Origin of the sequence: Streptomyces sp. NPDC088785, from assembly GCF_044750685.1 — a bacterium.
Lineage (GTDB): Bacteria > Actinomycetota > Actinomycetes > Streptomycetales > Streptomycetaceae > Streptomyces.
In genome coordinates this window covers 857,104-1,084,556 of record NZ_JBIVKH010000001.1, presented here as the reverse complement: position 1 = coordinate 1,084,556, position 227,453 = coordinate 857,104, and the positions used below count along the sequence as shown (strand labels likewise).

199 protein-coding genes (2 of these 199 only partly in view) are annotated in these 227,453 nt (G+C 73.4%); 112 read left to right on the top strand and 87 right to left on the bottom strand.

Annotated elements, in window-relative coordinates; translation table 11 throughout:
- The 4 genes from ACIP5K_RS04920 to ACIP5K_RS04905 form a co-directional block, all read right to left on the bottom strand.
- A protein-coding gene (locus ACIP5K_RS04920) for a CGNR zinc finger domain-containing protein (RefSeq protein ID WP_401404953.1) crosses the window boundary here: on the bottom strand, positions 1-581 show its 5' portion. 1 nt of this gene lie to the left of the window's left edge; the window shows 581 of its 582 coding nt (coding positions 1-581); it begins with the start codon at positions 579-581; only part of the stop codon is in view: it crosses the left edge, with 2 bases visible at positions 1-2.
- 84 nt (positions 582-665) lie between these two features.
- A complete protein-coding gene (locus tag ACIP5K_RS04915; RefSeq protein ID WP_401404951.1) occupies positions 666-2,210 on the bottom strand; it encodes a PTS transporter subunit EIIC in 1,545 nt (514 codons plus the stop codon).
- Positions 2,211-2,261: 51 nt separating this feature from the next.
- The gene (gene murQ / locus ACIP5K_RS04910) at positions 2,262-3,209 is read right to left on the bottom strand and encodes an N-acetylmuramic acid 6-phosphate etherase (RefSeq protein WP_401404949.1); all 948 of its coding nucleotides are present in this window, start codon (positions 3,207-3,209) and stop codon (positions 2,262-2,264) included.
- A 78-nt stretch (positions 3,210-3,287) separates the two neighbouring features.
- Positions 3,288-4,217, bottom strand: coding sequence for a MurR/RpiR family transcriptional regulator (locus ACIP5K_RS04905; RefSeq protein ID WP_401404947.1), 930 nt, complete (start codon positions 4,215-4,217; stop codon positions 3,288-3,290).
- An 89-nt stretch (positions 4,218-4,306) separates the two neighbouring features.
- On the opposite strand from ACIP5K_RS04905, the gene ACIP5K_RS04900 reads away from it, so the two are divergent.
- Both ACIP5K_RS04900 and ACIP5K_RS04895 read left to right on the top strand, forming a co-directional pair.
- The gene (locus ACIP5K_RS04900) at positions 4,307-4,687 is read left to right on the top strand and encodes a hypothetical protein (protein WP_401404945.1); all 381 of its coding nucleotides are present in this window, start codon (positions 4,307-4,309) and stop codon (positions 4,685-4,687) included.
- A complete protein-coding gene (locus tag ACIP5K_RS04895) occupies positions 4,684-4,953 on the top strand; it encodes a DUF4031 domain-containing protein (RefSeq protein WP_401404944.1) in 270 nt (89 codons plus the stop codon). Before ACIP5K_RS04900 ends, ACIP5K_RS04895 begins: the two co-directional genes overlap by 4 nt.
- On the opposite strand, the gene ACIP5K_RS04890 is transcribed toward ACIP5K_RS04895, so the two are convergent.
- Together ACIP5K_RS04890 and ACIP5K_RS04885 are read right to left on the bottom strand one after the other, a co-directional pair.
- Complete coding sequence (locus tag ACIP5K_RS04890) at positions 4,907-6,130, bottom strand: Cmx/CmrA family chloramphenicol efflux MFS transporter (protein ID WP_401405286.1); 1,224 nt, start codon at positions 6,128-6,130, stop codon at positions 4,907-4,909. The genes ACIP5K_RS04895 and ACIP5K_RS04890 overlap by 47 nt on opposite strands.
- A gap of 98 nt (positions 6,131-6,228) precedes the next feature.
- Positions 6,229-6,930, bottom strand: a complete 702-nt coding sequence (locus ACIP5K_RS04885) for a hypothetical protein (protein WP_401404942.1) — start codon at positions 6,928-6,930, stop codon at positions 6,229-6,231.
- 262 nt (positions 6,931-7,192) lie between these two features.
- On the opposite strand from ACIP5K_RS04885, the gene ACIP5K_RS04880 reads away from it, so the two are divergent.
- A complete protein-coding gene (locus tag ACIP5K_RS04880) occupies positions 7,193-9,169 on the top strand; it encodes a HelD family protein (protein ID WP_401405285.1) in 1,977 nt (658 codons plus the stop codon).
- Positions 9,170-9,846: 677 nt separating this feature from the next.
- On the opposite strand, the gene ACIP5K_RS04875 is transcribed toward ACIP5K_RS04880, so the two are convergent.
- Together ACIP5K_RS04875 and ACIP5K_RS04870 are read right to left on the bottom strand one after the other, a co-directional pair.
- Positions 9,847-10,542, bottom strand: coding sequence for a copper homeostasis protein CutC (locus tag ACIP5K_RS04875; protein WP_401404940.1), 696 nt, complete (start codon positions 10,540-10,542; stop codon positions 9,847-9,849).
- 40 nt (positions 10,543-10,582) lie between these two features.
- Positions 10,583-11,461: a hypothetical protein gene (locus tag ACIP5K_RS04870; protein WP_401404938.1), complete on the bottom strand. Its 879-nt coding sequence runs from the start codon at positions 11,459-11,461 to the stop codon at positions 10,583-10,585.
- A gap of 193 nt (positions 11,462-11,654) precedes the next feature.
- Between ACIP5K_RS04870 and ACIP5K_RS04865 the strand changes: the two genes are divergently transcribed.
- A complete protein-coding gene (locus ACIP5K_RS04865; RefSeq protein ID WP_401404936.1) occupies positions 11,655-13,919 on the top strand; it encodes a heavy metal translocating P-type ATPase in 2,265 nt (754 codons plus the stop codon).
- Between the two features lie 219 nt (positions 13,920-14,138).
- Complete coding sequence (locus tag ACIP5K_RS04860) at positions 14,139-15,110, top strand: ABC transporter substrate-binding protein (protein ID WP_401404934.1); 972 nt, start codon at positions 14,139-14,141, stop codon at positions 15,108-15,110.
- A gap of 39 nt (positions 15,111-15,149) precedes the next feature.
- On the opposite strand, the gene ACIP5K_RS04855 is transcribed toward ACIP5K_RS04860, so the two are convergent.
- Positions 15,150-16,259, bottom strand: a complete 1,110-nt coding sequence (locus ACIP5K_RS04855) for a hypothetical protein (RefSeq protein ID WP_401404932.1) — start codon at positions 16,257-16,259, stop codon at positions 15,150-15,152.
- Positions 16,260-16,403: 144 nt separating this feature from the next.
- Between ACIP5K_RS04855 and ACIP5K_RS04850 the strand changes: the two genes are divergently transcribed.
- Together ACIP5K_RS04850 and ACIP5K_RS04845 are read left to right on the top strand one after the other, a co-directional pair.
- Positions 16,404-18,848: a helicase-associated domain-containing protein gene (locus ACIP5K_RS04850; protein ID WP_401404931.1), complete on the top strand. Its 2,445-nt coding sequence runs from the start codon at positions 16,404-16,406 to the stop codon at positions 18,846-18,848.
- A 167-nt stretch (positions 18,849-19,015) separates the two neighbouring features.
- Entirely contained in the window at positions 19,016-20,659 is a 1,644-nt protein-coding gene (locus tag ACIP5K_RS04845) for a DNA repair helicase XPB (RefSeq protein WP_401404929.1), read from the top strand.
- Here the strand turns inward: ACIP5K_RS04845 and ACIP5K_RS04840 are convergent.
- The 4 genes from ACIP5K_RS04840 to ACIP5K_RS04825 all read right to left on the bottom strand — a co-directional run bounded on the left by ACIP5K_RS04840 (position 20,611) and on the right by ACIP5K_RS04825 (position 25,312).
- Positions 20,611-21,753: a glycosyltransferase 87 family protein gene (locus ACIP5K_RS04840; RefSeq protein ID WP_401404928.1), complete on the bottom strand. Its 1,143-nt coding sequence runs from the start codon at positions 21,751-21,753 to the stop codon at positions 20,611-20,613. The genes ACIP5K_RS04845 and ACIP5K_RS04840 overlap by 49 nt on opposite strands.
- Before the next feature lie 660 nt (positions 21,754-22,413).
- Entirely contained in the window at positions 22,414-23,217 is an 804-nt protein-coding gene (locus ACIP5K_RS04835; RefSeq protein WP_401404926.1) for an ABC transporter ATP-binding protein, read from the bottom strand.
- Complete coding sequence (locus tag ACIP5K_RS04830; RefSeq protein ID WP_401404924.1) at positions 23,214-24,302, bottom strand: FecCD family ABC transporter permease; 1,089 nt, start codon at positions 24,300-24,302, stop codon at positions 23,214-23,216. Before ACIP5K_RS04830 ends, ACIP5K_RS04835 begins: the two co-directional genes overlap by 4 nt.
- Positions 24,299-25,312: a FecCD family ABC transporter permease gene (locus tag ACIP5K_RS04825; protein WP_401404922.1), complete on the bottom strand. Its 1,014-nt coding sequence runs from the start codon at positions 25,310-25,312 to the stop codon at positions 24,299-24,301. Before ACIP5K_RS04825 ends, ACIP5K_RS04830 begins: the two co-directional genes overlap by 4 nt.
- An 80-nt stretch (positions 25,313-25,392) precedes the next feature.
- On the opposite strand from ACIP5K_RS04825, the gene ACIP5K_RS04820 reads away from it, so the two are divergent.
- Positions 25,393-26,043: an HAD family hydrolase gene (locus ACIP5K_RS04820; RefSeq protein WP_401404920.1), complete on the top strand. Its 651-nt coding sequence runs from the start codon at positions 25,393-25,395 to the stop codon at positions 26,041-26,043.
- On the opposite strand, the gene ACIP5K_RS04815 is transcribed toward ACIP5K_RS04820, so the two are convergent.
- Positions 26,022-26,282: a hypothetical protein gene (locus ACIP5K_RS04815; protein ID WP_401404918.1), complete on the bottom strand. Its 261-nt coding sequence runs from the start codon at positions 26,280-26,282 to the stop codon at positions 26,022-26,024. The two genes, ACIP5K_RS04820 and ACIP5K_RS04815, sit on opposite strands and share 22 nt — an antisense overlap.
- 128 nt (positions 26,283-26,410) lie before the next feature.
- On the opposite strand from ACIP5K_RS04815, the gene ACIP5K_RS04810 reads away from it, so the two are divergent.
- Positions 26,411-26,794 carry a cold-shock protein gene (locus tag ACIP5K_RS04810; RefSeq protein WP_362181983.1) on the top strand — a complete coding sequence of 128 codons (384 nt, stop codon included), beginning with the start codon at positions 26,411-26,413 and terminating at the stop codon, positions 26,792-26,794.
- A 48-nt stretch (positions 26,795-26,842) separates the two neighbouring features.
- Here the strand turns inward: ACIP5K_RS04810 and ACIP5K_RS04805 are convergent, their stop codons facing one another.
- From ACIP5K_RS04805 to ACIP5K_RS04785, 5 genes are all read right to left on the bottom strand, one after another.
- The gene (locus ACIP5K_RS04805) at positions 26,843-27,595 is read right to left on the bottom strand and encodes an SDR family oxidoreductase (protein WP_401404916.1); all 753 of its coding nucleotides are present in this window, start codon (positions 27,593-27,595) and stop codon (positions 26,843-26,845) included.
- Positions 27,596-27,730: 135 nt separating this feature from the next.
- Positions 27,731-28,594: a 1,4-dihydroxy-6-naphthoate synthase gene (locus tag ACIP5K_RS04800; protein ID WP_401404914.1), complete on the bottom strand. Its 864-nt coding sequence runs from the start codon at positions 28,592-28,594 to the stop codon at positions 27,731-27,733.
- Entirely contained in the window at positions 28,591-29,298 is a 708-nt protein-coding gene (locus ACIP5K_RS04795) for a futalosine hydrolase (RefSeq protein ID WP_401404912.1), read from the bottom strand. Before ACIP5K_RS04795 ends, ACIP5K_RS04800 begins: the two co-directional genes overlap by 4 nt.
- Complete coding sequence (locus tag ACIP5K_RS04790) at positions 29,268-29,744, bottom strand: DUF2771 domain-containing protein (protein WP_401404911.1); 477 nt, start codon at positions 29,742-29,744, stop codon at positions 29,268-29,270. The genes ACIP5K_RS04795 and ACIP5K_RS04790 overlap by 31 nt, the downstream gene beginning before the upstream one ends.
- Before the next feature lie 759 nt (positions 29,745-30,503).
- Positions 30,504-31,856: an MFS transporter gene (locus ACIP5K_RS04785; protein WP_401405283.1), complete on the bottom strand. Its 1,353-nt coding sequence runs from the start codon at positions 31,854-31,856 to the stop codon at positions 30,504-30,506.
- A gap of 362 nt (positions 31,857-32,218) precedes the next feature.
- Between ACIP5K_RS04785 and ACIP5K_RS04780 the strand changes: the two genes are divergently transcribed.
- From ACIP5K_RS04780 to ACIP5K_RS04770, 3 genes are all read left to right on the top strand, one after another.
- Positions 32,219-33,139, top strand: a complete 921-nt coding sequence (locus ACIP5K_RS04780) for a DUF3027 domain-containing protein (protein ID WP_401404909.1) — start codon at positions 32,219-32,221, stop codon at positions 33,137-33,139.
- 119 nt (positions 33,140-33,258) lie between these two features.
- Entirely contained in the window at positions 33,259-36,405 is a 3,147-nt protein-coding gene (locus tag ACIP5K_RS04775) for a sacsin N-terminal ATP-binding-like domain-containing protein (protein ID WP_401404908.1), read from the top strand.
- A gap of 207 nt (positions 36,406-36,612) precedes the next feature.
- Positions 36,613-37,509, top strand: a complete 897-nt coding sequence (locus ACIP5K_RS04770) for a DUF5707 domain-containing protein (protein ID WP_401404906.1) — start codon at positions 36,613-36,615, stop codon at positions 37,507-37,509.
- Positions 37,510-37,516: 7 nt separating this feature from the next.
- Here ACIP5K_RS04770 and ACIP5K_RS04765 read toward each other — a convergent pair whose 3' ends face one another.
- Together ACIP5K_RS04765 and ACIP5K_RS04760 are read right to left on the bottom strand one after the other, a co-directional pair.
- Positions 37,517-39,931 (bottom strand): HAD-IC family P-type ATPase, encoded by a 2,415-nt coding sequence (locus ACIP5K_RS04765; protein ID WP_401404904.1) that lies wholly within the window; start codon positions 39,929-39,931, stop codon positions 37,517-37,519.
- Between the two features lie 611 nt (positions 39,932-40,542).
- Positions 40,543-40,803, bottom strand: a complete 261-nt coding sequence (locus ACIP5K_RS04760; RefSeq protein ID WP_401404902.1) for a DUF2530 domain-containing protein — start codon at positions 40,801-40,803, stop codon at positions 40,543-40,545.
- A 237-nt stretch (positions 40,804-41,040) separates the two neighbouring features.
- On the opposite strand from ACIP5K_RS04760, the gene ACIP5K_RS04755 reads away from it, so the two are divergent.
- Positions 41,041-42,489 carry an NCS2 family permease gene (locus ACIP5K_RS04755; RefSeq protein WP_401404900.1) on the top strand — a complete coding sequence of 483 codons (1,449 nt, stop codon included), beginning with the start codon at positions 41,041-41,043 and terminating at the stop codon, positions 42,487-42,489.
- Positions 42,490-42,514: 25 nt separating this feature from the next.
- On the opposite strand, the gene ACIP5K_RS04750 is transcribed toward ACIP5K_RS04755, so the two are convergent.
- The gene (locus tag ACIP5K_RS04750; protein WP_401404899.1) at positions 42,515-42,697 is read right to left on the bottom strand and encodes a ribbon-helix-helix protein, CopG family; all 183 of its coding nucleotides are present in this window, start codon (positions 42,695-42,697) and stop codon (positions 42,515-42,517) included.
- A gap of 199 nt (positions 42,698-42,896) precedes the next feature.
- Here ACIP5K_RS04750 and ACIP5K_RS04745 point away from each other — a divergent pair, with 199 nt between their 5' ends.
- Both ACIP5K_RS04745 and ACIP5K_RS04740 read left to right on the top strand, forming a co-directional pair.
- Positions 42,897-43,334 carry a MarR family winged helix-turn-helix transcriptional regulator gene (locus ACIP5K_RS04745; RefSeq protein ID WP_111665353.1) on the top strand — a complete coding sequence of 146 codons (438 nt, stop codon included), beginning with the start codon at positions 42,897-42,899 and terminating at the stop codon, positions 43,332-43,334.
- Positions 43,335-43,417: 83 nt separating this feature from the next.
- On the top strand, positions 43,418-44,764 hold the full coding sequence (locus ACIP5K_RS04740; protein ID WP_401404898.1) for an MFS transporter: 1,347 nt from the start codon (positions 43,418-43,420) through the stop codon (positions 44,762-44,764).
- A 145-nt stretch (positions 44,765-44,909) separates the two neighbouring features.
- On the opposite strand, the gene ACIP5K_RS04735 is transcribed toward ACIP5K_RS04740, so the two are convergent.
- The gene (locus ACIP5K_RS04735; protein ID WP_401404896.1) at positions 44,910-45,899 is read right to left on the bottom strand and encodes an aldo/keto reductase; all 990 of its coding nucleotides are present in this window, start codon (positions 45,897-45,899) and stop codon (positions 44,910-44,912) included.
- On the bottom strand, positions 45,896-46,855 hold the full coding sequence (locus tag ACIP5K_RS04730) for an AraC family transcriptional regulator (protein WP_401404894.1): 960 nt from the start codon (positions 46,853-46,855) through the stop codon (positions 45,896-45,898). Before ACIP5K_RS04730 ends, ACIP5K_RS04735 begins: the two co-directional genes overlap by 4 nt.
- A gap of 115 nt (positions 46,856-46,970) precedes the next feature.
- Here ACIP5K_RS04730 and ACIP5K_RS04725 point away from each other — a divergent pair, with 115 nt between their 5' ends.
- On the top strand, positions 46,971-47,867 hold the full coding sequence (locus ACIP5K_RS04725) for an MBL fold metallo-hydrolase (protein WP_401404892.1): 897 nt from the start codon (positions 46,971-46,973) through the stop codon (positions 47,865-47,867).
- 68 nt (positions 47,868-47,935) lie between these two features.
- On the opposite strand, the gene ACIP5K_RS04720 is transcribed toward ACIP5K_RS04725, so the two are convergent.
- Positions 47,936-48,619 (bottom strand): SGNH/GDSL hydrolase family protein, encoded by a 684-nt coding sequence (locus ACIP5K_RS04720; protein WP_401404891.1) that lies wholly within the window; start codon positions 48,617-48,619, stop codon positions 47,936-47,938.
- 68 nt (positions 48,620-48,687) lie between these two features.
- Here ACIP5K_RS04720 and ACIP5K_RS04715 point away from each other — a divergent pair, with 68 nt between their 5' ends.
- On the top strand, positions 48,688-49,689 hold the full coding sequence (locus ACIP5K_RS04715) for a WD40 repeat domain-containing protein (RefSeq protein WP_401404889.1): 1,002 nt from the start codon (positions 48,688-48,690) through the stop codon (positions 49,687-49,689).
- Positions 49,690-49,982: 293 nt separating this feature from the next.
- Here ACIP5K_RS04715 and serC read toward each other — a convergent pair whose 3' ends face one another.
- The 7 genes from serC to ACIP5K_RS04680 form a co-directional block, all read right to left on the bottom strand.
- Positions 49,983-51,101, bottom strand: a complete 1,119-nt coding sequence (gene serC / locus ACIP5K_RS04710; RefSeq protein WP_401404888.1) for a phosphoserine transaminase — start codon at positions 51,099-51,101, stop codon at positions 49,983-49,985.
- A 122-nt stretch (positions 51,102-51,223) separates the two neighbouring features.
- Entirely contained in the window at positions 51,224-52,465 is a 1,242-nt protein-coding gene (locus ACIP5K_RS04705; RefSeq protein ID WP_401404886.1) for a cytochrome P450, read from the bottom strand.
- A gap of 49 nt (positions 52,466-52,514) precedes the next feature.
- The gene (locus ACIP5K_RS04700; protein ID WP_401404884.1) at positions 52,515-53,768 is read right to left on the bottom strand and encodes a cytochrome P450; all 1,254 of its coding nucleotides are present in this window, start codon (positions 53,766-53,768) and stop codon (positions 52,515-52,517) included.
- Positions 53,765-54,415 carry a GTP-binding protein gene (locus ACIP5K_RS04695; RefSeq protein WP_401404882.1) on the bottom strand — a complete coding sequence of 217 codons (651 nt, stop codon included), beginning with the start codon at positions 54,413-54,415 and terminating at the stop codon, positions 53,765-53,767. Before ACIP5K_RS04695 ends, ACIP5K_RS04700 begins: the two co-directional genes overlap by 4 nt.
- Positions 54,396-54,755: a DUF742 domain-containing protein gene (locus ACIP5K_RS04690; protein ID WP_401404881.1), complete on the bottom strand. Its 360-nt coding sequence runs from the start codon at positions 54,753-54,755 to the stop codon at positions 54,396-54,398. The genes ACIP5K_RS04695 and ACIP5K_RS04690 overlap by 20 nt, the downstream gene beginning before the upstream one ends.
- The gene (locus ACIP5K_RS04685; RefSeq protein WP_361558702.1) at positions 54,752-55,189 is read right to left on the bottom strand and encodes a roadblock/LC7 domain-containing protein; all 438 of its coding nucleotides are present in this window, start codon (positions 55,187-55,189) and stop codon (positions 54,752-54,754) included. The genes ACIP5K_RS04690 and ACIP5K_RS04685 overlap by 4 nt, the downstream gene beginning before the upstream one ends.
- The gene (locus tag ACIP5K_RS04680) at positions 55,186-56,709 is read right to left on the bottom strand and encodes an ATP-binding protein (protein WP_401404879.1); all 1,524 of its coding nucleotides are present in this window, start codon (positions 56,707-56,709) and stop codon (positions 55,186-55,188) included. The genes ACIP5K_RS04685 and ACIP5K_RS04680 overlap by 4 nt, the downstream gene beginning before the upstream one ends.
- Before the next feature lie 195 nt (positions 56,710-56,904).
- On the opposite strand from ACIP5K_RS04680, the gene ACIP5K_RS04675 reads away from it, so the two are divergent.
- From ACIP5K_RS04675 to ACIP5K_RS04630, 10 genes are all read left to right on the top strand, one after another.
- Entirely contained in the window at positions 56,905-59,751 is a 2,847-nt protein-coding gene (locus tag ACIP5K_RS04675; RefSeq protein ID WP_401404877.1) for an FAD-binding and (Fe-S)-binding domain-containing protein, read from the top strand.
- Between the two features lie 155 nt (positions 59,752-59,906).
- Positions 59,907-60,800 (top strand): EamA family transporter, encoded by an 894-nt coding sequence (locus ACIP5K_RS04670; RefSeq protein WP_401405281.1) that lies wholly within the window; start codon positions 59,907-59,909, stop codon positions 60,798-60,800.
- 116 nt (positions 60,801-60,916) lie between these two features.
- A complete protein-coding gene (locus ACIP5K_RS04665; protein ID WP_401404876.1) occupies positions 60,917-61,723 on the top strand; it encodes a TIGR03084 family metal-binding protein in 807 nt (268 codons plus the stop codon).
- Positions 61,720-63,438: an acyclic terpene utilization AtuA family protein gene (locus tag ACIP5K_RS04660; protein ID WP_401404874.1), complete on the top strand. Its 1,719-nt coding sequence runs from the start codon at positions 61,720-61,722 to the stop codon at positions 63,436-63,438. The genes ACIP5K_RS04665 and ACIP5K_RS04660 overlap by 4 nt, the downstream gene beginning before the upstream one ends.
- Complete coding sequence (locus tag ACIP5K_RS04655; RefSeq protein WP_401404872.1) at positions 63,393-65,033, top strand: acyl-CoA carboxylase subunit beta; 1,641 nt, start codon at positions 63,393-63,395, stop codon at positions 65,031-65,033. Before ACIP5K_RS04660 ends, ACIP5K_RS04655 begins: the two co-directional genes overlap by 46 nt.
- Positions 65,034-65,041: 8 nt before the next feature.
- Positions 65,042-66,970: an acetyl/propionyl/methylcrotonyl-CoA carboxylase subunit alpha gene (locus ACIP5K_RS04650; RefSeq protein ID WP_401404870.1), complete on the top strand. Its 1,929-nt coding sequence runs from the start codon at positions 65,042-65,044 to the stop codon at positions 66,968-66,970.
- Positions 66,967-68,133 carry an acyl-CoA dehydrogenase family protein gene (locus ACIP5K_RS04645; protein WP_401404868.1) on the top strand — a complete coding sequence of 389 codons (1,167 nt, stop codon included), beginning with the start codon at positions 66,967-66,969 and terminating at the stop codon, positions 68,131-68,133. The genes ACIP5K_RS04650 and ACIP5K_RS04645 overlap by 4 nt, the downstream gene beginning before the upstream one ends.
- Positions 68,134-68,178: 45 nt before the next feature.
- Entirely contained in the window at positions 68,179-69,810 is a 1,632-nt protein-coding gene (locus ACIP5K_RS04640) for an AMP-binding protein (RefSeq protein WP_401405279.1), read from the top strand.
- A gap of 15 nt (positions 69,811-69,825) precedes the next feature.
- Positions 69,826-70,578 (top strand): enoyl-CoA hydratase family protein, encoded by a 753-nt coding sequence (locus tag ACIP5K_RS04635; protein WP_401404866.1) that lies wholly within the window; start codon positions 69,826-69,828, stop codon positions 70,576-70,578.
- Complete coding sequence (locus ACIP5K_RS04630; RefSeq protein WP_401404864.1) at positions 70,566-71,159, top strand: TetR/AcrR family transcriptional regulator; 594 nt, start codon at positions 70,566-70,568, stop codon at positions 71,157-71,159. The genes ACIP5K_RS04635 and ACIP5K_RS04630 overlap by 13 nt, the downstream gene beginning before the upstream one ends.
- A gap of 49 nt (positions 71,160-71,208) precedes the next feature.
- Here ACIP5K_RS04630 and ACIP5K_RS04625 read toward each other — a convergent pair whose 3' ends face one another.
- A complete protein-coding gene (locus ACIP5K_RS04625; protein WP_401404862.1) occupies positions 71,209-72,321 on the bottom strand; it encodes a citrate synthase 2 in 1,113 nt (370 codons plus the stop codon).
- 272 nt (positions 72,322-72,593) lie between these two features.
- On the opposite strand from ACIP5K_RS04625, the gene pdxH reads away from it, so the two are divergent.
- Positions 72,594-73,232, top strand: coding sequence for a pyridoxamine 5'-phosphate oxidase (pdxH, locus tag ACIP5K_RS04620; RefSeq protein WP_401405277.1), 639 nt, complete (start codon positions 72,594-72,596; stop codon positions 73,230-73,232).
- A gap of 454 nt (positions 73,233-73,686) precedes the next feature.
- On the opposite strand, the gene ACIP5K_RS04615 is transcribed toward pdxH, so the two are convergent.
- Positions 73,687-74,550: an alpha/beta fold hydrolase gene (locus ACIP5K_RS04615; protein WP_401404860.1), complete on the bottom strand. Its 864-nt coding sequence runs from the start codon at positions 74,548-74,550 to the stop codon at positions 73,687-73,689.
- 599 nt (positions 74,551-75,149) lie between these two features.
- Positions 75,150-75,842 carry a metal-dependent transcriptional regulator gene (locus ACIP5K_RS04610; RefSeq protein ID WP_401404858.1) on the bottom strand — a complete coding sequence of 231 codons (693 nt, stop codon included), beginning with the start codon at positions 75,840-75,842 and terminating at the stop codon, positions 75,150-75,152.
- Between the two features lie 287 nt (positions 75,843-76,129).
- Here ACIP5K_RS04610 and ACIP5K_RS04605 point away from each other — a divergent pair, with 287 nt between their 5' ends.
- Positions 76,130-76,897, top strand: a complete 768-nt coding sequence (locus tag ACIP5K_RS04605; RefSeq protein ID WP_401404857.1) for an SIS domain-containing protein — start codon at positions 76,130-76,132, stop codon at positions 76,895-76,897.
- 639 nt (positions 76,898-77,536) lie between these two features.
- Here ACIP5K_RS04605 and ACIP5K_RS04600 read toward each other — a convergent pair.
- Positions 77,537-78,901, bottom strand: coding sequence for a PAS domain-containing protein (locus ACIP5K_RS04600; RefSeq protein ID WP_401404855.1), 1,365 nt, complete (start codon positions 78,899-78,901; stop codon positions 77,537-77,539).
- A gap of 143 nt (positions 78,902-79,044) precedes the next feature.
- On the opposite strand from ACIP5K_RS04600, the gene ACIP5K_RS04595 reads away from it, so the two are divergent.
- Complete coding sequence (locus ACIP5K_RS04595; protein ID WP_401404854.1) at positions 79,045-79,575, top strand: DinB family protein; 531 nt, start codon at positions 79,045-79,047, stop codon at positions 79,573-79,575.
- 304 nt (positions 79,576-79,879) lie between these two features.
- Here ACIP5K_RS04595 and ACIP5K_RS04590 read toward each other — a convergent pair whose 3' ends face one another.
- Genes ACIP5K_RS04590 through ACIP5K_RS04580 form a run of 3 tightly spaced genes read right to left on the bottom strand, consistent with a single transcriptional unit; the run spans position 79,880 to position 83,013 of the window.
- Positions 79,880-81,469: a transporter gene (locus tag ACIP5K_RS04590; RefSeq protein ID WP_401404852.1), complete on the bottom strand. Its 1,590-nt coding sequence runs from the start codon at positions 81,467-81,469 to the stop codon at positions 79,880-79,882.
- Positions 81,466-82,254 carry an ABC transporter ATP-binding protein gene (locus tag ACIP5K_RS04585; RefSeq protein WP_401404850.1) on the bottom strand — a complete coding sequence of 263 codons (789 nt, stop codon included), beginning with the start codon at positions 82,252-82,254 and terminating at the stop codon, positions 81,466-81,468. The genes ACIP5K_RS04590 and ACIP5K_RS04585 overlap by 4 nt, the downstream gene beginning before the upstream one ends.
- A gap of 48 nt (positions 82,255-82,302) precedes the next feature.
- Positions 82,303-83,013: a bifunctional DNA primase/polymerase gene (locus ACIP5K_RS04580; protein ID WP_401404849.1), complete on the bottom strand. Its 711-nt coding sequence runs from the start codon at positions 83,011-83,013 to the stop codon at positions 82,303-82,305.
- A gap of 303 nt (positions 83,014-83,316) precedes the next feature.
- On the opposite strand from ACIP5K_RS04580, the gene ACIP5K_RS04575 reads away from it, so the two are divergent.
- Both ACIP5K_RS04575 and ACIP5K_RS04570 read left to right on the top strand, forming a co-directional pair.
- On the top strand, positions 83,317-84,702 hold the full coding sequence (locus tag ACIP5K_RS04575) for a transcriptional regulator (protein ID WP_401404847.1): 1,386 nt from the start codon (positions 83,317-83,319) through the stop codon (positions 84,700-84,702).
- Positions 84,703-84,863: 161 nt separating this feature from the next.
- Entirely contained in the window at positions 84,864-86,261 is a 1,398-nt protein-coding gene (locus ACIP5K_RS04570; protein ID WP_401404845.1) for a hypothetical protein, read from the top strand.
- 61 nt (positions 86,262-86,322) lie between these two features.
- Here the strand turns inward: ACIP5K_RS04570 and ACIP5K_RS04565 are convergent, their stop codons facing one another.
- Positions 86,323-87,618 (bottom strand): ABC transporter substrate-binding protein, encoded by a 1,296-nt coding sequence (locus ACIP5K_RS04565; protein WP_401404843.1) that lies wholly within the window; start codon positions 87,616-87,618, stop codon positions 86,323-86,325.
- 117 nt (positions 87,619-87,735) lie between these two features.
- Between ACIP5K_RS04565 and ACIP5K_RS04560 the strand changes: the two genes are divergently transcribed.
- Both ACIP5K_RS04560 and purU read left to right on the top strand, forming a co-directional pair.
- The gene (locus ACIP5K_RS04560; protein ID WP_401404841.1) at positions 87,736-88,236 is read left to right on the top strand and encodes a hypothetical protein; all 501 of its coding nucleotides are present in this window, start codon (positions 87,736-87,738) and stop codon (positions 88,234-88,236) included.
- Positions 88,237-88,325: 89 nt separating this feature from the next.
- Positions 88,326-89,204, top strand: coding sequence for a formyltetrahydrofolate deformylase (gene purU / locus ACIP5K_RS04555; protein ID WP_401404840.1), 879 nt, complete (start codon positions 88,326-88,328; stop codon positions 89,202-89,204).
- A gap of 405 nt (positions 89,205-89,609) precedes the next feature.
- On the opposite strand, the gene ACIP5K_RS04550 is transcribed toward purU, so the two are convergent.
- Positions 89,610-90,902, bottom strand: coding sequence for a zf-HC2 domain-containing protein (locus tag ACIP5K_RS04550; protein ID WP_401404838.1), 1,293 nt, complete (start codon positions 90,900-90,902; stop codon positions 89,610-89,612).
- Complete coding sequence (locus ACIP5K_RS04545; RefSeq protein ID WP_401404836.1) at positions 90,899-91,474, bottom strand: sigma-70 family RNA polymerase sigma factor; 576 nt, start codon at positions 91,472-91,474, stop codon at positions 90,899-90,901. The genes ACIP5K_RS04550 and ACIP5K_RS04545 overlap by 4 nt, the downstream gene beginning before the upstream one ends.
- A gap of 338 nt (positions 91,475-91,812) precedes the next feature.
- Between ACIP5K_RS04545 and ACIP5K_RS04540 the strand changes: the two genes are divergently transcribed.
- Entirely contained in the window at positions 91,813-92,193 is a 381-nt protein-coding gene (locus tag ACIP5K_RS04540) for an STAS domain-containing protein (protein ID WP_401404835.1), read from the top strand.
- Between the two features lie 133 nt (positions 92,194-92,326).
- Positions 92,327-92,830 carry an EF-hand domain-containing protein gene (locus ACIP5K_RS04535; protein ID WP_401404833.1) on the top strand — a complete coding sequence of 168 codons (504 nt, stop codon included), beginning with the start codon at positions 92,327-92,329 and terminating at the stop codon, positions 92,828-92,830.
- A gap of 234 nt (positions 92,831-93,064) precedes the next feature.
- On the opposite strand, the gene ACIP5K_RS04530 is transcribed toward ACIP5K_RS04535, so the two are convergent.
- Entirely contained in the window at positions 93,065-94,600 is a 1,536-nt protein-coding gene (locus ACIP5K_RS04530) for a class I adenylate-forming enzyme family protein (RefSeq protein WP_401404832.1), read from the bottom strand.
- A gap of 160 nt (positions 94,601-94,760) precedes the next feature.
- Here ACIP5K_RS04530 and ACIP5K_RS04525 point away from each other — a divergent pair, with 160 nt between their 5' ends.
- The 4 genes from ACIP5K_RS04525 (at position 94,761) to ACIP5K_RS04510 (ending at position 98,909) form a co-directional block, all read left to right on the top strand.
- Positions 94,761-95,963 (top strand): amidohydrolase family protein, encoded by a 1,203-nt coding sequence (locus ACIP5K_RS04525; protein WP_401404830.1) that lies wholly within the window; start codon positions 94,761-94,763, stop codon positions 95,961-95,963.
- A 10-nt stretch (positions 95,964-95,973) separates the two neighbouring features.
- A complete protein-coding gene (locus ACIP5K_RS04520; protein ID WP_401404828.1) occupies positions 95,974-97,113 on the top strand; it encodes an acyl-CoA dehydrogenase family protein in 1,140 nt (379 codons plus the stop codon).
- A 7-nt stretch (positions 97,114-97,120) separates the two neighbouring features.
- Positions 97,121-97,993 (top strand): acyl-CoA dehydrogenase family protein, encoded by an 873-nt coding sequence (locus tag ACIP5K_RS04515; RefSeq protein ID WP_401404826.1) that lies wholly within the window; start codon positions 97,121-97,123, stop codon positions 97,991-97,993.
- A gap of 433 nt (positions 97,994-98,426) precedes the next feature.
- Complete coding sequence (locus ACIP5K_RS04510; protein ID WP_401404824.1) at positions 98,427-98,909, top strand: ATP-binding protein; 483 nt, start codon at positions 98,427-98,429, stop codon at positions 98,907-98,909.
- A 146-nt stretch (positions 98,910-99,055) separates the two neighbouring features.
- Here ACIP5K_RS04510 and ACIP5K_RS04505 read toward each other — a convergent pair whose 3' ends face one another.
- The gene (locus tag ACIP5K_RS04505) at positions 99,056-99,982 is read right to left on the bottom strand and encodes a cyclase family protein (protein WP_401404822.1); all 927 of its coding nucleotides are present in this window, start codon (positions 99,980-99,982) and stop codon (positions 99,056-99,058) included.
- Between the two features lie 114 nt (positions 99,983-100,096).
- Here ACIP5K_RS04505 and ACIP5K_RS04500 point away from each other — a divergent pair, with 114 nt between their 5' ends.
- The 3 genes from ACIP5K_RS04500 to ACIP5K_RS04490 are packed head-to-tail and all read left to right on the top strand — an operon-like array spanning position 100,097 to position 103,261.
- Positions 100,097-101,011: an SDR family oxidoreductase gene (locus ACIP5K_RS04500; RefSeq protein ID WP_401404820.1), complete on the top strand. Its 915-nt coding sequence runs from the start codon at positions 100,097-100,099 to the stop codon at positions 101,009-101,011.
- A 19-nt stretch (positions 101,012-101,030) separates the two neighbouring features.
- On the top strand, positions 101,031-102,215 hold the full coding sequence (locus ACIP5K_RS04495) for an acyl-CoA dehydrogenase family protein (RefSeq protein ID WP_401404818.1): 1,185 nt from the start codon (positions 101,031-101,033) through the stop codon (positions 102,213-102,215).
- Positions 102,212-103,261 carry a Zn-dependent alcohol dehydrogenase gene (locus ACIP5K_RS04490; protein ID WP_401404816.1) on the top strand — a complete coding sequence of 350 codons (1,050 nt, stop codon included), beginning with the start codon at positions 102,212-102,214 and terminating at the stop codon, positions 103,259-103,261. The genes ACIP5K_RS04495 and ACIP5K_RS04490 overlap by 4 nt, the downstream gene beginning before the upstream one ends.
- Positions 103,262-103,461: 200 nt before the next feature.
- Here ACIP5K_RS04490 and ACIP5K_RS04485 read toward each other — a convergent pair whose 3' ends face one another.
- Positions 103,462-104,457, bottom strand: a complete 996-nt coding sequence (locus tag ACIP5K_RS04485; RefSeq protein ID WP_401404814.1) for a GlxA family transcriptional regulator — start codon at positions 104,455-104,457, stop codon at positions 103,462-103,464.
- A 71-nt stretch (positions 104,458-104,528) separates the two neighbouring features.
- Between ACIP5K_RS04485 and ACIP5K_RS04480 the strand changes: the two genes are divergently transcribed.
- A complete protein-coding gene (locus ACIP5K_RS04480; RefSeq protein ID WP_401404812.1) occupies positions 104,529-105,842 on the top strand; it encodes an MFS transporter in 1,314 nt (437 codons plus the stop codon).
- Positions 105,843-105,884: 42 nt separating this feature from the next.
- Here ACIP5K_RS04480 and ACIP5K_RS04475 read toward each other — a convergent pair whose 3' ends face one another.
- Positions 105,885-106,094 carry a hypothetical protein gene (locus ACIP5K_RS04475; protein WP_401404811.1) on the bottom strand — a complete coding sequence of 70 codons (210 nt, stop codon included), beginning with the start codon at positions 106,092-106,094 and terminating at the stop codon, positions 105,885-105,887.
- 6 nt (positions 106,095-106,100) lie between these two features.
- Between ACIP5K_RS04475 and ACIP5K_RS04470 the strand changes: the two genes are divergently transcribed.
- Positions 106,101-106,649: a hypothetical protein gene (locus tag ACIP5K_RS04470; protein ID WP_401404809.1), complete on the top strand. Its 549-nt coding sequence runs from the start codon at positions 106,101-106,103 to the stop codon at positions 106,647-106,649.
- A 156-nt stretch (positions 106,650-106,805) separates the two neighbouring features.
- Here ACIP5K_RS04470 and ACIP5K_RS04465 read toward each other — a convergent pair whose 3' ends face one another.
- Entirely contained in the window at positions 106,806-107,879 is a 1,074-nt protein-coding gene (locus tag ACIP5K_RS04465) for an alkene reductase (protein ID WP_401404807.1), read from the bottom strand.
- Positions 107,880-108,046: 167 nt separating this feature from the next.
- On the opposite strand from ACIP5K_RS04465, the gene ACIP5K_RS04460 reads away from it, so the two are divergent.
- Complete coding sequence (locus tag ACIP5K_RS04460) at positions 108,047-108,685, top strand: TetR-like C-terminal domain-containing protein (protein WP_401404805.1); 639 nt, start codon at positions 108,047-108,049, stop codon at positions 108,683-108,685.
- A 720-nt stretch (positions 108,686-109,405) separates the two neighbouring features.
- On the opposite strand, the gene ACIP5K_RS04455 is transcribed toward ACIP5K_RS04460, so the two are convergent.
- Positions 109,406-110,014: a flavin reductase family protein gene (locus ACIP5K_RS04455; RefSeq protein ID WP_401405275.1), complete on the bottom strand. Its 609-nt coding sequence runs from the start codon at positions 110,012-110,014 to the stop codon at positions 109,406-109,408.
- 127 nt (positions 110,015-110,141) lie between these two features.
- Between ACIP5K_RS04455 and ACIP5K_RS04450 the strand changes: the two genes are divergently transcribed.
- Positions 110,142-110,621: an HPP family protein gene (locus ACIP5K_RS04450; protein ID WP_401404803.1), complete on the top strand. Its 480-nt coding sequence runs from the start codon at positions 110,142-110,144 to the stop codon at positions 110,619-110,621.
- Positions 110,622-110,624: 3 nt separating this feature from the next.
- Here the strand turns inward: ACIP5K_RS04450 and ACIP5K_RS04445 are convergent, their stop codons facing one another.
- The 5 genes from ACIP5K_RS04445 to ACIP5K_RS04425 all read right to left on the bottom strand — a co-directional run bounded on the left by ACIP5K_RS04445 (position 110,625) and on the right by ACIP5K_RS04425 (position 117,808).
- Complete coding sequence (locus tag ACIP5K_RS04445) at positions 110,625-111,431, bottom strand: enoyl-CoA hydratase/isomerase family protein (protein ID WP_401404801.1); 807 nt, start codon at positions 111,429-111,431, stop codon at positions 110,625-110,627.
- A 35-nt stretch (positions 111,432-111,466) separates the two neighbouring features.
- Positions 111,467-113,689 (bottom strand): acetate--CoA ligase family protein, encoded by a 2,223-nt coding sequence (locus tag ACIP5K_RS04440; RefSeq protein ID WP_401404799.1) that lies wholly within the window; start codon positions 113,687-113,689, stop codon positions 111,467-111,469.
- Positions 113,690-113,901: 212 nt separating this feature from the next.
- The gene (locus ACIP5K_RS04435; RefSeq protein WP_401404797.1) at positions 113,902-114,600 is read right to left on the bottom strand and encodes a glyoxalase; all 699 of its coding nucleotides are present in this window, start codon (positions 114,598-114,600) and stop codon (positions 113,902-113,904) included.
- 101 nt (positions 114,601-114,701) lie between these two features.
- The gene (locus ACIP5K_RS04430) at positions 114,702-116,270 is read right to left on the bottom strand and encodes a flavin monoamine oxidase family protein (RefSeq protein WP_401404795.1); all 1,569 of its coding nucleotides are present in this window, start codon (positions 116,268-116,270) and stop codon (positions 114,702-114,704) included.
- 380 nt (positions 116,271-116,650) lie between these two features.
- Complete coding sequence (locus tag ACIP5K_RS04425; protein ID WP_401404793.1) at positions 116,651-117,808, bottom strand: flavin-containing monooxygenase; 1,158 nt, start codon at positions 117,806-117,808, stop codon at positions 116,651-116,653.
- Between the two features lie 162 nt (positions 117,809-117,970).
- Between ACIP5K_RS04425 and ACIP5K_RS04420 the strand changes: the two genes are divergently transcribed.
- From ACIP5K_RS04420 to ACIP5K_RS04410, 3 genes are read left to right on the top strand one after another with little or no spacing between them, the layout of a single operon-like run.
- The gene (locus tag ACIP5K_RS04420) at positions 117,971-118,420 is read left to right on the top strand and encodes a DoxX family protein (RefSeq protein WP_401404791.1); all 450 of its coding nucleotides are present in this window, start codon (positions 117,971-117,973) and stop codon (positions 118,418-118,420) included.
- Complete coding sequence (locus ACIP5K_RS04415) at positions 118,420-118,869, top strand: Zn-ribbon domain-containing OB-fold protein (protein WP_401404789.1); 450 nt, start codon at positions 118,420-118,422, stop codon at positions 118,867-118,869. The genes ACIP5K_RS04420 and ACIP5K_RS04415 overlap by 1 nt, the downstream gene beginning before the upstream one ends.
- Positions 118,870-118,909: 40 nt before the next feature.
- Positions 118,910-119,761, top strand: coding sequence for a GNAT family N-acetyltransferase (locus ACIP5K_RS04410; protein ID WP_401404787.1), 852 nt, complete (start codon positions 118,910-118,912; stop codon positions 119,759-119,761).
- 58 nt (positions 119,762-119,819) lie between these two features.
- Here ACIP5K_RS04410 and ACIP5K_RS04405 read toward each other — a convergent pair whose 3' ends face one another.
- The 3 genes from ACIP5K_RS04405 to ACIP5K_RS04395 form a co-directional block, all read right to left on the bottom strand.
- Positions 119,820-120,476 carry a pyridoxal 5'-phosphate synthase gene (locus tag ACIP5K_RS04405; protein ID WP_401404786.1) on the bottom strand — a complete coding sequence of 219 codons (657 nt, stop codon included), beginning with the start codon at positions 120,474-120,476 and terminating at the stop codon, positions 119,820-119,822.
- A gap of 49 nt (positions 120,477-120,525) precedes the next feature.
- Positions 120,526-121,104: a dihydrofolate reductase family protein gene (locus ACIP5K_RS04400; protein WP_401404785.1), complete on the bottom strand. Its 579-nt coding sequence runs from the start codon at positions 121,102-121,104 to the stop codon at positions 120,526-120,528.
- A gap of 91 nt (positions 121,105-121,195) precedes the next feature.
- Complete coding sequence (locus ACIP5K_RS04395) at positions 121,196-122,362, bottom strand: thiolase C-terminal domain-containing protein (RefSeq protein ID WP_401404783.1); 1,167 nt, start codon at positions 122,360-122,362, stop codon at positions 121,196-121,198.
- Between the two features lie 126 nt (positions 122,363-122,488).
- Between ACIP5K_RS04395 and ACIP5K_RS04390 the strand changes: the two genes are divergently transcribed.
- Positions 122,489-123,691, top strand: coding sequence for an acyl-CoA dehydrogenase family protein (locus ACIP5K_RS04390; protein ID WP_401404781.1), 1,203 nt, complete (start codon positions 122,489-122,491; stop codon positions 123,689-123,691).
- Complete coding sequence (locus tag ACIP5K_RS04385; RefSeq protein ID WP_401404779.1) at positions 123,691-124,170, top strand: nitroreductase family deazaflavin-dependent oxidoreductase; 480 nt, start codon at positions 123,691-123,693, stop codon at positions 124,168-124,170. The genes ACIP5K_RS04390 and ACIP5K_RS04385 overlap by 1 nt, the downstream gene beginning before the upstream one ends.
- Before the next feature lie 92 nt (positions 124,171-124,262).
- On the opposite strand, the gene ACIP5K_RS04380 is transcribed toward ACIP5K_RS04385, so the two are convergent.
- Positions 124,263-124,910, bottom strand: coding sequence for a TetR family transcriptional regulator (locus ACIP5K_RS04380; protein ID WP_401404777.1), 648 nt, complete (start codon positions 124,908-124,910; stop codon positions 124,263-124,265).
- A gap of 174 nt (positions 124,911-125,084) precedes the next feature.
- Between ACIP5K_RS04380 and ACIP5K_RS04375 the strand changes: the two genes are divergently transcribed.
- The 3 genes from ACIP5K_RS04375 to ACIP5K_RS04365 all read left to right on the top strand — a co-directional run bounded on the left by ACIP5K_RS04375 (position 125,085) and on the right by ACIP5K_RS04365 (position 129,002).
- Positions 125,085-125,870 carry a VOC family protein gene (locus ACIP5K_RS04375; RefSeq protein WP_401404775.1) on the top strand — a complete coding sequence of 262 codons (786 nt, stop codon included), beginning with the start codon at positions 125,085-125,087 and terminating at the stop codon, positions 125,868-125,870.
- A gap of 140 nt (positions 125,871-126,010) precedes the next feature.
- The gene (locus tag ACIP5K_RS04370; protein ID WP_401404773.1) at positions 126,011-128,371 is read left to right on the top strand and encodes a PQQ-binding-like beta-propeller repeat protein; all 2,361 of its coding nucleotides are present in this window, start codon (positions 126,011-126,013) and stop codon (positions 128,369-128,371) included.
- A gap of 49 nt (positions 128,372-128,420) precedes the next feature.
- Entirely contained in the window at positions 128,421-129,002 is a 582-nt protein-coding gene (locus ACIP5K_RS04365; protein ID WP_401405273.1) for a hypothetical protein, read from the top strand.
- A 6-nt stretch (positions 129,003-129,008) separates the two neighbouring features.
- Here the strand turns inward: ACIP5K_RS04365 and ACIP5K_RS04360 are convergent, their stop codons facing one another.
- The 3 genes from ACIP5K_RS04360 to ACIP5K_RS04350 all read right to left on the bottom strand — a co-directional run bounded on the left by ACIP5K_RS04360 (position 129,009) and on the right by ACIP5K_RS04350 (position 131,465).
- Positions 129,009-129,782: an enoyl-CoA hydratase/isomerase family protein gene (locus ACIP5K_RS04360; RefSeq protein ID WP_401404771.1), complete on the bottom strand. Its 774-nt coding sequence runs from the start codon at positions 129,780-129,782 to the stop codon at positions 129,009-129,011.
- Positions 129,779-130,237 carry a Zn-ribbon domain-containing OB-fold protein gene (locus tag ACIP5K_RS04355; protein ID WP_401404769.1) on the bottom strand — a complete coding sequence of 153 codons (459 nt, stop codon included), beginning with the start codon at positions 130,235-130,237 and terminating at the stop codon, positions 129,779-129,781. The genes ACIP5K_RS04360 and ACIP5K_RS04355 overlap by 4 nt, the downstream gene beginning before the upstream one ends.
- Positions 130,238-130,313: 76 nt before the next feature.
- The gene (locus tag ACIP5K_RS04350) at positions 130,314-131,465 is read right to left on the bottom strand and encodes a lipid-transfer protein (RefSeq protein WP_401404767.1); all 1,152 of its coding nucleotides are present in this window, start codon (positions 131,463-131,465) and stop codon (positions 130,314-130,316) included.
- Positions 131,466-131,583: 118 nt separating this feature from the next.
- Here ACIP5K_RS04350 and ACIP5K_RS04345 point away from each other — a divergent pair, with 118 nt between their 5' ends.
- Positions 131,584-133,149, top strand: coding sequence for a FadD3 family acyl-CoA ligase (locus ACIP5K_RS04345; protein WP_401404765.1), 1,566 nt, complete (start codon positions 131,584-131,586; stop codon positions 133,147-133,149).
- Here ACIP5K_RS04345 and ACIP5K_RS04340 read toward each other — a convergent pair.
- Positions 133,124-133,780 (bottom strand): nucleoside/nucleotide kinase family protein, encoded by a 657-nt coding sequence (locus tag ACIP5K_RS04340; RefSeq protein WP_401404763.1) that lies wholly within the window; start codon positions 133,778-133,780, stop codon positions 133,124-133,126. The two genes, ACIP5K_RS04345 and ACIP5K_RS04340, sit on opposite strands and share 26 nt — an antisense overlap.
- 18 nt (positions 133,781-133,798) lie before the next feature.
- Complete coding sequence (locus ACIP5K_RS04335; protein ID WP_401404761.1) at positions 133,799-134,503, bottom strand: DUF4232 domain-containing protein; 705 nt, start codon at positions 134,501-134,503, stop codon at positions 133,799-133,801.
- A 173-nt stretch (positions 134,504-134,676) separates the two neighbouring features.
- Here ACIP5K_RS04335 and ACIP5K_RS04330 point away from each other — a divergent pair, with 173 nt between their 5' ends.
- Positions 134,677-135,984: a helix-turn-helix domain-containing protein gene (locus ACIP5K_RS04330; protein ID WP_401404759.1), complete on the top strand. Its 1,308-nt coding sequence runs from the start codon at positions 134,677-134,679 to the stop codon at positions 135,982-135,984.
- Between the two features lie 16 nt (positions 135,985-136,000).
- On the opposite strand, the gene argS is transcribed toward ACIP5K_RS04330, so the two are convergent.
- Together argS and ACIP5K_RS04320 are read right to left on the bottom strand one after the other, a co-directional pair.
- Positions 136,001-137,767, bottom strand: a complete 1,767-nt coding sequence (argS, locus tag ACIP5K_RS04325; RefSeq protein ID WP_401404757.1) for an arginine--tRNA ligase — start codon at positions 137,765-137,767, stop codon at positions 136,001-136,003.
- 116 nt (positions 137,768-137,883) lie between these two features.
- On the bottom strand, positions 137,884-140,193 hold the full coding sequence (locus ACIP5K_RS04320; RefSeq protein WP_401404755.1) for a PA14 domain-containing protein: 2,310 nt from the start codon (positions 140,191-140,193) through the stop codon (positions 137,884-137,886).
- An 80-nt stretch (positions 140,194-140,273) separates the two neighbouring features.
- Here ACIP5K_RS04320 and lysS point away from each other — a divergent pair, with 80 nt between their 5' ends.
- Positions 140,274-142,112, top strand: coding sequence for a lysine--tRNA ligase (gene lysS, locus ACIP5K_RS04315; protein WP_401404753.1), 1,839 nt, complete (start codon positions 140,274-140,276; stop codon positions 142,110-142,112).
- Positions 142,113-142,195: 83 nt separating this feature from the next.
- Here lysS and ACIP5K_RS04310 read toward each other — a convergent pair whose 3' ends face one another.
- The 4 genes from ACIP5K_RS04310 to ACIP5K_RS04295 all read right to left on the bottom strand — a co-directional run bounded on the left by ACIP5K_RS04310 (position 142,196) and on the right by ACIP5K_RS04295 (position 147,321).
- Complete coding sequence (locus ACIP5K_RS04310; RefSeq protein ID WP_401404751.1) at positions 142,196-143,647, bottom strand: FG-GAP repeat protein; 1,452 nt, start codon at positions 143,645-143,647, stop codon at positions 142,196-142,198.
- Between the two features lie 131 nt (positions 143,648-143,778).
- The gene (locus tag ACIP5K_RS04305; RefSeq protein WP_401404749.1) at positions 143,779-145,164 is read right to left on the bottom strand and encodes a DUF2637 domain-containing protein; all 1,386 of its coding nucleotides are present in this window, start codon (positions 145,162-145,164) and stop codon (positions 143,779-143,781) included.
- Positions 145,165-145,306: 142 nt separating this feature from the next.
- Positions 145,307-146,188, bottom strand: a complete 882-nt coding sequence (locus ACIP5K_RS04300; protein WP_401404747.1) for a DUF3558 family protein — start codon at positions 146,186-146,188, stop codon at positions 145,307-145,309.
- 161 nt (positions 146,189-146,349) lie between these two features.
- Positions 146,350-147,321 (bottom strand): DUF3558 domain-containing protein, encoded by a 972-nt coding sequence (locus tag ACIP5K_RS04295; RefSeq protein WP_401404745.1) that lies wholly within the window; start codon positions 147,319-147,321, stop codon positions 146,350-146,352.
- Positions 147,322-147,512: 191 nt separating this feature from the next.
- Between ACIP5K_RS04295 and ACIP5K_RS04290 the strand changes: the two genes are divergently transcribed.
- From ACIP5K_RS04290 to ACIP5K_RS04265, 6 genes are all read left to right on the top strand, one after another.
- The gene (locus ACIP5K_RS04290; RefSeq protein ID WP_401404743.1) at positions 147,513-148,706 is read left to right on the top strand and encodes an RtcB family protein; all 1,194 of its coding nucleotides are present in this window, start codon (positions 147,513-147,515) and stop codon (positions 148,704-148,706) included.
- Positions 148,707-148,780: 74 nt separating this feature from the next.
- A complete protein-coding gene (locus ACIP5K_RS04285; RefSeq protein WP_401404741.1) occupies positions 148,781-149,116 on the top strand; it encodes a YnfA family protein in 336 nt (111 codons plus the stop codon).
- A 51-nt stretch (positions 149,117-149,167) separates the two neighbouring features.
- On the top strand, positions 149,168-149,935 hold the full coding sequence (locus tag ACIP5K_RS04280; RefSeq protein WP_401404739.1) for an SDR family NAD(P)-dependent oxidoreductase: 768 nt from the start codon (positions 149,168-149,170) through the stop codon (positions 149,933-149,935).
- Positions 149,925-150,098 carry a hypothetical protein gene (locus tag ACIP5K_RS04275; protein ID WP_401404737.1) on the top strand — a complete coding sequence of 58 codons (174 nt, stop codon included), beginning with the start codon at positions 149,925-149,927 and terminating at the stop codon, positions 150,096-150,098. Before ACIP5K_RS04280 ends, ACIP5K_RS04275 begins: the two co-directional genes overlap by 11 nt.
- Before the next feature lie 459 nt (positions 150,099-150,557).
- Positions 150,558-151,697 (top strand): LLM class flavin-dependent oxidoreductase, encoded by a 1,140-nt coding sequence (locus ACIP5K_RS04270; protein ID WP_401404735.1) that lies wholly within the window; start codon positions 150,558-150,560, stop codon positions 151,695-151,697.
- Positions 151,694-152,356: a CE1759 family FMN reductase gene (locus ACIP5K_RS04265; RefSeq protein ID WP_401404733.1), complete on the top strand. Its 663-nt coding sequence runs from the start codon at positions 151,694-151,696 to the stop codon at positions 152,354-152,356. Before ACIP5K_RS04270 ends, ACIP5K_RS04265 begins: the two co-directional genes overlap by 4 nt.
- Here the strand turns inward: ACIP5K_RS04265 and ACIP5K_RS04260 are convergent.
- Together ACIP5K_RS04260 and ACIP5K_RS04255 are read right to left on the bottom strand one after the other, a co-directional pair.
- Positions 152,339-153,784 carry a hypothetical protein gene (locus tag ACIP5K_RS04260; protein WP_401404731.1) on the bottom strand — a complete coding sequence of 482 codons (1,446 nt, stop codon included), beginning with the start codon at positions 153,782-153,784 and terminating at the stop codon, positions 152,339-152,341. The genes ACIP5K_RS04265 and ACIP5K_RS04260 overlap by 18 nt on opposite strands.
- A 295-nt stretch (positions 153,785-154,079) precedes the next feature.
- Positions 154,080-155,390 (bottom strand): glycosyltransferase family 4 protein, encoded by a 1,311-nt coding sequence (locus ACIP5K_RS04255; protein WP_401404729.1) that lies wholly within the window; start codon positions 155,388-155,390, stop codon positions 154,080-154,082.
- A gap of 198 nt (positions 155,391-155,588) precedes the next feature.
- Between ACIP5K_RS04255 and ACIP5K_RS04250 the strand changes: the two genes are divergently transcribed.
- The 3 genes from ACIP5K_RS04250 to ACIP5K_RS04240 are packed head-to-tail and all read left to right on the top strand — an operon-like array spanning position 155,589 to position 158,626.
- Positions 155,589-156,272 (top strand): response regulator transcription factor, encoded by a 684-nt coding sequence (locus ACIP5K_RS04250; protein WP_401405271.1) that lies wholly within the window; start codon positions 155,589-155,591, stop codon positions 156,270-156,272.
- Positions 156,273-157,715 carry an ATP-binding protein gene (locus ACIP5K_RS04245; RefSeq protein ID WP_401404727.1) on the top strand — a complete coding sequence of 481 codons (1,443 nt, stop codon included), beginning with the start codon at positions 156,273-156,275 and terminating at the stop codon, positions 157,713-157,715.
- A 44-nt stretch (positions 157,716-157,759) separates the two neighbouring features.
- Complete coding sequence (locus ACIP5K_RS04240) at positions 157,760-158,626, top strand: LLM class flavin-dependent oxidoreductase (protein WP_401404725.1); 867 nt, start codon at positions 157,760-157,762, stop codon at positions 158,624-158,626.
- A gap of 33 nt (positions 158,627-158,659) precedes the next feature.
- On the opposite strand, the gene ACIP5K_RS04235 is transcribed toward ACIP5K_RS04240, so the two are convergent.
- Complete coding sequence (locus ACIP5K_RS04235; RefSeq protein WP_401404723.1) at positions 158,660-159,229, bottom strand: hypothetical protein; 570 nt, start codon at positions 159,227-159,229, stop codon at positions 158,660-158,662.
- A 258-nt stretch (positions 159,230-159,487) separates the two neighbouring features.
- On the opposite strand from ACIP5K_RS04235, the gene hemL reads away from it, so the two are divergent.
- From hemL to ccsB, 7 genes are all read left to right on the top strand, one after another.
- Positions 159,488-160,813: a glutamate-1-semialdehyde 2,1-aminomutase gene (hemL, locus tag ACIP5K_RS04230; protein ID WP_401404721.1), complete on the top strand. Its 1,326-nt coding sequence runs from the start codon at positions 159,488-159,490 to the stop codon at positions 160,811-160,813.
- Positions 160,810-161,502 (top strand): histidine phosphatase family protein, encoded by a 693-nt coding sequence (locus tag ACIP5K_RS04225; protein ID WP_401404719.1) that lies wholly within the window; start codon positions 160,810-160,812, stop codon positions 161,500-161,502. The genes hemL and ACIP5K_RS04225 overlap by 4 nt, the downstream gene beginning before the upstream one ends.
- Positions 161,503-161,725: 223 nt before the next feature.
- Entirely contained in the window at positions 161,726-163,003 is a 1,278-nt protein-coding gene (locus tag ACIP5K_RS04220; RefSeq protein WP_401404717.1) for a hypothetical protein, read from the top strand.
- 66 nt (positions 163,004-163,069) lie between these two features.
- Positions 163,070-163,690, top strand: a complete 621-nt coding sequence (locus ACIP5K_RS04215) for a TlpA family protein disulfide reductase (RefSeq protein WP_401404715.1) — start codon at positions 163,070-163,072, stop codon at positions 163,688-163,690.
- A gap of 6 nt (positions 163,691-163,696) precedes the next feature.
- The gene (locus ACIP5K_RS04210) at positions 163,697-164,476 is read left to right on the top strand and encodes a cytochrome c biogenesis CcdA family protein (RefSeq protein WP_401404713.1); all 780 of its coding nucleotides are present in this window, start codon (positions 163,697-163,699) and stop codon (positions 164,474-164,476) included.
- 3 nt (positions 164,477-164,479) lie between these two features.
- Entirely contained in the window at positions 164,480-166,180 is a 1,701-nt protein-coding gene (locus ACIP5K_RS04205) for a cytochrome c biogenesis protein ResB (protein ID WP_401404711.1), read from the top strand.
- Positions 166,177-167,262 (top strand): c-type cytochrome biogenesis protein CcsB, encoded by a 1,086-nt coding sequence (gene ccsB / locus ACIP5K_RS04200; RefSeq protein WP_401404709.1) that lies wholly within the window; start codon positions 166,177-166,179, stop codon positions 167,260-167,262. The genes ACIP5K_RS04205 and ccsB overlap by 4 nt, the downstream gene beginning before the upstream one ends.
- Before the next feature lie 63 nt (positions 167,263-167,325).
- Here the strand turns inward: ccsB and ACIP5K_RS04195 are convergent, their stop codons facing one another.
- From ACIP5K_RS04195 to ACIP5K_RS04180, 4 genes are all read right to left on the bottom strand, one after another.
- Positions 167,326-167,916 (bottom strand): TetR/AcrR family transcriptional regulator, encoded by a 591-nt coding sequence (locus ACIP5K_RS04195; protein ID WP_401404707.1) that lies wholly within the window; start codon positions 167,914-167,916, stop codon positions 167,326-167,328.
- Positions 167,917-168,131: 215 nt separating this feature from the next.
- Entirely contained in the window at positions 168,132-168,581 is a 450-nt protein-coding gene (locus ACIP5K_RS04190) for a nucleoside deaminase (protein ID WP_401404705.1), read from the bottom strand.
- A gap of 41 nt (positions 168,582-168,622) precedes the next feature.
- The gene (locus tag ACIP5K_RS04185; protein ID WP_401404703.1) at positions 168,623-170,014 is read right to left on the bottom strand and encodes a purine-cytosine permease family protein; all 1,392 of its coding nucleotides are present in this window, start codon (positions 170,012-170,014) and stop codon (positions 168,623-168,625) included.
- 88 nt (positions 170,015-170,102) lie between these two features.
- A complete protein-coding gene (locus ACIP5K_RS04180) occupies positions 170,103-170,492 on the bottom strand; it encodes a PLD nuclease N-terminal domain-containing protein (protein WP_401404701.1) in 390 nt (129 codons plus the stop codon).
- 88 nt (positions 170,493-170,580) lie between these two features.
- Between ACIP5K_RS04180 and ACIP5K_RS04175 the strand changes: the two genes are divergently transcribed.
- The 3 genes from ACIP5K_RS04175 to ACIP5K_RS04165 are packed head-to-tail and all read left to right on the top strand — an operon-like array spanning position 170,581 to position 173,892.
- Positions 170,581-172,035, top strand: a complete 1,455-nt coding sequence (locus ACIP5K_RS04175) for a menaquinone biosynthesis decarboxylase (protein ID WP_401404699.1) — start codon at positions 170,581-170,583, stop codon at positions 172,033-172,035.
- The gene (gene mqnP / locus ACIP5K_RS04170) at positions 172,032-172,937 is read left to right on the top strand and encodes a menaquinone biosynthesis prenyltransferase MqnP (protein WP_401404697.1); all 906 of its coding nucleotides are present in this window, start codon (positions 172,032-172,034) and stop codon (positions 172,935-172,937) included. The genes ACIP5K_RS04175 and mqnP overlap by 4 nt, the downstream gene beginning before the upstream one ends.
- A 49-nt stretch (positions 172,938-172,986) precedes the next feature.
- Positions 172,987-173,892: a hypothetical protein gene (locus ACIP5K_RS04165; RefSeq protein ID WP_401404695.1), complete on the top strand. Its 906-nt coding sequence runs from the start codon at positions 172,987-172,989 to the stop codon at positions 173,890-173,892.
- 163 nt (positions 173,893-174,055) lie between these two features.
- Here ACIP5K_RS04165 and ACIP5K_RS04160 read toward each other — a convergent pair whose 3' ends face one another.
- Positions 174,056-174,664 (bottom strand): rhomboid family intramembrane serine protease, encoded by a 609-nt coding sequence (locus tag ACIP5K_RS04160; protein WP_401404693.1) that lies wholly within the window; start codon positions 174,662-174,664, stop codon positions 174,056-174,058.
- 97 nt (positions 174,665-174,761) lie between these two features.
- Here ACIP5K_RS04160 and ACIP5K_RS04155 point away from each other — a divergent pair, with 97 nt between their 5' ends.
- From ACIP5K_RS04155 to ACIP5K_RS04130, 6 genes are all read left to right on the top strand, one after another.
- Entirely contained in the window at positions 174,762-175,442 is a 681-nt protein-coding gene (locus tag ACIP5K_RS04155; protein WP_401404691.1) for a UbiX family flavin prenyltransferase, read from the top strand.
- Between the two features lie 114 nt (positions 175,443-175,556).
- Positions 175,557-176,012, top strand: a complete 456-nt coding sequence (locus ACIP5K_RS04150) for an Lrp/AsnC family transcriptional regulator (protein WP_111665240.1) — start codon at positions 175,557-175,559, stop codon at positions 176,010-176,012.
- A gap of 71 nt (positions 176,013-176,083) precedes the next feature.
- The gene (gene mqnE, locus ACIP5K_RS04145) at positions 176,084-177,247 is read left to right on the top strand and encodes an aminofutalosine synthase MqnE (protein ID WP_401404689.1); all 1,164 of its coding nucleotides are present in this window, start codon (positions 176,084-176,086) and stop codon (positions 177,245-177,247) included.
- A gap of 100 nt (positions 177,248-177,347) precedes the next feature.
- Positions 177,348-177,641: a DUF4229 domain-containing protein gene (locus tag ACIP5K_RS04140; RefSeq protein ID WP_401404687.1), complete on the top strand. Its 294-nt coding sequence runs from the start codon at positions 177,348-177,350 to the stop codon at positions 177,639-177,641.
- A gap of 389 nt (positions 177,642-178,030) precedes the next feature.
- Positions 178,031-179,359 carry a dicarboxylate/amino acid:cation symporter gene (locus tag ACIP5K_RS04135; RefSeq protein WP_401404685.1) on the top strand — a complete coding sequence of 443 codons (1,329 nt, stop codon included), beginning with the start codon at positions 178,031-178,033 and terminating at the stop codon, positions 179,357-179,359.
- Between the two features lie 211 nt (positions 179,360-179,570).
- The gene (locus ACIP5K_RS04130) at positions 179,571-180,158 is read left to right on the top strand and encodes a TetR/AcrR family transcriptional regulator (protein ID WP_401405269.1); all 588 of its coding nucleotides are present in this window, start codon (positions 179,571-179,573) and stop codon (positions 180,156-180,158) included.
- On the opposite strand, the gene ACIP5K_RS04125 is transcribed toward ACIP5K_RS04130, so the two are convergent.
- Positions 180,127-180,990, bottom strand: a complete 864-nt coding sequence (locus ACIP5K_RS04125) for a MaoC family dehydratase (protein WP_401404683.1) — start codon at positions 180,988-180,990, stop codon at positions 180,127-180,129. The two genes, ACIP5K_RS04130 and ACIP5K_RS04125, sit on opposite strands and share 32 nt — an antisense overlap.
- A 440-nt stretch (positions 180,991-181,430) precedes the next feature.
- Complete coding sequence (locus ACIP5K_RS04120; RefSeq protein WP_401404681.1) at positions 181,431-182,747, bottom strand: 3-oxoacyl-ACP reductase; 1,317 nt, start codon at positions 182,745-182,747, stop codon at positions 181,431-181,433.
- A 69-nt stretch (positions 182,748-182,816) separates the two neighbouring features.
- Here ACIP5K_RS04120 and ACIP5K_RS04115 point away from each other — a divergent pair, with 69 nt between their 5' ends.
- Positions 182,817-184,139 (top strand): acetyl-CoA C-acetyltransferase, encoded by a 1,323-nt coding sequence (locus ACIP5K_RS04115; RefSeq protein ID WP_401404679.1) that lies wholly within the window; start codon positions 182,817-182,819, stop codon positions 184,137-184,139.
- Positions 184,140-184,153: 14 nt separating this feature from the next.
- Here the strand turns inward: ACIP5K_RS04115 and ACIP5K_RS04110 are convergent, their stop codons facing one another.
- Positions 184,154-185,005, bottom strand: a complete 852-nt coding sequence (locus tag ACIP5K_RS04110) for a helix-turn-helix domain-containing protein (protein ID WP_401404677.1) — start codon at positions 185,003-185,005, stop codon at positions 184,154-184,156.
- A gap of 237 nt (positions 185,006-185,242) precedes the next feature.
- On the opposite strand from ACIP5K_RS04110, the gene ACIP5K_RS04105 reads away from it, so the two are divergent.
- Positions 185,243-186,658 (top strand): MFS transporter, encoded by a 1,416-nt coding sequence (locus tag ACIP5K_RS04105; RefSeq protein WP_401404675.1) that lies wholly within the window; start codon positions 185,243-185,245, stop codon positions 186,656-186,658.
- Between the two features lie 546 nt (positions 186,659-187,204).
- On the opposite strand, the gene ACIP5K_RS04100 is transcribed toward ACIP5K_RS04105, so the two are convergent.
- Positions 187,205-188,023, bottom strand: a complete 819-nt coding sequence (locus tag ACIP5K_RS04100) for an AraC family transcriptional regulator (RefSeq protein ID WP_401404673.1) — start codon at positions 188,021-188,023, stop codon at positions 187,205-187,207.
- Between the two features lie 49 nt (positions 188,024-188,072).
- Here ACIP5K_RS04100 and ACIP5K_RS04095 point away from each other — a divergent pair, with 49 nt between their 5' ends.
- Positions 188,073-188,522, top strand: a complete 450-nt coding sequence (locus tag ACIP5K_RS04095) for a DUF2000 family protein (protein WP_401404671.1) — start codon at positions 188,073-188,075, stop codon at positions 188,520-188,522.
- Positions 188,523-188,654: 132 nt separating this feature from the next.
- On the opposite strand, the gene ACIP5K_RS04090 is transcribed toward ACIP5K_RS04095, so the two are convergent.
- Positions 188,655-188,858, bottom strand: a complete 204-nt coding sequence (locus tag ACIP5K_RS04090) for a cold-shock protein (RefSeq protein ID WP_006138897.1) — start codon at positions 188,856-188,858, stop codon at positions 188,655-188,657.
- A gap of 291 nt (positions 188,859-189,149) precedes the next feature.
- Between ACIP5K_RS04090 and ACIP5K_RS04085 the strand changes: the two genes are divergently transcribed.
- The 7 genes from ACIP5K_RS04085 (at position 189,150) to ACIP5K_RS04055 (ending at position 198,438) form a co-directional block, all read left to right on the top strand.
- The gene (locus tag ACIP5K_RS04085) at positions 189,150-190,022 is read left to right on the top strand and encodes a menaquinone biosynthetic enzyme MqnA/MqnD family protein (protein ID WP_401404668.1); all 873 of its coding nucleotides are present in this window, start codon (positions 189,150-189,152) and stop codon (positions 190,020-190,022) included.
- Positions 190,023-190,265: 243 nt separating this feature from the next.
- Entirely contained in the window at positions 190,266-192,011 is a 1,746-nt protein-coding gene (locus ACIP5K_RS04080; RefSeq protein WP_401404666.1) for a serine/threonine-protein kinase, read from the top strand.
- Positions 192,008-192,697, top strand: a complete 690-nt coding sequence (locus tag ACIP5K_RS04075) for a prepilin peptidase (RefSeq protein WP_401404664.1) — start codon at positions 192,008-192,010, stop codon at positions 192,695-192,697. The genes ACIP5K_RS04080 and ACIP5K_RS04075 overlap by 4 nt, the downstream gene beginning before the upstream one ends.
- Before the next feature lie 47 nt (positions 192,698-192,744).
- Positions 192,745-193,944 carry a cyclic dehypoxanthinyl futalosine synthase gene (gene mqnC, locus ACIP5K_RS04070; RefSeq protein WP_401404662.1) on the top strand — a complete coding sequence of 400 codons (1,200 nt, stop codon included), beginning with the start codon at positions 192,745-192,747 and terminating at the stop codon, positions 193,942-193,944.
- A gap of 15 nt (positions 193,945-193,959) precedes the next feature.
- Positions 193,960-194,553, top strand: coding sequence for an imidazolonepropionase-like domain-containing protein (locus tag ACIP5K_RS04065; RefSeq protein WP_401404660.1), 594 nt, complete (start codon positions 193,960-193,962; stop codon positions 194,551-194,553).
- A gap of 624 nt (positions 194,554-195,177) precedes the next feature.
- Entirely contained in the window at positions 195,178-195,867 is a 690-nt protein-coding gene (locus ACIP5K_RS04060; protein WP_401404658.1) for a demethylmenaquinone methyltransferase, read from the top strand.
- A gap of 141 nt (positions 195,868-196,008) precedes the next feature.
- Complete coding sequence (locus ACIP5K_RS04055) at positions 196,009-198,438, top strand: zinc ribbon domain-containing protein (protein WP_401404656.1); 2,430 nt, start codon at positions 196,009-196,011, stop codon at positions 198,436-198,438.
- Here ACIP5K_RS04055 and ACIP5K_RS04050 read toward each other — a convergent pair.
- Together ACIP5K_RS04050 and ACIP5K_RS04045 are read right to left on the bottom strand one after the other, a co-directional pair.
- Positions 198,422-198,748, bottom strand: a complete 327-nt coding sequence (locus ACIP5K_RS04050; protein WP_401404654.1) for a PASTA domain-containing protein — start codon at positions 198,746-198,748, stop codon at positions 198,422-198,424. The two genes, ACIP5K_RS04055 and ACIP5K_RS04050, sit on opposite strands and share 17 nt — an antisense overlap.
- Positions 198,749-198,864: 116 nt before the next feature.
- Positions 198,865-199,374 carry a GNAT family N-acetyltransferase gene (locus ACIP5K_RS04045; RefSeq protein WP_401404652.1) on the bottom strand — a complete coding sequence of 170 codons (510 nt, stop codon included), beginning with the start codon at positions 199,372-199,374 and terminating at the stop codon, positions 198,865-198,867.
- 96 nt (positions 199,375-199,470) lie between these two features.
- Here ACIP5K_RS04045 and ACIP5K_RS04040 point away from each other — a divergent pair, with 96 nt between their 5' ends.
- The 3 genes from ACIP5K_RS04040 to ACIP5K_RS04030 all read left to right on the top strand — a co-directional run bounded on the left by ACIP5K_RS04040 (position 199,471) and on the right by ACIP5K_RS04030 (position 202,969).
- Positions 199,471-200,766, top strand: a complete 1,296-nt coding sequence (locus ACIP5K_RS04040; RefSeq protein WP_401404650.1) for a geranylgeranyl reductase family protein — start codon at positions 199,471-199,473, stop codon at positions 200,764-200,766.
- Between the two features lie 46 nt (positions 200,767-200,812).
- Positions 200,813-201,139, top strand: coding sequence for a putative quinol monooxygenase (locus ACIP5K_RS04035; RefSeq protein ID WP_401404648.1), 327 nt, complete (start codon positions 200,813-200,815; stop codon positions 201,137-201,139).
- Between the two features lie 129 nt (positions 201,140-201,268).
- Entirely contained in the window at positions 201,269-202,969 is a 1,701-nt protein-coding gene (locus ACIP5K_RS04030) for a hypothetical protein (protein WP_401404646.1), read from the top strand.
- 93 nt (positions 202,970-203,062) lie between these two features.
- Here ACIP5K_RS04030 and ACIP5K_RS04025 read toward each other — a convergent pair whose 3' ends face one another.
- On the bottom strand, positions 203,063-203,887 hold the full coding sequence (locus ACIP5K_RS04025; protein ID WP_401404644.1) for a C40 family peptidase: 825 nt from the start codon (positions 203,885-203,887) through the stop codon (positions 203,063-203,065).
- Between the two features lie 694 nt (positions 203,888-204,581).
- Between ACIP5K_RS04025 and ACIP5K_RS04020 the strand changes: the two genes are divergently transcribed.
- From ACIP5K_RS04020 to recQ, 15 genes are all read left to right on the top strand, one after another.
- On the top strand, positions 204,582-204,941 hold the full coding sequence (locus tag ACIP5K_RS04020) for an NADH-quinone oxidoreductase subunit A (protein WP_007383963.1): 360 nt from the start codon (positions 204,582-204,584) through the stop codon (positions 204,939-204,941).
- 34 nt (positions 204,942-204,975) lie between these two features.
- Positions 204,976-205,530, top strand: a complete 555-nt coding sequence (locus ACIP5K_RS04015) for an NADH-quinone oxidoreductase subunit B family protein (protein WP_010041554.1) — start codon at positions 204,976-204,978, stop codon at positions 205,528-205,530.
- Complete coding sequence (locus ACIP5K_RS04010; RefSeq protein WP_401404641.1) at positions 205,527-206,267, top strand: NADH-quinone oxidoreductase subunit C; 741 nt, start codon at positions 205,527-205,529, stop codon at positions 206,265-206,267. The genes ACIP5K_RS04015 and ACIP5K_RS04010 overlap by 4 nt, the downstream gene beginning before the upstream one ends.
- Positions 206,264-207,586 (top strand): NADH-quinone oxidoreductase subunit D, encoded by a 1,323-nt coding sequence (locus ACIP5K_RS04005; protein ID WP_401404639.1) that lies wholly within the window; start codon positions 206,264-206,266, stop codon positions 207,584-207,586. Before ACIP5K_RS04010 ends, ACIP5K_RS04005 begins: the two co-directional genes overlap by 4 nt.
- Positions 207,583-208,467 carry an NADH-quinone oxidoreductase subunit NuoE gene (nuoE, locus tag ACIP5K_RS04000; RefSeq protein WP_401404637.1) on the top strand — a complete coding sequence of 295 codons (885 nt, stop codon included), beginning with the start codon at positions 207,583-207,585 and terminating at the stop codon, positions 208,465-208,467. The genes ACIP5K_RS04005 and nuoE overlap by 4 nt, the downstream gene beginning before the upstream one ends.
- Positions 208,464-209,834 (top strand): NADH-quinone oxidoreductase subunit NuoF, encoded by a 1,371-nt coding sequence (nuoF, locus tag ACIP5K_RS03995; protein WP_401404635.1) that lies wholly within the window; start codon positions 208,464-208,466, stop codon positions 209,832-209,834. The genes nuoE and nuoF overlap by 4 nt, the downstream gene beginning before the upstream one ends.
- Positions 209,831-212,353, top strand: a complete 2,523-nt coding sequence (locus tag ACIP5K_RS03990; RefSeq protein WP_401404633.1) for an NADH-quinone oxidoreductase subunit G — start codon at positions 209,831-209,833, stop codon at positions 212,351-212,353. Before nuoF ends, ACIP5K_RS03990 begins: the two co-directional genes overlap by 4 nt.
- A gap of 11 nt (positions 212,354-212,364) precedes the next feature.
- Complete coding sequence (nuoH, locus tag ACIP5K_RS03985; protein ID WP_401405267.1) at positions 212,365-213,744, top strand: NADH-quinone oxidoreductase subunit NuoH; 1,380 nt, start codon at positions 212,365-212,367, stop codon at positions 213,742-213,744.
- The gene (gene nuoI / locus ACIP5K_RS03980; RefSeq protein WP_401404631.1) at positions 213,737-214,357 is read left to right on the top strand and encodes an NADH-quinone oxidoreductase subunit NuoI; all 621 of its coding nucleotides are present in this window, start codon (positions 213,737-213,739) and stop codon (positions 214,355-214,357) included. Before nuoH ends, nuoI begins: the two co-directional genes overlap by 8 nt.
- A complete protein-coding gene (locus tag ACIP5K_RS03975) occupies positions 214,354-215,184 on the top strand; it encodes an NADH-quinone oxidoreductase subunit J (RefSeq protein ID WP_401404629.1) in 831 nt (276 codons plus the stop codon). Before nuoI ends, ACIP5K_RS03975 begins: the two co-directional genes overlap by 4 nt.
- Entirely contained in the window at positions 215,181-215,480 is a 300-nt protein-coding gene (gene nuoK / locus ACIP5K_RS03970) for an NADH-quinone oxidoreductase subunit NuoK (protein ID WP_111663767.1), read from the top strand. The genes ACIP5K_RS03975 and nuoK overlap by 4 nt, the downstream gene beginning before the upstream one ends.
- Positions 215,481-215,495: 15 nt before the next feature.
- Entirely contained in the window at positions 215,496-217,391 is a 1,896-nt protein-coding gene (nuoL, locus tag ACIP5K_RS03965; RefSeq protein ID WP_401404626.1) for an NADH-quinone oxidoreductase subunit L, read from the top strand.
- A gap of 5 nt (positions 217,392-217,396) precedes the next feature.
- The gene (locus ACIP5K_RS03960; protein ID WP_401404624.1) at positions 217,397-218,971 is read left to right on the top strand and encodes an NADH-quinone oxidoreductase subunit M; all 1,575 of its coding nucleotides are present in this window, start codon (positions 217,397-217,399) and stop codon (positions 218,969-218,971) included.
- 8 nt (positions 218,972-218,979) lie between these two features.
- Positions 218,980-220,629 carry an NADH-quinone oxidoreductase subunit NuoN gene (gene nuoN, locus ACIP5K_RS03955; protein ID WP_401404622.1) on the top strand — a complete coding sequence of 550 codons (1,650 nt, stop codon included), beginning with the start codon at positions 218,980-218,982 and terminating at the stop codon, positions 220,627-220,629.
- A gap of 161 nt (positions 220,630-220,790) precedes the next feature.
- Positions 220,791-222,719 (top strand): DNA helicase RecQ, encoded by a 1,929-nt coding sequence (gene recQ, locus ACIP5K_RS03950; protein WP_401404620.1) that lies wholly within the window; start codon positions 220,791-220,793, stop codon positions 222,717-222,719.
- A gap of 121 nt (positions 222,720-222,840) precedes the next feature.
- Here the strand turns inward: recQ and fahA are convergent, their stop codons facing one another.
- The gene (gene fahA, locus ACIP5K_RS03945) at positions 222,841-224,088 is read right to left on the bottom strand and encodes a fumarylacetoacetase (protein WP_401404618.1); all 1,248 of its coding nucleotides are present in this window, start codon (positions 224,086-224,088) and stop codon (positions 222,841-222,843) included.
- Between the two features lie 249 nt (positions 224,089-224,337).
- Here fahA and ACIP5K_RS03940 point away from each other — a divergent pair, with 249 nt between their 5' ends.
- Positions 224,338-225,144 (top strand): HAD family hydrolase, encoded by an 807-nt coding sequence (locus tag ACIP5K_RS03940; protein ID WP_401404616.1) that lies wholly within the window; start codon positions 224,338-224,340, stop codon positions 225,142-225,144.
- An 83-nt stretch (positions 225,145-225,227) separates the two neighbouring features.
- On the opposite strand, the gene ACIP5K_RS03935 is transcribed toward ACIP5K_RS03940, so the two are convergent.
- A complete protein-coding gene (locus ACIP5K_RS03935; protein ID WP_401404614.1) occupies positions 225,228-227,237 on the bottom strand; it encodes a CocE/NonD family hydrolase in 2,010 nt (669 codons plus the stop codon).
- Positions 227,238-227,246: 9 nt separating this feature from the next.
- A protein-coding gene (locus ACIP5K_RS03930) for a peptide MFS transporter (protein WP_401404612.1) crosses the window boundary here: on the bottom strand, positions 227,247-227,453 show its end. 1,299 nt of this gene lie beyond the right edge of the window; only the last 207 of its 1,506 coding nucleotides appear in the window; its start codon lies off the right edge, out of view; its stop codon occupies positions 227,247-227,249.

Genomic DNA, 227,453 nt, shown 5'->3' with positions numbered 1-227,453 from the left:
CAGGGACCCGGCGCCCTGCGCGCCCGGTAGCCGGCCATCTTGGAGCGGGCCCCGCACGCGTCCATCGAGCACCAGCGGCGGCGGCCCGGCCGGCTGACGTCCACGAAGAGGAAGGTGCAGTCGGGGGCGGCGCACTCGCGGATGCGGTGACGGTGACGACCGGTCAGGAGGTCGACGCCGTCGCGGGCGATCAGCGTCAGCAGGTCGCCGGTGAGATGGAGGCGGGGGCGGCGCGGGGCCGGGGCGCCGTCCTCCGCCGTGGTGAGGCCGGGGCCCGGCAGGGACCGCGCCGACCACGTGCTGATGGTGTCGAGGTCGTCCCGGTCGGGCTTCGCCGCGTGCAGGAACGTCCGGTGCAGGGCCTCGCGCAGCCCGCGGGCCTGCGCGAGGGCGCGCGGGGTGGCGTCGGGGAGCGGGGCGTCCGACAGATGGGCGGCGCGGCACCAGCGGGAGAGGTCGGCGGGGGTGCTCAGCCGCTCCACGGGGGACGCGCCCGTGCCGGTCAGGGTGGCCGTGAAGTCGACCGAGACCCTTCCGCCGTACCAGCGGAAGGGAGGGGGGTCGATGCGCTCGTCCGCCATGACCGGCACGCTAGCAGTCTTCGTCCGCGGGCCGGTGGGCGTTCTCCCCGCCCGGTTTCCCCGGCCCCGCGCGGCGGTCGCGGGTCAGTGCCGGCCGGGGGCGAGGGCCTGCGGGGTGTCCGGGACCGCCGGGGCCGAGGGGCCCTCCTCGGCGCGGGCCGCCGGGGACTCGCCCGCGTCGACGTCCGCGTTCAGGTCGACGAGCATCTGCGCGCTGAAGCCGAAGAAGTACGTGGCGAGGAAGCCGACGACGTAACCGACCAGCAGACCGCCGCCGTAGATCAGGGCGGTCGTGCCCCAGCCGTGGTTGCCGTCGATGAGCGGGAACAGCGCCCAGCCGGACGGGCCGATCGCCGTCGAGCCGACCTTGTCGCCGAGCATCGAGAACAGGCCGACGAACGCGCCGCCCGCCGCGCCGCCCACGCACGCCGTGACGAACGGACGGCCCAGCGGCAGCGAGACACCGTAGATCAGCGGTTCGCCGACGCCCAGGAAGCCCGCGGGGAGCGCCGACCTGATCGTGTTGCGGATCGACGTGTTGTGCTTGAGCCGCTTGAACACGGCGATGGCGCAGCCGACCTGGCCCGCGCCCGCCATCGCCAGGATGGGCAGCAGGACCGTGTACCCCTGCTGCTCGATCAGCGTGGTGTGGATCGGGATGAGGGCCTGGTGCAGGCCCAGCATGACCAGCGGCAGGAACAGCCCGCCGAGGACCAGGCCCGCGAACGCGCCCGTGTTGTCCAGCAGCCAGTTCGCCGCCGTGCCGATGCCGGTGGAGACCTCCCCGGCCACGTACATCAGGCCGAAGAGCGTGACCAGGCCGGAGACCAGGACCGTGAGGGTCGGCGTGACGAGGACGTCCACCGCCTCCGGGACCCACGTGCGGCACCACTTCTCCACGTACACCGCGAGGACCGCCGCGCCCAGCGCGCCGAGCACCCCGCCCTGGCCGGGGGAGAGCTTCTGGCCGAACGCCTCGATGTCGGCGACGCCCGCGTAGACGATGATCGCGGCGACCGCGCCGCCCAGGATCGGGGTGCCGCCGAACTCCTTCGCCGTGTTGTAGCCGACGAACACCGCGATCAGCGACATGAAGCCGGAGGCGATGGCGGCGAGCGCCGGGGTGACGCCGGGCAGCCACTCCAGGTTGACCAGCAGGCCGTTGATGCCCGCGACGATGCCGCAGCCGATCAGCGCCGGGATCAGCGGCACGAAGATGTTCGCGATGCGGCGCAGGAACAGCTTGAACGGGGTGGCGTTCTTCGCCTTGCGCGCCGCGCGCAGCTGCGCGCCCTGGGCGGCCAGGTCCTCGGCGGTCGCCGGGTGCGCGGCCGCCCGCGGCTCCGGCTCGGGGGCCGGCGCGGCGGCACGGCCCTGCGCCACGAGCGCCTCGAACTCGGGGGTCACCCGGGCGACCTTCCCGGGGCCCAGGACGATCTGGTACGTCTCGTCCTCGACCACGCCCATGACGTCGGGCAGCGCCTTCAGCGCCTCGTCCTGGACCAGCGAGCGGTCGGCCAGGCCCAGCCGGAGCCGGGTCATGCAGTGGACTACCGAGGTGACGTTCCCGGCGCCGCCGACGAGCGGCAGGATCGAGGCCGCCACGTCGCGGTTCTTGTTCTCAGCCATGGTGCGTGCTGCCTTGCTGTGCGGGTGGTGCTGGGGGATGGAGGGGCGGGGTCAGGGGGTGGTGCCGACGGCCGCGGCGAGCGCGGCGCGCAGGTGGCCGTCGGACGCGGCCAGCAGGCGGGCGGCCGTGGGGCCGTCGACCTCGCCGAGGACGACGAGGATCGCGTTCTTCACCTCGCCGTCGGTGGCGGCGAGCGCGGCCTCGATGACGGCGTCGTCGGCGCCCGTGGCCAGCGAGACGATGCGGCGGGAGCGGGCCCGCAGCTTCTCGTTCGACGCGCGCACGTCGACCATGAGGTTCCCGTACGTCTTGCCGAGCCGGATCATGGTGATCGTCGACAGCATGTTGAGGACGAGCTTCTGCGCCGTGCCCGCCTTCAGCCGGGTCGAACCGGTGAGCAGCTCGGGGCCGACGACGACCTCGATGCCGTGGTCGGCCGCCGCGCCCAGCGCGCTGTCCGCGTTGCAGGACAGGCCGACGGTGAGGGCGCCGTAGCGGGCCCGCGCGTGCTCGACCGCGCCGATCGCGTACGGGGTGCGGCCCGACGCCGAGATGCCGACGACGACGTCGTCCGCCGTCAGGTTCAGGGCGTCCAGGTCCTCGGCCGCCAGCTCCTTGGAGTCCTCGGCGCCCTCGACCGCGGTGATCATCGCGGAGGGGCCGCCCGCGATCAGGCCGACGACCTCGGCCGGGTCGGTGTTGAAGGTGGGCGGGCACTCGGACGCGTCCAGGACACCGAGGCGGCCGGCCGTGCCCGCGCCCGCGTAGATCAGGCGGCCGCCGCGGGCCATGCGGTCGGCGGTGCCGTCGATCGCCGCCGCGATCCGGGGCAGCTGGGCCGCCACGGCGGTGGGGACCGTGGCGTCCTCGCCGTTCATGATCCGGGCGATCTCCAGGGTGGGGAGCTGGTCGATCTCGGCCAGCTCCGGGCGGAACGCCTCGGTGGTGAGGGTGGCCAGCTGGGCGCGGAGTTCGGTGTACGTGGCGTCGGTGGACATCGTCGTCTCTCGGGGCTCTCTGTGCGGGTGGCTTCTTCTGGGGTGCCGGACGGGGTCAGGGGGTGGGCGCGGGGACCGTCATGACCTGCCGCTGCGCGGCGCGGCCCGGTGGCGGTGGGCCAGCGCCTCGTACGACGCGGAGAGGGCCGGGGCCGCCGACGCGTAGTTGCGCTGGGCGACGCCCACGAACAGGCAGTCCACCACCAGGAGCTGACTGGTCCGCGAGGACATGGCGGCGGGCCGCAGCTCGCTCTCGCGGGCGATGGAGGTGGTGAGGATGTGGTCCGCGTACTGGGAGACCGGCGCGTCCGGGCGGCCCGTGATGGCGATGGTCGTGGCGCCGTGCTCGAAGGCGACGCGCAGCGGCTCGATGACGTCGCCGGTGGCGCCGGAGTGCGTGATGGCGACGGCGACGTCCCCCGCGCGCAGGCTCACCGCGTTCGTCACGGCCAGGTGCGGATCGGAGTGCGCGTACGCGACCTGCCCGATCCGCAGCAGCTTCTGCGCCAGGTCCTGCGCGACCAGCCCGGACGCCGCCATGCCGTAGATCTCGACCCGGCCCGCCGCCGCGAGCGCGCCCACGGCGGCGCCGAGCTGCACGGTGTCGAGCCCGGCCGCCGTGTCGGCGAGGGTCTGCTGCTCGTCGTAGGCCAGCTTGGCGACCACGTCGGCGATCGGGTCGTCGACCGCGATGTCGGCGGTGACGGCGGGCGCCCGGCCCGACTGCTGCTGCGCGGCGAGGCCCGCGAGGGCGAGCCGCAGGTCGCGGTAGCCGGGATAGCCCAGGAGGCGGGCGGTGCGGACCACCGTCGCCTCGCTGGTGCCGGTGAGCTCGGCGAGGCCGGTGACGGTCAGCGCGGCGCAGCCGGCGGGGTCACCGGCGACGGCCTCCGCCACCCGCTGCATGGATCGCGTCATCGACGGCGCCAGCGTGCGCACCTTGGCCGCGAGGGCCGCCGGGGCGGGCGGCGCGTCGTTCGCGAAACTTTCCTTCACGTCATTGCTCACACGTGAAAGATATTTTCGCGACGGGTGGGGGTCAAGAGCCGAAGGACCGGGACCTGTGTCACATCCGCGACGCGCGGGACAATGGGGGGATGAACACCATCAGCCCCTTGGAACAGGCCCTGCACGCGGCCCGCGCGCTGATCCTCGCGGACCTGAAGGCCGTCGACGTCGCCGACGCCGACGTCGTCTCACTCGTCGAGGAGTCGATCACGCAGCGCCGCTGGTGGGCGGAGCAGTGGCCGGACGGCGTCGCGTTCGTCGCCGGTCTCGTGGCGCAGGACGTGCAGGACGGCATCCTGGAGCGGCACGGCCGCTGGCCGGTGTGCCCGGTCTGCGGTCCGGGCTCCGGCAGCGACGGCCCGCACGCGCTCGACGTCGAGCCAGAGCTGGGCGCCGACCCGCACTGGGTGTGCTCGGAGGCCGGGGTGGTCGTCGCGCCGGTCGGCTCGCTGGGGACCGTGGCCGGGTGACCCTCTACATCGACCCGCCGACCTGGCCCGGCCACGGGCGGCTCTGGTCCCACCTGGTGAGCGACGAGACCTTCGACGAACTGCATCTGTTCGCCCGGGGGTTGGGGGTGCCGGAGCGCGCCTTCGAGCGCGACCACTACGACCTCCCGGCGCACCGCTACGCGGACGCGGTGCGGGCCGGGGCCGTGCCGGTCGGCTCGAAGGAGCTGGTGCGGCGGCTCACGGACGCGGGGCTGCGGCGTCCGAAGGGACGGCCCGCGGCGTAGCCGCGCCGCCCGCCACGATCCGGGACGGCGCCGCGCGCCGGTGCAGCCGCAGCGACACCGCCGTCAGCGCCAGCGCCAGCACCGTCATCGCGCCGCCCGCCCAGGCGACCGCCGGATAGCCCAGGTGCGCGTCGATGACCGTGCCGCCGAGCCAGGGGCCGCCCGTGTTGCCGAGGTTGAACGCGGCCGTGGTGGTGGCGCCCGCCAGCGTGGGGGCCGCGCCCGCCACGTTGAACATCCGGGCGTTGAGCGCCGGGGCCGTGTAGAAGGCGGACAGGCCGAGCAGGAACGACAGGGCCACCGCCGCGATCTGGAGGTGCCCGAGCAGGGCCAGCGCGGCGAGGAAGACGGTCGACAGCGCGGTGCCGGTCAGCAGCACCCCGAACAGGTGCGCGTCCGCGACCCGGCCGCCGACCGTCGTGCCGACCAGCGCGCCGGCACCGAACAGCGCCAGCACCGCCGGGACCCAGCCCTCGTCCAGACCCGCCACGTCCGTCAGGAACGGGGACAGATAGCTGAACGCGCAGAAGACGCCGCCCGCCGCCAGCGCGGTGACCGCGACCGACAGCCACACCTGCCGGTCCCCGTAGATGGACAACTCACGCCTCAGACGCGGGAGTTCCGCCGGGCGGGGAATGTGCGGGACGAGGGTGACGATGCCGACCAGCGCGATCACCGACGCCGCGCCGACCGCCCAGAACGCGGCGCGCCAGCCGAGCCCGTCGCCGAGGAAGGCGCCGGCCGGGACGCCCAGCACGTTCGCGATCGACAGGCCGCCGATCATCACGGCCATGGCGCGGGCCCGCTGGTTCACCGGGACCATCGCGATCGCCACGGCCGCGCCGACCGCCCAGAAACCGGCGCAGGCCAGCGCGGAGACGACACGGGAGGCGAACAGGACCGCGTACGAGGGGGACAGGGCGCCGGCGATCTGGCCCAGGCCGAACGTCGTGATCAGGGCGATGAGCGTGGTGCGGCGGGGCAGGCGCAGGGTCGCCACCGCCAGCAGCGGGGCGCCCACCACCATGCCGATCGCGAACGCCGAGATCAGCAGGCCCGCCTGCGGGATCGTGACGTCCATGTCGTCGGCGACGGCCGGGAGCAGCCCGGAGAGCATGAACTCGCTGGTGCCGAGGGCGAAGACGCTCAGGCCGAGTATGTAGACGGCCAGGGGCATCGGGGTGCGGGTCGTGTTTGGCGGCATGTGAAGGATCAACCGGGGGCGCCGGGGGTGGCATTCCCGCTCTCGCCTCCGCTCTCGCCTCCGGTGTCGTCTCAGGTGCCGCTTTCGGTGTCGTCTCCGGGGTCGCTTTCGAGGAGGCGGAGTTCCGCCGTCAGGTTGGCGCGGGCGGCGGACTCCCAGGTGGCCCGCCCGTGCGGGGTTCTGAACAGGGCGGGCAGATCGAGGAGTTGGCGCAGGACGGCCGCGCGGCCCTGCCGGAACGCCTCGTCGGGGACGAACGCGTACTCCTCGCGGACCGCTCGCGTGTACGCCGCGTAGCCCTCGGGCGGCGCCGCCAGGACCGCCAGGTCGGCGTCGCACAGGGTCTCGCCGTTGGTGTCCCCGTCGGCCGGGTCGTGGGTGACCGTGAGCCGGACCAGACGGGCCGTCTCGGCCACCTTCGGCGCCGGAAGACCGGCCTCCGTGAGGGCGCGTTCGGCGAGCGCCGCCGAGCGCTCCTCGTTCTCCGAGCGGTCCGGGCGGTAGACGGCGTCGTGGAACCACGCCGCCAGCCGGACCGTGTCGGGGTCCTCGGCGTGGTCCGCCAGGACGTCGATGTGGTCCAGGACCGCCGTGAGGTGGGCCGGGGTGTGATAGCGGCGGTGCGGTTCCGCCCAGCGGGCGAGCAGGTTCTCGGCGTACGGGGCGGGGTCGGCCCCGGGATTCTCCGCCGACTCCGCCGTCTCCGCCGACTCCGCCGTCTCCGCCGCCGCTGCCCGCAACGCCTGTCCGAATCGCTCACGCAGCTCGCTCATGAGGGGACCCTATGGCGTGCGCCGCCGGGGGCGGGCCCGGGGCGGGTGCGGCGGCGGGATATCCGGTGGCCCGGTACCGGACGGAGGCGTACACTCCTCCGTCTTGTCCGCCTCCCGTCGCTGGAGCGCCGCCGACCGGTCGGAAACCGGCCGGCCCGTGTCGAAGTTCCCTGAGCCGGAGGCAGAACCCGTGAGTCAGTCAGCGTCGCCGCTCGACCGTGAGCGTGCGCACCTCTCCTCGTCCCGAGCCGCCCTGCGGGCCATGCGCGAGGACGCCGAGTCCCTGGACATCCGCGACGTCACCGCCAACTGGGTGAACGCCGAGGTGCTCCAGCGCCAGATCGAGGACCGGATCAAGGCGCTCGCCGACCTGAGCCACACCCCGCTCTTCTTCGGACGGCTCGACTACTTCCACGCCCCCGGCGCCGAACGGGCCGAGGGCGCGGACGGCGAACAGTTCTACATCGGGCGCCGCCACGTGCACGACGCCGAGGGCGACCCGATGGTCATCGACTGGCGCGCGCCGGTCTCGCAGCCGTTCTACCGGGCCTCGAAGAAGGACCCGATGGACGTGGCGCTGCGCCGCAGGTTCGGCTACACCGGCGGCGAGCTGACCGCGTACGAGGACGAGAACCTGACCGACCCGGCCGAGACCGAGCACACCAGCCGGCTCCTCCAGCAGGAGATCGAGCGCCCGCGCGTCGGCCCGATGCGCGACATCGTCGCCACCATCCAGCCCGAGCAGGACGAGATCGTCCGCAGCGGCCTCGCCGGTTCGGTGTGCGTCCAGGGCGGCCCCGGCACCGGGAAGACCGCCGTGGGCCTGCACCGCGTCGCCTTCCTCCTCTACGCCCACCGCGAGCGCCTCGCCCGCACCGGCACCCTCGTCATCGGGCCGAACCGGTCCTTCCTCCACTACATCGAGCAGGTGCTGCCCGCGCTGGGCGAGCTGGAGGTCAAGCAGGCCACCGTCGACGACCTCGTCGCCGGGCCGGTCGAGGTGCGCGGCGCCGACGAGGCGCCCGCCGCGCTGGTCAAGGGCGACGCCCGGATGGCCGAGGTGCTGCGGCGGGCGCTGCGCTCGCACATCACGCTGCCCGGCGAGGGTGTCGTGGTCGTGCGCGGGTCGCGGCGGTGGCGCGTCGCCGCGTACGAACTCGACGAGATGGTGCGCGAGTTGATGGCCCGCGACATGCGCTACGGCGCCGCCCGCGAGGCGCTGCCGCAGCGGATCGCGCACGCCGTGCTCGTCCAGATGGAGCGGGCCGGGGAGGCGCCGGACGACCGGGTGCAGAACGCCGTGGCGCGCAACAGCGCCGTGAAGGCCGCCGTCAAGGAGATCTGGCCGCCCGTCGACCCCGCCAGGCTGGTGCTGCGGCTGCTGTCCGACGCCGACTTCCTCGCCGAGCACGCCGACGGGCTGCTCGACGACCACGAACAGAAGACCCTGCTGTGGGCCAGGCCGCCGCGCAGCGTCAAGTCCGTCCGGTGGTCCGCCGCCGACGCCGTGCTCATCGACGAGGCCGCCGACCTCGTGGAGCGCACGCACTCGCTGGGGCACGTCGTGCTCGACGAGGCGCAGGACCTCTCCCCGATGCAGTACCGGGCCGTCGGGCGGCGCGCCACGACCGGATCCGTGACCGTGCTCGGCGACCTCGCGCAGGGGACCACTCCGTGGGCCACCCGGAGCTGGGGCGAGGCGCTGCGGCATCTCGGCAAGCAGGACGCCGTGGTGGAGGAACTGACCGCCGGTTTCCGGGTGCCGACCGACGTCATCACGTACGCCTCCCGGCTGCTGCCGCACATCGCGCCCGGGCTCGCTCCGGTGGCGTCCGTGCGGGAGAACCCCGGGGTGTTCGAGGTGCGGGGGGTCGCGGGGGACGACGATGTGGTCGGCGCGTGCCGGGAGGCGCTGCTGTTCGAGGGGTCGGTCGGGCTCATCGCCGCCGATGCGCGGTGCGGGGTGCTGGGGGAGTTGCTGGCCGGGGCCGGGGTGGTGTTTCTCGCGCCGGGTGAGGAGACCACGGCCGAGGCGCGTCTGACGCTGGTGCCGGCTTCTTTGGCGAAGGGGCTCGAATACGACTACGTGGTCCTCGACGAGCCGGCTGCCGTCGTCGACGGGGAGCCCGATGGGCGTACCGGGTTGCGGCGCCTGTACGTCTGCCTGACCCGGGCCGTCTCCGGCCTGCTGATCACCCACAACTCCCCCCTCCCCCCGGAACTGACCCCCCTCGGGTGACCGGTAGGGCGCGCCACGGTGGCGCCTGATCGGTAAGGCGCGCCACCGTCGCGGCTGGTCGCGCAGTTCCCCGCGCCCTTGGGTAGTACGTCGTCCGCGGCCCGGTGGCCGCTTCTCGCGCAGTTCCCCGCGCCCCTGGGTGGCCTTCCGGGTGCGCCACCGTCGCGGCTGGTCGCGCAGTTCCCCGCGCCCCTGAGGCATGCGCTGCGCGCAGCCTCCCCCAGAGGCTGCGCTCCGCGCGCCTCCAAGAGGGGCGGGAGGGTGGTGCGCCTTCACGGAGGGGCGGGTCGGTGGGGCGCCTTCACGAAGAGGCGGGTCGGTGGGGCGCCTTCACGGAGGGGCGGGGCGGTGGTGCGCCTCTCCTGGGAGGGCGGGACGGTGGGGCGCCTCCACGGAGGGGTGGGATGGTGGGGGCGCCTTTCCTGGGAGGCGGGACGGTGGGGCGTCTCTCTCGATGAGATGGCGCACGCAGTGCGCATCTCAGGGGCGCGGGGAACTGCGCGAGAAGCCCCACCGGGCCGCGGACGACGTACAACCCAGGGGCGCGGGGAACTGCGCGACCAGCCCCCACCGGGCCGCGGACGACGTACGACCCAGGGGCGCGGGGAACTGCGCGATCAGTCCCCGCCGGGCCGCACGTGGAGAAATCACCCGGAGATGTGTGGGCGGGGCAGGGGTCAGGTGGTCAGGGTTTCGTGCCAGGTGCGGACCGCCGTGGTCGAGACCGGGCCCGACCAACCCGCAGGACGCGCCGCCCCGCCGATGTGAAAGGCCGACACCCCGGCCCGGCGCAACCCGGCGACATGCTCCAGGCGGAGCCCCCCGCCGACCAGGATCTCCTGCTCGTACCCGGGCTCGCCGGCAGCCGACCGCGCGGCCTCGGCGACCAGGACGTCAAGACCCGCGTCCACCCCGTCCGCCGAACCCGCCGTCAGATACGTGTCCAGACCGGGCAGATCGGCGACCTGCTTGCGCAGCGCGTCCCGGTCGGCGGCCCGGTCGACAGCCCGGTGGAACGTCCACCGGCACCCGTCCAGCGCCTCCACCACCCGCTCGATCGCCACCAGATCGGGCCCCCCGTGCTCATCGAGGAACCCGAGCACGAACTCGTCGGCCCCGGCCGCCCGCAACCCCCGCGCCCGCGCCACCAGCTCGTCGACGTCCCCGGCGGCGAACCCGTCCGCGAGCCGCAGCATCACGCGCAGCGAGATGTCCACGGCCCCGCGGATCGCCGCGAAGGTCTCCACCGACGGCGTCAGCCCGTCCGCGGCCATGTCGGTGACCAGCTCAAGGCGGTCCGCGCCACCGGCCTGGGCGGCGACGGCGTCCTCGACGTCGAGGGCGATCACCTCCAGGACTGCACGCTTGCTCATGACGCTCCCGAAATAGGTCTAGTCCAATGTCCCGCTCAGACTACGCCGCGTGCACCGTGAACGCAGCCGTCCTGACCTCGCCGTCGTGCCGGAAATCGAGGAAGAGCCGGTACGTCCCGGTACTCGGCGCGGTCGCGGTGAAGGAAACCTCCGGCCCCGGCCCGCCGTCGTGCGGGTGAACGTGAAGGTAGGCCAGGTCGCCCGCGCGCAGCGCGACCAGATGCCCGTACGCGCCGAGATAGGGGTCCAGATCGGTGACGGGCCTGCCGTTCCGCGTGATGCTCAGGGTCAGCTCGCGGGCCGCGCCCGCCGCGAGCGCGCCGTCCAGCCGGACCTCGTAACCGCCCGCGACCCGCGCCGTCGTGGAGTGCTCCGGCAGCGGCGCGGGCGCGTACGTCCCCGCGACCCCGAGCCCGGCGCCGAGGGTGCGGCCCTCCCGCGCACCGCGCGGCGTGAAGTCGGCGAAGACCCGGTAGTCGCCCGCCTTGGGCAGCGCGACGGGCGTCGACCACGTGCCGTCGGCCGCCCTCACCGGGTGCAGGTGGCGGTACGCGGTGAGGTCCCGCGCGGCGACGATCAGGTGCAGCTGCTTGCCGTGCTCGGTCTCGTACGAGGTCAGCGGCCTGCCGGTGGCGTCCTCGCGGATGGTGAAACGCAGTTCGCCGGTCCGGCCGGGGAGCCGGTCCCGTTCCAGGTCGAGGGTGTAGCCGCCGTCGGAGACCTGGAGCCCCCCGGGGACGGCGCCGGCCGCGTCGGTCGCCCCGGTCTTCTCGGTCTTCTCGTGGGGGGCGTGCGCGCCGTGGGCCGGCGGGCGGTCCTGCGCGAGGACGGCGGGCACCCCGCTGCCCACCCCGTACGCGGCGCCGAACGTCGCGGCGGCGGCGGCCGCGACGGCGGCGGTCTTCAGTGCGGTGTGCATGGCGGGCTCCTCGGGTTCAGGGGCGGTCGGGACCGGGTCGAGACCGGTCCAGCACCGGTCCGGGTCACTCGACCATACCCATGGGGGGTATCCTGTCAAGGAAGGTCCCGCCTTGTTCTTGGTACCCCCAGGGGGTATAAATGGATCATAGTGCGGGGTAGTCGCCCCGAGGACCCCGACCGAAGGAGGCAGCATGCCGGCGCACACCGTCGCCCCGCCCGCGCGGGTGGAACTCGCCATCGGCGGCATGACCTGCGCGTCGTGCGCCGCCCGGATCGAGAAGAAGCTGAACCGGATGGACGGCGTCGAGGCGACCGTCAACTACGCGACCGAGAAGGCCCAGGTCAGCTACGTGGACGGGGTGTCCGTCGCCGATCTCATCGCGAAGGTCGAGGCCACCGGCTACACCGCCCACGAGCCCGAGCCGCCCGCCGCCGACCCCGCAGGCCCCACCGGCGACGCGGCCGACGACGAACTGCGCACGCTGCGCGAGCGGCTGATCACCGCCGTCGTGCTCGCCGTGCCCGTCATCGCGATGGCGATGGTCCCGGCCCTCCAGTTCACGTACTGGCAGTGGCTGTCCCTGACCCTGGCCGCGCCCGTCGTGACGTACGCGGCCTGGCCCTTCCACCGGGCGGCGGTCATCAACGCGCGGCACGGCGCCGCGACGATGGACACGCTGATCTCGCTGGGCACCTCGGCCGCGTTCCTGTGGTCGGTGTGGGCGCTGTTCTTCGGCACGGCCGGCACCCCCGGCATGACGCACCCCTTCGAACTGACCATCGGGCGCGGCGACGGCGCGGGGAACATCTACCTGGAGGCCGCCGCCGGAGTCACCGCGTTCCTCCTCGCCGGGCGCTACTTCGAGGCCCGCTCCAAGCGGAAGGCGGGCGCCGCGCTGCGGGCGCTGCTCGAACTGGGCGCGAAGGACGTGACCGTGCTGCGCCCCGGCGGCCGGGAGGCGACGGTCCCGATCGGCGAGCTGCGGGCCGGTGACCGGTTCCTGGTGCGGCCCGGCGAGAAGATCGCCACCGACGGCACCGTCGTCGAGGGCTCGTCCGCCGTCGACGCGTCCCTGCTCACCGGCGAGTCCGTACCGGTCGAGGTCGCCGTCGGCGACACCGTCACCGGCGCCACGCTCAACGCCGGGGGCCGCCTCGTCGTCGAGGCCACCCGGGTCGGCGCCGACACCCAGCTCGCGCGGATGGCCCGCATGGTCGAGGACGCGCAGAACGGCAAGGCCGCCGCCCAGCGGCTCGCCGACCGGATCTCCGGCGTCTTCGTCCCCGCCGTCATCGCGCTCGCCCTCGCCACGCTGGGCTTCTGGCTGGGCAACGGCGCCGGGTGGACGGCCGCGTTCACCGCCGCCGTCGCCGTCCTGATCATCGCCTGCCCGTGCGCCCTGGGCCTCGCCACCCCGACCGCCCTCATGGTCGGCACCGGACGCGGCGCCCAGCTCGGCATCCTGCTGAAGGGGCCCGAGGTCCTGGAGACGACCCGCCGCGTCGACACGATCGTCCTCGACAAGACCGGCACCGTGACCACCGGCCGGATGACGCTGCTCGCCACGCACGTCGCCGACGGCGTGACGCGGGACGAGGTGCTGCGGCTCGCGGGCGCGCTGGAGCACAGCTCCGAGCACCCGATCGCGCGGGCCGTCGCCGCGGGCGCCGCCGAGCGCGTCGGCCCGCTGCCCGCCCCGGAGGACTTCGCGAACGTCGCCGGGCTCGGCGTCCAGGGCGTCGTCGACGGGCACGCGGTGCTGGTCGGCCGGGAGCGGCTGCTGGCCCAGTGGGAGATCTCGCTGCCCGAGGAGCTGGCCCGCGCCAAGGCGGCCGCCGAGGGCGCCGGGCGGACCGTGGTCGCGGTGGCCTGGGACGGGGCCGCGCGCGCCGTCCTCGAAGTCGCCGACGCCGTGAAGGAGACCAGCGCCGACGCCGTCCGGCGGCTACGGGGGCTGGGGCTGCGGCCCGTACTGCTGACCGGTGACCATGGCGCCGTCGCGCGCGCCGTCGCCGCCGAGATCGGGATCACCGACCCCGCCGACGTCATCGCCGAGGTGCTGCCCGAGGACAAGGTCGACGTCGTCAGGCGGCTTCAGGGCGAAGGGCGTTCGGTGGCCATGGTGGGGGACGGGGTCAACGACGCGGCGGCGCTGGCGCAGGCCGATCTGGGGCTCGCCATGGGGACCGGGAGCGACGCCGCCATCGAGGCCGGGGACCTGACGCTCGTCCGGGGGGACCTGCGGTCGGCGGCCGACGCGATCCGGCTGTCCCGGCGGACGCTGGGGACGATCCGGGCCAATCTGTTCTGGGCGTTCGCCTACAACGTGGCCGCGCTGCCGCTGGCCGCGGCGGGGCTTCTGAATCCCATGATCGCCGGGGCCGCCATGGCCTTCTCGTCGGTCTTCGTGGTCGCCAACAGCCTGCGTCTGCGGCGGTTCGAGCCCGGGTTCTAGGGGCGGGCGGGGGCACGGCGGCTCTCCGCCGGGCGCGGGGTTCCGTCGCGGCCGGTCGCGCGGTTCCCCGCGCCCCGGGAGCGCGCCGCGCGCCGCCCGGGGGCAGGGAACCCGCCCGCGCTTCCGGAGCGGGCGGGGGCGGGTGTCTTCCTTTGGGGCGTGGGGGCTGGTGGGATGGGGCGGGACGGTGGCCGGGCGGTCGGGTGGGAGGGAGCCGGGATGGGGGAGCGGGAGCGATGGGGGGTCGTCGGCGGGGTGCTGGGAGCGGCGCTGCTGCTGGCGTCCTGTACGTCCGGCGGCTCCGGGGCCGACGGACCCGGCGGTGCCACCCCCGGCACCGGTACCCACACGGTCAGGACCGCCATGGGTGACGTGCGGGTCAAGGACCACCCGCGCCGCGTCGTCGTGCTGGACACCGCGGAGCTGGACTCCGCGATCACCCTCGGCGTCACCCCCGTAGGAGCCACCCGGGCCGGCGCCGCGAGCGCCGTCCTGCCGTACCTCCCCGCGCGGCGGACCGCCGGCATCGCCGCGGTCGGCGAGATCGCCAACCCCGACCTGGAGAAGATCGCCGCGCTGAAACCGGACCTGATCCTCAGCAACAAGGTCCGCGACGGCCGCCGCTACTCCCAGCTCAGCGCCATCGCCCCGACCGTGCTCACGGAGACCACCGGCTACCCCTGGAAGCGGAACTTCCTGGTGCACGCCGACGCCCTGGGAAGGAAGAAGCAGGCCCGCGCCGCCGTCGACCGGTACCGGCGGAGCGTCACCGCCGTCACCGAGGCCCTCGGCGGCAGGAAGAAGGCGGCGGGCATCGACGTCAACGTCGTCCGGTTCGTCGAGGGCGCCGACATCCGGATCTACGGCAGGAAGAACTACATCGGCACGATCCTCGCCGACGTCGGCGTCGGCCGCCCCGCCGTCACCGACAAGGCCGAGGACGGCTTCTCCTACGACGTGAGCCCCGAGCGGATCGACCAGGCGGACGCGGACGTCATCTTCACGTCCACGTACGGCGATCCGGACCGGGCGAAGGTCACCGGGACCACGACCAGCGGCCTCTGGCGCGGGCTGAGGGCCGTGCGGGACGGCAAGGTGTTCCAGGTGGACGACGAGCTGTGGATCCAGGGCATCGGCTACACAGCGGCCGGCCAGATCCTCGGCGAACTCCGCACCGACCTCGCTCCCTAGAGCGTGTCGGCCCAGAGCCTGTCGGCGCGGGCACCGGGATCAGAGCCGGGTGCGCTGCGACCGCCACAGCAGATACAGCGCGGAGGCGACCGCGGCCCCCCGCAGCACCCACGGCCAGGTCTCCTGGAACGCGTCGTTCATCCGCCCGTCGGCGATCGGCGCACCCCACTTGCCGGCCCCGCGCCCCCACAGCCACAGGACCCCGCCCGCGACGGCGAGCCCCGGCAGACCGAACACCGCCGTCTTCTTCTGGAAGTCCGTCAGCCGCCGGGAGAGGAAGACGACGGCCCAGCCGACCAGCAGCACCAGGATGTTGCCGAGGACGGCGCCGACGACCAGCGCGGCGGCGGCCAGCATCAGGAACGGATTGGCGAGCCCGCCGGCCGGAACCACCCGCCGCAGCCGCCGCACCCCCCTCGCCGGGACGCCTCCGTCGTCGTCCCCGGCCTCCTCCGGCTCGTCGTCCTCGACCGGCACCAACGGGCGTTTACGCAGGTCGGGGCCGTCCTTGCGGTTCTTCGGCGGCTTGAGCATGTCGGGGATCTCCACCCCGCCGACGAACCCGGGCACGCTGTCCACGTCGGTCAGCGAACCGGCGGTGCCGTCGCCCATCCGCCACCAGTCGGTCACGTCCCCGGGCACGCCCAGCTCGTCCGTGCCCGCCAGGTGCGGCGGCGCGGGCACGTCCCCGGCGGCGTCCGGCGCGGGCGCGCGGCGCGGACGCGGCACCTTCCGGCGCAGCCCGGTCCGGTCCGCCGGGTCCGCCGGCTCCGGCCGGTCCTTGCGGTCCTTCCTGCCGGGCCTGCCGGGCCTGCCGGTCCGGTCGGTCCTGCGGGACCTGCCGGTCCGCTCGGGCCTGTCGGTGGGCTGCTCGGGCAGCGGCCTGATGAGCGGCGCCGCCGGGTCGGCCCCGGCGGGACCGCCCTCCTGGGCGCCCGTCACGATCCGGTCCGGAGAGCCGAGCCGCTCCAGGATGCGGAGCACGGCGGCGGGACTGTCGACGGTCGTTCTGGCACGCCGCCGGTCGATCTCCCCCCGCAACTCGGTGACCAGGCGCATCCGTATCGCGGACGGCAGCTGGCGCTGCTGGGCCAGGTCCCCGACCCGGCTCAGATAGTCGAAGACGAGCTGATCACTCTCGATCCCCACGAAGTACCCTCCGGGGCTGCACAGTTGACTCCCCGACGGTACAGCTCCGCACCGCACCGCGGGGAAGCGGTCGGCCCGCACCGCCGAAACCCGCACTCCGCCGCCCACCGGGGCAGCGGCCCCACAGCCGCTACCGTGGGGCAGATGAGCCCCAACGAGCAGACCCCGGCGGCACCCCGCTCCCTGGCGGAGGCCCTGCGCGGCAGGGACGACACCTCCCTGGCACGCCTCCTGCGCGCCCGCCCCGACCTGCTCAGCCCGGTGCCGAACGACCTCGGCCAGCTCGCCACCCGGGCCGGCACCCGCGCCTCGGTGGTCCGCGCCCTCGACCGCCTCGACCGCTTCACCCAGCAGGTGGCGCAGGCCCTCGCGGTGGCCCCGGAACCGGCCACGTACGAGGCGCTGGCCGCCCTGCTCCCGGGACCGGACACCGCGCACGCACTGCCGCGGGCCGTCGCCACCCTGCGCGAACAGGCCCTCATCTGGGGCGGCGACGACCAGCTGCGGCTGGTGCGCACCGCCCGCGAACTGCTCGTCCCCACCCCGCAGCACCCCTCGCCCACCGGACTCGGCCCGACCGTCGCCGAGGCCACGGCCGGCATGTCGCCCGGCCGCATCCAGGAGATCGTCGCCGCCGCCGGGCTGCCGAGCACCCACGACCCGGTGTCCGCGCTCGCCGCGCTCACCGGCCTGTTCACGGACCCCGAGCGGATGTCGGCGCTGCTCGACGAGGCACCGGCCGAGTCCATCGACGTACTGAACCGGCTGCTGTGGGGGCCGCCGTACGGGCAGGTGACGGCCCGGCCCGCCGCCCACCTGCGCTGGCTGCTCGACCGGGCGCTGCTGGTGCCCACGACGCCCGGCACCGTCGTGCTGCCCCGCGAGGCCGCGCTGCACCTGCGCGGCGGGCGGGCGCACCGCACCCTCGAACCGCTGCCGCCCGCGGTCCTGGCGCGCGCCGAACACCGCCCCCAGGTGGTGGACGCGACGGCGGCGGCGCAGGCGTACACCGCGCTGGACACCGTCGGGGAGCTGCTGAAGGACTGGGACGAGGGCGGCCCGGCCGTGCTGCGCGCGGGCGGCCTGAGCGTGCGCGACCTCAAGCGCACCGCCGCCGCCCTCGACACCGGCGAGCAGACGGCCGCGTTCTGGGTCGAACTGGCCTACGCGGCGGGGCTGCTGGCCTCGGACGGCGAGGCCGACGAGCGGTACGCGGCGACGCCCGCCCTCGACGCGTGGCTGGAGCGGCCCCCGGTCGAGCGGTGGACGCGGCTCGCCACGGCCTGGCTGGCGGCCACCCGCACCTCCGGCCTGGTCGGCGGCCGGGACAGCAAGGACCGCACGCTGTCCGCGCTCGGCCCGCACCTGGACCGGTCGGCGGCGCCCGACGTGCGCCGGCACGTCCTCGGGCTGCTCGCCGCGCTGCCGGAGGGCGCCGAGCCCGACCCGGAGTCCGTGACGGCCCGGCTGACCTGGGAGCGCCCCTCGCCCGCCACCCTCGACCTGCGCACCCGGCTGGCCCGGTGGACGCTCGCGGAGGCCGAACTGCTCGGGTTCACCGGGCGCGGGGCGCTGTCCGCCCACGGCCGGGCGCTGCTGGCCGCGTACCGGACGGGACCCGACGACACCCCGGTGGACGGGCCCGCCGAGGCGTCCGTCGCCGTGGCCCGCGCGGAGAAGCTGCTGGGGCCGCTGCTGCCCGAACCGCTGGACCACGTCCTGCTCCAGGCCGACCTGACGGCCGTCGCGCCCGGCCCGCTGGAGCGGCCGCTCGGCGAGGCGCTGGCCGTGCTGGCCGACGTCGAGTCCAAGGGCGGCGCGACCGTCTACCGGTTCACGCCGGGCTCGGTGCGGCGCGCGCTCGACGCCGGGCGCACCGCGTCCGACCTGCACGCGTTCCTGACCGCCCACTCCCGTACGCCCGTACCGCAGCCCCTCACCTACCTGATCGACGACGTCGCCCGGCGGCACGGACACCTGCGCATCGGGGCGGCCTCCGCCTATGTGCGCTGCGACGACGACACCGTGCTCGGCGAGATCCTCGCCGACAAGCGGGCCGCCGCACTGCGCCTGCGGCGCCTCGCGCCCACGGTCCTCGCCGCCCAGGCCGACCCCGGGACGCTGCTCGAAGGGCTGCGCGCGATGGGCTTCGCGCCGTCCGCCGAGACCGCCGAGGGCGATGTCCTGATCACCCGGGCGCACGCCCACCGGACGCCGCCGCGCACCGCGCCGGAGCCGGTCCCCGACGGGCCCCCGCTGCCCGACGGCACGCTGCTCGGCGCCGCGATCCGCGCCATCCGCGCGGGCGACACCGCCGCGACGACCCCGCGCAAGCAGGCCCCGGCCGCGGGCGGCGAACTCCCGCGCACCAGCCCCGCCGACACCCTCGCCACGATGCAGGCGGCGGTGCTGACGGGGGACACGCTGTGGATCGGCTACGTCAACGCGGAGGGCGCCGCCAGCCAGCGGGTCATCGCGCCGATCCGCGTCGAGGGCGGGTTCGTGACCGCCTACGACCACACGGCCGACGAGGTGCGGACGTATCCGCTGCACCGGGTGACGGGGGTGGCGGAGCTGTCGGACAGCTGACGCGCCACCGTGGTCCGCGGAGCGCCGCGGGCCCGCCCCGGCCGGTCGGGCACCCCGCCCGCGTCGACTCCGGTCCGGATCACGTCGGGCGGACACGGCGATGAGGCACACTGGACGTTTGGCCGGATGCAGGTGGTGCAGCGGCCGGACGGAAAGGGGTGCCGCGCATGAACGGTCCACTCATTGTCCAGTCGGACAAGACGCTGCTCCTGGAGGTCGACCACGAGCAGGCCGACGACTGCCGCCGTGCGATCGCCCCGTTCGCCGAACTGGAGCGGGCCCCGGAGCACATCCACACCTACCGGCTGACGCCGCTCGGCCTGTGGAACGCGCGGGCCGCCGGCCACGACGCGGAGCAGGTCGTGGACGCGCTCGTGCAGTACAGCCGGTACCCGGTGCCGCACGCGCTGCTCGTCGACATCGCCGAGACCATGGACCGCTACGGCCGGCTGACGCTCAGCAAGCATCCCGCCCACGGCCTCGTCCTGACCAGCACCGACCGCCCGGTCCTGGAGGAGATCCTGCGCTCGAAGCGGGTCCAGCCGCTGGTCGGCGCCCGGATCGACGCCGACACCGTGGCCGTGCACCCCTCCGAGCGCGGCCAGATCAAGCAGACGCTGCTGAAGCTGGGCTGGCCGGCCGAGGACCTCGCCGGGTACGTCGACGGCGAGGCGCACGCGATCGAGCTGGCCGAGGACGGCTGGGCCCTGCGCCCGTACCAGAAGCAGGCCGTCGAGAACTTCTGGCACGGCGGCTCCGGGGTCGTCGTGCTGCCCTGCGGCGCCGGGAAGACGCTGGTCGGCGCCGGTGCGATGGCCGAGGCCAAGGCGACCACCCTGATCCTCGTCACGAACACCGTCTCGGCCCGCCAGTGGAAGCACGAACTGGTGAAGCGGACCTCGCTCACCGAGGACGAGATCGGCGAGTACAGCGGCACCAAGAAGGAGATCCGGCCGGTCACCATCGCCACCTACCAGGTGCTCACCACCAAGCGGAAGGGTGTGTACCCGCACCTGGAGCTGTTCGACTCCCGCGACTGGGGACTCGTCGTGTACGACGAGGTGCACCTGCTGCCCGCGCCCGTCTTCAAGTTCACCGCCGACCTCCAGGCGCGCCGCCGGCTCGGGCTCACCGCCACGCTCGTGCGGGAGGACGGCCGCGAGTCGGACGTGTTCTCGCTGATCGGGCCGAAGCGGTTCGACGCGCCGTGGAAGGAGATCGAGGCGCAGGGCTACATCGCGCCCGCCGACTGCGTCGAGGTCCGGGTCAACCTCACCGACTCCGAGCGGCTCGCGTACGCCACCGCCGAGGCCGAGGAGAAGTACCGGTTCTGCGCGACGACGGCCACCAAGCGCAAGGTGACCGAGGCGCTGGTGAAGAAGCACGCCGGCGAGCAGACCCTGGTCATCGGCCAGTACATCGACCAGCTCGACGAGCTCGGCGCCCACCTGGACGCCCCCGTCATCAAGGGCGAGACGACGAACGCCGTGCGGGAGAAACTCTTCGACGCGTTCCGCGAGGGCGAGATCAGCGTGCTGGTGGTGTCCAAGGTCGCGAACTTCTCCATCGACCTGCCGGAGGCCACGGTCGCGATCCAGGTGTCGGGCACCTTCGGCTCGCGGCAGGAGGAGGCGCAGCGCCTCGGCCGGGTGCTGCGGCCGAAGGCGGACGGGCACGAGGCCCGCTTCTACTCGGTCGTCGCCCGCGACACCATCGACCAGGACTTCGCCGCGCACCGCCAGCGCTTCCTCGCCGAGCAGGGTTACGCGTACCGGATCGTCGACGCCGACGAACTCCTCGCCGGGAGCTGACCCCACACGGCGATCAGGACCAGCCCGAGCAGCGGATAGGGCGCCGCGAGCGGCTGCTGCCACCACGGCAGCGCCAGGTCCAGGTCGCCCCGGTGCGGCAGCAGCCACATCGTGCGGGCGGTGAAGACGCAGGCCACCGCCACAGCCGTACGGTGCCGCCCGCGCGCCCACAGCAGGGCGAGCAGCGGCACGCACCACACCCAGTGGTGGGACCAGCTGACCGGGGAGACGAGCAGCGCCGTGACGGCCGTGACGACGATGCCGTGCGGGGCGGGCAGGCGGGTCGCCGCGTACAGTCCGGCGACCGCCACGAGAAGCGCCGGGAGCATCCAGAGCAGGCCCGGCTCCGGGGTGTGCAGGGTGCGCGCGACGAGGCCCTGGAGCGACTGGTTGTCCACGATCCACGCCTTGCCGACCCGCCCCGTCTCGTAGAGCCGGCGGGTCCAGAACTCTGTGCTCGCGGACGGCAGCACGAGCCAGCCGACGGCCGCGGTGCCGAGGAATCCGGCGGTCGCGTGCGCGGCCTCGCGGCGCCTCCCCGTCAGGTACAGGTACGCGATGAAGAGCGCCGGGGTCAGTTTCACGCCCGCCGCGACGCCGAGCGCGAGGCCCTTGGCGGGGGCGCCGGGCCCGCGGGTCAGGTCCCAGAGGATCAGGCAGGCCAGGGCGAGGTTGATCTGCCCGAACACGGCGGTCTGGAAGACGGGTTCGAGCCAGAGGGCCAGGGCGGTCGCCGTGCAGAGGGCGGGGGCGCGGGGCGGGAGGCCGGCCAGGCGGTGCCAGGAGAGGTGGACGAGGAGGGCGGTGAGGGTGATGTTGGCCAGGAGGAAGGTGGCCTTCAGGGCCGGGAGGGGGAGCCAGGTGGTGGGGATGAAGAGCAGCGCCGCGAACGGGGGGTAGGTGGCGGGGAGCCGCCACCTCGTCACGGTGAAGTCGTAGAGGTGCCGGCCGCCGGTCGCCGCGGCGGTGCCCTCCGCGCGGTAGACCAGGGTGTCGGACATCGGGGTGTGCTGGGTGGCGCAGAGGACGATCAGGGCTGCCGCCGAGGCGACGGGAAGCAGATAACAGGCCACGCTACGAGTACGAACGCTCACGCCGAGCGATCCTATGCACCCCGCGAGCCTGGGCCGTCTCCCGGCTGCGCCCCCGTCGTGGCTGGCCGCGCAGTTCCCCGCGCCCCTGGGTGGTACGTCGTGCGCGGGCCGGTGGCCGCGTCTCGCGCAGTTCCCCGCGCCCCTGGGCAGTTCCTCGTCCGCGGCCCGGTGGGGCTTCTCGCGCAGTTCCCCGCGCCCCTGAGGCACGCGCTGACGCGCAGCCTCCCCCAGAGGCTGCGCTCCGCGCGCCTCCACGGAGGGGCGGGTCGGTGGGGCGCCTTCACGGAGGGGCGGGGCGGTGGGGCGCCTCTCCTGGGAGGGCGGGTTGGTGGTGCGCCTCTCCCCGGTGGAGGCGGGGCGGTGGTGTGCCTCTCCTGGGGAGCGGGGCGGTGGGGTGCCTCTCTTGATGAGATGGCGCACGAAGTGCGCATCTCAGGGGCGCGGGGAACTGCGCGACCAGCCACGGCGGTGGCGCGCGTGAAGAACGACCTAGGGGCGCGGGGAACTGCGCGGCCAGCCACGACGGTGGCGCGCGTGAAGAACGACCTAGGGGCGCGGGGAACTGCGCGGCCAGCCACCACGGTGGCGCGCGTGACAGGCGGGCCAGGGGCGCGGGGAACTGCGCGGCCAGCCACGGTGGTGGCGCGCGTGACAGACGGCCTAGGGGTGCGGGGTTGGGGGGTGCCACGGGGGGCCGGGGATGATCAGGGGGGAACCCGTTATCGGGTCGGGGAGGATGACGCAGGTCAGGCCGAAGACCTCTTTCATCAGCGCGGGCGTGATGACCTGGTCCGGCGGCCCTTCGGCGACGATGCGGCCCGCCTTCATCGCCACCAGATGATCGGCATAGCGCGCGGCCTGGTTCAGATCATGGAGGACGACCGCGACCGTACGCCCCTTGTCGTGGTTCAACTGCCGCACCAGATCGAGGACCTCGACCTGGTGCGCGATGTCGAGATACGTCGTCGGCTCGTCCAGGAGCAGGATGTCGGTCTCCTGGGCGAGCGCCATGGCGATCCAGACGCGCTGACGCTGCCCGCCGGACAACTCGTCGACGCTGCGATCGGCGAGCGCGGCGACATCGGTGCGCTCCATGGCCTCGGTCACAGCGCGTTCGTCGGCGTCGGACCACTGCTGCCACCAGTGCTGATGCGGCTGCCGCCCCCGGGACACCAGATCCCCGACGGTGATCGCCTCGGGCGCGACCGGCGTCTGCGGGAGCAGCCCGATCTGCTGGGCGATCTTCTTCGTGGGCTGCTCGGCGAGGGCCCGCCCGTCGAGCAGCACCGACCCGCCGGCCGGCCGCAACAGCCGCCCGAGCGCCCGCAGCGTCGTCGACTTGCCGCACGCGTTGGGCCCCACGATGACCGTGACCTGCCCGTCGGGAACGGCGAGATCGAGCCCGTGCACGACCTCGCGGTCGTCGTAGGCGAGCGTCAGGTCGCTGGCGGTCAGCCGGCTCATGCGGTATCTCCGGAACGGGCGGAACTCGTGCGGACAGCACGGCCGCGGACGATCAGCCAGATCAGGTACGGCGCGCCGACGGCCGCCGTCAGCACGCCCACCGGCAGCTCGGTCGGGGAGAACAGGCGGCGCGCCAGCAGGTCCCCGACCACCACGATCACCGCGCCGAGCAGGGCGGACGTCACCAGCGGGATCTGTGCCGTGCGGGTCACGCGCCGGGCGATCTGCGGAGCGAGCAGCGCCACGAAGTCGACCGGCCCGGCCGCCCCGGTGGCCAGCGACGCCAGCACCACCCCCAGCGCGACGAGCCCGAGCCGGACCCGCCCCAGCCGCACCCCGAGCGCGGTCGCGGTGTCGTCGTCGAGGGAGACGGTGCGCTGCGCGCGGGCCGCCCAGGCGACGCAGGGCAGCAGGACGAGCAGCGCCCAGGCCAGCGGGCGCGCCTCCGCCCAGCCGCGCCCGTTGAGGGAGCCCGTCATCCAGATCTGGGCCTGCTGGGCGACGAGGTAGTCGCCCTTGGTCATGAACAGGGTCGTCACCGAGCGCAGGGCGATCGCGAAGCCGATGCCGATGAGCACGAACCGGGTGGCGTGCAGCCCGCCCCGCCAGGCGAAGACGTAGACGAGCGCGGCGGCGACGACCCCGCCGGCCACGGACACGTACGGCAGATACGCGTCACCGGTCAGGCCGAACGTCATCGCGGCGACCGTCACCGCGCTCGCGCCCTGGCTGATGCCGATGATGTCGGGGCTGGCCAGGGGGTTGCGGGCGACCGTCTGGATCAGCGCGCCCGCGATCCCGAACGCGGCGCCGACCAGCAGCCCGACGACCATGCGCGGCTCGCGCAGCGTGCCCACGACCAGCTCGTCCGGCGACGGGCGGCCGGTGACGACCCGGAAGACCTCGGCGGGACCGACGAACGTCTCGCCGACGCACAGATAGGCCACGCAGGCGGCGGCCAGCAGCACGGCGCAGACCGCCGCCACGACGCTCGCCCGGCGGTGCACCAGGAACCGGGTGCGGCCCGCCCGCAGCACGGCGTACCCGGCGGGCCGCACCCGCCGTGCCTCCTTCACCGCGCTCACGCGGGCACCGCCTTCCGGCGGACCAGCGTCACCAGGAACGGCACCCCGAGCAGCGCGGTCATCACCCCGGCCGGCACCTCGCTCGGCGGGAAGACGATCCGGCCGACCGTGTCCGCGACCAGCAGCATCACGGGTCCGACGAGCGCGGCCATCGGCAGCAGCCAGCGGTGGTCCGGGCCGACCACGGCGCGCGCGATGTGCGGCACGGCGAGCCCGATGAACGCGATCGGCCCGGCGGCCGCCACGCCCACCCCGGTCAGCACGGTCGCGCCGAGCCCGCCCACGATCCGCACGGTCGCCACCCGCTGCCCGAGCCCCTTCGCCACGTCCTCGCCGAGCGCGAGCGCGTCGAGCCCGCGCGCCACGGACAGCACCAGCACCACGCCCACCAGCAGGAACGGCCAGATCTGGCCGATGAGCGCGGCGTCCCGGCCGGACAGCGAACCGACCTGCCAGAACCGGAACTCGTCCAGCGCGGACGCCTTCGTCGTCAGGACGGCCGTCGTCACGGACACCAGCAGCGCGTTGATCGCGGCGCCGCCGAGCGCGAGCTTCACCGGGGTCGCGCCGCCCCGCCCGGACGCGGCGATCGCGTACACGGCGACGGCCGCGATCCCGGCCCCGGCGAACGCGAACCACACGTATCCGGTCAGTGTGTGGATGCCCAGATAGGCGAGGGCGAGCACGACGCCGACCGAGGCGCCCTGGCTGATGCCGAGGATGCCGGGGTCGGCGATGGGGTTGCGGGTGATGCCCTGGAACACGGTTCCGGCCAGCGCGAGGGCCGCGCCGACCAGCACGCCGACCACGGTGCGCGGCACCCGCAGGCCCCGGACCACCTCGGCGGCGTCGCTGTGCCCGCCGTGCAGCAGGGCGTCGAACACGGCGGACGGCGCGATCGCGCGGGCGCCCACCGCGAGGCTGAGCAGCACCGCGAGCGCGAGGGCGACGACGGCGGCCACGACCGCGCCCACCCTGGCGGCGCCGACGGCACCGGGTCTGACGGGCATGGGCGTGCTCTCCGGCTTGGTAAGGCTTAGCTAAGTACGGGTTGTGCGAGGTCATCGTATGCCCGGGCACAATGGCGCCCATGGCTGCCCTCACAGAACCCCTGCACCCCGCCACCGCCGGTCCCGTCGTCGGCTTCGACCTCGACATGACGCTCATCGACTCGCGCCCCGGGATCCGCGCGACCTGGGTGGCCCTGGCCGAGCGGACGGGCACGTACATCGACGCGGACCTCGTCGTCACCCGGCTCGGCCCGCCGCTCACGGACGAGATGGCGAACTGGTTCCCCGCGGAGCGGATTCCGGCCATGACCGACCTCTACCGCGAGATGTATCCCACGTACGGCATCGAGCCGACGCTGCCGATGGCGGGCGTCCACGAGACGATGGCCGCCGTGCACGCGGCGGGCGGCCGGGCGATCGTCGTCACGGCCAAGTACGAGCCCAACGCCAAGCTGCACCTGGCCCACCTCGGCATCGACGCGGACGCCGTCGTCGGCGACCTGTGGGCCGAGGGCAAGGGCGAGGCGCTGCGCACGCACGGCGCGAGCGTCTACGTCGGCGACCACGTCGGTGACGTACGCGGCGCACGCACCGCGCGGGCCCTGTCGGTGGCGGTGCCGACCGGCCCGTGCGACGCCGACGAGCTGCGCGCGGCGGGCGCGGACGTGATCCTCGCGGACCTCACCGCGTTCCCCGCGTGGCTGGCCGGTTACGTGGCGGAGCGCGCCTGACGCCGCTGGACGGCGATGCCGCGCAGCACGCCGGCCGCGGCCAGCAGGAAGCCGACGCCCATCAGCATGCACACCGCGTAGGCGACGGGCGGGAACGGATCGGTGCCGAGGAACAGCGGGGCCATCGTGGCCAGGGTGGCGATCGCCCCCACGACGAAGACGACGCCGCCCGCTTTCACGAGGCCGTCGCCGGGGCCGGTCTCGGCCGCCCGGGAATTGAGTTGGGTTTTGTCACGCACCCAGCCAGGGTAGTTCCCAGCCCAGGAGGGCCCATAGTCTAGGTGGCGGCGGGCCGGTCTCGGCCCGCTGTATTGCTGTCCAGAGCTGTCCAGAGCTGTTCTTTCTAGTACGAGGACGAGGACTTCACGTGCCTACCGGCAAGGTCAAGTGGTTCAACAGCGAGAAGGGCTTCGGCTTCCTCTCCCGCGACGACGGCGGCGACGTCTTCGTGCACTCCTCCGTACTTCCGGCCGGCGTCGACGCTCTCAAGCCCGGTCAGCGGGTCGAGTTCGGGGTGGTGGCCGGGCAGCGCGGTGACCAGGCGCTCTCGGTGACGATCCTCGATCCGACGCCGTCGGTGGCGGCCGCCCAGCGCCGCAAGCCGGACGAACTCGCCTCGATCGTGCAGGACCTGACGACGGTTCTGGAGAACATCACGCCGATGCTGGAGCGGGGACGGTACCCCGACAAGGCGGCGGGCAAGAAGATCGCCGGCCTGCTGCGGGCCGTCGCCGACCAGCTGGACGTCTGACCCCGCCCGCGCCCTCCCGGGGCGGACTCCTCGCCGCCGAACGCCCGGTCAGCCGGCTTCGCCCCGGAGCCACTGCGCGACCGACGGGCCGATGACGCGGGCCGTGGCGGGGGCCAGCTGGACGCCCTCGGCGAGTTCCGGGATCTCGGCGGGGACGGTCCGCACCGGGCGGTCGTCGCCGCGCGCCGCCAGCAGGCGGGCCGTCAGCTCGGGCAGCCGGACCGTCTCGGGCCCCGACAGCTCCACCACCTGCGGCGCGTCGTCGGCGACGACGAGGTCGGCCACCACCTCGGCCACGGCATCGGCGGCGACCGGCTGGACCAGCCAGTCCCCGACGGTCACCTCGTCGTCGCCGAAGGCCACGGCCGCCGGATTGGTCGCGAACTCGTGCCACTGGGTCGTCTTCACGACCGTCCCGCGCAGCCCGCTCGCGGCCACCGCCCGCTCCTGCTCCCGCTTGGCGACGTAGTACGGGTTCCGGTCGAAGACCGGGTTCTCGATGTTGCAGATGGAGACCAGGACGAACCGCGGCACCCCCTGCGCGCGGGCCGTGTCGAGCAGCAGCCGGGTGGCCCCGGCCACGGCGGCGACCACATCGGCGGCCGGGTCGGCCGGGAACGCGTTCGAGGCGTCGATCACCGCGTCCGCCCCGGCGAGCGCCTCCTTCAGCCCGGCACCGGTGTGCAGGTCGACCCCGGTGGAGCGGGAGACCGGGACCACGGTGTGGCCGGCCGCCGTGAGCCGGGCGGTGATCTTCGCTCCGACCGTTCCGGTGGCCCCCGCGACGGCGATCGTGCTCATGTTCCGCACCCTCTTCTGTGGCGTCCTGTGCTGACATCCACGAATCTACGGCGCGCAAAGACCCGCCGCATGGTGCATTGAGGGCCCGAAAACCCGGGTCAATTCCCGCGGCCCCCGGATCTCTCGGCCTCTCGGTCAGGGGAACGCGAGCGCGTCCGGGGCGAGCGCGGGGACCAGGCCCTCGGCGGCGGCCCGGGTGAGCAGCCCGCGGATCGCCGCGTAGCCGTCCTCGCCGAGATCGGCGGTGAACTCGTTGACGTACAGCCCGATGTGCTGGTCGGCGACGGCCGGGTCCATCTCCTGCGCGTGCTCCATGACGTACGGCCGCGACGCCTCGGGCGCCGCCCAGGCCAGCTGTACGGAGGTGCGCACGGCGTCCGCGTAGGCGCGCAGGGTCTCGGCGCCCAGCGAGCGGCGGGCGATGATCGCGCCGAGCGGGATCGGCAGGCCGGTCGTGGCCTCCCAGTGCTCGCCCATGTCGGCCAGCTTGTGCAGGCCGTAGTTCTGGTAGGTGAAGCGGGCCTCGTGGATGACGAGCCCGGCGTCGATCTTCCCGTCGCGCACGGCGGGCATGATCTCGTGGAACGGCATCACGACGATCTCGCCGACCCCGCCGGGCACCGTGTCGGCCGCCCACAGCCGGAAGAGCAGGTACGCGGTCGAGGTCTCGCTGGGCACGGCGACGCGCTTGCCGGAGAGGTCCACACCCGCCTCGCGGGTGAGGACCAGCGGCCCGCAGCCGCGCCCGAGGGCGCCGCCGCACGGCAGCAGCGCGTAGTCGTCGAGGACGTAGGGCAGGACCGCGTACGAGACCTTCAGGAGGTCGAACGCGGGGTCGCGGCGCTCGGCGACGCCGTTGGTGATGTCGATGTCCGCGAAGGTCACGTCCAGCGCGGGGGCGCCGGGGACGCGGCCGTGGGCCCAGGCGTCGAAGACGAACGTGTCGTTCGGGCAGGGCGAGAAGGCGATGCGCGTCGGGGCGGTGCTGTGTTCCGTCATGTGTTCTTCCAACTCTCCAGTACGGGCGCCGCCTTCCCGAACGCGTCGGTGAGCGCCGCGAGCGCGTCCCCGATGCGCCAGGCGGCGCGGTCGCGGGGCCCGACGGCGTTGGAGACGGTGCGTATCTCGGCCACGGCCACGCCGTGCGCGGCGGCGGCCTCGGCGACGCCGAACCCCTCCATCGCCTCGGCGACGGCGCCGGGGTGGCGCTGGGCCAGCAGGGCCGCGCGGTCGGCGGTGCCGGTCACCGTGGACACGGTCAGCACGGTGCCGACGGTCGCGCCGGTGCGGGCGGCGAGGTCTCGTACGAGGGAAGCCGGCGGACGGTGGGTGACGGTGCCGAAGCCGAGATCGGTGACCGGCACGAAGCCCTCGGGGGTCTCGGCGCCGAGGTCGGCCGCCGTGATCGCGTCGGCGACCAGGACCGCGCCGGGCGACGCCGAGAAGGCGCCGCCGATGCCGGCCGAGACGACCAGCGTGTACGGGTGGCCGGCGAGCGCCGCCCTCGTCAGGGCGGTGGCGGTGCCGGCCGCCGCGGCCGCCGGGCCCACGCCCACCGCCACGACGTCGACCGGCGCTCCGGCGGGCGCCGGGCCGTCGCCGTGCAGCCCTCGTGCCACCGCGTCCCGTTCCGCGGGGACGGCGGTGGCCACGAGGACGTGCGCGGTGTCCGTCAGGAGTCCTTCTTGAGCTTGAACGACCACAGGCCGTACGCCTTGGAGTTGCCGCCCTCCAGGATGGTGACCGTGGTGGCCGAGCCGGTGGCGCCGTACTGCTGGTTGAAGAACACGTTGCCCGGGACCGTGCGGTAGGTCTTCTTGCTGGAGTCGGTCAGGGCCTGACCGTTCATCAGGATCGTCCAGCCCTTGTCCGCGACCTCGGGGTCGACGCCGAAGCGGACCGTCGCGTCGGGGTCGACCTTGATCGTCTTGGCGTCCTTGTCCTTCAGGCAGGCCTGGAGGGAGGAAGGCTTGAGGGACTTGCCGTCGTTGTAGCAGCTGGCCTCGGAGTTCACCGTGCTGCGGTCCACCGTGACGGTGGCCAGCGGGGTCGGCTTGTCGCAGGCGGAGAGGACGAGCAGTCCGGCGCCGACGGCACCGACGGCGGCCAGGGCGCGGCGGTGGCGCGCGGCGAAACGCTGGGAGGTCATGGCGGAAGGCTATCTGGCGGGTTCGCTGCCGCTCGGGGTGGGGCGTGTGTCGGCGTGGTCGGCACACCTGCCGACACGCCCGCCTGCCACCCGGCCGGCCCCCGGTGGACCTGGGTTGCTCTTCCGGGCGCGCCACCGTCACGGCTGGTCGCGCAGTTCCCCGCGCCCCTGGGTGGTCTTTCGGGTGCGCCACGGTCGTGGCTGGTCGCGCAGTTCCCCGCGCCCCTGAGATGCGCACTGCGTGCGGCATCTCATCAGGAGAGGCGCGCCATCGTCCCGCTTCTCAGGGGAGACGCGCCATCGTCCCGCCTCCTGGGGAGAGGCGCGCGGAGCGCAGCCTCTGGGGGAGGCTGCGCGTAGCGCATGCCTCAGGGGCGCGGGGAACTGCGCGAGAAGCCCCACCGGGCCGCGGACGACGTGCGACCCAGGGGCGCGGGGAACTGCGCGAGAAGCTCCACCGGGCCGCGGACGACGTGCGACCCAGGGGCGCGGGGAACTGCGCGAGAAGCCCCACCGGGCCGCGGACGACATGCGACCCAGGGGCGCGGGGAACTGCGCGAGAAGCTCCACCGGGCCGCGGACGACGTGCGACCCAGGGGCGCGGGGAACTGCGCGAGAAGCTCCACCGGGCCGCGGACGACATGCGACCCCGGGGGCGCGGGGAACTGCGCGGCCAGTCGGCGTCCGCCCGCAGGCGAAGGACTGCGCGACCAGTCGGCGTCCGCCCGTAGGCGGAGAGCTGTGCGGGGCGGGGTGGGGTCAGGTGATGTGGGCCGGGGAGGTGGGGGTCGGGGAGTGGGATGCGGAGAGGAGGCCGCGGACCGTGGTCAGCCAGCCGACACCCACGATGGCGGCAGCCACCGACATGCCCAGCACCCCGACCAACGGCAACGCGATCCCGATGGCCCCGCCCACGACCCACGCGACCTGCAACAACGTCTCGGACCGGGCAAAAGCGGACGTCCGCACCGCCTCCGGCACATCCCGCTGGATCGTCGCGTCCAGCGACAGCTTCGACAGCGCCTGCGCGAACCCGGCCACCGCCGCCAGACACGCCGTCATCACGGCCCCGAAGAACACGGCCGACAGCACCGCCACCCCGAGCACGACGGCCACCACCGTCACGATGATGACCTCGGGCGCCCGCGCCTTGAGCCAGGCCCCGACGGCCGTCCCCAGCGCGTTCCCGGCCCCGGCCGACACCCCGACGATGCCGAGCGAGACGGCCGCGCTCTGCCCGGTCATCGGATGCTCGCGGAGCAGGAACGCGAGGAAGAAGATCAGGAAGCCGGACAGGCACTTCAGCGACGCGTTCGCCCCCAGGGCGTGCGTGACGGCGGGCCCGACCGTGCGCAGCCCGGGCCTGCGCTGCCGCTCCTGCCGGCGTACGGGCCCGTGCAGATGGTTCTCGTCGGCGGCCAGCAGCGCCCTGCTCTCGCCCTTCGCCGAGTCGACCGTGCGCGGCATCGAGAACGACAGGAACATCCCGGAGACGTAGAGCACGAACGCCCCGAACAGCGGCCAGCGCGGCCCGATCGCCTGCAACCCGGCCCCGACCGGCGCCGCCACGCCGGTGGCGAGCAGCCCCGCGAGGGTGACCCGGGAATTGGCCTTCACCAGCGAGAAGCGGGGTGGCAGCAGCCGGGGCACGACCGCCGAGCGCACCACGCCGTACGCCTTCGACGCGACCAGCACGCCCAGCGCCGCCGGATACAGCTGGAGGTTCCCGCCCACCACGGCGCTGGACAGCACCAGGGCGAGCAGGGCCCGCGCCAGCATCGATCCGGCCATCGCGGCGCGCCGCCCGTGCGGCAGCCGGTCGAGCAGCGGGCCGATCACGGGGGCCAGGAGGGTGAACGGCGCCATGGTGATCGCCAGATACAGGGCCACCCGGCCGCGCGCCTCGTCCGTCGGCACCGAGAAGAACACCGTCGAGGCCAGCGCGACCGTGATCATCACGTCGCCCGCGCCGTTCACGGCATGGAGTTCGATGAGTTTTCCGAGGCCCGACTCGCCCGCGCCGTGCGCGTGTGTCGCCTTCCGAATACCGCGCGCGGTGCCCGTGAACGGCAGTCTCAGGGCACGGCCGACCTTGCGGACGGCCCCGCGCACCGGGCCCGCATCGCTGTACTCGTACCGTGTCGCACCGGACGACGACCTTGCGGCAGCCACCCAGCCATAGTGCCCCCTGAACGGGCTTACAAGTGCCGATATGCGCATCCGGGTCTGGTTCCGCATCGGGCGCGGCCCGGACGTCGGTGTGGGCGCAGGGCGTGGAAGGAGGTAGCGTGCGTAGCGCGCCCGCGGCGGTTGTTCTCGGCCGCGCGCCTCTCGGTCATCCCGCAGAATGGATGGCGTAGGTGCGCCCGGAACGTCGGGCGCGGACGTCGACGCGGCCCTCAGGTCCGCTCCGTCCGCGCTCCCGCCCACCGGACGGCGCACCCGTGAGACGGCGTAGGAGAGAAGCGATACCTGTGAGCGCAGCGACAACGCGAAGCCGCACCCCCGACCGCCTGTGCGCCGAGGCGGTCGACATCGCCCGGTCCGCGGCCGAGGAGGCCGCCGCGCCGGGAGTGGTCGGCGAGCACGTGGACATGGTCGTCGAGGGCGACCGTGTCGTCACGCACCTCTTCGAGTGCAAGGACTTCGGCTACCGGGGCTGGCGCTGGGCCGTCACGGTGGCCCGCGCCTCCCGCGCCAAGTACGTCACCCTCGACGAGGTCGTGCTGCTGCCCGGCCCCGACTCCCTGCTGGCACCCGAGTGGGTGCCGTGGAGCGAGCGGCTGCGCCCCGGCGACCTCGGTCCCGGCGACCTGCTGCCCACCGAGTCCGACGACCTGCGGCTGGAGCCCGGCTTCTCCGGCGAGGACGGGCCGGCGCCGAACTCGCCGGTCTCCGCGGAGATGGCCGAGCTGGTCGAGGCCGAGGACGCCGAGATCACCGCCGGGCCGGTCGGCGACCTGCCGGTCGTGCCCTCCCGCGGGTCGATCGCCTCGGTCGCCGAGGAGCTGGGGATGCGGCGGGCCCGGGTGCTGTCCCGGTACGGGCTGCACGTCGCGGCCGACCGCTGGGAGGATTCCTTCGGCGCGAAGACCCCGATGGCGCAGGCCGCCCCGGCGACCTGTGTCTCGTGCGGGTTCCTCTGCTCGATCGGAGGGTCGCTCGGGCAGGCGTTCGGCGTGTGCGCCAACGAGTTCTCACCGGCCGACGGGCGCGTCGTCTCGCTGTCGTACGGATGCGGCGGGCACTCCGAGGCGGCCGTCATGCCGACGCCGCCGCGGCCCGCCGAGCCGGTGATCGACGAGACCGTGGTCGACGTCCTCGCCCTGCGGCCGGAGTCCGACGCCGGCTCCGTCGCCGCGGACGCCACCCTCGACGACCTGGGCCACTCCTAGCCTCCGGCGCGCGGTGCGCCGCCGTCCGCGGGAGGCCCCACCGGGCCGCGGACGGAGAGCGGCGGGTGAGCCGCGATACCGTTCGGCCGATCGTTGCAGCCGGCCAGAGGAGTGCACCCGTGAGCGTCAGCGAACCCGCGCCGGAGGGCATCGACCCGTTCGGCACCGCCAGACTGCGGCGGGGCGTGCTGGACGCCTGGGCGGCCAGCGCCGCCCGCTTCCGGGAGGACGCCAACGCCGAGGAGGACCTCGCCCTGGGCGGCTACCGCGACCGCCTGGTCGTCGAACTCGCCCAGAACGCGGCGGACGCCGCCGCCCGCGCGCACACCGAGGGCCGCCTCGCCCTCACCCTGAAGGACGGCGTCCTCGCCGCCGCGAACACCGGCACCCCCCTCGACGCCACCGGCGTCGAATCCCTGTCCACGCTGCGCGCCTCGGCCAAGCGGGACGACGGGCGGGGCGGCGCCGCGGGCGCCGTCGGCCGGTTCGGCGTCGGCTTCGCCGCGGTCCTCGCCGTCTCCGACGAACCCGCCGTCCTCGGCCGCACCGGCGGCGTCCGCTGGTCCCTTGCGGAGGCCAGGATCGCCGCCGCCGACACCGCCCTGAACAGCCCCGCGCTCGGCGACGAACTGCGCCGCCGCGACGGCCACGTCCCGCTGCTCCGGCTGCCCTTCGCGGCCGAGGGCCAGGCCCCGGCCCCGTACGACACCGTCGTGGTGCTGCCGCTGCGGGACCCGGCGGCCGAGGCGCTCGCCGCCGCCCTGCTCGACGAGATCGACGACACGCTGCTGCTGGCCCTGCCCGGCCTCGCCGAGGTCACCGTCACCACCGACGCCGGCACCCGCACCCTGCGCCGCACCGCGCCGGACGCCACCACCCCCCACACCGTCATCACCGACGACGCCCGGGAGCCCGCCGCGCTGCGCTGGCGCACCGTCGGCCACCAGGGCCCGCTGGACGCCGCGCTGCTCGCCGACCGGCCCGTCGAGGAGCGGCTGCGCCCGCACTGGTCCGTCACCTGGGCCGTGCCCGTGGACGACGACGGCGCCCCCCGACGGCCCGTCAGCGCCCCCGTGCTGCACGCGCCGACACCCAGCGACGAGCCGCTGGGCGTGCCCGCGCTGCTCATCGGCTCCTTCCCGCTGGACACCACCCGCCGGCACGTCGCGCCCGGCCCGCTCACCGACCACCTCGTGCAGCGCGCCGCCGACGCCTACGCCGAACTGCTCGAAGGCTGGCGCCCGGTGGGCCCCGGCATCCTGGACCTGGTGCCCGGCCCGCTCGGCAGGAGCGAGCTGGACGGCGCGCTGCGCGCCGCGATCCTGGAGCGGCTGCCCCGCACCCCCTTCCTGCCGCCCGTCCTGGAACCCGGCGAGGACCGTCCCGAGGCCCTCAGGCCCCGGGACGCCGAGGTCGTCGAAGGGGCGGGCGCCGACACCGTGCGGGTCCTCGCCGACGTGCTGCCGAGCCTGCTGCCGGCCGGTCTCGAACGCCGTACCGAACTGCGCACCCTCGGCGTCGCCCGGCTGCCGCTGACCGAGGCCGTCGACCGGCTCGCCGGCCTGGAGAAGGAGCCCGGCTGGTGGCGGCGGCTCTACGAGTCGCTGGCCGGCGTCGACCCGGACCGGCTCACCGGCCTGCCCGTGCCGCTCGCCGGGGGCCGCACCGCCCTCGGCCCGCGCCAGGTGCTGCTGCCCACCGCCGAGGCCGGCGACCCGGCCGGCGACCGCGGTGCCGCGCTGGCCCGGCTCGGCCTGAAGGTCGCCCACCCGGACGCCACCCACCCGCTCCTGGAGAAGCTGGGCGCGCTGCCCGCCACGCCCCGCGCGGTCCTCACCACCCCGCAGGTCCGCGCGGCCGTCGCCGCCTCCCTCGACGCCGAACCCGCCTGGGACGACGACGCCGCACCGGGCGCCGACGAGCTGGCCGACGTCGTGCTCGCCCTGGTCCGGGACGCGCACCTCGACGCCGGTGACGAACCCTGGCTCGGCGCGCTCGCGCTGCCCGACGAGGACGGCGAGCTCACCCCGGCCGCCGAGCTGATCCTGCCCGGCAGCCCCCTCGCCGGGGTCCTCCGTGCGGGTGAACTGCCCTACGTGGACGACGCCTTGGCGGAGCGCTGGGGAGCGCGGCCGCTGGGCGCCTGCGGCGTGCTCGGCACGTTCGCCCTCGTCCGCGCCGGTGACGTGGTCCTCGACCCCGACGAGCTGGACCCGCGCGACGCCGACTACCCCGAACCCGACGACCCGGGGCTGCTCGACGCCGTCGACGTGTGGTGCGAGGACGTCCTCGACCGGCTGCCCGACTCGCCGGTGCCGCCGGTCGCCACCGAACTCGTCGCCGTACGGGACCTGGACCTGGTCGACGAGGACCGCTGGCCGCAGGCGCTCGCGCTGCTCGCGCAGCCGCCCCTGCGCGACGCCCTCACCCAGCCCGTCCGGGTCCTGCTGCCCGACGGCACGCACGAACTCGTCCGCCCGTACACGGCCTGGTGGCTGCGCGGCCACCCGGTGCTCGACGGCCGCCGCCCCGCGGGACTGCGCGCCGCGGGCGGCGACCCGCTGCTCGACGGGCTGTACGAGCCGGTGGACGCCGCCGGATTCGAGGACGAGCAGGTGCTGCGCGCCCTCGGGGTGCGCACCTCCGCCGCCGCCCTCCTCGACGAGCCGGGCGGCGCCGCCGAACTCCTCGACCGGCTCGCCGACCCGGACCGGCCGGTCCGGCCCGCGCAGCTGCACGCCCTCTACGGCAGGCTGGCCGACCTCGACCCCGAACAGGTGACGCTGCCGGACGAGTTGCGGGCCGTGCGGGACGGCGCGGTCGTCGTGGTCGACGCCGCCGACGCGCTGGTCGCCGACGCGCCCGACCTGATCCCGCTCGCCGCCGGCCTGCCGCTGCTGCCGGTCGCCCCGGCGCGGGCGGCCGACCTCGCCGAGCTGCTCCAGGTGCGCCGGCTGAGCGAGGCCGTCGACGCCGAGCCGACCGGCACCGGCGCCGCCGAGCACCCCGTGCCCGACTCCGTGCGCACCCTGCTCGGGGCCGCGACCCCGGTCTCGTACCTGGAGTACGAGGAGCTGTACGTCGCCGGGGCCGAGGCCGACTGGCGGCGCACCGCCGACGGGACCGTGCACGCGGCGACCCTGGAGGGGGTCGCCGCCGGACTGGCGTGGGCGGCCGGGCAGTGGCCGCGCCGCTTCGAGGTGGCGGCCCTGCTGGAGGACCCGTCCCGCACCGCCGAACTGGCCCGGGACCGCTGGTTCGACTGACGCCGCCCGGCCCGCACCGGCCTGTGGAGATTCTGTGCGGGATCACCGGCCGAATGTAATCTGGATCACTTACAGAATCTTCATACAGCGTGCAACTTCTCGCGGGGTCCCGACGTCTCACTAGCGAGTCAACAGACTCCTAGACCTCTTGGGACCCCGCGTGACGGCATTCGCACCGCGGGCCCCCTTCTCCACTGTGGGGAACACATGCGCATTCGTGCCACCGCGGCCGCCGTGACGGTCTCCGGCGCCCTGGCTCTCACCGCGATCGTCGTCCCGGCCGCCCAGGCCGCCGACAACTCGCCGAGCGCCGCCGCCGCCAAGGTGACCGCCGGCTTCAAGGCCGCGCACGCCGCTCCGCGCGCCAGCACGTTCGCCGCGAGCTCCGTCGACGACGAGCAGTACGGCGACACCGCCATCTCGAAGATCGTGGTCAACGGCGGCAAGGACGTCGTCCTCGGCACCTCCGCCAAGGCGAAGTTCAAGATCACCTTCACCGCCACCGACGACTCCGGCATCAACAACACCTCCGGTGCCGCGATCGTCTACCACGGCAGCGACCTGGACTCCTCCAACATCGGCGCCGTGCCGAACGAGGACATCGACGGCACCGCCACCACCTGCAAGACGGTGAACGCCACCACGTCCACCTGCACCCTGAACTTCACGGTCGACCCGCTGTGGCTGTACAACACGGACGCCGGATCCTGGAAGGTGTGGGTCGGCGCGCAGGCCAAGGACGCCGACTACACCATCCGCGAGAACGCCAAGACGTACAGCACCAAGCGCTACGCGAAGCTCACCACCAACGCCGCGCCGGAGCCCATCAAGAAGGGCAAGACCCTCACCGCCACCGGCCTGCTGTCCCGCGCCAACTGGGACACCAGCAAGTACGCGGGCTACACCCAGCAGAAGGTCACCCTCCAGTTCCGCAAGAAGACCTCCAGCACCTACAGCACGGTGAAGACGGTCACCTCGGACTCCAAGGGCAACCTGAAGACCACCGTCAAGGCGTCCGCCGACGGCTACTTCCGCTACAAGTTCGCCGGTACGTCCACGACCCCGGCCGTGACGTCCACCAGCGACTTCGTCGACGTCCGCTGACCGGACGCTAGACGGGGAAGCGGCGGCCGACCCACCTCCACAGGAGTTCCAGGACGGCCGCCGCCACCACCGAGACACCCACCGCGGTCCACGGCATCACGTCGCCGACCAGCTTCAGGGCGAAGAAGTCCTGGAGCCACGGCACGACCAGGACCAGCAGGAACCCGAGACCCATCGCCGCCACCAGGCAGATCCGCCACCAGGTGTAGGGGCGGGCGATGATCGCCAGCACCCACATCGAGATCAGGAACAGGGTCAGCGTGGCGGCGCTGGTCTCGGCGTTCAGCGCGTCGGAGCCCGCGTAGTGGTGCCGGGCCACCATGTACATCACGAACGTCGCGATCCCGGCGACGGCGCCGCCCGGAATCGCGTACCGCATCACGCGTCGCACGAAGTGCGGCCTGGCCCGCTCCTTGTTCGGCGCGAGCGCGAGGAAGAACGCGGGGACGCCGATCGTCAGCGTCGACAACAGCGTCAGGTGCCGGGGCAGGAACGGGTACTCGACCTGGAAGCAGACCACGAGCAGCGCGAGCAGCACCGAGTAGACCGTCTTGACCAGGAACAGCGTCGCCACCCGGGTGATGTTGCCGATGACCCGGCGGCCCTCGGCGACCACCGACGGCAGCGTGGCGAAGCTGTTGTCGAGCAGCACGATCTGCGCGACGGCCCGGGTCGCCTCGGAGCCCGAGCCCATGGACACGCCGATGTCGGCGTCCTTGAGGGCCAGCACGTCGTTCACCCCGTCGCCCGTCATCGCCACCGTGTGCCCGTGCGACTGGAGCGCCGCGACCATGTCCCGCTTCTGCTGCGGGGTGACCCGGCCGAACACCGTGCTCTCGTCCAGCGCGTCCGCCATCGCGTCCCGCTCGGCCGGCAGGGTACGGGCGTCGACCGTGTCCTGCGCCCCGGGCAGGTCCAGCTTGGCGGCCACGGCGCCGACCGACACCGCGTTGTCCCCGGAGATGACCTTCGCCCTGACGTCCTGCTCGGCGAAGTAGCGCAGGGTGTCGGCGGCGTCCGGGCGCAGCCGCTGCTCCAGGACGACGAGGGCGGCCGGTTCGGCGCCGTCCCGCACCGCCGGGTCGGCGAGGCCGTCGTGGCCCTCGCCGACGCGGGCGAGCAGCAGGACCCGCAGCCCCTGCCGGTTCAGCCCGTCGATCTCCGCGAGCGCCGGGTCGCCCTGCGGCAGCAGCACGTCGGGCGCGCCGAGCAGCCACGCGCTGGACGTCCCGTCGCCCTCGCTGAAGGCGGCGCCGCTGTACTTGCGGGCCGACGAGAAGGGCAGCGCCTCCGTGCAGCGCCACTCCTCGGCCGGCGGGTAGGCGTCGACGACCGCCTGGAGGGAGGCGTTCGGGCGCGGGTCGGACGCGCCGAGCGCGCCGAGCACCTGGGCGACGTACTCCTCGCCGAAGGCCGAGCCGGCCAGCGGGCGCAGCTCCGAGACGTCCATGCCGCCCTCGGTGAGCGTGCCCGTCTTGTCCAGGCAGACCGTGTCGACGCGGGCCAGGCCCTCGATGGCCGGCAGCTCCTGGACCAGGCACTGTTTCCGGCCGAGCCGGATGACGCCGATCGCGAAGGCCACCGAGGTCAGCAGCACGAGCCCTTCGGGGACCATGGGGACGATGCCGCCCACGGTGCGCGCGACGGAGTCCTTGAAACCGTGCTCCTTGACCACCAACTGGCTGATGACCAGGCCGATCGCCGTCGGGATCATCATCCACTGCACGTACTTGAGGATGGTGGAGATGCCGCTGCGCAGCTCGGACTGGACGAGCGTGAAGCGGCTCGCCTCCTCGGCCAGCTGCGCCGCGTACGCCTCGCGGCCCACCTTCGTCGCCGTGAACGCGCCGCCGCCCGCGACCACGAACGAGCCCGACATCACCGGGTCGCCCGACCGCTTCACGACCGGGTCGGCCTCGCCGGTCAGCAGCGACTCGTCGATCTCCAGGCCGTCGGCCTCGGCGCACTCGCCGTCCACGACGATCTTGTCGCCGGGGCCGATCTCGATGAGGTCGCCGAGGACGATCTCGGAGGTGGAGACGGGGGTGGCGACGCCGTCGCGGCGGACCGTGGGCTTGGCCTCGCCGATCACCGCGAGGGAGTCGAGGGTCTTCTTCGCCCGCCACTCCTGGAAGATGCCGATGCCGGTGTTGGCCAGGATCACGTAGCCGAAGAGGCTGTCCTGGAACGGGGCGACGGCGAGCATGATCAGCCAGAGCACACCGATGATCGCGTTGAACCGGGTGAAGACGTTGGCCCGGACGATCTCGCTCAGCGAGCGGGAGCTGCGCAACGGGACGTCGTTGACCTCGCCGCGCCTTCTGCGCTCCTCGACCTCGGCGCCGGTCAGGCCCGTCGCGCGTGACGGCAGGGGGACCGGGTGCACAGGGTCTAGCTCGGGCCCCGCGTCGATGTGCGTCATGTCTCCGACGTTACGGGGGGATCGGGGGGTTCACCCCTCGACGGGGTGAAGATCCGGCTTCGGGGGTGGGGGGCGTCTGGGGGGGGTGGTCGTGTGCGGGTGGGTGGTGGCTGGTCGCGCAGTTCCCCGCGCCCCTGGGTGGGTTTTCGGGTGCGGCTCTCGTGGTGGCTGGTCGCGCAGTTCCCCGCGCCCCTGGGTGGGTTTTCGGGTGCGCCGCCGTCGTGGCTGGTCGCGCAGTTCCCCGCGCCCCTGAGATGCGCACTGCGTGCGGCATCTCATCAGGAGAGGCGCGCCATCGTCCTGCTTCTCACGGGAGGCGTGCCACCGTCCCGCCCTCCGTGGAGGCGCGCGGAGCGCAGCCTCTGGGGGAGGCTGCGCGTAGCGCATGCCTCAGGGGCGCGGGGAACTGCGCGAGAAGCCCCACCGGGCCGCGGACGAGAAACTGCCCAGGGGCGCGGGGAACTGCGCGAGACGTCCCACCGGGCCGCGGGCGGGGGACTGTGTGGGAAGAGGGCGCCGGGGTGTGGGGAAGCGGGCGGGAAGAGGTTCGCTGGGGGGGGGGGAGGTGTGTGGCCCGGCTTCGGGGGGCGCGCCCGAGTGGCGGCGAGGGGTCAGTCCGGGGTGGGGGCGGACGCGGCTCGTTTGAGGGCGGCGTCGCGACCGCGCACGTACCAGATGCCGATGAGCCCGAGCCCGGCCCCGGCCAGGCAGGTCCAGACCCACCACGTGTGACCGTGATCGTCGAACCAGCCGTAGAACGGCAGCTGCACCAGGAAGAGGACGAACCACAGGATCGTGCCGCCCGTGATGGTGGCGACGACCGGACCCTCCAGGGGTTCCGGCGCCTCGTGCTTGGGTGTCCACTTCGCCATGGGGACAGCTTAACGACCCGAGCGAAACCCCCCACCGCCCCCGCCCGGCAAGGGTCTACGCGCGGAGATAGCGAATTTCGCTTCATATGTTCATACTGAAACAGCCTGAGACTGGCTACTTCTGTTCGTACGAAACACCAATCGAAACCTCGGGGAAACCCGTTGGTGATCCCGCGACGGCCAGAATCGATCACATTCCTGCCCCCTGGGCACCGCTGAACACCGCTGAGGTCATCCATGTCCACTTCGGCCACCACCCCGGTCGATGTCAACGAGCAGCCGCCGCAGCCCCCGAAGAACGGGCTCGACCGCTACTTCAAGATCTCCGAGCGTGGCTCGACCGTTCCCCGTGAGATCCGTGGTGGCCTCGCCACGTTCTTCGCGATGGCCTACATCATCGTGCTGAACCCGATCATCCTGGGCAGCGCGAAGGACATGTACGGGCACCAGCTCGACAACGGCCAGCTGGTCACCGCGACCGCGCTGACCGCCGCGTTCACCACCCTGCTGATGGGCGTCATCGGCAACGTGCCGATCGCGCTCGCGGCCGGTCTCGGCGTGAACACCGTCGTCGCGTTGCAGCTCGCCCCGCGCATGTCGTGGCCGGACGCGATGGGCATGGTCGTCCTCGCCGGCTTCGTGGTGATGATCCTGGTCGCCACCGGTCTGCGCGAGCGCGTCATGAACGCCGTGCCGCTCAGCCTGCGGAAGGGCATCGCGATCGGCATCGGCCTCTTCATCATGCTGATCGGGCTCGTGGACTCCGGCTTCGTCAGCCGCATCCCGGACGCCGCGCACACCACCGTCCCGCTCCAGCTGGGCGCCGACGGTCACCTGAACGGGTGGCCGGTCCTCGTCTTCGTGATCGGCGTGCTGCTCACCCTGGCGCTGCTGGTGCGCAAGGTGCCGGGCGCGATCCTGATCTCGATCGTCGTCATGACCGTCGCCGCGGTGATCGTCAACGCCGTCGCGAAGGTCCCGTCCTGGGGCCTGACCACGCCCAAGTGGCCCGGCAACCCGGTCGCCACCCCCGACTTCGGGCTCGTCGGCAAGGTCAGTCTGTTCGGCGGCTTCGACAAGGTCGGCATCCTCACCGGTGTCCTCTTCGTCTTCACCGTGCTGCTGTCCTGCTTCTTCGACGCCATGGGCACGATCATGGGCATCAGCGACGAGGCGCACCTGACCGACGAGAAGGGTCAGATGCCGGGCATGAACAAGGTGCTCTTCATCGACGGCATCGCGGTCGCCGCCGGCGGCGCCTCGTCCTCCTCCGCCACCACCTGCTTCGTGGAGTCCACGGCCGGTGTCGGTGAGGGCGCCCGCACGGGTCTGGCCAACGTCGTCACCGGTGCGCTCTTCGCGGTCGCGCTGTTCCTCACGCCGATCGCCACGATGGTCCCGTCCCAGGCGGCCACCCCCGCGCTGCTCGCGGTGGGCTTCCTGATCCTGTCGGGCGGCATCCGCGCGATCGACTGGGACGACTGGACGGTCGCCATCCCGGCCTTCATCACGATGCTGATGATGCCGTTCACGTACTCGATCACCAACGGCATCGGGATGGGCTTCATCGCCTTCACCCTGCTGCGCGTGGTCGCGGGCCGGGCCAAGGAGGTGCCGGTCGCGATGTACGCCGTCTCGGCCGTCTTCGCCTTCTACTACCTGATGCCGGCGCTCGGCCTGACCTGAGCGTGAACCGGTGTCGCGGGGCGGCTCAGGCCGCCCCGTAGAACCTCTCCGTCTCCTCGACGGACGTCTTGAAGCGTTCGTCGAAGTCGTCCCGAATGAGCGTCCGGACCACATAGTCCTGGACGCTCATTCCTCTTTTGGCGGCGTGGCCCTTGAGCCGGTCGAGCAGCTCACCGTCCATCCGCAGGCTGAGCACTGTCGATCCCATGCCGACAGCGTCGCGGGGCGCCGCGCCCGGGCGTGTCGCTTTTCGGAGATGCCTCACTCGTTTGAGTGACGTGAGGTTTCCCGGCCCGTGCGTGCGTGGTCCTGTGCGTGCGCGGTTCTGTGCGTGCGTGGTGGGGATCACGGGCAGAAGAGGGGCCCCCGGTGGTAGTTAGACACAGTAATGAGTTACGCTAACGAACATGCCGGACCTCTCCCATGGCGACGATGCCGCCGCCGTGAACTCCCTGCGCTCCGCCGTGATGCGCCTGTCACGCCGACTCAAGCACCAGCGGGTCGACGAATCGCTGAGCCCCACCGAGATGTCGGTGCTCGGCACCCTCGCCGGATGCGGCTCCGCCACCCCGGGTGAGCTGGCCCGCAAGGAGCACGTGCAGCCGCCGTCGATGACCCGCATCGTCGCGCTCCTGGAGGCCAAGGGGCTGGTCCGGCTCGAACCTCATCCCGAGGACCGCCGGCAGAAGGTCGTCACCTCCACCGAGCAGGCCGAGACCATGCTCCTGGAGTCCCGCCGCAAGCGGAACGCGTGGCTGGCGAACCTGGTCGACGGCCTGGACGAGGACGAATGGGCCAAACTCCGCGAGGCCGCGCCCGTCCTGGAGAAGCTGGCCCACCTGTGACCGACCGCACCCCAACCCCGTCCGCACAGCCGTCGCCGTCACCGACCTGCCGCTGAGCCGACCGCCGAGGAGGCGAACCCACTTTGAGTACGGGATCCGGAGCAGACTCCGCCCCCGCACCTACCCCTACTCTCCCCGCGTCCGGGGGCAAGCCCTCGATGTTCGCCAGTCTGCGCGTGCGCAACTACCGGCTGTTCGCGACCGGGGCCGTCATCTCCAACACCGGCACCTGGATGGCCCGCATCACCCAGGACTGGCTGGTGCTCTCCCTGACCGGCTCGTCCGCCGCCGTCGGTGTCACCACGGCGATGCAGTTCCTGCCGATGCTGCTCTTCGGGCTGTACGGCGGAGTGATCGCCGACCGCTTCAAGCGGCGCAACCTGCTGTTCTGCACCCAGGGCGCGATGAGCCTGTCGGGTCTGTTCCTGGCCGTCCTGACCCTGTCCGGCCAGGTGCAGGTCTGGCACGTCTACGCCGCCGCCTTCTTCACCGGACTCGTGACGGTCGTCGACAACCCGTCGCGGCAGTCGTTCGTGTCCGAGCTGGTCGGCCCCGACCAGGTCCGCAACGCCGTCTCGCTGAACTCGGCGAACTTCCAGTCCGCCCGGCTCATCGGCCCCGCCGTCGCGTCCGCGCTGACCGCCGCCGTCGGGCCCGGCTGGGCCTTCCTCGCCAACGGCCTGTCGTTCCTCGCGCCGCTCACCGGCCTGCTGCTGATGCGCACCCGCGAGCTGCACGAGATCAAGCGGACCCCGCGCGGCAAGGGGCAGCTCAAGGAGGGCCTGAACTACGTGTCCAAGCATCCCGAGCTGATCTGGCCGATCGTGCTCGTCGGGTTCGTGGGCACCTTCGGGTTCAACTTCCCGATCTGGCTGAGCGCGTTCGCCGACGACGTGTTCCACGGCGGGGTCGGGCAGTACGGCATGTTCAACACCCTGATGGCGATCGGCTCGCTGGCCGGGGCGCTGCTCGCCGCGCGGCGGCGGTCGGCGCGGCTGCGGGTGCTGGTGGGCGCCGCGATCGGGTTCGGCGTGCTGGAGGTCCTGGCCGCGTTCGCGCCCGGGGTCTGGCTGTTCGCCCCGCTCATCGTGATCCTCGGCGTCCTCGGCATCACGACCAACGTGACCGCCAACTCCTCCGTGCAGATGGCGACCGACCCCGAGATGCGGGGACGGGTGATGTCCCTCTACTTCATGGTCTTCACCGGGGGGACACCGCTGGGCGGGCCGCTGTTCGGCTGGCTCGCCGACCAGTACGGGGTGCGGGTGAGCTTCATGCTGGGCGGCCTGATCTGCGCCGGTGCCGCCGTGCTGGTGGGGCTGATGCTGGCCCGGGCCGCCAACCTCCGGCTCAAGGTGGATCTGCGGCGCGGGGAGCGGCACGTGCAGTTCGTCCCCCGCGAGGGCGTACCGGTGGCCGCGGTGGCGTGAGCGGCGCGCGTTAGGGTCGGGGGGTGGACCCTAAGACGCGGAACCGGATCATGGCCGGTGTGCTTGTGCTGATGTTCGTCGTGGTGGCGGTGGCGGCGGCCGTCGGAAACTGACCTCCCCGCCGGCCGCCGCCCCCTCCGGCGGCCTACCAGGCGAAGGCCTCCGGCGACGGGCCGGGGCCCGGGAAGATCTCGTCCAGCGAGGCCAGCACGTCCTCGCCCAGCTCCAGCTCGACCGCGCGCAGCGCCGAGTCCAGCTGCTCCCGGGTGCGCGGGCCGACGATCGGGCCGGTCACGCCGGGCCGGGTCAGCAGCCACGCCAGGGCCGCCTCGCCGGGCTCGATGCCGTGCTTGCCGAGCAGGTCCTCGTACGCCTGGACCTGCTCGCGCACCTTGGTGCTCTCCAGCGCCGACGCCGAGCGGCCGTCCTTGCGGCGCCTGCCCTCGGACTCCTTCTTGAGCACGCCGCCGAGCAGGCCGCCGTGGAGCGGGGACCAGGGGATGACGCCCAGGCCGTACTCCTGCGCGGCCGGGATGACCTCCATCTCGGCGCGCCGCTCGGCCAGGTTGTACAGGCACTGCTCGCTGACCAGGCCGACGCGGCCGTGGCGGGCGGCCGTCTCGTTGGCCTGGGCGATCTTGTAGCCGGGGAAGTTGGACGAACCGGCGTACAGGATCTTGCCCTGCTGGACCAGGGTGTCGATCGCCTGCCAGATCTCCTCGAAGGGGGTCCGGCGGTCGACGTGGTGGAACTGGTAGATGTCGATGTGGTCGGTCTGGAGCCGCTTGAGCGAGGCGTCGACCGCGCGGCGGATGTTCACCGCGCTGAGCCGGTCGTGGTTGGGCCAGGCGTCGCCGTCGGCCGCCATGTTCCCGTACACCTTGGTGGCGAGGACGGTCTTGTCGCGGCGGCCGCCGCCGTTCGCGAACCAGGTGCCGATGATCTCCTCGGTACGGCCCTTGTTCTCACCCCAGCCGTACACGTTGGCGGTGTCGAAGTAGTTGATGCCACTGGCCAGGGCCGCGTCCATGATGGCGTGGCTGTCTGCCTCGTCCGTCTGCGGTCCGAAGTTCATGGTGCCGAGGACGAGCCGGCTGACCTTGAGTCCCGTGCGTCCGAGCTGCGTGTACTTCATGACTGCTTAGCCAAGGACGTGGAGTGCGCTCTAGGCAAGTGTCCCGTCCGGTACCGGCCCGGTGTCACCCCGAACTCGCGGCGGAAGGCGTGCGAGAGCGCGTAGGGGCTGCCGTAGCCGACCTGGCGGGCCACCGACTCCAGGGGCGCGTCCGCCGCGCGCAGCAGGGTCGCCGCGCGGGTCATGCGCCACCACGTCAGGTACGCCATCGGGGGGCGGCCCACCAGGGCGGTGAAGCGGCGGCCCAGGGTGGCGCGGGAGACGCCCGCGCGGGTGGCGAGCGAGCCGGCGGTCCAGGGGGCCGCCGGATCGCCGTGCAGCAGCCGCAGCGCCTCGGTGACCACCGGGTCGGCGAGCGCGGCGGGCCAGCGGGCGCCGCCGGAGCCGGTCGCCGGATCGGTGGTCCAGGCCCGGATCATGTACACGAGCAGCAGGTCGAGCAGGCTCGGCACCGCCGCGCAGGCGCCGGGCAGGCCCGGGACCCCCGCCTCGCGGGCCAGCAGGCCGACGGCGGAGCGCAGCTCGGGGTGCGGGCCGGGGCCCGCGCCCTCGCGCGGCAGGTGCACCACGTCGGGGAGCTCGGCGAGCAGCGGGTGGGTGTGGCTGCGGTCGAGCCGGTACTTGCCGCAGAGGAGCTCCACGGCGGACGCCCCGGGCCGCGGCGCCCGGTCGCCGACGGTGTCGAAGGGGACGGCCCGCGCCAGCGTCGCCGCGTCCGCGGGGGCGTCGGCCAGCACGTGGCCCGCGCCGTGCGGCAGCAGCACCGCGTCGCCGCGGCGCAGGGTGAGCGCCGGGCCGGTGTCCGGCAGCAGCCAGCAGTCGCCCGCCAGCGCGACGTGGAACCCGGCGCCCTCGTACGGCTCCAGGCGCACGCACCAACTCCCGCTCACCCGCAGCCGGTTGACCGACGGGCTGCCCGTCCGCACGGCCGCGATCGCGTCGCTCACCACATCCATGGGGCATCCATGGGTCCAGCGTAGGCCGCGCGCGGGGCGCGGGTGAGCCGATCGCGTATCGGGGCGAGCCCCACGCGCATGGAGGCGCTCGCTCGCGGCGCCTAGCGTCGACGGCATGGACACCGAATTCGAACATCTCACGCTCGGCGACGTCGAGATCATCAAGGTCGTCGAGGTGCGCGGGCCCTTCGGGGCGCCCGGCGACCTCTTCCCCGGCATCGAGGACGCCTGGCAGGAGGGCCGGGACTGGCTCGCGCCCCGCTTCCGGGACGCGGACAGCGGCGCGGTCCTGGCCGCCGTGCAGGCCTGGGTGGTGCGCAGCGAGGGCCGCACGATCGTCGTCGACCCGGGCGTCGGCAACGGCCGCGAGCGCCCCGGCACCCCGCACTTCTCCGGCCTCGACACCGACTTCCCCGAACGGCTCGCACGGGCGGGCGTGCGGCCCGAGGACGTCGACCTCGTCGTCAACACCCATGTGCACGGCGACCACGTCGGCTGGAACACCCGCGCCGAGGGCGACGGTTGGGTCCCCACCTTCCCGAACGCCACCTATCTCGTGCCGCGCGCCGACCACGACTTCTTCGGGCCCGGCGGCGCGGCCGAGACGCCGCACGACCATCACCGCCTCCTCTTCTCGGACAGCGTCGCGCCCGTCGTGGAGGCCGGGCAGGCGGTGCTGTGGGACGGCGGATCCCACCGGATCGACGGGCGGTTGACGCTGGAGCCCGCGCCCGGGCACACCCCGGGCTCCTCCGTGCTGCGGCTCGCCTCCGGCACGGACCGCGCGGTGTTCGTGGGGGATCTGCTGCACTCCCCGGCCCAGTTCCTCGCGCCGACGTGCAGCAGCGCGATGTGCGTGGACCCGGCCGAGTCGGCCGCCAGCCGGCAGCGGGTGCTCGAACGGGCCTGCGACGAGCGCGAGTTGGTGATCCCGGCGCACTTCCCCGGGCCCGGCGCGGCGGAGATCCGGCGGGCGGGCGCCGGGTTCGCGGTGCACCGCTGGCGGCTGTAGGCGGGGCGGATCGGGCGGGTTCGGGGGCCCGGGCTGGTCGGGTCGGGCGGGTCGGTCGGGCGGGTCGGTCAGGCGGGGAGGCGGTAGGGGCCGCCGAGGCCCCACGCCTGGTGCAGCGCGTCCGCGAAGGCGGCGGCCAGCTTGTGCTCGCCGGACGCGTTCGGATGCGTACCGTCGTACGTGTCGCGGTGGATGTCGTACGACTCCGGGACCGTCGCGAGGAGCAGCGGGGAGCGCGGCTCGGAGAGGTCCGCGACCGCCTTGGCGAGCAGGGTGTTGAAGCGGGCGACCTCGGCGGCGAACGGCAGGTCCGACTCGGCCCGGATGTTGGGGATCACGGGGAGCAGCACCAGGCGGACGGCCGGGTTCGCGGTGCGGGCCTCGGCGACGAAGCGGCGCATGTTCGCCGCGGTCTGCCCGGCGTCCGTGTAGAAGCCGAGGTCTATCAGGCCCAGGTTGACCAGCAGCACGTCCGGGGCGCAGGCGCGCACCGCGTCGGCGACGACCGGCGCCATGTGCAGCCAGCCCTCGCCCCAGCCGGCCAGGTGGCGGCGCGGGAAGCCCGGGTCCGCGTACGCCAGGGACGTGGCGGCGTCGGCGGACTTGTCGTAGAGGGTCTCGCGCGGCCCGACGACCGCGACCTGCCCGTCGCCGCAGACCGAACGCAGGTGGCACCAGAAGCGGTGCCGCCAGGTGTGCTCCCCGGCGCTGCCGATGGTCTGGCTGTCGCCGACGAACATGAACCTGAGCATCCGCTCATCATCGTCGATCGGCCGGGCCGCGTGCGTGTGACACCTGCCACGCCTGGCAAGCTGGGGTCATGCGTTCGTATCTGGGTGCGGCCGGGGCCGCGGTCGTGCTCGTTCTCGGCGGTGCCACGGCGCCCGCGACGGCCGACAGTTCACCGTCCGTCGGCTCGTCCGGGTTCACCATCGAGGACCCGCGGATCACCGAGTCCAGCGGGCTCGCCGCGTCCCGCGCCCACCCGGGGGTGTACTGGACGCACAACGACAGTTCCGACGGCGCCTTCATCTACGCGGTCGACGGGCGCACCGGCAGGACGCTCGCGACCGTCACCCTCACCGGGGTCGGCGCGCCGCGCGACGTCGAGGCGATCTCCATCGGCCCCGACGGGGACATCTACGTCGGCGACATCGGCGACAACCTCGGCGGCAAGTGGGACCACGTGTGGATCTACAAACTGCCCGAGCCGAAGAAGCTCGTCGACCAGACCGTGCGGGCCACCCAGTACGTCGTGAAGTACGCGGACGGGCCCCGCAACGCCGAGTCGATGATGGTCCACCCCAAGACGGGGCGGGTGTACATCATCGAGAAGGGCGAGGACGGCGGCGGTCTCTACGAGGGGCCCGCCGCGCTGGACTCCGGCGCCACCAACACGTTCCGCCGTATCGGCGTCATCGATCTGTGGGCGACCGATGCCGCGTTCTCGCCCGACGGCAAGCAGCTCGCCGTGCGCGGCTACTTCGGCGGGATCTCCTACTCCTGGAACGACGGGAAGCCCGAGCGGCAGGGGCAGTTGCACGTGCCGCTCCAGCCGCAGGGCGAGTCGGTGACGTACACGCCCGACGGGCGGACGCTGCTCTACGGCAGTGAGGGCAAGGGCAGTTCCGTGGAGCCGGTGGAGGTCGAGGGGGGCGGGTCCTCCGGTGGGGGCGGGGGTGGGGGTTCGGCCTCGGGGGGTGGGGGTTCGGCGTCCGGGGACGGTGGGGGGATCTCCGGGAAGGCCGGGGCTGTCGGGGCGGCGGTTGTGCTCATCGCTGTCGTCGGGATCGGGCGTCTGGTGCGTAGGTCGCGGCGGTAGTTGCCGGGGTGGTTGTGGCTTGGGGGGTTGGATGCGGGTGCGGGCCGGTGGCCGCTTCTTGCGCAGTTCCCCGCGCCCCTGAGGTGTTTCTCGGCTGACGGCCGGTGGGGGCTTCTCGCGCAGTTCCCCGCGCCCCTGAGGGGGCTTATGTTGGGCGCGCAGTTCCTCGCGCCCCTGAAGGGGCTTTTGTGTGTGGCGCCGTGGAGGTTGGGCGCGCAGTTCCCCGCGCCCCTGGAGGGGGATTTTTGGGGGGTGGGGGCCGCGCCCCTGGGGTGGCAGGGGCGCGGGGGGTGTTACAGGTGGCCGATGACGTGGTCGATGCAGGCCGTCAGGGCCTGGACGTCGGACGGGTCGATCGCCGGGAACATGGCGACGCGGAGCTGGTTGCGGCCCAGCTTGCGGTACGGCTCGGTGTCGACGATGCCGTTGGCGCGGAGCACCTTGGCGACCGCGGCGGCGTCGATCTCGTCGGCGAAGTCGATGGTGCCGATCACCTGCGAGCGCTGGGCGGGGTCGGTGACGAACGGCGTCGCGTACTTCGACTCCTCCGCCCAGCCGTACAGCCGCGACGAGCTGTCCTTCGTACGGGCCGTGGACCAGTCGAGCCCGCCCTGGCCGTTGATCCAGTCCAGCTGCTCGGCGAGCAGGAAGAGCGTGGAGAGCGCCGGGGTGTTGTACGTCTGGTTCTTGCGGGAGTTGTCGATCGCCGTCGGCAGCGAGAAGAACTCCGGGACGTGCCGGCCGGAGGCGTGGATCCGCTCGGCGCGCTCGATCGCGGCCGGGGAGAACACGCCGATCCACAGGCCGCCGTCGGAGGCGAAGGACTTCTGCGGGGCGAAGTAGTAGACGTCCGTCTCGGCGATGTCGACCGGCAGGCCGCCCGCGCCGGAGGTGGCGTCCACCAGGACGAGGGAGCCGGGGTCGGCGCCGGCGACGCGCTTGATCGGGGCTGCGACACCGGTCGAGGTCTCGTTGTGCGTGAGGCCGTAGACGTCGACGCCGGCCTCGGCCACGGGCTCCGGGTGGGTGCCCGGGTCCGAGCTGATCACGGTCGGCTCGGCGAGCCACGGCGCCAGCTTGGACGCCTTCGCGAACTTGGACGAGAACTCGCCGAAGTTCAGGTGCTGCGACTTGTTCTCGATCAGTCCGTGCGTCGCCACGTCCCAGAACGCGGTCGAGCCGCCGTTGCCGAGAACGACCTCGTAGCCCTCGGGGAGGGAGAACAGGCTCCGCACGCCCTCGCGGACGCGACCGACCACATTCTTGACCGGGGCCTGGCGATGGGACGTGCCCAGCAGAGAAGTACCGGTGGCGGCCAGCGCGTCCAGCGCTTCCGTCCGCACCTTGGAGGGGCCCGCGCCGAAACGACCGTCGGCGGGCTTGATGTCAGCGGGAATCTGGATCTCAGCCACGAGCCGGAGCGTATCCCCTCGGTGAAACCGGACGGAAACGTGTCCGTTCGATGAGACGACTCCTCCGGCCCGTGGACTTGTGGTGATCTACGGGAACCGGGCCGGGCCCGGCCCCCGCGCGGTCAGCCGCCGAGCACCACCGGCAGCTCGAACAGGTCGTTCTGCGTCACCACCGGCTTGTTGCGCAGCTCGCCGGGCTCGACCGCGAGCCGCAGGCCGGGGAAGCGGGCGTACAGCGCGGGGAGCGCCACCCCGGCCTCCAGGCGGGACAGCGCGGCGCCCGGGCAGACGTGCGGGCCGTGCCCGAACGAGATGTGCCGGGTCGCCGAGGCGCGGGTGATGTCGAAGGAGTCCGCCGTGGGGCCGTGCGCCTGCTCGTCGCGGCCGATCGCACCGTAGGAGACGATCAGCGCGTCGCCCTCCTTGATGGTCTTCTCGCCGACCCGGACGTCCTCGGCGGCGAACCGGATCAGCACGTGCGAGGTCGGCGTCGCATAGCGCAGCGTCTCCTCCACGACCTGCTCCCAGGTCGCCTCGCCGGCCAGCACCAGGGCCAGCTGGTCGGGGTGGGCGGACAGGTTCACGACCGCGTTCACGATCAGCGAGATCGTCGTCTCGTGGCCCGCCGCCACCATCAGCTGGAGCGTGGAGACGATCTCCGCGTCGGTCAGCCGGTCGCCGTTCTCCGACGCCTGGATCAGCGCGCTGGTCAGGTCGTCGCCGGGCTCGGCGCGGCGGGCCGCGACGACGGCGCCCATCATCGCGGCCAGCTCGCCGAGCGTCGCGACGACCTCCGCGGGCGGCGTCTGCGTGGAGAAGAACTTGTCGAACAGGACCTTCAGACGCGGGTGGTCCGCCTCGTCTATGCCCATCAGGTCGCTGATCACGTACATCGGCAGCGGGTAGGCGAACGCGGCCTTCAGGTCGACCGTGCCCTCGGCGGGCAGCCTGTCCAGGAGGCCCGCGGTCAGCTCCGTGATGCGCTCGCGCATCCGCTCCACCCGGCGCACGGTCAGCGCCTGCGCGACCAGGGCGCGCAGCCTGCGGTGGTCCTCGCCGTCCACGGTCAGCATCGAGCGGCCCGGGTTCGCCAGGCCGATCAGCGGCCAGTCGGCGGGGATCTCCCCGCGCCGCCAGGCACCCCACACCTCGATGTCCTTCACCAGGCGCTTGTCGGTGAGCAGCTGGCGGGCCTCCGCGTGGTGGGTGACCGCCCACACGGGCACCCCGCCGGGCAGTTCGACCTCCGCGAGCGGGCCCGCCGCGAGCAGCCGGGCGGTCTCGCCGTCCAGATCGGTGACGAAGGGGTCGAGCGGGATGGGGGCGCCGGACGCGTGCGGGCAGGCGGCTGCGGATGTCGTCATGACGAGAGCTCCAGGAGACCGTGGTGCGGGAAGGGGAAGCGGCGGATCGTCACAGGGCGGCCGACGGCACGGCGGCCGTCGGCGTGAAGCGGACCGGCAGGTCGGTCAGACCGCGCAGCCACGGCGAGGGGCGGCGGGTCAGCGCGTCGGCCGGGGTGGCCAGATCGATGTCGGGCAGCCGGTCGAGGACCACCTCGATGCCGGTGCGCGCGATGACCTCGGCGACCTCCTGCGCGGGGAACGGGCAGCGGTGCTCGCCGTGCCCGAACGAGAAGTGGGCGTTGTTGCCCCCGGTCAGCACCGAGGCGTCGGTGCGCACCTGCGGATCGGCGTTGGCCGCCGCGATGCCGAGCAGCACCAGGTCGCCCGCCCGGATGTGGCGGTCGCCGAGCCGGGTGTCGCGGGTGGCCCAGCGCCCGGCGACGTTCTGCGTCGGGGCGTCCTCCCACAGCACCTCGTTCATCGCCTCGGCGATGCTGTGCCGCCCGCCGAACAGCGACGCGGCGAACCGGTCGTCGGTCAGCATCAGGCGCAGCGAGTTGCCGATCCAGTCGGCGGTGGGCTGGTGCCCGGCCGCCATCATCACCATCAGGTCCTGGGCGATCTCCTCGTGCGTGAAGCCCGAGGTGTCCTGGAGCATGTACGAGGCGACGTCCTCGCCCGGCCGCGCGTGCTTCTCGGCGATCAGCCCCACCATCGAGGCGGCGAGGTGCTGCTGGCCGGCCAGCGCCCGCTCCCGGCCGTCGATCATGTCGTTCATCGCGGTGACCAGGGCCGGCCCCGCCGCGTCGGAGAAGCCGTAGATCCGGGCCAGGACGCGGACCGGCAGCATCATCGCGTAGTCGGCGATGATGTCGGTGGCGCCCGCGCCGCAGAAGCCGTCGATCAGCTCGTCCGCGAACTGCTCGGCGTGCGCCTTGAGTTCGAAGGGGTCGACCGCCTCCAGGGCGTGGCTGACCATCGCCGCGCGCTGCCGGTGCCGCTCGCCGACCGTGTAGAGGATCGACGGCTGCTTGTGGCCGATCATCGGCAGCAGCGGCCAGTCGGCGGGGATGTTCTCCCACTGGTTCCACAGGTCGGAGTCGCGGCTGAACAGCGCCGGGTCGCCGGTCACCTGGTGCAGTTCGCGGTAGCCGACGACCAGCCAGGCCGGGATGTCGCCGTCGAGGACGACGGGGGCGACCGAGCCGTGGTCGCGGCGCATCTCCCGGTACAGCGTGGCGGGTTCGGTCGCGAACCGGGGTCCCGACAGCGGCACGGGAGCGGCACCGTGCGCGGACGCGGGGCAGCCGGGGCTTGTCACGGAGCGGCCTCCTGGGGCACGGGCGCCGAAGCGGGGCTTGTCTGACGGGCGTACAGGGTCCTGAGGTGCTCCACGAGCGTGATCAGGACGTCCTTGCTGGACCTCCGCTCACGCGCGTCGCACCGCACCAGCGGCACCCCGGGATCGAGGTCGAGGGCCGCGCGCAGCTGCTCCAGGGTGTGCGCGGGGCCGCCGAAGTCGTTGTGGGCGACGATGAACGGCGTCCCGTGCTGCTCCAGGCGGTCGATCGCGTAGAACGAGTCCGCCAGCCGGCGGGTGTCGACGAGGACGACCGCGCCGAGCGTGCCGGAGAACAGCCGGTCCCACAGGAACCAGAAGCGTTCCTGGCCGGGGGCGCCGAACAGGTACAGGACGTTGTGCGCGTCGAGCGTGATGCGGCCGAAGTCGAAGGCGACCGTCGTCGACGTCTTGCCGCGCACGCCGTCCAGGTCGGCCAGTTCGTCGACGCCCCGGCCCGCCTGCGTCATCGTCTCCTCGGTGTTGAGGGGACGGATCTCGCTCACGGAGCGGACCAGCGTGGTCTTGCCTGCGCCGAAGCCGCCGACGACGACGATCTTCAGACCGTTGTCGGCGCCGGCCGCGAGCTCCCGGCGGCCGGCGGGCGGTTCAGAGGTTGCGGAGTCCAACGAGCACCTGCTCCAGGATGTCGGGGTCGGGAAGACGGTGGGGAGAGGCGGCGGTGCGCGGGTGGCGGGCGCCGATGCGGCCCTGCACCAGGAGGTCGGAGAGCAGGACGCGCACGATGCTCACGGGCAGGCCGAGTTCGGCGGCCACCTCCACCACCGCCGTGGGCCGGGCGCACATCCGCAGGATCGCGGTGTGCTCGGACGGCATGCCGGGCGCCGGGTCCGACTCGGCGACGACCAGCGACACCAGGTCGAACGCGACGTCCGCGGCCGGCCGGCTGCGCCCTCCGGTGAGGGTGTACAGCCGGTCGGGGGCGTCGTCCCGGCCGGGCCGGCTCATGACGCCGGGGGCGTGCTGGTGGCCAGGTCGGGGCTGCGGGGCAGCGCGCGCAGGTGTTCGCCGAGCTGCTCGACGAGTTCGACCATGGTGTGGCCGACCAGGCCCGCGTCGGCGTCCTCGGCGGCGAGCACCGCGAGATGGGCGCCCTCGCCGGCCTCGACGATGAACAGGGTGCCGCCGTGGAACTCGGTCATCGACGAGCGCACCCCGCCGCTCCCGTCGCCGAACTCGGCGGAGGCGCCGTGCGCGAGCGCCTGGATCCCGGCGGCGATGGCGGCGAGCTGGTCCGCCTGGTCGGGGATCAGCTCGGGGGTGTGGCACAGCTTGAGGCCGTCGCGCGACAGGACCAGGGCGTGCCGGGTGCCCGGGGTGCGCGTGAGGAGGCCTTCGAGCAGCCAGGTCAGGCCGGCGCCGGTGGTGGTCGTCCCGGTCATTGGGGGGTGTCGCCTTCCTGCGTGGGTGTGTCGGGGTGTGCGGTGGATCGGGGGCCGGCCGGCTCCGGGCCCGCCGGGGCGGTGCGGACCGCCTGGCTGAAGCTGCTGAACCGGGCGGCGGCCGAGGGCGCGGCGGCCGGTCCGGGCCGCCCGGCGGCCGGGGGCTCCGCCGCGCGGGCGGCCCGGCCGTGCTCGGCGGCGGCCAGCGTGCGGCCGCGCGTGCGCTGGGGCAGCGCGCCCGCGTCCGGCGGACCGGCGGGGGCGGGCTCCGGCGGAGCGGGCGCGGCGGCGGGCGCTGGCCCGGCCGGGTCCCGCTCGCGGGCCGCCGGGCCGGGGGCGGTGTCGGCGGCGGTCCCGTGCGCGGGCGACGCGTCGTCGGTGCCGGTGCCGGTGCCGGTGCCGGTGTCGGCACCCGGGGTGCCGGTCGCGGGGGCGGCGGCGGTGGCGGGGCCGGTCGCGCGCACGGGCGCCGGGTCGGACGTCCGGGACAGCAGTTCCTGCGGGACGAGCAGCAGCACGCCGGTGCCGCCGCGCGCCGACGGCCGGAACGACACCGTCAGGCCGTGCTTGCGGGCCAGCCGGCCGACGACGGCGAGGCCGAGCCGGGTGCCGGACAGGCCGCCCAGACCCGTGGAGCCCGCCGCGCCGGCCGGCTCGCCGGAGACCGCGTGCTCGGCGCGGCGCAGCTGCACCGGGCCCATCACCAGGCCCGAGTCCTCGACGGAGACGATGACGCCGGCCGGGACCTCCTCGACGTAGACGTGCACCTCGGCGGTGGGCGGCGAGAAGTTCGCCGCGTTGTCGAGGAGTTCGGCCAGCGCGTGCATGACGCCCTCGGCGGCGTGCCCCGCGACGGCGACGGCGGTGTTCGCGTGCACCCGCACCCGCTGGTAGCCGCCGATGCGGCCCATCGCGCCGCGCAGGATCGACTCCATGGCGATCGGCCGGGCCCAGCGGCGGCCGGAGCGGGCGCCGGTGAGCACGGCCACCGAGTCGGCGAGCCGGCCCGCCTGGGCGGTGCGGTGGTCGAGGTGGAGCAGGTCGGCGAGGACGTCCTCGTCGGTGTGCCGGTGCTCCATCTCGCGCAGGTCGGCGAGCATGCCGGTGGCCAGGGCCTGCATGCGGCCGGCCGCGTTGGCGCAGGCGGCGATGGCGGCGGCGCGCTCGGCGCGGGCGGTGCGCAGCCGTCCGGTCAGTTCGGCGGCCTGCGCGGCCCGGGCGTCGCGCTCCCGCGCCAGCTCGCCGGTGATGCGGGCCTGTTCGGCGGCGCCGCGCTCGGCGGTGTGCCGCATCTCCTCGGCGCGGCGGCGCAGCAGGGCGACGCTCTGCCGGGCGTGGGCGGCGTAGCAGGCCGCCGCGCTGAGCGCGAGGGCGGTGGCGGCGACGCCCCAGGCGAGCGGGGTGCGCACCGAGCCGGGCGCGAGGGCGACGGCTCCCGCGCCGAGCGCTCCGGTGACGAGGAGAGCGGCCAGCAGGGTGAGCGCGGCCGGGCGTACGGGGGGCCGGAGGGGCGCGGTCATCGGTCGGGTCCTCGGGGGAGAGGGGCTGCGTGGGTCGACATGAACGCCGAGAGCCCGTGCATGACAGGTCTCCGGCAATTCGCGGTCACTATAGGAGAGTTGATGATCGGTTTGGGAATGTTCCGGTCCGGATCGTGAAAAAATGGGCGGCTTCCTGTGGCGGAGGAGGCCCGGTGGGGCTGCATCCTGGACGACATGGATGATCTGGACGGCAGGGACGAGCTGGCCGGCAGGGACGATCTGGCGCGGGAGCTGCGGGCGGCGGTGCGCGGCGGCGTCGACTTCTCGGTCACCGCGCGCGCCCTGAACACGATGGACGCCTCCAACTACCGCCGGGTGCCGCTCGGGGTGCTGACCCCGGCGGACCGGGACGACGTGGCCGCCGCCCTGGAGGTGTGCCGCCGGTACGGGGTGCCGGTCGTGGCGCGCGGCGGCGGCACCTCCATCGCGGGCCAGGCGACCGGCACCGGGCTCGTCGTGGACTTCACCCGCCACATGAACGGCCTCGTCGCCCTCGACCCCGAGGCGCGCACCGCCGTCGTCCGGCCCGGACTCGTCCTCGACCGGCTCCAGGCGGCGGCCGCCCCGTACGGGCTGCGGTTCGGCCCCGACCCGTCCACGCACAGCCGCTGCACGCTCGGCGGCATGATCGGCAACAACTCGTGCGGCGCGCACTCCGTGGCGTGGGGGACCACCGCCGACAGCGTCACCGCCCTCGACGTGCTGACCTCCGACGGCACGGCCCGCCGGCTCGGGCGGGGCTGGGGGGACGCGCCGGACGGCCTGCGCGCGCTGCTGGAGGGGGAGTTGGCGACGGTGCGCACCGGCTTCGCCCCGTACGCCGGCCTGCCGCGGCGCATCTCCGGGTACGCCGTGGACGCCCTGCTGCCCGAGCGCGGCGCCGACCTCGCCCGCTTCCTGTGCGGCACCGAGGGCACCCTCGGCCTGGTCACGGAGGCGACGGTGCGGCTCGTCGAGGCGCCGCGGGCGACGGCGCTCGCCGTGCTCGGGTACGCGGACGAGAGCGCCGCCGCCGAGGCCGCGGCGGGCCTGCTGCCGCACGGGCCGCTGACCGTCGAGGGGATGGCCGCCGACCTGGTCCCGGACGGCTCCGGCCTGCCCCGGGGCGGCGCCTGGCTGTTCGTGGAGACCGGCGGGGCCACGCCGGCCGAGGCGCGGGCCGCCGCCGCCCGGATCGTGCGGGCCGCCGACGGCGCGTCCGTCGTGGACGCGCTGGTCGTCGCGGACCCGGCCGGCCAGCGGGCGCTGTGGCGGATCCGCGAGGACGCCTCCGGCACCGCGACCCGGATGCCCGACGGCAGCGAGGCCTGGCCCGGCTGGGAGGACTGCGCGGTGCCGCCCGCCCGGCTCGGCGCCTACCTGCGGGACTTCCGGGAGCTGCTCGGCGGGCACGGGCTGCGCGGCACCCCGTACGGGCACTTCGGCGACGGCTGCATCCACGTGCGCGTCGACTTCGACCTGCTGACGCCGGCCGGGGTGGCCCGCTTCCGGCGGTTCTCCGAGGAGCTGGCCGCCCTCGTCGTCGCGCACGGCGGCTCGCTGTCCGGGGAGCACGGCGACGGGCAGGCCCGCGCCGAACTGCTGCCGAAGATGTACGGGCCCGCGCTGGTCGGGCTGTTCGGCCGGATCAAGGACGTGTGGGACCCGGCGGGCCTGCTCAACCCGGGGACGCTGGTGCGGCCCGCCCGCCTCGACGAGAACCTGCGGTTCGCCCCGCTGCCGCGCGAACCGGTCGACGTCGTCTTCGGCTACCCGCAGGACGGCGGCGACTTCTCGGCGGCCGTGCGCCGCTGCGTCGGCGTCGCCAAGTGCCGCGTCCAGGAGCCCGGTCCGGGCAGCGGCGTGATGTGCCCGTCGTTCCGGGCCACCGGCGGCGACGAGACGCACTCCACGCGCGGCCGGGCCCGGCTGCTGCACGAGATGCTCGCCGGGGAGGTCGTCACCGACGGCTGGCGCTCCACCGAGGTGCGGGACGCGCTCGACCTGTGCCTGTCCTGCAAGGGGTGCCGGAGCGACTGCCCGGTGGGCGTCGACATGGCCACGTACAAGGCGGAGTTCCTGCACCACCACTACGCGGGCCGGCGCCGCCCCGCCGCGCACTACTCGATGGGCCGGCTGCCGCGCTGGCTGCGGCTGGTGGCGGCGACGCGCACGGCCGGGCTGGTCAACTCCCTCGCGTCCGTCGGGCCGTTGGCCGCGCTCGGCAAGCGGCTCGGCGGGGTCGCGCCGCAGCGGGAGATCCCGGCGGTGGCGCGGACGACGTTCAGCGCCGGCTGGCGGCCCGCCGGGCCGGGCGGCGCCGGGCCGCGCGCCGCGCTGTGGCCGGACACCTTCACCGAGCACCTGGCGCCCGAGGTGGGGCACGCGGCGGTACGGGTCCTGGAGGCGGCCGGGGTGGTGCCGCTGCCGGTGCCGCGCCCGCGCGGGCGGGTCTGCTGCGGGCTCACCTACGTCTCCACCGGCCAGCTCGACCAGGCCCGCGCCGTGCTCCGGCGCACCCTGGACGCGGTGCGGCCGGTCCTCGACGCGGGCGTGCCCGTCATCGTCCTGGAGCCGTCCTGCGCGGCCGCGCTCCGCTCCGACCTGCCCGAACTCCTCCCCGACGAGCCGCGGGCCCACCTCCTGGCGGAGCGGGTGCTGACCTTCGCCGAGGCGCTGGAGCGGCAGGCCCCGCACTGGGCGCCGCCCCGCGTCGACCGGCCCGTCGTGGGACAGACGCACTGCCATCAGCACGCGGTGCTCGGCGACGCGGCGGAGCGCAGGCTGCGCGAGCGGGCCGGGCTCCAGGGGGAGCTCAGCGGCGGGTGCTGCGGCCTGGCCGGCAACTTCGGGTTCGAGGACGGGCACTACGAGGTGTCGGTGGCCTGCGCCGAGGAGCGGCTGCTGCCCGCCGTGCGGGCGGCCGGGGCCGGGGACGTGGTCCTCGCCGACGGGTTCTCCTGCCGCACCCAGCTGGCCCACCTCGGCGACCGGCCGGGCCGCCACCTCGCGGAGGTGCTGGCCGCGGCGCTGCCCGACTGACGAGCCGCCGCCGGGCGCCGGGGGCGGGGGTGCACGGGCGACGGGCAGTGCAGTACCGTAAACAGGCCAGTCGAAAATATTGCACTTGAAGAGGAATGAGGCCCGTGAACGGCTCGCGCACCGAACAAGCCCAGGCGCCCGCCCCGGAGGCCGCGCTGATCCAGCCGGGGACGGCCGGCGCGAAGGCGACCCGCCGGGCCGCCCTGGGCCCGGTCGGCCTGGTCCTGGCCGGCTGTGTCTCGGTGCAGTTCGGCGGCGCCGTCGCGGTGAGCCTGATGCCGCGCGCGGGCGCCGTCGGCGTGGTCACGCTGCGGCTCGTGGTGGCCGCGGCGATCCTGCTGATCGTGTGCCGCCCCCGGCTGCGCGGCCACTCGCGGGCCGACTGGGGCACCGTGATCGCGTTCGGCGTCGCCATGGGCGGCATGAACCTGCTCTTCTACCAGGCCGCGGCCCGCATCCCGCTCGGCCTCGCGGTGACCTTCGAGGTGCTGGGCCCGCTGGCCCTGTCGGTCATCGCCTCGCGCCGCGCGATCAATCTGCTCTGGGCGGGCTGCGCGCTCGCCGGTGTCTTCCTGCTGGGCGGCGCGGGCGACGGCCTCGGCGGACTCGACCCGGTCGGAGTGGCCTTCGCCGTCGCCGCGGGCGGCATGTGGGCGGCGTACATCGTCTTCAGCGCCCGCACCGGCCGCCGCTTCCCGCAGGCCGACGGGCTCGCCCTCGCGATGGCGGTGGCGGCCGTCCTCTGCCTCCCGCTCGGCCTGGTCGCGGCCGGCCCCAGGCTGTTCGACCCGACGACGATCCTGCTCGGCTCGGCCGTCGCGGTCATGTCCTCGGTCCTGCCGTACACCCTGGAACTGATCGCCCTGCGCCGCCTGCCCGCGTCCACCTTCGCGGTGATGATGAGCCTGGAGCCGGCCATCGCGGCCCTCGCCGGCTTCCTCGTCCTGAGCCAGGCCCTGTCCTGGGTGGAGGCGGCGGCGATCGCCTTCGTCATCGCGGCGAGCATGGGCGCGGTGCGCACCCAGGTGGGCCGCCGCGAGAAGGGCTGACCCCGCCCCTGCGGAGCGGCCCGGGGCAATTTCCATGCAAGCACGCTTGATTGTTTCCCGGGGCGCTGGCATGCTCCAGGCACGCCGCACATCGCCCTGCCCCGAGGGGAGCGCACGTGTCCGATCAGCCGTCATCGCCGTCCGTCTTCGACGATCTGCGCGACGAGAGCGAGGAGCTCGACCGGCTGGTCGCCGGGCTCGGGCCGGACGGATGGCGGGCACCGACGCCCGCGCCGCGCTGGACCGTCGCCCACCAGATCGCCCACCTCGCCTGGACCGACCACGCGGCGCTGCTCGCGATGACCGACCCCGACGCGTTCGCCGCGGAGGTCGGCAAGGCCCTCGCCGCACCCGAGTCGTTCGTCGACGACGGCGCCGAGGAGGGCGCCGCCCGGCCACCGCAGGACCTGCTGGCCCGCTGGCGGGCCGGACGGGCGCGGGTCGCCGAGGTGCTGCGGGCCGTGGCCGCCGAGAAGCGGAAGTTCCCCTGGTACGGGCCGCCCATGTCGGCCGCGTCCATGGCGACCGGCCGGCTCATGGAGACCTGGGCCCACGGGCAGGACGTCGCCGACGCGCTCGGCGCCGTGCGCGAACCCACCGACCGGCTGCGGCACGTCGCCCGGATCGGCGTCCGCGCCCGCGACTTCGCCTTCGGGGTGCGCGGGATGGACGCACCGCGGGAGGAGTTCCGCGTCGAACTCCTGCTGCCCAGCGGGCAGTCGTGGGCGCTCGGGCCCGAGGACGCCGCCCAGCGCGTCACCGGCGAGGCGCTCGGCTTCTGCCTCCTCGTCACCCAGCGCGCCCACCGCGACGACGTCGACGTGCGCGCCGAGGGCCCCGACGCCGACCGCTGGCTCTCCGTCGCCCAGGCCTTCGCCGGACCGCCCGGAGCCGGCCGCGCCCCCGGGGGAGCCCCGGCGTGAGCGGCCCCGGCACGCGGCGGCCCCTGCGGATCGGCAACGCCTCCGGGTTCTACGGCGACCGGTTCGACGCCCTGCGGGAGATGCTGGACGGCGGCCCCCTCGACGTCCTCACCGGCGACTACCTCGCCGAACTGACCATGCTCATCCTCGGCCGCGACCGCCTGAAGGACCCCGCACGCGGCTACGCCCGCACCTTCCTGCGGCAGCTGGAGGACTGCCTCGGGCTCGCCGTCGAGCGCGGCGTCAAGATCGTCGCCAACGCCGGAGGGCTCAACCCGGCCGGACTCGCCGACGCCGTACGGGAGCTGGCCGGGCGGCTCGGGATATCCGCCGCCGTCGCCCACGTCGAGGGCGACGACCTGCTGGCCACCGGCCGCTTCCCCGGCGCCCTCACCGCCAACGCCTACCTCGGCGGCGCCGGGATCACCGCCTGCCTCGCGGCGGGCGCCGACATCGTCGTCACCGGCCGCGTCACCGACGCCGCCCTGGTCAGCGGGCCCGCCGCCTGGCACTTCGGCTGGGCCCCCGACGCCTACGACCGGCTCGCCGGCGCCGTCGTCGCCGGGCACGTCCTGGAGTGCGGCACCCAGGCCACCGGCGGCAACTACGCCCACTTCACCCGGCACGACCCCGGCACGTTCCTGCGGCCCGGCTTCCCCCTCGCGGAGATCCACGAGGACGGCTCCGCCGTCATCACCAAACACCCCGGCAGCGGCGGCCTCGTCGACCCGGGCACCGTCACCGCCCAGCTGCTGTACGAGACCGGGGGCGCCCGGTACGCCGGACCCGACGTCACCGTCCGCCTCGACACCGTCGTCCTCGACGCCGAGGGACCCGACCGCGTCCGCGTCCACGGCGTGCGCGGCGAGGCACCGCCCCCCGACCTCAAGGTCGGCCTCAACCGGCTCGGCGGATTCCGCAACGAAGTGGTGTTCGTGCTGACCGGGCTCGACATCGAGGCCAAGGCCGACCTCGTACGACGGCAGATGGACCACGCGCTCGCCGCCGCCAGCCCGGCACCGGCCGACGTGCGCTGGGAACTGGCCCGCACCGACCGGCCCGACGCCGCCACCGAGGAGACCGGCAGCGCGCTGCTGCGGCTCGTCGTCCGCGACCAGCGGCAGGAGGCCGTCGGACGGGCCCTGAGCGGCGCCGCCGTCGAACTGGCCCTCGGCTCCTACCCCGGGTTCCACGTCACCGCGCCGCCCGGCAGGGGCGCCCCGTACGGCGTGTTCGAGGCCGCGTACGTGCCGCGCGCCGACGTCCCGCACATCGCCGTCCTGCCCGACGGCGAACGGCGCCACCTCCCCGTACCGGACGGCCCCACCCTGCCGCCCGCCCCCGTCCCCGCACCCGCCCCGCCCGCACCGCCGCCCCCCGGCCCCACCCGCCGCGCGCCCCTCGGCAGCGTCGTCGGGGCCCGCAGCGGCGACAAGGGCGGCGACGCCAACATCGGCGTCTGGGCGGACAGCGAGCCCGCCTGGCGGTGGCTCGCCCACACCCTCACCGCCGACACGCTGCGCGCACTCCTGCCGGAGACCGCCGGCCTGACCGTCACCCGGCACGTCCTGCCCCACCTGCGCGCCCTGAACTTCACCGTCGAGGGGATCCTCGGCGAGGGCGTCGCCGCGCAGGCCCGCTTCGACCCGCAGGCCAAGGGCCTCGGCGAATGGCTGCGCTCCCGCCACCTCGACATCCCGGAGGCCCTCCTGTGACCGCCCTGGCCAGCGCCCTGGACCCCCGGTCCGACGACTACGCCGACCGGCGCGCCGCCCTCCTCGGCAAACTCGCCGCGCTCGACACCGAGCACACCAAGGCGCTGGGCGGCGGCGGGGAGAAGTACGTCCGGCGGCACCGCGACCGCGGCAAGCTGCTCGCCCGCGAACGCATCGAGCTGCTGCTCGACCCGGACACGCCCTTCCTCGAACTGTCACCGCTGGCCGCCTGGGGCAGCGACTGGACCGTCGGCGCCTCCCTGGTCACCGGCATCGGCGTCGTCGAGGGCGTGGAGTGCCTGATCACCGCCAACGACCCGACCGTGCGCGGCGGCGCCAGCAACCCCTGGTCGCTGAAGAAGGCGCTGCGCGCCAACGAGATCGCGCACGCCAACCGGCTGCCCTGCGTCTCCCTCGTCGAGTCCGGCGGCGCCGACCTGCCCTCGCAGAAGGAGATCTTCATCCCGGGCGGCGGGATCTTCCGCGACCTCACCCGGCTGTCCGCCGCCGGGATCCCCACCGTCGCCGTCGTCTTCGGCAACTCCACCGCGGGCGGCGCCTACATCCCCGGCATGTCCGACCACGTCATCATGGTCAAGGACCGCGCGAAGGTGTTCCTCGGCGGCCCGCCGCTGGTCAAGATGGCCACCGGCGAGGAGAGCGACGACGAGTCGCTCGGCGGCGCCGAGATGCACGCCCGCACCTCCGGGCTCGCCGACTACTTCGCGCACGACGAGCAGGACGCGATCCGGCAGGCCCGCCGCGTCGTCGCCCGCCTCAACCACCGCAAGGCGTACGCCGATCCGCCGCTCGCCGAGCCGCCCGCGTACGACCCGGAGGAACTGCTCGGCATCGTGCCCGACGACCTCAAGGTCCCCTTCGACCCGCGCGAGGTCATCGCCCGGATCGTCGACGGCTCCGACTTCGACGAGTTCAAGCCGCTGTACGGGGCGTCCCTCGTCACCGGCTGGGCGACCCTGCACGGCTACCCCGTCGGCATCCTCGCCAACGCGCAGGGCGTGCTGTTCAGCGCGGAGTCGCAGAAGGCCGCCCAGTTCATCCAGCTCGCCAACCAGCGCGACATCCCGCTGCTCTTCCTGCACAACACCACCGGCTACATGGTCGGCAAGGAGTACGAGCAGGGCGGCATCATCAAACACGGCGCCATGATGATCAACGCGGTCTCCAACTCCCGCGTCCCGCACCTGTCCGTCCTCATGGGCGCCTCCTACGGCGCCGGGCACTACGGCATGTGCGGGCGCGCCTACGACCCGCGCTTCCTCTTCGCCTGGCCCAGCGCCAAGTCCGCCGTCATGGGCCCGCAACAGCTCGCGGGCGTCCTGTCGATCGTGGCCCGGCAGTCCGCCGCCGCCAGGGGACTGCCCTACGACGAGGAGGCGGACGCCGGACTGCGCGCCATGGTCGAGCAGCAGATCGAGACCGAGTCGCTGCCGATGTTCCTGTCCGGACGGCTCTACGACGACGGGGTCATCGACCCGCGCGACACCCGCACCGTCCTCGGCATCTGCCTGTCCGCGATCCACACCGCACCGTACGAGGGCGCCCGCGGCGGCTTCGGCGTCTTCCGCATGTGAGGGAACCCATGATCTCCACCGTCCTCGTGGCCAACCGCGGCGAGATCGCCTGCCGCGTCTTCCGCACCTGCCGCGACCTGGGCATCCGCACCGTCGCCGTGCACTCCGACCCCGACGCGGACGCCCTGCACGTGCGCGAGGCCGACCTCGCCGTCCGGCTGCCGGGCGCCACCCCCGCCGAGACGTACCTGCGCGCCGACCTCGTCGTGCGGGCCGCCCTCGACACGGGCGCCGACGCCGTGCACCCCGGCTACGGCTTCCTGTCCGAGAACCCCGCCTTCGCGCGCGCCGTCACCGACGCCGGGCTCACCTGGATCGGCCCGCCGCCCGGGGCGATCGAGGCGATGGCGTCCAAGACCCGCGCCAAGGAACTGATGGGCATCGCCCCGCTCGGCGAGGTCACCGCCGCCGACCTGCCCGTCCTCGTGAAGGCGGCGGCCGGCGGCGGCGGCCGCGGCATGCGCGTCGTACGGGACCTCGCCGACCTGGACGACGAGGTGAAGGCCGCCCGCGCCGAGGCCCTGTCCGCCTTCGGCGACGACGAGGTCTTCGTCGAGCCCTACGTCGAGGGCGGGCGCCACGTCGAGGTGCAGGTCCTCGCCGACACCCACGGCACCGTATGGGTGCTCGGCACCCGCGACTGCTCCCTCCAGCGCCGCCACCAGAAGGTCGTCGAGGAGGCGCCCGCCCCGGGGATCGACGCGCGCCTGGGCGCCGAACTGGCCGAGCTGGCGGGCCGGGCGGTGCGCTCGGTCGCCTACGTCGGCGCCGGCACCGTCGAGTTCCTCGTCGCCGACGGCACCGCCCACTTCCTGGAGATGAACACCCGCCTCCAGGTCGAACACCCGGTGACGGAAGCCGTGTTCGGGCTCGACCTCGTCGCGCTGCAACTGCGCGTCGCCGAGGGCGAGGCCCTCGACCCGCACCCCCCGGCGCCGCGCGGCCACGCCGTCGAGGCCCGCCTGTACGCCGAGGACCCGGCCGCCGGATTCGCCCCGCAGACCGGCACCCTGCGCCGGCTCGCCGTCCCCGCCGGGGTCCGGCTCGACACCGGCTACACCGACGGCGACACCATCGGCGTGCACTACGACGCCATGCTGGCCAAGGTCGTCGCCCACGCGCCCACCCGCGGCGCCGCCGTCAGCGCCCTCGCCGGCGCCCTCGAACGGGCCGCCGTGCACGGCCCCGTCACCAACCGCGACCTGCTCGTCCGCTCGCTGCGCCACCCCGAGTTCACCGCCGCCCGCATGGACACCGGCTTCTACGAACGCCACCTCGCCGAGCTCACCGCCCCCGACGAGGACCCGTACGCCCCGCTCGCCGCCGCCCTCGCCCGGGCCGCCGCGCCCTCCCGCTTCGGCGGCTTCCGCAACGTGCCGTCGCAGCCGCACACCAGCGGCTACCGCAGCGTGCCGCACGGCACCGGCTACGAGGTCGGCTACCGGCACACCCGGCACGGACTCGAAGCGGTCGCCCTGTCCTCCGTGCGGCGGGGCGCCGACGCCGAACCGGACGAGAGGACCGCCACCGTCCACGACGTCGCCGACGTCCGCGTCCTGCACGCCGCCCCGCACCGCGTCGTCCTCGCCATCGGCGGCGTACGCCGGACGTTCGACGTCACCGCCTACGCCGACGGCCGCGTCCACGTCGACGGCGCCGCCCTCACGCTCCTGCCCCGCTTCACCGACCCCAGCGAGCAGCAGGCCCCCGGCTCCCTGCTCGCCCCCATGCCCGGCACCGTCGTCCGCGTCGCCGAAGGACTCGGCGAGGGCGCGGCCGTCACCGCCGGACAGCCCCTGATCTGGCTGGAGGCCATGAAGATGGAGCACCGCATCGTCGCTCCCGCCTCCGGAACGCTCACCGTCCTGCACGCCCGCGTCGGCCATCAGGTCGAGATGGGCGCCCTGCTCGCCGTCGTCCAGGAGGAACAGTCGTGAACGCTCCCGTCCTCGAAACCGAAGAGCACCGGGCCCTGCGCGCCGCCGTCGCCGCCCTCGGCAAGCGGTACGGCCGCGCCTACATGACCCGCGTCACCAGTGCCGGCGGCCACCCCGAGGAGCTGTGGGCCGAGGCCGCCAAGCTCGGCTACCTCGGCGTCAACCTGCCCGAGGAGTACGGCGGCGGAGGCGGCGGCATCGGCGAACTCTCCATCGTGCTGGAGGAGTTGGGCGCGGCCGGCTCGCCGCTGCTGATGATGGTCGTCTCGCCCGCGATCTGCGGCACCGTCATCTCCCGCTTCGGCACCGAGGAGCAGAAGCGGGCCTGGCTGCCCGGGCTCGCCGACGGCAGCCGCACCATGGCGTTCGGCATCACCGAGCCCGACGCCGGATCCAACTCGCACCGGATCACCACCACGGCCCGCCGCGACGACGACGGGTCCTGGGTCCTCAACGGCCGCAAGGTGTTCATCTCCGGCGTCGACATCGCCGACGCCACCCTCATCGTGGGCCGCACCTCCGACGCCCGTACCGGAAACCTCAAGCCGTGCCTGTTCATCGTGGAGCGGGACGCGGCGGGCTTCGGCCGCCGGCAGATCGACATGGAGCTCCAGGCGCCGGAGAAGCAGTGGGAGCTGACCCTCGACGACGTCCGGCTGCCCGCCGACGCGCTCGTCGGCGACGAGGACGCGGGCCTGCTCCAGCTGTTCGCGGGGCTCAACCCCGAGCGCATCATGACGGCCGCCTTCGCGATCGGCATGGGCCGCTACGCCCTCGGCCGCGCCGTCGAGTACGCCCGCGACCGCACCGTGTGGAAGGCGCCGATCGGCTCCCACCAGGCCATCGCCCACCCGCTCGCGCAGGTCCACATCGAGCTGGAGCTGGCCCGCCTGATGATGCAGAAGGCGGCCACCCTGTACGACGCGGGCGACGACGTGGGCGCCGGTGAGGCCGCGAACATGGCGAAGTACGCCGCCGCCGAGGCCTGCGTGCGCGCCGTCGACCAGTCCGTGCACACCCTCGGCGGCAACGGCCTGACCCGCGAGTTCGGCCTCGCCTCGCTCATCACCGGCTCCCGCGTGGCCCGTATCGCACCCGTCAGCCGCGAGATGATCCTCAACTACGTGTCCCACCAGACCCTCGGACTCCCCAAGTCCTACTGAGCGCGCCCGAGCACGACTGACCTTCCACGACGAGGAGTTGGCATGGTGTTCCGGAGTGAGTACGCAGCGGTCGACGTCGTCGACGAACCCATCCACGACGCCGTGCTCGGCGGCGCCGCGGCCCGCGGCGACGCCCCCGCCCTCGTCGACGGCGTGGCCGGCACGACCCTCAGCTACGCGCAGGTCGACGGGTTCCACCGCAAGGTGGCGGCCGGGCTCGCGGCGGCCGGGGTGCGCAAGGGCGACGTCGTCGCCCTGCACAGCCCGAACACCATCGCCTACCCGGTCGCCTTCTACGGCGCCACCCGCGCCGGCGCCTCCGTGACGACCGTGCACCCGCTGGCCACCCCGGAGGAGTTCGCCGGCCAGCTCAGGGACAGCGCCGCGCGCTGGATCGTCACCGTCACCCCGCTCGCCGGCGCCGCCCGGCGGGCCGCCGAACTCGCGGGCGGCGTACGGGAGATATTCGTCTGCGACCCGGCCGGGGACTCCGGCCACCGCTCGCTCCTCGACCTGCTCGCCACCGACGCCCCCGAACCCCGCGTCGCCGTCGACCCCGCCGCCGACGTCGCCGCGCTCCCGTACTCCTCGGGCACCACCGGCAGCCCCAAGGGCGTCATGCTCACCCACCGCAACATCGCCACCAACCTGGCCCAGCTCTCGCCGATGATGCCGATGGGCCCCGGCGACCGCATCCTCGCCGTGCTGCCGTTCTTCCACATCTACGGCCTCACCGCGCTGATGAACGCCCCGCTGCGGCAGGGCGCCACCGTGGTCGTGCTGCCCCGCTTCGACCTCGACACCTTCCTCGCCGCGATCGAGAAGCACCGCATCAACGGCCTCTACGTGGCCCCGCCCATCGTCCTCGCCCTCGCCAAGCACCCGGCCGTCGAGGGCCACGACCTGTCCTCGCTGCGCTATGTCGTCAGCGCCGCCGCCCCGCTCGACGCCGACCTGGCGCGGGCCTGCTCGCACCGGCTCGGCCTGCCCCCGGTCGGCCAGGCCTACGGCATGACCGAGCTGTCGCCCGGCACGCACGTCGTCCCGCTGGCGGCCATGGACACCGCCCCGCCCGGCACCGTCGGCAAGCTGGTCCCCGCCACCGAGATGCGGCTCGTCTCCCTCGACGACCCCGCGCAGGACGTCGGCCCCGGCGAACCCGGCGAGATCGTCGTGCGCGGACCCCAGGTCATGAAGGGCTACCTCGGCAGGCCGGAGGCGACCGCCGAGATGATCGACGGCGACGGCTGGCTGCGCACCGGCGACGTCGGGACGGTGGACGCCGACGGCTGGCTGTTCGTCGTCGACCGGGTCAAGGAACTCATCAAGTACAAGGGCTACCAGGTGGCCCCCGCCGACCTGGAGGCACTGCTCCTCACCCACGACGGCATCGCCGACGCCGCCGTCATCGGCGTCACCGACGCCGACGGCAACGAGATCCCGAAGGCGTTCGTCGTCCGCTCCGACCCGGCGCTCACCGAGGCCGACGTCCTCTCCTACGTCGCCGCACGCGTCGCCCCTCACAAGAAGGTCCGCCGGGTCGCGTTCGTCGACGACGTGCCCCGCGCCGCCTCCGGCAAGATCCTGCGCCGCACGCTCAGAGAAGTCGGCGAAGCCAGTGAAGCCAGTGAAGCCGGCGAAGTCAGTGAAGTCGGCGAAGTCAGAGAAGAAGGGTGAAGGGAACCCACGCCCATGTCAGCCACGCAGCTCGTCCGGCACGACCGCACCCGCGGCGTCACGACCCTCACCCTCGACTCGCCCGGCAACCGCAACGCCCTGTCGACGGCCCTCGTCGCCGAACTGTCCGCGAGCCTGCGCCGGGCCGGTGAGGACGAGGACGTACGCGCCGTCGTCCTCACCCACACCGGCAGCACCTTCTGCGCGGGCGCCGACCTCAAGGACCCGCCGGACCCCGCCGCGCTCGTGGCCCTGCTGCGGGACATCGTCGCGCTGCCCAGGCCGGTGCTGGCCCGCATCGACGGCCACGTCCGGGCGGGCGGCCTCGGACTGGTCGGCGCCTGCGACATCGCGGCCGCCTCCGCCCGCGCCTCCTTCGCCTTCACCGAGGTGCGCATCGGGGTGGCGCCCGCCGTCATCTCGATGCCGCTGCTGCCCCGCGTCGACCCGCGCGCGGCGGCCCGCTACTACCTGACGGGGGAGCGGTTCGACGCGGCGGAGGCCGCCCGCATCGGGCTCGTCACCCTCGCCGCGGACGCGGCCGACGGCGTCGACAGCGCCCTCGAACCCCTCCTCGACGGGCTGCGCCGGTCCGCTCCGCAGGCCCTGGCCGAGACGAAACGGCTGCTCACGGTTAAGGTCCTTCAAGCCCTCGACCGGGACGCGGAGGCGCTGACGGCCCTGTCCGCACGGCTGTTCGCCTCCGACCAGGCCCGGGAGGGGATGACCGCCTTCCTCGAACGACGGGACCCCGCATGGGTGCTGTGACCCCGCCCAAACAGGACCGCTCGCGCGCGACGCGGCGCAGGCTCCTGGAGTCCGCGGTGGCGTGCCTGGCCGAACGCGGCTGGTCCGGCTCGACCGTCTCCGTCGTCGCCGAGCACGCCGGGGTCTCCCGGGGCGCCGCCCAGCACCACTTCCCGACCCGCGAGGACCTGTTCACCGCGGCCGTCGAGTACGTCGCCGAGGAACGGTCCACCGCGCTGCGCGGGCTGCGCCCGCGGGGGCGGGCCGAAGCCGTGGCGGCCCTCGTCGACCTGTACACCGGCCCGCTGTTCCGCGCCGCGCTGCACCTGTGGGTCGCCGCGTCGCACGAGCCGCAGCTCGGCGGGCGCGTCGTCGACCTGGAGGCCCGGGTCGGCCGCGAGACCCACCGCATCGCGGTGGAGCTCCTCGGCGCCGACGAGGCCGTGCCCGGGGTGCGGGAGGTCGTGCAGGGGCTGCTCGACATGGCGCGCGGGCTGGGCCTCGCCAACCTCCTGACCGACGACACGGCCCGCCGGGCCCGGGTCGTCACGGAGTGGACGACCCTGGTGGACCGGGTCCTCGCCCCGCCGCCCCGGGCCTGACGGCCGGTACCGCTCTCGGCCCGCCGGCCCGCCGGCCCGGCAGCCCCGGCTACCGGGCGATGTCGGCGTATCCCGAGATGTCGCGCGGCGAGCGGGTGCCCGGCCCCACATAGCGGGCCGAGGGCCGCACCAGCCGCCCGGTCCGCTTCTGCTCCAGGATGTGCGCCGACCAGCCCGCCGTCCGCGCGCAGGTGAACATCGACGTGAACATGTGCGCCGGCACCTCGGCGAAGTCGAGCACGATCGCCGCCCAGAACTCCACATTGGTGGCCAGCACCCGGTCGGGCCGCCGCGCGTGCAGCTCGGCCAGCGCGGCCTTCTCCAGCGCCTCGGCGACCTCGAACCGCGGCGCCCCCAGCTCCCGGGCGGTCCGGCGCAGCACCCGCGCCCGCGGGTCCTCGGCCCGGTACACCCGGTGCCCGAACCCCATCAGCCGCTCACCCTTGTCCAGCGCCTGCCTGACGTACGCCTCGGCGTCCCCGGTCCGCTCGATCTCCTCGATCATGCCGAGCACCCGCGACGGCGCCCCGCCGTGCAGCGGCCCGGACATGGCGCCGACCGCCCCCGACAGCGCCGCCGCCACGTCGGCGCCGGTGGAGGCGATGACCCGCGCGGTGAACGTGGACGCGTTCATGCCGTGCTCGGCGGCCGACGTCCAGTAGGCGTCGACGGCGGCGACGTGCTTGGGGTCCGGCTCCCCGCGCCAGCGGATCATGAACCGCTCGACGACCGACTGGGCCTTGTCGATCTCGCTCTGCGGCACCATCGCCACACCCTGCCCGCGCGCCGACTGGGCGACGTACGACAGCGCCATGACGGCGGCCCGCGCCAGGTCGTCGCGGGCCCGCCGCTCGTCGATGTCGAGGAGCGGCTTCAGGCCCCATACGGGCGCCAGCATCGCCAGCGCGGACTGCACGTCGACCCGGATGTCACCGGAGTGGACGGGGATGGGGAACGGCTCCGCGGGCGGCAGCCCGGGGTCGAAGGCGCCGTCGACCAGCAACCCCCACACGTTCCCGAACGACACATGGCCGACCAGTTCCTCGATGTCGACGCCCCGGTACCGCAGGGAGCCGCCCTCCTTGTCCGGTTCGGCTATCTCCGTCTCGAACGCCACGACGCCTTCGAGGCCGGGTACGAAGGAGGGGTCGAAGTCGGACATCAGGCGGCTCCTCAGATGCGTGGACTGTGCTGACTGGAATGTGCGGGCAGGGGCGCGGATGCGCGGTCGCGGCTGACTCGCGCTCCGGGTCGGTCTTCCCCGTGATGCCCCGTGGGGGAGGCTGCTCAACCGTTTCGGCTCTTGGAATGTAGCCCTCGGTGCCACACTTGGCGAGAGGTCGCGGCACTCAGTGCCATGTCTCACTCCGCGTGCGGCCACGGCGGGCCGTCCGGCAGGATGACGCCGTGAACGACACCCCTGACCCCGCCGGCATGCGGGAGCAGTACCGCGCGCCCGACGGCGGCCTGCACGCGTCCGATCTCGCCCCGCACCCCATGCGGCAGTTCACGCGCTGGTTCCAGCAGGCGGCCGCCCCCGGCTCGCCGCTGGCCGAGCCGAACGCCATGGTGGTCTCCACCGCCGACGCCGAGGGCCGCCCCAGCTCGCGCACGGTCCTCCTGAAGTCCTACGACGACGAGGGCTTCGTCTTCTACACGAACTACGGTTCCCGCAAGGCCCGCGAGCTGGCCGTGAACGCGTGGGTCGCGCTGCTCTTCCCCTGGCATCCGATGGGCCGGCAGGTCCTGGTGACGGGCCTCGCGGAGCGGACGTCGCGGGAGGAGACCGAGGCGTACTTCCACTCCCGGCCGCACGGGTCGCAGCTCGGGGCGTGGGCCAGCGACCAGTCCGCCGTGCTCGACTCGCGGGACGAGCTGGACGCCGGGTACGCGGAGCTGGCCCGGCGCTATCCGGTCGGGGCCGCGGTGCCGGTGCCGGATCACTGGGGCGGGTTCCGGGTGCGGCCCGGCACCGTCGAGTTCTGGCAGGGCCGCGAGAACCGCCTCCACGACCGTCTCCGCTACACCCTGACCCCCCCGACCACCTGGCACCTCACCCGCCTCAGCCCCTGACCCCCGCCACGGCGGGGGCTGATCGCGCAGTTCCCCGCGCCCCTGGGTCGTTCTTCGGGTGCGCCACGGTGGGGGCTGGTCGCGCAGTTCCCCGCGCCCCTGGAAGCGAGCTCCGCTCGCCCAGGGAGGCGCGCGGAGCGCATGCTTCACGCGGAGGGAGGCGCGCGGAGCGCTGCCTCTGGGGGAGGCTGCGCGCAGCGCATGCCTCAGGGGCGCGGGGAACTGCGCGAGAAGCGGCCACCGGGCCGCGCTGGACGAACGGCCCAGGGGCGCGGGGAACTGCGCGAGAAGCGGCCACCGGGCCGCGCTGGACGGACGGCCCAGGGGCGCGGGGAACTGCGCGAGAAGCGGCCACCGGGCCGCGCTGGACGAACGGCTCAGGGGCGCGGGGAACTGCGCGAGAAGCGGCCACCGGGCCGCAGGCGACTAACCTCCGCGGTTGCGGGAGAGGGGGTCAGAGGTCGGTCAGCACCCCGTCCAGGAACGGCTCGATGGCGGCGCGCCACGCCTCGGGCTGGTCGTAGTGGACGAGATGACCGGCATCAGCCACTTCGGCGTACTCCCCCCTGGGAAGGACCCGCACCATCTCCTGCGCCTCCGCCCGCCCCAACTGCCCGTCGAGCCCCCGCAGCACCAGCGCCGGACACCGCACGGCCGCCAGCTCCTCCCAGTGCGCGTCGAACACCCACGTGGACCGCGCGGCGAGCATCTGACGCCGCGAGAAGACGGGCCGCCACCCGTCGCCGGACTCCGTCATCACCTCGGCGTAGAACTCCCCGCGCGCCGGATTCGGCCGCTCCACCCACGGATCGTCCTCCCCGAACCACTTGCGCACGTCCCCGAGCGTCGAGAACGGCAGCGGCCACGCCTTGAACCAGTCCTCCCACTCCCGCTGGGACGCCGCCCCCAGCGCGGAGGCCCGCATGTCGCAGATCACCAGCCCCCGGACGAGATCGGGGCGCCGCGCGGCCAGTTGCCAGGCCGTCAGCGCCCCCATCGAATGCCCGATCAGCACCGCGGGCTCCAGCCCGAGCTGCACCAGCGCCGCCTCCGCGTCGAGCACGTACGCCTCGCGGTCGAAGGGGCCCTGCGCCGGTTTGTCGCTCTGTCCGTGTCCGCGCTGGTCGAGGGCGACCGCCCGATGGCGCTCGGCCAGCCAGCGCGCCGTACCGGCCCAATGGGACGCCCGGCCCATCAGGCCGTGCAGTAACAGCACCCCCGGCCCGCGCCCCGCCTCGGCCGCCTTGGGAGGGTCCGCGTACTCCCAGGCCGCCAGGCGGATCCCGCCCGCTCCGGTCACGTCGATGCGCCGCGCCATAGGCTCCGGCACCCCCTTGTGGTCGCGCCTGCAGTCGCGTACCCCCGCACGCTATCGAACTCTTTTTCGAAAGCGCGGTGCTCTCCGGCAACACCCCTCGTTCGAGTGACAGCGCTCAAGGAATGACCGGCGCCACCGAGGGGATCTCTTCCTCGGGGGGCGGACCGCTCGGGGAAGACGGTCCGAAGGGAATGACCCTGGGAGCTCGGGGCTCCGGGTCAGGACCGGGGAGGGCAGGCCCCGGCGCCGCGAGGCGCCGGGGCCCTCTGCGTATCGGGCGGGGCCGTCCGCCGGGCCGGGCCGCGCCCCCGGTCCGCCAGCCCGTCGCGCCCCGAACGGCCGGTCCATCCCAGGCCCCCTCCGGTCATATGCCTCACGCGACAGCCTTGCACGCACAGCGTCGGAGCGCTGCGATTCCGCGCACTGAATCCGGCTTTCTGCGTGAACTCGCGGCATCCGCGAGGGGGACGTCAACTCTCCTCCGTACCACGGGAGTTGACGAAAGGCCACGGGGCGTCGACGCGGGCGCTCCCGGCGCCCCGGGCGTCACCCGGAGCGCGCCCCGGCGCCCGCCCCCCGCACCCGCCGGAGTACGCCGGTCAGCGCTTCGCCACGAAGACGTGCGAGGCGGTCTCCGACTCCAGCTCCGCCGCCTCACCGCTGCTGCCCACGAGCACCCCGCCCGGCGACTGCGTCACGCTGACCACCGAACCGGGCTGCACGCCCGCCCGGCGCAGCGTGTACATCAACTGCGCGTCCGTCTGGATCGGCTCGCCGATGCGGCGGACGACGACCGTCATGCCGTCGCCGCTCGCGTCCAGATCGGCGAGCGAGACCATGCCCTCGTCCAGGAACGGGTCGGCGCCGTCCTTCTCGCCCAGCTCCTCCAGGCCCGGGATCGGGTTCCCGTACGGCGACTCCGTCGGGTGGCGCAGCAGCTCCAGCACCCGCCGCTCCACCGCCTCGCTCATCACGTGCTCCCAGCGGCAGGCCTCCGCGTGCACCTGCTCCCACTCCAGGCCGATCACGTCGACCAGCAGACACTCGGCGAGCCGGTGCTTGCGCATGACGCGCGTCGCCAGCCGGCGGCCCTCGTCGGTCAGCTCCAGGTGCCGGTCGGCGGCGACGGCGACCAGGCCGTCCCGCTCCATCCGGGCCACGGTCTGGCTGACCGTCGGGCCGCTCTGGTCGAGCCGCTCCGCGATCCGGGCGCGCATGGGGACCACACCTTCCTCCTCCAGCTCGAGGATGGTGCGGAGGTACATCTCCGTGGTGTCGATCAGTCCGGACATACGTGCCCCTCGTATAGCTGTGTAGCTACGCGGCAGCCCCGCTGGCTGGCCGCACAGCGCGTGCGCTGGCCCTGACGTCAATTCTGACGCATACCGCTGACAACCGTGCCGTGCCAGGGGAACCCCGGGGAAACGCGGGGTCCGGCGCGCTCCGGGGGTGTAGTGCCGGGGCGTGTCCGGGGGTGTATTGACACAGCCCTGGTCCAGACCGCACGGTGATCCGCGACACAGAGCAGGGACGCGCGAGCAAGGACGCGCCCGACCGTCCGACCCAAGGGGCTACGCCGATGAGCGACAGCAGCACACTGGCCGCACAGTACCTCGACGCCTCCATCGCCCTCCTGGAGCGGGTCAGGGACGAGGAGGGGGCGAACATCGCCGCCGCCGGCACCCTGCTCGCCGACACCGTCGCGGCGGGCGGCCGGCTCTTCGCGTTCGGCGCGGGCCACTCCTCGCTCGCCGCGCAGGACGTCGTCTACCGCGCCGGGAGCCTCGCCCTGATGAACCTCCTCGCCGTGCCCGGCGCGGTCGGCGTCGACGTCATGCCCGCCACGCTGGGCTCCGCCCTGGAGCGGGTGGACGGGCTGGCCACGGCCGTCCTGGGCGCCAGCCCCGCGCGGGCCGGCGACGCCCTGGTGATCATCTCCCTGTCGGGGCGCAACGCGCTGCCCGTCGAGATGGCCATGACCGCCCGCGCCCGGGGCCTGAAGGTCATCGGCGTCACCTCGCTCACCTACGCCACCGGGCCCGACGCGCCGACCTCCCGGCACGGCTCGGGCACCTTCCTGCGCGACCACTGCGACGTGGTCCTGGACTCCAAGATCGCCGTGGGTGACGCCGAACTCACCTACGAGGGCGTCGACGCGCCCTTCGCCTCGGCGTCCACCATCACCACCAGCGCCCTGATGCAGTCCACCCTGGCCACCTGCGCCGCCGTCCTCGCCGACCGCGGGGTGCAGCCTCCGCTGCTGCGGTCGGGGAATGTGGACGGGGGCCTGGCCTGGAACGCGCAGGTCTTCGACGACTACCGGGACCGAATCTTCTACCAGCACTGACCAGCCCCCCCTTTTTTCTCCCCACCCCACACGCCCCCGCCGTGCCAGACCGCGCAGTAGGGTGCGGCTCTCGTCCTGGCTGATCGCGCAGTTCCCCGCGCCCCTGGGTCGTCTTCCATGCGCGCCACCGTCGTGGCTGGCCGCGCAGTTCCCCGCGCCCCTGAGATGCGCACTGCGTGCGCCATCTCATCGGAGAGGCGCACCACCGCCCCACCCCTCAGGAGAGGCGCACCACCGACCCACCCCTCAGGAGAGGCGCACCACCGTCCCGCGCCCGGGAGAGGCGCGCCACTGTCCCGCCTCCCAGGAGAGGCGCGCGAAGCGCAGCCTCAAGGGGAGGCTGCGCGTCAGCGCATGCCTCAGGGGCGCGGGGAACTGCGCGAGAAGCGGCCACCGGGCCGCAGGCGAAGAACTGCCCAGGGGCGCGGGGAACTGCGCGAGAAGCGGTCACCGGGCCGCGGGCGAAGTACCACCCAGGGGCGCGGGGAACTGCGCGAGAAGCGGTCACCGGGCCGCGGGCGAAGTACCACCCAGGGGCGCGGGGAACGGCGCGAGAAGCGGTCACCGGGTCGCAGATGACGGACTGCCCAGGGGCGCGGGGAACTGCGTGAGGAGTCCCATCGGGCCGCGGATGTGGGGTCAGCGGGTGGAGAGGTCTACCGCGGCGGCGATCAACCCGGCCACACTCTCCGCATACATGGCATCCCCCCGCTCGAACCGCACCCGACTCCCACCCCGCAAAAACGTCACCACCCCCAGCGTCCGCCCCCGACTGCGCAACACCGCGCACAACGCGTGCCGCGTCCCCTCGGGCCACTGCCGCCCCGCGGCCCAGCCGATCTCGTCGTCGGTGCTCGCGGCAGCGGCCCGCACCGAACCCGCCCGCTCCACGCACTGCACCGCCGGATGCCCCGCCGCATACCGCACCGGCAGCGCCCCGCGCGTCACCAGCAGCCCCGGCCCGGGCGACCCCGACGGCGTCGCCGCCGCCCGCACCAGCCGCACCGGCTCCTCGCTCGCCAGCAGATCGATCACGGCGTGATCGGCGAACCCGGCGAGCGCGAAGTCCAGGTGCACCGTCGCCGCCTCGGCCGGATCCTCGCACTCGGCGGCGGCCCGCGCGGCCCGGTGCAGCTGATGCGCCCGGAACCGCAGCTGCGCCGCCTCCTGCTCGGTCTGCTTGGCCTCCGTCACGTCCTGGAACAGCCAGCCGACCCCCAGCGGCACCGGCTCCTCCGCGAGCGGCGAGGCGAGCCGCACGAAGCCGCTGCGCCAGCACCGCCGCTCCTGCCGCACCGCACCGGCGCCCGCCCCTTCGGCGGGGACCCGCACCGTCACCCACACCTCCATCGGCGACGGCGGCGCCCCCTCCGACAGCACGTGCGCGAGGGCGCCCTCCAGCTCCTCCACCCCCTGGGAGATCAGCTCGCCCAGCGGCCGGCCCAGCACGGCGGTGCGCCCGGAGCCGAGCGCCCGCGCCGCGTGCCCGTTGACCACGGCGGGCCGCAGGTCGGCGTCGACGAGCACCACGCCCCACGACGCGTCCTCGAACAGCGCCTCGCTGAGCGCGATGGACCGCTCCAGGTCGATCTGCGCGTGCACCTCGCTGAAGGCGCAGTACACCCCGGCGGGCTTGCCGTCGGGCCCGCGCACGGCGGCCGACTGGGTCCGTACGAGGACCCGGCCGCCCTCCTTGGTGACCAGCGCGAACTCGTGGACCTGCCGCCCCGGGCCGTGCATGGCGGCCAGCAGCCGCTCCTGGATCTCCTCGGCGTCGGCGGCCCGCACGGCCCAGCCCGCGAAGCCCTGCCGCCCGACGGCCTCCGCCGCGGACCAGCCGAGGATCCGCTCGGCCTCCCGGTTCCAGTGCGTCACCACACCGTCGGCGTCGAACGCGCAGAGCGCGGCGTCCATCCCGTCGAGCAGCGCGGCCAGCAGATCGGCCCCGTCGGGCTCCTGCGGCCCCAGCTCATCCGTGGTTCCCTCACGCCGTGAAGCACTCACCTGGCACCCCCCGCAGGCTGTGTCGGCGTCCTGCTCCGATCATTGAACTCGAACGTGACACATCCCACACGTAGTTCTGTCAACTTCGGAGAAATCGAGCGGCAGGTGGTTTCAGGTGAGCGCACGTGACCAGCATGCAACCCATGACCGAACTCCGCGCAACCCCCGACGGCCGTCCGATCCCGCCACCGCTCGCCGACGAACGCGCCACGCTGTTCGCCTGGTTGGAGTTCCAGCGGGCGACATTGGCCCTCAAATGCGACGGCCTGACGGACGCTCAGGCCCGGATCGCCGGCGCCCCGCCCTCCCCGCTCACCCTCCTCGGCCTGGTCCAGCACCTGGCCGAGGTCGAACGGAACTGGTTCCAGCGGGTCTTCGCGGGCCGCACCGTCGCCTCGGTCCACGAGACCCCCGACACCTTCGCCCTCACCGCCGACCGCACCCTGGACGACGCCCTGGACCGGTGGCGCACGGAGATCGACCAGGCCCGCGCGCTGACCGCCGACGCCGACCTCGCCACGACCTGCGCCCTCACCGACCGGGAGGCCGCCCACCTCGGTGCGGAGTCGGTCTCGCTGCGCTGGATCCTGACCCACATGATCGGCGAATACGCCCGGCACAACGGGCACGCCGATCTGCTGCGCGAGGCCGTGGACGGCGTGACCGGAACCTGAGGAACAGGAACCCGAAAAACCGGTTGAGGCCGGGCGCACGGCTCCCTAGGCTGTGGTGCACAGGCTGAAAGGAGGTGGTTCGGAGCATGTACGCACACCGGACGTCTGAGGTGACTGCGGGCTAGCGGCCCGACGTCGCATCACGTATTCGGCGCCGGACCATCCGCGAGCCACCAGCGCGCGGCCGGCCCAATCCCAAGCAGTCACCCGACCCGCGAGCCGCCGGTACGTCCGGCCGGCTTCCACCCGTTCCGACGGGGGGAACCACGGCTCGCGGGTCGTCTGCGTGCGCGGCCCGTGCCGCTCAGCCCTTGCTGACCGCGGCCAGGATCTCCGGCAGCCGGTCCGCCGTGCGCGGGGCCGCCAGGCGCAGCCCCAGCTGGGTCAGCGCGGCGCCGTACGCCGCGCCGGCCGGCAGCAGCGTCCACGTCCAGCCGTCCGCGCCCGTCGCGTGCAGGGCGACGGTGAGCGCGATGACGGGGGCGCACAGCAGGGCCGCCGCGACCATGCCGCCGAAGATGGCGATCCACGCGAGCCCCGCCTGGCCGGGCGCGACGTTCTTGTAGCCCTCCTGCGGGATCGAGTACGGGAAGCGCGCCGAGGTCCAGGCGCCCGTGGCGAGCATCGCCCCGAGCAGCGCGAAGGACAGGCCGAGCGTCTCCGGCAGGGCGTGCCAGGCGCCGAGCAGCGCCGTCGTGAGCACCGTGACCACGGCCGCGTACGGCAGGGTGATCAGCAGCAGCGCCAGCGTGCGGGCGCGCAGTTCCGCGTAGGCGTCCCGGGCGGACGCGATGGTCATGGCCACCATCCAGAACGCCGAGGTGTCCTGGCCGAACTGGTTGTACATCTGGATGCCGAGCATCCCGGCGGCGAAGCACGCGAAGTAGACGGAGCCGGTGCCCTGGAGGGCGTTGAAGACCGGCACGATCAGGCCGATCGCGAGCGAGGTGACCCAGGCGGCCTTGGTCTTCGGGTCGCGCCACACGTAGCGCAGGCTGCGCTCCATGACGGTGCCGGTGCGGCCGCCGGGCAGCAGGCGGGGGCCGGTGCGGCGGGGACGCCGGGACGGTTCGGCGGCCTGGAGGGTGGAGCCGTCGGGCGCGGTCATCAACCGGTCCAGGGACCGCCGCCACAGCACCAGCAGCACGGCGGGCGCGGCCGCGCAGAGGGCGAGCTGGGCGAGCGCCGTGCCGTAGGAGCCGCGGCCCGCCGAGTCGACCGCGCCGATCGCCGACGCGGGCGGCACCCAGCGCAGCACCCGCCCGGCCGGTTCGAGCGCGTCGACGCCGCCCTGCGAACCGAGCCTGCGGACGCCGAAGTTGACGAGCTGCGCGCCGACCGCGATGACGAGCCCGCTGAGCACGGCGAGGTCGCGGCCCTTGCGGCTGGTGAGCAGCCGGATGTTGGCGGCGGCCACGGTGCGGGCCAGCGCGACGCAGGTGAGCAGGGCGAGGGGCACGGCGACGACGGCGGTCACCGCGCCGGCCGGACCGCGCGCGGCGGCGTATCCGGCGCCGCCGAGGACGCCCAGCGTGCACAGCGGTCCGATGCCGACGAGCGAGGCGACGAGCAGCCCGCGCACCAGCGGGTCGGTGCGCAGCGGCAGCATCACGAGCCGGGTCGGGTCCAGGGTCTCGTCGCCGCTGGGGAAGAACAGCGGCAGCACCGCCCAGCCGACGGCGAGCAGCAGGGCGAGCAGCACGCCGACGGTGGCGGCGTGCGCGTTCCCGTGCAGGAGGACCAGGCCGAGCAGGACCAGGGCGGTGAGCAGCGCCACGACGGCGGCCGAGGCGAGATAGGCGGCGCGCCGCCCGCCGGACTGCCGCAGTCCGCCCCGCAGCAGGGCGAGCTTGAGCCGGACCAGGGTCCCGGTGAGGGACGCGGCGCCGCTCACGCGGGGGTCCCGGGCCGGTTGCCGAGCCAGTCGAGGGTGTCGCCGTCGGCGCGGCCCCGCGCCCCGACCAGCTCCAGGAACGCCTCCTGGAGGGATCCGGCGGAGCCGCGTACGTCGGCCAGCGGGCCCTGGGCGCGGATGTGTCCGGCCGCCAGCACCGCGACCCAGTCGCACAGCGACTCGACCAGCTCCATGACGTGCGAGGAGAAGACGACGGTGGCGCCGGAGCGGGTGAACCGTTCGAGGACGCCCCGGATGGTCTGCGCGGACACCGGGTCGACGCCTTCGAAGGGCTCGTCGAGGAAGAGGACTTCGGGGTTGTGGAGGAGCGCCGCCGCCAGGCCGATCTTCTTGCGCATCCCCGTGGAGTAGTCGACGACGAGCTTGTGCTGGGCGGAGGCCAGGTCGAGGACGTCGAGCAGCTGTCCGGCGCGCTTGTCGACCTCCGCGCCGGGCAGCCCGCGCAAGCGCCCGGTGTAGGCGAGGAGTTCGCGCCCGGAGAGCCGTTCGAAGAGGCGCAGGCCCTCCGGCAGGACGCCGATCCGGGCCTTCACCGCCGCCGGGTCGGCCCAGACGTCGTGGCCCGCGACGTGGACGGTGCCCCGGTCGGGGCGGAGCAGCCCGGTGGCCATGGAGAGCGTGGTGGTCTTGCCCGCGCCGTTCGGCCCGACCAGACCGATGAACCGGCCCGCGGGGAGCGTCAGTTCGATCCCGGCGACCGCGGTCTGCCGTCCGAACGACTTCCAGAGGTCATGTACGCGTACGGCCGCCGCTGCCTCGGTCATGAGCGCACCCTACGTGGGACGGGCCGCGGCCCCCAGGAGGCGCCGCGCCTACGGCCTGCTCTCGCGCCCGCAGGCGTACGCCAGGGGCGAGATCAGTTCCTCGGCGTCGGGCAGCCAGCGGTTGGCCGCGGTGGGCCGGCACGCCCACTGCACGGCGCCGCGGCTGCCGAAGCGGGTCGGGGGAGCGGCGACGAAGGCGCCTTCGCCGAGGGCCACCAGGTCGAGCGAGGCGGGCGGCCAGCCCAGTTTCCGTACGAGGTCGGGGACCTTCGGGGTGGCGCCGGGCAGCACGAAGAACTGCATGCGCCGGTCGGGGGTGCAGGTGACCGGGCCGAGGGTCAGTTCCATGCGCTCCATGCGGGCCAGGGCGAGGAACCCGGCGGTCTCCGGCACGTCGATCGCGTCGAACGTGCGGCCGGTGGGAAGGAGGATCGAGGCCGTCGGCTGCTTGGACCACAGGCGGCGGGCGACGGTGGCGCTGCCGGTCGCCTGGGTCGCCCAGTCGGGGCGCGAGGGGTGTGCGCCGGGGCGCGCGCACGAGAGGTCGCCGCACGAGCAGTGCTGGACGCCGTCGTCGAACTCCAGCCACGTGCCGGGGAACACGTCCCAGTGCCGTTCCTCCGCGTACCGCACGGCCGAGTCGAGCAGGGATTCGCCGCGCTGCTGGGGGATCTGGCCGGAAACGCCGGCGGGGGCGGCGGGGGCGGCGGGGTCGACGGGTGAGATGACGTCCGATGTGCCTGCGATGGTCTCTTCCACGTGGTTCTCAACTCCCGCCCCTCCCTCGGGTTACGGGCGCACGTAAGGAGGAGCCGGGAGCATCGTTCCCGCATGTGGGGCGCATGGGTGCACGGGTGGGGGCGCGCATGGGCAGCGGCAGCGGGGGCCGGGTAGCCAGGGACCAGAAGAGGAGCGGCGAGGGGGAGGACGCCCGCGAGGGCTATGCATTTCGTACCCGTTTGTGATGCATCTTCCGTTTGTCCTGCGGGCATCGATCCACCGATGCCAGTGACGATCTGACGATCTAGTGACCAGGTTCCTGGGGACAGCAGGGGGTACGCCATGGCCGCACGGCCACTCGTAGCGCGACAGCCCAACGAACGGCTGCAAGCACTCATCCAGGAGGCCGGCTGCTCGAACGCGGGCCTGGCCCGGCGGGTCAACATGTGCGGGGCGGAGCACGGCCTCGACCTGCGCTACGACAAGACGTCCGTGGCGCGCTGGCTGCGCGGGCAGCAGCCGCGCGGGCGGGCGCCGGGCATCATCGCGGAGGCGCTCGGCCGCAAGCTCGGCCGGACCGTCACGATCGACGAGATCGGCATGGCCAACGGCAAGAACCTCGCGTCCGGCGTCGGCCTCCAGTTCTCGCCGACGGTGCTCGGCGCCATCGAGCAGGTCTGCGAGCTGTGGCGCAGCGACGTGGGCCGGCGGGACTTCCTCTCGGGGTCGTCCGTCGCCTCCTCGGCGCTGGTCGAGCCGAGCCGCGACTGGCTGATCTCGGTGCCGGACTCGCAGGTGGCGCGGACGGCGGGGCCGCGCGTCGGCGCCTCCGACGTGGCTGCGGTCAAGGCGATGACCCAGGCGCTGACCGACCTCGACCACCAGTACGGCAGCGGACACGTCAGGCCCGTGGTGGTGCACTACCTGAACAGCGTGGTCAGCGGGCTGCTCGCGGGCTCCTACCGGGAGGCCGTGGGGCGCGAACTGTTCGCGGCCGTCGCGCGGTTGACGGAGCTGGCCGGATACATGGCGGTCGACACCGGCCAGCCGGGCCTCGCCCAGCGCTACTACATCCAGGCGCTCAGGCTGGCCCAGGCGGCGGGGGACCGCGGCTACGGCGGGTACGTACTGGCCGCGTCCATGAGCCACTTGGCGGCCCAGCTCGGCAACCCGCGCGAGATCGCCCAGCTCGCCCGCGCGGCTCAGGAGGGGGCGCGCGGGCGTGTGACGCCGCGCGCGGAGGCGATGTTCCACGCCGCCGAAGCGCGCGGCCACGCCCTGCTCGGGGACGCGCGGGCGGCCCAGAACGCGGGCGGCCGGGCCCTCGCCGCGATGGACCAGGCCGACGCGCGCTCCGGCGACGACCCGTCCTGGATCGCCCACTTCGATCCGGCCTATCTCGCCGACGAACTCGCGCACTGCCACCGGGACCTGGGACAGGCGCGGGAGGCGGCGCGGTGCGCGCAGGAGTCGCTGGACGGGCACCCGCTGTCACGGGCCAGGCGCCGCGCGATCGGGCTCGTGCTGCTCGCCACGGCGCAGGTGCAGCAGCGCGAGGTGGAACAGGCCTGCCACACGGGACTTCGGGCCGTCGAGCTGCTGGGCACGCTGCGCTCGAACCGCGGCGCCGAGTACCTGGACGACTTCAAGGAGCGGCTCGAACCGTTCCGGGAGGAGGCGGTGGTGCGGGAGTTCGGGGCGCGGGTGGAGCTCCAGGCGGCCGCGTAGACCCGGTGGGACCACGGCGCCGCGGCGGCCGGTTCTGTTACTCCCGTCACGGGGGAGGCGCCCGAGATCTGAGCTGCGTAGCACGGGCGTGCGAGGACCCGGTAGCGTGAGCCGACGATTCCGCAATCAGTTATGGTCCCCCATCCGTAGTAGGAGTCCCGGTGACGCAGCAGAGCGGACAGAGCGGGCAGGACGAGAGTCCGCACCTTCCGCAGGCCCGGCAGGCGCGCGAAGGTGTCGTGCTGCCTGCCGACGGCGGTGAGCCCCTGTTGCCGGGCACGTTCGGCGACCAGAGCGTGCCGGCGGGCCCCGCCGGCGCCGGCCCCTGGGGGCAGCCGTGGGGCCCGGAGTCCCAGCAGGCGCAGGCCGCCCAGCCGATGCCGACCTACGAATGGGGGCAGCCCGCCGCGCAGCAGCCGCTCCCGCCCCCGCAGCAGGCGCAGGCGCTGCCGCAGCAGTACCCGCCGGCCGGGCCGATGCCGCCCGCCACGCCGCAGGGCGGGTACGACAGCGACGCGACGCAGTACATACCCCCGCAGGCCGCGTCCCCGCTGCCGCCGGAGACCCCGGCCGAGTCCACGCAGTTCCTCGGCCGCGCCGTGCAGCACCCGATGCAGCAGCCCGTGCGGCACCCGATGCCAGGCGCCATGCCCGGCGCGGACGCCGACGCGACCCAGTACATCCCGCCGGTGCCCGGACCGCCGCAGGCCGCGGCCTACGGCGTCCGCCCCGGCGCCCCGGGCGACCGGCAGCCGCCCGCCGAGTTCGACGCGCTGTTCCGCACGGAGCCCGAGAGCGCGGCGGGCTCCACCCAGCAGATGCCGCGGTTCGACCCGCACGCCCGGCAGGCGCCGCCCGCCACCCACGTACCGAAGGTGGAGCCGCAGGGGTACGCGCCCCCGCCCGCCTCCCGCGGCAAGTCCCGCACCGGCTCGAAGGTCCCGCTGATCGCCGCGATCGGGGTCGGCATCCTGGTCCTCGGCATCGGCGCGGGCGCCCTGCTCAGCGGCGGTGGCGACGATGACAAGAAGGCGGACAGCACCGCCACCGTCTCCGACTCCTCGTCCGCGCCCGCCGAGTCCGCGGCGCCCGCCGCCGACCCGGTCAAGGAACAGGCCGTCGCCCTCGACAAGCTGCTGGCCGAGTCCAACAACAGCCGGTCCGCCGTCGTCCGCTCCGTCGGCAACATCGGCGCCTGCCGCGAGCTGCCGGCCGCCGCGAAGGACCTGCGGGCCGCCGCGCAGCAGCGCAGCGACCTGGTGACCAAGCTCGGCGCCCTGTCCGTGGACAAGCTGCCGAACCACGCGCAGCTCACCGGCGCGCTGACCAACGCCTGGAAGGCGTCCGCGTCGGCGGACAGCCACTACGCGGCGTGGGCCGACCAGGTCGCGGGCAACGGCAAGCTCTGCCACAAGGGCCACGCGAAGCCGACCCCGCAGCGCCGGGCCGGGGACGCCGCCAGCGGCACCGCCTCCACGCAGAAGGCAGCGGCGGCCAAGCTGTGGAACGGGATCGCGTCCAAGTACGGGCTGACCCAGCGGTCGGCCGTCCAGCTGTGACGCCGGAAGGGGCGCGGGGCCACCGGCCCCGCGCCCCTTCCGGTCGCCGCCGCGCCGTGGCTCAGGGCGCGGCCGCCAGCGTCTTCATCACGTCCACCGGCGCGGTCCCCGTCGCCACCAGCCGGCCGGCGCGCACCTGCTGGAACGTGACCCGCGCGTTGACCAGCCGGGGGTACCCGGCGACCGCCGACATGTGGTCGTAGTCCCAGCGCAGCGGCGGCGTGAGGCCGCCCGTGGTGACCTTCAAACCCTTGTCGAGGGTCCGGCGCACGCTGTCCGAGGTCACCTCGCCGTCGCCGATCGCCGCGACGACCTGCCGCAGCACGGTGTACGCGATCCAGGTGGTCTGCACCCCGGCGTCCGCCGGGTCGATCCGGTTGTCGCCGAAGGCCCGCTCCCTGACCGCCTTCTTCATCTCGCCCCAGCGCGGGTCGTTCGCCGCCGGGTACCAGCCCGTCACGTACGCCCCCTCGTAGACGCTCCGCGCACCGCCGGAGCGGTCGACGACGGACTGGTCGACGCTGCCGAGCACGCTGGCCGTGCGCACCGTCGGATAGGCGTCGCGCAGCCGCCGGAACGAGTCGAAGAACGTGTTGGTCCGCTCGCCGAGCGCGCCCACCACGCAGCCCTCGCCGTCCGGCGCGGCGCTCGCCGTGCTCAGCGCCCGGCCCGCCTGCTCGCCGTAGTCGGTGGCGTCCTCCGCGGCCCGCAGGTCGATGGCGGCGGGGCGGTGCCGCAGGGCGAGGCCGGTGTTCATCAGGAAGACCAGCTCGTCGCCCGCGACGGTGTCGGGGCGCACGAGCACGGTGCGGGCGCACTCCCCGGCGAGCTGCTGCCCGTTCCCGGCGAGCAGGGCGGCCTGGCCGCCGTTGACCGGATAGGAGAGCGGACTGGTGAACTCCGATTCGGAGACCCCGTAGCCGCCTATGTAGGGGATGCCCGCCGACTCCAGGGACGACATGAACGAGCGCCCGTACTGGCTGTAGGAGCCGACGACGGCGACCGCGTGCTGGTCGACGGCCGCGCGGGCGCACTTCGCGGCGCCCACGCTGTCGTTGTGGTCGTTGCAGGTCAGCACCTTCAGCGGGTGGCCGTCGAGCCCGCCGTGGGAGTTCACCCAGCGCGCGTACGCCTGCGCCATGGCCGGCATGCCCGGCCGGTTCGTCGCGCCGGTCCGCTCCGGGGCCCACGTCATCACGGTGACCGGCCGGTCACCGGCGTCCTCCGTGACTCCGGGGAGCAGCCCGCAGCCGGCGACCAGGGTCGTTCCCGCGACGAGGGTGGTGGCCTTCCGGAACACGGCGAAGGCGCGCTTGACGGTGGTGGGGAGAGGGCGCCCTGCGCCCGAGCCGGTCATGGGCCTGCACGATTCCCGCGCCGCCCCAACCGGGCGGTGACCGGCGGTCGACGGGTGGTGACGCGCGGGTGAATTACGGGGGCCGGTCGGCGTGCCCGGGTGCGGCACGTACGATCGATGACCGTGCAAAGCTCGGAGAAGTCTTCCCGCCGCGGCCGTCGCTCCACGAGGATGGACGGCATGCCACTCAACGACATGCCGTGGTGGCGCTGGCGCAGCAATGTGCGCTCCGCGCTGCACATGCTCTCCGACCCCTCGTTCCAGCGGGACGTCTGGCTGGTCGGTGTGGACGGCTACGGGGACGTGACCGACGCCGTGTACCGCCTCGTCGAGGACACCTGGCTGGACAACTGGTCGGCCGAGAAGTACGTGGGGACGATCTTCCGGGACGCGCAGGAGGCGGCGCTCGTCGACTCCGCCGTGCTCAAGGTGCTGCGCATCATGCACCAGGTCGGACCCGACGCCCCCGTCTCCGTCTACCTCCAGCACGAGGGCTGGCCGGACGCGGTGCGCGCGGCCCGCGAGGCGCACGTCCTGCTCGCCGCGGGCGACGGCGAGGAGCCGGACACGGCGCCGCGCACGCTGGAAGTGCTGCGCATCATGACGCGGGTCGCCTAGGGCCTGTCCGGCGGGGCCTGTCCGCCGGGGCCTGTCCGCGCAGCGGGACGGGCGGTCGCCGAGGGGCGCGGTGTGCGAACCTTGCCCCTATGAACGCGCAGTCCGCAGCCGACGCCGGCCCCGATCAGTACGTCCTCACCCTGTCCTGCCCCGACAAGCAGGGCATCGTGCACGCCGTGTCGAGCTATCTCTTCATGACCGGCTGCAACATCGAGGACAGCCAGCAGTTCGGCGATCACGACACCGGGCTGTTCTTCATGCGGGTCCACTTCAGCGCGGACGTGCCGGTGACGGTGGAGAAGCTGCGGGCCAGCTTCGCCGCGATCGGTGACTCCTTCCGCATGGACTGGCAGATCCACCGGGCCTCGGACCGGATGAAGGTCGTCCTGATGGTCAGCAGGTTCGGGCACTGCCTGAACGACCTGCTGTTCCGGGCCCGGATCGGCGCGCTGCCCGTCGACATCGCCGCCGTCGTCTCCAACCACACCGACTTCGCCGAGCTGGTCGCCTCGTACGACATCCCCTTCCACCACATCCCCGTGACGAAGGACACCAAGGCCGCCGCCGAGGCGCAGGTCCTCGAACTGGTCCGTGCCGAGGACGTCGAGCTGGTCGTGCTCGCCCGGTACATGCAGGTCCTCTCCGACGACCTGTGCAAGCAGCTCAGCGGGCGCATCATCAACATCCACCACTCGTTCCTGCCGAGCTTCAAGGGCGCCAAGCCGTACCACCAGGCGCACGCCCGGGGTGTGAAGCTGATCGGGGCGACGGCGCACTACGTCACCGCCGATCTCGACGAGGGGCCGATCATCGAGCAGGAGGTCGAGCGGGTCGGGCACGACGTCACGCCGGACCAGCTGGTCGCGATCGGCCGGGACGTGGAGTGCCAGGCGCTGGCGCGGGCCGTCAAGTGGCACGCCGAGCGACGCATCCTCCTGAACGGCCGCCGCACCGTGGTCTTCGCCTGACCCCACCCGCCGCGCGATCTCGGCAGGCACGGCACATGCAGCGCGCCCCCAGGGGCGCGGGGAACTGCGCGAGAAGCGGCCACCGGCCCGCAGGCGAAGAACCCCCTGGGGGCGCGGGGAACTGCGCGAGAAGCGGCCACCGACCCGCGGACAAAGAACCCCCCAGGGGCGCGAGGAACTGCGCGACCAGCCCCCACCGGCCCGCGGACAAAGAACCCCCCAGGGGCGCGAGGAACTGCGCGACCAGCCCCCACCGGCCCGCAGGCGAAGAACCCCCTGGGGGCGCGGGGAACTGCGCGAGAAGCGGCCACCGGCCCACGGACGAAGAACTCCCCAGGGGCGCGGGGAACTGCGCGGCCAGCCCCCACCGGCCCGCAGGCGAAGAACCCCCAGCGGCGCCGGAGGCTACATGCGGCTCAAGGAAGCGGTGGCGCGCAGAACGTCACGGATCGCCGCCCGATCGCCCAACTGCCCCGCGGCAGCCTCCTCCGGAGAGACATGCCCGGCGGCCAGCCGGCAGAACTCCACCCCGTCCAGCGCGACATGAGCCACTTCCCGCTCGGCCGACCCCACCCCGCCGGCCGAGTCGAGAGCGATCAGCCACTCACCGCCCCCGGCCCCCTCGACCTCCAGCCGTAGACTGCGCCCGGGCACCTCGTCGACGACCGGCGCCGCGAGCCCGGCCTCCCGCCGCACGGCCAGCGACCCGGGCAGCATGCGCGCCGCCAGATCGATCATCCGGTTCAGATGGCGGGGCGACGGCGCCGCGTACGGATAGTCGACGGCCTCCGCGATGTCCCCGGCATGCACCCAGCACTCGAAGGCCCGGTCGATCATGGCGTCGCGCAGCGGAAGCGTGAAGTCCCCGTACGAGATCGGGAGCCCGCCGGTGCCCCCGGCGCCGGCGGAGTCCTCCCCGGCGAACGACACGGTACGGATCACGGCGTGCGTCTGGTCCCGCCACGGCGCCCGCGCGGCCCGCGTCGGCGGGACGTGCGCGGCCTTCCAGTACGCCTCGGTGCGCTCCAGCGGCCCGAGCCCGCCCCGGGCGACGGGCCCGGCCGGGTCGTCGAGCCCGAGCGCCCGGGCGACGAGGCCGTCGACGCTGGTGAGATGGGCGATGACCCCGGCGACGGTGGTCTTGCGGCTGACCTGCTCGTCGCCCTCGTACCAGCGCAGCCGGACCGGCGCGTGCCACTCCGGGTCGCCGAAGTCCTGGAGCAGCGCGTCGAGCCGGGCGGTCTCGGCGTCGTACGGCGCCGTCCACGCGGGCACCGGCACGCGCGCGGGACGCCGGGCGAGGCAGCCCTCCAGGACCCGGGCGCGGAGCATCGGGTCGAGGTCGAGGGGATCCTCGGCGTGCAGCAGCCCGACGGCGTCCCGCAGGCGCAGGGCTTCTTCGGCGCAGGTGCCGCACGTGCCGAGATGATCCTCGACGGCGACGGCCTCCTCCGGTGAGCAGGCGGCCAGCGCCCAGGCGCCGAGCAGTGACTTGAGCACGCGGTGCTCCAGAACCAGCGGTACGGGTGCGGGAACGTCGGGCAGCGGGCCCCCGGTGTCCTCGACGGAGTGCCGCGGCGCCGGTATCCGGGCCGCCGCCTCCGCCGCGCCACCGGAACCGGACTCGCCCGGCCGGCCGGGCTCGTCGCCGAACGGGTCGTGGGGGCCGGGGCGGTCCGGGCCGCCCGCCCCGCTCACGTCTGCCGCCCGTAGCCGTCGCGGGGCGGGGCGCCGCTGTCGTGGGCCGTGGACAGCAGTTGCAGCCCCAGGCGGAGCCGGCGGCGCGCCTCGTCCTCGGTGACGCCGAGGTCGGCGGCGGTCTGGCGGTAGTCGCGGCGCTGGAAATAGGCGAGTTCGAGCGCGGCCCGCAGCGGGGCGGGCATGGACGTCACGATGTAGTCGGCGCGGGCCGCGGCGGAGGCGCGGCGCACCTTGCGCTCCAGGTCCTCGGTGGTGCCCCGGCCGCTGCGCACCAGCGCCGCGGACTCGGTCTGCCGCAGCCGCTGCACGGCCTGCCGGTGGACGAGCGTGGCGATGAAGGAGCGCAGCGGGCCCGACTTGGGGTCGTACGCCTCCGGGTTCTCCCAGATCTGGGTGAACACCTCGCGGGTGATCTGGTCCGCGGCGTCCTCGTCGTCCAGGACGCGGTGGGCCAGGCCGTGCACCAGGGAGGCGAAGCGGTCGTACAGCTCTCCGAGCGCCGCGGCCTCCCCGTGCGCCAGGCGCTGCTGCATCCTCCGGTCCCAGCGGGACGGCGTGTCCTTGGGCATGGAGCCCCCTCACCGGCTGCCCGTCACGTAGTGCTGCTCTGCTTGCGAACTGCGTGCCTCCTACCCGAATGTAGTCCGCGTCACCGGTGACGCACGCCCCTTTGTGGCATTGAGCGCCCCCGACGGCTCCAGGTGATAAAGGGCCGGATCCCAGGTGAGGTGCGCGAGCGGCCCTCTGACCGGTTTGGCGGAGAAACGCCCGGCTCGGTCTTAACAGAGTCATATGTGATAGGTGTGCGGGGGTGTTTCATCCCAGGGCGGTCGGGCAGCCGCGCAGGAGAAACGTAGGCGAAGATTCCGGATGCGTGCAGAAGTGAAGTGACGTCGAGCGAGAGGCGATGCGCGTGGCGCTCAAGGTGAATGAGTCGGCGCAGGGCGACTGGGCCGTCGTGCGGGTCTCGGGCGAGATGGACCTGGTGACGTCCCCGGCACTGCGCCAGCAGGTGCACGACGCCGTCGCCGACGGCCGGCACAGCGTGGTGCTCGACCTCTCCGACGTGTTCTTCTGCGACTCCAGCGGGGTCGGCGTGCTGATCGCGGCCCGCCGCCTGATGCGCTCGTGCCAGGGCCGGCTGCGGCTGATCCTGCCCGCGCGCGGGACCGAGGACGGGTCGCACGTGAACCGGGTGCTCGCGGCGCTCGGCGTGCGGCGGCTGTTCGAGGTGTACCCGGACGTGACGGCGGCGGTCGACGACGACGCGGAGCCGCTGTCCGCATAGCCCCCGCCGGTGGGCGATGGGCCGCGGAATGTCTCCGGTCCTGTCGCAACCGCGCACTTCCGGCCCCCTTCTTCGCTGTTCGACGTACGCTCGCAGGCGTAGGACCCACCGACGTGAGAGGCGGCTCATCAGCATGGACGAGCGGAGGATCGCGGCCCGGTTCGCCGGCTTCGACCAGGACGGCAACGGATACATCGACCGCGGCGACTTCTACGCCGCCGCGAAGGCGCTGCTCGCCGAGTTCGAGGTGACGGCGCGCTGCGACAAGGGGCAGGAACTGTTCGCCGGGGCCGAGGCGTTCTGGCAGGGCATGGCCGGGATCGCCGATGTGGACGGTGACCAGCGGGTGACCCGGGGCGAGTTCGTGACCGGGGCCGTGAAGCGGCTGCGGGACAGCCCGGAGCGGTTCGCCGAGATCGCGCGGCCGTTCCTGCGCGCGGCGATCGCTCTGGCCGAGCCGGAGCAGGGGGACGGCGGGGTCGCGGTGGCCGGGGCCGAGCGGGTGTTGCGGGCGTGGGGGGTCGAGAGCGGGGTTGCCGCCGAGGCCGTTCGGACGCTGGACGGGGACGGGGACGGGCGGGTTTCCGAGGACGAGGTCGTGCGCGGGTTCGCGCTGTACTTCACGGTGCCGGAGTGAGTGTTCGGCGGTGACGTGGGGTGCGGGGGGTGTGCGTGACGGTGGTGGTCCGGTGCGGGCCGGTCGCGCAGTTCCCCGCGCCCCTGGGTGGTCGGTCGGCTGACGGCCGGTGGCCGCTTCTCGCGCCGTTCCCCGCGCCCCAGTTGCGAGCTGCGCTCGCTCAGGGTGTCGTTGTCGGCTGACGGCCGGTGGCCGCTTCTCGCGCCGTTCCCCGCGCCCCTGGCGGGGACGGGTTCAGGATGGGCCGAAGTGGGATCTCAGTTTGTATTTGAGGACCTTGCGCAGGGTCTCGTTGCGGGGGAGGGCGTCGACGATCTCCAGTTGTTCGGGGAGCTTGAAGGTCGACAGGCCCGCCTCGCGGAGGTAGGCCGTCGTCTCGGGGAGGGTCAACCGCGGGGCGCCGGGGCGCAGTTCCAGGACCGCGCAGACGCGCTCGCCCCGCTCGGCGTCGGGCAGGCCGATCACGGCGGCGTCCTGCACCGAGGGGTGGGCGTGCAGCAGGTCCTCGATCTCCTTCGCCGAGATGTTCTCGCCCTTGCGGATGATGATGTCCTTCGCGCGGCCGGTGAGCACGAGATGGCCGGTGGGCCGCAGGTGGCCCAGGTCGCCGGTGACGAGGAACCCGTCCGCGTCGAAGGCGTCCGCCGACTGGCGCGGGTCCAGATAGCCCCGGCAGACGGCCTCCCCGCGCAGCCGCACCTCGCCGTCGACGCCGGCCGGCACCGGGTGGCCGTCGGCGTCGACGATCCTGATCTCCATGCCCCGCGGCGGACGCCCCTCCGTCGTCGCGAGGTTCTCGGCGGTGTCGTCCGGGGCGCCCATCGTGATCATCGGGACCTCGGTCATGCCGTAGCCGTGCGTGAGCTGGACGCCCATCTCGCGGACCACGCTGTGGTAGACCTCCGGCGGCTTCGGGGCGCCGCCGCCCGCGAGGAGCCGCAGCGTCGGGATCACCCTGCGCTCCGGCGCCTTGCGCTGCTCGGCGAGGAACATGGAGTAGAACGCCGTCGATCCGCCCGCCACCGTCACCCCGTGCCTGCGGTACTCGGCCAGCGCGTCCGGCAGCGCGAACTGCTCGAACAGGACGGCGGGGAAGCCGTAGAGCAGCAGCATCACCGTGTAGTCGGGGCCCGCTATGTGCGCGTAGGGGAAGGCCATCGAGCCGACGTCCGACTCCGACAGGCGCAGCGCGTGGGCGAGGCACGAGCCGCCCGCGATCAGTGAACGGTCCGTGTGCAGCACGCCCTTGGGGTCGGAGGTCGTGCCCGAGGTCCAGTAGATCCAGCGGACGTTCGTGCCCGAGTCCGGCGGCGGGGGCAGCACGGAGGGGTCGGCCTCCGGCAGGTCCTCGTACGCCTCGAAGACGCCCTTCGCGCCGAGCCGGTGCGCCATCTCGGTGTGGTCGAAGCCCCGCCACACACCGGGGGTCGCGAAGAACTCCGCCTTCGACTCGCGCAGCGCGAAACCGACCTCGCGCTCCCGGTAGAAGGGGATGACCGGGGTCTGCGTCGCCCCGATGCGGGCCAGCGCGAAGGTGAGCAGGGCCGTCTCGATCCGGGTCGGCAGCTGCCACGCCACGACGGTGCCGGGGCGCACCCCGCGCCCGTGCAGCGCGGCGGCGACCCGCTCGGCCCGCGCGCGCAGCTCCCCGAAGGTCAGGGTGCGCTCGCCCTGGAGGAACACCGGGCGGTCGGGGGTCAGGGCGGCGCGGCGTTCGACCAGTTCCCAGAGCGTGCGGGACGCGCCCAGGGCGTGTGCGGTGTCCGTCATCTGCGTACCCCTCCGGAGCCTGCACCGTAACTGACGGTCTGTCAGATGTGAGGGAGAGCGTAAGTCCGGGCTCCTTGTCGGTCCAGGGGTGCGGGGCTAGCCTGATATCTGACGGGTCATCAGAAACGTTCTGCACGTCCGGTGGAGGGGCTCAGCACTCATGACGGAACTGCCGCGCATCGTCAGCGTCGACGACCATGTGATCGAACCGGCCCACCTCTTCGAGACCTGGCTGCCGGCCAAGTACCGCGACCGGGGCCCCAGGCCGCTCACCGCCGGGATCGGCGAACTCGCGTACGTCGCGGGCAAGTACCAGATCACGATGGACCCCGAGGGCCCGCCCGCCGACTGGTGGATCTACGAGGACCTGAAGTTCCCGTACAAGCGCAACATCGCGGCCGTCGGCTTCGACCGGGACGACATGACGCTGGAGGGGATCACCCGCGAGGAGATGCGGCGCGGCTGCTGGGACCCCAGGGCGCGCCTCGACGACATGGACCTCAACCACGTCGAGGCGTCGCTGTGCTTCCCGACCTTCCCGCGCTTCTGCGGCCAGACCTTCGCCGAGGCGCACGACAAGGAGGTGGCCCTGGCCTGCGTGCGCGCCTACAACGACTGGATGGTCGACGAGTGGTGCGGGGACAGCGGCGGGCGGCTCATCCCGCTGTGCATCATCCCGCTGTGGGACGTGGACCTCGCCGTCGCCGAGATCCGCCGCAACGCCGCGCGCGGGGTGCGGGCCGTGACGTTCTCCGAGATCCCCACCCACCTCGGGCTGCCCTCGATCCACTCCGGGTACTGGGACCCCTTCTTCGCCGTGTGCCAGGAGACCGGCACGGTCGTCAACATGCACATCGGGTCCTCCTCCCAGATGCCCGCCGCGTCCCCCGACGCCCCGCCCGCCGTGCAGGCCGCGCTCAGCTTCAACAACGCCATGGCCTCGATGATGGACTTCCTCTTCAGCGGCGTCCTCGTGAAGTTCCCGACGCTCAGACTCGCCTACAGCGAGGGCCAGATGGGCTGGATCCCGTACGCCCTCGAACGCGCCGACGACGTCTGGGAGGAGCACCGCGCCTGGGGCGGGGTGCGCGACCTGATCCCCGAGCCGCCGTCCACGTACTACTACCGGCAGATGTTCTGCTGCTTCTTCCGCGACAAGCACGGCGTCGCCTCGCTCGACGTCGTCGGCCGCGACAACGCCACCTTCGAGACCGACTACCCGCACGTCGACTCGACCTTCCCGCACACCAAGGAGGTCGCCCTCGACCACGTCAAGGGCCTCGACGAGGAGACGGTCTACAAGCTGATGCGCGGCAACGCCATCCGCATGCTCGGCCTCGACCTCGACCGGCACCGCCGGTAGGCGCCCGCCGATGGACCTCACCTGCACCGCCGAGGAGGAGGAGTACCGGGCGCGGCTGCGCGCGTGGCTCGCCACCGCACTGCCCGCGCTGCCGCCCAGGCCGGCCCCCGGCGACTGGCCCGGCCGGCGCGCCTACGACACCGGCTGGCAGCGCCGCCTGTACGACGCCGGGTACGGGGACGTGCACTGGGACGCCCCGCCGACCACCCGGCTGATCTTCCTGGAGGAGACCGAGCGGGCGGGCGCCCCCTACGTCGGCGCGAACTTCGTCGGACTGCTGCACGCCGGACCCACCATCGCCGCCGAGGGCACGCCCGCCCAGCGGGAGCGCTGGCTGCCCCCCGTGCTGCGCGGGGACGAGGTGTGGTGCCAGGGCTTCAGCGAGCCCGGCGCCGGATCCGACCTGGCGGCGCTGCGCACGAGGGCGGTGCGCGACGGCGACTTCTACGTCGTCAGCGGCTCCAAGATCTGGACCTCGCACGCCGAGGTCGCCGACTGGTGCGAGCTGCTGGTGCGCACCGACCCGGACGCCGCGAAGCACCGGGGGATCAGCTGGCTGGCGATGCCGATGGACGCGCCCGGCATCACGGTGCGCCCGCTGCGCACGCTCGCCGGGTCCACCGAGTTCGCCGAGATGTTCCTCGACGAGGTGCGGGTGCCCGTCACCCACCGCGTCGGGCGGGAGGACGACGGCTGGCGCGTGACCATGGTGACCCTCTCCTTCGAACGCGGCACCGCCTTCGTCGGGGAGGTCGTCGCCTGCCGCCGGGTGCTGGGCGAACTGGCCGCGCACGCCCGCGCCACCGGCCGCTGGGACGACGCCGTGCTGCGCCGGGAACTGGCCCTGCTGGCCGCCGAGTTCGGCGCGCTGTGGCGGCTCACCCAGTGGAACGTCAGCGAGGCGCAGGCGAGCGGGGGCGTGCCGGGGACCGGCGGGTCCGTCTTCAAGCTGCGCTACTCGCACGCCCGCCAGCGGCTCTACGACGTCGCCGCCGGGGTGCTGGGCGGCGCGGACGCGCTGGACGCCGGGCAGGAGTGGACCCTGGACCGGCTGTCGTCGCTGTCGTACACGATCGCCGCCGGCACCTCGCAGATCCAGCGCAACATCGTCGCCGAGCGCATCCTCGGCCTTCCCAGGGGCGGACGGTGAGCGGGCCGTGCACTTCCAACTGAGCGAGGACCAGAGGGCCTTGCGGGACGGCACGCGCGCGCTGCTCGCCGGCCGGTTCGGGCGCGCGGCGCTGCGGGCCGCGGTCGACGCGCCGCGGCCCGCGCTCGACCGGGACCTGTGGCGCGAGCTGGGCGCGGCCGGGCTGTTCGCCCTGTGCCTGCCGGAGGCGGCGGGCGGCGTCGGGCTCGGCCTCGCCGAGGCGGTCCTGGTCTTCGAGGAGTGCGGGCGGGCCCTGCTGCCGGGCCCGCTGGTCGCCACCTTCCTCGCGGCGGGCGAGATCGACGGCGCCGCGACGGGCGCGACGGTCGTGACGGCGCCCTACAACGGGCTCGTGCCGTGGCTCGACGCGGCGGACGTGGTGCGCGGCGGCCCGGCCGGCGTCCTACCGCTGGCGTCCCCCGTCGACCCGCTCACCCCGCTGCACCGGGAGCCCGGCGCCGCACGGACCCGCCCACCGTGGCGGGCCACCCTGCTGTACGCGGCCGAACAGCTCGGCTCGGCGGGCCGCACCCTGGAGATGGCCGTTCAACACGCCCGGGAACGGGAGCAGTTCGGACAGCCCGTGGGGGCCTTCCAGGCAGTGAAACATCTGTGCGCAGAGATGCTCGTACGGGTCGAGATCGCCCGTGCGGCGGTGTACGCGGCGGCCGTGACCGGTGACCCCGTGGAGGTCGCCGCGGCCCGGCTGCTCGCCGACGAGGCCGCAGTCCAGGGGGCCCGCGACTGTCTCCAGGTGCACGGCGGCATGGGCTTCACCTGGGAGGGGGACGTCCATCTGCACCTGAAGCGGGCCTGGACACGGGCCGAGTTGGGCGGCCGGGCGCGGGACGCGGAGGAGACGCTCGCGGCCTCGCTGTGACCCCGCCCGGGCACGCCCTGACGAAAGGTGTACGCACAGTGACGGTGCGTCGATATCGGGTTGTGTCCTTCGCGGGGCTCGTCACGCCGTGGAGTCGGCCGTCGGCTCCGGTACCTTGTGGCAGATGCGAGTGGTGCTGAACCCGAGCGACCGTGCCGGTGTTGCCTCCGAGGCGGCGCCCGGGCAGTGGATGAGCGCCGCTCACAGCCCAGGGCGGTGCATCACGCCCGCCTGTTCGACCCCCCGCCGGGTGCGTCGCACAGTATGCCGTACGGGTACTCCTTCGCGCTGGAATATGCCCGAAGCGCTTGTTGGGGTGACTGTACGTCAACCATGCTGTGCGGCATGGGGGTCACGGTCCGTGATCTTCAGCAGTGGCCAGCAAACTCAGTGGCGCGAGGCGACGTGTCCGCCGGTTCGGATGGTGTGAGCGGTGCAGGTGCTTCAGGTTCAACTGGAGGTCGGGGCCGATCCCGCGGAGGTGGGGCGGGCCCGCAGATGGGCGCGGCAGCGGCTCGCCGGCTCGGGCGTGGATCCCGACGAGCCGGCCGCCGAGACGATGATCCTGCTCGTCTCCGAGCTGGTGACCAATGCCGTGGTGCACACCGGCCGTCCGGCCGTGCTCCGGATGGTGCTGCCCTGTGCCGGGGGAGCGTGTCCGGGCACCGTGCGGGTGGAAGTCGCCGACTCCAGCACCCGGCCGCCCGCGCCCCGGCACGCCCGGGGCGAGGAGACGGGCGGCCGCGGGCTCGAACTCGTCGACGGCCTCGCCGACCGCTGGGGCTGGCGGCCCGAGGGCGCGGGCAAGGCCATCTGGTGCGAGATCGACCGATGTCCCTCCGGCGCGGGGGCCGGCTGGTCGGCCGGGGCCTCCGGGCCGGGTGCGCTCCGGCCGAGTGCTTCCGTGAGCGCCTGAAGATTGTGCGCATAAACCGTAAATACCCGTACGGCTGTTGACGTGTTGTGTCCGTTTGGTCACGCTTGTGGATGGCGCATCGCCGCGAGGGGACGTCGAGGGCCCTTGTGACGGGGGCCCTCGGCGGATCCGCCTGCGGCCCGGGGTCAGAGGACCGCCACCGGGGCCACCGGGGTGCCCGTCGCGCCCGCGAAGGGCTCCGGCATCGCCGAGAGCAGGAAGCTGTGGCGGCCCAGCTCTCCACAGGCTGTGGACAGAGCTTCCAGATTCCAGTTCTGGCCCTGGAGCATGCCCATCTCGACCAGGTCGAGCGCGTGCACCGGCAGCCACAGGTCCTCGATCTCCGGCGGGAAGATCTCGAAGGTCAGGGTGTCGTTGGCGACCGCCGCCACGTCGTGCGCGTGGAACCACTCGGGGGTGCGCACCGACAGGCCGGGTGAGGGGTAGCCGTACCCGTGCCTGTCGCCCGCCAGATACACCTGGAGCTGGCCCGTGCGGACCAGCACGATGTCGCCCGCGCGCACCTCCACCCGGCCGAACTCGGCGGCCTCGTCCAGGTCCTGGGGGGTGACCGCGTGGTCGCCGGGGAGCCGGTCCACCCCCTTGGCGGCCGCCACGTCGAGCAGCACGCCGCGCGAGACGAGGTACGGGATCTTGTCGATCCCGGCGAACGCGGCGCCGCCGTGCGCGGTGACGGTCCCCGCCGGGCGGCCGTTGTAGAGGCGGCCCGAGTGCGAGACGTGGGTGAGGGCGTCCCAGTGCGTGGCCGCCTGGAGCCCCATGGTCACCGCGTCGTCGCTGCACGCCACCGTGCCGGGGCCGAAGATCTCCTGGTTGATCTGCACCATCGCGTGCAGCGGATTGATCCGGCCGGGGATCAGCCCCGTCTGGACCCCGTCCTCCTTCAGCGGCAGCGCCAGCGGCACCCGGCGGCCCGTGCGGACCTCGGCGGCGGCCGCGCGGACCACCTCGTCGGTGACGAGGTTGAGGGTGCCGATCTCGTCGGCCTCTCCCCAACGCCCCCAGTTGTTCACGCGTTTGGCGATGTCGTGGAACTCGGCGGGCAGGGGCATCGGGTCCTCCCGAGTGTTGTGTTCCAGGTCTTGTGCCGGCCTGTCCGACCGGTCGTAGAATCCGAGCGCAAGCAAAATCTAACGGGTCGTCAGAAACCGCGGGAAGGGGCCGGCATGGGGAACTTCTTGGCAGGCAAGGTCGTCGCCGTGACGGGGGCGGGGCGCGGCATCGGACGCGCCGTGGCCCTCGCGTGCGCCGCCGAGGGCGCCCGGGTCGTCGTGAACGACTACGGGGTCTCGGTCGAGGGCGGCGAACCCACCTCCGAGGTGGCGCTCGGCGTGGTCAAGGAGATCGAGGCGGCCGGCGGGGAGGCCGTCGCCGTCGCCGACGACGTGTCGACCATGGCCGGCGGGCAGCGCGTCGTGGACGCCGCCGTCGAGACGTTCGGGCGGCTCGACGGGGTGGTGTGCGTCGCCGGGATCCTGCGCGAGCGGATGCTGTTCAACATGTCCGAGGAGGAGTGGGACCCCGTCGTCGCCACCCACCTGAAGGGCACCTTCACCGTGTTCCGGGCCGCCTCCGCCGTCATGCGCGCGCAGGGCACGGGCACCCTCGTCGGCTTCACCAGCGGCAACCACCAGGGGTCCGTCGCCCAGGCCAACTACAGCTCCGCCAAGGGCGGCATCATCTCGCTGGTGCGCAGCGCCGCGCTCGGCCTGCACAAGTACGGGGTGACCGCCAACGCGGTGGCGCCCGTCGCCCGGACCCGCATGTCGGCCAACGTGCCCATGACGCTGAAGGAGATCGGGGAGCCCGAGGACGTCGCCGCGTTCGTCGTCTACCTGCTCAGCGACCGGGCCCGCGAGGAGGGGATCACCGGCCAGGTGTACACCGTGGCCGGGCCGAAGATCGCCGTGTGGGCGCAGCCGCGCGAACTGCGCGCCGGATACGCCGAGGGCGGCTCCTGGACGCCGGAGCGGATCGCCGACTTCCTGCCGGGCGCCGTCGGCACCGACCCGATGCCGCTGCTCGCCCAGCTCCAGGAGATGGCACGGGCGGCCGCCGCCAAGGAACGGCCCAACCAGTAGCGGACGGGGGTGACGGGGCGTGGAGTTCGGGTTCGGGCACGAGGACGAGACCTTCCGGGGCGAGGCGCGGGCCTGGCTGGGCGAGCACATCCGGGCCCGTCCCGGGCTCGCCGGGCGCGGCGGCCCCGGCAGCGAGCACGAGGCGGCCGCCGAACGGCGCGCCTGGGAGCGGGAACTGGGCGCCGCGGGCTGGATCGGGCTCGGCTGGCGGCGGGGCGGCTACGGCAACCGGGTCGCGACCCTCACCCAGCAGGTGGTGTGGGCCGAGGAGTACGCCCGGGTGCGGGCCCCGGGCCGCTACGGGCACATCGGCGAGAACCTGCTCGCCCCCACCCTGCTCGCGCACGGCACCGAGGAGCAGCGCCGCCGCTTCCTGCCGCCCGTCGCGCGCGGCGAGGAGCTGTGGTGCCAGGGGTACAGCGAACCCGGCGCGGGCTCCGACCTGGCCTCGCTGCGCACCCGCGCCGCGCGGGACGGCGACGGACGGTGGCGGGTGAGCGGGCAGAAGGTGTGGACGTCCCTCGCCCACCAGGCCGACTGGTGCTTCGTCCTCGCCAGGACCCGGCCGGACTCGCGCCGCCACCACGGCCTGTCCTTCCTGCTGGTCCCGATGGACCAGCCGGGCCGCGTCGACGTACGGCCCATCCAGCAGCTCACCGGCACCAGCGAGTTCAACGAGGTCTTCTTCGACGGGGCCGTCGCCGCCGACCTGGTGGGCGGCGAGGGCGACGGCTGGCGGGTCGCCATGGGGCTGCTCGGCTTCGAACGCGGCGTGTCCACCCTGGCCCAGCAGATCGGATTCCAGGAGGAGCTGGCCGCCGTCGTACGCGACGCGGTCGCCTCCGGCGCGGTGCGGGACCCGGTGCTCGCGGACCGGATCGTGCGGCTCTGGGCCGAGCTGCGCACCATGCGGTGGAACGCGCTGCGCACCCTCGGCGGCGCCGAGGACGCGGGCGCCCCCAGCGTCGCCAAGCTGCTGTGGGGCGGCTGGCACCAGCGGCTCGGCGAGCTGGCCCTGCGGGTGCGGGGGGCCGCCGCGACCGCCGGGCCGCGCGACTGGACGCCCGGCGCGCCGTACGCACTCGACGAACAGCAGCGGCTGTTCCTGTTCAGCCGGGCCGACACCGTCTACGGCGGCTCGGACGAGATCCAGCGCACGATCATCGCCGAGCGCGTGCTCGGCCTGCCCAGGGAGGCGTTGTGAGGGGTGTGGTGTTCGACGGCCGGGAGACCGTCGTGGTCGACGACCTGGAGGTACGGGACCCGGGGCCCGGCGAGGTGCTGGTGGCCGTCGCCGCGGCCGGGCTGTGCCACAGCGACCTGTCGGTGATCGACGGGACCATCCCGTTCCCGCGGCCGGTCGTGCTCGGGCACGAGGGCGCGGGCGTGGTGGAGGCGGTGGGGGCCGGGGTGACGCATGTGGCGCCGGGCGATCACGTCTCGCTGTCCACCCTCGCCAACTGCGGCACCTGCGCCGAGTGCGACCGGGGCCGGCCGACCATGTGCCGGCGGGCCATCGGCAGGCCGCAGCAGCCGTTCTCGCGGGGCGGCGAGCCGCTCTACCAGTTCGCGTCGAACTCGGCGTTCGCCGAACGGACCGTGGTCAAGGCCGTCCAGGCGGTCAAGATCCCGGCGGGGATCCCGCTGACGTCCGCCGCGCTGATCGGCTGCGGGGTGCTGACCGGGGTCGGCGCCGTCCTCAACCGGGCGCGGGTCGACCGCGGCGACTCCGTCGTCGTCATCGGCACCGGCGGGGTCGGGCTCAACGTCCTCCAGGGCGCCCGGATCGCGGGCGCGCTGCGGATCGTCGCCGTCGACTCCAACCCGGCGAAGGAGGAGGTGGCCCGGCGGTTCGGCGCCACCGACTTCCTGAGCGACGCGGCGGCGGTGCGCGCGGTGCTGCCCGACGGCGCCGACCACGTCTTCGAGTGCGTGGGGCGGGTGGAGCTGGTGCGCGCCGCCATCGACCTGCTCGACCGGCACGGGCAGGCCGTGCTGCTCGGGATGCCCGCCGCCGACGCCGAGGCGTCGTTCGTGCCGGCCGCGCTGTTCCTGGACAAGTCCGTCCTCGGCTGCCGGTACGGTTCGTCGCGGCCGCAGCGCGACATCCGCCTCTACGCCGATCTGTACGCCGAAGGCCGGCTGCTGCTCGACGAGTTGGTGACGCAGACCTACCCGGTGGAGGACTTCGGCAAGGCGGTCGCCGACGCCGAGGCGGGGCGGGTGGCCCGGGGGGTGCTGACGTTCTGACGGGGCGGCGCCGGGGTGCCGCACCGGGGTGCTGCCGCGGGTGGTGTTGGTGGGTGGTGCCGGTGGCGTGGCCCGGGTGCGTCACCGGGGCGGCGGGTGCGTGGCCGGGGTGGCGGGTGCGTGGCCGGGGTGGCGGCTGCGTCACCGGGGCGGCGGGTGCGTGGCCCAGGTGGTCGTGGGCGGAGCCGGTCGTCGCCGGGTCAGGCCGTCGCGCGGAAGGTGCGGCGGTAGGTGGTGGGGGTCACGCCCAGCGCCGACTGGAGGTGCTGGCGCATGGACTGGGCCGTGCCGAAGCCCGCCGCGGCGGCCACCTGGTCGATGGACAGCGACGAGGTCTCCAGCAGGTGGCGGGCCCGCTCCACGCGCTGCCGGGTGAGCCACTGGCCGGGGCTGACCCCGGCCTCCTCCCGGAAGCGCCGGGTGAAGGTGCGCACCGACATGGCCTCCTGCCCGGCCATGTCCCGCAGCTGGATCGGCTCGTGGAGATGGGCGAGCGCCCAGGCGCGGGCGGCCACGGTGGTCGCCGCGTGCGGCTCGGGCACCGGCCGTTCGATGTACTGGGCCTGCCCGCCGTCCCGGTGCGGAGGGACGACGGTGCGCCGGGCCACGTCGTTGGCGACGGCCGCGCCGTGGTCGCGGCGCACGATGTGCAGGCACAGGTCGATGCCGGCCGCGACGCCCGCCGAGGTGAGGACGTCGCCGTCGTCGATGAACAGCACCTCGGGATCGACCCGCACCGCGGGGAACATCCGCTGGAAGGCGTCGGCGTGCGCCCAGTGCGTGGTCGCGGGCCGCCCGTCGAGCAGCCCCGCGGCGGCCAGCACCCAGCTGCCGGTGCAGATGGACACCAGCCGGGTCCCGGGCCTGACGCGGGCCAGCGCGGCGGCCAGCTCGGGGGTCAGCCGTCCCTCCTCGTGCACCGGGCCCAGCGCGTGGGAGGCGGGGACCAGCACGGTGTCCGCCGTCGCCAGCGCCTCGGGTCCGTGCTCGACCAGGACGGAGAAGTCCGCGTCGGTCCTGACGGGCCCGGGCGCCCGGACGCCGCAGGTCAGCACCTCGTACAGCTCCTCGCCCGACGCGCCGCGCGCGCGGCCGAAGATCCGCTGCGGGATGCCGAGTTCGAAGGGGATCACCCCGTCGAGGGCGAGCACGACGACGCGGTGCCGGGGGGCGCTGGTGGGCGGCGGGACGGTCATGGCCCGATCCTAGCGAATGCTGTCGTCCGGGCCACTGGTCCGGCCGGAACCGGTGGCCGAGGCTGTTGGCCGTGACGACGACGCAGACCTCCGAACCCACCGGCGCCCCCCTCGGGGCCACCGCCGGACGGCCGGGGCCCCGCTGGGCCTGGGCCGCCGCCGCGGTCACCTTCGTGACGATCATCGGCGCCGCCGCCTTCGCCTCGCTGCCCGGCCTGCTCATCGAGCCGCTGCACGCCGGGTTCGACTGGTCGCGCGGCACGATCGGCTTCGCCGTGTCCGTGAACCTCGCGCTGTACGGGCTGACGGCGCCGTTCGCCGCCGCGCTCATGGACCGCTTCGGCATCCGCAAGGTCGTCGCCGTCGCGCTGAGCGTCATATCCCTGGGCTCGCTGCTGACCGTGTGGATGACGGCGGCCTGGCAACTGGTCCTGTTCTGGGGGGTGCTGGTGGGCCTGGGCAGCGGGTCGATGGCGCTCGCCTTCGCCGCCACCGTCACCAACCGGTGGTTCGTCGCCCGGCGCGGACTGGTCACCGGGATCCTCACCGCCGCCGGGGCCTCGGGCCAGCTGGTCTTCCTGCCGCTGCTGTCCTGGATCGTGGAGAAGCACGACTGGCGGCCCGCCGCCGTCACCGTCGCGCTCGCGGCGCTCGCCGTCGTGCCGTTCGTGTGGCTGCTGCTGCGCGACCACCCGGCCGACGTGGGGGTGATGCCGTACGGGTCCGAGGTGTTCGTGCCCAAGCCGGCGCCGGTGGCGGGGGCCGCCGGGCGGGCCGTCGGGGTGCTCCTCAAGGCGGTGCGGACCGGGCCGTTCTGGCTGCTCGCCGGGACCTTCGCGATCTGTGGGGCCTCCACGAACGGGCTGGTCAAGACGCACTTCGTGCCCGCCGCGCACGATCACGGGATGCCGGTGACCGCGGCCGCGTCGCTGCTCGCCGTGATCGGGGTGTTCGACGTCGTCGGCACGATCGCCTCCGGCTGGTTCACGGACCGGTTCGAGGCGCGGCGGCTGCTCGCCGTCTACTACGCCCTGCGCGGCGTCTCGCTCGTCTTCCTGCCGATGCTGCTCGCGCCGTCCGTCCATCCGCCGATGCTGTTCTTCATCGTCTTCTACGGGCTCGACTGGGTCGCCACGGTGCCGCCCACCATCGCGCTGTGCCGGGAGCACTACGGGGAGGACAGCGCGATCGTGTTCGGCTGGGTCCTCGCCTCGCACCAGGTGGGGGCGGCCGTGGTGGCGTTCCTGGGCGGGGTGGCGCGGGATGTCTTCGGGGCGTACGACGTGGTCTGGTACGCGTCCGGGGCGTTGTGCGCTGCCGCTGCTCTGATGTCTCTGGTGATCCGGCGAAAGGGCCTGCGGCCGGGTCGGGCTGCTGCGGTGTGAGGGGGCGCGAACGCGTGCGGGCCTCCCGCCCCGGCGGACCTGTCATGGGTTCATGGCCCGCCGGGTGGCTGCCGGCGTCATCGGGCGGATCCGTGACCAGCGGTCGGCAAGAACTTCCGCGGCCACGACACCGGCAGGAAGATCAACGGCCGCGAGCGGCAGCCAAGCAAGCGCTGTTCCGGCTGCGGCTGATGCCCCCCCGAGATCACCATCGTCGAACCCTCCCACGCTGATCACCTGGGCTGCGATCATCTGTGGATGAACCTGGTGAGGGAACTGGCTGCTCTGGCGAGGACGGGGCAGCTGGGGGCACTGCACCCTGGTGCGCGGCTGGCTGATGTGGCAGCCGCGTACGGGGATCTTGTGGACACGGGGCGGGTCCACAAGAAGCGGCGTTGGCCGCACTGGTTCTGCTGCGGCAGCGTCCAGATGGTCTTCTGCCGCTGCCGGATGCTGCACTCCATGAGCATTCCGGTCTGGCAGGGAGAGGCGGAGCTCGCGGTCCCCGGCTCCGGCGGACCGCGTTCCGTCCCCTCGCGGATCACCGAGTCCGAGTTGGTCGCCGCGTTCGGCGACGAGGGCTGCCACTGGGAGGCCATCGCATACGAGCGACTGGCTGACCAGCGGACCTTGCAGACCTCACCGGCGGAGGATGTGCGGGTGAGCTTCACATTCACGGACCGGGAGAGTTACGACGCGCCGCCCGGCGACGACTGGATCCTGAGCAAGGTCAACGTGTGGGGCCTGTCGCATCGAGAGTGCCCGGAACCGGACCGGAACCTGCCCGACGACGGTTACGGCATCTGATTGACGCCCTGCCCGGTCGAAGGGGAGTCGTACGTCTCCCCAAGCGCGTGGCCGCAGAGGGTACTCGGCGAAGCCCCGGCCCGGTGGTCGCAGCACATCTGCGCCGGGGGCCGTTGGCGGGGTGCTGCGGCGGGCGGGCTTCGCCGAGAGAGGTGGTCAGCTGTTCTCGAGGGTGGGGTAGTCGGTGTAGCCGGCGGCGTCGCCGCCGTACGCCTTGCTCATGTCGGCTTCCGCGAGGGGGGCGCCGGTGGCGAGGCGGTGGGGCAGGTCGGGGTTGGCCATGAAGAGCTGGCCGAAGGAGAGGATGTCGGCCGCTCCGTCTTCGATGAGGGCAAGCTGCTCGGCTCCGGTGCGCGAGTTGGGGGTGACCGGGTTGAGCATGAAGACGCCGCTCCACTGCTTTCGCAGGACGGGAGTGAGGTCGGGGGCCATGGTCTCCATGACGTGGAGGTAGGCCAGGCCCAGCGGGTTGATCGCGTCCAGCAGGAGCGGGTAGGTCTCGGTGAAGTCGTCTTCGACGATGTCGTTGAAGGGGTTGGCGGGGGAGATGCGCAGTGCGGTCCGGCCGGCTCCGATGGCGGCGGCGACCGCCTCGACGACCGCGGTGGTGAAGCGGATGCGGTTGTGGGCGGTGCCGCCCCACTCGTCGGTGCGGGTGTTGGCGTTGGTGGACATGAACTGCTGGAGGAGATAGCCGTTGGCGCCGTGGATCTCCACGCCGTCGAATCCGGCGTCGAGGGCGTTGCGCGCCGCGGTGACGAAGTCCTCGATGGTCTGCTCGATGTCGGGCACGGTCATCTCGACCGGCACGACGAAGTCCTTCATGCCCTCGGGGGTGAAGGTCTGTCCGGCGGCCCGGACGGCGGAGGGGCCGGTCGGGGTGAGGGGGGTGTCGTAGTTGGCCGGGTGGCCGATGCGGCCGGTGTGCATGAGCTGGGCGAAGATCACGCCGCCCTTGGCGTGGACGGCGTCGGTGACCTGGCGCCATGCCTGGACCTGGGTGTCGTTGTGCAGGCCGGGGGTGAAGGGGTAGCCCTGGCCGATGACGTTGGGCTGGGTGCCCTCGGTGACGATCAGGCCGGCGCCAGCGCGCTGGGCGTAGTACTCGGCCGCCATGGGAGAGGGGCTGCGGTCGGGGCCGTAGGCGCGGCTGCGGGTCATCGGAGCCATCGCGATGCGGTTCTTCAGCTCCACGGAGCCGATCTTGATGGGGTCGAAAGCTGTGGTCATGGTGGTGATGTCCTTCGAGGGAGACGGGTCGCTCCCGTACCGCTCCAGCACGGGGCGCAAAATTCTGTACGTCGTCGTACAGAACCTCGCTCGGTAGAACTGTACGACATCGTTCACTATTCCCGGGGGTGCCGCCGCCCTGCCCGCGGCGGCCGTAAGGTGATTCCGTGACTTCCGTTGATTCCGCCCCTCCTGGTGAGGCGTCCGTGTCGGCTGGTTCGCCGAAGCGGGGCCGGGCCCGCGAGAACGCGATCCTGGCCGTGGCGCTGGATCTGGTGGCGGAGGTCGGCTTCGAAGCGCTGACGGTGGACGCTGTGGCGGCCCGTGCCCGGGCGTCGAAGGCGACGATCTACGGGAAGTGGAAGACCAAGGACGAGATGGTCGCCGAGGCGCTGCGCCGGCAGTCGGAAGGGCGCGCGGTTCTCGTCCCCGACACCGGCAGCCTGCGCCAGGACCTGCTGGCCACCACCCTGGAGATGGCCGCCGCCCTGCGCGGCAAGAACGGGGTGTCGCTGGTCAGCCTGGTGGAGGCCGTCCGCGACCACCGGGACCTGCGCGACGCGGCCCGGGGGCAGATGGTGCGCGCGAGCATGGACGTCGGTACGGCCATCGCGGAGCAGGCCGCGCGGCGCGGGGAACTGCGGCAGGGGGCGGATGTCCCCGCGTGCCTGCGCCTGGCCATGGGGCAGCTGCTGTTCGACGCTCTCCTGAACGGCCTCGTACCCGACAGTGAGGCGGCGGAGCGCCTCGTCGACAGCGTCCTGCTCCCCCTGCTCGCAAACCGGCAGGGCGAGACCGCGGGCTGACCGCAGGGCCCTGCCGCTCCCGTGACGCGCGGGCGCACGGCATGGACGGATGATGTCGTCCCCCAGGGCATCGAGCGCGTCGTCGTCCCCATCGGCCCAGCCGGACCGGACGAGGTTCGTTTTCGACGGGCTGGACTTGCCCTTGGACCAGTCGCGCGTCGTGCGGTCGCAGTGGGGGCCGGCCGTGCGGTTCCCCGCGCCCCGGTGGGGCTTCTCGCGCAGTTCCTCGCGCCCCTGAGGCGTGCGCTGCGCGCGGCCTTTCCTTCCTCGGGCCGGGTGGTTCGTCGTCTGGGGGTTGGTGGGGCTTCTCGCGCAGTTCCTCGCGCCCCTGAGGCGTGCGCTGCGCGCGGCCTTTCCTTCCCTGGGCCGGGTGGTTCGTCGTCTGGGGGTTGGTGGGGCTTCTCGCGCAGTTCCTCGCGCCCCTGAGGCGTGCGCTGCGCGCGGCCTCTCCTTCCCCGGGCCGGTTGGTTCGTCGTCTGGGGGTTGGTGGGGCTTCTCGCGCAGTTCCTCGCGCCCCTGAGGCGTGCGCTGCGTGCGGCCTCCCCGTGGGGCTTCTCGGTTCGTGTGTCTTTCCCTGGGGGCGGGGCGGTGGCGCGCCTCTTTGGATCTTTGGATGAGATGGCGCACGCAGTGCGCATCTCAGGGGCGCGGGGAACTGCGCGACCAGCCCCCACCGGGCCGCGGACGAAGTGCTACCCAGGGGAACTGCGTGAGGCCGGGTCAGTCTTCCAGGGTCGCGAAGTGGCCTCTGTGGAAGAGGAGGGGGGAGACCGGGGTGGGTGGGGTGCCCAGGGCTGTGATGCGGCCCACCACGATCAGGTGGTCGCCACCGGTGTGCACGGCGTGGACGGCGCAGTCGATCCAGGCCGCACCCCCCTCGACCCGAGGCGCCCCGGACACCGGCGCCGGACTGTGGTCCACCCCCGCGAACTTGTCGGCCCCGCTCACCGCGAACCCCCGGCACAGCTCGCTCTGCCCGGCCCCGAGGACGTTCACGCAGAAGGCGCCCGCGCGGGCGATCCGGGGCCAGGTCGTCGACGTACGGGCCACCATGAACGCCACCAGCGGCGGATCCAGGGAGAGCGAGGCGAAGGACTGACAGGCGAAACCGGCCGGACCGTCGGGGCCCGCCGCCGTGATCACGGTCACCCCGCTCGCGAAGGTGCCGAGCACCCGGCGGAACTCGCCCGGATCCACCGGCGCCCGCTCGTCGTCGCCGACGGCGCGCAGGTCCGGACGGGGCAGCGCCTCCACGGGCCCGGCGGAGGTGGGGGAGCCGACGGACCTGAGGTACCGGACGACCGTGGCCGCCATTCCTGCGTGTCCCATCATGACCCCATTGAAGCTGACGACCCGTCAGATAGGAAGGGCCGTGCCGGAGAGGCAAGAGATTCCGGATTCAATCAACAGTCTGTTTATCCTCGGCGGAACCCCCCGACCTGCCCGGAGTACCCGAGTGACCACCCCGCCACCCCGCCCGCACCCGCTGCACGCCCTGCGCGCCACCACCTTCGCGATCGGCGCCCTGCTGCTCCTGGCCGGGGTCGGGGTCCTGCTCCACCAGCCCCTCCTGATCCCCCCGCTCGCGGCCAGCGCCGCCCTGGTGCACGGCGCCCCGGGGCTGCCGATCTCGCAGCCGCGCAACCTCGTCGGCGGTCAGCTCCTCGCCGCCTGCGTGGGCTTCGCCACCCACGCGGTGACCGGCGCCACCACCTGGGGAGCGGCCGTCGCGGCCGGGCTCTCGCTGGGCGCGATGATGCTGACCCGCCTCTCGCACTCCCCGGCCGCCGCGACCGCCGTGATCGTGGTGCTCCAGGGGCCGTCCCCGTGGCCGTTCCTGCCGCTGCTCGCGCTCGCCGCGGTGCTGCTCGTGGCCATCGGGATGCTGCCGGGGCGCATCGGCGGGCACGCGGTCCGCTATCCGCTGGCCTGGTGACGCCTACCTGCCCTCGTACGTGGGCGGGCGCCGCCGCACGAAGGCCGCCACGCCCTCCTGCGCGTCCCGCGTCGTCATGTTGATCTCCTGCGCGGCCGCCTCCGCCGCGAAGGCGGTCGCGCGGTCGCTGTCCAGGGAGGCGTTCACGAGCTGCTTGGTGAGGGCGAGGGCGCGGGTAGGCCCGGTGGCCAGCCGCTCGGCCCACTCGCGGGCCGTCCGCGCCAGGTCGCCGTCCGGGACGACCCGGTTGACGAGGCCGAGCGCCCGGGCGTCGGCGGCCGACACCGCGTCGCCGAAGAACATCAGCTCCTTGGCGCGCTGGGGGCCGATCAGGCGGGGCAGCAGATAGGCCCCGCCGCCGTCCGGGACCAGGCCGCGGCGGGCGAACACCTCGATGAAACGGGCCGACTCCGCCGCCAGCACCAGGTCGCAGGCCAGGGCGAGGTGGGCGCCGAGGCCGGCCGCGGTGCCGTTGACGGCGGCGATCACCGGTTTCTCGCAGTCGAGGACCGCGGCGATCAGGCGCTGGGCGCCCTGCCGGATGGTGCGGGCCACGTCGCCGGGGATCCGGTCGGGGGACGGCGGGGGGCCGCCCCGGAGGTCGGCGCCCGCGCAGAAGCCCTTGCCGGTGGCGGTGACGACGACGGCGCGCAGGGCGGGGGTGGCGGTGGCTTCCTGGAGGAGGGCGATGATGCGTTCGCGCTGGTCCCAGGTGACCGCGTTCATGGCCTCCGGCCGGTTGAGGGTGATCCACGCGACGCCGTTCTCGACGTGGTGGCGTACGTGCTCGTCGAGCGGGACGTCCGTCATGCGCGATCCCTTCCCGGGGTGCCCCTGACTCGGGGTCATCGGCAGACGGCCAGGGCGTCCAGGGCCACCGCCCCCTGGCCGCGGGGGAGGACCATCAGGGGGTTGATGTCCAGCTCGGAGAGGGTGGTGCCGAGTTCCAGGGCCATGCGCTGGACCCGGAGGACGACCTCCACCAGGGCGTCGGTGTCGGCCGCGGGCGCGCCCCGGACACCGTCCAGCAGCGCCCGCCCCCGTAACCCGTCGAGCGCCGCCCTGGCCTGCTCCTCGCCGAACGGCGGGACCAGCACCGCGGCATCCCGCAACACCTCCACCAGCACCCCGCCGAGCCCCACCGTCACGGTCGGCCCGAACAGGTCGTCGTGGGTGACGCCGACGACCATCTCCACGCCCCGCTCGACCATCTGGCAGACGAGCACCCCGTCCAGGTCGATGCCCTCGTAGCGGGCGATGTCGGTCAGCTCCCGGTAGACGTCCCGCACCTGGCTGGCCGACGTCAGGCCGACCTTGACCAGGCCCAGCTCCGACTTGTGGGCGAGCTGCGGCGCCGACGCCTTCATGACGACCGGGTAGCCGACGAGGGAGGCGGCGCGGACGGCCGCGGCGGCGCTGGTCACCAACTGCTCGCGCGGCACCCGGATCCCGTACGCGCGCAGCAGCTGCTTCGCCGCGTGCTCGCTGAGCTGGTGTCCGGGCCGCATCAGGTTCTGCGCCTTGCGGAAGGACGGCGACGGCCCGCGCGGCGCGTCCTCGAACGGGGAGCGGTAGGCGGCCGTGAAGCGGTGGTGGGCGAGATAGGCGCGGACGGCGCCGACGCAGTTGCCGAAGGTGCGGAAGGTCGCCACCCGCGACGACCCGAGCAGCGTCTCCCGGTACGCCGCCTCGGTGCCCACCGGCGACCCCCACACCACGCAGATCAGCTTGTCGGTGCGCTCGGCCGCGTCGACGAGGTCCCGCGCGAGCTTGTCGCTCATGGGCGGGAACGGGCCGGTGATCGGGCAGATCAGCACCCCCACCGACGGGTCGTCGAGGATCGCGTCGATGATCTTCGGCCCGCGCCAGTCGCCGACCGGGTGCCCGCCGTTGTCGACGGGGTTGGCGACGTTCAGGTAGTCCGGGATCCACTGGTGCAGCTCGGCCTGCTTGGCGGCGCCGAGGGTGGGCAGGGTGAGCCCGGCCGCTGTCGCCAGGTCGGAGAAGTGGGCGCCGGTGCCGCCGGAGATGGAGTACACGGCGACGCCGTCGGCCTTCGGCGGCCTGGCCCGCGCCAACAGGGCCGAGGTGTCCTGGAGTTCGTCGAGCCCGTCGACCCGGATCACCCCGAACTGGCGCATGGCCGCGTCCACGACGGCGTCCGACCCCGTCAGCTTCCCGGTGTGGGAGGCGGCGGTGCGGGCGCCCGTCTCGGTCCTGCCCACCTTCACGGCGACGACCGGCACGCCCTCGCGCGCGGCCCGGTCCGCGGCGAGCAGGAAGGAGCGGCCGTCCTTCAGCCCCTCCACGTAGCAGGCGATGGCGCCGACCTCGGGCCGCTGGGCGAAGTACGAGATGAAGTCGGCGGTCTCCAGGTCGGCCTCGTTGCCCGTGGGCGCCCAGTGCGAGAGCCGGACGCCCAGCTCCTGGAGGGTGAAGACGGGCCGGCCCTGGTGGCCGGACTGGGTGATCAGCGCGATCGCCGGTCCGTCGAGGTCGTCGCGGAACCGCTCGAAGGCGTTGAGGTTGGTGTTGGGGCCCAGCAGGCGCAGGCCGGAGCGGTCCACGGCCGCCGCGAGACGGGCCTGCGCGGCGGCGCCCCGCTCGCCGGTCTCGGCGAACCCGGAGGCGAAGGCGACCGCGAACCGCACCTTCGTGTCGGCCAGTTGCTCGATGACGGGGACCGGGTCGGCGATCAGCAGTACCGCGAGGTCGACCTGCTCCGGCAGGTCGGCGACCGACGCCGCGCAGGGCAGCCCGAAGACGGACGCGCGGGTCGGGTGCACCGGGTACAGCCGGGCGCCGACCCGCTCGGCCCAGGCCATCAGCTGCCGGGTGATTCCGGTGCGGGGGCGCCCCTCGGCGTCCGAGGCGCCGACGACGGCGACGGACTCGGGCCGGAAGAACCGGTCCAGGTCCACCACGTCGGCGTGCAACGGGCGCCCGCTGACGTCCACTTCGTCGGTACCGGCCCGGCCGTGCACGGCGGGGCCGGGCTGCTCTCCGCAGGCGATGACGCGGGCCCGGCGGGAGTCGGTGGTCAGAGTGCCGTACGTCGATCCAAGCATCGCTCCGCCCGCTCCTCCTGTGTGACAGCAACGACTGAGGCCTGAGGTTCCGGGCCTAACTGACGCACTGTCAGATTACTGAACTGACGCTCCGTCAGGAACAGGGCTGCACGCAAAGGCTGAGCGAGGGGCGGACGGGCCACGGGGTCCGGGGTTCTCTTCCCGGTGGGCGGGGCGTTCAGTGCGGTGCCGGGGAAGTCCCTACCGGAGCTTCACTTCTCGCCCTCCCACACGAACCCGTCCAGGTCGGTGAAGGAGCCGCCGGTGCCGCCGAGGACGACGTGGTGCGCGCCCGCGCCGTCGTCGGTGACCCCGAGGTCCTTGGCCAGGCCGCGGCGCTTGTAGAGCGCCAGCTTGACGACGCCGGTGCCGGTGCCGGTGCCGGTGGCGGTCTCGGTCCCGGTGCCGGTGCCGGTCCCGGCGGCCGTGCCGGGGGTGAACTCCGCGTACTTGCCGCCGAAGCTCTTGGCCACGCGCAGGCCCTGCCCGACGTAGAACTCCTTGGTGGCCTTCACGTCGTCGACGCCCAGCAGCAGCACGAACTCGTCGATCTCGCGGGTGGCCGGGCCGGTGTCCTTCTTCGCGGAGGTCGCGATCTTCCAGAAGGTGCCGTCGGGCGCCCGGACCACACCGCCGTAGCCCCACAGGGACTTCGTGGCGGGCTTGATCACGGTGGCTCCGGCGTCCACGGCGGCGCCGAAGAAGGCGTCGACGGTGGCGGGTCCGGACACCGTGAGCGCCAGGGTGAAGCCGCGGAAGCCGTCGGCGGGCGGCGCCGCGGCGGCCCGGACGCGGACGTGCGCGTCCACGCCGAAGGCGCGGTGGAAGGCGGCGGTCGCCTCGGGGTCCGCCACTTCGAGGGTGACGGACGCGAGGGACACGGGGGCGGTGGTGGAAGCGGTGGTTGCCATGTCCTGCACGCTAGGCCCGGCACGGCGGCCACCGCTTCTCGAATCCTGACCGGTTCGCGGCGCCGCCTGCGGCGCGCCCGCCACCTCCGGCCCGGCGGCGCCTACAGCGCGGCCGTCACCTCCCTGGCCACCCGCTCGCCGGAGCGCACCGCGCCGTCCATGTACCCGCACCAGTACGCCGACGTCTCCGTGCCCGCCCAGTGGATGCCGTCCACGGGCGTGCGCAGCGCCGCGCCGTACTGGGTGAGCACGCCGGGCGGCGCGTACGCGACCGGGCCGCCGCGCGAGAAGCCCTCGTTGTCCCAGCGCTGGAGGACGAAGGCGGTGGGGTGGGCGGCCTTCTCGCCGAAGTACGTCACGTAGTCCTTCAGGACCGCCGCCCGCACGTCGGCCTCGGACGCGGCGTCGTTCGCCCGCATCCGGTCCGCCTCGATGAAGCCCATCAGCGCGCCGTAGGAGCCGTCGGGCGGCGAGTTGTCGAAGGAGGAGCGCACGGTGCCGGCGTCGCTGACGACCTGCCCGTTCAGTCCGTCCGCCCGCCAGAACGGGGTGTCGTACACCGCGATCGCCTTGCCGATCGAGCCCATGGGCAGCCGCTGGGCGAGCTGGTCGCGGGCGGCGGGCAGCAGCGGGTCGAAGTCGATGCGGGCCGCGAGCGGCGGCGGCACGGCGACCACCACGCGGCTCGCGGTGACCGTGACGCCGTCGGCCGTCACCGTGTACCGGCCGTTCGCGGAGCGGGCGATCCGGCGGACGGGGGCGGAGAGCCGGACGCCGTCGCCCAGGCGCGCCGCCAGCTTCAGCGGCACCTGCTGCGAGCCGCCCACGAAACGGGTGGCCTGCGCGCCGCCCGCCGTCTCCGTGAGGCGTTCCAGGGTGCCGGGCGTCGACTCGTTGCCCGCGCTGGCGATGTAGAACAGGACGTAGAGCAGGGAGAGTTCGCGCGGCTGCGCCGAGAAGACCGAGGTGCAGGCCACTTCGAGGAGGAAGCGGGCCGACGGGATCACCGCGTTGGCGCGCAGCCAGGTCTCGAAGGTCTGGCGGTCCCACTCCTCGGCCTTCGGCGCGGTCCAGGGCGCCTCGACCGGGACCTTCTTCGCCATGTCGTCGAGCAGGGCCTGCACGGCGGCGGCGTTGGCGAGGCCCGCCGCGTCGATGGGCGGGACGGAGCCGAGGAGGCCGTCGGTGGCGTACGGGGTGCGCCTGCCGTCCTTGTACAGGACGTTCTTGCCCGTGTTGTACGTCGGGAACGTCTCGACGCCGAGGTCCGTGGCGAGCGCCCGGATCCGGTCCTGGGTGGGGCCGATGAACTCGCCGCCGCCCTCGGTGGTGCCGCCGTTCGGCAGCCGCAGATTGACGACCCGGCCGCCGACGCGGTCGCGCGCCTCCAGGACCAGGACCTGTCGGCCGGCCGCCGTCAGGTCGCGGGCGGCGGTGAGGCCCGCGAGGCCGGCGCCGACGATCACCACGTCCACGTCCGTGGTCGCGTCCTTGGTCGCGTCCTGGGTGTCGGCCGCGCGGGCCGTGGCGGTCGTCGCCGTGGCGGTGGCCAGGAGGGTGGTGGCCGTGGCGCCGCCGAGGAGGGCGCGGCGGGTCACGCTCCCCTGGGGTGCGGGGGGCTGGGGTGCGGTGTCCTGGGGTGCGGTGAGCTGGTGTCTTACGCGGGGCATTGCGTGGTACTCCGTCTCGCTCGTGGTGGACAGTCCTTCGGCTGCGGGCCGGTGGCCGCTTCTCGCGCAGTTCCCTGCGCCCCTGAGGCGTGCGCTGCGCGCCGCCTTCCCTTCCTGGGGGCGGTTGGTTCGTTGCCTGCGGGTTGGTGGGGCTTCTCGCGCAGTTCCCCGCGCCCCCGAGGCGTGCGCTGCGCGCCGCCTTCCTCGTGCGGTGGCCGGTGGGGGCTTCGGCTGCGGGCCGGTGGCCGCTTCTCGCGCAGTTCCCCGCGCCCCCGAGGCGTGCGCTGCGCGCGGCCTCCCCCCGTGCGGTGGCCGGTGGTCTCCTCTCGCGCAGCCCTGCGCGCGGCCTTTCCAGGGGGGCTCCTGTGGTGTGGGGGCGGTCAGGGGTGTTTGGCGACCGCCCGGCCGATGCGGTCGGCGTCGCGGGCCATTTCGCGGAACATGCCGGAGATCGGGTTCGTGTAGCCCTGGAAGTACAGGCCGGGCAGCGGGTGCGGGGTCCGGGGGCGGCCCGTGGCCGGCTCCAGCACGCCGTCGAGGTGGCCGACCAGGCCTTCGAGACCCTGGCGGTAGCCGGTCGCCGCGATCACCGCGTCGGGGGTGAGCCGGGTGCCGTCGGCGAGGACCACCGCGTCGCCGTCGAACGACGCGACCGCGGCGACCGGTTCGACCGCCCCGCGCCGGACGGCGTCGATGAGCCCGACGTCCTGCACCGGGATCGACCCCTCGCGCACCCGCGCGTACAGGCCGGTGTCCGGGCGCGGCAGGCCCTGCGCGGAGAGATCGGGCACGCTCAGCCTGCCGAGCGGCACGGCCAGCCGGTCCACCAGGGCCACCGGCAGGCGGCGGCAGAGGATGCCGGTGAGCTGGGCGGGCCAGCCCAGCGTGGAGCGGCGCACGATGTGCGGGGCGGTGCGCACGGCGAGCCGGACCCGGGCGGCGCCGCCCTCGGCCAGGTCGACGGCGATCTCCGCGCCGGTGTTGCCGACGCCGACGACGAGGACGTCCTGGCCGGCGTAGGGGGCCGGGGCCCGGTACCCGCTGGCGTGCAGGAGCCGGCCGGAGTACGTGGACCGGCCGGGCCAGTCGGGCAGCTTCGGGGTGTGGTTGTAGCCGGTGGCGACGACGACGGCGGGCGCCGTCAGCTCGCGGCCGCCGGTGGCCCGCAGCTGCCAGCCGGCGCCGTCGGCGGCGCGCTCCACGCGCGTCACCTCGACGCCGGTCACCACCTCCAGGTCGTGGAACTCGGCGTACTTCTCCAGGTACCGCACGACGTCGTCGCGGGCGACCCAGCGGCCGAAGCGGCGCGGGATGGGCAGGCCGGGCAGCGCGGACAGGCGCCGCGTGGTGTGCAGGTGGAGCCGGTCGTAGTGGGCGCGCCAGGAGGCCCCCACCCGGTCCGACTTCTCCAGCACGACGGCGCGCACGCCGTGTGCCTTCAGGCTCGCGGCCGCGGCCAGGCCGCCGGGGCCGCCGCCGATGACGTACACCGGCGGGCGCTCGTGGCTGCGGGCCGGCGTGGGGTGGGCGTCGGTCATGAGCGGGAGCGTAATCCGGGTTCCGTTTGATGGGGCCCGGTCAAAGAGGAAACCGGTTGCGGATTGATCACGAGCGGCCGGGGGCCGCCGCGCCCTTGCGGGTGGGGCGCCGGATGCGGTGAACTGACGTACCGTCAGATACGCGAGGAGGGGCCGGACTTCATGGATGCGATAGGCCTCGGTGGTGCCGAGTGGCTCGCCGTGCTGCGGATCGGGCTCGGCCTGTGGTGGCTGGAGAGCTGGCGGCACAAGGACAAGAAGGGCTGGTTCGAGCGCGGCACCGGGATCGCGTGGGCCGCCGACGTCGCGGGCAAGCACCGCTGGAGCGCCGTCCGCCGCGGCTTCGACGCCGTGGTGAAGCCGCGGCCGAGGACCATGGCGTACGTGGTCGTGTACGCCGAACTCGCCCTGGGACTGGGGCTGGTGCTCGGCCTGCTGACCCCCGTCGCCCTCGTCGGCGGACTGCTGCTCAACCTCCTGTACCTCACGCTCATGATCCACGACTGGGCCGAGCAGGGGCAGAACGCGATGATGGCGCTGATCTCGGTGGTCGCCCTGTTCGCGATGTCCTGGCAGACCTGGTCCCTCGACCACGCGATCGGACTGTTCTGATGGGGGCCGCGGCCGGGCCGGGCCCGCGCTTCGACCTGCCCGACGTCGACGCCTTCACCCGCCCCTACTGGACGGCCGCCGCCGCGGGCACGCTGCTGCTGCGGCACTGCGCCGGGTGCGGGCGCGGGCACCACTACCCGCGCGAGTTCTGCCCGTACTGCTGGAGCGAGGACGTCGGCTGGCGGCCCGCGTCGGGCCGGGCCACCCTCTACACCTGGTCCGTCGTGCACCGCAACGACCTGCCGCCCTTCGGGGAGCGGACCCCGTACGTCGCCGCCGTCGTCGACCTCGCCGAGGGGCCGCGGATGATGACCGAGGTGGTGGAGTGCGCGCACGACGCGCTGCGGGTGGGGATGGACCTGGAGGTCTGCTTCCGGGTCGACGGCGACGCCGACGGACCCGGGGACGGGGCGACGGTGCCGGTGTTCCGGCCGCGGGCGGGCGGTTAATGCGGGTGCGGGGCGCCGCCGGCCTCCCCATCATGGACGGATGACCTGGGAACTCCTCACGGATCCGGCGGAGTTCGACCGCGCCGCCGGGCCCTATCTGTGCGCCGACCGCGCCCTGCACACCGTCCAGCTGAGCGTCACCGCCGGGCTGCTGCTCGGCGAGCCGCGGTTCGCCGGGACGCGGGCGCGGTTCGGGGTGTGGCGGGACGCGGCCGGGCGGGTGGCGGGCACCTTCCTGTGGACGCCGCCGCACACCCTGTACGTGAGCCCGCTGGACGAGGCCGCCGCCGGGGCCCTGGTCGCCGCGCTGGACGGGTCCTTCCCCGCGGGGGTCGGCGGCACCGCCGAGGGGGCGGCGGCCGTGGCGCGGGCCTGGGCGCGGCGGCGGCCCGGGGCCGTGGTGGAGCGGCAGCTCGCGCAGCGCCTCCACCGGCTCGGCACCCTCACCCCGCCGCGGCCGGGTCCCGGCGGGCGGGCGCGGGTGGCGGGCGCCGCCGATCGGGAGCTGCTGGTCCGCTGGGTGCTGGGGTTCCACGCCGACATCGGGGAGGAGGCCGACGCCGGGCACGTCGAGCGCGTCGTCGAAGGGCGGCTCTCCTACGGCGGGCTCACCCTCTGGGAGACCCCCGACGGCACCCCGGTCTCGCTCGCGGGGGTGCAGCGGCGCACGGCGGGGCTGGTGCGGGTGGGGCCCGTGTACACACCCGGGGAGTGGCGGGGACGGGGATTCGCCGCGGCCGTGACGGCCGAGGTCAGCCGACGGGCCGTCGAGGAGGGGGCCGATGAGGTGGTCCTCTTCACGGACCTGTCCAACGCCACGAGCAACGCCCTGTACCGGCGCCTCGGTTACCGCCCCCGCCACGACTTCACCACCTGGACCTTCACCGGCTGACCCGCGCGGTTCCCGGCGCCCGCGGGCGGCGCGCCCGCGCTCGGCGACGGACCCGGCGTCAGGGCCAGAGGAGCCGGCGGTGCCAGGCGGGGCCGGTCCGGCGGTACTGGAGGCGGACGTGGCGGCGCTGGGCGTCGCCCTGGAAGAACTCCAACTCGTCCGCCCGCAGGACGTACGTCGTCCAGGAACCGACCACCGCATCCGGCTCCCGCCGGGCCCGCTCCCACGCCTCCCGGGACGCCCGCTCCAACTCCGTGAGGGACGGCAGGACCTCGCTCTGGTGCCCGGTCAGCGCCGCGGCGAGCGCCCCCGTCGAGCGGGCGTGCAGATCGGCGGCCGCGACCTCGGCCGGCGCCGTGCGCACCGGCCCGCGCACCCGCACCTGCCGCCCCTGCACCGGCCAGTAGAAGCCCAGCGCCGCGTACGGCCGCGCGGCGAGCTGCCGGCCCTTGGCGCTGCCGGAGTGCGAGGCGAAGGTCCACCCGGCCGCGTCGGCGCCGTGCAGCATCACGGTGCGGACGTCGGCCCGGCCCTCGGCGTCGGTGGTGGCCAGCGACGGGGTGTGCGGCTCGCGCTGCCCGGCCGCCACGGCCGCCGCGAACCACTCCACGAACAGCGGCAGCGGATCGTCCGGCGCGCTGCCGGGGTCGAAGGAGGGCAGCTCGGTGTCCCACACGCGCAGGGACCGCAGAAGGGCCTGGAGATCGGAGGTCATGGGCCGATTGTCCCCGCGGGCCGCCCCGGCGCCGGGCCCACCCGCCCGGCTAGGCGCCCCGGACCACGTCGAAGACCTGCTTCTGCACCCCGTTCGCGTACACCGCGTGGTCCACCAGCTCCAGCTTCCGGGCGTCCAGGTCGGCGGAGCTGAACAGGCGCTTGCCCGCGCCGAGGAGCAGCGGGAAGACCAGCAGGTGGTAGCGGTCGATCAGGCCCGCGTCGGACAGCGCGTGGTTCAGGGCGATGCTGCCGTGCACGATGACCGGGCCGCCCTCGGTCTCCTTGAGCGCGGCGACGTCGTCCAGCGACCGCAGGATCGTGGTCGGGCCCCAGTCGGAGACCAGCGCGTCCTCGGCGAGGGTCGTCGAGACGACGTACTTCGGCAGCTCCTTGTACTCGCCGAACTCCGCCATGCCCGGCCACACCGGGCTGAACGCCTCGTAGCTGGCCCGGCCGAGCAGCATCGCCGCCGCGTCCTTCTGCTCCTGCCCCTTCAGCTCGAAGGCCTCGGGGAGGAACTCGACGTCCTTGAACGTCCACCCGGCGTTGCGGTACCCGCTCTCGCCGCCGGGGGCCTCCATGACGCCGTCGAGCGAGACGAAGGCGGTGCTGATGAGCGTACGCATGGGAGGTCTCCTGGGTTCTTCGGGCCGCGGCCGCCGGGGGCGTCGCGGAGGTGGTCCGTACGCCCATGATGACCGTGGCCGACAAAGAAACTCATCGGCCGAGGACCACCGTCCCCGACGAGCAGAACCAGCCGCCCGTGCCGGACGCCACGGCGAGCGCGGGCGGGGAGCCGTCCGCCCGGCGCACCTGGTGGCCGCCCGCCTCGCCGCGCAGCTGCCGCACCGCCTCCACCAGCAGGAACAGTCCGCGCATGCCGGGATGCTGGGCGGACAGGCCGCCGCCGTCGGTGTTCGTCGGCAGTTCGCCGTCGCGCAGCAGCCGGCCCTTCTCGACGAACGCCCCGCCCTCGCCCTTGGCGCAGAAGCCGAGGTCCTCCAGCGTCACCAGCGTCATGTAGGTGAAGGCGTCGTAGATCTGGGCGACGTCGATGTCGGACGGCGACACCCCGGCCCGCTCGAAGGCGAGCCGGCCGCTCACCGCCGCCGGGGAGACCGTGAAGTCCTCCCACTGCGACATGGTGGTGTGCGAGACGTGCTCGCCCGAGCCGAGCACCCACACCGGGGCCTTGGCGCAGTCCGGCACCAGGTCCGGGGCGACCATCAGGACCGCCGCGCCGCCGTCGGAGCGGATGCAGCAGTGCAGCTTGGTGAACGGGTCGGCGATCATCGGCCCGTCGAGCACGTCGTCGACCGTGATCGGGTCGCGGAACAGGGCGTCGGGGTTGGCCGCCGCGTTCTGCCGGGCCTGCACCGCGACCTGGGCGAGCTGGTCGAGGGTGGTCCCGTACCGGTGCATGTGGCGGCGGGCCGCCATCGCGTACTTGGCGACGAGCGTGTGCCCGTACGGCACCTCGAACTGGAGCGGGCCGCGCGCGCCGAAGGACAGGTTCGCGGTGCGCCGCTTCGCCCTGATGTCGGCGCGGGCCGTCGAGCCGTAGACCAGCAGGACGGCCCGGGCGTGCCCGGCGGCGATGGCGTCCGCCGCGTGCGCCGCCATCACCTCCCAGGTGGAGCCGCCGACCGAGGTGGAGTCCACCCAGCGCGGGGTGAGGCCCAGGTACTCGGCGACCTCCACGGGGGCGAGGGTGCCGAGCCCGGCGCTGGCGACCCCGTCGATCACGTCCGGGGTGAGCCCCGCGTCGGCCAGGGCGCGGCGGGCGGCCTGGGCGTGCAGGGCGTAGGGAGTGGCTTCGTCGACGCGGCCGCAGTCGGACAGGGCGACGCCGGTGACGGCGGCCTTGCGGTGGGAGCCCATCATGAATCTGACGGTACATCAGATACGGGGGTGCGGGCAGGGGGAGGCCGCGGACTCCCGGGCGGGCGGGACTCTGGGCATGCGCGGCCCCCGGCCGTAATATGACGCCCCGTCAGAAAGGGGCCCCGCATGGACGCCACGTTCACCGAGGAACAGCGGGAGATCCGCCGTACCCTGCGCGAACTCACCACGAAACGCTGCACCCCGGACGACGTCAAGGCCGCCACCCGCACCCCGGCGGGCCACGACCTCGCCCTGTGGGGCGCGCTCGGCGCCGAGCTGGGACTGCCCGGCCTCGCGCTGCCCGAGCGGTACGGCGGCGCCGGTGCCACCGTCACCGAACTCGCCCTCGCCCAGGAGGAGCTGGGGCGCGCCCTGGCGCCCAGCCCGCTCTTCGCCACCTGCGGCCTCGCCGCCCCGCTGATCGCCGCACTCGGCACGGACGCCCAGCGGGACGCGCTGCTGCCGCCCCTCGCGGCCGGCCGGCTCACCGGAGCCCTCGCCGTCCCCGGCACCGGCCCGGCCACCGCCCTCGGCCTGATCGCGGAGAACACCGGCGACTGGGCGGGCGGCGGGCGCGCGGGCGGCGTCCAGGCCCGCCGGGCCCCGGACGGCGCCCCCGGCTGGCACCTGTACGGCCAGGCCGAGCAGGTCCTCGACGGGCACAGCGCGGGCCTGCTCCTGGTCGCCGCCCACACCGGCGGCTTCGCCCGCTCGCGCACCCGGATCTTCCTCGTACGGGCGGACGCCGCCGGTCTCGTGCGCACCCGGCGGACCTCCCTCGACGAGACCCGGCCCCAGGCCCGCGTCGAACTGCGCGACACCCCGGCCGAGTTGCTGGGGGACGAGGACGGCGACGTGCCCGGCGCGCTCGCCGCGACCGGCGACACCGCCGCCACCCTGCTCGCCGCCGACGCCGTCGGCGCCGCCGACCGGGCCCTGGAGCGGACCGTCGGGTACGTCAAGGAGCGCGAGCAGTTCGGGCGCCCCATCGGCTCGTTCCAGGCGGTCAAGCACCGCCTGGCCGACGTGTACGTGAGCGTGCAGGCGGCGCGCTCGGCCGCGTACTACGCCGCCTGGGCCGCGGGCGACCCCGGCGGCGAGCGGGCCGGCGGGCTCGCCCTCGCCCAGGCGCTGGAGGCGCTGCGCACCGCCGCCGCCGAGGCCGTCCAGCTGCACGGCGGCATCGGCTTCACCTGGGAGCACGACGCCCACCTCTACCTGAAGCGGGCCGCGGGCGACGAGCTGCTCTTCGGGCCGGTGCACCTGCTGCGGGCCCGCGCCGCGCAGACCGCCGCCCTGTTCGGCCCGGCCGCGGCGGTGGGCGCCTGATGGCGCCGCCCGGGGTCCGGCTCGTGCAGAAGGTGTCGTCGACCCGGGCCTTCGCCCGGCTCGCACCGCACGTCATCCCGGCGATGGACCGCGCCGTGCACCGGCTCACCCGGGGAAAGGTGCTGCTCAGCGCGCAGATGCTGCCCGGGGTCATCCTCACCGCGCGGGGCGCCAGGAGCGGCCTCGAACGGCGTACCCCGCTCGCCTGCATGCCGGAGGAGGCCACCGGCACCTGGCTGCTGGTCGGATCGAACTTCGGGCGCCCCGGGCACCCGGCGTGGACGGCGAACCTGCTGGCCCGCCCCGAGGCCGTGATCAACTGGCGCGGCACGGACATCCCGGTCACCGCCCGGCTGCTCAAGTCGGCCGAACGGGACGCGGCTTGGGCGGCGGCCCTGGCCTTCTGGCCGCCGTACGCGGCGTACCAGGCCCGGATCGACCGGGAGATCAGGCTGTTCCGGCTGGAGCGCCGCCCCTGACGGGGGACGGGACGCGGAAACGGCAACGGCGGCGGCTCACGCTGAACACGCGAACCGCCGCCGTCCGACAGGACCAGGGGAAGGAGGTGCCGTTACTTCGTCGGCTTCTTTCCGGTCACGCCCAGGTGGACCAACAGCGCCAGATTCGGCTTCAGTTCGGCCTGCTTGACGCCCCACGTCTGGAAACCGCGCTGGTGCGAGGCGACCGCCGCGAGCATCGCGACCAGTGACCCGGCGACCGCCGCCGGGCTCACGTCCTTGTCGACCTTGCCCTTGTCCTGGAGGTCCTTGACGGCGTCGGCAAGGGAGTTGTTCACCGAGTTCAGGATCTTCATACGGAGCTTGTAGAACCGCTTGTCGCCCTCGGCCGCACCGAGGTCGACGACGCGCAGGATCGCGTCATTCTTGCGCCAGAACTCCAGGAAGCCGTCCACGAGTTCCTGCGCGGTCGCCCAGCCGGCCTTGCCGACCCAGGAGCGGTCGGCGACCAGGCCGGTCAACTCCGCCCCCTCGGCCGCCATTTGCTCGGCGATCTCCAGGACGGCGCCCTCGACGTCCGGGAAGTACTGGTAGAAGGTCGCGGGCGAAGTGCCCGCCTTTCGCGCGACATCAATGACTTTGACGTCCCGGTAGGGCGAGGAGCTGAGCATCTCCCCGAGGCAGTCGAGCAGCTTCTGACGTGTCGCCTGACCACGCCGTCCGGCCACACGACCGTCGACGGTACGTACTTGTCCTGTCATGCCGTCAGCTTACCGAGGGGTGATCGGAGCGCGATCTGGCCGACTGCAAATGGGGTTGGGGCCCGTGAAACGGGACCGGACGCCGGGCGGGACCGGGGTCCGGGAGCGACCGGAATTGGCCATTCGTTCGAATGTGAACGGTTTGGGTCCGGCCCGGGTGGCTAGCGTGCCGCCATGGCACCCGTACGCAGCGCGTTCCCGGAAGGCGCCCCGTGCTGGGCCGACGTCCAGCTGCCGGACGTCGAGACGGGCAAGCGGTTCTACGGGGACCTCTTCGGCTGGACCTTCGACGAGGGCGCGGGCGCCGAGCGGGGCTACTACACGGCGGCCTACAGCGCGGACCGCGCCGTCGCCGCCCTCGCCCCCCTCTTCGGCGACGCCGGCCCGGCCTGGACCGTGCACGTCGCCGTCCGGGACGCCTACGTCACCGCCGCCCGGGTCACCCGCTCCGGCGGCCGGGTCGTCACCGGACCGCTCTCCGTGGGCACCGCCGCCACCATGGCGCTGGTCACCGACCGTGACGGTGTCGTCCTCGGCCTGTGGCAGGCGGGCAGCGACCTCGGCTTCGAGGCGACGGGGGAGCCGGGCACGTTCTGCTGGACGGAGCTGCTCACCCGGGACCCCGCCCGGGCCGACGCCTTCTACGAGACCGTCTTCGCGTACGCCTCCGGGGACGCCGGGACCGGCGCGGACGCGGCCGACGACGGGCTGCGCCTGTGGGCGCCGGTCGGCGCCGTCCCCTCCCGGGCCACCGCCGTCGCGGGCCGCCGCCCCTCCCTCGACGCGCCCCTGACCGGCCGTTTCCTGGTGCACTTCGGCACCGCCGAGCTGGAGGCGACCACCGCCGACGCCCTCCGGCTCGGCGGCGCGGTCAAGGTGGCGGCGCACCCGACCGGGTACGGCCGGGTGGCGGTGCTCGCCGACGACCAGGGCGCCCTGTTCGCCGTACGGGAGGTGTGAGACACCCCGATATGCCCCCGGGTTCGCAACCGGGGCTCCGGACAGGAAGAATCGGGGTGCGTGCCGCCGTAGCGCTTCGGCGGTGAGACGCTGTCGGGGGCCGCGAGTGCGGTGGCCCCGTACGGGGAGGTGGCAGGCGAGTGGTGGATCAGCTGACGCAGCACGATCCGAGGCGGATCGGTCCGTTCGAGGTCCTGGGACGGCTCGGCGCGGGCGGCATGGGGCTGGTCTATCTGGCCCGCTCGGCCTCGGGCCGGCGCGTGGCGATCAAGACGGTGCGCACGGAGCTCGCCGAGGACCAGCTGTTCCGGGTCCGTTTCACGCGCGAGGTCGAGGCGGCCCGGGCGGTGTCCGGCTTCTACACGGCCGCCGTCGTCGACGCCGACCCGCGCGCGGCCGTGCCGTGGCTGGCCACCGCGTACGTCCCCGCGCCCTCGCTCGAGGAAATAGTGAATGAGTGCGGGCCGCTGCCGGCCCAGGCGGTGCGCTGGCTCGCGGCCGGCATCGCCGAGGCGTTGCAGTCCATCCACGGCGCGGGCCTGGTCCACCGCGACCTCAAGCCGTCGAACGTCCTCGTCGTCGAGGACGGCCCCCGCGTGATCGACTTCGGCATCGCGTCCGGCGTCTCCAACACCCGCCTGACCATGACGAACGTGGCGGTGGGCACCCCCGCCTACATGTCGCCCGAGCAGGCGAAGGACTCCCGCAGCGTCACCGGCGCCAGCGACGTCTTCTCGCTCGGCTCCACCCTGGTCTTCGCGGCGACCGGCCACGCGCCGTTCCACGGGGCGAACCCGGTGGAGACCGTCTTCATGCTGCTGCGCGAGGGCCCCGACGTGGACGGGCTGCCCGACGAGCTGCGTCCGCTGATCGAGTCCTGCATGCAGATGGAGGCGGGCCTGCGCCCGTCCCCGGCCGACCTCCAGGCCCAGCTCGCCCCGCACCTCTTCGGCTCCGGCAGCGACGACAGCGGCACCGCGTCCGCCTGGCTGCCCGAGCGGTCCGTCGCGCTGATCGAGTCGCGCCGCGGCAGCCGCACCGTGGTCCGGCCCCAGGCGTCCCGCGCCCCGGCGCCGGTGCCCGCGATGCCGCCGCAGCCGCCCCCCGTCGCCACCGACGGCTGGCGCGGCCCGTCCGTCGCCTCGCCGGCCGCCGCGCCCGTCGGCGCGGGCCGCGCCGCCGACGGCCCGGTCCACCTGGCGGGGGCGCAGGTGCCGATCGGGCCCGGCCCCCGGGTCGCCGACGCGCGCGCCGCCGCCGTGCAGGCGCCGCCCGCCGAGTCCGGACTCGCCGCCTCCTGGTCCCGCGCGAAGCCGTCCGTGAACGGAGCGCCCGACCCGGTGGTCCCCGCGCCCGCGCCCGCCGAGGGCCCGGCGGGCTGGCGCCCGTGGCGGTTCCGGATGTCGAACGACGTGTGGGGCACCCCCAAGGTCGCCGGCGACCTCGTGTACGTCACCTCCTTCGAGGTGCACGCCCTCGACGTGGCCACCGGCAGACGCCGCTTCAAGACCCGCGACGTCGCCTGGTCGCTGACGGTCGCCGACGGCATCATCCACGCCTCCGACGGCCCGACGCTGTGGGCGCTCGACGCCCGCGAGGGCTCCGACCTGTGGCGGCTCCAGACGGACGCCTGGGTCTACTCCGTGCAGGCCGGGCACGGCACCGTCGTCACCGGCACCCGCGGCGGCGGCGCCCAGGCCCGCGAGGCCGTCAGCGGCGACCCGCTGTGGGAGCTGACCGGCTGCCAGACCGACTTCGAGACGCCCGAGGCGGGCCCCGTCGTGCACGAGGGCACGGTCTACGTGTGGCAGGACGCGCGGCTGCGCGCCCTGGAGGCCAGGAGCGGCGAGGAGCGCTGGTCGTACCCGGTCGGCGACGCCGCCTCGTGCGGCGGGGTGCCGGTCCGGCTGACCCCCGCCGACGACGGGTACGTGTACGTCGCCGCGGGCACCCGGGTCCTCGCCATCGAGGTCTCCTCCGGCCAGGTCCGCTGGCACTTCGAGGCACCGGCCGTCTTCCTGAGCCCGCCCGCGTTCGTCCCCGGCCCCGCGGTCACCGGCGGCGGCGTGTACCTCGTCGACCACCACGGCACGGTGTACGCGCTCGACGCCGCCGACGGCCGCGACCGCTGGCGCATCGCGACGGAGGCCCGGCCCTCGGCGGTCGACCCGGTCCTCGTCGCGCGCGGCCATGTGCACGTGGGCAGCGGGCAGGGCCTCTACACGCTGGACGCGGTGACCGGGACGCCGAAGTGGCGGTTCCAGTCCGGCGGCGAGATCGTCGGCTCCCCGGTCGTCGCCGACGGCCGCATCCACTTCGGCTCGACCGACCACCTCCTCTACACGCTGAAGGCGGACGACGGGCGGCTGCGCTGGAAGCTGGCGACCGGCGGCGAGATCACCGGCACGCCCGTCGTCACCGACGGGGTCGTCTACGCGTGCAGCAAGGACCGCTGCGTGTACGCGCTCGACGCGGAGAAGGGCACCGGCACCAGCCGTTAGCCCCTCGGGGGCGTCCCCGCGCACCGTGCCGGGTAGGGTGCCCGGCGTGATGACACGGGGACGCAGGGGATGGAAGCTGACGGCTGTCGCGGCACTGGTGGTGCTCGCGCTGACGGGCTTCTCCAGGGGACACGGCCGCCACCACAGCAGCGGCGGCGGCGGGGGCGGGTGCAGCAGCTCGTCGCAGGACCACGACAGCTCGTCGCACAGCACGTCGGGCGGCTCCACCTATGACAGCTCCACCTACGACGGGTCCACCTACGGCGGGTCGACCCCCGACGACGATGACGACCCGGTCGCCGTGCCCACGGTGCGGCACCGCAACCGCTCCACACCGTCGGCCACGGCCGGCGGCACGGCCCTCCAGGAGGGCACCGCGCGCCTCCTGGGCTGCGCGGACGCGACCCGCCCCTGGTCCACGGTCGAGGTCACCAACCCCAACGGCCGCGCGGTCACCTACACGGTGTCCACCACCTACTTCGACGACGCGGACCGGCGCATCCAGGAGAAGACGGCGAGGGTGCGGGTCCCGGCGCGCGGCAAGGCCGTCGCCAAGGTGCCGGTCGACACCCGGGCCGAGGTCCTCGACCGGGTCGACCACTGCGAGGCCGACCCCGAGGCTCTGCTCTGACGGGGTCTAGCGGACCCTGAAGTCCTTCGCCGGGCGGGAGGCGAACAGTTCCGCCTGGCGTTCGGGCGGCAGGTTGCCGAGTGCGATCAGGTGCGGGGCCTGCGCGAAGGCCCGGCTGCGGGCCGCCTCCGTGGCCGACCACACCGCCCGCACCGTGCCCTGCACCGCCTCCGTGGGGTGCGCGGCGATGGTCTCCGCGCAGCGCACCGCCGCCGCCAGCGCGCCGCCGGGCGCGGTGACTTCGCTGACCAGCCCGCTCTCCTGGGCCCGCCGCGCCGACACCCGCTCCGCCGCCCCCATCAGCGCCAGCCGCGCCACCTCGCCCGGCGGCATGCGCTGCGCCAGGTACACCGACTCGTAGGCGCTGACCATGCCGTACGTGGTGTGCGGGTCGAAGAACGTCGCGTGTTCGTCGGCGACGGCGAAGTCCGCCTCGCCCAGCAGGTAGAAGGCGCCGCCGCAGGCCATCCCGTTCACGGCGGCGATCACCGGCTTCCACAGGTCGTTGGCCTTCGGGCCGACGGCGAGCAGCGGATCGTCCATGGAGTACGGGGACGGGGGCTGCGGGACGTCCAGGCCGCGGTCGATGCCGGTGCAGAAGGCGCGGTCGCCCGCGCCGGTCAGCACCACGGCCCGCACGCCGTCGTCGTGCCGGAACTCCCGCCAGGCGGCGACCAGGGCGGTGATCGTCGGGCCGTCGAGGGCGTTGTGCCGGTGCGGGCGGTCCAGGGTGACGACCGCCACCCCGGTCGCCGCGTGGCGGCGGACGTCCACCGTCATGGCCGCTCCAGGACCCAGCGGGGGAGGTGCACGCCGTCGACCTCCGTGAACACGGCCTGGACCTTCGCGCCGATCCGCAGCCGCTCCCGGGGCACCGAGTTCAGCGGGGCGTCGGCCGCGGCCACCAGGTTGCCGACCAGGCGGATGCGGGGGGCCTCGGCGAGTTCGACGACGATCGCGTTGTAGGGGGCGAGCGCGGCGTAGGCGGGAAGCAGTGGCGGGTGCGGGATCACGTACGACCAGATGCGGCCCCTGCCGCTGGTCCTGCGCCACTCGGAGTCGAAGGACCGGCAGTGGGGGCAGCAGGGGCGGGGCGGGAAGCGGGGCCGCGCGCACGCGGGGTCGGCGCAGGTCTGCACGCGGAGTTCGCCGCGGGCCGCGTACTCCCAGAAGGGGGCGCCGTCGTCGTCGGGTACGGGGGCGAGGAGGTGGTGGTCGGTCGTCGGGTCTGCCATGTGCGGTCCCTTTCCGAGTGCCGATTCTTCGTGGCCGGTCGCGCGGTGCCCCCGCGTCCCTCGCGGGGGCGCCCGGTCAGGTGCGCAGCAGCACCGCCGACGTGGGGACGCCCTCGCCCGCGGTGACCAGGCAGGTGCTCGCGTCCGGGACCTGCGCCGTGCTGGTGCCCCGCAGTTGCTTCACGCCCTCGGTGATCAGGTTGAAGCCGTGGACGTACGCCTCCGAGAGGCCGCCGCCGCCGGTGTTGAGCGGGAGCCGGCCGCCGATCTCCAGGGCGCCGCCCTCGGTGAAGGCGCCGCCCTCGCCGCGCCCGCAGAAGCCGTACCCCTCCAGGGACAGCGGGATGAGCGGGGTGAACGCGTCGTAGATCTGGGCGACGTCCACGTCGTGGGGGGTGAGGTCGGAGTTCTTCCACAGGTGGCGCGCGGCCGTCCAGGCGGGGCCCGTGAGCGGGTCGTCGTTCCAGTAGTTGACCATGCCGTGGTGCTGGGCGGGCAGGCCCTGCGCGGCCGCGTGGATGTAGACCGGCCGGTGGCGCAGGTCGCGGGCGCGCTCGGCGGAGACGACGACGCAGGCCAGCGCGCCGTCGGTCTCCAGGCAGTTGTCGAAGAGGCAGAGCGGCTCGCTGATCCAGCGGGCGTTCATGTACATGTCCCGGGTCAGCGGGCGCTCGTACATCATGGCGGCCGGGTTCTGGTTGGCCCGGTTGCGGCAGGCGAGGGCGACGTTGAAGAGGTGGTCGCGGGTGGCCCCGTACTCGTGCATGTAGCGCCGGGCCAGCATGCCGATCTCGTCGGCGGGCCGCAGCAGCCCGAAGGGGCGGGTCCACTGGGCGGGCGTGGGCAGCTGGACGGCGGTGTTCTTCCAGGGGCGGGGCCCGGAGCCGCGCTTGCGCGAGCGCCAGGCGACGCCCACGCTCGCCTGCCCGGTGGCGACGGCGGCGGCGAGATGGGCGATCGTCGCGCACGAACCGCCGCCGCCGTAACCGGCCTTGGCGAAGAAGGTGACGTCACCGGCGCCGATCGCCTTGGCGACCTCGACCTCGTCGGTCTCCTCCATCGTGTACGAGGCGAACGCGTCCACCTCGGACGCGGCGAGACCGGCGTCGTCCAGGGCGGCCAGGATCGCCCGGCACGCCAAGGTCTTCTCGGATTCGGGGAGTTGTCGGGCGAACGCCGTCTGGCCTATGCCGGCGATGGCCGTCGCGTCCTTGATGCTGCTCACCATGGCACCCCCGCCTGTGCACCCTGTGCACCTGGATCTCTGGGCTGACAGCGCGTCAGGCTACAGCTAATCTGACGGATAGTCAGCTACGGGTCGGGTACGGCGTTGTGGGAGGTCGGCGATGAACGCACGGACGTGGGACACCATCCCGGGACTGGTCGCCGACGCGGTCACGCGGTACGCGGACCGGGAGGCCGTGGTCGACGGACGCACCCGGATCAGCTACGCCGAACTCGGCGCCCGCGTGGAGCGGGCCGCGGCGGCCTGCATCGCCTCCGGCGTCGAACCCGGCGACCGGGTCGCGCTCTGGGCCCCCAACACCCTGGACTGGATCGTCGCCGCGCTCGGCGCGGTCGGCGCGGGCGCCGTCCTCGTCCCCCTCAACACCCGCTTCAAGGGCGCCGAGGCCGCCGACATCCTGGCCCGCTCCCGCGCCCGGCTGCTCTTCGTCACCGGCACCTTCCTCGGCACCTCCTACGTCGCCTCGCTGCGCCGCGCCCAGCAGGCGGGCGCCGAACTCCCGCACCTGGACGAGGTGGTGGTGCTCGCCGACAGCGCCCCCGACGCACCCGGCTACCGCACCTGGAAGGAGTTCCTCACCGCGGGCGAGAAGACCGGCGCGGCCCGGGTGCGCGAGCGGGCCGCCCGCGTCGACGCCGCCTCCCCGTCCGACATCGTCTTCACCTCCGGCACCACCGGCCGGCCCAAGGGCGCCGTCATCACCCACGGGCAGACCCTGCGCGGCTACGAGATCTGGGCGGACCTCGCCGGGCTGCGCGAGGGCGACCGCTACCTGATCGTCAACCCCTTCTTCCACACCTTCGGCTACAAGGCGGGCGTCATCGCCTGCCTGATGCGCGGCGCGACGATGGTCCCGCAGCCCGTCTTCGACGTGGACACCGTGCTCGCCAACATCGCCGCCGAGCGGATCTCCGTCCTGCCCGGCCCGCCCACCCTGCACCAGTCGCTGCTCGACCACCCCGCGCGCGACACCCACGACCTGTCGGCGCTGCGGGTGGTGGTGACCGGCGCCGCCGTGGTGCCGCTGCGCCTGGTCGAGCGGCTGCGCGGCGAACTGCGCGTCGCCACCGTCCTGACCGCGTACGGGCTCACCGAGGCCAGCGGCATCGTCACCATGTGCCGCCGTGGCGACGACCCGGAGACGATCGCGTCGACCTCGGGCCGCGCGATCCCCGGCACCGAACTGCGGGTCGCCGCGCCGCCCGGCGAACCCGGCGAGATCCTGGTGCGCGGCTTCAACGTCATGCGGGAGTACTTCGAGGACCCCGCCGCCACCCGCGAGGTCATCACCGAGGACGGCTGGCTGCACACCGGCGACGTCGGCGTCCTCGACGACGGCGGCAACCTGCGGATCACCGACCGCATCAAGGACATGTTCATCGTCGGCGGCTTCAACGCCTACCCCGCCGAGATCGAGCAGCTGCTCGGCGTGCACCCGGACGTGGCCGACGTGGCCGTGGTCGGCGTCCCCGACGGCCGGCTCGGCGAGGTCGGCAAGGCGTACGTGGTGCGGCGGCCGGACTCCGTGCTCACCGGCGACGACCTCATCGCGTGGGCGCGCCGCGAGATGGCCAACTACAAGGTGCCGAGGACCGTCCAGTTCGTCCCCGGCCTGCCCCGCAACGCCTCCGGCAAGGTGCTCAAGCGGGAGCTGCGGACGGGGTGACCCGGCCGGAGTCCAGGTCCACGACGACGTCCGCGCGGTCCCGGCCCGGGGCCGCCCGCCGGGCGTTCGCCTCGTCCGAGCGCAGCACCCACGCGCGGGCCTCGGCCTCCGTCCTGCCGAACCGCACGTGCCGGGCGACCAGCCGCTCCACCCGCACGGTGTCGTCGACGGCCACCCACCACACCTCGTCCAGCAGCGGCCGGACCGCGCTCGACCAGGGCTCCTCGTCGAGCAGCAGATAGTTTCCCTCGGTCACCACCAGCGGCACGTCCGGCGGCACGGGCAGCGCGCCCGCCAGCGGCTGCTCCAGCTCCCGCTCGAAGGACGGCGCGTAGACCGTCTCCCCGTGGCGCGGCGCCCGGAGCCGGGCCAGCAGGGCGCCGTACCCGTACGCGTCGAAGGTGTCGGGGGCGCCCTTGCGGTCCGCGCGGCCCAGTCGGCGCAGCTCGGCGTCGGCGAGGTGGAAGCCGTCCATGAGGACCAGCGCAGCCTGCCCGCCGAGCGCGTCGACCACGGCCGCGGCGAGGGTGGACTTGCCCGCACCGGGCGGGCCGGCGATGCCGAGCACGCGGCGCGACCCCGGGGTCAGCAGGGCCCGCGCGCGATCGGCCAGTTCATCGACGTGACGCATGGGGCGAGCCTTTCACGGTCACCACTGGACGGCGTCGTCCAGGTCCTGCTGCCAGTAGGTGACCTTCAGGGAGTCGTCGATGTAGGCCCCGTCGGCGGGCAGCGCCGGGTGCGCGGTGGCGGGCAGCGAGCCGCTGAGGGAGCGGGGCCGGAACATGACCTCCAGCTTCTTCTCCGTGTGGCCGTGGGCGGCGCTGCCGTCGGCGGCGGACAGCAGCACCGCCGCGTAGCCGGACTCACCGGGGTTCAGCGTCACCACGGCCTGCGGCCGGGACTCCTCGACGGCCGGTGGCACCGACTGGGCCGCGCCGAAGCGGACCGCCGGGTAGCCGTACAGGAAGCAGGGCCGGCCGCCGGTGTTGGTGACGGTGAGCAGCAGGTGGTTGACGGGCCGGGTGAGGGGGGCCGCGACCGTCCGGGTGCCGGTGCCGGAACAGGCGCCCGGCTTCGCGGCGGCGGCCGAGCGCGCCGGCGTCTTCGCCCCGGTCCCGGTCGCGTTCGTGGACGCGGTGGTGGACGGGGTGGCGGACCGCGTCCCGGACCCGGCGCCCGATCCCGCCCGCGGTGCCGCCGACGACGATGCGGCGGACGCGGCGGACGCGCCCTCGTCCTGCACGCCCGATCCGTCGTCGCAGGCGGTCAGCGGGAGCGCGGCGATCGCGATGCCCGCGGCGGCGGTCAGCAGGCGGGTGCGGGCGGTGCGGGAGGTGCGGATGCTCGACATGACGTGCCCCTTGGGAATGCGGGTCGGTGTGGTGCTTGGATGACCCAGAGCCTGCGGGGAGATCCGTCCCAGGTGCCACCACCCACCGGGAGTTCGGCACGCTGGAACGCTGAAACGGGCTATGACCTGGGGGAACACAGGGCCCCTGGAACGCCGGAATGGGACGCGGGGGCATGGAGGAACGAGTGTCTGGGGACGGGTTCGCGCCGCTGCTGCGGGAGTTGAAGGACCGTTCGGGACTGAGTTACGGCACGCTGGCGAAGCGGCTGCACATGAGCACGTCGACACTGCACCGCTACTGCAACGGCACGGCGGTGCCGACCGACTACGCGCCCGTGGAGCGGCTCGCCCGGCGGTGCGGGGCGAGCCCCGGGGAGCTGGTGGAGCTGCACCGGCGGTGGATCCTCGCGGACGCGGCGCGGGGCCGAAAAGGCGACCCGGAGCCCGAGCCCGTACCCCTTCAGGAGCCGGATCCCTCGCCGGAGCCGGAGCCGGAGCCGGAGCCGGAGCCGGAGCCGGAGCCGGAGCCCGCGCCCGTGCCCGGTGCGGCGGGGAGCGGCGCGCGGCCCGGCGCCGCGAGCAGGCGCACCGCCGTCATCGCCGGTGTCGCGGTCGCCGCCGTCACCGGCGCCGTCGTGCTCGCCGTGCACCTCGGCGGCGGGGGCGGCGGCGCGGACCGGCAGCGGGCCGACGGGGCGCCGGCCGCCGCACGGAGCGGCGCGCACCGGGACCCGTCGGCGTCCGCCCCCCGGTCGCCCTCCGCGAGTCCCTCCCCGAGGAAGAACCCGTCGGCGTCGGCGAGCGCGTCGGGATCGGCCGGGTCGTCCGGGTCGTCGGCCGTCCCGGAGGGCGACGCCAGGGCCCCGGCGGGCGGCACCGCCGCCCCGCTGAGCGTCGGCGTCCGCCCCTACGTCTACGACAGCCCGTGCAGCCAGCACTTCCTCGTCGACAGCGGACCCGCCCAGGTCGGACCGCCCGCCGGGGAACAGGACGCCCCCCGCTGGGCCGCCGCGTACGGCGCCGTCTCCTCCGGCGAGCAGGAGGTCGCGCTCACCGTCCAGGGCACCGGCGCGCAGACCGTCGTCCTGGAGGCCCTGCGGGTACGCGTCGTCTCCAGGTCGGCGCCGCTCGCCTGGAACGACTACGCGATGGGCGTCGGCTGCGGCGGCGGCGTCGACACCGCGTCCTTCGCCGTCGACCTCGACGCGGGCAGCCCCACCGTCGGCGTCCGCGGCGGCAAGCGCGACTTCCCCTACAAGGTGAGCGAGTCCGACCCCGAGGTCTTCTACGTCGTCGCCCGCACCGCGGCGCACGACGTCCGCTGGGAACTCACCCTCGAATACTCCAGCGGGGGCCGCCGCGGCACCGTCCGGATCGACGACGCGGGCACCCCGTTCCGCACCAGCGCGAACGCGGGACGCCCCGGCTACGACTACCCCCTCGGCGGCGGCGAATGGATCGCGCGCGAGGAGCAGCGGTAGTCCGGGGCGCCGTCCGTCAGAGCTTCTCGGGGGTGCGGATCCCGAGGAGCGCCATGCCCCGGTGCAGGGTGCGGGCCGTCAGGTCGCACAGGAACAGCCGGTTCTCGACCTGCGCCGGCGTCTCGGCCTTGAGCACCGGGCACTGGTCGTAGAACGTCGTGAACAGCGACGCGAGCTGGAACAGGTACGCGGCCAGCTTGTGCGGCGCGTACTCGGCCGACGCCTCGAACACGGTGTCGCCGAACGCGTCCAGGTGCAGGCCGAGAGCCCGCTCCGCCGGGGCGAGCCCGAGCTCCGGGTGCGCGGCCGGGGCGACGCCGTCGGCCCGGCGCAGGATCGACCTGATCCGCGCATACGCGTACTGGAGGTACACGCTCGTGTCGCCGTTCAGCGACACCATCTGGTCCAGGTCGAACTTGTAGTCCCGGCTCGGCGACGTCGACAGGTCCGCGTACTTCACGGCGCCGATCCCGACGTAGCGCCCGTTCTCCACGATCTCGTCCTCGGTCAGGCCCACCTTCTCGGCCTTCTCCCGGACGACCGCGGTGGCCCGCTCGACGGCCTCGTCGAGCAGGTCCTCCAGCCGGACCGTCTCGCCCTCACGCGTCTTGAACGGCTTGCCGTCCGCGCCGAGCACCGTGCCGTAGCCCATGTTGTGGGCCGTGACGTCGTCGCCCAGCCAGCCCGCGCGCCGCGCCGTCTCGAAGACCATCTTGAAGTGCAGCGACTGCCGCACGTCCACCACGTAGATCAGCGACGTGGCGTGCAGGCCGACCACGCGGTCGCGGATCGCGGACAGGTCGGAGGCCGCGTAGCCGAAGCCGCCGTCCTTCTTCTGCACGATCAGCGGGACCGGCTGGTCGTCCTTGCCCTTGATGTCGTCGAAGAACACGACGAGCGCGCCCTCGGAGCGGACCGCGACGCCCGACTCCTCCAGGAGCCGCGCCGTCTCGGCCATCATGTCGTTGTAGGCGCTCTCCCCGACGATCTCGTCGTCGCGGATCTCCATGTCGAGCTTCTCGAAGACCGAGTAGAAGTACACCTTCGACTCGTCGACGAACCGCTGCCACAGGTCGAGCGTCTCCTTGTCGCCGGACTGGAGGGCGACGACCCGCCTGCGGGCCCGCTCCTTGAAGTCCTCGTCGGAGTCGAAGACCGCGCGCGACGCCTTGTACACCTTGTTCAGGTTCGACATGGCCTGCTCGCCGTCGGCGGCGTCCCCGGCGGCCGGGGCCAGGGTGCCCGGGTTCTCGATCAGGTACTGGATGAGCATGCCGAACTGGGTGCCCCAGTCGCCGATGTGGTGCCGGCCGACGGTCCGCTCGCCGGTGAAGTCGAGCATGCCGCGCAGCGCGTCGCCGATGACGGCCGAGCGCAGGTGGCCGACGTGCATCTCCTTCGCCACGTTCGGCTGCGCGTAGTCGATGACCGTGAGGCCCGGCGCGTCCTTCAGGGGCACGCCGAGCCGGTCGTCGGCGGCGCGCGCCGCGAGCGTCCCGGTGATCGCCCGGTCGGTGACCGTCACGTTCAGGAAGCCGGGGCCGGAGACCTCGACGCCGGCGAGCAGGTCGCCGCCGTCGATCTTCTCGACGACCTGGCCGGCCAGCTCCCGCGGGTTCGCCCCGGCCTTCTTGGCGAGCGCCAGGATCCCGTTGGCCTGGTAGTCGGCCCGGTCGCTACGTCGCAGCAGCGGGTCCGCGCCGCTCGCGTCCGGCAGGGCGGAGGCGAGGGCGTCGGCGAGACGCTGGTGGACGGTGGCGGTGATGGACGTGACCGAGGCCATGGAGAGGGTGCCGTTCCGCTCGTAGGGGTGTGGTGTGTTCGAAGAACCCCCTCAGTCTCCCACGGGGGCGGCCGGGCGGTCGCCCGCATTCCCGCCCGCCCCCGCGGCCGGCCGCGTCAGGGCGCGGGCGCCAGGGCCACCGCCGCGAGCGCCGGGGCCGACTCCGTGCCGTCCGCGTACACCGCGCTCACCCGGTAGTAGGCGGCGGTGCCGGCCGGGGCCCGGTCGTCGCGGTAGTGCCGGAACCCCTCGGCGTCCGCCAGGCCCATCGGCCCCTCGGCGAGCCGCTCGTACGCGCCGGTGGTGCGGTCCCAGCGGTAGACCCGGTAGCCGGTGGCGCCGTCGAGCGCGTCCCAGTTCAGGGCCACGTCACCGGCGTTCGCCGTGGCGTCGAGGCCGGTCACCGGGGAGCCCGGCGCCGTCGCCTCGGCGGGCCGGGTGTCCCGCTCGGTCGCGTACACGGTGACGGGGCCGGTGTAGTTGTTCGCGCCGTCCACCGCGCGCAGCTCCCAGCAGCGCTCCTCGCCGTCCGGCAGGCCCTGCGTGTCCCGGAAGGACGTGGCGCCGCCCTCCAGGACGTACGTCTCGCCGCCCGCGCAGCCGCGCACCCCGTCGACCGTCTCCGGGCGGCCCGCCCGCAGCCAGTAGGCGTGCACGTCGGCCGCCGGGGAGGCGTCCCAGGACAGGGCCGTGCCCCACGCCTCGGCGGTGGCCGTCAGGCCGGCCGGCACCGGGGGCGCGTCCGGGTCTGCGTAGCGCACCGGCGTCGCCGCGGTCGACAGGATCCCGTTCGAGGCCTTCGCGACCACGGTGACGTAGCGGTCCGTCGAGGCGCCGAGGCCCGCCACGACGCAGCCGTACTCGACGAACGCGTCGGTGCTCAGCAGCTCCGTCGCCGCGCACGCGCGCGGGTTGGTGCGGGCCGTGGACACGGCCGTGCCCGAGTACACCGTGAAGCCGCCCTCGTGGTCGTTGTCCGCCGGCACCCGGAAACGCAGCTCGGCGCGGCCGTCCGCGTCGGGCCGCAGGGACACGATCGTCGCGGGCGCCACCAGCCGCCGCGACGTCACCGACACCGGCTTCGCGCGGTGCCCGGCCGCGTCCAGCGCGTACACGGTGTAGGTGCGGACCACGCCGGGCCGCGCCGTGGTGTCGCGGTACGCGGCGGTCTTCGCGGTGCCCAGCAGGGCCGGCGCGGCGCCCCCGTCGGAGCCGTACACCTGCCAGCTCACCGCGTCGTCGGCCGGCGCGGCCCAGGACAGCGCGACGCCGCCCGCGTCCGCCTTCGCCGCGAGCGAGGCCACCGCGGCCGGGCCCCGGGTGTCCGGGGTGGTCACCGCCACGGGCGCGGTGCGCGCCGAGGTGTTGCCCGCCGCGTCCGTCGCGCTCACCGCGTAGTGGTACGTCGTCTTCTGCGCGGGCGTCCCGTCGTACAGGTACTGCTCGCCCGGCGTCCGCCGCAGGTCCATCGTCGCGACCGCGGTGTACGGGCCCGCCGCGGCCGTGGCCCGCCACAGCGTGAAGAGCGGGCCCTCGGCCGCGTGCACCTGGCCCAGCCAGACGTTGACGCGCGGCTCCTCCATGACCGTCGACACGGTGACGTCCGACGCGCGCACGGAGGGCACCGGCGGCGCCGTCCGGTCCGGCGGCGTCACGTACGGGCCGCACCCCCACGGCCCGTAGTTGGTCCAGCGGTCCACGGCCGCCACGCAGAACCGGTACTTCCGGCCGTCGGCGGGCAGCGTGTACGACGCCGTGGTGGCGGTGGTCGTCCAGTCCTCGACGCCCGAGCCGGCCGTCTCGACCAGCACCCGGTAGTGCTTGATGTCCAGCTCGCGGTTCTTCGTCCAGCTCGCGGTCGCCCTGCCGGTCGCCGCGTCGTAGGCAGTCCTGACGCCGGTCGGCGCGAGCGGCGCCCGGCTGTCGGACGAGGCGGGCCAGCCGAACCGCACCCTGGACGGGCCCGTCCAGTTCGCGTGGTCGACGCGCACGCTGTGGCTGCCGGAGCCGACGCAGAAGGTCCCGGGGACGCTGTTGCCCGCGTCCCCGGTGTTCTTCCACCTGTCGACCCGGCGCACCCCGTCCACGTACAGCCGCAGGCCGTCCGTGCCGGAGAGGCGGTACGTGAAGCAGCCGCCCGAGCCGAAGTCGCGGGTCAGCGACCAGCGCACCGAGAAGTTGTTCGCGGGCATCCCGGTGGCCGGCGCGCCGGTCCAGGTCTGGTCGACGGTGGTGTCGCAGTCCGTCTTCTTCGGGGTGCCCGAGAAGCTGGTGTTCGCGTAGAAGGTCCGCTTGAACGTGGTGTCGGCGCAGGTCACGGCCGCGTGGGCGGCGGGTGCTGCGAGGAGCGCGCCGCCCAGCGGCAGGGCGAGCGCCAGGCCGGCCGCCGCGGTACGGCGCCCGGCCACGAATCTGTCAGTGATCACGCTGACAGGACCGTCGCGGGGGCCGGGGGGTTGTGCGGCGGGGGCAATCCGTTTTCCGTCGGCCGCGGGTAGCTGGGACAATGGCGGCGACGCGGAGCGTTCCGCGCACCCCGAAACAAGAGAAGGACCGACTGACCGTGGCCCAGAGCACGAGCACGGAGCCCCAGGAGACCGTCGAGAACACGGACTGGGTGTCCCGATTCGCGGACGATGTCATCGCCGAGTCCGAGCGCCGTGCCCCGGGCAAACCGGTCGTCGTCGCCTCCGGCCTCTCCCCGTCCGGCCCGATCCACCTGGGCAACCTGCGCGAGGTCATGACCCCGCACCTGGTCGCCGACGAGATCCGCCGCCGCGGGTACCCGGTCCGGCACCTGATCTCCTGGGACGACTTCGACCGCTACCGCAAGGTGCCGAACGGCGTGCCCGGCACCGACGCGTCCTGGGCCGAGCACATCGGCAAGCCGCTGACCTCGGTCCCGGCCCCGGCCGGATCGGCGTACCCGAACTGGGCGGAGCACTTCAAGGCCGCCATGGTCGAGGCGCTCGGCGAGATGGGCGTCGAGTTCGACGGCATCAGCCAGACCGCGCAGTACACGGCGGGCACCTACCGCGAGCAGATCCTGCACGCGATGAAGCACCGCGACGACATCGACGCGATCCTCGACCAGTACCGCACCAAGAAGGACCCGGCCAAGGCCGGTAAGAAGCCGCAGCAGCAGAAGAACCAGAAGCCGGTCGACGAGGCCGAGCTGGAGGCCGCCGAGGGCTCCGGCGCGGCCGACGAGGACGACGGCAGCGGCGGCGCCGGCGGCTACTACCCGTACAAGCCGTTCTGCGGCGAGTGCGGCAAGGACCTCACCACCGTCACCTCGTACGACGACGCGACGACGGAGCTGTCCTACACCTGCACCCTCGACGGCTTCACGGAGACGGTCCTCCTCTCGGAGTTCAACCGCGGCAAGCTGGTCTGGAAGGTCGACTGGCCGATGCGCTGGGCGTACGAGGGCGTGATCTTCGAGCCGAGCGGTGTCGACCACTCGTCGCCGGGCTCGTCGTTCCAGGTCGGCGGGCAGATCGTCGACCAGGTCTTCGGCGGCAAGCAGCCGATCGGCCCGATGTACGCGTTCGTGGGCATCAGCGGCATGGCCAAGATGTCGTCCAGCAAGGGCGGCGTCCCCACCCCCGGTGACGCGCTCCAGATCATGGAGCCGCAGATCCTGCGCTGGCTGTACGCCCGCCGCCGCCCCAACCAGTCGTTCAAGATCGCCTTCGACCAGGAGATCCAGCGGCTCTACGACGAGTGGGACAAGCTCTCCGCCAAGGTGGCGGACGGCTCGGCGCTGCCCGCCGACGCCGCCGCGTACAGCCGGGCCGTCGGCGTCGCGGGCCGCGAACTGCCGCGCACGCCGCGCCCGCTGCCGTACCGCACGCTGGCCTCCGTCGCCGACGTCACGGCCGGGGACACCGAGCAGACCCTGCGCATCCTCTCCGAGCTCGACCCGGAGAACCCGGTGACCGACCTCGCCTCCGTGCGGCCGCGGCTCGACCGGGCCGAGGCGTGGATCACCACATACGTGCCCGCCGAGTCCCGCACCATCGTGCGCACCGAGCCGGACACCGCCGCGCTCGCCGAGCTCGACGAGGCGTCCCGCGCCTCGATCCGGCTGCTGCTCGACGGGCTCGACTCGCACTGGTCGCTCGACGGACTGACCCACCTCGTCTACGGCGTCCCGAAGGTCCAGGCCGGCTTCCCCGCCGACGCCACCCCCAAGGAACTGCCCGCCGAGATCAAGGGGGCCCAGCGCGCCTTCTTCGCGCTCCTCTACGACCTCCTGGTCGGCCGGGACACCGGCCCCCGCCTCCCCACCCTGCTGCTGGCCGTGGGCGCCCCCCGGGTCCGCGAACTCCTCGGAGCCTGACGGCTCTTTGCGCCCCTGGACAGGAGCAGAGCCCGTGTCCAGGGGCGCGGGGGACCGTGCGATACGCCCTCACCGAGAGGCGGTCAGGAACCCGAGAAGGTGTCCCCGAACATGGGGTCCTGGCCGGAGGCGGCGATGCCCACGGTGGGCCCGCTGAACCCGACGCCGTTCGTGCTCGCCACCCCCGCGGCGGACCCGCGCAGCACGGTCACGGCGCCGTCGTCGCTGTTCTCGCCGCCGGCCCCGACCACCAGATCGGCCCGCCCGTCGCGGTTGACGTCGGCGAGCCGCACCGCCGCGCCGAACAGGTCGGACGCCTCATTGGCCCCCGGCACCCCGGCGCTGCCCTGATTGACGGACTGCGCCCCGGCCCCGGTCAACCCGCCGGAGCCACCCCGCAGCACCCACACGTTGCCGGCCCCCGCGACGCTGCCGATCGCCTCGCCCGGGGCGCCGACGGCCAGATCCGCGTACCCGTCACCGTCGACGTCACCGGCGGCGACCGCCATGCCGAACCAGTCGTCGGACTCGTCGTCCCCGGGCACCCCGGCGCTGGCCTGGCTCAGCACGCGGCTGCCGGCCGGGTCGATCCCCGCGTCCCCGCCGGGGACCACGGTGACGTAGCCGCCGCGCGCCGGGGCGCCGATGGACGGGAAGTCGATGCCGAGGGCGAGGTCGTCGTGCCCGTCGCGGTCGAAGTCCCCCGCGGCGAGCGACGCCGCGTGCTCGTCGGTCGCCCGCGCCTGGAGCGCGGGCCCGGACTTCGAGCCCCGGTAGACGAACGTCCCCACGTAGGAGCCCACCGCCAGATCGTCCGTGCCGTCGCCGTCGAAGTCCCCGGCGGCCAGCTGCCCCACGCCGTCCGGGTAGGCGCCCGACCGCACGTCCGTGTCGAGGCGCAGCTTCCCGGCCGCGCCCGCGGACCTGGTGAAGCCGCCCTTGAAGATCCACACGTCCTTGCCGGTCGAACCGACCGCAAGGTCCGGCTTCTTGTCCCCGGTGAAGTCGCCGACCGCGAGGGACTGGCCGAACAGGTCGTGCCCCGTCGGGTTCGGGTCGCTGACCGTCGTCCCGCCGGACAGCCCGGACGCACCGCCCCACAGGATGGTGACGGAACCGCCGTCCTTGTCGCCGCCCACGTCCTCCTGCGGCGTCCCGACGACGAGGTCGCCGTAGCCGTCGCCGTCGAGGTCGCCGTGCGCCAGCTCGGTGCCGAAGCGGTCGTCCGCCTCCGACGCCCCCGGCACCCCGGACGAACTCTGCGACGTGATCGTGTGGCGGGCGGCGGCGATCCCGGCCGACGCACCGTAGTTGACGACGACGGCACCCGCCTTGGCCTTGCCGTTCGCGACGGCGCCGGGGGCGCTCGTCGCGACGTCGTGGTAGCCGTCGCCGTTGAAGTCGTCGGCGTAACCGGACGGCGCGGCGGCGCTCGCGGCGCCGGGCAGCAGCACGAGGAGACCGCCGGCCAGGGCCGTCGCGACGGCGGTGGCACCGGCTACGGCTCGGCGCCCGGGGCGCTTGTGGCGAGACATGGGTTTCCTTTCGTCAAGACACGAAGGTGACCGGTGGGGCGGTCGGGCCGAAGCTCAAGACATCACCGTCGCCCGAACGGTTGCAGGGCACACGTATTTCTGTCGGGTCTTTTCGTGTCGTTGACGCGGGATCACGCGATGTGGTCGTCCACGAACTCCGCGTTCAGGCGCTTGGTGAACATCTCGTGGTAGCGGGCCAGATCGCGCTGGGAGAGCCGGCTGCTGTAGGCGGCCTCGACGTTCGCCTGGAACGCGCCCGGCGTCGGCATGCCCTCACCGTCTATCGAGTACCGGAACACCTGGTACAGGTCCTCGTCGGACGGCGCGGACGCCGGCGCCGCACCGTCGCCGAGCGGCCGCGTCCCGCCCGCGCCGTTCGGCACCGGGAACCCGGGCTCCGGCTCGGGCTGCGGCTGCTGCGGCTGCTGGGCCTCGGCGGCGCGCGGGTGCGGGACCACGACCTGCTGCTGCGGCGCCTCCTGGGGCACCTCGAAGGTCGGGTCGTAGCCGCCCTGGTACTCCACCGCCCGCTGCTGCGCGAACCACTGGCTCGTCTGCGCGTCGGCCTCGGCCCCCGTCCCGGGCTGCACCTGAGCCTGCTGAACCTGCTGAGCCTGCTGGTCCTGGGGGTGCGGCTGGGCCTGGGCCTCGGCCTGCTCCGGTTCCGGTGCCTGCGACGGCTGTTGGGGCTGGGCTTGCGGCGCCTGCTGGGCCTGCTGTGTCTGCGGCTGTGGCTGAGGCTGAGGCTGCGCTTCCGGGTCCGGTCGCTGCTGCGGTGCCGCCGGTTCCAGTTCCGCCGGGTGCGGGACGGGCGGCAGCAGGTGCGGTTCGATGCCGGCCGCCGCGAGCCCCGCCGGAGCGGTCTCCGCCAGCGGCACCCCGTACCGCGCGAGCCGCAGCGGCATCAGCGACTCCACCGGGGCCTTGCGCCGCCACGCCCGCCCGAACCGGGAACGCAGCCGCGCCTGGTACACCAGCCGCTCCTGCTCCAGCTTGATCACGGCCTCGTACGAACGCAGCTCCCACAGTTTCATCCGCCGCCACAGCAGGAACGTCGGCAGCGGCGACAGCAGCCAGCGCGTGATCCGCACGCCCTCCATGTGCTTGTCCGCGGTGATGTCCGCGATGCGCCCGATGGCGTGCCGGGCCGCCTCCACGGACACCACGAACAGGATCGGTATGACGGCGTGCATGCCGACGCCCAGCGGATCCGGCCAGGCCGCCGCGCCGTTGAAGGCGATCGTCGCGGCCGTCAGCAGCCACGCCGTCTGGCGCAGCAGCGGGAACGGAATGCGGATCCAGGTCAGGAGCAGGTCCAGCGCGAGCAGCACGCAGATGCCCGCGTCGATGCCGATCGGGAAGACGTAGGAGAAGTTCCCGAAGCCCTTCTCGATCGCCAGTTCGCGCACGGCCGCGTAGGAACCGGCGAAGCCGATGCCCGCGATGACCACGGCACCGGCGATGACCACGCCCGCGAGTATCCGGTGCGTCCGTGTCAGCTTCAGTGGCCCTGCCACTTCGGTTCCCCTCCCAGTTCGGCACGTTGCGCCCACAGACTGGCACATGTGTGCGGGGCGCCGTGGGCCGGTACACCGGGAGCCCGGCTCCCAAAAGGGGCCGGGCTCCTCGAATCCCAGGCAAATACCGGGCGGGCGGCGGCTACTTGTCCTTGTCGGAGGCCGAGGACTTCGGAGCCTTCGAGGACTCGGAGTCGGCCTTGGAGTCGGCCTTGGAATCGGACTTCGACTTCGACTTCGACCCGTCGGCCGACTTCGACGCGGACGCCGTCGGCGAGGCGCTCTTGCCCGACAGGGTGTCCTCGACCGAGGCCACCGTCTCCTTGGCGGCCTTCTCGGCGTCCTTCGCCAGCGCGTCCGCGTCCGGCGTCTTCTCGCCCGCGAGACCCGAACCGTTGTAGTCCACCGTGACGACCACGTTGTCGAGGCGCGAGACGACCGTCTGCTGCTTCGAGGTGACGTCCTTCTTCTTCACCTTGTACGTGTTGTCGGAGCGCACCAGCGTCGCCTCGTCACCCGTACCGGAGACCTCGGACGTCTTCACCTTCTTCGCGCCCTCGGCCGTCTGCGCGTCCTTGACCTGCTTCGCGTAGTACGCGGACGCCAGGTCGTCGCCGCTGCCCCGGTTCACGTCCGAGTCGAAGCGGAGCATGGAGACGGTCAGCCAGCGGTACTGGGAGCCCTTCACGCCGTTGCTGTCCAGGCTCGCCCAGGAGCAGCCGGCCCGCGTCGACTCGTCGTCCGAGGCCCCGGACTTGCTCTTGCCGTGCGGCACCAGGTCGTCCAGCGTCTTCTTCGACACCGCGTCGCACGCCTGCGGCAGTGTCTTGTACGTCGCGGCCCGGACCTTCTTCGCGGTCCCCTCCGCGGTGGACGCGGAGGCCTTCGATCCCGCCGACGCCTTGTCCGTGGCGCCCGCGTCGTCGGAACCCGAGTCGGAGGAGCAGCCGGCGACGACGAGGGCCACCGGCACGGCGGTGGCGCAGGCGAGTATGCGGGTGAGTCGCTTGGTCGGACGGTGCATGGTTCCTTCACAGGGACGCTGACAGGGACACGGACCGGACACGCGAGCGCCGGTCGATCTCCAGCCGGCCTTCACGAACCCGGGTCCGATGGGCCACCGTACGCGCTGTCCGACCCGCACGCCTCGGCTTCCCCGCACCCGTCCCGGGGCCCCGAGCGGTCCTACTCGCCGAACTTCCCGACCAGCTTCTGCGCCAGTTCCTGCGCCCTGTCCTGCATTTCCTTGCTGTCCGGCGCCTGTCCGGCGGCCGTCGGCTGGGCCTCGTAGGCGAGGGTCACCACGACGTTCGACGTGCGGAACACCACAGTCACGGTGCGGGCCGACGACGCCGTCGGGCCCGCCTGCACGTCGTTCAGGAACGCCTGGTCGCCGAGGCCGTCGAGCAGGCGGGGCCGCAGGTCGCCGGGCGAGACGGATTCCGACGCGGAGCCGGACTCCGGCGCCCCGGACCCGTCGGCGGACGCGGAGTCTTCGGACGTACCGGACGACTCGTTCGACCCCCGATCCGCCCCTGAAGTCCCTTCTGTCCCTTCTGTTCCTTCTGTTCCTTCTCTGCCGTCTTTTCCTGATGTTCCGGACTTCCCCGTCTGTGCCGACGCGCCGCCCGACTCCGGCGAACCGGAGGCGGAGGCGGACGGGGGCGCGGGGTCGTCGGTCCCCGTGGCCGTGCCCGGGTCCGGGAGATCCGCCTTGCGGGCCTTCCCGGCGAAGACCCGCTCCGCCGACGCGTCGTCGCTCACCCCGGCGTCGTACGACACCACCCGCTCGAAGTCGAGCGTCAGCCGGTGCGAACCGCCCGCGGCCGAGTCGTCCTTCCAGCGGCAGCCGACCCGGCGCCCGGTGTCGAAGGTGGTCGTCGCCACGCCCTCGTACGCCTTGTCCCGCTGGTCCGGGTCCGTGATCTTCGCGATCCCCGGCAGCATCGTGTCCAGCATGCTCTGCTCGGGCTGCCCGCACGGCTCCGGCAGGGTCCGGTACTTGCCGGGCTTCGCCACGGTCGCCGACGCGGTGACGTCGCCCGGCTTGGAGTCGTCGGTGCCGCCGCCGTCGTCGGCGCTTCCGCTGCACCCGGTGAGCAGGGCCGTCAGCAGGACGGCGACACCCGGTACGTACGCGTACGACTTCCGCTGCACCCTGGGGCTCCTTACTGGGCTGACGCCAGGTTATTCGATTGCCGCGGCGGCGCGGCCGATGGTGCCATGTCTATCGCACGCATCGCCGTGGACGCCGGTCCAGCATCCCTTTTGTTGACCTTGGCGCGGGTATTTGCGTTTCCCTGCTTCTGTTCACTTAGGCACAACTGTCGCGTCCGACGGGGGATTTCATGTCATACGTAGAGGTACCGGGGGCGAAGATCCCCATCCGCATGTGGGCCGATCCGGCCTCGGTCGAGCCCGCCGCGATGCAGCAGCTGCGCAACGTGGCGACGCTGCCCTGGGTCGAGGGCCTCGCGGTCATGCCCGACGTGCACTACGGCAAGGGCGCGACGGTCGGTTCCGTCATCGCGATGCGGGGCGCGGTGTGCCCGGCCGCGGTGGGGGTGGACATCGGATGCGGGATGAGCGCGGTGCGGACCTCGCTGACCGCCAACGACCTGCCGGGCGACCTGTCCCGGCTGCGCTCGAAGATCGAGCAGGCGATCCCGGTGGGCCGCGGGATGCACGACGACCCGGTCGACCCGCGCCGGATGCACGGCCTCGCGACCGCCGGCTGGGACGGCTTCTGGGACCGCTTCGACGGGGTCGCCGACGCCGTGAGGTTCCGCGAGGACCGGGCCGCCAGGCAGATGGGGACGCTGGGCGGCGGCAACCACTTCGTGGAGGTCTGCGTCGACACGTCCGACGCTGTGTGGCTCATGCTGCACTCCGGGTCGCGCAACATCGGCAAGGAGCTGGCGGACCATCACATCGGGGTGGCCCGGGGCCTCCCGCACAACCAGGACCTGATCGACCGCGACCTCGCCGTCTTAGTCGCGGACACCCCGCAGATGGCGGCATACCGCAACGACCTGTTCTGGGCGCAGGAGTACGCCAAGTACAACCGCTCCCTCATGATGGCCCTCCTCAAGGACGTGATCCGCAAGGAGTTCAAGAAGGCGGCGCCCTCCTTCGAGCCGGAGATCAGCGCTCACCACAACTACGTGAGCGAGGAGCGGTACGACGGCGTGGACCTGCTGGTCACCCGCAAGGGCGCGATCCGCGCGGGCTCCGGCGAACACGGGATCATCCCGGGCTCCATGGGCACCGGCTCGTACATCGTGAAGGGGCTCGGCAACGCGGCCTCCTTCAACTCCGCGTCGCACGGCGCGGGCCGCAGGATGAGCCGGGGCGCGGCGAAGAGGCGCTTCTCGACCCGGGACCTGGAGGAGCAGACGCGGGGCGTGGAGTGCCGCAAGGACTCCGGTGTCGTGGACGAGATCCCCGCCGCCTACAAGCCGATCGAGCAGGTCATCGAGCAGCAGCGGGACCTCGTCGAGGTCGTCGCCAGGCTGAAGCAGGTCGTCTGCGTCAAGGGGTGACCGGCCACCCGGCGCCGGGGCGGCGCCGGGACGGTGACGGGAGCCGGTGTCCGGCGGGTGGCACCCTGTGGCGCATGACCGTCGCCCGTTCCGTGTCGCTGTTCGTCCTCGCCGCGCTCTTCGAGATCGGCGGCGCCTGGCTGGTGTGGCAGGGGGTGCGCGAGCACCGCGGCTGGGCGTGGATCGGGGCGGGGGTGATCGCGCTCGGGCTGTACGGGTTCGTGGCGACGCTCCAGCCGGACGGGGACTTCGGGCGGATCCTGGCCGCGTACGGCGGGGTGTTCGTCGCCGGGTCGATCGCCTGGGGCGTGGTCGCGGACGGCTACCGGCCGACCCGCTGGGACGTGGCCGGCGCGCTGATCTGCCTGGTGGGGATGGCCGTGATCATGTACGCGCCGCGGGGCGAGTGAGGGTCCGTCGTAGGCTGGCGGCAGCCGTCCGCCGAGCCCCGAGGAGCAGTCATGGCCCCCGCCCCCGCATCCCGTATCGCCGTCGTCACGGGCGCGAGCAGCGGCATCGGTGCCGCGACGGCCCGGCAGCTGGCGGCGGCCGGGTACCGGGTGGTGCTCACCGCCCGCCGCAAGGACCGCATCGAGGCGCTGGCGGAGGAGATCAACGGCGCCGGGCACCAGGCGGCCGCGTACGCCCTGGACGTGACCGACCGGGCGGCGGTGGACGAGTTCGCGACGGCGTTCAGGACGGTCGGCGTGCTGGTGAACAACGCCGGGGGTGCGCTGGGCGCCGACCCGGTGGCCACCGGTGACCCCGAGCAGTGGCGGCAGATGTACGAGACGAACGTCATCGGCACGCTGAACGTGACGCAGGCCCTGCTGCCCGCGCTGACCGCCTCCGGCGACGGCACGGTGGTCGTCCTCTCCTCGACCGCCGGGTTCGCGACGTACGAGGGCGGCGGCGGTTACGTGGCGGCCAAGCACGCCGAGCACGTGCTGGCGGAGACGCTGCGGCTGGAGATCGTCGGTACGCCGGTGCGGGTCGTCGAGGTGGCGCCCGGCATGGTGAAGACGGACGAGTTCGCGCTGACGCGGTTCGGCGGGGACCAGGAGAAGGCGGCGAAGGTGTACGCGGGGGTGGCCGAGCCGCTGACCGCGGACGATGTCGCCGACACGATCAGCTGGGCGGTGACGCGGCCGTCGCACGTGAACATCGACCTGCTGGTGGTCCGGCCGCGCGCCCAGGCGTCCAACACCAAGGTGCACCGTGACCTCTGACGCGCCGGATCCGCTGGACGTGCTCCAGCGGGAGCTCGACGAGCGGCGGCTCGCCGAGGAGAAGAAGGGGGAGCGGTACATGTGGTGGTACCTGGGCTATTTCCTCTTCGGCATCCACCTCGTCGCCTTCGTGATGATCTACGCGATCCACCACGCCGCCTAGCCCCTGGTCGGTTCGTCGCCTGCGGGCCGGTGCGGGGTTGGCCGTGTCGTACTTCGCCTGCGGCCCGGTGGCCGCTTCTCGCGCAGTTCCCCGCGCCCCTGAGGCATGCGCTGACGCGCAGCCTCCCCTTGAGGCTGCGCTCCGCGCGCCTCCGCTGAGAGGCGAGACGCTGGCGCGCCTCTCCCCGATGAGATGGCGCACGAAGTGCGCATCTCAGGGGCGCGGGGAGCTGCGCGCTCAGCCCCCACCGGCCGTCGGTCGAGAGCGGACCCAGGGGCGCGGGGAACTGCGCGCTCAGCCCCCACCGGCCCCGCGAGGGAACTGCGCGCCCAGCCCCCACCGGCCCCGCGAGGGAACCGCGCGCCCAGCCCCGCCCGGCGCGCACGCGGAAATAAGTGGGGCCGGGGCACTGTTCCAGGGGTATAGTTGAAGCGTCAACAACCTGGAAGGTGAGCAGCCATGCAGTTCGGGATCTTCACCGTCGGCGACGTCACGGTCGACCCGACGACCGGGCGTGCCCCCACCGAGCACGAGCGGATCAAGGCGATGCTGGCCATCGCGCTCAAGGCGGAGGAGGTCGGCCTGGACGTCTTCGCGACCGGCGAGCACCACAACCCGCCGTTCGTCCCGTCCTCCCCGACGACGATGCTCGGCTACATCGCGGCCCGCACCGAGAAGCTGGTCCTGTCCACCTCCACCACCCTCATCACCACCAACGACCCGGTGAAGATCGCCGAGGACTTCGCGATGCTCCAGCACGTCGCGGACGGCCGCGTCGACGTGATGATGGGGCGCGGCAACACCGGCCCGGTCTACCCCTGGTTCGGCAAGGACATCCGCGACGGCATCGACCTCGCCATCGAGAACTACGCCCTGCTGCGCCGCCTGTGGGACGAGGACGTCGTGACCTGGAAGGGCAAGTTCCGCACGCCGCTCCAGTCCTTCACCTCGACCCCGCGCCCGCTCGACGGCGTCGCGCCGTTCGTCTGGCACGGCTCCATCCGCTCCCCGGAGATCGCCGAGCAGGCCGCGTACTACGGCGACGGCTTCTTCCACAACAACATCTTCTGGCCCGCCAGCCACACGAAGCAGATGGTGAACCTGTACCGCCAGCGCTACGCCCACTACGGGCACGGCACCCCGGAACAGGCCGTCGTCGGCCTCGGCGGCCAGGTGTTCATGCGGAAGAACTCGCAGGACGCGGTGCGCGAGTTCCGTCCGTACTTCGACAACGCGCCGGTCTACGGCCACGGCCCGTCCCTGGAGGACTTCACCCGCGAGACGCCGCTGACCGTCGGCTCGCCGCAGGAGGTCATCGACCGGACGCTGTCCTTCCGCGACTACGTCGGCGACTACCAGCGCCAGCTGTTCCTGATGGACCACGCGGGCCTGCCGCTCAAGACGGTCCTGGAACAGCTCGACCTGCTCGGCGAGGAGGTCGTGCCGGTGCTGCGCAAGGAGTTCGCCAACCAGCGGCCCGCGAACGTGCCGGACGCGCCGACCCACGCCGCACGGGTCGCGGCGAAGAACACGCACGGGACCAGCGACAACAGCGACAACAACGGGAACAACGGGAACGAGGAGGCCAGGAGCGCATGAAGCTCGTCGTCGTGTCCGCGGGGCTCAGCTCCCCCTCGTCCACCCGGCTGCTCGCCGACCGGCTCACGGCGGCGACCCTGCACCAGGTGGACGCGGAGGTGGAGGTGGTCGAGCTGCGGGACCTCGCCACGGAGATCGCGCGGCACTTCGTCACCGGCTTCCCGCCCGCCCGGCTCGCCGCCGCGCTCGACGCGGTGGCGGCGGCGGACGGCCTGATCGCCGTGACGCCGGTGTTCGCGGCCTCGTACAGCGGACTGTTCAAGTCGTTCTTCGACGTCATCGACAAGGACGCGCTGACCGGCAAGCCCGTGCTGGTCGCCGCGACCGGCGGCACCGCCCGGCACTCGCTGGTGACCGAGCACGCGCTGCGCCCGCTCTTCACGTACCTGCGCGCCCTCGTGCTGCCGACCGCCGTGTACGCGGCGTCGGAGGACTGGGGCGAGGAGGGGCTCGCCGCCCGGATCAGCCGCGCGGGCGCCGAGCTGGCGCGGTTCATGGCGCCCTCGGTGACCGCGGCCGACGCCGCGCCCGACGTGGACACCGCCGCCGCGATCGCGCCGCGCTCGGCGCACGGCGCGATCACCTCGGTGGACCCGGCCGACGGCTTCCAGGTGGTCCCCTTCGCGCAGCGGCTCGCGGCCCTACGGCCGGCCGACTAGCCGCAGCGCGGCCGGCTCCGGCGCCTTCCACGCGGTCCAGCCCCGGGTGCCGGGCAGGTCGTACGGGGTCCAGTGCGCCGCGTAGGACGGCGGGCGGGTGCCGCGGGCGGTGAGCAGCGCCGTCGGCACCCGGGCCGCGCGGCGCAGCAGCGCCGCGCGGGTCGTGGAGGTGTTGTTGCCCCGGATCTGCGCGGACGCGCAGCCCGCCGCGTAGCCGACGGGCAGCGCGCGCGGGCCCGTGACCAGGCAGGGCGGGGTGAGACCCAGGGTGCGCAGGCCCCGCGCGGCGGCGACGTAGCGGGCGTCGGTCGCGGCCGTGGCGGCGACCTCCCGGTGCAGTACCACGCCCTGCGAGGCGATCTGCGCCGCCACCAGCAGCGCCACCGCGACCGCCAGGGGGCGGCCGCGCGCCAGGCGCCGCAGCAGCACCGCGACGGGCGGGGCGAGCAGCGCGTACGACGGGAGCAGGAAGCGCGGCGCCGAGTAGCCGATGAGCAGCAGGTACGACGCGCTCAGGGCCGCCGCGCAGACCACCGGCAGCACGGTCGCCGCGCGCCGCGCGTCGCGCCGGGCCAGCAGGACGGCCGCCACCGCGAGCAGCGGCAGCGCCGGCCACCACAGAGCGAGGAGCGGCTGGTCGGGGGCGCCCGCCGTGCAGGGGCGGCACAGCAGCGGGCCGTTCACCGCGCGCCAGGCCGTGCCGAGGTTGAGGTGCGGGCCCATGTCGCCCTCGGTGGCACTGGACACGTGCAGCCGCTCGGTGACCCCGCCCCAGCGCACGTACGCCTCGACGACCCACTGGGCGAGCCCGGCCGCGAGCCCCGCGGCCAGCCACGGCAGGGTGCGCCGCCGGTCCCGTACGAGGAGCGCGTACCCGGCGAGCGGCAGCACCAGCCACACCGCGTCCGGCGCCCGGAACAGCGCCACCACCGCGACGCACAGCGCGCACCGCCGGCTGTCGCCGCGCAGGAACCAGCCCACCGCGCCGAGCGCGCCGAACGCCACCCACAGGTTGGGCATGGCCATCGCCCCGGACAGCACGCTGATCCACAGGCTGCCGAACAGCAGCGCGGCGAACGCGGTGGTGCGGGCGCCGACCAGCGGGCGCCAGACGCGGAACGCAGCGAACAGGGCGGCGCCGGACAGCACGGCGAGCACGGCGCGCAGGGCGGACGGTCCGGCGCCGGCCGCGACGAACGGCGCGGTCAGCAGGCTCGTCCCGCGCGAGCGCGGCGCGCTGAAGAACACGGCCGGGTTGCGCGGGTCGTACTGGGAGACGTAGACGGACTCGTCCCAGCCGAGGCCGTGCCCCAGCCGGGGCACGACGAGGGTGAGCTGGGCGAGCGTGTAGAGCACGGCGACGGCGGCGAGCCAGCCGTCGGGCCCCGGGACGCGCCGGGCCCGGGACGGGCGCGCCCCCGGCCGCACGCGCGGCGGTGCGGGCGGCGCGGCGACGGGGCCCGCCGCGGCGAACGCGAGGACCCCGGCGGGGGCGGGGGACCACAGGCTCCACCGCGCCGCGAGGGCGGAACGGACGGCGGGGAGGGCGGGGAGGGAGGGGAGGGTGGGACGGAGGGCGGGCCGCCACCGACTTTGTCGGTCCGTCCTCCGTCCCTGGGGGGTCCGTCGCCGCCGGGGACCGGGGGCCGGGGGCCCCGGCGGGACGGACGTCTCGGTGGGCGGTGCGGTGCGCTCGTGCGCCGGGGGCGTGGTCATCGTCGTCCTACGGCGTCCGGGGTCGCGCGGCGGCGCCCCTGGTCCGGTGGCCTCGGTCGTCATGGCGGGTCCCCTCTTGTCCGCGGGAGCGTGTTCCCCGTACCGAACGGGCTCGCCTGCGCGCCCAGTTGACGGCCCGGCCGTGCATCCGCTGCCCCGCGCGGCGCCCTCGGGTGGCGCGGAGCCGGGTGAAGAGCGCGTCGTAGCGGGCGACGATCGGCTCCGGGTCGTAGCGGTGCGCGGACTCCAGCGCGGCGGCGCCCATCGCCCGGCGCAGGGTGTCGTCCTCGATCAGCTCGACCATCGCCTCGGCCAGCGCCCGCGCGTCCCCGACCGGCACCAGCCGGCCGTCGTGCCCGTCCGTGACGATCTCGCCGGGGCCCAGCGGCGCGTCCGTGCTCACCACCGGCACCCCGCAGCGCATCGCCTCCACCAGCGTCATCCCGAAGGACTCCGCGTCGGAGGCGCTCACCACGAGCGACGCCCTGGCGAACTCCGGCTCGATCGGCGACACCGCGCCCATCAGCCGGGCCCGCCCGGTCAGCCCGAGCCCGGCCACCAGATCACGCAGCCGCGCCTCCTGCGCGCCGCCGCCGTAGATCCGCAGCTCCCAGCCCGGCTCCTTCGCCGCGACCGCGGCGAACGCCTCCAGGAGCAGGTCGTAGCGCTTGCCCGGGGCGAGCCGCCCGGCCGCCGCGATGATCTTCGAGGTGCCGTCCGACGGCGGGACGGCGGCGGGCGGCACGATGTTCGGCACGGCCAGCACCCGCACCCCCGGCAGCGGCATCCGCGACCGGTAGACCGCCGCGTCCTCCTCGGTCACCGTCACCAGCGCGTCGAGCCGCCGGTAGTACCGGGCGAGCACCGCGCGCAGCCTCTTGTCGTGCGCGTCGTGCCGCAGGTGCTCCTGCGCGATCCGCAGCGCCCGCCGCGGGCCCCACTTCGCCAGGTAGACGTTGATGCCGGGCCGGGTGCCGATCACCACGTCGGCGTCGCACCGCTCCTCCAGGTACGCGCGCACCCGCTGGTCGTGCAGGAGCGTGTACTGCTTGTGGCGCTTCTCCGCGGCCGGGAACTCCCGGGCCGGCTCGCCGAACGCGGGCAGCGCGCTGTCGGCGCCGCCCGCCCGGCCGTCCACGAGCGGGACGAGCCGGATCCGCGGGTCCACCGGGAAGCGCGGCGACTCCCGGTGCCGGGACATCGACACGATCTCCACCTCGTGGCCGCCGTGCTCGACGAGCGCGGCGGCGAGGTTGAGCGTCGTGCGCACCGTGCCGCCGATGGCGTACACGTTGTGCAGCAGGAACACGATCTTCATGCGTACTGCCTTCCCCGGCTTGCCCCCAATGTCCGGAAGGGAGACTGCTCGGATCAGGTAAGCCGCCCGTCCGGTGGGGGTGAGAGGCGAGTAAGAAGCCCATTGGCGGACGGCCGATCAGGCGATGCGCACCGCCCGTGGGGGCAGACTGGCGGGGTGTCGCACACCGCTCCGCCCACTCCGGCCCCCGCCCCGACCGTGCTGCTCGCCGAGGACGACCGGCCGATCCGCAACGCCCTGGAACGCGCCCTGGCGCTGGAGGGCTATGTGGTCACGGCCGTCGCCGACGGCGTCGAGGCGCTCGCCGCCGCCCACCGCTCCCGGCCCGACATCCTCGTCCTGGACGTGATGATGCCGGGCATCGACGGCCTCCAGGTCTGCCGGGTGCTGCGCGCCGAGGGCGACCGCACCCCGATCCTGATGCTGACCGCGCTGGTCGAGACCCCGGACCGGATCGCCGGCCTGGACGCGGGCGCCGACGACTACGTGGTGAAGCCCTTCGACGTGGAGGAGGTCTTCGCCCGGCTGCGCGCCCTGCTGCGCCGCGCCGCCCCGGTGCCCGAGGACCCCTGCGACGACGGCCGCCAGGTGACCGCCGCCGACCTGCGCATCGACCCGGCCGCCCGGCGCGCCTGGCGCGGCGCCCGCGAGCTGGAACTGACCAGGACCGAGTTCGACCTGCTGGAGCTGCTCGCCCGCAACAGCGGCATCGTCCTCGACCACGCCACGATCTACGACCGGATCTGGGGCTACGACTTCGGGCCCGGCTCGAAGAACCTCGCCGTCTACGTCGGCTACCTCAGGCGCAAGGTGGACGAGCCGGACGGCGTTCCGCTCCTCCACACGGTCAGGGGAGTGGGCTACGTGCTGAGGGAGGGCTGAGTGGCTCCCGCCTCCCGGAGCCTGCGCACCAAGCTGGCCCTGTCCTTCGCGGCGGTGGCCGCCGGGGTGACGGCGCTCGTCGGCTTCCTCTCCTACGACTCGGCGGCCCGGCTGGTCCGCGTCGACCAGGAGGCCGTCTTCGACGAGGTCGTCCACGACCTGCGCCAGCAGGTCCGCGCCGAGCCGCTCACCCCCGGCGACTTCGGCTCCGGCGACCCCGACCACGACGGGCCGCGCGACGACCTGACCCGCCCGGTCGGCACCGACATCCAGGTCCTCGGCCCCGGCGGCACCGTCACCGACCGGGGCAGCCCGCCGCTGCCCGTCGAGGCCGACGACCGGCGCATCGCCGAGGCGCGGACGGCGGGCGGCCTCGCCGAGGACACCGACGTGCGGATCGACGGCGACGCGTACCGGCTGGCGACCGTCTCGCTCGGCGGCGGGCGCGGCGCGGTGCAGGTCGCCCAGGAGTTCAGCGACACCGAGGACCTGCTCGCCGAGTTGCAGCGGCGCACCCTGCTGTTCGCGGCGGCGGTCGTCCTCGCGGCGGGGCTGTTCGGCTGGTGGCTGGCGCGCCGCGTCACCTCCCGGCTGGTCCGGCTCGCGCAGACCGCGGAGGGCGTGGCGTCGACCGGCCGCCTCGACGTCGCGGTCCCCGTCACCGGCGGCGACGAGGTCGGCAGCCTGGGCCGCTCCTTCGACCGGATGCTGGGCCGCCTGGCCCGCTCGGTGGAGGACCAGCGCCGGCTGGTGCAGGACGCCGGCCACGAGCTGCGCACCCCGCTGACCTCGCTGCGGACCAACATCTCGCTGCTGCACCGGATCGACGAACTGCCGCCCGCCGCCCGCGGGGAGCTGGTCGCCGACCTCGCCCAGGAGTCGCGGGAACTCACCGACCTGGTCAACGAACTGGTGGAGCTCGCGGCCGGCAAGGAGGACGACGAGGCCGCCGTCGCCGTCGCCCTCGCCGAGACCGCCGAGGACGTCGCCACGCTGACCCGGCGCCGCACGGGCCGCACGGTCACCGTCCGCGTGGAGGGACCGGCGGGCGGCGACACCACCGTCACCGGCCGCCCGGCGCAGTTGCAGCGCGCGCTGTCCAACCTGGTGGAGAACGCCGCCAAGTTCGACACCGGCGGCACCGCCCCCATCGAGATCGTCGTCACCCGGCTGTCGGGCGCCGGCAGCGGCGTCCGGGTGGAGGTCCTCGACCGCGGCCCCGGCATCGCCGACAGCGACGCGGACCGCATCTTCGACCGCTTCTACCGGGCCCCGGCCGCCCGCAGCCTGCCCGGCTCGGGTCTGGGCCTGTCGATCGTGCGGGAGGTCGCGGCGGCCCACGGCGGGGTGCCGTTCGCCGCGCGGCGGGACGGCGGCGGAGCGGTCATCGGCTTCGTGGTGAAAGGGGCGCGGGAGCCGGGGACCGCGGCGGGCCGGCGCTGAACCGCGCCATGGCGCGGCGGCCGCCCGCCGGTCACCATGACCCCATGCGCTTCTCCGTCAACATCCCGAACTTCGGCGACTTCGCCGACCCCCGTACCGTCGCCCGGACCGCGCGGGCGGCCGAACAGGCGGGCTGGGACGGCCTGTTGCTCTGGGACCACGTGGTCCACGACAAGGAGGTCCAGCGCGGCAAGCCGTTCGGCGACCCGTGGATGCTGCTCACCGCGGCCGCCCTCGCCACCACCCGGATCCGGCTCGGCACCCTGGTCACACCCGTGCCCCGCTACCGCACCGAGCAGCTGGCCCGCCAGGTCGCCACCCTCGACGCGGTCAGCGGCGGGCGGACCGTCTTCGGCGCCGGGCTCGGCGGGCCGGTCGCCGACGAGTACGGCGGCTTCGGCGACACCGTCGACCGCGCGGTGCACGCCGAACGCCTCGACGAGGGCCTCGGCCTGCTCGCCCGCTACTGGTCCGGCGACCGCGTCGACCACGCCGGCACCCACTACCGCGTCCACGACACCCAGTTGCTGCCCGCCACCGTGCAGCGGCCCCGGCCGCCCGTGTGGGTCGGCGGCTTCTGGCCGCACCGCCGCCCGATGCGCCGCGCGGCCCGCTGGGACGGCGCCGCCCCGCTCTTCGCCGACGCCCCGCACGGGGTGCCGCCGCGCCCCGACCGGTTCGCGGAGGTCGTCGCGTACGTGAACGACCACCGGGACACGCCGGGGGCGGACTTCGAGTTCGTCGCCGGCGGGCTCACCCCCGGCGACCCGGGCGCGGCCCGCGACATCATCGGCCCGCTGGCCGACGCGGGCGCCACCTGGTGGGACGAACGGCAGCTCCAGACCGGCGGGTCCATCGACGCGTACGAGGCGGTGCTGCGCCGCGTCGAGGCGGGCCCCCCGGCCCTGTGACCACCGTCGCCGGGACGACCTCCCCGGGGGCGGTCAGGGCCAGACCAGGCAGTACGCCTGGTGTCCGGCGTCGTGCAGACGGTGACTGAAGTCCTGCCACTCGTGCAGGAGTTGGTACACGTTGAACGCGTCGCGGGGGCCGCCCCGGTCGGGGACCGTGGACCAGATGAACGCCGCCGCGCCGACGGCCTCCTCGCCGACCCCGCGCAGGGGGTCGACGACCGTCATCGGCAGCTTCACCACCGCGTAGTCGGGGTGGAGCACGACCAACTCCAGCGGCGGGACCCTGTGCAGGGGTATGCCCTCGATGCCGGTGAGGACCATCGCGGCCATCGTCTCCGGCTTGATCTTGGTGAACATGCCGCCCATGCCCAGCTCGTCACCGCCGAGCTCCTCGGGACGCATGGAGATCGGGACCCGGGCCGCCGTCGCGCCGTCGGGCGCGCCGAAGTATTTGTACGTCACCCCCACCCGGCCACCATTCCCGCTTCCGCTCCCCACCAAAGGCTCCCCGCGGTCGTCGCGCCGGTGCTTTCCCCGCCGGGCACGCCGGGGGCCCAGGTCGTCGGTCCCCTCGCCCAGTCCGCCGCCACCGCGATGCATATCTCCACCCGACTGCTGTTCTCAGGGCGCCAGGGCCCTTTTCTAGGCCGCGCGACCGCCGACGCGCAACCCGATCATCGTGTCAGTGACCTCCCCCACGGTCACCCGCCGAAACGTCCCGGCGGCACAACCGCGCGAGCGGGGCCCCCACCGCCCGTACCGACGCCGCACGGGGTGATGACGGTCCGACGGTGCGAGTCTAGGCGGCGACGGGTCCGCGCGGAGGGGTCCGCGGACACGGGCCGTACGCTGAGAGGCATGGCAGAGGCGAACAACACCCCCTATCCCTATGAGGCACCCGTTTCGCAGGGGCTCTTCGACCGTGCGTCCGTCGTCACGCCCGGTGGCGTGAACTCTCCGGTGCGCGCGTTCCGAGCCGTGGGCGGTACGCCCCGTTTCATGGTGTCCGGTACCGGTCCGTATCTGACGGACGCCGACGGACGCGAGTACGTCGACCTCGTGTGCTCGTGGGGGCCGATGATCCTCGGCCATTCCCACCCCGAGGTCATCGCGGCCGTGCAGCGGGCCGTCGCCCGCGGCACCTCCTTCGGCACGCCCGGCGAGGGCGAGGTCGCGCTCGCCGAGGAGATCGTCGCCCGGATCGAGCCCGTCGAGCAGGTGCGCCTGGTGTCGTCCGGCACCGAGGCGACCATGTCGGCGATCCGGCTGGCCCGCGGCTTCACCGGCCGCGCCAAGGTGATCAAGTTCGCCGGCTGCTACCACGGCCACGTCGACGCGCTGCTGGCCGCCGCCGGCTCCGGCGTCGCCACCTTCGGCCTGCCCGACACCCCCGGCGTCACCGGCGCCCAGGCGGGCGACACGATCGTGCTCCCGTACAACGACCTGGAGGCCGTGCGGGCCGCGTTCGCCGCGCACCCCGGCGAGATCGCCTGCGTCATCACCGAGGCCTCGCCCGGCAACATGGGCGTCGTCCCGCCGCGCGACGGCTTCAGCGCCGGGCTGAGGGCGGCGTGCCGGGAGAACGGCGCGCTGTACATCTCCGACGAGGTCATGACCGGCTTCCGCACCTCGAAGGCCGGCTGGTTCGGCGTCGACGGCGTCGCGCCCGACCTGATGACGTTCGGCAAGGTCATGGGCGGCGGCTTCCCGGCCGCGGCGTTCGGCGGCCGGGCCGACGTCATGGCCCACCTCGCCCCGGCGGGCCCCGTCTACCAGGCGGGCACCCTGTCCGGCAACCCGATCGCGACCGCCGCCGGGCTCGCCCAGCTCCGGCTGCTCGACGACGCCGCGTACGCCGCGGTCGACGCGGTCAGCGCCCAGCTGCGCGCCCTGGTCACCGAGGCGCTCACCAAGGAGGGCGTCGCGCACCGCGTGCAGAACGCCTCCAACATGTTCTCCGTGTTCTTCACGGACGGCGAGGTGCGCGACTACGACGACGCGAAGGGCCAGGAGTCCTTCCGCTTCACCCCGTTCTTCCACTCGATGCTGGAGCAGGGCGTGTACCTGCCCCCGTCCGCGTTCGAGTCCTGGTTCGTCTCGACCGCCCACGACGAGCGGGCGGTCGAGCGCATCGCCGCCGCGCTCCCGGCTGCCGCCCGCGCGGCTGCGGAGGCCACCGCATGAGCACCCCCAAGAGCGACAGCGACATCACCGTCGTCCACCTGATGCGCCACGGCGAGGTGCACAACCCCGAGGGGGTCCTGTACGGGCGGCTGCCCGACTACCACCTCTCCGAGCTGGGCCGGCAGATGGCCGACCGGGTCGCCGAGCACCTGTCCGCGCGGGACATCACGCACGTCGTGGCCTCCCCGCTGGAGCGGGCGCAGGAGACGGCGACGCCGATCGCCAAGGCGCACGGCCTCGACCTGGAGAGCGACGGCCGGCTCATCGAGGCGGGCAACGTCTTCCAGGGCAAGACCTTCGGCGTCGGCGACGGCGCGCTGAAGAACCCGGACAACTGGAAGCACCTCGTCAACCCGTTCAAGCCGTCCTGGGGCGAGCCCTACGTCGAGCAGGTCGTGCGGATGATGGGCGCGCTGGACGCGGCCAAGGACGCGGCGCGCGGCCACGAGGCGGTGTGCGTCAGCCACCAGCTGCCGATCTGGACCGTGCGCTCCTTCGTCGAGAAGCGGCGGCTGTGGCACGACCCGCGCAAGCGGCAGTGCACCCTCGCCTCCCTGACGACGTTCACCTACCGCGGCGACACCATCGTCTCGGTGGGCTACGCGGAGCCGGCCATCGACCTGGTCCCCGCGCACCTGCGGGCCGGGGCCAAGCCGGTGAAGGGCAAGGACAAGGCGTTCGGCGCCTGACGCACGCTCCGCCGGAGGGCCGCCGTGACCGGCGGCCCTCCCGTGTGTGATCACCCGGTCGCCCTCGGTGCGCGGCGCGCCGACCCGCCCGGGGATTCGGCTGTGTGACGCATCAAACCACCCCAAAAGCGTCCTATTTCCAGGAACCCGCGTGTTGCTCGCGCCCTCTAAGGGGGTGCCGCCCTGTGAATGGGTGGCCCGGCGCGACGAACAAGGGGACGGAATGCGCGAGGTCAGCCGTAGGGGAGTCATCGGGATGGGAGCGGGCGCGGCCGCGGCGGCGCTGGCCGGCTGCGGCGCGGACGACGCCCGGTCCCCGGTGCGGGCCGAACCCACCCGGTCCGGCCGCCCCGGCGCCCCCAAGCAGCCGGCCGTCCGGCCCATCGGCGACGGCTCGACCGCGTACACCGGCAAGCAGCCCAAGCAGCCGGGCGCGCCCGAGAAGCTCGCGCCGGGCGAGAAGCCGCCGCAGTTCGTGATCTTCTCCTGGGACGGCGCGGGCGAGGTGGGCAACGGCCTGTTCCCGCGCTTCCTCAAGCTCGCCGAGGACCACGGCGCGCACATGACCTTCTTCCTCTCCGGGCTGTATCTGCTGCCGGAGTCCAAGAAGCGCCTGTACCGCCCGCCGAACAACCCGGTCGGCGCCTCCGACATCGGCTACCTCACCGACGAGCACATCAGGGCGACGCTGAAGTACACCCGGCAGGCCTGGCTCGACGGGCACGAGATCGGCACGCACTTCAACGGCCACTTCTGCGCGGGCGGCGGCACCGTCGCCCACTGGACGCCCGCGCAGTGGCGCAGCGAGATCGATCAGGCAAAAACGTTTGTGCAGCGCTGGCGGACGAACTCCGGCTGGACCGACCTGCCGCCGCTGCCGTTCGACTACGACAAGGAACTGGTCGGCGGGCGCACCCCGTGCCTGCTCGGCCAGGACAACCTGCTGCCCACCGCCCGCGAGCTGGGCTGGCGCTACGACGCCTCCTCGCCCGGCGGCCGGCAGCGCTGGCCCGAGAAGCGGATGGGCGTGTGGGACCTGCCGCTCCAGGCCGTCCCCTTCCCGGGGCGCAGCTTCGAGGTCCTGTCCATGGACTACAACATGCTGGCGAACCAGTCCCACAACTCCACCCGGGCGCCCAGCTACCACTACCCGGCCTGGCGCAAGCAGTCCGCCGCCGCGTACATCGCCGGGTTCGACCGGGCGTACCGGACGAACCGGGCGCCGTTCTTCATCGGCAACCACTTCGAGGAGTGGAACGGCGGCATCTACATGGACGCCGTGGAAGAAGCGTTCAAGCACATCGCGGCCACCGCCGAGAAGCACCGTGACGTACGGCTCGTCTCCTTCCGCCAGTTCGTGGACTGGCTGGACGCGCAGGACCCCGAGGTGCTCGGCAGGCTGCGCTCGCTCGACGTGGGCCAGCAGCCCGCACAGGGCTGGCGCCGGTTCCTGGAGAAGCCCCGCACACACCCCGGAAAGAGCCGCACAAACCCCTCCTGAAGTGGGCTTTTCCAGCCACGAGGGGGGTGCGAAAGATCCCCTGAACGGACATGCGAAACTTTTCACATGAGTGCCGCCTGCCGCGCCCCCCGCACCGCCGCGACCACGCGCCGCGCCGCCAAGCTGACCGTAGGAGCCGCCGTCGCGGCCCTCGTCCTGACGGCGTGCGGCAATGGCGGCACCTCCGGGGGCGGCGGCAACACCAACTTCGTGACCAGCACCGGCGGGATCTCCACCGTCGCCAAGGACGAGCGGCACGACGCCCCGACCCTCACCGGCGAGGACCTCACCGGCAAGCCCCTGAGCACCGACGACTACAAGGGCAAGGTCCTGGTCATCAACATCTGGGGCTCCTGGTGCTCGCCGTGCCGCCTGGAGGCGAAGTACTTCGCCAAGGTCGCCGAGCAGACCCGCGGCAAGGACGTCCAGTTCATCGGCATCAACACCCGGGACCCGAAGCAGGGCTCGGCGATCGCCTTCGAGAAGGACTTCGGCATCACCTACCCGAGCTTCTACGACCCGGCGGGCAAGCTGCTGCTGAAGTACGAGCGGGGCACGCTCAACCCGCAGGGCATCCCCAACACGCTGGTCGTCGACCGCGACGGCAAGCTGGCCGCCCGCTCGCTGAAGGCCCTCAACGAGAAGAGCCTGCACGAGATGATCGACCCCGTGATCGCGGAAAAGTGATCGACGGTGTCCTCCACGCTCGCCGCACTCGCCGCTGACGGCGACGGTCTGAACCGGACCGTCTACAGCGGCGCCCTGCTGTTCGCCATCCCGATCGCCGTCCTCGGCGGCCTGGTCTCGTTCTTCTCCCCGTGCGTCCTGCCGCTCGTCCCCGGCTACCTGTCGTACGTGACCGGCGTCAGCGGCACCGACCTGGCCGAGGCCCGCCGCGGCCGGATGGCCACGGGCGCGGCGCTGTTCGTCCTCGGCTTCACCGTGGTCTTCGTCTCCGGGGGCGCCCTCTTCGGCTTCTTCGGGCAGACGCTCCAGGAGTACCGGGACGTCCTGTCCAAGGTCCTCGGCGTCCTCATGATCCTCATGGGGATCTTCTTCATGGGCCTGCTGCCGCGCATCACCCAGCGCGAGTTCCGCTTCCACAAGCGGCCGGTGACCGGTCTGGCGGGCGCGCCGCTGCTCGGCGCGCTGTTCGGCATCGGCTGGACCCCGTGCATCGGCCCCACCCTCTCCTCCGTGTCCTACCTGGCCCTGGATCAGGGCAGCGCGGGCCGCGGCGCCATACTGATGGTCGCGTACTGCGTCGGACTCGGCGTGCCCTTCGTGCTCGCCGCGGTCGCCTTCCGCAAGGCGCTCGGCGCCTTCGGCTGGGTCAAGAAGCACTACGCCTGGGTGATGCGCATCGGCGGCATCATGATGATCCTGACCGGCGTCCTGCTGCTGACCGGCGCGTGGGACAGCCTCGTCCAGCAGATGCAGACGTGGTCCAACGGCTTCCAAGTGGGAATCTGACCTATGAGCAAGACGAACACCCCCGAAGAGGCCACCGAGCAGCAGGCCACGTCCCAGCTCAGTACGGCCCCGCAGGAGGACCGCTCCCCGGCCACCGGCACGTTCGGGGTCGTCGCCTGGGCCCGCTGGTTCTGGCGGCAGCTGACCTCCATGCGGGTCGCGCTGATCCTGCTGCTCCTGCTGTCGCTCGGCGCGATCCCCGGGTCGCTGATCCCGCAGACCGGCACCGACCAGATGAAGGTCGACGCGTTCAAGAAGGCCCACGAGCACCTCGGGCCGCTCTACGACCGCATCGGCCTCTTCCACGTCTACAGCTCGGTGTGGTTCTCGGCGATCTACATCCTGCTGTTCGTCTCGCTGATCGGCTGCATCATCCCGCGCACCTGGCAGTTCGTCGGCCAGCTGCGCGGCAGGCCGCCGGGGGCACCGGGCCGCCTGGACCGGATGCCCGCCTACGCGACGTGGCGCACCGAGGCCGGCGGGGACGAGGTCCGCGCCGCCGCGCTCGCGCTGCTGAAGAAGCGGCGCTACCGCGCGCACGTCGCCGGGTCGGCCGTCGCCGCCGAGAAGGGCTATCTGCGCGAGGCCGGCAACCTGGTCTTCCACGTCGCGCTGATCGTGATGCTGGTGGGCTTCGCCACCGGCCAGCTGTTCAAGTCCGACGGCACGAAGCTGGTGCTGGAGGGCGACGGCTTCTCCAACACCCTCCCGCAGTACGACGACTTCTCCTCCGGCAACCTCTTCGACCAGGACACCGGCCTCGAACCCTTCAGCTTCACGCTCAAGGACTTCACCGGGACCTACGAGCGCACCGGCCCGAACAAGGGCACGGCGCGCACGTACAAGGCCGACGTCACCTACAGCGAGGGCGCCGACGGCAAGGAGAAGAAGGCGACCATCAAGGTCAACGAGCCGCTGAAGATCGACGGCACCAAGATCTTCCTCTCCGGCCACGGGTACGCGCCCGTGGTGACCGTCCGCGACGGCAAGGGGAACATCGTCTCGGACCACACGCCGGTCCCGCTGCTGCCGATCGACTCCAACCAGACGTCCACCGGCGCCATCAAGATCATGGACGGCTACCGCGACAAGGACGGCAAGAAGGACCAGCTCGGCTTCAACGCCTTCTTCGTGCCGACCTTCGCCGGATCGGGCAAGGGCAACATGTTCTCCCAGTTCCCGGCGCTCGACTTCCCGGTCCTGGCGCTGTCCGCGTACCACGGCAGCCTGGGCGTGGACGCCGGCCTGCCGCAGAACGTGTACCAGCTCGACACGACCAACATGAAGAAGTTCAAGGACTCCAAGGGCGGCCTGCTCAAGAAGCGGCTGCTGCCCGGCCAGACCATGAAGCTGCCCGACGGCGCCGGCTCGATCACCTTCGAGAGGGGCGTCCAGGAGTGGGCCACCTTCGAGATCGCCAAGCAGCCCGGCACCGGCTGGGCGCTCACCGGCGCGATCGCGGCCATCGCGGGCCTGGTCGGCTCGCTGTTCATCCAGCGCCGCCGCGTCTGGGTGCGGGCCACCACCGGCGACGACGGCGTCACCGTCGTCGAGACGGCGGGCCTGGGCCGCAGCGAGTCCGCGAAGCTCCCCGACGAGCTGGGCTCGATCGTCGGGAAGCTGCACGCCCAGGCGCCGAGCGCCCCCGAACCCACCCCCGAACCACCCACCGCTGTTCCTGCCGCCGAAGGGGCTGAGAAGTGAATCTCGCCGCCGCGACCAACGAGAACCTGGCGCAAACCAGTAACGTCCTCATCTACTCGTCGATGGCCGTCTATCTGCTGGCCTTCTTCGCGAACATGGCCGAGTGGATCTTCGGCAGCCGCAGCAAGACCGGCCGCGCCGCCGCCGCGCTGACGCAGCCGGCGCGGAAGCCGGCCGCCGCCCCGGCCGTGCAGGTCCAGCAGAAGGGCGGCACCGCCGTCCTGGACCGGCCGCAGGTCGTCACCCGCAGCGCCGCCGGCTCCCGCGGCGACGTGCCGGACGGCCCCGGCGCCTCCGGCGGTGACGTGCAGGGCGACCTCTACGGGCGGATCGCGATCTCGCTCACCGTGCTCGGCTTCCTCATCGAGTTCAGCGGTGTCCTCACCCGGGCGCTCTCCGTGCAGCGTGCCCCGTGGGGCAACATGTACGAGTTCAACATCACCTTCTCCACCGTCGCCGTCGGGGTCTACCTCGGCCTGCTGGCGCTGAAGAAGAACGTCCGCTGGCTCGGCCTGCCGCTGGTCACCACGGTCCTCCTCGACCTCGGTCTCGCCGTCACCGTCCTGTACACCGCGAGCGACCAGCTGGTCCCGGCCCTGCACTCGTACTGGCTGTACATCCACGTCTCGACCGCCATCTTCTGCGGCGCCGTCTTCTACGTGGGCGCGGTCGGCACCCTGCTCTACCTCTTCAAGGACTCCTACGAGAACAAGCTGTCCCAGGGCGGCACGCCGGGCCGCTTCGCCACCTCGGTCCTGGAGCGGCTGCCCGCCTCCGCCTCGCTCGACAAGTTCTCGTACCGCATCAACGCGGCCGTCTTCCCGCTGTGGACGTTCACGATCATCGCGGGCGCGATCTGGGCGGGCGACGCCTGGGGCCGCTACTGGGAGTGGGACCCGAAGGAGACCTGGTCGTTCATCACCTGGGTCGCCTACGCCTGCTACCTGCACGCCCGCGCCACGGCCGGCTGGAAGGGCCGCAAGGCCGCCTACCTGGCCCTGATCGCCTTCGGCTGCTGGCTGTTCAACTACTACGGCGTGAACATCTTCGTCTCCGGCAAGCACTCGTACGCCGGGGTCTGACCCCGCGGCACGCGCCGAGGCCCCCTGCCCGCCCGGGCAGGGGGCCTCGGCACGTCCCGCGGGTCACGGTTCCAGGGAGCGCCAGATCCGGTCCGGCAGGACGCGGGCCGCGTGGGTGAGGTCGACGTCGCCGACCGACAGCCAGCGCCGGGCGACGGCGACGACCGGGCCGAGGGCCAGGCTCTCGATCAACGGCGCGGGCAGCGCCGCGAGTTCGCCCGACGCGATGTGCCGCTCCAGCCAGACCGCCACCGGCGAGAGCCGCGCCTCCTGGCTGTCCCGCAGCCGCCGGGCCTGCGCCATGGTCAGCCGGTCCGCGTACGAGGAGTGCAACAGCCTCGCCGCGTCCGGGTGTTCACCCACGAACGCGAGGTAGGAGCGGACCGCGGCGCGGATGCCGGTGCGCGCCGTCCGGGACCGGGCCAGCGCCGCGGACACCTCGTCGAGCAGCCGCCCGAGCCAGCGCAGCAGCAGCGCGCCCATCAGCCCGTCGACGCTGCCGAAGTGGTGGTAGAGGCTCCCCGCGCTCACTCCGCTGGACGACGTGAGCGCGTGCACCGTCACCCCGGTCTCGCCCGCCTCCGCGTACACGGAGAGCGCCGTGTCGAGGAGGCGCTCGACCGTCTCCGCGCCACGCCGTTGCTTGGGACTCATGGTGACAGTCAGCGTAAAGCACCATGTCAACGACGGGGCTCCGGATGTGATTCTCAGGTGAAAATCTAGAAAGCCGCTCCAATTTCCGGGCCCGCTGCGTCACACTGATCGCGACGGAGCGGGCCGGGGTTCACCCCCCGGCCGGGGCCGTCGAGCGGCACGGGGGACCGTTCGGCGGCCCGTTCCGGGGTGCGATCGCCGGGAGCGGCGTCCGGCTATGCGCCGATGTCCTCGTGCCACAGCTCCGGCTTCGCCGCGATGAACTCCTCCATCATGCCGACGCACGCGGGGTCGTCGAGCAGCACGATCTCGACGCCGTGCTCGGCCAGCCAGTCGTGGCCGCCGTGGAAGGTGCGCGCCTCCCCGACGATCACCCGGGAGATCCCGAACTGCCGCACCAGGCCCGAGCAGTACCAGCAGGGCGAGAGCGTGGTGACCATGGTGGTGCCCCGGTACGAGCGCTGCCGCCCGGCGTTGCGGAACGCGTCGGTCTCCCCGTGCACGGACGGGTCGGCGTCCTGCACCCGCCGGTTGTGGCCGCGGCCGAGCACGGCGCCGTCGGCGGAGTAGAGCGCGGCGCCGATCGGGATGCCGCCCTCGGCGAGGCCGGCCTTCGCCTCCTCGACGGCGGTGGCGAGCCAGGTGCGGGCGAGGTCGAGATCCATGACGTACGGGCCTTCCTGTCGGGTGTGAAGGGGGGTCGGGGCTAGCGGGACGTGCGGGCGGTGTCGCGGCGGCGCAGGAGCGCGTACAGGCCGGCGCCGAGCACGAACCCGACCGGGCAGGTCAGGTCCCCGACGCCGGGCCACCGGCCGGGCACCCAGCCGACGAACAGGGCCTGGTTGGAGAAGAGCGGCACGGACACGGCGACCCCCGCGAGCAGGGCGACGAGCCCGGCGTGCTGGGTGAACGCACGGTCCTGGAGCCGCTCGGCGAGCGCCGCGTCGGGCAGGGCGCGCAGCAGATGCTCCATCAGGACCACGCCCAGCCAGGGCGCGATCCAGTACGCGATGACGAGCAGGAAGTTCTCGAAGGCGTGCCCGGCGTCGGCGAGCGAGGCCCAGCCGGCGGCGGTGCCGAACGCGCCGACGACCGCGACCAGGGCCGCCCGGTTCAGCCGGCGCGGCAGCCGCAGGTCGAGGGAGGACAGCGAGACGGCCGCCGAGTAGACGTTGAGGGTGGCCGCCGCCATCGCGCCCAGGATGATCGCGACCAGCGTGAGCCTGCCGAGCCAGTCCGGGAGCTGCCCGGTGAAGGCGTCGGTGGGGGAGGCGCCGGCGGGCGCGGCGAGCGTGGCCGACGCCGCGCCGATCACGGAGACGACGGAGACGGAGAGGAACAGGCCGAGCCCCGCGTACCAGGCGGTGGCCCGGCGCGAGGTGGCCGCCGGAAGGTAGCGGGCGTAGTCCGAGGCGCACGGGTTCCAGCCCGCGGTGAAGCCGAAGCAGGCCGAGAAGGCGAGCAGGAACCCGCCGAAGCCGCCGCCCGGCCCGGCCGGCGCGCCGAGATCGGCGTCCACGAAGATCCACACCCCGGCCAGCAGGAAGATCACGCAGAGCACGGGGAACGCGTACTTCTCGAACCGGTGCACCAGGTCGTGCCCGACATAGCCGATGACGACTTCCAGCACGACGAGGATCAGCAGGCTGGGCAGCGGGGCCAGCCCGGTCAGCGAGTTCAGGGCGAAGGCGCCGCCCACCGTGTTCACGGCGAACCAGCCGACCCCGGCGACGAACGCGTTCACCGCCGACGGCAGCGCGTTGCCCCGGAACCCGAAGGACAGCCGCCCGATCACCATCTGCGGGACCCCGAACCGCGGCCCGTCCGTCGACAGCACCCCGTGCGCCAGCGAGCCGAGCCCGGCGCCGAGCACCAGCGCGGCGACGGCCTGCCAGAAGCCCAGGCCGAACGCGGAGACCGACAGCACCCCGATGAAGACGGTGGCGAAGCCGACCTGGGGCGAGGCCCAGGTCCACAGCAACTGGCGGGGCGAGCCGTGCCGGCGTCCGGGCGGCACGGGGTCGGCCCCGTGCTCCTCGACGGCTATCAGCTTCTCGGACGGCGTGCTCTGGTCGGTGACCTGCGGGGATCTGGACATGGGCCTTTACGGGGGCGAGGTGCGGAGGAGGGGATTCCCCTTCCAGTGTGCGGGATGCCGGTCCCGCACCGCACCGCCCCCGGCCGCGTCAGTCCGTGCCCTGCTCGCCCTCGCGGCGCCGCAGCTCCTCCTCGCGACGGCGCAGATCGGCCTCCCAGTCCTTCAGCAGCGCCTCGTCCTGCGCGCCGCCCTCCCGCAGGGACGCCAGGAACTCGGGGTTGTCGTCCGGGGCGACGTACCGGGCCCGCTGCTCGCGCGCCGACGCGAAGGGACCGCCGGCGCGTCCGCCGGCCGCCGGCGCCCGGTGCTTGCCCGCGGCCAGCCAGACGACCGGCCCGACGACCCAGAACAGCAGGATGATGAAGACCCAGGCGACCTTGGGCAGGTGCCTGGTCTCCTCCTCCGGCGTGTTCAGACAGTCGATGAACGCGTAGATCGTCAGGGCCAGCGGGATCAGGAACATCAGGACCCGGAGCATGGTGCGCGCTTCCCCCAAGTGGCGATGGGGGACCCGCGCGGCCCCCCGGTGACCGGGCCAGGGTAACGGTTGCCGGATACTGGACGGCATGGCTTACGACGATCTTCGCTCCCTGCTCCGGGCGCTGGAGCGCGAGGGCGACCTGCTGCGCATCAAGGCCGAGGTCGACCCGTACCTGGAGGTCGGTGAGATCGTCGACCGGGTGAACAAGGCCGGCGGCCCCGCCCTGCTCTTCGAGAACGTGAAGGGCGCGTCGATGCCCCTCGCGATGAACGTCTACGGCACCGACCGCAGGCTCCTCAAGGCGCTCGGCCTCACGACCTACGACGACATCAGCGACAAGATCGGCGGCCTGCTCAAGCCCGAGCTGCCGCAGGGCTTCGGCGGGATGCGGGAAGCGTTCGGCAAGCTCGGCGCGATGACGCACGTACCGCCGAAGAAGGTCAAGGACGCGCCCGTCCAGGAAGTGGTCCGCACCGGCGACGACGTCGACCTCGACCTGCTCCCCGCGCTGTTCACCTGGCCCGAGGACGGCGGCTCCTTCTTCAACCTCGGCCTGACCCACACCAAGGACCCCGAGTCCGGCGTGCGCAATCTGGGCCTGTACCGCCTCCAGCGCCACGACAAGCGCACCATCGGCATGCACTGGCAGATCCACAAGGACAGCCGCAACCACTACCAGGTGGCCGCCCGGCGCGGCGAGAGGCTGCCGGTCGCGATCGCCTTCGGCTGCCCGCCCGCCGTGACCTACGCGTCGACGGCGCCGCTGCCCGGCGACATCGACGAGTACCTGCTCGCCGGGTTCATCCAGGGCAAGCGGGTCGAGATGGTCGACTGCAAGACCGTCCCGCTCCAGGTCCCGGCCAACGCCGAGGTCGTCATCGAGGGCTGGCTCGAACCCGGCGAGATGCTGCCCGAGGGCCCCTTCGGCGACCACACCGGCTTCTACACCCCGCAGGAGCCGTTCCCCGCGCTGACCATCGACTGCGTCACGACGCGCAAGCGGCCGCTGCTCCAGTCGATCGTCGTCGGCCGCCCGCCGACCGAGGACGGCCCCCTCGGCCGCGCCACCGAGCGCTTCTTCCTGCCGCTGCTCAAGGTGATCGTCCCCGACATCGTGGACTACCACCTGCCCGAGTCCGGCGGCTTCCACAACTGCGCGATCGTCTCGATCGACAAGAAGTACCCCAAGCACGCCCAGAAGGTGATGAGCGCCGTCTGGGGCGCGCACATGATGTCGCTGACCAAGCTGATCGTCGTCGTCGACTCCGATTGCGATGTGCACGATCTTCATGAAGTCTCGTGGCGCGCGCTCGGGAACACGGACTACGCCCGTGACCTGACCGTCGTCGAGGGACCCGTCGACCACCTCGACCACGCCTCCTACCAGCAGTTCTGGGGCGGCAAGGCGGGAATCGACGCGACCAGGAAGTGGCCCGAGGAGGGCTACACGCGGGACGGCGGCTGGCCCGAGATGGTCGTCTCCGATCCCCGGACGGCGGCGCTCGTCGACCGCCGCTGGAAGGAGTACGGACTCAAGTGAGCAGCGCCTCAGCAGCAATCCCGCAGCAGCCGGGCCGCACCAGGGCGTTCCTGCGCCTGGTCATGATCGAGCACTCGGTCTTCGCGCTGCCCTTCGCCTACATCGCGTCGCTGACCGCGATGTTCGAGCTGGACCGGAACATCCACTGGGGCCGGCTGCTCCTGGTGACGGTCTGCATGGTCGGCCTGCGCACCTTCGCGATGGCCGCCAACCGGATCATCGACCGCGAGATCGACGCCCGTAACCCGCGCACCGCCCACCGCGAGCTGGTCACCGGCGCGGTGTCCGTGAAGTCGGCGTGGACCGGCGCGCTGATCGCGCTCGTCGTCTTCCTGGGCGCGGCGGCCCTGCTGAACCCGCTGTGCCTGGCGCTGGCCCCCATCGCGGTGATCCCGATGGTCGTCTACCCGTACGGCAAGCGGTTCACGAACTTCCCGCAGGCCATCCTCGGCCTCGCGCAGGCGATGGGCCCGATCGGCGCCTGGATCGCGATCACCGGCTCCTGGTCGTGGGACGCGGTCATCCTCGGACTCGCCGTCGGCATCTGGATCGGCGGCTTCGACCTGATCTACGCCTGCCAGGACGTGGAGACCGACCGCGAGGTCGGCGTGAAGTCCGTCCCCGCCCGCTTCGGCATCCCCGGCGCGATCTGGGGCGCCCGCGCCTGCCACACCGTGGTGACGGCCCTGTTCGTCTGGTACGCGCTCGCGACCGGCGCCGGCGTCTTCTTCTGGCTCGGCCTGGTGATCGTCGCCGCCGCGTTCCTGTACGAGCACACGATCGTCAAGCCGCACGACCTGTCCCGCCTGAACCGGGCGTTCTTCCAGGTCAACGGCTTCATCGGGATCGCGCTCTTCGTGTGCGCGCTGCTGGACCTGCTGGTGCGGGGACTGACGGTCTGACCGGTCGCGGGCGACCGGTTCCACAAGGGGTGAAGGGGTGGGGGGAAGGGTGACGGACACGTCCGTCGGCGCGGCGGGGTACGCGGCGCGCTGCCAGGAGCTGTACGAGGCCGGGGCGGCGGCCGCGGTGCGCCGCGCCGCGAGTGAGGGCATCGAGCGCTGCGGCCCCGACCCCGGGCTGTGGTGCTGGCTGGGTCTCGGGCATCTCGCCGAGGACGAGGACGACCACGACGACGAGGCGGAGCGGGCCTTCCGGGCCGGCCTCGCCCTGGACCCCGACCATCCGGGGCTGCTGTCGGGGTACGCCCGGCTGTGCTTCAACACCGACGGCTTCGACCGGCCGGGCCGGGCGGCCCGCGCCGCCGGGCTGCTGCGCCGCGTCGAGGAGCTGGCGCCGGGCTCCGAGGCGGCGGAGCAGGCCCGGGCCGCCCAGCGCTGGGCCGGGCGGTCCTGGCGCGAGGACGTGGTCGGCCGGACCGCGGTGGAGATGACGCGCAAGCAGGCCGTCGTGCACCAGGCGGCCGAGGTCGCGGACGTCTTCGACCGGGCGTCGGCGGACGGCGGGGACGCGGCGGCGCTCGCGCGGGCCGGGGAGCGGCGTCACCCGGAACACCTGGGCGCCGCCGTGCTCGCCGCCACGATGGACGAACTGTCCGGCCCGTGGCGGGCGCCCCTGCGCTTCCTGGTCCGGCGCCGCGCCGCGGTGTGGACGGCGGGCTTCCTGCTGGCCCTGGCGACGAACGTGGCGCTGCGCTCGGCCGACGTCGCGAGCGACCCCGTCCCGTACGGCTTCCTGTGGCTGGTGCCGCTGTGGCTGGCCGACCGGCGGCTCGCGGCGGCCCGTGAGCGGGGCCGGGAGACGGCGTTCGCCCGCCACGAGGCCCGGCTGGCCGGGCCCACCCCACCAGCCGGGCCGACGCCCCGTCCGCCCGAGGCAGCCGCCAAGACGCCTTGAACCCGGCGGTGACCTCCTGGTCGTCCGGCAGCCGGTCCACCACCGACTCGAACCCGCGGCCCGGGCCGGCCGCCCGCGCGGCGCACCGCAGCAGCCGCCTCGCGCTCGGCGTCCCGGCCGGGAGCCTCCTGCCTCGCCGGTGGCGGAGCGCTGCCAGGACCGCTCAGCCGGGGGCGACCACCCGCCGGGCCGGTCTGCCCAGCACGAACGCCGCCCCGATCCCCGCGAGCAGGCCGATCAGATGGCCCTGCCAGCTGACCCCCTCGTTCGCCGGGGACAGGCCCGCCAGGAACGTCGTGCCCCAGTACGCCGCTATCAGCAGGCCGATGACGATGCCGAGCGGTCTGCCCTCCACGAAACCGCTGAACACCACGAATCCGAACAGGCCGAAGATCAGGCCCGACGCGCCCGCCGTGTTCGTGTGCGCGGGCGCCACCAGCCACACCCCGAGGCCGTCCGCGACGACGATCAGCGCACAGGCGAGGAAGAAGCGGCTCAGCCCGCCGAGCGCGGCGACGAAGCCGAGGACCAGCAGGGGCACCGAGTTCGCCGCGACGTGGGCGAAGCCGAAGTGGACGAAGGCCGCCGGGACCACGTCGATCAGCTCGGAGGGCTCGCGCGGCTCGATGCCGAAGGTGTCGAGGGCGTGCCCGGACACCGCGTCGACCCCTTCGAGCAGCCACAGCAGGGCCACCCAGAGGATCATCACCTTGCCGGCGGCCAGCGCCCGCCCGCCCGCGGTGGCCCTCTTCTGCTCCGCCTCGTACGCCATCTCAGCCCCGTCCCCCCGGACCCCGCCCGTCATCCGTCACAACGCCCCCGGCCCCTGGTCGAGTTCCCCCACGAGCATGCCGGATAGGCTCGGGTGTGTGGAGCACGTCAACGCAACCAGCCGCACGCCCTGGGTCGTCGGGGTGTCCGGAGCCTCGGGAACCCCGTACGCCGCTTCGGTGCTGCGCGCCCTGCTGCGGGCGGGCGAGGCCGTCGACCTGGTCGTCTCGCGGGCCTCGCGGCTCACACTGCTCGACGAGACCGGCATCTCCTTCCGGGACGCGCACTGGCGCGAGGACCTCGGGGAGTGGCTGGCGCGGGGCGCCGACGGCAAGCCGCACACCTTCACCGGCCTCGATCTGAGCGACGTGCGGTACTGGGCCGCGGGCGATCTCGCCGCCGGTCCGTCGTCCGGGTCGTACCCGGTCAAGGGCATGATCATCGTGCCCGCGTCGACGGCGAGCGTGGCCGGGGTCGCGCTCGGGCTCTCCAAGGACCTGCTCCAGCGCGCGGCGAGCGTGACCCTGAAGGAGCGCCGTCCCCTGGTCGTCACGGTGCGCGAGACCCCGCTGACCGGGCAGACCCTCCGGCACCTCGTGACGCTGGACGAGGCGGGCGCGGTCGTGCTCCCGGCGTCGCCGGCGTTCTACGCGGGAGCGACCCACATCCAGGACCTCGTGGACTTCGTCGCGGGCCGGACCCTGGACGCGGCGGGCGTGCCGCACACGCTGTTCCGCCGGTGGGAGGGAGAGCTGGGAGGGGGCTCGCGCGCGAACTAGCGCGGCACGGCTCTTCTCAGCTGGACTTTAGAAATTGCTGGGCGTTTTCCCAGTCAGCCTTGGATTCCACACGTAGACTCGCGTTAACGCTGAATAATGAAAGGCTTTGGACCTATGGACGCCGTGGACAGGCAGCTCATCCAGGCCCTGCGCGAGAACGGCCGCGCCTCGTATGCGGAGTTGGGCCGGCTCGTCGGCCTGTCCGGGCCGAGCGTCACGGACCGCATCAACCGCCTGGAGGCGGCCGGCGTCATCACCGGCTACCGCGCCACCGTCGACTCGGCCTCGCTCGGTCTCGGCGTGATCGCCCTCATCGGCATCTCGCTCTCCGACGCCGCCGACCACGAGGACGTCGCGCACCGCCTGAAGGACCTGCACGAGATCGAGGACTGCTGGTTCATCGCGGGCGACGACTCGTACATGCTCAAGGTGCGGGCCAGCGACGTCGACGGCCTGGAGCGGACCATCCGCCGGCTCAGCGGCACCAAGGGCGTCTCCCGCACCCGCACCACGATCGTGCTGTCCACCAAGTGGGAGAACCGGGTCGGGGAGCTTCCCGAAGAGGTCTGAGCGCGAGGGCGTACGGTGGGCTGAGTCGTGGGTGGTCCGGGCGGTCCGGACCGGCGAGGAGAGGTACCGGCATGGACGCAGGGCTCAAGCGCGAGCTGGAGCAGAAGGTCAGGGACGGTGAGCGGCTGTCCCGCGAGGACGGCATCGCGCTCTACGACTCGGACGACCTGGCCTGGCTCGGCGGCCTCGCCCACGAGGTGCGCACGCGCAAGAACGGCGACGTCGTGCACTTCAACGTGAACCGCCACCTCAACATGACGAACGTGTGCACCGCCTCCTGCGCCTACTGCTCGTTCCAGCGCAAGCCGGGCGAGAAGGACGCGTACACGATGCGCATCGAGGAGGCCGTCAAGCTCGCCCGGGCGATGGAGTCGGAGAACCTCACCGAGCTGCACATCGTCAACGGCCTGCACCCGAACCTGCCGTGGCGCTACTACCCGCGCTCCCTCAAGGCCCTCAAGGAGGCCCTGCCGGACGTCGGCCTCAAGGCGTTCACGGCCACCGAGATCCACCACTTCGAGAAGATCTCCGGCCTCTCGGCGTCGGACATCCTCGACGAGCTGATCGAGGCGGGCCTGGAGTCGCTGACCGGCGGCGGCGCCGAGATCTTCGACTGGGAGGTCCGGCAGCACATCGTCGACCACGACACCCACTGGGAGGACTGGTCGCGGATCCACCGCCTCGCGCACGAGAAGGGGCTCAAGACCCCCTCGACGATGCTGTACGGGCATATCGAGGAGCCCCGGCACCGGGTCGACCACGTGCTGCGGCTGCGCGAGCTCCAGGACGAGACGAACGGCTTCCAGGTCTTCATCCCGCTGCGCTACCAGCACGACTTCGTCGACATGAAGGACGGCAAGGTCAGGAACCGCCTCCAGGAGCGGACGACCATGGCCACCGGCGCCGAGGCGCTGAAGACCTTCGCGGTCTCGCGGCTGCTGTTCGACAACGTGCCGCACGTGAAGTGCTTCTGGGTCATGCACGGCCTGCACACCACGCAGCTGGCGCTCCAGCACGGGGCCGACGACATGGACGGCTCGGTCGTCGAGTACAAGATCACGCACGACGCCGACAACTACGGCACCCCGAACAAGCTGACCCGCGAGGACCTGCTGGACCTCATCCGGGACGCCGGCTTCCGGCCCGTCGAGCGCAACACGCGCTACGAGATCATCCGCGAGTACGAGGGCGCCGACCCGGGCCGCCGGGACGAGCCGCAGCCGATGCGCGTCTGAGCACCTCGCCCCCGCCGACCTCGGGCGCTCCTCCGCGTGTTTCACTGGAGGGGCGCTCGTCCTGTAAGAGGACCTTTTCGGAACGGAAGAGTGGATTGACATGTTCCGCTACACGCTGATGCGCCTCGGGATCTTCGTGGGCTGCTTCCTCGTCGTCTGGGGTCTCGTCGCCACCGGCATCGTCCCGCGCGGCCTCGGCGGCTCGAACTACCTGTGGATCGTCCTGCTCGCGCTGGTGATCTCCGCGCCGCTCAGCTTCGTGCTGCTGCGCAAGGAGCGCGACCGCGCCTCCGAGAAGATCGTCGCCCGCGTGGACCGCGCGAAGGCGAACATGGACGCCAGCCGCACCATGGAGGACGAGGCGGACGACGCCGCCCGCGCCCACCGCGCGTAACTTACGTCACACGCAGCACCCCGCCCCGGCACCGCACAGGTGCCGGGGCGCCTGTGTTTTCAAGGCGGACGCGGCTCGCGGGGCGGGCGGGCAGCGCGCCTTACCCAAAGAAGCCCTTTGATGTTCTCAAAGTGCCGGTGTTAACGTTCCCGACATGAAGACGACAGCCGCGCCCCGCATCACCACGAGCGTCCCGCTCGTGGAGCGCCTGCATGTCGATCTCTGCCGCTGCATGTCCGCGGCCTGTCGCGCCTGAAGCGCGCCTCCCGATGCAGCGACGCCGTTGACCTCGTAACACGGTCGCCGCTCCCGTACGAAGACGTTCCGGTCTCCCGTACGCCCCCCTTTCCTTTCGCCTTGTCCCCGCGCGTCATCACTGGAGTGCTTCCGTGTCCGCGAACATCACCCCCGCCGACGCGAAGCCGGCGTCCCCGAAGTCCGGCTTCCGCATACCGAAGGTCCCGTTCTGGGCGCAGATCGTGGGCGGTCTCGTCCTCGGTGTGCTGCTCGGCTGGCTCGCCCGCAGCCAGGACATCTCCTGGCTCGTCACCACGCTCGACAAGATCGGCGGCATCTTCATCCAGCTGCTCAAGCTGGCCGTCGCCCCGCTCGTCTTCTTCGCGATCCTGGTGTCGATCACCAACCTGCGCAAGGTCAACAACGCCGCGCGCCTCGCGTCCCGCACCCTCCTCTGGTTCATGATCACGTCGCTGATCGCGGTGGCCATCGGCCTCGCCATCGGCCTGGTCACCAACCCCGGCTCGGGCACCGGCCTGACGCCGAAGGACGGCGCCAAGCCGGAGCACGCCGGCTCCTGGATCGACTTCCTGACGGGCATCATCCCCACCGACGTCATCACGCCGTTCACCGAGCTGAACGTTCTCCAGATCGTCTTCATGGCCGCCGTCGCGGGCATCGCGATCCTCCAGATCGGCGAGAAGGCCAAGCCGATCCTCACCCTGTCGGAGTCGATCCTCGAACTCCTCCAGAAGGCCCTGTGGTGGGTCATCAAGCTGGCCCCGCTGGGCACCGTCGGCCTCATCGGCTACGCGATCGCCACCTACGGCTGGGACCTCATCAGCAAGTACGCGACGTTCACCGCCGACATCTACGTCGGCTGCGCCCTGGTCCTCTTCGGCGTCTACCCGCTGCTGCTCGCGACCGTCGCCAAGCTGAACCCGGTGCAGTTCTTCAAGGGCGCCTGGCCCGCCATCCAGCTGGCCTTCGTCTCCCGCTCGTCGGTCGGCACCATGCCGCTCACCCAGAAGGTCACCGAGCGCCTCGGCGTCCCGAAGGAGTACGCGTCCTTCTCCGTGCCGTTCGGCGCCACCACCAAGATGGACGGCTGCGCCGCGATCTACCCGGCGATCGCCGCGATCTTCGTCGCGCAGATCTTCGACATCGACCTCGGCATCGGCGACTACCTGCTCATCGCCTTCGTCTCCGTGGTCGGCTCCGCCGCCACGGCCGGCCTGACGGGCGCCACGGTCATGCTGACCCTGACCCTGTCGACGCTGGGCCTGCCGATGGAGGGCGTCGGCCTGCTCCTCGCGATCGACCCGATCCTCGACATGATGCGCACGGCCACGAACGTCGCCGGCCAGGCGCTGGTCCCGGTGATCGTCTCCGCCCGCGAGAACATCCTGGACCGCGAGGCGTACGACCACGCGACCTCGTCCCCGGTGGACGAGCCGCAGCGGGTGGCCGTCGCCGCCTGACGCGTCCCCCGCGGCCCGCACCGCCCGGCGCACCGTGCCCCGTCCCCCGGATCCCCGGGGGCGGGGCACGGTCGTGTGCGGGGGCCGCCCCGCGGGGTCCGTAGGGTGAGGGACGCACGACAGGTGAGGAAAGGCGGCAGGGGTGGGCGGGGACGACAGGGCCGAGGCGGCGCGGCAGAAACGGCTGCCGCGGGCCGAGCGCGAGCGGCAGATGCTGGACGCGGCGGTGCGGGTGTTCGGCGAACGCGGGTACCGGGCGGCCTCGATGGACGAGATCGCCGAACTGGCCGGGGTCTCCAAACCGCTGGTCTACCTGTACCTGAACTCCAAGGAAGAGCTGTTCACCGCCTGCATCCGGCGGGAGTCGGCCGCGCTGATCGCCGCCGTGCGGGCCGGGGTGCGCGCCGACGCCGCCGCAGACCGGCAGCTCTGGGAAGGACTGACCGCCTTCTTCACGCACACCGCCGAACACCCCGACGGGTGGGCGGTGCTGCACAGCCAGGCGCGCTCGGGCGGCGACCCGTTCGTGGCCGAGGTCGGCTCCATGCGGGACGAGATCGTCGCCTTCGTGACCGCGCTGATCGCCGCCGCGGCCCGGGAGGCGCACGGCGACCCCGAACTCGCCGAGCGGGAGGTCACCGGGCTCGCCCAGGCCCTGGTCGGGGCGGCCGAGGCGCTGGCCGGCTGGGCCAACGCCGACCGGACCGTCTCCGCCGGGGAGGCCGCGACGACCATGATGAACTTCGCCTGGTCCGGGCTCGGCGGCCTCATGGACGGGCGGCGCTGGACAGCGCGGTGACCTCCCCGGTCAGGTGCAGCCGCTCGCCCCGGGCCGACCGCAGCGCGAAGGACGGGCCGAGCGCCGCGTACGTCACCGTGCCCGGCAGCAGCACCGGCGCCCGGAACCGCGCCGCGACGTGCACGGGCCCGGACGCGCCGAACTCCGCCAGGCACCGGGCCACCGTCCACATGCCGTGCGCGATGGCGCGCGGGAAGCCGAAGGCGCGGGCCGTGAGCGGGTGCAGGTGGATGGGGTTGCGGTCGCCGGACGCCGCGCCGTAGCGCCGCCCGAGGTCCGCCCCGAGGCGCCATTCGGCGACGTCCGGGAGCGGGGGCGCGAGCTGCTCCCGTGCCGGGTCCGGGGCCGGGGTGCGCGTCGTGTGCCGGGCCAGATAGGTGCTGGTCGACTCCCATACGGGCGTCTCGCCGGGGTCGTCCGTGGGACGCAGGGCGGTGACGACGACGGCCTCGGTGCCGCGGTGGTGCGGGCGCAGTTCCGGGATGGCCACCGTCAGTTCGTAGTCCGCCGCGGGGGACAGGTCGCGCTGCTGGGTGATCTCGATCGAGGTGTGCACCAGGCCCAGCAGCGGCAGCGGGAACGCGCGCGTCGACATCAGCCCCATCGCCAGGGGGAAGCCCAGGACGTGCGGGTAGGTGACCGGGAGTTCGGCGCGGCCGGTCGGGTAGGCGCAGACGCGCTCGTAGGCGGTGAGATGGGCCGGCCGCACCCGCAGCCCGGCGATCCGGGCCGTCTCCTGCGGCGCCCGCCCGACGACTGCGCCGGGCCGCTTGAAGGGGGACAGCACGGCGCCGCGCAGCATCAGGGGGAGCAGGGCCGGGGGTGACGTCATGATGACGGGTCCTTGGGGTGGTGGTGATGATGATGACGATGACGAATGAGCCCGAACTGACCGACTGGCATCTCGTCTGCGGCCCGGTGGGGGCTTCTCGCGCAGTTCCTCGTCCGCGGGCCGGTGGGGGTTTCTCGCGCAGTTCCTCGTCTGCGGCCCGGTGGCCGCTTCTCGCGCAGTTCCCCGCGCCCCTGAGGCATGCGCTGCGCGCAGCCTCCCCTTGAGGCTGCGCTTCGCGCGCCTCTCCTGGGCGCGGGACGGTGGCGCGCCTCTCCTGATGAGATGCCGCACGCAGTGCGCATCTCAGGGGCGCGGGGAACTGCGCGATCAGCCACGACGGTGGCGCGCGTAAGAGTCGGCCCAGAGGCGCGGGGAACTGCGTGAGCAGCCGCCACCAGGGGGAGCGCGGGGGGTGATTGGGGTGAGGGCACCGGGGTGGGTCAGGCGCCCAGGAGGCTTTGGCCGCAGACCCGGAGGACCTGCCCGTTGACGGCACCGGACGCCGCGAACCAGGACGTCGTCTCGGCGACGTCCACCGGAAGCCCGCCCTGCCCGAGGGAGTTCATCCGCCGCCCGGCCTCCCGGATGACCAACGGAACGGCCGCCGTCATCCGGGTCTCGATGAACCCGGGCGCCACGGCGTTCACGGTCACCCCGTGCTCGGCCAGCGCCCGCGGCGCCAGCGAGCGGACGAGCCCGACGATGCCGGCCTTGCTGGCGGCGTAGTTGGTCTGCCCCGAGTTGCCCGCGATCCCGGCGATGGAGGCGGTGGCCACGACGGCCCCGCCCCGCCGCACGGCCCCGGCCTTGAGCAGCGCGTCGGTGGTGCGCAGCACACTGGCGAGGTTCACGTCGAGCACCGAACTCCACCGCTCGGCGGGCATGTTGGCGAGCCGCCGGTCCCGGGTGATGCCCGCGTTGTGGACGAGGACGTCCAGCCCGTCGGGCACGAACTCGGCGATGCGCTCACCGGCGTCCCCCGCCGTGATGTCGAGCGGCAGCGCCCGCCCGCCGAGCCGCTCCGCGACCCGCGCCAGGTCGTCCCCGGCGGACGGCACGTCGAGCAGCACGACCCGCGCGCCGTCCCGGACCAGCGTCTCGGCGACGGCCTCCCCGATCCCGCGCGCGGAGCCCGTGACCAGCGCGGTGCGCCCGGCGAGCGGCCGCGCCCAGTCCTCGGGCACCCGCGCCGCGGCGCCCTCGCCGCCGACCTCGACGACCTGCCCGCTGACGTAGGCCGACCTGGGGGAGAGCAGGAAGCGCAGGGTGGACTCGGCGCCCGCCGCCGGACCCGCGACCCGCACCAGGTTCACGGTCCGGCCGCGCCCGATCTCCTTGCCGAGCGAGCGGACGAACCCTTCGAGTCCCTGCTGCACGGCGGCCTGATGGTGGTCGTCGGCCGACGGCCGGACGCCGAGCACGACGACCCGGCCGCCCGGGGCGACGGACCGTACGACGGGATGCAGCGCCGCGTGCACCTCGGCGAGCGCGTCGACGTCGGCGACGCCGGTGGCGTCCACGACGACGCCGGCGGGCCGTTCGGCGCGGGCGGCGACGGTGAGCCCGATGCCGCCCAGCACCCCGGCCAGCTCCTCCCCGTACGCGGACGTGCCCGCCGTGAGGTGCAGCAACGGCCCGTCGAGAGCGGGGTGTCCGGGGGAGAAGCGGCGCAGCGGCGCCGGCTGCGGCAGCCCGAGGCGTCGGGTCAGGAAGCGGCCCGGGGCCGTGCCGGTGAAGTTCAGATAGCGGTCGGCCATTGTCCAACTCCCTGCTCGGTCGTAAATTTACTTCGGAGTAAGGTTACTCAGTAGTCAGGAGTTGTCGAGATGGCCCCAGCGAAAACCGCGAAAACCCCGGCGAGCCCGGCGGCGGGGGTGCCGCGCCGCGTCGCCGTCGTCGCCGGCAGCCGCATCCCCTTCGCCCGCTCCGACGGCCCGTACGCGACCGCGTCGAACCAGGACATGCTGACGGCCGCGCTCGACGGTCTCGTACAGCGGTACGGACTTCAAGAGCCGGGCGCCGTAAGCGAGTTCGTGGCCGGCGCGGTCCTCAAGCACAGCCGGGACTTCAACCTCGCGCGCGAGACCGTGCTCGGCTCGGAGCTCGATCCGCGCACCCCCGCGTACGACATCCAGCAGGCGTGCGGCACCGGCCTGCAAGCCGTGATCGCCGCCGCCAACAAGATCGCCCTCGGGCAGACCGAGAGCGCCGTCGCGGGCGGCTCGGACACGGCCAGCGACGCCCCGCTCGGCGTCAACGACGACCTGCGCAAGATCCTCCTGGAGGCCCGCCGGGCGAAGTCGGCGGGCGCCCGGCTCAAGGCCCTCGCCCGGATCAGGCCCGGCCACCTCGTCCCCGACATCCCGCGCAACGCCGAGCCGCGCACCGGCCTGTCGATGGGCGAGCACGCCGCCGTCACCGCCCGCGCGTGGGGCATCGCGCGCGAGGCCCAGGACGAACTCGCCGCCGCCAGCCACCAGCGGCTCGCCGCCGCGTACGACCGCGGCTTCCTCGACGACCTGGTCGTCCCGTACCGCGGACTGGAGCGCGACCAGAACCTCCGCCCGGGCTCGACCGTCGCCAAACTCGCCACGCTCAAGCCGGTGTTCGGCACGGACCGGCCCGGCGCGACGATGACGGCCGGCAACTCCACCCCGCTGACCGACGGCGCCGCCGTGGTGCTGCTGGCGAGCGAGGAGTGGGCCGAGGCCCGCGGACTCACCCCGCTCGCGTACCTGACCGCGTACGAGACCGCCGCCGTGGACTTCGCCGGTGACGGCGGGGACGTCGCGCGCGAGGGCGGCGACGGACTGCTCATGGCCCCCGCGTACGCCGTGCCCCGGATGCTGGAGCGGGCCGGGCTCGGGATCGAGGACTTCGACCTGTACGAGGTGCACGAGGCGTTCGCCTCCCAGGTGCTCGCCACCCTCGCGGCCTGGGAGAAGCAGGGCCTCGCCCCCCTCGACCGGGACCGGCTCAACACCGCCGGGTCCTCGCTCGCCACCGGCCACCCCTTCGCCGCGACCGGCGCCCGCATCGTCGCCACCCTCGCCAAGCTCCTCGCCGAGCGCGAGGGCCCGGGCCGCGGCCTCATCTCCGTCTGCGCGGCGGGCGGCCAGGGCGTGACCGCGATCCTCGAACGCGCCTGACCCTCACCCGCCCCTCAAGGGGACCGGAGGTCGAGCCGCAGCATGGCCTCCTCGTCCGGGGAACCGGCCGGCGCCTGGTACGTCACCAGGCGCTGGCCGCCGGTCCTGGCCAGCCGCATGACCTCGTACGTCAAGGTCATCGTGCCCGCCTTGGGGTGGGCGAAGGTCTTGGTGCCGCCGCTGCGCTCGTCCACGTCGTAGCGGCCCCAGATGCGGGTGAACTCCGGCGACTTGAGCAGCAGTTCACCCACCAGCGCGGTCAGCCGCGGATCGTCCGGGTCGCCGCCCGCGATGGCCCGCAGATGAGCCACCGACTTGATCACCGTCTCCTCCCACGGCACGTACAGCTCGCGGCCGGCCGGGTGCAGGAAGAGGTAGCGGGTGATGCTGCGCCGCTCGGCCGGCCAGTCCCACAGGCCGGGCAGCAGCCTGCGGCCCGGCGGGTTCGCGGCGAGCATGACGTTGTAGCGGTTGACGACGTACGCGGGCAGCGGCCGCAGCGCCTCCAGCATGGTCAGCACCGACGGGCGCACCGTGTCGTCGTCGGTGGGGCGCGGCTCGTCGGCGGAGTCGGCGGTCCGGCCCGAGGCCAGCTCGGCCAGCTCGTGCAGCCGCTCGTAGGCGTCGCCGCGCAGCCGCAGCGCGCGGCCGATGGCGTCGATCACCGCCGTCGACGGGTTGGTCTCGCGGCCCCGCTCCAGACGCGTGTAGTAGTCCACGCTCACGCCGGAGAGCGTCGCCAGCTCCTCGCGGCGCAGGCCCGGGGTACGGCGCAGTCCGGTGCCCGCGGGCAGGCCGGCGTCTGCGGGGGTGACCTGGGCCCTGCGGGCCCGCAGGTAGCGGCCAAGTTCCGTGGTTTCAGGCATGTGTTCCATTGTCCACGGCCGCCCGGCGCCGTGCGGGGGTGTGTCAGGGCCAGGAACGCCGCGCCCCGGTGAAGCGCGGCCTGCCACCTGCGCGCCGCCGCCCCCACAGTGGTGGTCGTAGCGAGTGGCCGGGGGCCTCGGGCCCAGGGAGTGCGTGTCACAGGGCCGCGGCCCGGGGTCCCCGCCCACTCGCCCGTACCGACCGGCCGATCCGACCGGCCCGACCTGGAGGCCCGCGTGACCACCGCCACCGTCACCACCACCACCGCCACCACCACCCGTGTGGCGCCCGCCGCCGAGGCCGCACCCGGCCACCGGCCGCCCGCCGTCCTCGCGCTGATCGCCGCGCTGCTCGGCTTCACCGTCATCACCATCGACGTCTCGGCCGTGAACATCGCGCTGCCCGCCGTCGGGGCCTCGCTGCACGGTGGCATGACCGGCCTCCAGTGGGTCGTCGACGCGTACACGCTGCTCTTCGCCGGGCTGATGCTGTCGGCCGGCGCCCTCGCCGACCGAGCCGGGGCCCGGCGCGCCTACGCCTTCGGGGCCGGCCTGTTCACCCTCGCCTCCCTGGCCTGCGGGCTCGCCCCCGGCATCGGGACGCTCGTCGCGGCGCGCGTGGTGCAGGGCGCGGCGGCCGCCGTCGTCATGCCCGCCTCGCTGTCCCTGATCCGGCAGGCCTACGACGACGCGCGGCACCGGGCGCGGGCCATCGCGCTGTGGACCGTCGGCGGGTCCGTCGCCATGGCGGCCGGTCCCGTGCTCGGCGGGGCGCTCACCGAAACCGTCGGCTGGCGGGCCGTGTTCTTCCTCAACCTGCCCGTCGGCGCCGCCATCCTGGCCCTGCTCGTCAAGGTCGCGCCGTCGCCGCGCCGGCCCGCCCCGATCGACGTCCCCGGGCAGATCGCCGCCGTACTCACGCTCGCCGGGCTCACCTTCGCCGTGATCGAGGGCGGCCACGCGGGCTGGACCTCGGCGCCGGTGCTCGGCTCGCTCGGGGTCGCCGTGCTCGCCGCCGTCGCCTTCCGCGCCGTCGAGAAGCGGCACCGGGCGCCCGTGGTGCCGCCGGCCATGCTGCGCGACCGCACCGTCGCCGTCTCGCTCGCCGTCGGCTTCGCCGTCAACCTCGCCTTCTACGGCCTGGTCTTCCTCCTCGGGCTCTACCTCCAGCAGGCGCGCGGGATGTCGGCCCTGGGGGCCGGTCTGGTCTTCGTCCCGCTCGCCGTGCTCATCACCTCCACGAACCTGGTGTCCCCGCGCGTCGCCGAGCGCATCGGGCGGCGGCCCGTCATCGTCATCGGCCAACTCGTCCTGGCCCTGGCCATGTTCGTCCTGCTGCCGCTCGACACCGGTACGCCGATGTGGCTCGTGCTGCTGCTCCTGGTGCCGAGCGGGCTCGGCGGAGCGTTCGCGGTGCCCGCGCTGACGGCACTGCTGATGGACGCGGTGCCGGGGCCGCGGGCCGGGATCGCGTCCGGGCTGCTGAACGCTCTGCGGCAGACCGGTGGGGCGCTGGCCGTGGCGCTGTTCGGGTCGCTCGTGGCGGGGGCCGGGTTCTCGTTGCCGGGGATGCGGGTCAGTCTGATCATCGCGGGTTGCGTCCTCCTGACCACCGCAACCCTCTCCCACACCACTCTCCACCCCCGCCCCTAGCCCCGAGACTGGCCGCGCGGTTCCCCGCGCCTCTGGGTGGTCGGTCGTCTGCGGCCCGGTGGGGGCTGGTCGCGCAGTTCCCCGCGCCCCTGAGATGCGCACTGCGTGCGCCATCTCATCAGGAGAGGCGCCCCACCGTCTCGCTTCCCGGGAGAGGCGCCCCACCGTCTCGCTTCCCAGGAGGGGCGCGCCACCGTCCGCCTCTCAGTGGAGGCGCGCGCAGCGCAGCCTCTGGGGGAGGCTGCGCGCAGCGCATGCCTCAGGGGCGCGGGGAACTGCGCGAGAAGCGGCCACCGGCCCGCAGGCGGAGTGCGACCCAGGGGCGCGGGGAACTGCGCGATCAGCCACGACGGTGGCGCGCGTGACGAACTGCCCAGGGGCGCGGGGAACTGCGCGAGAAGAGGCCACCGGCCCGCAGGCGGAGTGCGACCCAGGGGCGCGGGGAACTGCGCGAGAGGCGGCCACCGGCCCGCGGACGACGAACCACCCAGGGGCGCGGGGAACTGCGCGACCAGCCACCACCGTGGCGCGCGTGACCTACCGGGATCAGGCGCCCCGGGCGTAGCGGCCGGGCGGTACGCCCACCACGCGTTTGAAGTGCCGGGTCAGATGGGACTGGTCGTAGAAGCCGACCGCGGGCGCGACCTCACCGGCAGGCCGCCCGGCAAGAAGCAACCGCCGGGCCCGATCGACCCGCCGAGCCATCAGGTACTGATGCGGAGCGATCCCGTACGCGGCACTGAACGACCGCACCAGATGAGCCGGATGCACCTGGAGCACCCCGGCGGCCTCCCCCAGCTCCACCCCGCCCACCACCCGCGCGTCCAGCAACTGCCGCAACCGGTCGGCGACCCGCCGGTCCGGCGCGGGCCGGGCCCCGGCACCGGAGGCCGGCCGCAACCGCTCCCGGAGCCGCTCACCGACGAGAGCCAGCCGCGCCGCCGCCTCCAGCTCGTCCCCGGGCCGCCCCAGCACGGTGTGCAACTGCCCGATCCGCCGCCGCAGCAGCGGATCGACCAGATCGGGCGCGTCGGCGGCGGCCCCGACGAACGAGCTGTCCAGGGGACCGTCGTCGGAGGCGTCGAGATACAGGACCCGCTTGCGGAAGCCGTCCGGCGTGGCGGCGGACCCGTTGTGCGCGACCCCGGGCGGCAGCAGCGAGACCGTGCCGAGCGGCGTGCCGTGCTCGTGCCGCTCCAGGTCGTAGCGGACCGCACCCTCGTCGACGATCAGCAGCGTCCAGGTGTCGTGGACGTGCATCGGATAGGAGTGCCGCGTGAAGTGGGCGTGGAAGACCTCCGCGACGCCCTTCACCTCGGGGCGCCACGCGGTGATCCGGTCCGGATCGGCCTCGCGTCCCGCCATGCAAAGAACGTACAAGACGGGCCCCCGCCCCGCGCGGCAGTCTCACGGCATGAGCACCGAACACGCCCACGGCACCGCCGACGCCCCCGTCCGCTTCGACACCAAGATCGCCGTGCTGCTCCGGGACGACCTGGAGACCTGGCAGCGGCTGAACGTCACCGCGTTCCTGGTGAGCGGCCTCGGCACGCAGCACCCCGAGGTGATCGGGGAGCCGTACGAGGACGCCGACGCCACCCCGTACCTGCCGATGCTCCGCCAGCCGGTGCTGGTCTTCGAGGGCGGCAAGGAGACGCTGACCTCGGCGCACGGCAAGGCGCTCGGGCGCGGGCTGCCGCGCGCCGTGTTCACCTCGGACCTGTTCACGACGGGCAACGACCGCGACAACCGGGCGGCCGTGCGCGCCGTCGCCACGGACGCCCTCGACCTGGTGGGCCTCGCGGTGTACGGGCCCAGGAACGCCGTCGACAAGATCCTCAAGGGCGCGCGCATGCACCCGTGAAGACGAAGACACCGTCGAGGCGGAAAGGCAGGAGCCCCGCTGCCGTGAGGCGCGGGGCTCCTTGGGTACTGCTCTAGGTTCCGGATCAGGTCACGACTGGCACCTGCCAGGCGACCTCAGCGATCGGAAAGATCACATGGGGGTGACGTTCTCCGCCTGCGGGCCCTTCGGACCCTGCGTGACGTCGAAGCTGACGGCCTGGTTCTCCTCGAGGGAGCGGAAGCCGTTCGCGTTGATCGCCGAGTAGTGGACGAAGACGTCCGGGCCGCCACCCTCCTGGGCGATGAAGCCGAAGCCCTTTTCAGCGTTGAACCACTTCACGGTTCCGGTAGCCATAAGCCCTCCTATGGGCCAAAGGGTCGCCCTGCTCCAGAACCTGCAAATGCGCTTGCGAACAACTGCAAAAGTCTGAATACGACGAGAGCCCGCGGTCACATGCTCCGCAGGCTCTGTACTGCAAGGGAAACCAAACTGCAACTTGCGGCGAGCCTAGCACGCAGGCAGCCGAACGCAATAGAGGGCAAGATCACGTCACCCACAGGTTTGACGCGAGCCCGATTCGGGTTGACGGAACCCGCCCGGGGGCCCGGAGCCTGCACCGTATCCCATGGGGTCTAGCCTCGCGATGTGGACAATTCTCCCGAGACTCCCCAGGCCGCGCGGCGCACCCGTCCGCGCGTGGGCCACATCCAGTTCCTGAACTGCATGCCCCTGTACTGGGGCCTGGCCAGGACCGGTTCGCTCCTCGACTTCGAGCTCACGAAGGACACCCCGGAGAAGCTCAGCGAGCAGCTGGTGCAGGGCGGTCTGGACATCGGTCCGATCACCCTCGTCGAATTCCTCAAGGCCGCCGACGACCTGGTGGCCTTCCCCGATCTGGCCGTCGGCTGCGACGGCCCCGTCATGTCCTGCGTGATCGTGTCGCAGGTCCCCCTCGACCAGCTGGACGGGCGGCGGGTCGCGCTCGGCTCGACGTCCCGCACGTCGGTGCGCCTCGCCCAGCTCCTGCTCGCCGAACGCGTCGGCGTGTCGCCCGAGTACTACTCCTGCCCGCCGGACCTCGGCCTGATGATGCAGGACGCCGAGGCGGCCGTCCTCATCGGTGACGCCGCGCTGCGCGCCAACCTGCACGACGGGCCGCGGCTCGGCCTCCAGGTGCACGACCTGGGCGCCATGTGGAAGGAGTGGACGGGGCTGCCGTTCGTCTTCGCCGTGTGGGCCGCGCGCCGCGAGTACGCGGAGCGGGAGCCGGAGATCACCCGCAAGGTGCACGAGGCGTTCCTGGCCTCGCGCGACCTCTCCCTCGACGAGGTCGCCAAGGTCGCCGAGCAGGCGGCCCGCTGGGAGGCCTTCGACGAGACGGTCCTTGAGGAGTACTTCACGACCCTCGACTTCCGCTTCGGCCCGGCGCAGCTGGAAGGCGTCACGGAGTTCGCGCGGCGGGTCGGGGAGACCACCGGATTTCCCAAGGACGTGAAGGTCGAACTCCTCGGCCGGTGATCCCGCGGGCGCCCGCCGGAATTCCACGGTGAGCTTTGCGTGGAATTCCGGTGAACCCGGAGAAAACCACCCGGGCCTTTCGTCCGACCGCGGGGCGCATCGCCTCTCGGGGTTCTCCGGAGTTGTCCGCCGCCCCGCGGGGCCGCTGGGGAACCGGGTGGGCGCAACGCCGTACGCGCCGTGCGGCGCAGGGCCTACGCTGCTGGGTGCGTGGCATCCGCGGACCCGGGGGAGGTTCTTCGCATGCAGCCCCTTCAGGCCGACGAGCCGACGACGGTCGGCCCCTACCGCCTCCTGGGCCGGCTCGGGGCCGGCGGCATGGGCCGGGTGTACCTGGGCCGCAGCGCGGGCGGCCGGACCGTCGCCGTGAAGATCGTCCACCCGCACTTCGCGCTCGACGACGAGTTCCGGGCGCGCTTCCGGCGCGAGGTCGCCGCGGCCCGGCGGGTCGGCGGCGCGTGGACCGCGGCGGTGCTCGACGCGGACCCCGAGGCGCCGGTCCCGTGGGTGGCCACCGGGTACGTCGCCGGGCCCGCCCTCGCCCAGGCCGCCGGTCCGGGCCGCGCGCTGCCCGAGCACTCCGTACGGGTCCTGGGCGCCGGGCTCGCCGAGGCGCTGGCGGCCGTGCACGGCCTGGGCCTCGTCCACCGGGACGTCAAGCCGGGCAACGTGCTGCTCACCGTCGACGGACCCCGCCTCATCGACTTCGGCATCGCGCGGGCCAGCGACGGCACCGCGTCCCTCACCTCCACCGGCGTCTCCATCGGCTCGCCCGGCTACATGGCGCCCGAACAGATCCTCGGCAAGGGCGTCACCGGCGCCTCCGACGTGTTCTCGCTGGGCGCCGTCCTCGTGTACGCGGCGACCGGCGAGTCCCCCTTCCCGGGTGACTCCTCGGCCGCGCTGCTCTACAAGGTCGTCCACGAGCAGCCCGAACTGGGCGCCCTGAGCGGCCCGTTGCGCGACCTGGTCGCCGCCTGCCTGGCCAAGACGCCCGCCGACCGGCCCGCCCCCGGCGAGCTGGCGCGCCGGCTCGCCCCCGACGGCGCCGCCGCCCTGGTCGCGGCCGGCTGGCTGCCGGGCGCGCTGGTCGAGCAGGTGATGCGGGACGCGGCCCGGCTCCTCGACATGGAGGGCGCGGACCCGGCCACCGGACCGGTCGGCTTCAGCAGCCCCGCCGTCACCGGTGGCGCGCCGGGCACCTTCGGCCCGCCCGACCCCGCGTACCGGCCCGACCCCGCCCACCCGCCCGACCCCGCGTACCGGCCCGTGCCCGCGCCGCGCGCCGGGACCGCGCCGCAGGACGCCGCGCCGGGGCGGCTGTCGGTGTCGGTGTCGGCGGCCACGGCCCCGGCGACGGCGAACGGGCGGGGCCGCAGGGTCAGCTGCTCGGTCGCGCTGGCCGTGGCGGGGGCGCTGGCCGCGGTCACGGTGGGCGGCGCCCTGGTCCTGGACCTGCTGCCCGGCTCGGGCGACCAGGACCGGTCCGGCGGCGCGGCGGACGGGGCGCGGCCCACGGCGTCCGCGCGGACCTCCGGCTCCCCGCCGGCCGCGACCGCGTCATCGGGACAGCCGTCATCGGGACAGCCGTCACCGGGTCAGTCGTCGTCGGGTCAGTCGTCGTCGGGGCAGCCGTCCGGCGCCGTGCCCGCGTTCTACCTCGGCACCTGGGAGGGCCGGGCCACGGCGCTCGGCATCCAGGCCGACACCTACCGCGTCGAACTGGCCCAGGCGCGCGTCGGCCGCCGTCTCGGCACCGTCACCTCGACCGACCTGACGGGCAACCACTGCGTCGACGAACTCACCCTGAAGTCCGTCACCGCCAAGGAAGTGGTGGCCAGCGGCAGGAAGATCTCCGGCAGCGACTTCACGTGCGCCGACGACCCCAGCACCGTGCACCTCGCCCGCGACGGCGCGGGCCTGCGGTACACCTCGCGCTACCCGGACGCGGGCAACCCCACGGCGGACCTGAAGCGCGTGGGCCGGTGAACGTGCCGCCCACCGGCCTGCTGCCCCTGCTCGCCGCGCTGTGGGGCGCCGCCGCCGGGCTGCTCCTGCCCCGCGCCGCCCACCGCCTCTCCGTCGAACCCGGCGAACCCTGGCGCCCGGCCCGCGGCTGGCTCGGCACCCGGCCGGGCCCGCCCGCGGCACGGACGGCCACCGTCACCGCCGCCGCCTGCGCCCTGCTCGCCGCGGCCACCGACACCCGGCCCGAACTGGGCGCCTGGCTGCTCCTCGCGCCGCCCGCCGTGCTCCTCGCCACCGTCGACTTCGCCGTCCACCGGCTGCCCGACGTGCTCACCCTGCCGTTCGCGGGCGCGGCCCTGCTCGCGCTCGGCGCCGCCGCGCTGCTGCCGGAGCCCGGCGGGTCGTGGCGCGGGGCGGCGCTGGGGGCGCTCGGGCTCGGCACCGGGTACCTGCTGCTGCTCCTCGCCTACCCGCCGGGCCTGGGCATGGGCGACGTGAAACTGGCGCTCGGGCTCGGGGCGGCGCTCGGCTGGTACGGGTGGGGCGTGCTGTTCCTCGGGGCGTTCGCGGGCGTGCTGTTCAACGGCCTGTACGCGCTCGCGCTCGTCGTCGCCCGGCGGGCGGGCCGCAAGACCGAGATCCCGTTCGGCCCCTTCATGATCCTCGGGGCGTTCGCGGGGGTTCTGCTGGGCGCCCTGGCGGCCTGACGTACGCTGAGAATTCAGCTCTACCTCCTCTGAAAGGGGCACGCACGGTGACCGAGAAGGCCGCACTGCAGTCCGTCCTCGACCGTGCCGCCGCCGGCGGGCGCATCACCCCGGAAGAGGCCGTCGAGCTGTACCGGGACGCCCCGCTGCACGCGCTGGGCGCCGCCGCCGACGCGATCCGCCGCCGGAAATACGCGGGCATCGAGCACATCGCCACGTACATCATCGAGCGGAACATCAACTACACGAACGTGTGCGTCACGGCGTGCAAGTTCTGCGCCTTCTACGCGGCCCCGAAGGACACCAAGAAGGGCTGGACCCGCGACCTCGACGACATCCTGCGCCGCTGCGCGGAGACGATCGAGCTGGGCGGCACCCAGATCATGTTCCAGGGCGGCCACCACCCGGACTACGGCGTCGAGTACTACGAGGAGCACTTCTCCGCGATCAAGAAGGCCTACCCCGAGCTGGTCATCCACAGCCTGGGCGCCTCCGAGGTCGAGCACATGGCGCGGATCTCCAAGGTCTCCGTCGAGGAGGCGATCCAGCGCATCCACAGCGCCGGGCTCGACTCCTTCGCGGGCGCCGGCGCCGAGCTGCTGCCGGAGCGCCCCCGCAAGGCCATCGCCCCGCTGAAGGAGTCCGGCGAGCGCTGGCTGGAGATCATGGAGACCGCCCACGGTCTGGGGGTCGAGTCGACCTCCACCATGCTGATGGGCACCGGTGAGACCAACGCCGAGCGCATCGAGCACCTGCGCATGATCCGCGACGTGCAGGACCGGACGGGCGGCTTCCGCGCCTTCATCCCGTACACGTACCAGCCGGAGAACAACCACCTCAAGGGCCGTACGCAGGCCACGCTCTTCGAGTACCTGCGCATGATCGCCATCGCCCGGATCTTCCTGGACAACGTCCAGCACATCCAGGGGTCGTGGCTGACGACGGGCAAGGAGGTCGGCCAGCTGTCCCTGCACTACGGCGCCGACGACCTCGGCTCGATCATGCTGGAGGAGAACGTCGTCTCCTCGGCCGGTGCCAAGCACCGCTCGAACCGCATGGAGATCATCGACCTGATCCGCAAGGCGGGCCGCGTCCCGGCGCAGCGCGCCACCACGTACGAGCACCTGGTCGTGCACGACGACCCGGCGAACGACCCCGTCGACGACCGGGCCTCCTCGCACATCTCGTCCATCGCGATCGAGGGCGGCACGGCGCACCCCGAGCTCAAGCTCGTCTCCACCAACTAGGCGCGGGGCTCCGGCGTGCTGACCCTCCACACCGTCGCCGACGGGTCGTCCGTCCTCGTCGAGGGCGACCGGATCGCGGCGCTCGGCTCCGCCGACGAGCTGGCCGCCGCGCATCCGGGGGCGCGGGTGCGGCGGTGGCCCGGGATCCTCACGCCCGGGCTGCTCAATCCCTACGGCCCGGAGATCCTGGAGCACACGTACCACCCCGATCCGCGCGAGGCCGCCACGTACGGGACCGTGCCGATCGGCGGGGAGCGGGCGCGGGAGATCTTCCGTGGCGAGCCCGCTCGGCTCGGGGCGAGTGCGCGGCGCGGGGTGCAGCGGTTGTTCGGGCACGGGACCGTCGCCGTGGCCGGTGAGTTGCGGGCCAAGGCCGTGCTCGACGTCGCCCAGCGCTCCGGGCTCGTCTTCGCCGGGCGGCCCGACCGGCTCCCCGGGCCCGTCTCCTTCTCCCCGAAGCCGCTGGTGCTGCTGCCCGCCCTCGCCGTGGGCGGGCCGGCCCGTTTCGCGGTCTTCGACGTCGCCGATCGCGCCGAGCTGGTGGCCCGGGGCGCTGCGACGTGTGTCGCCACCGTGATCGCGGGCCGCCTCCTCTTCCGCACCCACTGACCCACCCCGAACAGCCCCCGCGCCTCCGGTCCGCACATCGTCCGCGACTCGCGCCGTGGCTGGTCGCGCAGTTCCCCGCGCCCCTGGTCCGTACATCGTCCGCGGCTCTCGCCGTGGCTGGTCGCGCAGTTCCCCGCGCCCCTGAGGCATGCGCTGCGCGCACCCTCCCCCCGAGGCAGCGCTCCGCGCGCCTCTCCTGGGAGCCAGCCGGACCGCCCCCGACGAGATGCCGCACGCAGTGCGCATCTCAGGGGCGCGGGGAACGGCGCGGGAGGTGGCCACCGGCCCGCGGATGACGAACTGCCTAGGGGCGCGGGGAACTGCGCGGGAGGCGGCCACCGGCCCGCGGATGACGAACTGCCTAGGGGCGCGGGGAACTGCGCGAGAAGCCCCATCGGGTCGCAGTCGACTAACTGCCCAGGGGCGCGGGGAACGGCGCGGGAAGCGGCCACCGGCCCGCAGTCGACGAACTGCCTGGGGGCGCGGGGAACTGCGCGAGAAGTCCCACCGGGTCGCAGTCGACGAACTGCTCAGGGGCGCGGGGCGCGGTCACCGGGGCGCAGGTGGTGTGCGACGGGGGTCACCGGAGCCTGGGGGCGGGGTGGGGGCTGACACAATGGGGGGGTGACCCGTGCATCCCTGGACAAGCAGCCCCGCGAAGTCGCCTCGATGTTCGACGACGTGGCGGAGAAGTACGACCTCACGAACGACGTGCTGTCCCTGGGACAGGCACGGCTGTGGCGGAAGGAAGTGGCCAAGGCCGTCGACGCCCGGCCCGCCCAGAAGATCCTGGACCTGGCGGCCGGCACGGCCACCTCGTCCCAGCCGTTCGCCCGCGCGGGCGCCTACGTCGTCCCCTGCGACTTCTCGCTGGGCATGCTGCGCGTCGGCAAGCAGCGCCACCCCTGGATGCCGTTCACGGCGGGCGACGGCACGAAACTGCCGTTCAAGGACGACACGTTCGACGCGGTGACGATCTCCTTCGGCCTGCGCAACATCCAGGACACCGACGCGGCGCTGCGCGAGCTGTACCGGGTCACCAAGCCCGGCGGCCGCGTCGTCATCTGCGAGTTCAGCCACCCCACGGCGGCCCCCTTCCGCACCGTGTACACCGAGTACCTGATGCGCGCCCTGCCCCCGGTGGCCCGCGCGGTCTCCTCGAACCCGGACGCCTACGTGTACCTGGCGGAGTCCATCCGCGCCTGGCCCACCCAGCCGGAACTGGCCGCCCGGCTCCAGGACGCCGGCTGGACCGGGGTCGCCTGGCGCAACCTGACGGGCGGCATCGTCGCCCTGCACCGGGGCGTCAAGTAGCGGTGGATCTGTAACGGTTCCACCTCACTGAACACGCAGGGCGACGAAGGGAACCGGCGCGGCGGGAAGATGTGTCCGTTGATTGCGTGGTGACGCCTCGTGACGGGGCGGCACCTATGCGTCCACGGATCGGAGCGCCCCATGATGTCGTTCTGCCCGCACTGCGGAGCCGAGGCTCCGGTGGAGGCCCGCTTCTGCATGAGATGCGGGAAGGAGCGCTCACCGCAGTTCCCGCCACCGGCGACCCCGACGGCCCTGGACCAGCCGCTGCCCCCGGTACCGGCCACCCCGCCACCCCCGGCCCGGCCGCCGGCCGACCCCCCGGACACCGCACCGCTCCCGCCACCCCCGCTGCCGCCGCCCGCCCGGCCCCCGGGTCGCACCGGCCCGTCCCCGCTCGGCGCCTTCTTCGGGCGCGCCCTGCGCGGTGACTGGGCCGGCGCCGCGCAGGCCGCGCTGTGGCCCGTGGGGCTGCTGCTCATCGGGGCCGTGGCCCTCGCGGTCCCGGGCTACGGCCAGCGCGCGGACGCCGACGACTTCGTCGGCTTCGGCGACCGGCTGCGGATCGCCCTGACCGCGCTGATGCACGGACTCGGCGGCACCTTCGAGGTGACCGCGGTGGACGGCGGCGGCTCCGCGCCGTTCGACAGCGCCTCGTCCGGCGCGTCGGCGAGCGGCTCGCTCGATCTCTTCATGCCCCCGCTGCTGGTGCCCGTGCTGTGGTGCGTGGCCCTGCTGATCGGCGTACGGATGCTGCGGACGCGTGTGCTCCTCGCGCAGCGGCCCGACGCGTCGTGGGCGCCGCCGCCCGCCCGCACCCTCGGCCCGGAGACCGCCGTGCGGGTCGGGCTGCTCGCGATGGCGGGGACGGTCGTGCTCGGCCTGTTCGGGCAGCCCACGGTCCAGCAGGTGGCGTTCCACACGGCGCCGTTCCTGGTCGCGCTGTGCACCCTGGCGCTCGGCGCGGGCGTCACCGTCGCCGTGTTCCAGCGGGACGACATCGCCCGCTGGCTCGCCGTGCGCCCGGCCGTCCGCGCGGTGAGCCGCGCCCTCGGCTCCGCGGTCCGGGCGATGGCCTGGGTGCTGCCCCTGGTGCTCGTCGCGGCGTTCGTCGTCGGCATCGTCACCGACGACGGACGCGGCGGCGGCGTCGACGACACCACCGACGACGCCACCGACGGCGGCGCCGTCGCCGGCATCGTGCTGCTCGCCCTGTACCTGCCCAACCTCGCGCTGACCGGCCTCGGCTTCGTATGGGGCGCGCCCGCCGAGATCGACCTGCGCGGCACGGGCCTCGGCGGCGGCCGCTACGAGCACGACACGTACGGCCTGGGACAGCTGCGGGACGACGCCGGGACCGGCGCGCTCATCGGCGTACTGGCGTTCGGGCTGGCGCTCGCGCTGCTGGTCGGCGTGCTCATCGCGCGGCGCTCGCGGGACCGGCGCGAGCGGTACCTCGGCGGCGGCCTCTTCGTCGTCCTGCTGCTCGTCCTGGGCGCCGTCAGCGGGTTCTCGGTGCGCACCTCCGGCGGCCTCACCGACGGCTCGGCCCTCGGGCGCACCGGCACGGGCGGCCTGGGCCTGACGGAACTGCTGCTGTTCGGACTGCTGTGGGTGGGCGGCGCCGTCGTCGTCGCGCCCTCCCTGCTGCGGCTCGCGGGGCTCGGCCGGGGACCCGGCGGGGAGGAGGGCGGCGCGACGGCGCCGCCCGCCGCCGACCAGGCCGCCGCCACCGGCGCCCACGAGCTGCCCCCGGTCGGCGACCTCGCCGACGCGCCGACCCGGACCAGCTCCGTCCTGCCGCCCCCGCCGCCGGGCGCCCACGACCCGTACGCCGGCCGTCCCGTCCCGCCGCCGCCCGCGCCCGTCCGCGACGCCCACGGCCGCGCGAGCGTCTGGATCGCCACCCTGCTGGGCGCCTTCGTCATCGGCGGCGGCGCCGTCGCCGGGGTGCTGCTGCTGCGCGACGACGGCGGCGCGGACGACGCCAAGGACGACCTGCCGGTCGCCGCCCGGACCGACCGGCCCCCGTCCGCGGCGCCCCCGGCACCGGCCCCCACCCCGACCGCCGCGCCGGGCTCGCCCACGCCGTCGGCGACGGCGCCCGCGGCGGCGCCCGCCGGCTACCGCCAGGTCGTCGACCCGAAGGGCTTCACCTTCGCGGTGCCCGCGGCGTGGAGCCGGACCGGCGTCAAGAACGGCAGCCAGATCACGTACTCGGGCGGCTCCGACCGCGAGCGGTACCTCGTCGGAGTGATTCCGATGGCGCCCTACACCTCGTACGGGAACTTCCTCAACCTGGAGAAGCACCTCCAGGCGGACCCGAAGAAGACGGGCTACCAGCGGATCCGGCTGGAGCCGAACACCTTCCAGGGCCGGTCGGGCGCCCTCTGGGAGTACACGTACCGGGACGGGAACGGGCGCACGGTCCACGGCATCGACCAGTCGTACATCGCCGCCGACGGCACCGAGTACGCCATCTTCCTCACCGGCGCGGACGCCGACTGGGGGACGCTGGGCGAGACCTACCGGATCGGGCTCGACTCCTGGCGGCTCACCGCCCCGGAGTGAGCGGCGCGCACGGCGCCACCGCGTCCGGCTCGTCCAGTTCGCGGCGCATGCCACCGCCCCGCGGTCCCGGACCGCGGGGCTCGCGCACGCCCGCCCCGCCGCCGCCCTCGCCCTCCCCGAAGTCGAACCAGACCGTGACGGCGGCGTCCCGGGGGATCTCCACGCCGGGCGGCGGGTACTGACGCACCACGTGGTCCACGGCGGCCTCGTCGAGGCCGGGCCGGTCCGCGGGGGCCAGCCGCAGCCCGTACGCCGCCGCCGTGGCCCGCGCGTCGACGGCCATCAGGCCGACGAACGCGGGCACGTGCACTTCCGGTGTCCTGGGCGTCCCGGGTGTCCTGGGCGTGTCCGGCACAGATGTCACCCCCCATGCGGTACCGGAAGGGTAGACCTCCGCACCGCCGCCCGGAAGGCCGTGGACGCGCCCTACAGCGCCAGCCGGAAGCAGTGTCCCTGACGGCCCGTCGGCGTCACGAACGTCTCGGTCAGCTCCATGCCCAGGCGCCGGGTCACCGCGATCGAGCGCGTGTTGAGGGCGTCGACCATCGCCACGACGCTGCCGACGCCCGACGCCCGCAGCCGGTCGACCGTGGTGGTCGCCGCCGCGGTGGCGTAGCCCTTGCCCCAGTACGCGCGCCCGAGCCGCCAGCCGATCTCGATCTCGCCGACCGGGCCCCAGGGGTGCCGCCACGGCTGGGCGCCCGCGAAGCCCATCACCTCGCCCTCCCCGTTCACCAGGGACCACAGGCAGTAGCCCAGTTCGGCGTCGTGCATGCGCTGACGGGCCGTCGCCTCGTGGTGCACGGACAGCTCGGAGGCGGCGGCCCGGCCGCCGAGGAACTCCATGACGTCCGGGTCGTCGAAGACCCGGTGCCAGGCGAAGGCGTCCTCATGGGTGGGGACGCGCAGATCCACGGCGGGAAGAGTTCGGGTCATGGGCTGGCCCTTCGGCTGGGTGATCGGTACCGCTGAATAGACTGCCCATGTCCGTGCCCCGCGGCACACCGTTTTCGAACCTGGGGAGAACCCGCCGTGACAGAACAGTCCAAGCCCCTCACCGAGAACACCGCGGACGTCATCGTGGTCGGCGCCGGTCCGGCCGGTTCGACGACCGCCTACTACCTCGCCAAGGCGGGCCTGGACGTCCTGCTCCTGGAGAAGACGGCGTTCCCGCGCGAGAAGGTGTGCGGCGACGGCCTGACCCCGCGCGCCACCAAGCAGCTCGTCTCCATGGGCATCGACATCTCCGAGGAGGCGGGCTGGCTGCGCAACAAGGGCCTGCGCATCATCGGCGGCGGTGTCCGGCTCCAGCTGGACTGGCCGGATCTCGCCTCGTACCCGGACTACGGCCTCGTGCGCAAGCGCGACGACTTCGACGAGCAGCTCGCACGGCAGGCGCAGAAGGCGGGGGCGCGCCTGTACGAGCAGTGCAACGTCGGCGCCCCGATCGTCGACGACCGCACCGGCCGCATCACCGGTGTGCACGCGAAGCTCGGCGACGACAAGCGCGAGGTCGCCTTCCACGCCCCGCTGGTGGTCGCCGCCGACGGCAACTCGACGCGGCTGTCGCTGGCGATGGGCCTGCACCGCCGCGAGGACCGCCCGATGGGCGTCGCCGTGCGCACGTACTTCACGTCGCCGCGCCACGACGACGACTACCTGGAGTCCTGGCTGGAGCTGTGGGACAAGCGCGGCCCCGGCGAGGACCGGCTGCTGCCCGGCTACGGCTGGATCTTCGGCATGGGCGACGGCACGTCGAACGTGGGCCTCGGCATCCTCAACTCCTCCAAGGCGTTCCGCGAGCTGGACTGGCGCGAGGTCCTCAAGGCCTGGTGCGCGTCGATGCCGGAGGACTGGGGCTACACCCCGGAGAACATGACGATGCCGATCCGCGGCGCCGCCCTCCCGATGGCCTTCAACCGCCAGCCGCACTACACCAAGGGCCTGCTCCTGGTGGGTGACGCGGGCGGCCTCGTCAACCCGTTCAACGGCGAGGGCATCGCGTACGCCATGGAGTCCGGGCAGATCGCCGCCGACGTCATCGTGCAGGCGCACGCCCGGGCGACGGACGCCCAGCGGGAACTGGCCCTCCAGCGCTACCCGAAGGTCCTCAAGGACACCTACGGCGGCTACTACACGCTGGGCCGCGCCTTCGTGAAGATGATCGGCAACCCGAAGGTCATGAAGATCGCGACGCAGCGCGGCCTGACCCACCCGGTGCTGATGAAGTTCACGCTGAAGATGCTGGCGAACCTCACCGACCCGACGGGCGGCGACGCCATGGACCGGATCATCAACGGGCTGAGCAAGGTCGCGCCGAAGGCCTGACCGGCCCGCTTTTGCCCGGCGGGGCGGCTCGGGGCAGGCTGGACGCATGATTCTCATCGTCGTGAAGTTCACCGCCCGCCCCGAGCACACCGACTCCTGGCTGGAGAAGACCGCCGCGTTCACCGCCGCGACCCGCGCCGAGGAGGGCAACCTCTTCTTCGAGTGGTCGCGCGGGGTCGAGGACCCGAACCAGTTCGTCCTCGTCGAGGGGTTCCGGGACGCCGACGCGGGCGCCGCGCACGTCGGCTCCGACCACTTCAAGGCCGGCCTCGACGCGATGGCCCCGCTCATCGCCCGCACCCCCGAGATCATCAACGCCGACATCCCGAACGAGGGCTGGGGCCCGATGGGGGAGCTGACGCCGCAGGCGTGACGCGGCGGGCGGGAAACCGCTTGTGACGCTCTTGTGATGAACCTGTGGGCAACGATCGCCGCGGGGGAGAAGTCGAAAGGGGCGGACCGTGCCAGGTCCGCCCCTTTTCGCTGCGACGAGGAAGACTTGATGAGACGTCACATCCGCCTGCGCCCGTGGCGCGCGGCCCTCGGGCTCGCCGCCGCCGCGGCGCTGGCCGGCGGGCTCGCCACGGCGGCCCCCGCGCTCGCCGACACCGGCGAGGACCCGATGACCGTGGCCATCACGGGACGGGACAGGGTCGAGCTCTCCCTCCGGGGCGACAACGGCGGCCCCGCCGAACCCCAGGTCGTGCTGCGGCTCGCGACGACGGACACGGAGCCCGAACCGGACGACAACGGATTCGTCCCGATCCTCCGTTACGGCGACTTCAGGATCAGGATCGACGCCACCGGCCTGAAGGGCGTCGCCTCGGTGAAGCTGCCCTGCGGCGGCGGCGGGCCGATCGCCGAGTGCAAGGTCCACGAACTCGCCGAGGGGGAACGGCACAACCTGCTCGGCGGCATCCGTCTCGACATCGACGACGACAGCGCCGTGGGCGACTCCGGCTCCATCAGGATCACCGGTGAGACCCGCGGCGAGGACCGGGGGGTCACCTTCACCCCGCTGACCGTCGACGTCACCGTGGGCGGCACCCAGTACCGCACCCGCGAGCTGAGCGAGCCCCGGGGCTTCCGGGCCGGCGACGTGTACGGCGCCCCGGTCGGCTTCCGCAACGAAGGAGCGGCCGGCGACGGCGCGGTCCTGCGCCTGCACGGCTCGCGCGGCCTGAGCCTCCCCGACCGCTACGGCAACTGCGCCTACAAGGAGACCACCGACGGCGATCTGACGCACCGGGGGATCGACGCGATCTGCACCGTCCCGGGCCGGTTCGAGGCGGGCACCGCCTACACCGTCGCCGAACCGCTGAAGGTCCGCGCCGCCGGCTTCGCCCTCGACGACGTCTTCAGCTACCGCTTCTCCGCGGTGTCGTCGGCCCGGGCGAAGGCGCTGCTCACCGAGGACGGCTACACGCGGGGCACCGGCGCCCCGCTCACCCTGGAGGAACTCCCCGACGCCCCGGCGGCGCACTACACGGACCGCGCCGAGCTATCCCTGCCCACGTCCGGCGCCTACGACCTGGTGCTCACCGGCGCCTCGGCGAAGGGCGGGGCGGGCGACACGGTCACGGCCGACATCGGCTTCCGCAACGACGGCCCCGGCTGGATCAGCGCGCTGCGCCCCGGCCACGAGCCGCTCGGCTTCACCGTGGCGGTGCCCGAGGGCGCCAGGGTCACCAAGGCGCCGGACCGCTGCGACCCCGCCACGATCGGGGGCGGGGCGAAGGGCTACCGGTGCCGGATTGCCACGCCCCTGCGGGAGGACGCGCAGCTGACCTTCCCCTTCGAACTGCGGATCGACGAGGTCGTGGCGGACGCCAGGGGCGAGGTGACGCTGCCGGCCGGGGACACCCCGCGCGAGTCCGAGCCGTCCGACAACACCGCCTGGATCGTGCTCAACGGCACCGGGGACGGGCAGGGCCCGGGCGGCGCCGCGGACGGCGGCACCGCCGCGAGCCCGTCGCCGGGCGCCGCCACCGAGGGCTCGTCCGGCTCGTCCGATACGTCGGGTACGTCTGGTACATCGGGTGATTCCGGTTCGTCCGCGGCGGGTTCGGGGGAGCGGGGCCCGGGTGGCGGGCTGGCGCTGACCGGTGCGGGCGGCGTGCTGCTCGTCGGCGGCGTCGCCGTGCTCGCCCTGGGCGCGGGCGCCGCGGCCGTCGTCGTCACGCGTCGCCGCAGGACCGCCTGACGGCGGGCGTCCGCGCGCTCGTGAGCGGACGCACGAAGGCCGCCGCACCCCCGGGGAAGGGGAGCGGCGGCCTTCGCCGTGCGTGCTGGATCCTCAGAGGACGCGGACCGCGCCGCTCGCCGGGTAGCCGGACAGGTCCTGGATGACGACGCCCTTGGAGGGGTTGGCGGCGTCGAGGTACTGGCCGTTGCCGATGTAGACACCGACGTGGTACGCCGAGCCCGCGCCACCCCAGTACAGGATGTCGCCGACCTGGACGCTGGACAGCGAGACCGAGGTGCCGGCCGTCGACTGCGCCTGCGAGGTGCGCGGCAGGTCGACACCGGCCTGCTTGAACGCGGCCTGGACGAGGCCCGAGCAGTCCCACGAGCTGGGGCCCGTACCGCCCATGACGTACGCGTCGCCGACCTGGGCCTTCAGGAAGCTGATGACGGAGGCCACGGAGCCGCTGGCGGGTGCGGCGGCGGTCTCGGTGGAGCCGGCGGGGGCGGCGGCGGCGAGGGTGGTGCGCTCGGTGGAGCGCGAGGCGGCCTTCTCGGTCGCCTCCCGCTCGGCCTTCGCGCGGGCGGCGGCCGCGGCCTTCTTCTTGGCGGCCGCCTTCTGCTCCGCCTCGGCCTGGTCCTTCTTCGCCTGGTCCGCGGCCTTGGTGAAGGCCTCGTCCCGCTCCGCCTGGAGCTGGTAGTCGGCCGCGGCCTGCTGGGTGGCGTCCGCGGACTGGGCGACCTGCGTGGACAGGTCGGTGGTGAGCGTGGGCAGTTCGATGGTCTGCGTCACGGGCTCGGCAGCGCTGGCCGCACCCGACGCACCGGCCACTGCCAGGGTGCTGAGGACGCCACCAGTAACTCCGGCGCGCAGGGCCATCTTCGAGGCGCTGCGACGGGGCTTCCGGTGGCTGGGTATGTGAGCGGTGTGGGACATGGGTACAACCGCTATCAGGGCTTCACGGGTCCCATCAAGAAACGTGTGGTGCGCCACAGTTGTGAAGGACGGGCACGAATCCCTCACGCGCCAGGCCCCATTGACGCCTTATCGGGCAATACGGGCAGTATCGGCCAGAGTCGATCAAGGCTGTGATCATGGGGTTTCGGTAATACGCCCGAATTGCCCTGGGCCTACCACCGGTTGAGGCCGTTGGCCAAGCCCGGTTTCCGGCGCGTTACGCGGCACGTGACGCAGGTCACATCAACCCCCTAGGGGGCGGCCCCGATGTCCACTTCCGTCCACACCCTCCCTCCGGCGTGTGAACGCCGCGCACTATCAGCCACGGGTGTCCAACGCCAATTTGCCTGCCACCGCCCGCTCTTGATAGTGGACACACCGCTCTGACCAGGGGTAACCGGCCAAGATGTCACCTCTGGTGATCACTCAGGCGCTTCGAGTGTGAAGATCACCGCTCATCCGACTTCATGATCCTTCGTCAGGTGGTGGAGATCACAAAGTAGTTGGCGCACCCCGTGTCGCAGATCACAGAGGAGCAGGCATAGGATGCGGGTCAAGTTGGGCTTGTGACCTGCTTCACATGTAAGCGATCTTCGACCGTTTGCAGGGGGGCGGGGCGCACGGGCCCGTGCAACCGCCAGCAGTCAGCGCCGACTGAGAGGAGCGAGGAGCGGTGAACGCGTATGCGCCCATCCTCGTACTGGGAGCCCTCGGGGCAGGCTTTGCGATCTTCTCCGTGGTCATGGCCACGCTTATCGGTCCAAAGCGGTACAACCGGGCGAAGCTCGAAGCGTACGAGTGCGGCATCGAGCCCACCCCCACGCCGGCCGGCGGCGGGCGCTTCCCCATCAAGTACTACCTGACGGCGATGCTCTTCATCGTCTTCGACATCGAGATCGTCTTCCTCTACCCCTGGGCCGTCACCTTCGACGCCCTGGGGGTTTTCGGGCTCGTGGAGATGCTGCTCTTCGTGCTCACCGTCTTCGTCGCGTACGCGTACGTGTGGCGGCGCGGCGGCCTGGAATGGGACTGAGCCCCGCACAGGGGAGACCGGGAGCCACAGACCAATGGGACTCGAAGAAAAGCTGCCGAGCGGATTCCTGCTGACGACCGTCGAACAGGCCGCGGGATGGGTGCGCAAGTCGTCCGTCTTTCCCGCCACGTTCGGCCTCGCCTGCTGCGCCATCGAGATGATGACGACGGGCGCGGGCCGCTACGACCTGGCGCGGTTCGGCATGGAGGTCTTCCGCGGATCGCCCCGCCAGGCGGACCTGATGATCGTGGCCGGGCGGGTGAGCCAGAAGATGGCGCCCGTCCTGCGCCAGGTCTACGACCAGATGCCCAACCCCAAGTGGGTCATCTCCATGGGGGTCTGCGCCTCGTCCGGCGGCATGTTCAACAACTACGCGATCGTGCAGGGCGTCGACCACATCGTCCCGGTCGACATCTATCTGCCCGGCTGCCCGCCCCGGCCCGAGATGCTGATGGACGCGATCCTCAAGCTCCATCAGAAGATCCAGACCTCCAAGCTCGGCGTGAACGCCGAGGAGGCGGCCCGTGAGGCGGAGGAAGCGGCGCTCAAGGCGCTCCCGACGATCGAGATGAAGGGGCTGCTGCGGTGAGTGACGCGCAGAGCGACGGGGCCAACCCCGAGAAGGAACTGAGCGCCTCGAACCTGCCCGGGCAGCGAGGCGACACCGGCGAGGAGATCCGCGTCCAGCGCGGCATGTTCGGCGCCGACAACGGCGGCGACACCTCCGGCTACGGCGGCCTCGTCCGCTCGATCCGGCTGCCCGGCGAGGCCACCCGCCCGTACGGCGGCTGGTTCGACGAGGTCGCCGACGAGCTGGAGGGCGCCCTGGAGGAGCAGGGACTCGTCCCCGAGAACGCCATCGACCGCACGGTCGTCGACCGCGGCGAACTGACCTTCCACATCGAGCGCGAGCACCTGGTGCGCGTGGCGCGGACGCTGCGCGACGACCCGGCCCTGCGCTTCGAACTGTGCACGGGCGTCTCCGGGGTGCACTACCCCGGCGACAAGGGCCGCGAGCTGCACGCCGTCTACCACCTGCGGTCGATCACCCACAACAGGCTGATCCGCCTGGAGGTGTCGATGCCCGACGCGGACCCGCACGTGCCGTCCCTGGTCGCCGTGTATCCCACGAACGACTGGCACGAGCGCGAGGCGTACGACTTCTTCGGCATCGTCTTCGACGGCCACCCCGCGCTGACGCGGATCATGATGCCGGACGACTGGCAGGGCTTCCCGCAGCGCAAGGACTACCCCCTCGGCGGCATCGCCGTCGAGTACAAGGGCGCCCAGATCCCGGCTCCGGACCAGCGGAGGTCGTACTCGTGACCACACCCCAGGCAACCCCGCGCGAGACCACCGAGGGCACCGTCTACACGGTCACCGGTGGCGACTGGGACGAGGTCGTCCAGTCGGCGGCCACGTCCGACGACGAGCGCATCATCGTCAACATGGGCCCCCAGCACCCGTCCACGCACGGCGTGCTCCGGCTGATCCTGGAGATCGACGGCGAGACGGTCACCGAGGCCCGCTGCGGCATCGGCTACCTGCACACCGGCATCGAGAAGAACCTCGAGTACCGCACGTGGACGCAGGGCACCACGTTCGTGACCCGCATGGACTACCTGACGCCGTTCTACAACGAGGCGGCCTACTGCCTCGCCGTCGAGAAGCTCCTCGGCATCGAGGACGAGATCCCGGACCGGGCCTCGATCATCCGCGTGCTCCTCATGGAGCTGAACCGGATGTCCTCGCACCTGGTCTGCATCGCCACAGGCGGCATGGAACTCGGCGCGACGACGATCATGATCTACGGCTTCCGCGATCGTGAACTCATTCTCGACATCTTCGAGTTGATCACCGGCCTGCGCATGAACCACGCGTACGTCCGGCCCGGCGGCCTCGCCCAGGACCTGCCGCCCGGCGCGGTGGACCAGCTGCGCGAGTTCGTCAAGAAGATGAAGAAGAACCTCCCCGAGTACGACAAGCTCGCCACCGGGAACCCCATCTTCAAGGCCCGCATGCAGGACGTCGGCTACCTCGACCTGGCCGGCTGCATGGCCCTCGGCGCGACCGGCCCGATCCTGCGCTCGGCCGGCCTGCCGCACGACCTGCGCAAGGCGCAGCCGTACTGCGGCTACGACACGTACGACTTCGAGATCCCGACCGCCGACACCTGCGACTCCTACGGACGCTTCCTGGTCCGCCTGGAGGAGATGCGCCAGTCGCTGCGCATCGTCGAGCAGTGCCTGGACCGCCTGGAGCCGGGCCCGGTCATGGTCGGCGACAAGAAGATCGCCTGGCCCGCCCAACTGGCCCTCGGCCCGGACGGACTCGGCAACTCGCTCGACCACATCAAGAACATCATGGGCACCTCCATGGAGGCCCTCATCCACCACTTCAAGCTGGTGACCGAGGGCTTCCGCGTCCCGCCGGGACAGGCGTACACCGCCGTGGAGTCGCCCAAGGGCGAGCTGGGCGTGCACGCCGTGTCCGACGGCGGCACCCGCCCGTTCCGGGTCCACTTCCGCGACCCGTCCTTCACCAACCTTCAGGCGATGGCCGCGATGTGCGAAGGCGGCCAGGTCGCCGACGTCATCGTCGCGGTCGCGTCCATCGACCCCGTGATGGGAGGCGTCGACCGGTGACCACCAGTTCTACGGATCCGGCGGGCCAGGGCGTCAGCCTGGGCATGCCCGCGCTGCCCGCCCCCGGCTACCCGGACGACGTCCGGACCCGCCTGGAGGCGGACGCGAAGGAGATCGTCGCCCGCTACCCCGGCTCCCGCTCCGCCCTGCTGCCGCTGCTGCACCTCGTGCAGTCGGAGGAGGGGCACGTCACGCGGACCGGCATGCAGTTCTGCGCGGACGTGCTCGGCCTGACCACCGCCGAGGTGACGGCCGTGGCGACCTTCTACACGATGTACCGCAGGAAGCCGAGCGGCGACTACCAGGTCGGCGTCTGCACCAACACGCTGTGCGCCGTCATGGGCGGCGACGCCATCTTCGAGACGCTCCAGGAGCACCTCGGCGTCGGCAACAACGGCACCACGGACGACGGCAAGATCACGCTGGAGCACATCGAGTGCAACGCCGCTTGTGATTTCGCTCCCGTGATGATGGTCAACTGGGAGTTCTTCGACAACCAGACGCCCGAGTCCGCCAAGCGCCTCGTCGACGACCTGCGCACGGGCGTGGAGGTCTCGCCCACCCGCGGCGCGCCGCTGTGCACCTTCAAGGAGACGGCCCGCATCCTGGCCGGCTTCCCCGACGAGCGCGAGGGCGCCGTCGAGGCGAGCGGCAGCGCCGGCCCGGCCTCCCTGATCGGACTGCGCCTGGCCAAGGGCGAGACACCGCCCGCCCGCGTCGTCCACCCGCGGACCGGGTCCCGCGACCCGGAACCCCGCGACACCGAAGCGCCGCACGAGCCGTCGCCCGGCGAGCACCTCAGCTCGCACGACGCGCCGCAGGACACATCGGCCTCCGACCCCGAACACCCCGCGGGGCCGACCGCCGAGGAGGGGGAGTGATGACCTTGGCCGCCGAAGTCAACGACCACGACGCCAGCCCGGAGAAGCTGCTCGCTCCGGTCCTGTCGGCCTTCTGGGACGAGGACAGGTCCTGGTCCCTGGACGTGTACCGCCGCCACGAGGGCTACGAGGGACTGCGCAAGGCCCTCGCCATGTCGCCGGACGACCTCATCGCCTACGTGAAGGACTCGGGGCTGCGCGGACGCGGCGGCGCCGGATTCCCCACCGGGATGAAGTGGCAGTTCATCCCCCAGGGGGACGGCAAGCCGCACTACCTCGTCGTCAACGCCGACGAGTCGGAGCCCGGGACCTGCAAGGACATCCCCCTCCTCTTCGCCAACCCGCACAGCCTCATCGAGGGCATCGTGATCGCCTGCTACGCGATCCGCTCCGAGCACGCCTTCATCTACCTGCGCGGCGAAGTCGTCCCCGTGCTGCGGCGGCTGCACGAGGCCGTCCGCGAGGCGTACGCGGCGGGCTTCCTCGGGCAGGACATCCTCGGCACCGGGCTCAACCTCGAACTCACCGTGCACGCGGGCGCCGGCGCGTACATCTGCGGCGAGGAGACCGCGCTCCTGGACTCCCTCGAAGGCCGGCGCGGCCAGCCGCGACTGCGTCCTCCCTTCCCCGCCGTCGCGGGCCTGTACGCATGCCCCACCGTGGTGAACAACGTCGAGTCCATCGCGTCGGTTCCCGCGATCCTGAATCGCGGCAAGGACTGGTTCAAGTCGATGGGGAGCGAGAAGTCCGCGGGCTTCACGCTCTACTCGCTCAGCGGCCACGTCGCCAACCCCGGCCAGTTCGAGGCACCGCTCGGCATCACGCTGCGCCAGCTCCTCGACATGAGCGGCGGCATGCGGCCCGGCCACCGGCTGAAGTTCTGGACCCCCGGCGGCAGTTCCACCCCGATGTTCACCGAGGAGCACCTCGACGTCCCCCTCGACTACGAGGGCGTCGGCGCCGCCGGCTCGATGCTCGGCACCAAGGCGCTCCAGTGCTTCGACGAGACGACCTGCGTCGTGCGCGCGGTGACCCGCTGGACCGAGTTCTACGCCCACGAGTCCTGCGGCAAGTGCACGCCCTGCCGCGAGGGCACGTACTGGCTCGTGCAGCTGCTCCGCGACATCGAGGCCGGCAAGGGCTCGGCGGGCGACCTCGACAAGCTGAACGACATCGCCGACAACATCAACGGCAAGTCGTTCTGCGCCCTCGGCGACGGCGCCGCCTCGCCGATCTTCTCCTCGCTCAAGTACTTCCGCGACGAGTACGAGCAGCACATCACGGGCAAGGGCTGCCCCTTCGACCCGGCCCGCTCGACCGTCTGGGCCGACCGGACCGACCAGCACCGCACGGAGGTGACCGCGTGACCGTACTCGATTCCTCAGGTGGCTCCGCCACGGGCCGACGCCCCTCCGGGGGCGGCGAGGCGGCCGTTCCGCCGGAGGACCTCGTCTCCCTCACCATCGACGGCATCGGGATCAGCGTCCCCAAGGGCACCCTGGTCATCCGCGCCGCCGAGTTGCTGGGCATCGAGATCCCCCGGTTCTGCGACCACCCGCTCCTGGACCCGGCCGGCGCCTGCCGCCAGTGCATCGTGGAGGTGGAGGGCCAGCGCAAGCCGATGGCGTCCTGCACGATCACCTGCACCGACGGCATGGTGGTCAAGAGCCAGCTCTCCTCCCCGGTCGCCGAGAAGGCGCAGCGCGGGGTCATGGAGCTGCTGCTCATCAACCACCCCCTGGACTGCCCGGTCTGCGACAAGGGCGGCGAGTGCCCGCTCCAGAACCAGGCCATGTCGCACGGCCAGTCCGACTCCCGCTTCGAGGGCAGGAAGCGCACCTACGAGAAGCCGGTGCCGATCTCCACCCAGGTGCTGCTCGACCGCGAGCGGTGCGTGCTGTGCGCGCGCTGCACCCGGTTCTCCAACCAGATCGCGGGCGACCCGATGATCGAGCTGATCGAGCGCGGCGCGCTCCAGCAGGTCGGCACCGGCGAGGGCGACCCCTTCGAGTCGTACTTCTCCGGGAACACCATCCAGATCTGCCCGGTCGGCGCGCTGACCTCGGCGGCGTACCGCTTCCGCTCGCGGCCCTTCGACCTCATCTCCTCGCCGAGCGTGTGCGAGCACTGCTCCAGCGGCTGCGCGACCCGCACCGACCACCGGCGCGGCAAGGTCATGCGCCGCCTCGCGGCCAACGACCCGGAGGTCAACGAGGAGTGGATCTGCGACAAGGGCCGCTTCGGCTTCCGGTACGCGCAGAAGCCGGACCGGCTGACGACGCCCCTGGTGCGGGACGCGGAGTCCGGTGAACTGCGGCCCGCATCCTGGCCGGAGGCGCTGGAGGCGGCGGCCCGCGGGCTGACCGCCGGGCGCGGCAGGACCGGTGTCCTCACCGGCGGCCGGCTCACCGTGGAGGACGCCTACGCGTACAGCAAGTTCGCGCGGGTGGCCCTCGACACGAACGACATCGACTTCCGCGCGCGCGTGCACAGCAGCGAGGAGGCCGACTTCCTGGCGGCCCGGGTCGCGGGTCGCGGGCGCGACCTGGACGGCACCGGCGTCACGTACACGAAGCTGGAGAAGGCCCCGGCCGTGCTCCTCGTCGGCTTCGAGTCGGAGGAGGAGGCGCCCGGCGTCTTCCTCAAGCTCCGCAAGGCCTGGCGCGGGCACGGCCAGAAGATCTGGTCGCTGGCCACGCACGGCACGCGCGGCCTGGAGAAGGCCGGCGGCACGCTGCTGCCCGCCGCGCCCGGCACCGAGACCGAGTGGCTGGACGCGCTGTCGTCCGGTGTCGGCCTGGAGGCCGGGGGAGCGGCGGCGGGCGAGGCGCTGCGCGCCGAGGGCGCCGTGATCGTCGTCGGTGAGCGGCTCGCGGCCGTCGCCGGCGGGCTGACCGCGGCCGTCCGGGCCGCCGCCGCGACCGGCGCCGCCCTGGTGTGGGTCCCGCGGCGGGCCGGTGAGCGCGGCGCCGTCGAGGCGGGCGCGATCCCCTCGCTGCTGCCCGGCGGCCGTCCGGCGACCGACCCGCGCGCGCGGGAGGAGGTGGCCTCCGCCTGGCGGGTGGCCGAACTCCCGCACCGCTACGGCCGCGACACCGGTCAGATCGTGGAGGCCGCCACCACGGGCGAGCTGCGGGCGCTGCTGGTCGCGGGCGTCGAGATCGCCGACCTGCCGGACCCGGCTCGCGCGCGTGAAGCGCTTCACGAGGTCGGTTTCCTGGTCTCCCTGGAGCAGCGGCCCAGCGAGGTCACCGACCACGCCGACGTCGTCCTGCCGGTGGCCGCGGTCGCCGAGAAGGCGGGCACCTTCCTCAACTGGGAGGGCCGGGCCCGGATGTTCGAGGCCGCGCTCAAGCCGGACCAGATGACGCGCCGGGTCGCCCCGACCGACGGGCGCGTCCTCCAGATGCTGGCGGACGCCATGGACGTCCACCTCGGGCTGCCCGACCTGCGCACCGCGCGTGCCGAGCTGGACCGGCTCGGCCACTGGGACGGCCCGCACGCCACCGAGCCCCTGGAGACCGGCGTGGTCCTGCCGCGGCCCGCCGCCGGCGAGGCCGTCCTCGCCGGGCACCGGCTGCTGCTGGACCAGGGCCGCCTCCAGGACGGCGACGACGCGCTCGCCGGGACCCGGCACGCCGCCCACGCGCGCGTGTCGGCCGCGACGGCCGCCGAGGCGGGCGTCACGGACGGCGCCGCGCTGGCCGTCACCGGCTCCGCCGGCAGCGTCACCCTCCCCCTGCGGATCACGGAGATGCCCGACCGGGTCGTCTGGCTGCCGCTCAACTCCGTCGGCGGGGGCGTCGCTTCGGACACCGGTGCGGTCCCCGGCGACCTCGTGAAGATCGGCCCGGCCGTCGCCGCGGCCCCGGAGGTGCAGTCATGAGCCCCATGGCGCTGAGCCCGCTCGCGCTCGAGGACCTGTCGATGTTCGGCCGCGACCCGTGGTGGCTGGTCGTCGTCAAGGCGGTCTTCTGCTTCGCCTTCCTGATGGTGACCGTGCTGTTCTCCATCGTGTGGGAGCGCAAGGTCGTCGCCTGGATGCAGCTGCGCATCGGCCCGAACCGGCACGGCCCCTGGGGCATGCTCCAGTCGCTCGCCGACGGCATCAAGCTGATGCTGAAGGAAGACCTGATCGTCAAGCGCGCCGACAAGGTCGTCTACGTGCTGGCGCCGGTCGTCGCCGCGATCCCCGCGTTCATGGCGATCGCCGTCATCCCGTTCGGCCCGGCCGGCAACGAGATCTCGATCTTCGGCCACCGTACGACGATGCAGCTCACCGACCTGCCGATCGCGATGCTCTACATCCTCGCGGTCGCCTCCGTCGGCATCTACGGCATCGTGCTCGCCGGCTGGTCCTCCGGGTCGACGTACCCGCTCCTGGGCGGTCTGCGGTCCTGCGCGCAGATGATCTCCTACGAGATCGCGATGGGCGCCGCGTTCGCCTCGGTGTTCCTGTACTCGGGGTCGATGTCGACCTCGGAGATCGTCGCCCAGCAGCACGACCGCTGGTACATCGTGCTGCTGCCCGTGTCGTTCCTCATCTACATCGTGACGATGGTCGGCGAGACCAACCGCGCCCCGTTCGACATGCCGGAGTCCGAGGGCGACCTCGTCGGCGGCTTCAACACCGAGTATTCGTCCATCAAGTTCGCGATGTTCATGCTCGCCGAGTACGTGAACATGGTGACGGTCTCCGCGGTGTCGGTGACGCTGTTCCTCGGCGGCTGGCGCGCACCGTGGCCCGTCTCGACGTTCTGGGAGGGCGCGAACCACGGCTGGTGGCCGATGCTCTGGTTCGTCATCAAGGTCCAGCTGCTGCTGTTCTTCTTCATCTGGCTGCGCGGCACGCTCCCGCGCGTGCGCTACGACCAGCTGATGAAGCTCGGCTGGAAGGTCCTCATCCCGGTCTCCGTGGTCTGGCTGATGCTGGTGGCGACCGTGCGCACGCTGCGCAACGAGAACTACGACTTCGCCGACATCGCCCTGTACGTCGGCGGCGGCATCCTCGTGCTCCTGCTGCTGTCGTTCGTCGTCGACATCTTCCGCGACCGGGGCGCCAAGCAGTCCTCCGAGGGCGGCGCGGCCGAGGAGCCCGCGGCCTTCGACCCGATGGCGGGCGGATTCCCCGTCCCACCGCTGCCCGGACAGGCCCTGCCGCCCGTCCCGCGCCGACGCCCGCGCCATGAGCGGGAGTTGATTGTCAGTGGCGGACCCGATACTGCGAGTGACGGACCCCGCGACGCTCGTGACGGAAAGGAGGCGTCCGATGGCTGACGAGACGAACGAGAAGGACACCAGCCCCGGGTTCATGAACCCGGTCGCCGGCTTCGGTGTGACCTTCAAGGCCATGTTCAAGAAGCGGCTGACCGAGCAGTATCCGGAGCAGCAGAAGACCACCGCTCCCCGCTTCCACGGCAGGCACCAGCTCAACCGCCATCCGGACGGCCTGGAGAAGTGCGTCGGCTGCGAGCTGTGCGCCTGGGCCTGCCCGGCGGACGCCATCTACGTGGAGGGCGCGGACAACACCGAGGAGGAGCGCTACTCCCCGGGCGAGCGGTACGGCCGCGTCTACCAGATCAACTACGCCCGCTGCATCCTGTGCGGCCTGTGCATCGAGGCGTGCCCCACCCGCGCGCTCACGATGACGAACGAGTTCGAGCTCGCGGACAGCAGCCGGGCCAACCTGATCTACACCAAGGAGCAGCTGCTCGCCGGCCTGGACGACACCATGGTCGACAGCCCGCACGCGATCTACCCGGGCATGGACGAGCAGGACTACTACCGGGGCCTGGTCACCGAGGCCGCCCCCGGCACCGAGCGGCAGACCGCCGTCTCCAAGGGCGAGAAGCCCGCCGGGTCCGTGACGATCAAGGGGGTGGAGGCATGAGCGCCCAGCTCGCCGCGTACTCCACCTCCACCGGCGAGGCCTTCCAGTTCTGGGTCCTCGGCACGGTCGCCGTGCTCGGCGCGCTGTGCACGATCCTGATGCGCAAGGCCGTGCACAGCGCCCTGTGCCTGGCCGGAACCATGATCATCCTGGCGGTCTTCTACCTGGCCAACGGGGCGTACTTCCTCGGCATCGTCCAGATCGTCGTCTACACGGGCGCGATCATGATGCTGTTCCTCTTCGTGGTCATGCTGGTCGGCGTCACCGCCGCCGACTCCCTGAAGGAGACCATCAAGGGGCAGCGCTGGCTCGCCGCCGTGTGCGGTCTCGGCTTCGGCATCCTGCTGGTCGCGGGCGTCGCGAACGCGTCGCTGACGCAGTTCACCGGCCTGGGCAAGGCGAATGCGAACGGGAACGTGGAGGGCCTGGCCACCCTCATCTTCACCAAGTACGTCTTCGCGTTCGAGATCACCGGCGCCCTGCTGATCACCGCCACGATCGGCGCGATGGTGCTCACGCACCGCGAGCGCACCGAGCGGGCCAAGACCCAGCGGGAGCTGGCCGAGCAGCGCGTGCGCGAGGGCAAGCACCTCCCGCCGCTGCCCGCCCCGGGTGTCTACGCCCGGCACAACGCCGTGGACATCGCGGGCCTGCTGCCCGACGGCACCCCCTCGGAGCTGACGGTCATGCAGACGCTGCGCCGGCGCGGCCAGATCCGGGACGTCTCCGGCGAGGCGCTCAGCGACCTGAAGGCCCTGGAGCAGCGGTCGGCGGAGCGGCTGGAGCGCACCGACGGCGACAGGACCGCGGAGGAGGCGGCGAAGTGAATCCGGTCAACTATCTGTATCTCGCCTGCCTGTTGTTCACCATCGGCGCCACCGGCGTCCTCATCAGGCGGAACGCGATCGTCGTGTTCATGTGCATCGAGCTGATGCTGAACGCGTGCAACCTCGCGTTCGTCGCGTTCTCCCGGATGCACGGCAATCTGGACGGCCAGATCATCGCCTTCTTCACGATGGTCGTCGCCGCCGCGGAGGTCGTCGTGGGGCTCGCGATCATCGTGTCGCTGTTCCGTTCCCGCCACTCGGCCTCGGTCGACGACGCCAGCCTGATGAAGCTGTAAGGGGTCAGGGACACCATGAACAACCTGATTGCGCTGCTCGTCGCGGCGCCACTGCTCGGAGCGGCCGTCCTGCTGTGCGGCGGGCGGGCCCTGGACCGGGTGGGTCATCTGCTCGGCACGGTGCTCGCGGCCGCCTCCTTCGCGCTCGCGGTCGTGCTCTTCTCCGATCTGCTCGGCCGGGGCGCGGAGGACCGCACGCTCGGCCAGCACCTGTTCAGCTGGATCCCGGTCGAGGGCTTCCAGGCGGACGTCGCCTTCCAGCTGGACCAGCTGTCGATGACGTTCGTCCTGCTGATCTCCGGCGTGGGCACGCTCATCCACATCTACTCCATCGGGTACATGGAGCACGACGAGCGGCGCCGCCGCTTCTTCGGCTACCTGAACCTGTTCCTCGCGGCGATGCTCCTGCTGGTCCTCGCCGACAACTACCTGCTGCTGTACGTCGGCTGGGAGGGTGTGGGCCTCGCCTCCTACCTGCTCATCGGCTTCTGGCAGCACAAGCCCAGCGCGGCCACGGCCGCCAAGAAGGCGTTCCTCGTCAACCGCGTCGGTGACATGGGTCTGTCCATCGCGATCATGCTGATGTTCACGACGTTCGGGACGTTCGCCTTCGAGCCGGTGCTCGACGCCGCGGGCGACACCTCCGAGGGGAAGCTGACCGCGATCGGCCTGATGCTGCTGCTCGCCGCGTGCGGCAAGTCGGCGCAGGTGCCGTTGCAGTCCTGGCTCGGGGACGCGATGGAGGGCCCGACCCCGGTCTCGGCCCTCATCCACGCGGCGACCATGGTCACCGCCGGCGTCTACCTGATCGTCCGCTCCGGCGCGATCTTCAACGGCGCGCCGGACGCCCAGCTCGTCGTCACCATCGTCGGCGCCGTGACGCTGCTGTTCGGTGCGATCGTCGGTTGCGCGAAGGACGACATCAAGAAGGCGCTGGCCGGTTCGACGATGTCGCAGATCGGCTACATGATCCTCGCGGCGGGACTCGGCCCCATCGGCTACGTCTTCGCGATCATGCACCTGGTGACCCACGGCTTCTTCAAGGCGGGGCTCTTCCTCGGCGCCGGTTCGGTCATGCACGGCATGAACGACGAGGTGGACATGCGCAAGTACGGCGCGCTGCGCAAGTACATGCCGGTCACCTTCGTGACGTTCGGCCTGGGATACCTGGCCATCATCGGCTTCCCCGGCCTGTCCGGCTTCTTCTCCAAGGACAAGATCATCGAGGCGGCGTTCGCGAAGGGCGGCACCGAGGGCTGGATCCTCGGCTCGGTGGCCCTCGTCGGCGCGGCCGTCACCGCGTTCTACATGACCCGCGTGATGATCATGACCTTCTTCGGCGAGAAGCGCTGGCAGCCCGACGCGGAGGGCCACGAGCCGCACCCGCACGAGTCGCCGTCGTCCATGACGATCCCGATGATCGTGCTCGCGGTCGGCTCGGTCTTCGCCGGCGGCTTCTTCTCCCTCGGCGACCGCTTCCTGCACTGGCTGGAGCCGGTCACCGGCCACGACCACGGGGACGCGCCGATCAGCGCGGGCGTCGTCACCGGCGCCACCATGGTCTGCCTGGTGATCGGTGTGGGCCTGGCCTGGGCGCTGTACGGACGCCGGGAGGTGCCGGTCGTCGCCCCGCGCGGCTCGCTGCTCACCCGGGCGGCCCGCCGGGACCTGCTCCAGGACGACTTCAACCATGTCGTCCTGGTCCGCGGCGGCGAGCACCTCACGCGCTCCCTGGTCTACGTCGACCACACCCTGGTCGACGGAGTGGTGAACGGCACGGCGGCTTCGGTGGGCGGCCTCTCCGGCCGGCTCCGCAAGCTCCAGAACGGCTACGTGCGCTCGTACGCCGTCTCGATGTTCGGCGGTGCGGCGGTCATCGTCGCGGCGACCCTGCTGATGAGGGCGGTCTGATACCGATGTCCTTTCCTCTGCTGACAGCGACGGCGGTACTGCCGGCCGTGGGCGCCATCGCCACGGCCGCCGTACCGGCGAAGCGGCGCACGGCGGCCAAGTGGCTCGCGCTGCTGTTCTCGCTCGCGACACTGGCGGTCGCGGCGGTGGTCGCGGTGCGCTTCGACCCGTCGGGCGCCCGCTACCAACTGACCGAATCGCACTCCTGGATCCGGGACTTCGGCGTCCGCTACGAGCTGGGCGTGGACGGCATCGGGCTGGCGCTCATCGCGCTGACCGCGCTGCTGATCCCGTTCGTCATCCTCGCGGGGTGGAACGACGCGGACCCGCTGGAGACCGGGAACACCAGGTGGCGGCCGACGCAGGGCTTCTTCGCGCTGATCCTGCTGGTCGAGGCGATGGTGATCATCTCCTTCGAGGCCACCGACGTCTTCCTCTTCTACATCTTCTTCGAAGCCATGCTCATCCCGATGTACTTCCTCATCGGCGGCTTCGGGGACCGGGCGGGCCCGCACGGCGAGAAGGAGGCGGCGACCCAACGCTCGTACGCCGCCGTCAAGTTCCTCCTCTACAACCTGGTCGGCGGCCTCATCATGCTGGCGGCCGTCATCGGGCTGTACGTGGTCGCCGGCAGCTTCTCCCTCTCGGAGATCGCCGAGGCCCGCGCGAGCGGCTCGCTCGACATGGCGACCAGCACCGAGCGACTGCTCTTCCTCGGCTTCTTCTTCGCCTTCGCGGTGAAGGCCCCGCTGTGGCCGCTGCACACCTGGCTGCCGAACGCGATGGGCGAGGCCACGGCCCCGGTCGCCGTGCTGATCACGGCCGTGGTCGACAAGGTCGGCACGTTCGCGATGCTCCGCTTCTGCCTCCAGCTGTTCCCGGAGGCCAGCAAGTGGGCGACGCCGGCGATCCTCGTCCTGGCGCTCATCAGCATCGTCTACGGCGCGCTGCTCGCGGTCGGCCAGCGGGACATCAAGCGGCTGGTCGCCTACGCGTCGATCTCCCACTTCGGCTTCATCATCCTGGGCATCTTCGCGATGACCAGCCAGGGCCAGTCCGGCGCGACGCTCTACATGGTCAACCACGGCATCTCCACCGCCGCGCTGATGCTGGTCGCCGGGTTCCTGATCTCGCGGCGCGGCTCGCGGCTCATCGCCGACTACGGCGGTGTGCAGAAGGTCGCCCCGGTGCTCGCCGGCACCTTCCTGATCGGCGGCCTGGCGACGCTCTCGCTGCCGGGCCTGGCGCCGTTCGTGAGTGAGTTCCTGGTGCTGGTCGGCACGTTCTCGCGCTACCCGGTGGTCGGCATCATCGCCACCGTCGGCATCGTGCTCGCCGCGCTCTACACGCTGGTCCTCTACCAGCGCACCATGACGGGCCCGGTGAAGCCGTCGAACGCGGGCATCGCCGACCTGAAGGCGCGCGAACTGACCGTCGTCGTCCCGCTGATCGCCGTACTGATCTTCCTGGGCGTCTACCCGAAGCCGCTGACCGAGCTGGTGAACCCGGCGGTCAAGCACACCCTGTCCGACGTCCACAAGAAGGACCCGAAGCCGGAAGTGGAGGCGGCCCACAAGTGAGTTCCCTGATGAGTGCTCCAGTCGTCCACAGCCTGTGGACAACGGCGGCCGACCCGATCTCCAAGATCGACGCCCCGAAGATCGAATACGGGCAGTTGTCCCCGACCCTGATCGTCCTCGGCGCCGCCGTCCTGGGGATCCTGGTCGAGGCGTTCGTGCCGCGCACATCCCGTTACTACGTCCAGGTGTTCCTCTCCGTCGTGGCCCTCGCGGCGGCCTTCGCGGCCGTCGTCGGCCTCGCCGCCGGCGGGTACGGGACGACCAAGGCGCACATCGCGGCCATGGGCGCGATCGCCGTCGACGGCCCCGCCCTCTTCCTCCAGGGCACCATCCTGCTGGCCGGGCTCGTCTCGATCTTCACATTCGCCGAGCGGCGGCTCGACCCCGAGGCGCACGGCAACCGCGTCGACTCCTTCGCCGCGCAGGCCGCGTCCGTCCCGGGCAGCGAGAGCGAACAGGCCGCCACCAGGGCCGGGTTCACCACCACCGAGGTGTTCCCGCTCGCGCTCTTCGCGATCGCCGGCATGCTCGTCTTCCCCGCGGCGAACGACCTGCTGACGCTCTTCATCGCCCTGGAGGTCTTCTCGCTCCCGCTGTACCTGCTGTGCGCACTGGCCCGCCGCAAGCGGATCGTGTCGCAGGAGGCCGCGGTCAAGTACTTCCTGCTCGGCGCCTTCGCGTCCGCGTTCACCCTGTTCGGCATCGCGCTGCTCTACGGCTACGCGGGCTCGGTCTCGTACGCCAAGGTCGCCGCCGTCGTCGACGGCACGGTCACCAACATCGACCCGGCCCTCGCCGACACCATGGGCAACGACGCGCTGCTGCTGATCGGCGTCGCGCTCGTCGTCATGGGCCTGCTGTTCAAGGTCGGCGCCGTCCCCTTCCACATGTGGACGCCGGACGTCTACCAGGGCGCCCCCACGCCCGTCACCGGCTTCATGGCGGCGGCGACCAAGGTGGCCGCCTTCGGCGCGCTGCTGCGCCTGCTGTACGTGGTCCTGCCCGGCCTGCGCTGGGACTGGCGGCCGGTCATGTGGGCCGTCGCCATCGTCACGATGCTCGCCGGCGCGATCGTCGCGATCACCCAGACGGACATCAAGCGGCTCCTCGCGTATTCGTCCATCGCGCACGCCGGGTTCATCCTGGCCGGCGTGATCGCGACGACGCCCGAGGGCGTCTCGTCGGTGCTGTTCTACCTGGCCGCGTACTCGTTCGTGACCATCGGCGCCTTCGCCGTGGTGACGCTGGTGCGCGACGCGGGCGGCGAGGCGACGCACCTGTCGAAGTGGGCCGGGCTCGGCCGGCGCTCGCCGCTGGTCGCGGCGGTCTTCGCCGTGTTCCTGCTGGCCTTCGCCGGGATCCCGCTCACCTCGGGCTTCGCCGGGAAGTTCGCCGTGTTCAAGGCGGCGGCCGAGGGCGGCGCGGGCGCGCTGGTCGTGGTCGGTGTGATCTCCTCGGCGATCGCCGCGTTCTTCTACATCCGGGTGATCGTCCTCATGTTCTTCAGCGAGCCGAAGGCGGACGGGCCGACCGTGGCCGTGCCGTCGCCGCTGACCATGACGACCATCGCGGTGGGCGTGGCCGTCACCGTCGTGCTGGGGCTCGCGCCGCAGTACTTCCTGGACCTGGCGAGCCAGGCCGGAGTCTTCGTGCGGTAGCGCCCCCGCGCACGCCCGAGCCGGTGCCCGGCGCCCTGGGAGGGGCGCCGGGCACCTCTGCGTGGCGGCCGGGACCGCCGGACCTGTGGATAACTTTCCGGGTTGTCGGCCCCGGCCCCTATCGTTGCGGGAGCAGTCGGACGACGGACGGGACAGAGGGTATGAGTGAGGTGACGGAGAGCGAGGCGCTGGCCACGCTCCACCGCGTCTTCGGGTACGACGCATTCCGCGGTGAGCAGGAAGCGATCATCGAGCACGTCGTGGCGGGCGGCGACGCCGTCGTCCTGATGCCCACCGGCGGCGGCAAGTCGCTCTGCTACCAGATCCCGGCCATGGTCAGACCCGGCACGGGTGTCGTCGTCTCGCCGCTGATCGCGCTCATGCAGGACCAGGTGGACGCGCTGCGGGCGCTCGGCGTGCGCGCCGGGTTCATGAACTCGACGCAGGACTTCGCCGAGCGGCGCACCGTCGAGGCCGAGTTCCTCGCCGGCGAGCTGGACGTGATCTACCTCGCCCCGGAGCGGCTGCGGCTCGACAGCACCCTCGATCTGCTCTCCCGCGGCAAGATCTCCGTCTTCGCGATCGACGAGGCGCACTGCGTGGCGCAGTGGGGCCACGACTTCCGGCCGGACTACCTGTCCCTGTCCGTGCTGGGGGAGCGGTGGCCCGACGTGCCGCGGATCGCGCTCACCGCCACCGCGACGCACGCCACGCACCAGGAGATCACCCAGCGCCTCGGCATGCCGCGGGCCCGGCACTTCGTCGCCAGCTTCGACCGGCCCAACATCCAGTACCGGATCGTGCCCAAGGCCGAGCCGAAGAAGCAGCTGCTGACCTTCCTCAAGCAGGAGCACGAGGGCGACGCGGGCATCGTGTACTGCCTGTCGCGCAAGTCCGTGGAGGCCACCGCCGAGTTCCTCAGCAGGAACGGGATCGAGGCGGTGCCGTACCACGCGGGCCTCGACGCGGGCACCCGCGCGGCGCACCAGTCCCGCTTCCTGCGCGAGGAGGGGCTGGTGGTCTGCGCGACCATCGCGTTCGGCATGGGCATCGACAAGCCCGACGTGCGGTTCGTGGCCCACCTCGACCTCCCGAAGTCCGTCGAGGGGTACTACCAGGAGACCGGCCGCGCGGGCCGCGACGGACTCGCGTCGACGGCCTGGATGGCGTACGGGCTCCAGGACGTCGTGCAGCAGCGCAAGCTGATCAACATGGGAGAGGGCGACGAGGCGTTCCGCCGCCGGGCCGCCTCCCACCTCGACTCGATGCTGGCGCTCTGCGAGACGGCCCAGTGCCGGCGGGCCCAGCTCCTGACGTACTTCGGCCAGGAGGCCGCGACGGCCTGCGGCAACTGCGACACCTGCCTGACGCCGCCCGAGACCTGGGACGGCACGGTCGCCGCGCAGAAGATCCTGTCCACCGTGGTGCGGCTCGACCGGGAGCGGCGGCAGAAGTTCGGCGCGGGCCAGATCATCGACATCCTGCTCGGCAAGCGCTCCGCCAAGGTCATCCAGTTCGACCACGACCAGCTGTCCGTCTTCGGTATCGGCGAGGAGCTGAGCGAGAACGAGTGGCGGGGCGTGGTGCGGCAGTTGCTCGCGCAGGGGCTCATCGCGGTCGAGGGCGAGTTCGGCACGCTCGTGCTCACCGAGGAGAGCGGGAGCGTCCTCGGGCGGGAGCGGGAGGTGCGGCTGCGCAAGGAGGCGCCGCGGCCGGCCGCTTCCCGGTCGGCCTCCCGGGAGCGCAAGGCCAAGACCGTCGCCGCCGACCTGCCCGCCGAGCTGCTGCCCGTCTTCGAGGCGCTGCGGTCCTGGCGCGCCGCCCAGGCCAAGGAGAACGGGGTGCCGGCGTATGTGATCTTCCATGACGCCACGCTCCGGGAGATCGCGCTTCAGCGGCCCACCTCGCTCGGGCAGCTGGGGACGCTCGGCGGGGTCGGCGAGAAGAAGCTGGCGACCTGGGGGCCGGGAGTGCTGGAGGTCCTCGCCGGGCTCGACGGCGGGGAGTCCGTCGAGCGGGCGCCGGAGTTCGACCCCGGTCCCGAGCCCGACTTCGGGCCGGAGCCGGAGCCGGAGGACGTCGACTGGTGAGCCCTGTGCCCGTCCGGTGAGCCCTGGCCCCTGAGCCCTGTCCCCGTCCGGCGGGACCTGTCCGCGTCCGGCGGGGCCGGATCGCGGCAGGCCCCACCGGGCCGGGGCACGCCCTACCGGATCACGGGTGGGCCACCACGCGGCCCGTCACCTCGCCCAGGCCCACCCGGGTGCCGGCCGGCCCCGGGGCCCAGGCCGTCATGGTCACCACGTCGCCGTCCTCCAGGAACCCCCGCTCGCCGTCGGGGAGTCGCAGCGGGCGCTGCCCGTTCCAGGTCATCTCGATCAGCGACCCGCGCTCGTTCTCGGCGGCGCCGCTGACCGTGCCGGAGCCGTAGAGGTCGCCGGTGCGCAGGGAGGCGCCGTTGACCGTCATGTGGGCCAGCATCTGGGCGCCCGTCCAGTACATCCCGGCGAACGGCGGCTCCGAGACGATGTGGCCGTTGAGCGAGACCATGATCCGCAGGTCGTAGCCCGCGTCGTCGAGGCCAGGGGCGGAGTCGTCCAGGTACGGCAGCAGCGGCTCCGTCCGCGCGGGCGCGGGCACGCGCGCCGCGTCCAGCGCTTCGAGCGGGGTGATCCACGCCGAGACCGAGGTCGCGAAGGACTTGCCGAGGTGCGGGCCGAGCGGCACCGTCTCCCAGTTCTGGATGTCGCGCGCCGACCAGTCGTTGAGCAGGCACAGCCCGAAGACGTGGTCGCGGTACGCGGCGAGCGGGACCGGGGTGCCCCGCGGCGACGGCACCCCGACCACGTAACCCACCTCGGTCTCGATGTCGAGGCGGACCGACGGGCCGAAGACCGGGGCCGGGTCCTGCGGGCCCTTGCGCTGGCCGCTGGGGCGCACCACGTCGGTGCCGGAGACCACGACCGTCCCGGCGCGCCCGTGGTAACCCACGGGCAGGTGCTTCCAGTTGGGCTTCAGGGCCGCCTCGTCGGGGCGGAAGAGCCGGCCGAGGTTGGTGGCGTGGTGCTCGGACGCGTAGAAGTCGACGTAGTCCGCGACCTCGAAGGGCAGGTGCAGCGTGACCGCCGACAGCGGGTGCAGATGGGGGCGGACCGTGTCGCGGTGGGCCGCGTCCGTCACCCACTCCGTCACGGCGCGCCGCACGTCCGCCCAGGCCGGACGGCCCGCGGCCAGCAGGGGGTTGAGGGTGGCACGGTCCAGGAGCGGGCCGTGCGGCGAGCCGAGGGCGTCGGCCGCCGCGCCCGCGTCCAGGACGTGGTCGCCGAGCCGGACGCCGACCCGGGGGCTCTCACCGGCGCGGCTGAAGACTCCGTAGGGGAGGGTGTGCGGGCCGAAGGGGTGGCCTTCGGGGAGGTCGAGCGGGTCGAGCGGGGTGTGCTCGGACGCGGCTGCGGCTGCCATGCCTACGTGCCTCACTTTCCAGGGTGGGTCACACGGGTGGATCACTCGGTGGATCACGTGCGGGATCACGTGGTGGATCACACAGGTGGGCGACACGTTACGTGGGCGCCGGTGGTCCGTCAGCCGGCGGCCACCCGCTGACCCGAAAAGATGACAAGACGGTCGCCCGTTGCCCGGCGCGGGCGAACGGCGCAAGGGCGGCCGGTACGCGTCGGTCCGCCGGGGCCGTCGGTCCGTATTCTTCGGATCATGCCCGCACCCGCATATGCCCTCATCGCCACTGACCTGGACGGCACCCTCCTGAGAGGCGACGACACCGTCTCGGACCGGACGCGGGCCGCCCTCGTCCGGGCCGCCGTGGCCGGGGCCCGGCACATCGTGGTCACCGGCCGGCCGGCGCCCCGGGTGCAGCCCCTGCTCGGCGATCTGGGCGCGGCCGCGGGGCTCGCGGTGTGCGCGCAGGGCGCGCAGCTGTACGACGCGGCGCACGACCGGCTGCTCTGGTCGCTCACCCTCGACCGGGAGCTCGCCGAGCAGGCGCTCGGCAAGATCGAGGCCGAGGTCGGGCAGGTGTACGCGGCCGTGGACCAGGACGGCGTGGACGGGCTGACGCTGATCGAGCCCGGCTATCTGATGCCGCATCCGACGCTGCCCGCCGTGCGCGTGCACCGCCGGGCTGACCTGTGGGAGCAGCCCATCAGCAAGGTGCTGCTGCGCCATCCCGGGCTGGCCGACGACGAACTGGCCGCCGTGGCGCGGGCGGCGGTCGGCCCGCTCGCCACGGTCACCATGTCGGGGCCCGGCACCGTCGAACTCCAGCCGCGCGGCGTGACCAAGGCGACGGGGCTCGAACTCGCCGCCGAACGGGTGGGCGTGGGCCCCGCCGACACCATCGCCTTCGGCGACATGCCCAACGACGTACCGATGTTCGGCTGGGCCGCGCGGGGCGTGGCCATGGCCAACGCCCACCCCGAGCTGAAGGCCGTGGCCGACGAGGTCACGGCGTCCAACGAGGAGGACGGGGTGGCCGCCGTCCTGGACCGCCTCTTCACCTGACAGGGCGGGTCCGGCCCGCCCCCCCCCGGGCCCGTCCTGGGCGCGGGGGGGCGTGAACCGGCCACCTCCTCCGGGCCGAGCCGTCAGCCCGCCGTGCGCGGGATCCGCTCCTCCCAGGTGCGGTGGAACACCACCTCGCCGCCGTCGCGGCACACCACCTCGTTCGAGGTCAGGAAGTCGGTCGCGGTGCAGGAGATCTCGGAGCGGGTCTCCACGGTCGCGTCCCAGGCCATGTCCGGGCGGTGCAGGCGGATCGACCAGTCGGAGCGGGTGCGGGCCGACAGGGGGTCGTCCTCCTGGACGACGTACGTCTCCACGGCGTCCTCGGTGAACTCCAGGCCGTCGGGGTAGACCCGGGTGCCGCCGTAGCGCGGGTCGACCTCCAGCCGCCACTCGCCCTTGGCGACGTCGCGGACGACGAGGCGTTCGGGGCGCTGCTCCTCCAGGGAGGCGGGGTGGACGACGCCGAGCGGCGGGGACTGCTCGGGGTCCTCGAAGCGGATGGTGCCGCCCGGCTCGGCCGACCGGACCGGCAGCCGCAGCGCGCTGCCCACGGGGTTCAGCGTGAACCCGGCCTCGGAACCGGCCTGCGGCCACACCCACGGCCAGTACGCCGAGGACACGGCGAGCCGGATGCGGTGGCCGGCCGGGAAGGCGTGGCCGATGCCGTTCAGCTCGAAGGTGACGTCCTCGGTGGTGCCCGGCAGCCAGGGGACGTTCGCCGCCCGGCCGTGCCGGGACGACAGGTTGAGCACCCCGCGCGTGACCAGCGTCGACGAGCCGTCCGGCGCGATGTCGCAGAGCCGCGCCACGACCTGCCCGCGCGGGACGTCCGACGTCACCCGCAGGGTGACGCGGGGGCGGCCGAGCACCTGGACGTCCTGGGGCACCTCGAACTCGAAGCAGGCGCTGTTGGCGTCCTCGTCGCGCTGGTCGGGCGGCAGGTCCGCGTCGTTGCCGAACGGGAAGAAGCGGCCCGCGTCGAGGCCCGTGTGCTGCGGGGAGCGGACCACGACGGGGGAGCCCTGGAGGGCGTAGTCCACGGCCGTGACGTTCGGGGACGGCCAGGACGGGTCGCCGACCCAGTGGCCGGGCAGCTCGGGGTAGACGGTCGCGGGCGGGTGCGAGTCGCTGATGTACGAGCGGAGCTTCGGCTCGGCCATCACCCCCGTGTCCTCGCCCTTCAGCCAGTGGTCCCACCAGCGCAGCGTCTCCTGGAGGAAGCCGATCGCCGGGCCGGGCGGCAGCCCGCGGTCCGGGTACTGGTGCGACCACGGGCCGATCAGCCCGCGCACCTGGTCGTCGGGGAGGTGCTCGACCAGGCGCAGCACCGTGTCGCGGTACGGGTCGTGCCAGCCGCCGACCGCGAGGACGCCGGCCCTGATCGCCGAGTAGTCCTCGCAGACGCTGCCGTGCCGCCAGTACGCGTCGCGGGTCTGGTGCCTGAGCCAGGTGTGGATGAAGGGGTCGACGGCTTCGAGGCGCTCGGTCCACATCTCCCGCCAGCCGTCGCCGACGAACTGCGGGTCCGGCGGGCGCGAGACGAACGCCAGCATGGTCGCGGCCCAGGCGTGCATGTCGACGGCGAGGACGGAGCCACCCGTGTAGTGCACGTCGTTGTCGTAGCGGTCGTCGGTGGAGCAGACCGTGACGACCGCCTTCAGCGGCTCGGGGTTCAGGGCGGCGATCTGGAGGGAGTTGAAGCCGCCCCAGGAGATGCCGAACATGCCGACCCTGCCGGACGACCAGGGCTGCGCGGCCAGCCAGTGGACGACCTCGACGCCGTCGCTCAGCTCCTGCGCGTCGTACTCGTCGCCGGGCAGTCCCTCGGAGTTGCCGTGGCCGCGCACGTCGACGCGGACGGAGGCATAGCCGTGGCCCGCGTACCAGGGGTGGCGCTGCCAGTCGCGCGGCGCCGTCCAGTCGGAGAGCCGGTAGGGGAGGTATTCGAGGAGCACCGGAACCGGTTCGTCGGTCACCGGGCGCCAGACACGGGCGAAGAGCGTCGTCCCGTCCGAGAGGGGTACGCGAAGGTCCTCGCGGGTCGTGCCGTACGGGAACTCGGTCTGGATGCGGGGAGAAGCTGGGCTCATGGGAATACCTCAGTGAACGGGGTGCATGGTGCGGCGCAGCCAGGGCGCCAGGGCGATCACGGCGACGCCGACGGCCACGGCGATGGCGCCGTTGACGCCGAAGTACGCGGGGTTGGAGACCTCGCCGTAGAGCTTCACGGTCTGGGCCTGGATGCCGTTGGCGAGGGCGAGGGAGAGGAACCAGAGCGACATCGTCTGGTTCGCGAAGGCCTTCGG

Bases quoted from the DNA above. Each gene is read 5' to 3' on its own strand.
- ACIP5K_RS04915 (WP_401404951.1), bottom strand. From the start codon at position 2,210: ATGGCTGAGAACAAGAACCGCGACGTGGCGGCCTCGATCCTGCCGCTC.
- murQ (WP_401404949.1), bottom strand. From the start codon at position 3,209: ATGTCCACCGACGCCACGTACACCGAACTCCGCGCCCAGCTGGCCACC.
- ACIP5K_RS04900 (WP_401404945.1), top strand. From the start codon at position 4,307: ATGAACACCATCAGCCCCTTGGAACAGGCCCTGCACGCGGCCCGCGCG.
- ACIP5K_RS04890 (WP_401405286.1), bottom strand. From the start codon at position 6,130: ATGCCCCTGGCCGTCTACATACTCGGCCTGAGCGTCTTCGCCCTCGGC.
- ACIP5K_RS04885 (WP_401404942.1), bottom strand. From the start codon at position 6,930: ATGAGCGAGCTGCGTGAGCGATTCGGACAGGCGTTGCGGGCAGCGGCG.
- ACIP5K_RS04880 (WP_401405285.1), top strand. From the start codon at position 7,193: ATGCGCGAGGACGCCGAGTCCCTGGACATCCGCGACGTCACCGCCAAC.
- ACIP5K_RS04875 (WP_401404940.1), bottom strand. From the start codon at position 10,542: ATGAGCAAGCGTGCAGTCCTGGAGGTGATCGCCCTCGACGTCGAGGAC.
- ACIP5K_RS04870 (WP_401404938.1), bottom strand. From the start codon at position 11,461: ATGCACACCGCACTGAAGACCGCCGCCGTCGCGGCCGCCGCCGCCGCG.
- ACIP5K_RS04865 (WP_401404936.1), top strand. From the start codon at position 11,655: ATGCCGGCGCACACCGTCGCCCCGCCCGCGCGGGTGGAACTCGCCATC.
- ACIP5K_RS04860 (WP_401404934.1), top strand. From the start codon at position 14,139: ATGGGGGAGCGGGAGCGATGGGGGGTCGTCGGCGGGGTGCTGGGAGCG.
- ACIP5K_RS04850 (WP_401404931.1), top strand. From the start codon at position 16,404: ATGAGCCCCAACGAGCAGACCCCGGCGGCACCCCGCTCCCTGGCGGAG.
- ACIP5K_RS04845 (WP_401404929.1), top strand. From the start codon at position 19,016: ATGAACGGTCCACTCATTGTCCAGTCGGACAAGACGCTGCTCCTGGAG.
- ACIP5K_RS04835 (WP_401404926.1), bottom strand. From the start codon at position 23,217: ATGAGCCGGCTGACCGCCAGCGACCTGACGCTCGCCTACGACGACCGC.
- ACIP5K_RS04825 (WP_401404922.1), bottom strand. From the start codon at position 25,312: ATGCCCGTCAGACCCGGTGCCGTCGGCGCCGCCAGGGTGGGCGCGGTC.
- ACIP5K_RS04820 (WP_401404920.1), top strand. From the start codon at position 25,393: ATGGCTGCCCTCACAGAACCCCTGCACCCCGCCACCGCCGGTCCCGTC.
- ACIP5K_RS04805 (WP_401404916.1), bottom strand. From the start codon at position 27,595: ATGAGCACGATCGCCGTCGCGGGGGCCACCGGAACGGTCGGAGCGAAG.
- ACIP5K_RS04800 (WP_401404914.1), bottom strand. From the start codon at position 28,594: ATGACGGAACACAGCACCGCCCCGACGCGCATCGCCTTCTCGCCCTGC.
- ACIP5K_RS04790 (WP_401404911.1), bottom strand. From the start codon at position 29,744: ATGACCTCCCAGCGTTTCGCCGCGCGCCACCGCCGCGCCCTGGCCGCC.
- ACIP5K_RS04770 (WP_401404906.1), top strand. From the start codon at position 36,613: ATGCGCATTCGTGCCACCGCGGCCGCCGTGACGGTCTCCGGCGCCCTG.
- ACIP5K_RS04765 (WP_401404904.1), bottom strand. From the start codon at position 39,931: ATGACGCACATCGACGCGGGGCCCGAGCTAGACCCTGTGCACCCGGTC.
- ACIP5K_RS04760 (WP_401404902.1), bottom strand. From the start codon at position 40,803: ATGGCGAAGTGGACACCCAAGCACGAGGCGCCGGAACCCCTGGAGGGT.
- ACIP5K_RS04755 (WP_401404900.1), top strand. From the start codon at position 41,041: ATGTCCACTTCGGCCACCACCCCGGTCGATGTCAACGAGCAGCCGCCG.
- ACIP5K_RS04750 (WP_401404899.1), bottom strand. From the start codon at position 42,697: ATGGGATCGACAGTGCTCAGCCTGCGGATGGACGGTGAGCTGCTCGAC.
- ACIP5K_RS04745 (WP_111665353.1), top strand. From the start codon at position 42,897: ATGCCGGACCTCTCCCATGGCGACGATGCCGCCGCCGTGAACTCCCTG.
- ACIP5K_RS04735 (WP_401404896.1), bottom strand. From the start codon at position 45,899: ATGAAGTACACGCAGCTCGGACGCACGGGACTCAAGGTCAGCCGGCTC.
- ACIP5K_RS04730 (WP_401404894.1), bottom strand. From the start codon at position 46,855: ATGGATGTGGTGAGCGACGCGATCGCGGCCGTGCGGACGGGCAGCCCG.
- ACIP5K_RS04725 (WP_401404892.1), top strand. From the start codon at position 46,971: ATGGACACCGAATTCGAACATCTCACGCTCGGCGACGTCGAGATCATC.
- ACIP5K_RS04720 (WP_401404891.1), bottom strand. From the start codon at position 48,619: ATGCTCAGGTTCATGTTCGTCGGCGACAGCCAGACCATCGGCAGCGCC.
- ACIP5K_RS04715 (WP_401404889.1), top strand. From the start codon at position 48,688: ATGCGTTCGTATCTGGGTGCGGCCGGGGCCGCGGTCGTGCTCGTTCTC.
- ACIP5K_RS04705 (WP_401404886.1), bottom strand. From the start codon at position 52,465: ATGACGACATCCGCAGCCGCCTGCCCGCACGCGTCCGGCGCCCCCATC.
- ACIP5K_RS04690 (WP_401404881.1), bottom strand. From the start codon at position 54,755: ATGAGCCGGCCCGGCCGGGACGACGCCCCCGACCGGCTGTACACCCTC.
- ACIP5K_RS04685 (WP_361558702.1), bottom strand. From the start codon at position 55,189: ATGACCGGGACGACCACCACCGGCGCCGGCCTGACCTGGCTGCTCGAA.
- ACIP5K_RS04680 (WP_401404879.1), bottom strand. From the start codon at position 56,709: ATGACCGCGCCCCTCCGGCCCCCCGTACGCCCGGCCGCGCTCACCCTG.
- ACIP5K_RS04675 (WP_401404877.1), top strand. From the start codon at position 56,905: ATGGATGATCTGGACGGCAGGGACGAGCTGGCCGGCAGGGACGATCTG.
- ACIP5K_RS04655 (WP_401404872.1), top strand. From the start codon at position 63,393: ATGGCTGCGCTCCCGCCACCTCGACATCCCGGAGGCCCTCCTGTGACC.
- ACIP5K_RS04650 (WP_401404870.1), top strand. From the start codon at position 65,042: ATGATCTCCACCGTCCTCGTGGCCAACCGCGGCGAGATCGCCTGCCGC.
- ACIP5K_RS04635 (WP_401404866.1), top strand. From the start codon at position 69,826: ATGTCAGCCACGCAGCTCGTCCGGCACGACCGCACCCGCGGCGTCACG.
- ACIP5K_RS04630 (WP_401404864.1), top strand. From the start codon at position 70,566: ATGGGTGCTGTGACCCCGCCCAAACAGGACCGCTCGCGCGCGACGCGG.
- ACIP5K_RS04625 (WP_401404862.1), bottom strand. From the start codon at position 72,321: ATGTCCGACTTCGACCCCTCCTTCGTACCCGGCCTCGAAGGCGTCGTG.
- pdxH (WP_401405277.1), top strand. From the start codon at position 72,594: ATGCGGGAGCAGTACCGCGCGCCCGACGGCGGCCTGCACGCGTCCGAT.
- ACIP5K_RS04615 (WP_401404860.1), bottom strand. From the start codon at position 74,550: ATGGCGCGGCGCATCGACGTGACCGGAGCGGGCGGGATCCGCCTGGCG.
- ACIP5K_RS04610 (WP_401404858.1), bottom strand. From the start codon at position 75,842: ATGTCCGGACTGATCGACACCACGGAGATGTACCTCCGCACCATCCTC.
- ACIP5K_RS04605 (WP_401404857.1), top strand. From the start codon at position 76,130: ATGAGCGACAGCAGCACACTGGCCGCACAGTACCTCGACGCCTCCATC.
- ACIP5K_RS04595 (WP_401404854.1), top strand. From the start codon at position 79,045: ATGACCGAACTCCGCGCAACCCCCGACGGCCGTCCGATCCCGCCACCG.
- ACIP5K_RS04585 (WP_401404850.1), bottom strand. From the start codon at position 82,254: ATGACCGAGGCAGCGGCGGCCGTACGCGTACATGACCTCTGGAAGTCG.
- ACIP5K_RS04575 (WP_401404847.1), top strand. From the start codon at position 83,317: ATGGCCGCACGGCCACTCGTAGCGCGACAGCCCAACGAACGGCTGCAA.
- ACIP5K_RS04565 (WP_401404843.1), bottom strand. From the start codon at position 87,618: ATGACCGGCTCGGGCGCAGGGCGCCCTCTCCCCACCACCGTCAAGCGC.
- ACIP5K_RS04560 (WP_401404841.1), top strand. From the start codon at position 87,736: ATGACCGTGCAAAGCTCGGAGAAGTCTTCCCGCCGCGGCCGTCGCTCC.
- purU (WP_401404840.1), top strand. From the start codon at position 88,326: ATGAACGCGCAGTCCGCAGCCGACGCCGGCCCCGATCAGTACGTCCTC.
- ACIP5K_RS04545 (WP_401404836.1), bottom strand. From the start codon at position 91,474: ATGCCCAAGGACACGCCGTCCCGCTGGGACCGGAGGATGCAGCAGCGC.
- ACIP5K_RS04540 (WP_401404835.1), top strand. From the start codon at position 91,813: ATGCGCGTGGCGCTCAAGGTGAATGAGTCGGCGCAGGGCGACTGGGCC.
- ACIP5K_RS04535 (WP_401404833.1), top strand. From the start codon at position 92,327: ATGGACGAGCGGAGGATCGCGGCCCGGTTCGCCGGCTTCGACCAGGAC.
- ACIP5K_RS04530 (WP_401404832.1), bottom strand. From the start codon at position 94,600: ATGACGGACACCGCACACGCCCTGGGCGCGTCCCGCACGCTCTGGGAA.
- ACIP5K_RS04525 (WP_401404830.1), top strand. From the start codon at position 94,761: ATGACGGAACTGCCGCGCATCGTCAGCGTCGACGACCATGTGATCGAA.
- ACIP5K_RS04520 (WP_401404828.1), top strand. From the start codon at position 95,974: ATGGACCTCACCTGCACCGCCGAGGAGGAGGAGTACCGGGCGCGGCTG.
- ACIP5K_RS04505 (WP_401404822.1), bottom strand. From the start codon at position 99,982: ATGCCCCTGCCCGCCGAGTTCCACGACATCGCCAAACGCGTGAACAAC.
- ACIP5K_RS04500 (WP_401404820.1), top strand. From the start codon at position 100,097: ATGGGGAACTTCTTGGCAGGCAAGGTCGTCGCCGTGACGGGGGCGGGG.
- ACIP5K_RS04485 (WP_401404814.1), bottom strand. From the start codon at position 104,457: ATGACCGTCCCGCCGCCCACCAGCGCCCCCCGGCACCGCGTCGTCGTG.
- ACIP5K_RS04475 (WP_401404811.1), bottom strand. From the start codon at position 106,094: ATGATCGCAGCCCAGGTGATCAGCGTGGGAGGGTTCGACGATGGTGAT.
- ACIP5K_RS04470 (WP_401404809.1), top strand. From the start codon at position 106,101: ATGAACCTGGTGAGGGAACTGGCTGCTCTGGCGAGGACGGGGCAGCTG.
- ACIP5K_RS04465 (WP_401404807.1), bottom strand. From the start codon at position 107,879: ATGACCACAGCTTTCGACCCCATCAAGATCGGCTCCGTGGAGCTGAAG.
- ACIP5K_RS04455 (WP_401405275.1), bottom strand. From the start codon at position 110,014: ATGGGACACGCAGGAATGGCGGCCACGGTCGTCCGGTACCTCAGGTCC.
- ACIP5K_RS04445 (WP_401404801.1), bottom strand. From the start codon at position 111,431: ATGACGGACGTCCCGCTCGACGAGCACGTACGCCACCACGTCGAGAAC.
- ACIP5K_RS04440 (WP_401404799.1), bottom strand. From the start codon at position 113,689: ATGCTTGGATCGACGTACGGCACTCTGACCACCGACTCCCGCCGGGCC.
- ACIP5K_RS04435 (WP_401404797.1), bottom strand. From the start codon at position 114,600: ATGGCAACCACCGCTTCCACCACCGCCCCCGTGTCCCTCGCGTCCGTC.
- ACIP5K_RS04430 (WP_401404795.1), bottom strand. From the start codon at position 116,270: ATGCCCCGCGTAAGACACCAGCTCACCGCACCCCAGGACACCGCACCC.
- ACIP5K_RS04425 (WP_401404793.1), bottom strand. From the start codon at position 117,808: ATGACCGACGCCCACCCCACGCCGGCCCGCAGCCACGAGCGCCCGCCG.
- ACIP5K_RS04420 (WP_401404791.1), top strand. From the start codon at position 117,971: ATGGATGCGATAGGCCTCGGTGGTGCCGAGTGGCTCGCCGTGCTGCGG.
- ACIP5K_RS04415 (WP_401404789.1), top strand. From the start codon at position 118,420: ATGGGGGCCGCGGCCGGGCCGGGCCCGCGCTTCGACCTGCCCGACGTC.
- ACIP5K_RS04410 (WP_401404787.1), top strand. From the start codon at position 118,910: ATGACCTGGGAACTCCTCACGGATCCGGCGGAGTTCGACCGCGCCGCC.
- ACIP5K_RS04405 (WP_401404786.1), bottom strand. From the start codon at position 120,476: ATGACCTCCGATCTCCAGGCCCTTCTGCGGTCCCTGCGCGTGTGGGAC.
- ACIP5K_RS04400 (WP_401404785.1), bottom strand. From the start codon at position 121,104: ATGCGTACGCTCATCAGCACCGCCTTCGTCTCGCTCGACGGCGTCATG.
- ACIP5K_RS04395 (WP_401404783.1), bottom strand. From the start codon at position 122,362: ATGATGGGCTCCCACCGCAAGGCCGCCGTCACCGGCGTCGCCCTGTCC.
- ACIP5K_RS04390 (WP_401404781.1), top strand. From the start codon at position 122,489: ATGGACGCCACGTTCACCGAGGAACAGCGGGAGATCCGCCGTACCCTG.
- ACIP5K_RS04385 (WP_401404779.1), top strand. From the start codon at position 123,691: ATGGCGCCGCCCGGGGTCCGGCTCGTGCAGAAGGTGTCGTCGACCCGG.
- ACIP5K_RS04380 (WP_401404777.1), bottom strand. From the start codon at position 124,910: ATGACAGGACAAGTACGTACCGTCGACGGTCGTGTGGCCGGACGGCGT.
- ACIP5K_RS04375 (WP_401404775.1), top strand. From the start codon at position 125,085: ATGGCACCCGTACGCAGCGCGTTCCCGGAAGGCGCCCCGTGCTGGGCC.
- ACIP5K_RS04365 (WP_401405273.1), top strand. From the start codon at position 128,421: ATGACACGGGGACGCAGGGGATGGAAGCTGACGGCTGTCGCGGCACTG.
- ACIP5K_RS04360 (WP_401404771.1), bottom strand. From the start codon at position 129,782: ATGACGGTGGACGTCCGCCGCCACGCGGCGACCGGGGTGGCGGTCGTC.
- ACIP5K_RS04355 (WP_401404769.1), bottom strand. From the start codon at position 130,237: ATGGCAGACCCGACGACCGACCACCACCTCCTCGCCCCCGTACCCGAC.
- ACIP5K_RS04350 (WP_401404767.1), bottom strand. From the start codon at position 131,465: ATGGTGAGCAGCATCAAGGACGCGACGGCCATCGCCGGCATAGGCCAG.
- ACIP5K_RS04345 (WP_401404765.1), top strand. From the start codon at position 131,584: ATGAACGCACGGACGTGGGACACCATCCCGGGACTGGTCGCCGACGCG.
- ACIP5K_RS04340 (WP_401404763.1), bottom strand. From the start codon at position 133,780: ATGCGTCACGTCGATGAACTGGCCGATCGCGCGCGGGCCCTGCTGACC.
- ACIP5K_RS04335 (WP_401404761.1), bottom strand. From the start codon at position 134,503: ATGTCGAGCATCCGCACCTCCCGCACCGCCCGCACCCGCCTGCTGACC.
- ACIP5K_RS04330 (WP_401404759.1), top strand. From the start codon at position 134,677: ATGGAGGAACGAGTGTCTGGGGACGGGTTCGCGCCGCTGCTGCGGGAG.
- argS (WP_401404757.1), bottom strand. From the start codon at position 137,767: ATGGCCTCGGTCACGTCCATCACCGCCACCGTCCACCAGCGTCTCGCC.
- lysS (WP_401404753.1), top strand. From the start codon at position 140,274: ATGGCGGCGACGCGGAGCGTTCCGCGCACCCCGAAACAAGAGAAGGAC.
- ACIP5K_RS04310 (WP_401404751.1), bottom strand. From the start codon at position 143,647: ATGTCTCGCCACAAGCGCCCCGGGCGCCGAGCCGTAGCCGGTGCCACC.
- ACIP5K_RS04300 (WP_401404747.1), bottom strand. From the start codon at position 146,188: ATGCACCGTCCGACCAAGCGACTCACCCGCATACTCGCCTGCGCCACC.
- ACIP5K_RS04290 (WP_401404743.1), top strand. From the start codon at position 147,513: ATGTCATACGTAGAGGTACCGGGGGCGAAGATCCCCATCCGCATGTGG.
- ACIP5K_RS04285 (WP_401404741.1), top strand. From the start codon at position 148,781: ATGACCGTCGCCCGTTCCGTGTCGCTGTTCGTCCTCGCCGCGCTCTTC.
- ACIP5K_RS04280 (WP_401404739.1), top strand. From the start codon at position 149,168: ATGGCCCCCGCCCCCGCATCCCGTATCGCCGTCGTCACGGGCGCGAGC.
- ACIP5K_RS04270 (WP_401404735.1), top strand. From the start codon at position 150,558: ATGCAGTTCGGGATCTTCACCGTCGGCGACGTCACGGTCGACCCGACG.
- ACIP5K_RS04265 (WP_401404733.1), top strand. From the start codon at position 151,694: ATGAAGCTCGTCGTCGTGTCCGCGGGGCTCAGCTCCCCCTCGTCCACC.
- ACIP5K_RS04255 (WP_401404729.1), bottom strand. From the start codon at position 155,390: ATGAAGATCGTGTTCCTGCTGCACAACGTGTACGCCATCGGCGGCACG.
- ACIP5K_RS04240 (WP_401404725.1), top strand. From the start codon at position 157,760: ATGCGCTTCTCCGTCAACATCCCGAACTTCGGCGACTTCGCCGACCCC.
- ACIP5K_RS04235 (WP_401404723.1), bottom strand. From the start codon at position 159,229: ATGCATCGCGGTGGCGGCGGACTGGGCGAGGGGACCGACGACCTGGGC.
- hemL (WP_401404721.1), top strand. From the start codon at position 159,488: ATGGCAGAGGCGAACAACACCCCCTATCCCTATGAGGCACCCGTTTCG.
- ACIP5K_RS04225 (WP_401404719.1), top strand. From the start codon at position 160,810: ATGAGCACCCCCAAGAGCGACAGCGACATCACCGTCGTCCACCTGATG.
- ACIP5K_RS04220 (WP_401404717.1), top strand. From the start codon at position 161,726: ATGCGCGAGGTCAGCCGTAGGGGAGTCATCGGGATGGGAGCGGGCGCG.
- ACIP5K_RS04215 (WP_401404715.1), top strand. From the start codon at position 163,070: ATGAGTGCCGCCTGCCGCGCCCCCCGCACCGCCGCGACCACGCGCCGC.
- ACIP5K_RS04205 (WP_401404711.1), top strand. From the start codon at position 164,480: ATGAGCAAGACGAACACCCCCGAAGAGGCCACCGAGCAGCAGGCCACG.
- ACIP5K_RS04195 (WP_401404707.1), bottom strand. From the start codon at position 167,916: ATGAGTCCCAAGCAACGGCGTGGCGCGGAGACGGTCGAGCGCCTCCTC.
- ACIP5K_RS04190 (WP_401404705.1), bottom strand. From the start codon at position 168,581: ATGGATCTCGACCTCGCCCGCACCTGGCTCGCCACCGCCGTCGAGGAG.
- ACIP5K_RS04185 (WP_401404703.1), bottom strand. From the start codon at position 170,014: ATGTCCAGATCCCCGCAGGTCACCGACCAGAGCACGCCGTCCGAGAAG.
- ACIP5K_RS04180 (WP_401404701.1), bottom strand. From the start codon at position 170,492: ATGCTCCGGGTCCTGATGTTCCTGATCCCGCTGGCCCTGACGATCTAC.
- ACIP5K_RS04175 (WP_401404699.1), top strand. From the start codon at position 170,581: ATGGCTTACGACGATCTTCGCTCCCTGCTCCGGGCGCTGGAGCGCGAG.
- ACIP5K_RS04160 (WP_401404693.1), bottom strand. From the start codon at position 174,664: ATGGCGTACGAGGCGGAGCAGAAGAGGGCCACCGCGGGCGGGCGGGCG.
- ACIP5K_RS04150 (WP_111665240.1), top strand. From the start codon at position 175,557: ATGGACGCCGTGGACAGGCAGCTCATCCAGGCCCTGCGCGAGAACGGC.
- mqnE (WP_401404689.1), top strand. From the start codon at position 176,084: ATGGACGCAGGGCTCAAGCGCGAGCTGGAGCAGAAGGTCAGGGACGGT.
- ACIP5K_RS04140 (WP_401404687.1), top strand. From the start codon at position 177,348: ATGTTCCGCTACACGCTGATGCGCCTCGGGATCTTCGTGGGCTGCTTC.
- ACIP5K_RS04130 (WP_401405269.1), top strand. From the start codon at position 179,571: ATGCTGGACGCGGCGGTGCGGGTGTTCGGCGAACGCGGGTACCGGGCG.
- ACIP5K_RS04125 (WP_401404683.1), bottom strand. From the start codon at position 180,990: ATGACGTCACCCCCGGCCCTGCTCCCCCTGATGCTGCGCGGCGCCGTG.
- ACIP5K_RS04120 (WP_401404681.1), bottom strand. From the start codon at position 182,747: ATGGCCGACCGCTATCTGAACTTCACCGGCACGGCCCCGGGCCGCTTC.
- ACIP5K_RS04115 (WP_401404679.1), top strand. From the start codon at position 182,817: ATGGCCCCAGCGAAAACCGCGAAAACCCCGGCGAGCCCGGCGGCGGGG.
- ACIP5K_RS04110 (WP_401404677.1), bottom strand. From the start codon at position 185,005: ATGCCTGAAACCACGGAACTTGGCCGCTACCTGCGGGCCCGCAGGGCC.
- ACIP5K_RS04100 (WP_401404673.1), bottom strand. From the start codon at position 188,023: ATGGCGGGACGCGAGGCCGATCCGGACCGGATCACCGCGTGGCGCCCC.
- ACIP5K_RS04095 (WP_401404671.1), top strand. From the start codon at position 188,073: ATGAGCACCGAACACGCCCACGGCACCGCCGACGCCCCCGTCCGCTTC.
- ACIP5K_RS04090 (WP_006138897.1), bottom strand. From the start codon at position 188,858: ATGGCTACCGGAACCGTGAAGTGGTTCAACGCTGAAAAGGGCTTCGGC.
- ACIP5K_RS04080 (WP_401404666.1), top strand. From the start codon at position 190,266: ATGCAGCCCCTTCAGGCCGACGAGCCGACGACGGTCGGCCCCTACCGC.
- ACIP5K_RS04055 (WP_401404656.1), top strand. From the start codon at position 196,009: ATGATGTCGTTCTGCCCGCACTGCGGAGCCGAGGCTCCGGTGGAGGCC.
- ACIP5K_RS04045 (WP_401404652.1), bottom strand. From the start codon at position 199,374: ATGACCCGAACTCTTCCCGCCGTGGATCTGCGCGTCCCCACCCATGAG.
- ACIP5K_RS04035 (WP_401404648.1), top strand. From the start codon at position 200,813: ATGATTCTCATCGTCGTGAAGTTCACCGCCCGCCCCGAGCACACCGAC.
- ACIP5K_RS04030 (WP_401404646.1), top strand. From the start codon at position 201,269: ATGAGACGTCACATCCGCCTGCGCCCGTGGCGCGCGGCCCTCGGGCTC.
- ACIP5K_RS04025 (WP_401404644.1), bottom strand. From the start codon at position 203,887: ATGTCCCACACCGCTCACATACCCAGCCACCGGAAGCCCCGTCGCAGC.
- ACIP5K_RS04015 (WP_010041554.1), top strand. From the start codon at position 204,976: ATGGGACTCGAAGAAAAGCTGCCGAGCGGATTCCTGCTGACGACCGTC.
- nuoI (WP_401404631.1), top strand. From the start codon at position 213,737: ATGGCTGACGAGACGAACGAGAAGGACACCAGCCCCGGGTTCATGAAC.
- ACIP5K_RS03975 (WP_401404629.1), top strand. From the start codon at position 214,354: ATGAGCGCCCAGCTCGCCGCGTACTCCACCTCCACCGGCGAGGCCTTC.
- nuoL (WP_401404626.1), top strand. From the start codon at position 215,496: ATGAACAACCTGATTGCGCTGCTCGTCGCGGCGCCACTGCTCGGAGCG.
- ACIP5K_RS03960 (WP_401404624.1), top strand. From the start codon at position 217,397: ATGTCCTTTCCTCTGCTGACAGCGACGGCGGTACTGCCGGCCGTGGGC.
- nuoN (WP_401404622.1), top strand. From the start codon at position 218,980: ATGAGTGCTCCAGTCGTCCACAGCCTGTGGACAACGGCGGCCGACCCG.
- recQ (WP_401404620.1), top strand. From the start codon at position 220,791: ATGAGTGAGGTGACGGAGAGCGAGGCGCTGGCCACGCTCCACCGCGTC.
- fahA (WP_401404618.1), bottom strand. From the start codon at position 224,088: ATGGCAGCCGCAGCCGCGTCCGAGCACACCCCGCTCGACCCGCTCGAC.
- ACIP5K_RS03940 (WP_401404616.1), top strand. From the start codon at position 224,338: ATGCCCGCACCCGCATATGCCCTCATCGCCACTGACCTGGACGGCACC.
- ACIP5K_RS03935 (WP_401404614.1), bottom strand. From the start codon at position 227,237: ATGAGCCCAGCTTCTCCCCGCATCCAGACCGAGTTCCCGTACGGCACG.